This is a genomic window from Paenibacillus sp. R14(2021), from assembly GCF_019431355.1.
In the GTDB taxonomy this organism is placed as follows: Bacteria; Bacillota; Bacilli; order Paenibacillales; family Paenibacillaceae; genus Paenibacillus_Z.
This window is the reverse complement of sequence record NZ_CP080269.1, coordinates 57,672-286,110: the sequence shown is the minus strand read 5'-3', so window position 1 is coordinate 286,110 and position 228,439 is coordinate 57,672. Positions and strand designations below refer to the sequence as shown.

The following is a 228,439-nucleotide window of genomic DNA, read 5'->3' as shown; positions in this document are numbered from 1 at the left end:
CTTCATCGGCTCATGCACGAGACGGCGGGCAAGCGCTTGGGCTTGCCGAATGCCTTCAGTATTAAGAGGAATATCCGTTTGTCCTTGGATTTTGCCTAGTGCATTCCAATCTGTTTTGCCATGGCGAATAAGTCCGATCCGCACGCCTCACGACCCTCTTCCAACGAAAAATCTCCAGCGAAGTACTGGAGTCTCTCTACGATATGTATCCTGCTTCGTCAATTGCGTGTTCTTGAGAACCAATTCAAGATGAGCAGCGTCATAATAATGCCAAGTACAGATAATGCCACATAGTATTGTGGAACGGCAGGCACAATATTCAGCACAATAGGATCGCTAATGCTCGCAACCGGCACGTCGGCATAGAAATCGGCGCTTATGACGGAATTATCGCTAGCCGCATTGGCTGTTTCAATAAGTCCTGTCAGCTTGGCGACTTCTACGGAAGAAGAATCGTTCGTAGAGGTCAGTAAATAAAACAAGCCGACGACAAACATCGCCAGACAAAATGCCATTATTATCGTAACGTTACGACGGAAGGACTTCGTGAAGTGATATCTTCGGCTGGCGATTGGCATAAACCAGGACTGTTCCGAGTATATGCGGTCCATGACTCCATGATTCACATGATCAACCGGTCCAAGCTCGACGGAATCTTCGGAGAAGAAACGAATCAACTGCTCGCTTTCTTCCCATATCTGAAACTCCTCCCTGCATCGCTCACAGGTTTGAAGATGCTCATCAACGGCTTGACGTTCGCTGTCATCCTCTGCTAAATCCCAATACGCTCCGAACGTTTGCTGCACATTCTGGCAATTCATCGTATCTTCATCCCCTCGTACTCCTCCAGCATGGGCGATTCGCCAAAATACGGTTCTAGCTGCACTTTCACGCTGCTGCGGGCCCGGAAAAGGAGCGACTTCACTGAGCTTACGGTTTGACCGAGAATATTAGCAATTTCCTGATAATCCAACTGGTCATATTCGCGTAAAATTAGTGCGGAACGCTGTTTCTCCGGCAGGCTATTGATCGCTTCGCGAACCATCGACATCCGCTCGCTTTGCAGAAGACGCTGTTCTGGAACAGCTTCCGGCGGTGCAATCGGTGTGAAGCCGACCTCGTCGAAGGATACATTGCCTGCTTTCTGCTTGCGCAGCTCGCTGAGTACCGTATTTCTTGCTATGGTGTACAGCCATGTTGAGAAGGAAGCATCTACTTCCCGGAATGAATGCAGGCTGCGGTACGCTTTGTAAAAGGTTTCCGAGCATAAATCCTCTGCCAGCAGCTCAAGCTTGGCGCTCTTTAACATGTGGTAGATAAAGGCTAGGATTTTACGTTGGTAGCGCCGCATTAATTCCGAATACAGCTGTATATTGCCATCTTTTATTTCGCGGATAAGCTGGGAATCCGTCATCGCGGGCGACCCTCCTTGGCCTTAGGAGTGCTCCCGGATCGGTTATTTATTGTACCGAACCAAGAGGAAAAAGTTGCGCGGGTATAATAAAAAAATGGTCATATTGTGGGTAATCATATAATTCGTGAGATGTGACCAAATTCCTGCTTCTTTCGACATGTTTTGTCTATCCCACTTTTTTACAAAAACTACAGCAATTATAGCATGACGCAAATCTGATTTGGGTAAAAGTTTTACAAAGAAAACAGGACATGCGGCGCGGCCACTTTCGTAGACGAAATTACGGAATGAAAAGTTTCATAAATGAACAAAAAAAGACCGCCTATAAAGGCGGCCCCGCAAAAATTTGCGATGGATTTGGATAGGAGTGGAGAGAAACCATACTGTACTTTTATTATATGTATACGTTTTCATTTTGTCAATAAGCGTTTTCAAAATGGCTGCTGCTTTCTAAAAATGAACAGAATATCCAATTTCCCCTAATTTTCTAACGGCGCGATCCAAATCCTCCTGGGTTCTGAAGCTGAGCCTCAGCACGCCCGGAACGTCCTCCCGGCTTTCGATGATTTGGATATTGCTTAAATTGATCGTATCGTTCCCGAGCTCTGTTGCCACATGGCCAATGATGCCGGGATGGTCGGGCACATCGATGTAGCATTCGTAAACGGAATGAATCATGCCTTTGCGGCGTTCCGGCAGCTGGCTGCGGAATTGACCGGATTCCTTGAATGCTTGCTCAATTGCGTCTCCGTTCTCGTTCTGGAGCATATCGATAAATGCGCTCGTGCCGGCCTGCCATTCCGAGAGCAGCTGCAGCAGTACGGTCCGATTGTTCACAAGTATATCCCGCCACACGACCGGCTCGCTTGACGCAATGCGCGTAATGTCTCGGAATCCCCCTGCCGCAAGAACTGCGTACAGAGAATTGTTTTCGCTGTAGCCGCGAACAAGATTGACGAGCGCAACGGCAATAATATGAGGCAAATGGCTGATTGCGCCAACGATTTCATCATGCTCGTCAGGCCGTACATGCACGATGTGCGCCTTGGTGTATGCAAGCAGATCCGTCAGCTTGTCGATATAAGATTGCGGCGTTCCTGCTTCGGGCGTCAAGACATAGAAGGCATTCTCGAATAAATACAGCGAAGCGGCTTCGACGCCGGATCGCTCCGAACCCGCCATGGGATGACCGCCGATGAACACGGCTTCCCCCAGTCTCGCTTGCCGCGCGGAAGCCGCTACAGATGCTTTGGTGCTGCCTACATCCGTAATGATACAGCCCGGCTTCAAGTCCAACTGGCTCAAATCATTAACGTATTGCTCAAGCGACCCGACGGGTACGCAAAGGAAAATAAAATCCGCGCCTTCGGCCGCCTCGCGAAGAGACGTCGTCGCGTAATCGACGACGCCTCTCTCTACGTATTTGGCTGCGGATGATTCACGTACGGAATGACCAACGACCGTGATCCCGGGCTTGCCTTTGAAACAAAGCGCGAGCGAGCCGCCGATTAAGCCGACGCCGAATATCGCAATTTTTGTCATGATATTAACCTAGCACCGCCGCTTCAACGAGAACAGCTTCCAGTGCGGCGACAAATGCTTCGTTCTGCTCCTGGCTGCCGATCGTAATGCGAATATAAGTCGGATGATGCTTCCAACGCGCACGAGAGATGATCCCTCTCCGCAGCAGGCCGTCGAAGGCTTTACCGGACTCAAGCTTCACGTCGACCATAATGAAGTTGCCGTGCGCTTCGTAATAACGGAGCCCCAGGCGGTCGAATTGACCGTACAGGTAAGCTTTCCCTTCCGCGTTACGCGCGCGGCAGCTGTTCAAGAAATCAGTATCTGCAAGAGATGCCACGGCCGCAGCTTGCGCAAAACGGGTTGTATTGAACGGCTCGCGCACTTGATTGACCATACGAATCAAATCCGGGTGGCCAACGCCATAGCCGATGCGAAGCGATGCCAGGCCGTATATTTTGGAGAATGTACGAAGCAGGATGACGTTCTTGAAATTCTTGAGCAAGGACAGGCTGTCGGGATATTCCTCATCTGTAACGTATTCATAATACGCCTCGTCCAATGCAACAATGATGTTATCCGGTACTTGACGAACGAAGGCAGCCAGCTCGTCTTCGCGAACAATCGTGCCCGTCGGGTTATTCGGATTGCACACCCAGATGATTTTGGTACGATCCGTTATTTTCGCCAGCATCGCATCCAGGTCGTGCGTGCCCTCCTTAAGCGGCACTTCGACGGTCGTTGCGCCTTCGATTACGGCATTATGCTTATACTGCGAGAATGTTTCGTCCGCCATGATCGTTTCGTCCCCTGGAGACAGGAACGCGCGAGCCAGCATGAGAATGACTTCATCGGAGCCTGCGCCGAAGATGAGCTGGTTACGTTCAACGCTTAAATAATCAGCCACGGCGCCCGCCAATTCCGTGCTGAAGCTGTCTGGATAGATGCTGATCTGTTCCAATTCATGCTTAATCGCTGCCTTAGCATGCTCAGAGGATCCGAACGGATTCTCGTTAGAAGCCAGCTTAATGACGTCCTTCAAGCCCAGTTCGCGCTTGACTTCATCGATTGGTTTGCCTGGTTGATAGACTGGCAGGTTAACAATAGTTTGTTTCGGTTGCATTCTTAATCACCTCGTGAATGTGTTTCAAAGCTTCAAACCTTGTTTCAACATTCTCTCATAAAACGACCCTCTTTAAAAGGGCTTCGCCGTATTTTCTTTCACGCTTTTAAGCTTTTATGTGCAAAAGCAATTGGATGCCAGCAGCTGCCAGTCATTGACCTTAATAAAAAACCTTCGGAGGTCCGTAGACCAGCCGAAGGTTCGATCGCAGCGTTTCGTAGCATTAGCCTTTCAACGCGCTGACAAAGGCATGAATTTGCGCAAGTCCTTCTTGTTTCGAGCTTGGCGACTGCAGCAGCGGAACAACCTCTTCGATCTTGCGAACGATGGCGCTTCCGACGATAACGCCGTCGGCCTGTTTGCTGAAGCGCTCGACCTGCTCGCGGCTCGAGATGCCGAAGCCAACCGCGATCGGCGTGTCGGTCGCGCCGCGGACCGTAGAGAGAAATTCATCGATGCCTTGGTGGAAATCCGCTCGGACGCCCGTTACGCCAAGTGAAGACACGCAGTACACAAAGCCTCGGGCTTTCGCTGCAATGCGCACGACTCTGTCGTTGGACGTCGGTGCCACGAGCGGAATTAAATGAATGCCGGCCTGCTCGGCCATCTCTCTCAACTCAGCATCCTCTTCGATTGGAAGATCCGGAACGATAAGGCCGCTGATGCCCTTAGCCGTGACGAGCTTGAAGAACCGCTGCAGGCCAAGCTGCAGAATAGGATTGTAGTAGGTGAACAGGATAAATGGCAGCTTGACGCCGGCTTGACGGGCGTTCTCCGCCACTTGGATACAATCCTCAAGCGTTACGCGGCCATGGCCAAGCGCACGCTCGGAAGCGCGCTGAATCACCGGACCGTCAGCCAGCGGATCCGAATACGGTACGCCCAGCTCAATCATATCCGCGCCCGCTTGTTCGAGTGTTTGAATGATTTCGACAGAGGTTGCCAGGTCGGGATCCCCCATTGTCAGAAACGGTATAAGCGCAGTTTTGCCTTCGGCGCGAAGCCGTTGGAACGAAGCATCGATCGCATTAATGCCCATGCTGGCCTGCACCTCCTTCGAGATAGCCCATAATGGCTTGAACGTCCTTGTCGCCGCGGCCGGATAGGCTAACGACGATGATTTGGTCTTTGTCCAGCGTTGGCGCGAGCTTCTGCACTTGCGCAATGGCATGCGCGGATTCCAATGCCGGGATAATTCCTTCCGTGCGCGACAGCAGCTGCAGCGCTTCTAGAGCTTCCGTATCCGTAATCGGCAGGTAGGTCGCGCGCTTGGAATCTTTCAAGTAGGCATGCTCGGGCCCGATACCCGGATAATCCAAACCTGCGGATATGGAATGCGCCGGTTGAACCTGGCCGTATTCATCCTGAAGGACGTAGCTTAGCGAGCCTTGGAACACGCCATGGCGGCCTTTCGTCATCGTTGCCGCGTGCTCGTCCGTATCGACGCCCCGACCGGCTGCTTCAACGCCAATCAGCTGAACATGCTCGTCCCCGATGAACGGGTAGAACATGCCGATTCCGTTGCTTCCGCCGCCGACTGCAGCTACGACATAGTCTGGGAGACGACCGGCTTCCTTCTGAATCTGCTCCCTGGACTCATCGCCGATGATCCGCTGGAAGTCACGAACCATCATCGGATAAGGATGCGGTCCCGTAACGGAACCCAAAATGTAATACGTATCGTCAACGTGGCTGACCCAATAACGAAGCGTTTCATTGCAGGCGTCCTTCAATGTACGAGTACCTGACATGACCGGAATGACCTCCGCACCAAGCAGCTTCATACGGAATACATTAAGCTCCTGCCGCTTCATATCCTCTTCACCCATGAACACTTTGCACTCCAAGCCGAGCAGCGCAGCGACGGTGGCAGAAGCGACGCCGTGCTGACCGGCCCCGGTTTCAGCGATAATCTTGGTTTTGCCCATACGCTTCGCCAATACGCCTTGACCGATCGTGTTATTGATTTTATGTGCGCCGGTATGGTTCAAATCCTCGCGCTTTAAGTAAATTCGCGCTCCGCCGAGCTGCTCCGATAAGCGTTGTGCATAATAAAGAGAAGTCGGGCGGCCCGAATATTTGGTTAATAAGTAACGAACTTCCTCGTTAAACGCCGGATCCTTCGAATAGTGTTTATACGCTTCTTCCAACTCCAGCAGTGCGTTCATGAGCGTCTCGGGCACATAACGTCCGCCGAATTTCCCGAAGCGCCCGTTTTCGTCCGGTAATTGATTCATACGCCTCTCACCCTTTCCGTAAAAAGTTTGATCTTGCTGATATCTTTCGTACCTTCTGTTTCCACGCCGCTTGATACATCGACGCCGTTAGGTGAGTACTCGGACAATAATTCCTGAACATTATCCGGATCTAAGCCGCCAGCCACATAGAGCGGTACGCCAATAGCCGCCGCCGCTGCCATGTACCGATCAATCACCTGCCATGCAAAGGTTTTGCCGGTTCCCCCGCCAGCCGTATCAATTAGAAAAGCATCTACGCATCCGCTGAACGGTTCCAGCCGATCTGGCCCAGCCGATCCGGCATCCGCGACATCGTTATCCGTCACGGAGAATACTTTCCAGACATTCACGCCGAATTTACGGCGCACCGTATCGCAAAATACCGGCGGCTCCTCGCCATGAAGCTGAACGACGTCAAGCGAAGCAACCGCCAGCGTAGCTTCAAGCTCTTCGAGCGTTGGATTGACGAATACCCCGACCGTTCGTGGAATATTTCCGTCTTGACCGCGCAGCTGCCGAGCTTCGGCAATAAGCTCCGCACCCAGCGCAGGCGACACTTGACGCCGGCTCTTCGCGAATATGAATCCAATCTCATTGAGAGGCAGGCCGTTCATCTCCCGAATGGTTGCCGCATCGCGCAGGCCGCATATTTTGACGCGCGCTGGCTGCATTAGATTGTCACCGGTCCCATCAGCTGCTCTACCGCTGCGCCGACATCCGGCTGACGCATGAAGAACTCGCCGACAAGAACGCCTTTCGCCCCGCTGGCTTTCACGAATTCAATGTCGCTCGGAGCGGCGATTGAGCTTTCGCTGATCACCGTTACGCCTGCCGGCAAAAGACCGATCAGACGTTCTGTTGTCGTAATATCGGTTACGAACGTGTGCAGATTACGGTTGTTGATGCCGATGAGCGAGGCTTTGCTTAGACCGAGAACGGCTTCCATCTCTTCCTCGTCATGGACTTCAACGAGCACGTCGAGTCCGATCGATTTGGCAATATCATAATATTCGGCTAGCTTGGAAGGACGAAGAATCGCTGCAATAAGCAGAATCGCGTCCGCGCCGATCAGCCGCGCTTCATAGATTTGACGGTAATCGATCGTAAAATCCTTCCGAAGAAGCGGCAGCTTGACCGCACCGGAAACGGCCGTCAAATATTCATTCTTTCCTTGGAAATAATCTTCGTCCGTCAGCACGGATATGCAGTCCGCACCAGCCTGCTCATACGTGCGTGCCAACATTACCGGGTCAAAATCCGGGCGGATGAGTCCCTTGGATGGCGATGCCTTCTTCACTTCGGCAATAAGACCGATCTGGCGGTTCGTTCGGCCAGCAAGCGCGGACTCAAAGCCGCGGCAGGGCGGAAGCTCCGCGATCTGGCGTTCAATGACGGGCAAGGAGAAATTTAGGGCTAGATCATCCACTTCTTTACGCTTGGAAGCTACGATTTTATCAAGAAACATGGCTCAACTCTCCTGTCGTTTCAATCAGCTGCCGAAGCTTGGATGCAGCTTTCCCGGAATCAATTACTGTTCTGGCCATATCAACGCCAGCGCGAAGCGTACTCGCTGCTCCGCCTACGAAAATGCAGGCACCTGCATTCGCAAGCACGATATCCCGATAAGCGCCGTTATCCGCTCCGCTCAAAATCGCATGAATGATGCGTGCATTCTCTGCTGCATCGCCGCCGATTACCTCGCTCAGCGGATGGGTACCCAGCCCGAGTTCCTGAGGCGTAATTTCGTACGTGCGGACAATGCCGTCTTTCAGTTCGGAAATTTGCGTCGGTGACGAGATGCTGATTTCATCCAAACCGTCGAAGCTGCTGACCACCATGGCACGCTTGAGACCCAAATCACCCAGTACGGAAGCGATGGTCTCCGTGCGCGTACGGTCGTAGATGCCGAGCAATTGGCGGTCAGCGCCTGCTGGGTTCGTCAGCGGGCCTAGCATATTGAAAATCGTCCGGATGCCAATCTCCCGGCGCGGACCCGCAGCATGCTTCAACGACGGATGGTACAGCTGGGCGAACATAAAGCAGATGCCGATTGCATCGAGGCAGCGAGCCGCCTGATCAGCCGTCAGCGTAATGTTAACGCCTAGAGCTTCCAGCGTGTCGGCACTGCCGGATTTTCCCGACATGGCACGGTTTCCATGCTTGGCAACCCGTACTCCTGCTGCTGCCGCGATGATGGCCGAAGCGGTCGAGATGTTAAATTTATGAATGCCGGAGCCGCCTGTTCCGCAGGTATCGAGCAGCCCGTTCCGTTCCGTAGAGACGTGGTTGGAGCATGCGCGCATCGCTTCCGCGAAACCGGTAATTTCGTCTCTCGTTTCGCCCTTCATCCGCAAAGCCGTTACGACAGATCCGATCTGAGCGCCGCTTGCTTCGCCGCTCATAATAATTTCCATGACGCTCCGGGCTTCCTCACGGGATAAGTCGGTACCGCCGATAATCTGATTCAGCGCACGCTGCATCGTCATGATATCATTCGTTACTGCCATCCCGATCACCCTTTCGCATCCGCATAATAGTCCATATTGATCATACTCGTGCCGCGTTCTTGCACGGCAAAGGCCGCTTCCGCCGCACGAACGGCTTTGAGCGATGCCATCGCTTTATTAACGGTTTCCATATACTCATTCTCCGGAATGGAATCCCATACGATGCCTGCCCCGGCTTGCACGTAAGCTTTGCCATTCTTGAAAATAATCGTTCGGATCGTAATGCACGTATTCAAGCTGCCGCCAAAGCCCAGATAACCGATCGCTCCGGCGTATGCGCCGCGCGCTTCATTCTCGAGCTCTGCGATAATTTCCATCGCCCGAAGCTTAGGTGCGCCCGATACGGTTCCCGCTGGCATGCAGGATACGAAGGCATCGAAGAAGTCCTTGTCTTCCCGCAGCTTGCCGGAGACGTTCGACACGATGTGCATGACGTGCGAGTAGCGCTCGATTTCCATATAGGAGTCGCAGCGAACGGTGCCGAATTCCGATACGCGCCCGATGTCGTTGCGCCCGAGGTCTACCAGCATTAGATGCTCGGCGCGTTCCTTCTCGTCCGCCAGCAGCTCCTTCTCCAGCGCCAAATCCTGCTCCGGCGTTTTGCCCCGAGGCCGCGTTCCAGCGATTGGACGCGTCTCGACACGCTCCCCGTCTACTTTCACGAGCGCTTCCGGCGAGGTACCGACGATGACTTCATCGTCCATCTTGAGATAATACATATACGGCGATGGATTCATCATGCGCAGAACGCGGTACACATGAAGCGGGTCCACTTCCGTTTCGATGCTGAAGCGCTGCGACAGTACAACTTGGAAGATGTCCCCTGCACGTATGTATTCCTTGGATTTCTCCACGTTGCTGAGGAACTGCTCCTTCGTCTGGTTAGACTGCACATCGCCAAGCTCCGGATCGATCGGAATGCTTCCTTTTGTCATGATCGTCGACGGCAGCGGCTGCTGAAGCCGTTCGATCGTAGCCTCGATCTTCTGCAGCGTACGCTCGTATACAGCTTGAATATCGCTGTCCGTCGCCGCCTCGGGAATATGAATGTTGCCGATCACCTGCACCTGCTGCTTAAAGTGATCAAATACGATGACTTGGTCGCAGAACATGAATTGCAGATCGTTCATTTGCAAATCATCAATGCGGTGTGCCGGAAGCTTCTCGTAATATTGAAGCAGATCATAACCGAAAAACCCAATCGCGCCGCCAGTAAATGGCGGCAGCTCCGGCAGCGATGGACTGCGGTATGAACGCAGATGCGCCTTCAGGAGCTCGATCGGTTTCTCGCGAAGAACCGTTTCTTCTCCGTTCCGCTCAATGACCATCTCGCCGTTCTTCCCGCGAATGAGCATGAACGGATCAGTGCCGATAAAGGAATATCTTGCCCATTTAACCCCACCCTCTACGCTCTCAAGCAGGAACGCGCGGCGCTCACGATAGAAATGCTGAAATATCCGGATCGGTGTCTCGGTATCTGCCATCACATGCCGTACGATCGGAATGAGGTTGTACGTGCTGGACAATCGAATAATTCCTTGCAGCTCCTGATTCATACTCAATCTCTCCTCTAGTGGAAAATAAAAAAACTCCTGCCGCAGCAGGAGTGTTCATGTCAGAAGATGGAAAATGAGAGTTGAATGAAGATACAGGAAAATAAGCAGTACACAGAGACATGTCTCTATACACTGAAATAATCATGCATTTCTTCACAACTAATGGCCTACTCATCTCAGCTCTACTCATCTCTTCTAACAAACCGCTACTCTGCTCTTCTCTGCTCATCCATCAAGTATGAAATCACTATACACCAGCATAAATGCATTCGTCAATCCATATGGAGACGCAGATTTGTAATTGGTAAAATTAGGCCTTGGATAAATCAGGACGCAGCGCTCTGGCTCCGCCTAAATAAATATGCTCGACTTGTTCCTGAGTCAGATCCGTGTTCACGAGGACCATCAATCGAATGCATTTCTCCAAGCTTCCTTTTACAGGCACTTCCAGCGCGCACATCAACGGAACGAGATCCCATCCGCTCATGGCCCGGATCGCCCTAGCGGGAAATGTTGCATCCAGATCGCCTGTAACTGTTACAAATACACTCGCGATATCGCCTGGAACAATGCCGTTTGCACTTACGATACCGTTCAACAATTCAACGGTTGCTTGCAGAATGGGCTGTTCTTCGTTTACTTCTACCGTAATGGCGCCGCGTATTCCCCGTACACTCATCCTAGACGGCCTCCTGTTTCAATTGTTCCACGATCTCTCGAATTAATGATGTGGATACGGATTTATTAATCTCGACCTTCCCGACCGCGGTAGGAACGATAAATGTAATCGAGCCTTCAAGAAATTTCTTGTCATGCATCATCGCGCGCATAATTTCATCGGTATCCAGATGAATCGGCAAGCGAACGGGCAAACCGACACTGGAGAGAACACGCTTCGTCACGTGATAGATCTCTTCTGGTGCGCCAAGCCTTACGGCCACCAAAGCAGAGCCTACCATGCCGATCGATATCGCTTCGCCGTGCAGCAGCTCGCCGTAGCCGGCAACCGCCTCCAGCGCATGACCTATGGTATGGCCCAGATTGAGAATCGCACGAAGATCGTTCTCGCGCTCATCCTTCGATACGACGGCCGCTTTCACGCTACAGCCTTTGTAGAGCGCATAACCGAGTGCTTCCGCATCCAGCGCAAGCAGTTGATCCGCGTGCTCATCGCACCAAGCTACAAATTCCGCGTCCCAGATCAAGCCATGCTTGACAACTTCAGACAAGCCGGCTTTCACTTCGCGATCAGGCAGCGTTTGGAGTGTCTTCAAATCATACAAGACAAGCTCCGGCTGATGAAATGCGCCGATGATGTTCTTGGCCAGCGGATGATTCACCGCAACTTTGCCGCCTACGCTGCTGTCATGCGCTAGAATGGTTGTCGGCACTTGGACGAATTTGATGCCGCGCATATAGGAAGCGGCGACAAAACCGGCCAAATCGCCGACGACGCCTCCGCCGAGCGCCACGACGGCTGATTTGCGATCAAGTCCGCGCTCAAGCGCAGCTCCTACAAGCTTCTCCAACTGTTCCAGTGACTTGGAGCTCTCGCCTGCCGGTATGACGACGCTTGCGTGCATAAATCCGGAAGCCGTCAGAACGGATTCCAGATGGTTCAAATGGCGCTCAGCCACATTGGCATCCGTTATGACAAGCAGCGGTGATTTCTTGCTGATTCCGTGCTTCTCGAACAAACGTCCGGCCTCATCCAGCAAGCCTTCGCCAATGTAGATGGGATATGAACGTTCGCCTAGCTCGACGGTCAGCTCACGGCAGCCGCTCATTAGTAGCTCCTCAGCTGTTCAAGATAGTTGTTGTAGTTCGCCCGGATCTCTTCCATGGAATCGCCTCCGAATTTCTCAAGGAACGCCTTCGCTACTTCCCAGGCTACGACATGCTCCATTACGACACTTGCCGCTGGAACAGCGCAGCTGTCGGAACGCTCCACTTGCGCGGTGAACGGTTCTTTCGTGTCGATATCTACGCTTTGAAGCGGTTTGTACAGTGTCGGAATCGGCTTCATTACGCCGCGCACGACGATCTGCTCACCGTTCGTCATGCCGCCTTCAAACCCGCCCAAACGGTTCGTTGCTCGGTAATAGCCGCGTTCTTCGCTGTACATAATCTCATCATGAACCTGTGATCCGCGAATTGTACCTGCTTCGAAACCAATGCCGATTTCACAGCCTTTAAACGCATTGATGGACATGACCGCTTGCGCAATACGGCCGTCCAGCTTGCGATCGTATTGAACATGGCTGCCGAGTCCGATCGGTACGCCTTCCACGATGCACTCGACGATGCCTCCAATGGAGTCGCCTTCGGCTTTGATTTGATCGATATATGCCGTCATCTTCGCTTCCGTCTCCTGATCGACGACACGCACCGAAGATGCTTCCGTTCGCTCAATTAGCTCATCGAGCGGCAAGTTGTTCGCCGGCGCTTCGATCTCGCCGATTCGGATGACTTGCCCGCCGACTTTAATGCCGAATGCGGCTAGAAACTGGCGGGCTACCGCACCGACTGCAACGCGGGCTGCCGTTTCGCGGGCGCTCGAGCGCTCCAGTACGTTGCGAAGATCCTTCAAATTATATTTCAATCCGCCGTTCAAATCCGCATGTCCCGGACGGGGACGATGCACGCGGCGTTTCTCTTCGTCGCTGCCCTCGATCGGTTCGACATTCATAACCGTCGTCCAATGCTTCCAGTCGTTGTTCACTACGACAAGCGCAACCGGTGCTCCGGTCGTTTTGCCATGACGAACGCCGCCGACAACGTCTGCGGTATCTTTCTCGATTTGCATGCGGCGGCCGCGGCCATGCCCCTTCTGCCTGCGATGCAATTGAAAATTCAATTCTTCGAAATCAAGCTGTAGGTTGCTCGGCAGCCCCTCAATAATCGCCGTCAACTGTGGACCATGTGTTTCTCCTGCTGTCAGATAGCGTAAACTCACCGTAAAGCTCCTCCTTCATCCCGAACACCGCAAAGTCCAATTTCGGAAATGCATGTCTGCCTCAAATATCTTTGCTCATTATAGTATAGCGTCAACGCTTTGACAAGGAAAAGCGGTAACGACACGGGTGCATCAATTTCGGACACCCTATCCAAATAAAAAAGGCTGCCTGCAGGCCCCATTTGGCGCTGCAAACAGCTTTTGTGCGTACGTTATCCGTTTGCGGATTGCTTCCCCCGCTTAAACTGAGGGTCCGCATTCAAATTGGGATCACTCATAAGTCCATGCATTTGACTCGTGTCAATGCCAAGAATTTGGGCGCATTCCTGCACATTAATAAAACCGCGCCTGTACGCCGCAATCACTTTACGTTTGTCCATGCCGCACCTCCAATACTTTACGTTCGGATACGCTTAGTATTGGAGAAGTTGGAAATCCCTATACATGCCGGTTAAATCTTACGGCGGTAGAAGAACGTATCGGCCGACTCGAAGTCGTATTGGGCCGGAGAGAAAATCTGTTCCGTGCTCCCGACAAACAGCATCCCTCCCGGCTTCAGCGCCTGGGAAAATTTATGATACAGCAGATGCTTCGCTTCCTCGGTAAAGTAGATCATCACGTTGCGGCAGACGATGATATCAAATCCGCTGTCAAAGGTGTCATGCAGCAGGTTTTGCTGCTTGAACGTAATGATTTTCTTCAGTTGACTGGCAACGGCCAATTCGTCATTGTTCTGTTTCATGAAATATTTGGATAAATAATGGCTTGGAACATCCCGAATCGAGCGATCCTGATAAATCCCCTGCATCGCTTTTTGGAGTACAAGGTTATCAAGGTCAGTTGCAAGAATGGAGGTTCTGTCCTGCATGCCCATCTCGTGGATCAGCATGGAGAGTGTATACGGCTCTTCGCCCGTTGAACAAGCAGCACTCCAGATCTTGGCACGGCCGCCGGACTTGAACAACTCCGGCAGAAACTTCTTCTCCATCGCTTCCCAACGGCTCGGATTACGCCAGAATTCGGACACGTTTATTGTCATCCGATCAAGAAACTCGTTCAGCAGCTTCTTATCTTGATCCAGGTCCTTATAATACGCAGCAAATGAGTCGTATCCGTATTTTTGTCTGAGCGTAATGAGGCGGCGCTTCATTTGGGCTTCTTTGTACTGCGAGAGATCAATTGCGGTTTTTGCCTTAATCCGTTCAATAAAGAGCGAAAAATCTTTGTCTTCCACTATGATTCCCCCCGCTGCAACAGACACATGGTCACAAAATAAAGGTTAAATCCATTGCCCCATCGTTTGTGTATACTGAAGCAATTCGTGAGGGGCAAAGAAAATACCGATCTCCCTATTCGCGCTTTCCAGCGAATCCGAACCGTGAATCAGATTGAAATTGGTATGTACGGCGTAATCGGAACGTATCGTTCCCGGTGCCGCCTCCACTGCATTCGTCTTGCCGATCATTGCGCGCGTGAGGGCGATGACGTTATCCCCCTGCCATACCATCGCAAATACCGGTCCTGAAGTCACAAAGTCTACAAGCGGCGGATAAAAGGGCTTTCCGATGTGCTCTGCATAGTGGCGTTCCGCTATTTCCGGCGTGATTTGCATAAACTTAGCGGCAATAAGCTTTAACCCCTTACGCTCGAAGCGCGACACGATTTCCCCGATTAAGCCCCGCTGTACACCATCTGGCTTGACCATTAGAAATGTTCTTTCCATCTGAATTTCCCTCCTAGGCTCGTTTAGTAGTTTCGTTTCGCAATGAAATGCGCAATATCCGTTAAATTCTTTTTCGCCGAAATGCTCGGCAAGCCGCTCAGCGCGTCAATCGCTTTGTTGATGTACCTGGTAGCCATCTCTTCCGCGATACCGATGCCAGCGCTCTTACGTATAATGTTCAACGCCTTTTTGGTTTCCCCTGCACCGTTAGATGTATGAATATTATTTATTTCGACAAGAAGCTCCCCGGCGATCTTCGGCTCCTGAAGCGCGAGCAGTACAGGCAGCGTAATATTGCCTTGTTTAATGTCGGAACCAGGCGGTTTGCCGATCTGCTTCTCGGTGCCGAGCAGATCTAGCAAGTCGTCGCGGATTTGGAACGCCATGCCGACATTGTAGCCGAATCGGTACAACAGGTTAGCCGTTCTGCGGTCTGCACCTGATGCAATGGCGCCAAGCTGACAGCTGATGGCGATTAAAAGCGCGGTCTTGCGCCGAATGCGCAGCAAATAGTTGCGGACAGACTGCTCCGTGTTGAAGAAATCCCGAATCTGTTCCATTTCGCCGATGCACATCTCCACCATCGCTTTGGACAAAATTTGGTGGATTTGCGGATTTTCCAGCTCCGTCACGAGCGCCAGCGCTTTGCCGTATATGTAATCTCCTGTATACATCGCAATACGGTTGTCCCACTTCGACTTGACGGTCAGCTGACCGCGCCGGGTCTCTGCATTGTCAATGACATCGTCATGAACGAGCGAAGCCATATGAATTAGCTCAAGCGGGACGGCGACTCTCTCAAGCACACTGAGCTCATAGGTGCCGAACTTTCCGGCAAGCAGCACAAAAACAGGACGTATCCGCTTACCGCCTGCTTTGAGCAGATGCGTGGACGCATCACTTAAGAGTGCATGATCCGAAGTCACGCTGCGCGCAAGCTGACCCTCGATCGCATCCAAGTCGCTTTTCATTTTGGCGTAAATATCAAGTAGTTTCATTCGTTCACCTTAAGGGCAGCATGGTCTGCAAAAAATTGCAGCTGTACTTCATGCGGCAGCAGGCCCAGCTGATGCGCATAATCGAAATACAACATAAGTCCCGCCTGCTCGTCCGATCCGAAATTATAGTGCAGCTCGTTAAAATATCGAGTCCAATACGAAGCCTCGCCGCCTAACTGAGCGCAGGCTTTGGCCACCAGCGGTTCCAAGTTCCGCAAGCTTCGTTCCTTGCTCGTCGTCATGGCATGCAAGACCTCTGACACCGCTCTAGGATCCGCTTGCGCTATCTCCTTGCGAACGGCCACTAGCGCGAATGTCATGCCATAACCTGTCCAGTTGCGCCAAAGCTCGCCCAAGTCGATAACGGTAAGACCCCGCTCCTTATTGGCCCAAGAAGCATGAATCGCCGAATCGCCAATCAGCAGCGCTGCGTCCGCTTCCTCAAGCATCTCATCAAGCGAAGGCTCCATCGTCACGTAGGACGGTTCCGCTTTGTAGTAAAGTTTCATTAGGATTTTGAGCAAGACCACCGAGGTTGCCGACGTTGCCGTCAAGGCGATCCGCCCCATCAGCACTTCTTCAAGCGGCTTCTTCAGGAAGAGCAGAATGGAATTGACGCGCCCCTTCGCGCTGACGGACAAATCGGGGAAAACCAAGTAATCCTCGGCATTCGCCGCATAGGCGAAGGATGACATCGACGTAATGTCGATTTCTCCCTGCTTAAGTGCTCTGTTCAGTGCAGCCGGCACCCGTTTATCGATATGAAAACGTTCCGGCGGAAGCTGTTCTTCCGCGTAATGAAAAATAGGCCAAACGTTCGCATAGTCAATGCGACCGACGGTGATCGGGCGATTTAACCCCATGCTGTTCATCTCCCCATCTTCTGTACAAATCATGATCCAGCGGAAGCTGATCAAGCACTTTCCCGACTAAGAAATCAACCATATCATCAATGCTTTGCGGACCGTAGTAGAAAGCCGGCATCGCCGGAATGATTTTGACGCCAAGCTTGGCCAGCGTAAGCATATTCTCCAAATGAATCGCATGCAGCGGCGTTTCCCGCGGTACGATCAGCAGCTTGCGGCCTTCCTTCAGCATAACATCCGCGGCTCTCGTCATCAAATCATCCGAAATGCCGTGCGCGACGGAGGCCAGCGTCCCCATGGAGCAAGGCATAATGATCATGCCTTCAACCCGGAATGAGCCGCTCGCGATCGAAGCGCCGATATCCGCATTAGGATGAAGTACAAGCGTCCCGTTCTCAAGTGCGTCCGGGAAAGCGGCTGCGATCACCGCTTGTCGCTTCGTCGTTTCCCAGCCGAGCTCTTCCTTAAGCACGCGCCAGCCTGCTTCCGTAATAACGGCGTGAACGTCAACGCCGTTGTCTATCAACCAGCTGATCAATCGGATGCCGTAGATGGACCCGCTCGCGCCTGTAATGCCGACCACCCATCGTTTGCGGGACGCAGGCTTGATGCTCGCTTCAATTACCATTGATGCAACACCGCCAAATCAAGCAGCGTGAAGGCAAACAATATAATGCTGAGCGTGCCGTTCATAGTGAAGAAAGCGGTCTGTACGCGGCTCATATCGTCGGCTCTAACGATCAAATGCTCGTAGCAAAGTATAGCAATTGATGCGATTGCGCCGATTAAGTACAGCCAGCTTAAGTCCGTTAACCAATATAAGGAAATAAATCCAACAGCGGTCAAAGCATGGAAAGCACGCGCGATTTGCAACCCGCCGTTAACACCAAACCGCGATGGAATGGAATAAACGCCTTCCTTGCGGTCAAATTCGAAATCCTGACAAGCATAAATAATATCAAAACCGGCGAGCCAGCAAACGACTGAGCAATACAACACCCACGCTGCCGTCCCGAAGTGTCCAGTGACCGCGACCCAGCCGCCAAGCGGCGCAAGCCCGATCGTCAAGCCGAGCACCACGTGGCAAAGCCAGGTGAAGCGCTTGGTGTAGGAATACAGAACCAAGAAGAATACCGCGATCGGCATCAATTTGATACAGATCGGGTCAAGCTGGGAGGCTGCGATAAACAACACGACAAAGGACACCGCAATGAACAAGCTGACTTCGCCTGCACGCAGTAATCCTGCCGGAATCGCCCGTTTCGCGGTACGCGGGTTCTTGGCATCAATGACGCGGTCGATGACGCGGTTCAGCCCCATCGCTGCACTGCGCGCGCCGACCATGGCGAGAATAATCCAGCCGATTTCCGCCCAGCTTGGCAGCCGCTTCTCCAGCGCTACCGCTCCGAGAAGGGCTCCCATGAACGCGAATGGCAGCGCGAATATCGTATGTTCTACTTTGATCATTTCCAAAATAATGCGTGTTTTGCGAATCATGCGTTGTCCGTTCCCTTCGTCCCCATGTGTAAAGCCGCGATGCCGCCTGTCAGCGGATAGGCATGAACGTTGCGGAGGCCGATCTCACGGAATTTATCCGCCAGCTGATTGGAGTCCGGGAACGCCTTCAGCGATTCCGGAAGCCACTTGTACTGCTCGTACCGCTTAGCGAACAGCTTGCCTAATGCCGGCAAAATATGTTCGAAATAGAAATAATAAATGGATTTAAACGGCTGCCATACCGGCTTGGACAATTCCAAGCACACGACATGTCCGCCGGGCTTGACGACGCGCTTCATTTCGCGGAGCACCTGCTCCAAATCCGGTACATTCCGAAGACCGAAGCCGATTGTCGCGAAATCAAATCGGTTATCCTCGAAAGGCAGTTCCATCGCATTGCCTTGGATGAGCGAAATTTGCTTATCCAGTCCTTCGCGAACTACTTTCTGCTTGCCGACGTCCAGCATGTTCTGGCTGAAGTCGAGGCCCACCATGTCGCCGCTGCCGCTCGCGCGAGCCAGCGCTATTGTCCAATCACATGTGCCGCAGCACAGATCGATTGCGGTTTCTCCCTGCTTCACGCCCATCTTGCGCATCGTGAACGCACGCCAAGCTTTATGCCTGCGGAAGCTGAGCAAATCATTCATTAAATCGTATTTGGGCGCGATGCTCTCAAATACGGCATGTACATGTTGTTCTTTTGAATTGGATTGCAATTTAAGTCACCCTACCTTCTCTCGTTGAGGGCGGAAGCCGCCGGCAGGAGAGGACGCAAGAACGTCTCTCCGATCTGTTGCAGCTCGCGCATCAGCTTGTCGGACTCCAACTTCGAAACAATGCCCTGCATATGCGCTACGGATTGTCTCAGTTTGTCAGCCAGCTGACCGCGAACGTCATACGTAGAAATCAATGAAGCGATGAACGAAGGCTCATGCAGCTGTTCGGACAATCTGCGTTTCTCTTCTTCAGTTCCGACCTGGAGCACATGCCAGTAGGCCCAGCTGTCGCTGAACCGTTCCGGCTTCTCGCTGCGCATCAGCTCGTCCAACACGACCTCGCAGCGTCCGAAACCTTGCAGCAGCTCCGCCCAGATCCCTGACATCTTCTCATCCAAGATAGCCGTAAACGCAGTAAAAAGCTCGATCTTCAGCTGGACGCACTGGTTCAAGTACTCCTCGGCTGTCAGCTTGAGCTGCTTCATTTTCATGTACAGATTAACCTTGAGCTTATTTACTTCGCATACGCCGTCGCTGATTCGGCGGATCATGTCCACTTGACCAGCCTGAGCGAGAAGTTGATAGAACCTGCTGCTGAAGTAATCGCCCGCAAGCACCTTCAGCTGGCGCGAACGCATTTCTTTCTCGGCTAGCCGGCCTGATGCCGAATCAATCTCATCATGGGTATCCATACCCATCTGCACGAGAGAGACGACGAGCGAGTACAGCTCGCTGTGCAGCATCGGCGTACGCTGATTGGCCAAAAATGTGAAGAGCAGCCTGATTCTCGTTTCGGGGAAATCCGGCAGCTCTGTATGGGCTTGAATCATATCGTATTCAACGTACTTTTTCGCGATTTCGGGAATCTTATAAGGTTTCATTGGCCTAGCCTCCGGACAGTACAGCGAAAGATGGCTGCATTATAATCTAAACAATTATATCACTATGTTTCTGGTTTCGCTACAACTGAGACACGGACAAACGCAGGCGCTTCCGCCAGATTTCATCCTGAAACGGCTTTGCGGCGCTTAAGTTTGACAGTTCTGTGGACAACCACGCGTCGCTTCGTCTAACGTCAACGGCGGCGAGCAGCCGCACTTCGCTCCGGACATCGTCTGCTTCCGGCTGCAAAGGCGTAACGAAGCGCACAAGCACTCGGCTCACATTGTCCGTACGCTGGAAAGCAAGCTCGAGCAGCTGCTGTAAATCGCCCATCCATATACCAACATCATTCCCATATTCCTCATTCGATAAATCGACGGTCAGTATAGACCCGTTCCAAGCCACTTTCTTCACCTTTAGGTCAAGGCCCAGGCTCAGCATGGAATCCACGACTACTGACGTGCTGAGGCGTTTGAGCGGCACGGGATGGAATACCGACACATCGCTTTTCATTTGCATCATGCGGTGCTCTGTATTCGGTAACACAGTTATCGCCAGCGTAATCATCAGTGTGGCCGAACAAGCTAAGAGAAGTCCCTTCCAATGCGACATGAAGCATCCGCCTTCCGCATATCGAATATCCGCTTTCTCTTAGTGTACAAATTAAAAAAGCAGGCTATGCCTGCTTTTTTCTAACGTTCATCTTCTGTATCGACGGTGCCGTACTTGGTTATTACCGTAGCTTTGCCGCGAATTTTTATAGCAGATGTATGGTCCGTGAACTGGCAGATGAGCACTTCGCCCTTGTCGAGCTTCTCCGTGTGATGAAATTTCGTATCCTGCCCGCGAGTCAGGCCAATCACCTGTACGCCCTGTGCTTTCGCTTTCACCACAATATATTCGCCATTCAAGTCCGTCATAGGCTCTGTCCTCCTCAGGGGATTATGATCGCGTTCATCCATCGTTTCATTAAGCTTAATTCTTGCCGATAGTTTAAAAAACTGCCCTCGATCGCTTTCTCGAGATAGCAGCTGCTGGTGTTCCATGTCAATGCTGGTCGGGTGTACCGGATTTGAACTGGCGACCTCTACCACCCCAAGGTAGCGCTCTACCAAGCTGAGCTAACACCCGACGTTCGTATGGCTGCAAACCCAAGAACTGCAAACAACAGTCTACTGGAATTACCTGTACTTGTCAATAGAAACGGGCGGCCCTATAAATGAAAAACGCCCGGGCGCAAATTGCACCCGGACGTCATCAAACGGCAAAGCCGCTTCTTATTTGGAGACTAGATCTTTAAGAGATTTACCCGCTTTGAAAGACGGGATTTTGCTCGCTGGAATGTCGATCTCTTCACCCGTTTGCGGGTTGCGGCCTTTACGCGCTTCGCGGCTTTTCACCTCGAAGTTTCCGAAGCCTACCAATTGTACTTTATCCCCGCCTTGCAGCGAGTCGGAGATGGCATCAAATACGGCATCAACCGCTTTGGAAGCATCTTTCTTGGAAAGGTCAGTCAATTCGGCTACTTTCGCAATCAGTTCCGTTTTGTTCATTTCTTTCACCTCCCCTGACGGCAGCTCAAAAGCACATCATTATCATTCTGTTTTACCGAAACCCGAGAATTTATACCTGCAGGCATCAGTGCAAAGAAATTCCGTTATGTGCAATTCCTGCATACTGAACCCAGAACAGATTTATAGTAATACAGTTGGCTATGCGATTTCAAGAGGCTAAGCTCGTTTTTCGCGGTAGAATCGCTGTTTTTACGCGAATTATTGCATTATGGACGCAAAAAGAGACACGCCGTGTACGTGTCTCTTCCTGCTTTAGAGGATTATGGCAATGAGGCCGCCGGAGCCTTCGTTGATGATTCTTCCAAGTGTTTCCTGCAGCTTGTAGCGCGCATTATCCGGCATCATGGCGATTTTGCCTTGTATGCCTTCCCTCACGATGGAATGGAGCGAGCGTCCGAAAATGTCCGATTCCCAGATCTTGATGGGATCGTTCTCGAAATCCTGCATGAGATAGCGGACGAGCTCTTCGCTTTGCTTCTCCGTGCCGATGATCGGCGCAAATTCGGACTCCACGTCGACGCGGATCATATGGATCGAAGGAGCTGTCGCCTTCAGTCGGACGCCGAACCTCGAGCCTTGACGGATCAGCTCCGGCTCGTCGAGCGCCATCTCTGCAAGCGAAGGAGCCGCGATTCCGTAACCGGTCGTCTTGACCATCTCCAGCGCTTCCGCGAATCGATCATATTCCCGTTTTGCATGGGCGAAGTCCTGCATCAATTGGAGCAGATGGTCTTTCCCGCGAATCTCAACGCCGACGACTTCCATCAAGATTTGATCATAGAGTTCGTCAGGCGCATACAGATCGATTTCCGCGACGCCCTGCCCCATGTTCATGCCGCTGAGACCGGCCCTTGCAATGAACTCGTATTCCATGAACTGCGACACAACGCGGTCGACGTCGCGCAGACGGCGAATGTCCTTAACCGTATCGCGCACGGAATTTTCGTAGTTGCTGCGCAGCCAGTGATTGTCGTTCAGCACCATGACCCAGCTTGGTAGATTCACGTTCACTTCATGCACAGGGAACTCGTAGAGCACCTCGCGCAGAACGGACATTACTTCTTCCTCGCCCATCGATGCGACGCTGAGCGTGATAACCGGAATATCGTATTTCGCTTGCAGCTCGCTGCGCAGTTGAAGCGCCTCGTCGCTCTTCGGACGCGTGGAGTTGACAATCAGGACAAACGGCTTGCCGACTTCCTTCAGCTCGTTCACGACGCGTTCTTCGGCTTCTACGTAGGAGCTGCGGGGGATTTCGGCAATCGTACCGTCCGTCGTCACGACGACGCCCAGCGTGGAATGCTCTTGAATGACTTTACGCGTGCCGATCTCGGCAGCTTCCTGGAACGGAATCGGCTCTTCGAACCAAGGTGTTGTGATCATGCGCGGGCCGTTCTCGTCTTCGTAGCCTTTCGCGCCAACAACGGCGTACCCGACACAATCGACGAGCCTGATGTTCACGTCAAGTCCCTCGGCCACTCGCAGCTGCACGGCTTGATTCGGCACAAATTTTGGTTCGGTCGTCATAATCGTTTTGCCTGCTGCGCTCTGCGGCAGCTCGTCGATAGCTCTAACCCGATCGGCGTCATTCGTGATGTTGGGCAGCACAACCGTCTCCATGAACCGCTTGATGAAGGTTGATTTGCCTGTGCGGACCGCACCAACGACACCGAGGTAAATATCCCCGCCGGTTCGTTCGGCAATGTCCTTGAAAATGTCAACTTTCTCCACTGAATATCCCCTCCCAATCGTATTTCGCCTGTACATGGACGTACCGTTACTGCTTCCTCTCGTTGTTCGTCGTCAGGGTTCGCCGCTTGCGCGACGCAACTCGTACATGATTTTGGACTAGTAATAGCTTATTGCAGTTTCCTCCAGTTTATGACGACTGGAGCAATGAAATCTTTCGATTTCCAAGAGCCTCAGAGCCTCCGGCCTTCAAGATTGAGATATATGAAAGATCGGCACCTCCTATGCCTGAACAACAAAAAAACTCCTGCCGCCCGGCGGCAAGAGCTTAACTATTTTGCTTGGAATCCATTAGTTTAAAACAGCCTGCGGATCCCCATTTACAAGCTTATATAGGGGGGATTTGACGGGAACAAAGTCGGAATTATCGACCAGGATCATGCGCAGATCCGTATCAGACGCAGGCTTCTTGCCCTCATTCAGCTTGGATAGCTGCTGCATGATGTCCGCTCCGTAATCGATGTAAACATGGCCGGAGGGATCCATCATGGCGGACAGCAAGCTGCCCGAGAAGATGCTGTGCAGCACGGGCTCCTTCACATTGAGTGCATCGTAATCGATGGCCGTGAAAGACGGATACAGCTTCTGCCCGGCAGGGAGCTTGCCGCCATTGGCATCAGCGTAAGCCATCACGGAAGCTTCCAAATCGTTTATTTTCTGATAGAGAACGAGATTCATCAGCTTGACGGTAGGGTCCTTCTCTTCGTTGATGACGAGATAATAGTAGCTGCCGCCTTTCTCGTAGGCGGTATCCGGAATCGTAGATATATAATTCATTCGCTGCAGCTTATCGAAGTCCACCTTGAATTTCTCGTAAACAGGTGTTTTCTCGTCGCTGTTCTGAATCGGAAGCAGGCCTGTGTCCTTCTGAAATTGATCGACGACCGTTTGTACGTTTAGTATCGCGTCCTTCGGCGGTTTCTGGTATTGACCCAGCTGATCCTTCGGATACAAACAGCCGGATAACAGGGCAGTCATCATTATGAGTACGATGGCTGCCGCCGCGCTTCTAAAGCCTTTCATGATACGATTATCCTCCTAGGTTGCATTGGCGAGCAGTTCCGCGTCAGCGGAACGACCAGCCTACCATAATTCATCGTCTTCCGCTTGGCGCATCATCTGTCTTCTGACAGCTGCACGCAGCGGATCTTCCGGAACCTCAACGACGGCGCGGCCAAACACTCTTGCTTGACAAGCGAGTCTTGTCCCTGAACGGTCAAGTCCCGCCAGCTTGCGGCGCTCATTGTCATTTAGCGGAGACAGCCCCGAGGAACTGTGAGGCATCGTCACCTTGCACATGAGACATGCTGCTTTACCATCACATCGTGTTCGTATCGGCACGCCAGCCCGCCTCGCGGCATCCAGGACGGTCGTTCCGGCACGAACCACTGCGCTGCGCCCGGAAGGAAGGAACGTGATTTCCACATTCACCCGAAATCCCCTCGCTTCCATCGTTCATCACTTACATCTGTATGAACGGTTCAACTTGTTTCCGAATCGCTTCGGACAGATTATTCCTTGCCGCGATAAGCTGCAACGCTGCCCTATGCGCTGCAAGGTCCTCCCGCATGAAGCTGCCGATCAGTTCAACCCTGTCAAATCTGGCCCGAAGCACATTGAACCACAACTCGTGTGCCAGCGGTACAAGACCGACGGGATGTGCGCCTATTGTCAGCTGAAGCCTCATAGGATTCAGCATTTCCCTTACCTCAACGGCGTAACGGTCGCTGCCTGAAGCGACAACGAAACCGCCGACAAGCTCAACTTGTACACCGTGAATATCGTAATGGCTGAGCACCGAACGATAAATCGGACTCACGTTTACCTGCTGCTCATCAACGGCATACGCCCGCAGTGCGTCATGAATCGACGCTGCGTCCGCGTCATCCGCATAAAGATCAAGGTCTCGGGGAGGCCTTGGCAGCGCCATCCCCCGCAGCAGCAGCCCTGTACTGCCGCCGATCAGCCATGGTGCGGCGGTTGGAGCCGCCGCGCCTGCAACGATTTCAAGTGCGCGCAGGAGCTGCTCATGTTCCCGCATGGACTCCAGTCCACTCATCAAAAATACGGCCGGTTGACAGCTTTTATGGAGCCTGAACCGGATTTGATGACAGCTTGGCAGCCCAATCGGTACCCTTCTTCCAGCTCTTGCGGTTCCAAACGATCCCATTCCTCGTCGGTCACCTCTTCCAGAAATTCCGCCCCTTCTTCAATCAGGCAGCGGCATCTGGCACAAGTTCCGCGCGTGCAGGAGAACGCCCAGTCCAAATTGTGCTTAATTGCTGCATCGAGCAGCGTAAAACCTTCTTCGGCTTCAACGGTAATGCTCCTTGTACGGCTTTTCAATTCCAGCATCGATTAACGTCCTTTCTACACCACTGATTGTGTATGAAGCTGCTTGTGCTTAAGTGATGGAGATAAGTCCGAGTAAACCGCCGACCACCAGAAACAAAAACGCCGTCGACGACAAAGCAATCCGCAGAAAGCCCTTCGTCTTAAATCTCGCCAGCGTTATCATGACCGCTGCCAGCGCCATCAAACCGATGCCTACGAAAGACACCCACATTTTCATCATCGGATCCATTCTGATCATTACCACCTTGTACACCCATTATTCGTTCTATTATACCATTAGGTCGGATGAAAGGGCTACTTTTACAGCGCTTCGAATATAAGGGTGACAAGAAAAAGACTTCCGGCAAAGCGAGGCGCTTGCTGCTGCAATGCCGTTCGCTTCATGCGGAAGTCCTGCTATTACTTCTTAAGCATCAGCTTCATCAGCATTTCCATGTTGCCCATATTCATGCCGCTCTTCTTGACGGCGCCTACGATGTCGTTGATCGTTTTCTCCGACACCGGTACTTTCGCCATAGCCGATACGGATTGGATCAGCTTGCGCAGCTCATCCTCATCCTGCATCGTATCTGCAGTCACGCCGCTTGCAAGCTTCTTGACCGCATTCTCGGTCACGATCTTGCCGGTCTTTTTATTGACAGCGCTCAGAACATCCTTGGACAGATCCTTCTTACCGCTCATTTTTTCCCTCCTCCAAGTTTTTACCGGGTAAAAACTCGTGTTCGCCTGCCCCCAAAGGGTGCTGCTAGCATCTTATGAAAGAGGGCCAATGATGGTGCAGGCTATATGCCCGCAATCTCTTCGGTTTCGTGCGTGCGGCCTCTGCCCATCAGCGATTCCACCGCGCTTCTTGGCTGTTTATTTTGGAAAAGCACCTCGAAGAGCTGCTCGGTAATGGGCATTTCCACGCCGAATTGACGGGAAAGTTCGCGAGCGGCGCTCGTCGTGCGAACGCCCTCCACGACCATGCCCATTCGGGCCAGTACTTCATCAAGAGACAGCCCTTCCGCCAGCATAGCGCCGGCGCGCCAATTCCGGCTGTGCTTGCTCGTACAGGTGACGACCAAATCGCCGACGCCGGCCAAGCCGGCGAACGTCAGCGGATTAGCGCCCATCGCTGCGCCAAGCCGGCTGATTTCCGCCAAGCCGCGCGTAAGCAGCGCTGCCTTGGCATTGTCACCGAATCCAAGCCCATCTGTCAGCCCAGCGCCAAGCGCAATGATGTTCTTAATCGCGCCGGCAACCTCGACGCCAACCACGTCCTTATTCGTGTAGACGCGAAAGTAGTTCGTGATGAACGCATCCTGCACTTGTTCGGCGGCTTCTATGCTGGACGATGCTACTACGACGGTCGTCGGCAGCTTGCGGACGACTTCCTCCGCGTGGCTTGGACCAGACAAGACGACTAGCCGATTTATACTGATGCCTAACTCTTCGGCCAGCACAGTCGTCATTCGTTTGAAGGTGACGGATTCAAAGCCCTTCGTGGCATGTACGACCCACGTATTCGGTTCTATGTAAGGCGCTGCCTGCTTCGCCACTTCCCGCATGGCGGCGGACGGCGCGGCGAAGAGCACCAGTTCCGCCCCGCTAAGCGCCTGCTTCATATCGGTTACGGCCTTGATCGCATCCGGAAGCACCGCTTCATTCAGGAAGCGACTGTTCGTATGATGCGTATTGATCTCATCTACTTGTGACCCGTTGCGCGACCATAAGGCGACCTCGTAATTATTGTCGGCAAGCACTGCAGCAAGTGCCGTCCCCCAGCTGCCAGCAACGAGCACAGCCGCTTTGCGTTTCGTCATGTCCGCGCCTCCTTACCCTTTTCTGGCACCAAGTTTGTTCTCTTTCCCTTGAAGCAGCTTAACGATGTTCGTACGGTGACGCACGAACGCCAGCAAACAAATCACCATACCGGCCCAAACATAGGATTGCGGCTTATCTCCGAAATTCCAGATGAAAATCGGCACCAGCAGCGCAAAAATAAGCGAACCAAGTGATACGAACCTTGTAATGATGATCGAGAGGATGGCAACCAATCCGGCAATCAGTGTCGGAATGATAGCGAGCGTTGCCATGACACCAACCGTCGTAGCAATGCCTTTGCCGCCTTTGAAGCCAAACCATATCGGCCAGTTATGCCCAGCGATGGCAGCCAAGCCGCAAAGAACCGGCCCCCAATCACCCCCGGCCATATAGAGGCCGATGAATACAGCCGCGACGCCTTTGGCGATATCAAGCAGGAATACCGTGATGCCAGGTCCTTTGCCTAATACGCGTAGCGTATTCGTAGCGCCTGCATTACCGCTTCCGAAATTGCGGATGTCAATGCCTTTGACCCATTTGGCAATTAAAATACTAAATGAAACCGACCCTAATAAATAACTGATGAGTACTGCAAGCACGGTAAACACGATCATTTCGCCTCTTTCAACTTGACCTGGTGCGCCGCATGATTGCGGCTCCTAATCGGCCGTTACTATAGGGAAGCTGGTGCCCCAATAGGAACACCAGCTTCGTCTGAAACTCCAACCGTTCTATCTTGCTTGGGCAACACTATTCTTCGTCCGATTTCTTCCGGGAGAAGATGCGAACCGGTGTTCCCTCGAAGTGGAAGGCTGCGCGGATCTTGTTCTCCAAATACCGTTCATATGAGAAGTGCATCATATCCGGATCATTAGCAAACAGCACGATCGTCGGCGGCTTCACGGCCACCTGAGTGGCGTAGTTGATACGCAGACGCTTGCCTTTGTCCGACGGCGGTGGATTGAATGCGATGGCATCCGATACGACATCGTTGAGCAAATGCGTCGGAATACGCAGCGCATGCTGCTCCGAAACATGGCATACGACGGGCAGAAGCTTATGCAGACGGGATTTGGTCAATGCGGACAAGAAAATAATCGGCGCGTACGTCATGAACAGGAAGTGATCCCGAATCTTCTGTTCGAAATGCTGCATTGTCTTATCGTCCTTCTCGACGACATCCCATTTGTTGACGACGAAGACCGCGGCTTTGCCCGCTTCATGCGCGTAACCGGCAATATGCTTGTCCTGCTCGATGATGCCCTCTTCCCCATTAATCAGCACGAGGACGACATCAGCGCGTTCGATCGCTTTCAATGCGCGCATGACGCTGTATTTCTCCGTCGTTTCGTACACCTTGCCGCGCTTGCGCATACCTGCCGTATCGATCAGGACGTACTTCTGGCCGTCTCGTTCGAACGGTGTATCGATCGCATCACGGGTAGTGCCCGCAACGTCGCTCACAATAACGCGCTCTTCACCGAGTAATGCATTCACGAGCGAGGACTTGCCTACGTTCGGGCGTCCGATAAGCGCAACGCGAATGACATCATCGTCGTAGTGTTCTTCTTCTATCTCGGGAAGCTTCTCTACGGCTGCATCCAGAAGATCGCCGATTCCCATGCCGTGCGAGCCGGAAATCGCGATAGGATCGCCGAAACCAAGGTTATAGAATTCGTAGATATCGTCTCTACGGTTCAAATTATCGACTTTATTTACTGCGACGACAATCGGCTTACGCGAACGAAGCAGCATTTGGGCCACTTCGTCATCCGCATGGGTCAGCCCGGCTTTGGCATCGACCATGAAAATGATGACGTCGGCTTCTTCAATCGCCAGTTCCGCCTGCATACGGACGGACTTCATGATCTCATCTTCTCCGTCAATCTCGATACCTCCAGTATCCACAATACTGAAAGCACGACCATTCCATTCGCCCGAACCGTACAATCGGTCACGGGTAACACCAGGCTTGTCTTCTACAATGGCCAGCCGGTCACCGATCACCCGGTTGAATATTGTAGACTTACCCACGTTAGGCCGCCCAACGATGGCGATAATGGGTTTAGACATAGTTTCACTCCTCAATAAAGAAACGGGCTAGACCCGTTTAAATTGGCGGGATTCATGTAATCCCAGTAAGATTGCAGCGGAGTCATGAAAGGGCATACTCCACACTCACGCCTACCATCATAGCAAAAAACTACGGGATTGGCTAACATTTCATTACTGGCGGCGATCCACCAAGATGAAGCTGCCGTTCTTTAAATCATGTGCGCTTGCATCTAAGATTTTCTCAAGGAGGAATGCTGTCGTTTCTCGTTTGTCCTTGTCGGATTCCACGAATATCGGAGCACCGCCGCCAACCCGGTCATGCTCAGTCGCCACGATCGCCACGATTTTAGCCATGCTGCTGTCCCTCCTTGTTCTGATTCACGCTTGCCTCCGTTGGCATCCGTACCGCGGATTCTAATATCGGCACTTTCTCCACGATCGCTTTCGCCTTCTCCGCGTCCTTCTCCTGCGGGAGCAGGAAAACCGCCAATCGCCCGTCCTTCATATCGAGCTTCGCGACCGGGACCAGCGCAGGCTCGCCGTCATCCCTGTATACGCCAAGAATCGTCGATACATCAAACAATATTGCCTGACGCTGGCCCAAATTGCTGAGCGTGGCTTTGCCATTCGCATTAAAAGGTGTGAGAATGATGCCGAGGCCGCGATCCGCAATGATTTGCTGGTTGGCAGACAGCCCCACGTTCATGATATAGATGTCGCCGACGAACAAATCCGGACCGTCGATCTTCACGTTCACAATCTCTGCTTTGGCAATATGGGAAACCGATTTACCCGACTTCAGCCGGTAAACAAGAAACAAGGTCAGGAATCCCATAATGACACCAAAGGGAAGTCCTAGCGAGAGAGAAGCAAGGCTCGTTAGCAATGAGGAGAAAATAACTAGGTAGTTGCGGCCTTCAAACACCATAGCGATGCCCTCAATATATGTCGAACCACGCGATACTAGCTCCATGCTGTCGATTTTGGACAATGTATCTCTTTCCATCTTGCGGACATCTCGGAATTGCTGGGCGGCCAGTGTTAGAAACGTAATCGCTGTAAAATCTTTCTTATACAACGCCGGAATTGCAACAGCGCCAAGCGATGCCGCGATCACGCCGAGCGACACGTGGATGATTCGGCCATGCGGATAAGTTGGATACTGCCGATAGTCTGTTCTTAGCATCATCAATCGAGCGCATAGACCAAAGGCAACGCCAAGCATAATGCCATAAAGAACATGATGCGGCTGCCCAGACTTCAAATGCGTCCACAAATGTTCCCACATTATTTACGAGCTCCCTCCTTGTTCACCGGATCGGTTATCCATCCAATCCATCGCTCTTCGCTTCAGCCATCCTTTCACATTGCCCGTCAATCTCGCTGCCGTTAAAGCGATTACGAGTCCGTCCCACCAGGCAAGCGATCCGATTTGCAGTGTTTCGGCATGCGACGGCTGACCTAAATAATAGTCGCTGACGGACATTACAGCACCTAGCACCGCAATTACAAACTGGGATCGAAACCGGTCAGCGAGCAAGCCGGCGAACAAGCCAGCTAAGATAGGACCGTCCCATACGGGATGCAGGACGATAAACACGGGATCCATGCTGTAAATATAATGCATCCACATCCACATAAATCCAGTGAGCAAAGAAGAAAACAACACGAAGAGAATGCTTCCCATCTGACGAGTGGCCATCAGTAGAACAAGCGCCGTGCCTACGGCCAGACCGGCACTCCCAGTTACAACCCAATCGTTTCCAAATTCAAGCTTAACGACATGCAGCAGCATAATGCCGCCAAGAAAGTACCCGATCATTCGAGCTGAAGTACTGCCGCATACTTGTTCCCGCCACCCGGTAAAAAATAAAATGGCCGCCATCAGGAAGAGCCATATTGCCACAAAGCCATCATTCACTAAGTTCACCTCTTTATTGGCTTTATTATGCGCTCCTGCCTATTCCCTTTATCCCCTGCAACGCATGTATCATACGCTAATTCGCTGCACGCAAAAGAAGCCGTTCACTCCGCAACATCATGCGGAATAAACGGCTTCGATCGGTTAATCGTTGCTTAGTAAAGTAACGATTATTTCAATTTGCTCAGCTTGTCGCCAAAGCGCTCTGCAAGCGTGAAGCTCATGCTTTCATTGCTCAGGCTAACGTTCGGGTTGTTCAGTTCCACTTTAGGTGCACGTGGGGCGCGCTCTCCGCGTTCACTGCGTTCTCTTTCAGGGCGTGCAGGTTGCTCAGGCGCTTCTTCTGTTTCTTTAATGCTGAGGCTTACGCGTTTCTCAGCTGGGTTGAAGTCCAGGATTTTGGCTTGAACTTCTTGACCTTCTTTCACAACTTCATTCGGCGTTGCTACATGGCGATGTGCAAGCTGGGAAATGTGAACAAGGCCTTCAACGCCAGGAGCGATTTCAACGAATACGCCAAAGCTTACGATACGGCGAACTGTACCCGTAACGATATCGCCAACGTTGAATTTACCGTCTGTGGATTCCCACGGACCTGGTTGAGCCGCTTTGATGCTGAGGCTGATTTTGCCTGCAGCCGGGTCAACTTTAAGTACTTTCACGCGAACGGCTTGACCTTCAGCCACAACATCCTTCGGATGAGCTACATGCTGCCAAGACAGCTCGGAAACGTGTACCAGACCATCGATACCGCCGATATCAACGAATGCGCCAAACGGCGTCAGGCGTTGAACTGTACCTTCGATTTCTTGGCCGATTTGAAGTCCGCTGATCACGGATTGTTTGTTTTGCTCGAATTCAGCGTCCAGCACTTCTTTGGCGGACAGAATGACTTTATTGTTCTCGCGGTCGATTTCTTTCACTTTTACGCGGATCTTACGGCCCTTGTAATCGCTGAAATCTTCTACGAAATGACGTTCTACCATGGATGCTGGAATGAATCCACGAACGCCTACATCAGCCACGAGGCCGCCTTTTACGACGTCAGCAACTGTTACTTCGAATACCTCACCGGCTTCGAATTGAGCTTGCAGAACATCCCAAGCCTTCTCGCCGTCAATTACTTTCTTGGAGAGAACAAGGCTTTCTTTTGCATCATTGATGCTGACAACCTTCAGTTGAACTTCTTGACCTACTTGCACCGCGTCTTGCGCGCTGTCAAGTTGAAGCGAAGAAAGCTCACGAAGAGGAATAACGCCGTCATATTTATATCCAAGGCTAACGTACACTTGGTTATCTTCGATTTTGACGATCGTGCCATTCACCGTGTCCCCTTTTTTCAAGGAAACGAAATTGTCCATAGCATCTTGGCTGATTGCTTCCGCTGCTGCGGACTCTTGAACTTTTGTTTCTTCTGACATTTGAAATTACCTCCTCAGTTCATACCCCAACTTTATTTAAACGTGAAGCCGCAGTTTGAAACCTTGTCAAACTGGCCCACCGTCTAAAACATGAATAACGTGAATAATTACGCTTGCTTCACCATTTTACGGATATTCGCCATAATTGCATCCGTTACATTCTCAAGCACATCGGAAGAAGAATCTTGAATGAAGACCGACATATCAATGGGCTTACCATATACGATGCGCATCTTGCGGAATATTTTGTACTCGCCGATGATCGCGACCGGAATGACAGTTGCTCCGCTTCGAAGCGCAATCATCGCAGCACCTTTCTTACCCGCGCTGTCGCCTGCATTTCGAGTGCCTTCCGGAAAAATCCCCATCACTTTGCCTTCCTTCAACAGCCCAATAGCGTTTCGGATGGCATCCTTGCTTACGCCGCCCCTTTTGACGGGAAATGCACCGAGATTCCGAATGAAAGCTCCAAACAGCGGCACATTGAACAGCTCTGCTTTGGCCATGTAATGGACCTTGCGATTGACCTTTGTGCCTACGGTCGTCGGATCAAGCAGGCTGATATGATTGGAGCATAGAACAACGGGTCCGGCAGCCGGAATATTCTCAAGCCCGCTTGCTTCAAACCGGAATAACACAGCGTAGATCAAGCGCAGCAGACTTCGGCAAACGTTATATACCATAGTTTACTTCGCCTCCACCGTTTTGGTTCGGCATAAGTCTAGAATAAGTGCGACGACTTGGGTGATTGTCAGTTCCGTACTGTCGATGACAACCGCATCTGCCGCACAAATCAAGGGTGAGATTTCTCTTCGTTCATCGCTTCGGTCTCGATCGGCGATTTCCTGCTCCAACTGTGCGAGAGGAACAAGCTCGCTCTCCTTCAGCTCTTGGAACCGTCTGAGCGCGCGGACTTGAACGCTGGCATTCAGAAAAACCTTTACTTCAGCATGAGGCAGTACATGCGTGCCGATGTCGCGTCCGTCCATCACGATCCCTTTGGATTCTGCGAGCAGCCGTTGCATCTCGACAAGCTTCAGCCTTACGGCTTCATGCGAGGCGATTTGAGATACGATCAGCGTGACCTCACGGGTTCGTATGGCGCCGGTGACATTGACCCCATTCAACCAGACCGTCTGCCCTTCCGCACCCGGTGCAAGTTTAATGTCGATGTTATGCACGAGCTGCCCCAGCCTGTCCGAATCATCCGGAGAAACGCCTGCGCCGATAGCTGCATACGCTACGGCCCTGTACATCGCGCCTGTATCAATGTATATATATCCCAGTTGTTCAGCGACTTTACGGGCAACGGTGCTCTTTCCGGCGCCAGCCGGTCCATCGATTGCCACATTAATTCGGCCGCTGATGCTTCCCCCATTCATGCCCAAGCGGTGTTTGACCTCCTTGAAATTCGGGCAGCGGCTGCTACCATGCTCTAATCGTCATTAAAAAAGCAGGCTCTGCCTGCGATCGTGAAAATTATACCACAGCCGCCAAGGAAGTGCAAAGAACGCAGACAGGCTAGAAGGGGGTTCCTTCCAGCCGATCTACGCCCGTCACCCACAGGCGGACTTGCGGAATTTGAAGCAATACCTGGCTCAAGGCAATCGCGATCAACAATCCGATTACAATGAATTTCATCACGCTGGTAACGGAATCGGCTAACATTATGTATTGTTTCTGCGACCTGTTGAACATGTGGCTGCCCCCTTGTCAGAGCCTGCTTCCGAAGCAGCGCGCTGAACCGTTATCCGTCCCAAAGCGGGAAGGATAAGGATAGTTTTACCACTACAGGATTCCTTATTCATTGCCAGACCGAAATTATCGTTTGCGGAAATCCAGCTGACGTTCAAAGCAATAACGGATAATCCGCTGGCGCTCCGTGTCCAAGATACTTGAGAACTTCGCCATAATTTGGTTCTTGCCGTTCTCGAGCGGCTTCACTCTGACGACCTCTGCTCTGAACTGAGCATGATCGACGGTGCCGTTCCGATAAGGAATAAGCAGCCAGCAATCGAGTTCGGTCCCCTGCACAATCGGCCATTTGGCGTCCGCCAGCAGGGAAATGCCGCCGCCGCCCACGTCGTCGGTTATACCGATAAAGGAGACATGCGAGGATAATTTGATGGCAATTTCCAGTTCAGCTGCAACGCGAAGGAAATGGCGGCGTTGAATTTTGGTAATCGATTCAAGCTCGGGCTTGCGAATTCGGATGAGCTTAACGCCGTCTTCTTTGAATCCCAGCACATGCGTATTGAAGAAGTGCTTCACTCCCTCTTCCGTGAAAAAACATGCTGAGAGCTCATCACCAAGAAACAATCGTTTATAGCGTCCAGTCCCTTCAAGGATCGGCACCTCGATAAGAAGCTCGTCGTCGCTGATGTCCGCTATTCTGGACTTATATTCCAAGGCAGCCTCTTTTTCGTCGGATGAAGCAACTTGCAAGTAAAGAAACTGATTTATCGTTGGCAGCATCGGCTATCCTCCCCTCTCTCGATTATAGCACAGCATGTCGAAATTAGGGGAGAGAGGAAAAGAAGCACAAAAGGACGTGCGATGTTCGCACGCCCTCCCTCTTATTCCGGCAACTGCTCGATGGATTCTTCCAATCCGGTCTCCGCATTCACGTAGATTTTGTAGACCGCACCGTTGATTTTGCCGATAAACTCATAGCACAGCACTTCCTCGCCTAGATCATTATCGATAACCGCCATCTGCTCCCGGCTTACCTTGAAGTCCGGGTTCAGCGCTGCCTTCGCATCTGCACTCATCAGCTTTGGCTTAGGCAGTTTCCGCTTGCGATGCTCGAAGACATAATCGGCGGCACGAATCGAGACGGTATCCCCGTTATCCCGCGCAATCTTAACGGTCAGCTTATCGGGATAGATCAACACGCCGTTCTGGTTCGTGACGAAGGTAAAGACTGCCGTGGTGTCCGATTCGTCATAGGTGATTGCCTTCATCGTCGGATATCCATGCCGCGCAAGAAAGTCGGAAGCTTTCCTCTTGGCTTCCTTAAGACTCAAGACTGGCTTGCCGATGTCTCTCGGATTCTGAAACCAGATCAGCTGGGCGCCTTTCTGCGTGTAATCCATTTCAATCGGATTATCGTTCTTGTTTCCTAGATAGGTGGCAGAGTAAGATGCATACTCGGTGCCATGGCCGTTCTCAACGACGCGAATTTCTTTGGCCTGGGCAGCGTCCAGCTTCAGAAATTTCGCCGCTGCCTTTCTGATTTCTTCAGGTGTGCTCTTCTGGCCTGCAAGCATCTTGATCGTCCGTTTCTGGTACATGCTTGCGACGGAAGGGCCCCAATTGATTTCCGGATACTCGCTTACTTTCTTGTCAACCGTCTTGAAGCCATCGATAATGGTGTTGTCATTCGGCGACTTCTCCGACGCAAGTGCAATTTCAACGTCCATCCAGCGCAAATTGTTCGCGATGACTTTGTCCTGGACGCCATTAAGCGACTTCGAAATATCATGCGAATCGGCATAGAGCGTTTTTAACATTTTGAATTCATTCGGGCTCAGCGGCTGCTTGCTCAGGTCGCGGACGGAAGTTTTGTATGAAAAATTCGAAATTTTAGACAGAAACTCCTCCGTTTTACTGAATGGCAGCAGCGTTAGCGGAAGCTGGTTGATTTCGTTCTGCGCTTGACTGGTCAGCCGCCACACGTTTACCAGCCCTTTCCGGTGAAAGCCCTGCGAGGTGCTGTTTACAGCAAGCGTATTGCCTAGCTCGCGGTGAAGCTGGTCCACATGATAGGACAAATCATGAAAAGCGCGTTGATACTGGTTTTCCGCTTTGATCAGAATGGAGTTCTTCTCTTGATGCTCCTGATACCCCCAATATAGGGAACCGATACAAAGCAGGGTAAACACCGGGAAAAGCACAGCGCTTAATCGACGGTACATATAGCAAAAGCTCCTTTCGTATGCAAAACCTGGTGTTAGTTTGGTTTGCAGAAAGGAGCTTTATGCATGTTTGGTTAAGTTATCCTTACTCAGGGAGGCCGCATGTTAAAGTGCCAGCTCCTCCACATCGAAATCATTCAAATTGTTACAAAGACATTGCTTAAAACCTGTATCGATCTTGTCTTTCTCTCTGCGTCCGCGAAGCACGAATTTCTCTCCGCAATGGTTGCAGCGAATCGCCACTTTCACTCGAGCCGTAAGCATTCTTTCCTCCTAATTTGGTGATGCTGCTCAAATACCGCAAGCAGTTTTTCACTATTATGGACGGAAATGTTAAAGCTTAATCTCTTCTTCATGCCCCATTAAGCGGAATGGCGATCTCGCGTTCGCTCGGTTGATTTTACGCACGCCTTTGATCCATAGGAAAATCATGAGCGGAACGATAAACCAGACCCAGTAGGTTGAGCCGGAGCCGATAATATAGTCGTAGATCCCATGCTCCAGCAGCGGAACGGCTGCGGCAAGCAGAAGAAATCGTTTTAGTTTGCTTGGAGCAGCGAACTTGGCTTTTCCCAAATAATAACCCATCGTGACGCCGAACAAGGCATGACCGGAAACGGGCAGCAGCGCCCGAATCAGCAGCGACCCGACGGACATCGGCTGGTAAATGGCATACAGCACGTTCTCGACTGTGGCGAAACCAAGCGAGATCGCAACAGCGTAAACAATGCCGTCGTAGGGCTCGTCAAACTCCGTATGGTTGTAAATGATATGGTAGAGAACAAACCACTTCATCAGCTCTTCCACGCCTGCCGAAATCGTGAACGAGAATAAAATCGGCCCGTCCCCCAGCCAAAGCAGAAGCCCTCGCTGAATGACCAAGATGGGGAGCACGATAAGCACGCCCATCAAGAAAACCCGGATAACCATGTGAATCGGCTCAGCCTCGTAACGATCTTTCAAATAAAAATAAGTTAGCAGCGAAATGCCAGGAGCAACCGCAGCCATTAATATAGAGAAGAGCAGCATCACAGAGTCACCTTCCAAGGATTCCCGCATCAACCGTCAGCCGAGATACAGGGTATCGGATTAAACCCAGCCTCTCAGCCGGACAGCCTCCGCCATTTTGCGAACGCCGACCATGTAGGCGGCAAGACGCATATCTACTTTCTTTAGCTTGTGGAGTTCATATACACTATTGAAGCCGCGGATCATCATTTCGCGAAGCTTATGGTCCACTTCAGCTTCCGTCCAATAATAGCCTTGATTGTTCTGCACCCATTCAAAGTACGAAACAATAACGCCGCCTCCGCTTGCAAGTACGTCCGGCACCAGCAGGATACCACGGTCCGTGACCATGCGAGTCGCTTCCAGCGTAGTGGGGCCGTTCGCAGCCTCAACAATGATTTTAGCACGAATCCGGTCCGCATTGTCTGCCGTTATTTGGTTCTCAATTGCAGCAGGCACCAGCACATCGCATTCAAGCGCCAGCAGCTCTTCGTTGGTAATCGTGTCCTTGAATAGATTCGTCACCGTTCCGAACGAATCGCGGCGATCCATCAAGTCCTCGATGTCCAATCCCTGTTCATTATACAACGCGCCGTTCACATCGGAAATAGCAATCACTTTCGCGCCTGCATCATGCATGAATTTAGCCAAGAAACTACCTGCATTTCCGAATCCTTGAATAACGACACGCGACCCGGCAACGGATATCCCTTTCTTGGCCATCGCTTCGTCAATCATGATTGCGACACCCTTAGCCGTCGCGCTCTCGCGACCGAGCGATCCGCCGAGCACCAGCGGTTTGCCCGTGATAAACCCTGGCGAATCAAATTCGCGAATACGGCTGTATTCATCCATCATCCAGGCCATAATTTGCGCATTGGTCATGACATCAGGAGCCGGAATATCCTTCGACGGCCCGACGATCTGACTGATTGCCCGCACATAACCCCGGCTGAGACGTTCCAGCTCGCGGAATGACATCTTGCGCGGATCGCAAATAATTCCGCCTTTTCCACCGCCGTAAGGCAGATCGGCAATGCCGCATTTCAAGCTCATCCAGATCGACAGCGCCTTTACTTCCGTTTCGTTAACGTCCGGATGAAAACGCACGCCGCCCTTGGTAGGACCGACCGCATCGTTATGCTGAGCCCGGAAACCGACGAATACGCGTGTCTTCCCGTCATCCATGCGAATCGGTATTCGCACGGTCAGCAGCCGCATCGGCTCTTTAAGCAGTTCGACCATGTCCTCCCCGTAGCCCAGCTTCCGCAATGCGTCTTCTATGACAATTTGTGTCGATGTCAATACATTATTGTTATCCATTCCAGTCAAAGGAATGTTCACCACCTTTTCATCAGTAATATGAACGGTTGGCAGATCAACTATGCGGATCAATTGGAGTGGAGGCCGGTCCAAGCAAACAAAAAGCACCAGACCTGCGGTAAACCGCGGCTGATGCTTTAAGGGGACGATAAGCCTTAGAAATGATTGCAAATTTCGAGCACGGCTTTGGAAGGTACGATCACTTTGCCATACTCATCAAGAACAGCAGTCGTTATGGAGGCCGCCTCCCCGTATTCAGCGAGCAGCGCAATGATTGCATGGTACCGCGGAAGCTCAAAGCCTACAGGCTCAAAGGCAAGCATATATTTGCCATTATAGGCATATAGACGTCCGTCTTCGATCAACTGGGCAGCCTTCAGCTGCTTGCAGACCGAAATTACATCCTCGATATCCTTGAACGCATAAAGCACGACATCGCTTTGCTCCAGCGTCACTTCCATCTCGTAGACGTCGTCATCATTCTCTTCTTCTTGCATCTGGTCCTCGGACTTGCCGTTCACTTTGCCGCGAGTGACTATGACAACCATGCCCTGAGCGGGAAGTGCAAACACTTCTACGGCCAGCGGTCCACTGGCATCGAAGCCGAGCTCGCTGTAGGCTTGATCCATCATTTCACTGAATAGCTCATGAACCTTCGGAATTTCGCGCCACATGTCTTCCTTCTGGATCCCACGCTCCAGCAAGTCGTCGAACGTCAGGAAGATACGGATTTTGTCTTGATTGAGCCGTTCGATTTTCATGATAGGATCCTCCTTCTCGAAAAGCATCTGCTTCGTTATATCGGAGCAAAAACTGTCTTCGAAAGCGCATTGAACGCAGGTAACATTTGTTATACACAGCGTATGTAGCCGCTGTAGTTTGGTGAATGATTTGTACTTATTGCTATGTTAGCATGTCTGGGGTGGGAATGCACTAGATGCGCAAAAAAAAAGAATCGCCGACCCTCAATTGTATATACGCGATTGAAGGGCGAAACGATTCTTTTTTTTTGAAACCTAATGCGTTTTCGCTTCGGATTTAATGTCTTCCACCTGATCCTTCACGCTGGGGTCGCTGTTCAAGAGCATTTCAATTTGTCCCCATGCGTTGCCGGACTCTTTTGCGGAAACGCTTGAGTGCTTTGGGGAGACATCATGCGATGCATCGCTGCCGAACTTGCGGCTGAGCATCGCTCCCATCGCCCTCTTCGAGAAGCCTGTCATTGTGTTGCCTGCCGCACTGGACGCCCATGCGAACATACCTGGCCTTTTCTTTGCCATGTAAGCCGCTGTTGCAGCACCGGCCAGCGCTCCAATCAGAAACCCAGACCATTTCATTGGTGGAACCTCCTCATAAGTGCTTTTGTACTCCGGTTCGCATCTAGTTTTGCCGCTGTGCCCAAACGCCATTCCACTACAAATAAAGGAAGCGGTAAAGTTCGTGGGTCTGGCAAAATATGATACAATTAGGGCACACTTAAGAGATCGATGACAACAGGAGGTCGTTTCGATGCAGATTCGTAAAACGTTCAAACCGGCAATGGTTCTAATGCTCGCGCTGCTCCTAACAAACGGGTGCGCATCAAGAGCTGCTCAGGATGAGACTTCCTCTGCAGCAAGCGGTAATAAATTACCGGACGCTGCCCTTGATTTGCCAGACAAATCGGTGAATACGACGACGGATAACTCTGATAACGCGAATTCGAATGCGGCTCTTGGGAGCAAGCCTGATGAACAGTCTTCACCACCTACGGCGAAGCCGGCTGTATCCGCGCCTAAGAAACTGTATAAGATGAATAAAGTGTACAGCTTTGTTCCTATTCATAAAGGGGAAACAAGCGAGAACGTTGTTTTATTAACCTTCGACGATGGGCCTAAGGAAGATGAAATGATCAGCTCGCTGCTGGATACATTAGACAAACATAAAGCCAAAGCGGTCTTCTTCGTGAACGGCTACCGCGTCAAGCGCCATCCCGAGCTGCTCAAAAAAATCGCCGACCGCGGCCAAACAATCGGCAATCATTCGTGGGATCATATTGATCTGAAGAAAGAAAAGGGAGCTGTCGTCAAGAAACAAATCGGCGACGTTCAAGAGATCGTCAAGAAAGTAACCGGTAAAGAGCCTGTCTTCTTCCGCCCGCCATTCGGCTCCGGCAACGACTCAGTGAAGAGCATTGTGCGCGGATACGACATGCTTTACATGACCTGGTCTGATGGATCGCTGGATTGGGACAAAAGCACAAAGGATAAACCGGACAAAGTCATCGCAAATGTCCTTGAACAGCTGCATCCTGGCGTCAACATTCTGATGCATGAGCTGCCATGGACGACAAAAGCACTAGATACGCTGCTTACGAAGCTCGAAAGCAAAGGCTACGGCTTCATTGATCCCGCGACGATTGATCCAGCGCCCCTGCCGAACGCGCAGAACGCAAAATAATGCGATGAACCTGCGCTTCCGTAAGAAGGCGCATCGGAAGCCTTGAGGTGCCTAAACCGCTGCTGACGAACAACCGGGAATTACTGTTCCCGGTTGTTCGCTTCTTTACGTCGAACCAGCCGCGCCAATAGCCGGAAGCCTCTTCTCCGAGCCAGATCGGACCGACCCAAGGCAGGACAATTTGGCCTCCATGCGTATGTCCGGATAAAATCAGATCCACATGCTCAGCTTCTGCTCCCATGCGTTTGGCAAGTATAGGATCATGCGCAAGCAGAACCGTAAACAATTCCCCTCTGCCGTCTTCCTCATCCCGCAGTGCAAGCTTCAGATTCTCTCGATTCGTCCGGGGGTCGTCGACGCCTGCCAATCGAATCCGACTGCCGTCCCGCTGCTCCAAGACGACGGACTCATTCACGAGTACGCGTACTCTCTCTTCATTCAGCAGCACATCAAGCATTCGAATGTCTTCATCATAATCATGATTGCCATAAACCATATAGACCGGCGCAATCCGCGCCAGCTGTCGAAGATTATGACGGGACCGCTCGAGCGGAACGGACTTTTCTCTTAAATCCCCGCCAATCAGCACCAGATCCGTGCCTCCAGCAGCAGTGATGCGGTTCACTAACTCATCGTGAATAACACGTCTATGTATATCCGATATAAATAATAGCGAAGTGCCGTCGAATGCCTCCGGAAGCCTATCAAGCGTTACTTCCTGGACGTCGAGACGATAACGATAGGAAACCCGTACCATATAAGCAAGCAAACTGAGCGAAAAGGCCGCAAGAACGAAACCAACTAACGTGAGTGCAATCGTAGTACCGCCTCCTCTCGCCTATTCCATCGTTAAGCCGAAATATTGAAATGCCTTCCCCACATGAGAAGTCCAATCAGCAATAAGATAAACAGTACGATTAACAGTCTGTAAAACCACGTTGTCATCTGCTGCTTGTTCGATGGATGCGTCGTTCTTCTTGCTGGCAGCGGCTCTGCTTGATCGTCTAGTTCAAGACCCCATTCTGCCTCCAGTGCCGCAGCCGAGTCATCCGTCTCCTCAGCTGATTTAGACCGGTATTTTCTGCCAAATTTCTTAACTCTGCTCATTCTTCCCTCCGAAAACGTATGACCAATCCCATAATCATATCAATCATAAAATGCGCGATGACAGGCGCAAGCAATGTGCCTGTACGCAGGTAAATCCACCCCAGCGCGTAGCTAATGGCAAATACGAGCCCCGTCGGAATCCAATGCTTCAAATACCGTACATGGATAGCAGCGAAAAGAATGCTTGTCCAATAAGGGCCGATATGATGCTGCACCGCTCCGCGAAACAGCGTTTCTTCACATATTGACACAACCAGCGATAATACGACAATATGCCAGATAGGCCGATTACGAAAAATGCGCTCATTTACGCCCCCGTCATCATTTGCCTCATCCGGCACGAATCGAGCTGCAAGCAAGTCAACGGCGATGACCGCTGCCGCCAAGCCTAGTCCCCAATATACAAAACTGAGCCCGGATTCTGGGAAAAATAATAAAAAAGGGCTGCGCCGCTGAAATAATAGCCAAATGAAACCGATAATGAAAGTAATTGCCTGCGTCGCGTACAAATTAATCAGCAGCATTCGATCGTCTATCTCATCAATGCGCATGGCTTTCAGCTTGATATTGCGAATGTCGAATTTCTTCATGTCCTGCTCCTGCCATGGAAGGTTCATATTTCCTTTTCAACTATTTTACCCTATACTAGTAGGACAATCGATTCAGGAATAATTGACGAAAAATAGTACGAAGGGGATTAACATGGATAAACGACTAACACGTACTGAAATGCTCTTTAGTCTAGGATTCCTTTTCATGCTCGTCTTCGCTGTCGGCGCATTCTTTTACGGCGTTAAGATCGGTTCCGACAAAACCGAAGCGAGACTGGTCGAAAATACGAAACATCTCAGCGGCAACAAATCCGGTATTGCCGCCGCTTACCAGCAGCAAGATCTGGTCTCATTCTATCATACCGTATTTTTACCTTATCGTGAATTTCAAAACGAGTGGTTTACCGTCATACATAAGCTTTCCGCAAATCAATTGAATGATGGCAGCTCCGCATTGAAGGAATTGTCCAGTACGGCGAAACAAAACTACGATGATGCCGAGCACGCAGTCGTGCCGAAAAGCTCGCCGCTTCTGGAGTCCGCGCAGCTGCAGCTGCTCAAAAGTTTGAAGATGTTCAGTGAAGCCGCGCAGCGCGGCGCCGGGTCCGCCAAGGATATGAAGGCTGCCGACCTCGTTAAAGCGCTCGTTAAGGATGCATATTATTTGCAAGCCGTCAAATTCGCGATGGGCGGTCAGCAGGACTACTACACAGCCATGCTCAAATGGAGCGCATCCGTCAATCCCAACATTCCCGATAACTACGAGGCGTCAGCCGAGCTCTCCATTCAACAATGGAAATCGCTGCCGCTGACGCTCAAAAACAAAATATTGGCGGATCAGCTCAATGCTCGCAAATCGCTGATGCCGTTCTATCCGCAAGATTTAACTTCCCGTGTGGATCAGTTCATTTTATCAGGACAAGCAAACGCGATGAAAATGAAAACCGTAGATGCCATCGTCGATCTGCTGGTCAGTACGGAGGCCGTCCGCTCCGGGGACTTCGGCGACAGCAAAGCCCAGCTTTATCCGAAGGAGCTTCTGCCTCAGCTTCCGTTCTTCTACCCGGAGAAAGAATAGTCAATCGTATTGAAATCCATCTAACTGGGATACGGCAGCCATTCCGCCAACGACGTTGGTAAGGCTGCCGTATCCTTTTTCATTAAGATATCGGCAGACTGCTTGGCTGCGTACACCGTGCGCACAGATGACATACACCGGCTTATCGCTCGGAACAGCTTCCCAGTTCTCTTCAAAGCTGGACAAAGGCATAAGGGTGCTGTCTTCGAGATGGTAATAGTCCCATTCATGCTGTTCCCGTACATCGATGATTTGTTCCTTGAGCAGTTTGCCTTGACGCACTAATTCCAGGAATGGCTCCGGCTGCATCTGATTCCAATTATCCATAATCATGCCCCCTTTTTACGGTCGATCATAACGAAATTTTCACATTTGAGCAAGTTTTAAGCATTGCAATTATAGTTCGTCTTGCTATAATGTAATAAACATTAATGTCGCCCGCATTTGTCGGATTTTCAGCGATAACGACCGGCCAAACGTGAACGTGTGATCAGACTCTCGCCTACACTGCTGCGCTGTGCAGCGAGATAGACGAGGGTCTTTCACTTCTACCATATTTTCATCATACAAAACGCTCAGGAGGCAATCCAACATGTTTAAAGTATTGGTCTCAGATCCAATCAGCGATTTAGGCATTCAGAAGCTTATGGATGCGGAGGATGTCGCTGTAGACAAGAAGCCTGGTTTAAGCGAAGACGAGCTTGTTGCCATTATCGGCGAATATGATGCGCTGCTTGTTCGCAGCCAAACGCGCGTAACCGCTCGTATTATGGAAGCCGGTAAATTGCTTAAAGTCGTTGGTCGTGCGGGTGTAGGCGTCGACAATATCGATTTGGAAGCTGCAACGCAGCGTGGTATTATCGTGATTAATGCGCCGGACGGCAACACCATTACAACTTGTGAGCACACATTCGCTATGATGATGTCGGTAGCCCGTCACATTCCCCAGGCGTACCTGAAAACAGTTGGCGGCGAGTGGGATCGTAAATCCTTCCTTGGCGTGGAGCTTCGCAACAAAGTACTCGGTGTACTCGGCATGGGCCGGATCGGCAGCGAAGTGGCCAAACGCGCCAAAGCGTTCGGCATGGAAATTTGGGGGTATGACCCATTCTTGACAGAAGAACGCGCAGAGAAGCTTGGCATTCGCTTGTCGAGCGTGGATGACATCGTTCGCAATGCGGATTTCATGACCGTGCATACACCGCTGACGCCGGAAACGCGTCATATGATTTCCCGTCCTCAATTCGAGGTCATGAAGAAAGGCATGCGTATCGTAAACTGCGCACGCGGCGGCATTATCGACGAGCACGCACTGGTTGAAGCTGTTGATCAAGGCATCGTTGCAGGCGCCGCATTCGACGTATTCGAAGTCGAGCCGCCAGCTGCCGATCACCCGTTCTTGACGCATCCTAAAATTATCGTAACGCCTCACCTTGGCGCATCGACGGTGGAAGCGCAAGAAAACGTCGCCATTGATGTTTCGGAGCAAGTATTGAACATCCTGCGCGACAAGCCGTTCATGAATGCCGTGAACATGCCTCCGATTCCCTCTGACGTACTTAGCAAGCTGCAGCCGTATTTCGGCCTAGGCGAGAAGCTCGGAAGCTTCGTATCGCAGCTTACAGAAGGCGCCGTTGAAGAAATTGCAGTCAGCTACGCAGGCGAGCTTGCGGAAGTCGATACGCAGCCGTTGACCCGTTACATCGTTCGCGGCGTGCTCTCGCATCACCTCGGGTCCGATCAAGTCAACGTCGTAAACTCGATGCACCTTGCGAAGGAACGTCACCTTAACATCGTCGTTCAAAAATCGCATACGGCTCGCGACTTTACGAATTCCATCACAGTAACGCTTCGTTCCAAAGTGGCGACACGCGTTGTAACGGGAACGCTGCTGACAGGCTACGGCCCGCGGATCGTACAAATCGACCGCTTCCCGGTTGACGTTGCGCCGGAAGGCAACCTGATTCTGATCTCGCACAACGATAAACCGGGCATCATCGGTAACGTCGGCATGCTGCTTGGCAGCAACAACGTCAATATCGCAACCATGCAGGTCGGCCGTGAGCTTGTAGGCGGCGCTGCAATCATGGTATTGACTGTCGACAAAGGCGTTTCCAAAGACGTCATTGCCGAGCTCGTGAAACTGCCAGATCTCAATAAAGCCAAAGAAATTAAGCTATACTAAGACAAAGAGCGCCGTTTCCTTGAGAAACGGCGCTTTTTTTTTATCCGAAATAGGCGTTTACCGAAAGAAAATGTTTCACGACCAACAAGATTTGTCTACTTCCTTCAACAAGAACCGACTTTTAGCGGTTGCTGTGCCTTTATGCACGCGCGGTGAATTGAATCAAAGACTTGCTTAAACAAAAGGCGCCCTCGTTGGAGTGCGCCAATTCACGTTGTTTATACAGCTAGGCCTGCCGGAAGCAGAATGGTAAATGTTGTACCAACGCCGACGACGCTCTCGGCCTGTATGCGGCCTTGATGGGACTCAATGATGTTCTTCACGATTGCCAGCCCAAGCCCTGTGCCGCCGGCTCCCCGGGTACGTGCTTTGTCCGCTTTATAGAACCGTTCAAATATAAACGGAAGATCCTCTGAAGGAATTCCTTCGCCCCCGTCGATGACCTTGATCTCGACGAATGCTTTGTGTTCGAGCGTCAATTGACGCGCGCTGAGCGTAATATGCGCCTGCTTGGACGTATGTCGAAGCGCGTTATCGAGCAGATTCGTCAGCACCTGTTCCAGCCGGTCTTCGTCGCCTTGTGCAATAATGAGCGGCTCGGGGGGCAGTTCGGCATGAAGCTGAATCTCCTCTTCCTTCGCCCGCAGCTCGAACTTTCGGTGAACGCGTCTCAAGAGAACCGTCAAGTCGGTGGATTCCAGCTTCATTTCCATATGCCCTGCTTCCATCCTTGCGAGGTCAAGCAGGTCCTTCACAAGTCTTCCCATGCGAAGCGACTCGTCATAGATGACTTGAGCGAGCTCCTTGCGTTCCTCAGGCGAAGCGGCGATATCATCGAGCAGCGCCTCGCTGTAGCCTTGAAGCATAGACAGCGGCGTCCGGATCTCATGCGAGACATTAGCCACGAAGTCGCGCCGAAGCTTCTCCAGCTTCGATTCCTCCGTCACGTTCCTCATCACGGCAACAGCGCCGCGTACGGTATCGTTGGATTTCAGCGGCGCCATAACAACGGACCAAACGCCGCTTTGCACATGGACCTTGTCCGTCAGGTCGCGGCCTTCCCTTAGCACGGTCCGATAGAGATCGAACAACGGCTCAGGTACCTGCGAATGCACTCTGCGTTCTTCCGACCATTCCAGCTCGTTCCATCGGTCCATGATTTGTTGACCATGCGGATTGGCCAAGATGATTTGCCCGGCGGCATCGAATGTAACAACAGCGTCTGCCATGCTTCGATGAACGCTGGCAAGATGCTCCTTCTCGTGGTTCAAATCGCGAATCAACGTATCCAGCTCAACGGCCATGTTATTGAACGTATTGGCCAAATCCCCGATCTCGTCGGATGAGCGGATCGGTACGCGTGTCCGATATTCGCCTTGGGAGATAAGATCGGCTGCCTTCTTCATTTGCAGCAGCGGCTGGGTGATTTTGGTCGAGAGGAAGAAAGCCAAGAAGGTAGAGAGCAGAAAACCAATGATCGCCGTGTATACGAACAGCACTTTGACCCGGTGCGAATCATCGAAGGATGCGATATCGATGTATTGCAGCAAAAACATGCCGAGCACGAGTAAAACCGCCGCTACAAGCGCAATTATAGTCAACCAAAGCTTACCGACAACACTTCGCCAGATCATCACTTACTTGGACACCTCGAGTTTGTAGCCGACGCCCCAGACGGTGGTGATCATCATAGCCGCTTCTGGCGATACCTTGTTCAGCTTTTCTCGCAGGCGTTTGACATGCGTATCCACCGTACGAAGATCACCGAAAAATTCATAGTTCCAGACATCCTTCAGCAGCTCTTCGCGAGAAAATACTTTATCCGGCGAAATGGCCAAGTAATGCAGCAGTTCGTATTCTTTCGGCGTCAGGCTGACCTCTTGTCCCCCAGCCATGACACGATGAGCGTCGTGCTCGATAATGAGATGCGGAAATACGATGTTGTTGCTCGTGAGCGCTTCCTTCGTCAAGAAGGCAGTAGCTGATGAACGGCGCAAAATCGCCTTCACCCGATAGATAACCTCGCGCGGGCTGAACGGCTTCACGACATAGTCGTCAGCACCGACCTCAAATCCCTGCACGCGGTTCATCTCTTCGCCTTTCGCGGTCAACATGATGACGGGCGTCGCTTTCACCTGCCGCAATCGGGTACACACCTCGATCCCGTCCATGCCGGGCAGCATGACATCCAGCAAAATAAGATCGAATTCTCCCGACGTCGCAAGACGAAGCGCCGTTTCTCCGTCCTCAGCCTCTTCGATCAGATATCCTTCTTTTTCCAGGTACATTTTGAGCAGCCTGCGAATACGTTCTTCATCATCCACGACCAGAATACGGTGAAGCTCTTCCGACATATGCCATGTCCCCTCTCAATTCATGTACGAACCCTTACTGTGCTGCAGGCGCGCGTCCGAAGAGACGCGCGCCTGTAAATAGATGCGTATTACACACCTGCGTAGGAATGCAAGCCAACAAGGACAAGATTGACCCCGATCAGCGTAAACATAACGACCACGAAGCCGATGACGGCCAGCCATGCGGACTTGGAACCATGCCAGCCCCGCGATAGGCGGAAATGCAAGTAAGCTGTATAGTAGAGCCAGGTAATAAGCGCCCATACTTCCTTGGGATCCCAGCCCCAGAATCGCGACCAAGCGATATAGGCCCAGATCATGGCGAATATCAAAGCGCCGAGCATAAAGATCGGGTAGCCGATTGCAATGGCGCGATAGCTGATTTCATCAATATCATCCTCGTCGATGCCATCCATAAGCGGATGGATCGCCGCTCCTATGCGTTTGCGAAGCACGAGCCTCAGCAAGCCGTACAGAATGGAGCCGTTAATGATGGACCACGTAATCGTGTTCAGCTTACGCGCCGCGTTGACCCCTTTCATCCAGGATGGGGTTTCCATCAGCGGCTCATCCACGCCAAGGAAAGAATCGACGGAGATGACTTGACTGTTGTATGGCTTGAAGATCGGCGGAAGTGAGTATTCCACGGTTTCCGTCGTCGTATTCTCGATCCCCTTATCGTCAATCGTCACATTCTCCTGTTTGAAGCTTGCTTCATAACCCGCTCCGCGGAATGCAAATACGGAACTTATGAAGGCGATGATGATAATAATGACATAAAGCGTGAATTCAACCCAACGCTGCTCGCGTCTTGCTCGCTCGTTCGTTTGTGTGAAATCAACCGTACGCAGCAGATACATCAGTCCGGCTGCGAATCCGACGGCGAAGAACGCTTCGCCTGTCGCTGCCGTCGTCACATGCACCTTCAGCCAAACGGATTGCAGCGCCGGTATGAGCGGCTGCACCTCTTGAGGGAAGACAGCCGCGTATGCGACGATGATAACCGTCAGCGGCAGCGTGAAGAGACCGAGTAGCGGCTTACGGTATAAGGCATTGACAATAATGAAGGCGAACATAATCGCCATTGCAAGGAAGGACATGAATTCGTACATGTTGCTGGTCGGAATATGACCGCCGCCGATCCAGCGCGTAATGAAGAAGGTCAAATGCGAGATGAAGCCGAGCAAGGAAATGATATAAGCAACGGTCCCCCACCGCTTAACATGCTCCTCCGGACTGCGGTTGCTCCATTTGCGGCCAAGCGCTGACACGCCGTAGAACAAAAATCCGAAGCAATATAAAAAGAATGCGACAATAAAGGCGTCGCTGCTGAAATCAAGCAAACTCACGATTTGTTCCTCCCGTTATCGAGCGACTTCGGCTCTACGACGATGCCAATACCGCGCAGCGCGGAAGCGACCTCGGCACGCATGCCGTAATTATTCTTGTTCGTATGAGCTCCGAGCGTTACGCGGCCGCGATCGATGCGAAGCCAGATCCGGCGATGCTGCCAGTACGAACCGATCAGCAGACCAAACATCGAAATTCCTGCGCCGAACCAGATATAAGGCATAGCGCGGTCGTAACGAATGTTAAGCGAAGTCTCCACCGGGGCGAATTCGACGCCGTCCATCGACGGCACCTTCAGCTCGTAACGCTGCCCCAGCTTACCATTAATCACATCTTGGCTGAACCGCGCTTTATCCGTCTGTTTCGGAAAATACATGTACGGTTCGCCTTGCGCCGACAGTTCCGGTCCCTTCAGGACGAACACGAATGCCGGTGCATTGGGATCGCGCGATTTGGTGGTCGGCCTGCCTTCCGCATCCAAGGCAAAATCCATATAGGACTGGCGAAGCTCAAGTGAGTAAGGCCCCAGATCAAAATTCAGCTTCGGATCGCGCATGTTCAAATCGATCGGGCCGTAAGTCTTACCCGTCTGATGGTCAATGAGCACCGGGTGCACCGCCTTCAATCTCGGCGTGTCATCGAATCCGAACTGGTATGCCTTGATCCCCTTGTAAGACAGCGGATCATTGACGATAATCTTGTGATGCTTCACTTCGACGAGCTGCGGCTTCTTGGAAGGATCATCACAATCCGCGGAGCAGGTATACAATACGGCCTGCGTCTCATAAAGCTTCGCTCTTGCCGTTCCCTGCAATTCTTTCGGCAGCTCGGCATCCGTGTAATAATTGATCGTGAACTTCTCGTTCTTGATGTAGTATTTCGTCTCGGGAACCTTCACCGTCTCCCCCTCGGGCACGGTAACGTAGTTATCCATCGACCAGCCGGGCAGTGTACGAAGCAGTACCGCGAGCAAGAAAACGATTAGCCCGATATGATTGATGTACGGCCCCCACCGGCTAAACCGGTACTTCTCCGCCAGCAGCGCGCCGTTATCCTGCGTTACGCGATAATGCTTCCGCTTCAGCTGCGCCGCGAATTTCTCCGTCCAAGCCTCGGGTTCCCCAGCCGCCTCACCGACGTATACGGTTTTCTGGCGGGTTAGAAATTGCTCGTGCTTGCGGATCTGCTGCTTTTTCAGCGCACGATAGAGCGGCAGAACCCGATCCAAGCTGCAAATTACGAGCGACGTGCCGATCATGACGAGCAGACCGATAAACCACCAGGATTCATACGTGTTGGAGAAACCGAGCTTGTAATACCATTTGCCGATCCAGCCGTAACGGTCTTCGTAATATGTACTTGGATCAAAAGAAATGAATGCGTTCTCCTGCGTGAAAATCGTTCCGATCATCGCCGCAATAAGCGTGATGATAATGAGACGCACGGCAACCTTCACGGAAGAGAAGAAGTTCCATACGCGATCGATCGGCGACGGATTGCTCTTCTGCGAGCGGCGCGCGATGCCGTCGTATCGCATCTCAAGCGGCTCATCGCTATTCTCTTCGCTCGGTTCCTGCGGATAACCGCAGTTCTCACAAAGCACCGTACCTACCGGATTCTGATGGCCGCATTGACACTTCGTATTTTCAAAAGCCGACATGCAAAAAAACCTCCCCAGGATTAGGACGCAAGCAATTTCGCGATACGCTTGTCCATATCCGCTTTCGCCATCGGACCGATAAACACGTCCATGATCGTTCCGTCAGGCTTCACGAAGAAGGTGGTTGGATACGATTTTAACCCGTACGCGCGTTCGACTTGCCGATTGTTGTCTTGTAAAATCGTATAGCTGACATCGTATTGCTTAATAAAGTTGTTAATCGCAAGCCGGTCCTCGCTGAGGTTAATGCCGACGATCTCAAACGGCTTGTCCCCGTGCTTCTTGTACTGCTCTTCCAAATCAGGCGTTTCCGTCACGCATCCCGGACAGAAGGTGCCCCAGAAGTTAATGACGAGCGCTTTTCCTTTGTAATCGTCCAGCCGATGCGTCTTCCCGTCCGTTCCAAGGAGCGAGAATGAAGGAGGCGTGGAGCCTTTTCTCGGCAGACCGTCGCTGCTGCTCGCAAAGAGCGAATGGCCGATCGCGTAGCCGCCAAGCACCAGAACGCCAAGGAAGATCAGCACTTGGATGAGTCTGCGGTTTGATTTCATATGTTATTCACCGCCTGTTCTATAGATGCAGTTATGCCTGAATCCGTACACCCATTATAACGAAAATCGGACGGCAATTGAGGTTGCCGCCGATCGTTATTTTTGAATTTTATGTGTCTTGACTGCCGCTGCGCGAAGGTCTTGGATCTCTCTCGGCGTTAGATGGCGAAACTTGCCGCGCGCCAGACCATGCAGACCCAAATCACCGAACCGCACTCTACGAAGCAGGATGACGGGATGATTGATTGCATCGAACATTCTTCGAACCTGCCTGTTGCGTCCCTCATAAATCGTGATCGTAATCGTCGCTTGGTTCTTCTCCGTATTAACATCGTGATACTCCACTTCGGCAGGTGCCGTCATTCCGTCCTCAAGCAGAATGCCCTGCTGCAGCCGCTCCAGCGCCGAACCATGGGGTACGCCTTTCACGGTTGCCCAGTACGTCTTCGGTACGTGGTGGCTCGGATGCGTCAGCAGGTTGGCGAACTCGCCGTCGTTCGTCAGCAGCAGCAGCCCTTCCGTATCATAATCGAGCCGTCCAACGGGATAGACCCGTTCTTTGATGCCAGGCAAGTAATCCGCGACAATTTTGCGGCCTTGCGGATCGTTAGCGCTTGTAATGACGCCCTTCGGTTTATGTAACATCAAATATAGCTTGCTTTCGCTATGAATTCTGCGGCCATTAACGGTAATGACATCCACTGCGGGATCGGCTTTGACACCAAGTGTCGTGACGGTCTCTTCATTGACCTGAACCTTCCCCGAGAGAATAAGCTCCTCGCATTTGCGGCGTGATGCGACGCCTGCTTGCGCCAAAATCTTCTGTAAACGTTCCAATTCATTTCACCTCATCCTCCATCATACCCTAAATCCGTATGCGAAAGAAAGTGCGTGTCGAATAAGCGCTGTTTTTGCATAAACAAAATAAGCCCTCAAGTGTGCATTCGCCGATATCAGGCGCCGCACGCTGCAGGGCTTCACTCATCAGAAATTTACTATTACGAACCGAAGACGAATAAACAGATAATAATAGCTGCAAAAAATCCGACAACATCCGAAAACAGGCCGACTTTCAACGCGTATTTGCTCTTGCGGATACCGACGGCGCCAAAATAAACCGTCAACACGTAAAGCGTCGTATCCGTGCTGCCTTGAATCGTGCTCGCGATTCTTCCAATCATGGAGTCCGGACCGTAGGTCTTGATTAATTCCGTCGTAAAAGCCAGCGATCCCGCTCCCGTCAGCGGCCGAAGCAAGCCGAGCGGCAGCACCTCGCTTGGAATGCCCAGTTGATCGAACAGCGGGCGAATAAGGCCTGCCAGCATATCCATCGCGCCAGAAGCGCGGAACATGCTGATGGCGACCATCATGCCGACGAGATGCGGAATGATATTGATCGCAGTGCCGAACCCGTCCTTCGCCCCGTCAATGAACGTTTCATAGACCGGAACCCGCTTGAACGCAGCATATAGGGGAATAAAAACGATCATTAGCGGGATGAGCCATGCTGAGATCGACGTTACCCATTCATACAACGGCCTCACCCTTTCCTTGGCCGTAATCCGCTTCCGCTGTATTGGACGGCGCTCCCGCCCTAGGCGTCACTGTGCTGTCTCTTCCCTTCCATTTGGGTGGCTTGCGATTATATCGGCCCCGGTACCAGCGGTCTGCCGCAATCGCCGCAACGGTAGCTACGAGCGTTGCGGCAAGCGTGGTGCCGACGATCTCCGCGGGATGCGCCGAGCTGTATGTCATTCGAATCGCAATGAGCGTCGTGGGAACAAGCGTGATACTGGACGTGTTTAGCGCCAGCAGCGTGCACATCGCCGCAGATGCCGTCTCTTTCTCGGGATTCAACTTCTGCAGCTCCTGCATGGCCTTAATGCCCATCGGCGTCGCGGCATTGCCGAGTCCAAGAATGTTCGCGCTCATATTGCTCATGATGTAGCCGAGTGCCGGATGTCCTTTAGGCACGTCCGGGAACAAAAATCGGACAACCGGCTGAAGAAGCACGGCGACCTTGCGAAGAATACCTGCATCCTCAGCAATCCGCATTAATCCGAGCCAGAACACCATGACGCTGATCAGTCCGAAGCTGACGGTAACGCCGCTCTTGGCGCCTTCAAACGCCGCTTCCGTCAACGCTTCCATGCGTCCGTTCATAATAGCGGCCGCAAAACTGACGGCAATGAAGAAGAGCCAAATGATATTTACCATCCCTCAGCCCCCTTCCCTCCGAATAATGACGATGTGGAGTCGGCAAGCGCATGCCAGTACGAGACGTAAGCCGGGGTGCCCATAACCGTTTTCGCCTTGCCGCCAGCCGCCAACGTCGGTTTGTCCGGGACCTTCAATCGGCTGCTCTGTGCATCATATATGGGCGAAGCACCGATCTTCTCATCGCCGATATACCACTCCATCAACCCGCGCTCACCGAGCGAATAAGCGGTCGAACCGGTTTCGACAAGCTTCAACTTCGTATGCAGCCGCTCCTTCTCTCCTTCTGCAAACGGATATTTCAACGTTCGTCCAACGGCAAGCGGATACCCATTAACTGCCTGACCCTTGTGAGCTATTTCGCTGAGCGGATAGTGCGAGAAGCCGTAATTCAAGAGCTTCTGGTGATCATTCCAATCGTCGCCGTCATTGATGGTTACGGCAACGAGCTGCTGGCCGCCTCTCGTGGCGGAGCTGACCAGACAGCGCAGCGACTTTTTGGTATAGCCTGTCTTCACGCCGTCTGCACCCTCGTACATCGCGAGCATTTTGTTTTTATTTTTCCATAGGTAATCCCATTTGTCGTTCGGATTAGGTGCGGACTTCGACTTTGTCTTGACGATCTCCTTGAATACGGGATTCTTAAGCGCATAAGCCGTCAGCTTGGCCAAGTCAATCGCCGAAGAATAGTGTCCCGGCGCATCCAAGCCGCTGGGGTTCATGAAATGGGTATTCGCGAGGCCCAGCATCTCCGCTTTCTCGTTCATCATGTAAACGAAACCCTCCTCCGATCCCCCGACATGCTCCGAAATCGCGGTAGCGGCATCGTTGCCGGACCTCAGCATAAGGCCGTACAGCATGTTCTGCAGGCTCATTTTCTCTCCGAGCTGCAAATAAATGGAGGATCCTTCTTTCCCCGCCGCCCGTTTGCTCGTCATGACCATGTCCGACAAGCGCCCGTGCTCAATCGCTACAATAGCGGTCATGATTTTCGTCAAACTTGCAATCAACATGGACTTGTCCCCATTATGGCTGTACAAAATTCTTCCCGATGTCACATCGATAAGCGCCGCTCCTTTAGCTCCTGTTGTTATCTTATCGGGCGCTGCGGATGCAAGCCCCGTTATGCCTGGCAGAAGAAGCAGCGCTGCGACTGCAATTCGTACCAGTCTGTTTGTTATGCGGGCGAGCCTCATACATGTCCTCCTTCATTATGTCACTAAGTCGTAATCCGTCTTGTACAAGTATATGAAGCGGGAAGATATATATCCCAACCCGTCCCAAAAAAAACAAGCCGCCCCTGCCGGGGCGGCTTGCTTTTTTCACGCTGTAACCAACGCGTCAGCGGACTTCCATGCTGTCGATAAGCATGGAGTCCATATCTGCATCGGAATGGTTTTTTTGAAACATGTTCTGGATTTTGTCAAACATTTGCGGTGCAGAATCGAGGACACGTTCCATGAGATGCGTTTGATTGTCCAGCGGCACAATGCGTACGCCGTGGGTGCCGACAACGAGAAACGCAATCGGCGTAATGGATACGCCGCCGCCGCTGCCGCCGCCAAACGGGAGCGATACCGATGCGTTGTGAGCATCGCCGTTCTTGCCTGCGCTGTTGCTGTCACTGCCGCCCATGCGGATATCACTGCCGCCTGCCACGAAACCAAAGCCTACTTTGGAAATGGGCATAATGACGCTGCCATCCGGCGTTTGGACAGGATCGCCGACAATGGTATTCACGTCGACCATTTCTTTAATATTTTCCATCGCGGTTTGCATTAAGCCTTGAATCGGATGGTCATTCATCAATAAAGTCCTCCTTGTTTCAAAATCGGAAGCTGCTCCTTGCCTTCTGTAGGGTTCCCTCGAGCGGAACGCATTATGTAATCAGCTGCGAAGCAAAATACGCTGCCAACCCCCAAAGCCGCTTGGTGCTCCAGGAACGCGCTTTATTTGGAGGAGCAGACGAAGTCCGGCGTATACGGCATAGCCGACGGAAATTTTAGCCGTAAACTGGCCTTCTGTCGAGAAATGAGCCTCCTGGTACACCGGCTGCACGGCAAGCTGGGGGTCCGCATCCAATCGGATCAGCTGCGAGATGATGCCGATGGCGGTCGTCTTCACCGACCAGACCATACCTGTCACCATCGCGGTCCACATGGCATCTCCGGTGCCGACGACGCTTGTCCATTTCCATTCCGTAACGTGGACATGCCCGAGGGAGGTTCGAACCCAACCCAGCAAATCGTCCGTTTGCGTCAGCATCGTTCTAGCCCAAGCAAGGTATTGCATGATTGTCTTCGAATTCACGTGCTTCATTGCTGAATTTTTATTCGCGTCAGAAATGTTCTCAGCGGTAAGCTCATGCTTCAAATCCATGCCCATGCCCTTTAATTTCATCACAGGCATCTGCCAGTGGTAATGGACAAGGCCAAGCAGCGCGCGAATGCGGAGCTCCGCATCGTCATCGTCGCCAATGCGCTTCACATGTCCGCGAATGATAACCGGTGAGAGCGCTATGATGAGAAAGAGCAAAAAAAAGAGACCTGCCGCGATCATCCATCCGAACGGGTAGCCAAGCATGGCTGAGTTCCCCCATTTCCCTTGATTGGTCGGATATAGTATGACCTTGCATGCAAATCTCATTCTTATTCTTGCCAGACTATCTCTCTGAAGCAGGCTCGATTTCAAGCTCTTCCAAGTGTTCCTCGTTATCGTCGCCAAACGCGGCGTCCAAGTCGGCCATACGCATATCTTCAAGCGTCATCTGGCGGCCTTCCAGCTTCTCGAAGAGAAGCTGCGTCTGATCATCCAGGTCGTCGGCCGTAAACGCTGACGGTTCAGGCAGTGCATCCAGCCCGGATAAGCCGAAATAGTCTAGGAACGATTTGGTCGTCCCATATAAGATCGGACGCCCGATCTGCTCAGCGCGGCCTACTTCCTCGATCAGATCCTTGCTGACCAGCGATTGAAGCGCGCGGTCGCATTTGACGCCTCGGATTTCTTCGATCTCTACCCGTGTGATCGGCTGCCGGTACGCGACGATGGACAAGGTCTCCAGCGCCGCTTGCGACAAGCTTGCCCGCGTCGGCGAATAAGCCATGCGTTCAAAATATTCAGCGTGGGCCGGATTCGTCGTCAACCGGTAAGCGCCGGCGACAAGCGACATCTGAATTCCGCGTTTCTTGGATTTCAGGTCCTTCATCAGATCTTTGGCAAGATCCGCGGCGACGGCTGCGTCCAGCTGCAAAATATCGGACAGCTGCTTCGCCGTCAAACCTTCATCCCCTGCCATAAACAGCAGTCCCTCAATAATCGACTTCAACTTCGAATAATCCGCCATCAGCTGCTTCTCCCCTCCAATGCACAACGATATCATCAAACAGGCTGTGCTGGAAACAGCGAATATGTTTCATTTTCATCAGTTCAAGCAGGGCCAGGAACGTTACGACCACCTCATGGCGGCTCATATCGTCGCGAATCAGCTTGGAGAAGCGTACCGTTTCGAATTCCCTTAGAACGGCGACAATGTCGCGAATCCGATCCTTCACCGAAATTTCGTCTCGGTGAATGGTCGCAATCACGTTGCGCCTCGTCGATTTGCGGAGCGCCTTCTGAAAAGCCGCAATCAAATCTTGTACGCTGAGCCCCTTAACCGGATTGTCCGGCACGACCCTCATGAATGGGGTCATATCCTCGGGCTCCTTCGTATAAACAAGACTGCGCTCCAGCTCTTGTTCTCGCAGCTGCTCCGCGATCTGCTTATACTTCCGATACTCCACGAGCTTTGCAATGAGCTCATCGCGCGGATCCAATCCGTCGTCCGGCCAATCCTCGTAATCATCTTCGATGACAGGCGGCTTCGGAAGGAGCTGTTTGCTCTTGATCGACAGCAGTGTTGCCGCCATGACGAGAAATTCGCTCGTAACCTCCAGCTCAAGCTCCTGCATCGCATTCAAGTAGTCCATATACTGGTCGGTAATCTCACTGATGGACACTTCATGAATGTCGATTTCCGCCTTATCGATAAGGTGAAGAAGAAGATCGAGCGGTCCTTCGAACGAATCCAGCTTATAGGTCACCGCCATGGCGAAAGCCCACTCCTAGTCTACAATTGGTAATGTCCGCTTGTTTAGCCTTTAAGCACTTTCGTCAGGTTCGCCATCTCGATGGCGGTCACTGCCGCTTCCCAGCCTTTGTTGCCGGCTTTCGTGCCTGCACGCTCGATTGCTTGCTCGATGGAGTCTACTGTCAGGACGCCGAATATAGTCGGTACGCCGGTTTTCAGTCCCACTGCATTGACGCCTTTCGCCGCTTCGTTGCAGACATAGTCGAAGTGAGGCGTTGACCCCCGGATAACGGCGCCAAGGGTGATGACGGCGTCGTATTTGCCGCTCTCGGCCATTTTTTGCGCGATCAGCGGAATTTCGAATGCGCCCGGCACCCATGCGATTTCGACTTCGTTGTCTTCAGCGCCGTGGCGTTTGAACGCGTCCAGCGCGCCGCTCAGCAGCTTACCGGAGATAAACTCGTTGAAGCGTCCTACGACTACACCATATTTTAAACCTTCGGAAATTAAATGTCCTTCATATACATGCGGCATTTCTTCTTCATCCTCTCTGATTGTACACTACCCAAGGTGTTGTTAGGGTTAGATGTTGTTTGATTTATCGTCAAATTTGAGCATATGGCCCAATTTGTCTTTTTTGGTGTGCAGATATTGATCATTGTCTACATTGCTATCCATTTGAATCGGTACGCGTTCCACGACCTCAAGTCCATAGCCTTCCAAACCGCGGATTTTGCGCGGATTATTCGTCAACAGCCGCATTTGGCTGATGCCAAGATCCTTCAAGATTTGAGCACCGATGCCGTAGTCGCGCAAATCAGGAGCAAAGCCCAACTTAATATTCGCGTCCACGGTATCCATTCCCTGCTCCTGCAGCTGATAGGCCTTCAATTTGTTGATCAGGCCAATTCCGCGGCCTTCTTGGCGCATATAGAGCAGCACCCCGTTGCCAGCTTCATTGATTTGACGCAGGGCAGCGCCCAGCTGTGGACCGCAGTCGCAGCGGTGGGAATGAAACACATCGCCAGTGAGACATTCCGAGTGGACGCGCACAAGCGTTGGCTTCGATGGATCGATATCGCCTTTCACCAAAGCGACATGTTCCTTGTTGTCGACTTCGTTTGTGTAGGCAATCGCGCGGAATACGCCATAATCCGTCGGCAGGTTCACTTCGACGGCCCGCTCCACCAAGTTCTCTTTCTCGTTGCGGTAATGAATCATTTCTTGGATCGAGATCAGCTTCAGACCGTGCTTTTCTTTGAATTCAATCAGATCCGGCAGACGAGCCATGGAGCCGTCTTCCTTAATGATTTCGCAAATGACCGCCGCCGGAGCAGAGCCGCACATCCGGGCCAAGTCAATCGCTGCTTCCGTGTGGCCTGCGCGTCTTAGGACGCCGCCCTTCTTCGCGATCAGCGGGAAGATGTGTCCCGGACGGCGGAAATCCGCAGCCTTCGTGTTCGGATCGATCAGCGCCTTCACCGTCTGGGAACGCTCGTAAGCCGAGATTCCCGTCGTCGTCGATGAGTGATCGACGGACACAGTGAATGCCGTGCCATGATAATCGGTATTGCGCTGAACCATTGGCGGCAAATCAAGCTCCTCCGCACGCTCCTGGGTAATCGGGATGCATACCAAACCGCGCCCTTCGGTGATCATGAAATTGATAATTTCCGGTGTGGCTTTGCTGGCCAGGGCAATCAAGTCGCCCTCATTCTCGCGGTCTTCGTCATCGACGACGATAATCGCTTTACCAAGCATCAAATCGTAAATCGCTTCTTCAATTGGGTCCAATATGGATTGGCCGTTCGCTGCACCGTGCTTGTCGCTCATCACTGCTTCACTCCTTCGCTAACTATCTATGGCCTATCTGTCAACTGTTTAGAAAAATCCATTCTCCGCGAGAAACGCCGCCGTCAGCTTACTTCCGCTCTCCGGCTTACCCTTGTCCTCGCCTGCATCATCGCCGCCGCCCTTGAAGTGCAGCAAGTGGTCGACGTACTTGCCAAGCACGTCGCATTCGACGTTAATTTCGCCGCCCGGTCCTTTATGCTGCAAAGCCGTTTCCTTCAAGGTGTGCGGGATAATCGACACCATGAAGCTGTCATGATCGGCTGCCACAACCGTCAGGCTGATACCATCAAGCGTGACGGAGCCTTGTGGAATAACGTAACGCATCAGCTTGCCGTCATGCGGGCGAATGGTGAACACGACCGCGTTGGCATCATTCGTTCTGGAGATAATCTTGCCGATGCCGTCCACATGTCCTTGCACGATATGGCCGCCGAATCGACCGCCTGCCTGCATCGCGCGTTCCAGATTGACGGACTCGCCTGGGCGGATATCCTTCAAATTGGAATGGCGGTAGGTTTGAGGCATGACGTCTACGGTGAAGGAAGATCCGTCAAACGCAGTGACCGTCAAGCAAACGCCGTTAACGGAGATGCTGTCTCCGATCATGACGCCTTTCAGTACGCGGGAGGCTTCGATAATGATGAGCATCGCTTCGCCCTGCTTGAAAGAACGCTTCAGCTTGCCGATTTCTTCAATGAGTCCCGTAAACATGGCTTTCCTCCTCTCCGGCTTCCACAGTTCATATGCTTATTATTGGCAATCCGTCTGCTCCTATGCTCCGTTTGAACGGTCGCTTGAAGCGTAATTGGGATAACCGCTGAGATAGAGATCCTCGCCAACCTGCTCGACATGAACCTGTCTGAACGGAATTGCATCCGCCATCTTCTCAAATCCTTCGAATTCGAACACGGAAGGGGATGCAGCGCCGCCAATGACTTTAGGGGCGATAAAGAGCTGCAGCTTATCGATCAAGCCAAGCGCAAGCATCGCGCCGTTCAGCTTGCCTCCCCCTTCCAGCAGGATCGAGCCGATTTCGCGTTCGCCAAGCTTGCCCATGGCCAGAAGCAGATCTACCCGGCTTCCTTCGCCGCATGCGATCACTTCCGCCCCTGCCGCTTCCAGCGCCGCCCGCTTCGCAGGATCGGCGCCCTCCACCGTCAAGACGATTACTGAAGCCGTCTTGTCCTGAAGCAGCCTAGCTTGCAGCGGCAGCCGAAGCTTGGAATCCACTACGATGCGTACAGGATGAACGGCAGGAACCGATAATCGAGTCGTTAGCTCGGGATCATCCGCCAGCGCCGTTCCGACACCGACCATGATGCCCATATGCTGATGCCGCAGCGTGTGCGTCATCTCTCTAGCCCGCGGCCCGCTTACGTACCGGCTGTCGCCTGTCTTTGCCGCCAACTTGCCGTCCAGCGTCATCGCGGATTTCATCGTGACATAAGGCAGCCGCGTTACAATGAACTTGTTGAACGCCTCGTTCATGCGCATCGATTCTTGTTCGAGCAAGCCGACCTCGACGCTAATCCCCGCTTCGCGAAGTCGATTGATTCCCCGTCCCGCAACCTGCGGATTGGGATCGGTACAAGCGACGACGACGCGTGCCACCTTCGCTTCGATGAGACGGTCGCAGCAAGGCGGCGTTCGCCCATGATGGCTGCAAGGCTCCAGCGTCACATAGGCTGTGGCTCCTTCCGCTTGGTCGCCGGCCATTCGAAGCGCATGGACCTCTGCGTGACCCTCGCCGCGCCGAAGATGCGCGCCTAGTCCAACAATACGGCCGTCATTCACAATCACGCAGCCGACGACAGGATTAATATCGGTCTGTCCCTTCGCTTTGGAAGCCATGTCCAGCGCGAGGCGCATGTACGTTTCATCGCTCAAAACATCGATCGTCATAACAAAAATCACCCCTCGGCTATGGACGCCAACGGGGTGATGGGTATCGTAAATCATAAAGGGACGGATTCGAAGACACATTCAAACAAACCTGACAACCTTGTGAAAAAAAGAACAAAGTTGACAAGAAATGACCAAATGGAATTCGCGATACGTCTCCTTCTCCCATCCAGACTATACTGTCGGTCCCGGATTTACACCAGGTCCACCGTCAAGCAGCCTTGCATTCCCTAGAAGGAACTGCACGCTTGCGAGCCGGGTCACGGACTGACAAAGTTCACGGAGGCTGTTCACGTATGGACAGCTTCACTCTTTGATCACCGCCGGTTGGGAATTTCACCCGACCCCGAAGGAAAGTCGCAAATACTTTTGTGGAAATGTTACCACTTCACCATCGAAAATGCAACCAATTTTGTTGGAATACATTTGCAAGCGATTCCAATCCTCGACTTGGAACCGCATCAAAAAACCCGCAGCTGCGGATTTTCTCCACAAGCTGCGGGCTGTTAGCTTAGACGCTCAAAATTTCAACTTTTTCCATTTTGTCGCGGCCTTTCAATGCATCGACATGCTCCATGCCTTTCGTCACTTTACCGAAGACCGTATGAGCGCCGTCCAGATGCGGCTGCGGCTGATATACGATGTAGAACTGGCTTCCGCCCGTATTGCGGCCGGCATGCGCCATTGCAAGCGCTCCGCGCTCGTGCTTGTTCGGGTTGATTTCACAATCGATCGTGTAGCCTGGGCCGCCCGTGCCTGTGCCAGTAGGGCATCCGCCCTGCGCAACGAACCCAGGGATAACGCGGTGGAAAACAAGGCCGTTGTAGAAGCCTTCATTTACCAGCTTTTCGAAATTTGCAACCGTGTTCGGTGCATCGTTTTCAAACAGATCCAGATAAACCTCTGCTCCGTTTGACATGGTGATTTTTGCTTGTTTAGCCATGAAAATGTATTGCCTCCTGTCGAAACTGTTATTTAACCGCAGACGTTTGCAGGCGTGCCGGAATAACGTCATTGCCGACGATATCGTCAAGCGATTCGCGTTTGACGGCTACATCGGCTGCGCCGTCTTTGACGAAGACGACAGCCGGACGGCGAATGCGGTTGTAGTTGCTCGCCATTGCATAATTGTACGCGCCTGTACAGAATACGGCAAGCAGGTCGCCGCTGTTTGCTTTCGGCAGCTCTAGATCGATAATCAGTTTATCGCCACTCTCGCAGCATTTGCCGGCTACCGTAACCGTTTCGACAACCGGCTCATTTGCGCGGTTTGCAAGCACAGCCTCGTACTTGGACTCATACAGCGCAGGACGAGGGTTGTCCGTCATACCGCCGTCAACGGCGATATATTTGCGTACGCCAGGGATGTCTTTGCTTGTCCCTACCGTGTACAGCGTCGTACCGGCATCGCCGACCATGCTGCGGCCCGGCTCAACCCAAATTTCAGGCATCGGATAGCTTGCAGCGGTGAAATTCGATTTGATGGCATCGGTAATCGCTTTGACGTATTGCGAGACGGGTAGAGGCGTGTCGCCTTCTACATAACGTATGCCGAAGCCGCCGCCAAGGTTGATGACGCGGAAAGTCACATTCAGCTCGCTGCGTACTTGAACGGCAAAGCCGGCTACTTTATCGACAGCCATCGCGAAGCCTTCCACCTCGAAAATTTGCGAGCCGATGTGGGAGTGTACGCCGAGCAGCTCCAGGTTCGGCTGGGAAACGGCTTCTTGAATCGCTTGATAAGCCGTTCCATTGCCCAAATCGAAACCGAACTTGGAATCGGTTTGTCCCGTGGAAATATAGTCATGCGTATGCGCTTCGACGCCAGGCGTAATGCGAAGCAGGATGTTCACTTTCTTGCCTTTGTCGCCGGCAAGGGCGTTGAGCAGGTAAAGCTCGTTGAAATTATCGACGACGAAGCAGCCGATATTAGCGTCAAGCGCCATGATGATTTCATCCGGCGTCTTGTTGTTGCCGTGGAAGTGAATGCGCGATGCCGGGAAGCCCGCTTTAAGCGCTGTATAGAGCTCGCCGTCGGAAACGACGTCAAGGGACAGTCCTTCTTGCTCCGCAATGGAGCACATAGCCATAACACTGAACGCTTTGCTTGCGTATGCGACTTGGAATTTAAGCCCCGATGCACGAAACGATTCTACATATTCACGCGCTCTTTGACGAATAAGCGCCTCGTCTACGATATAAAGAGGTGTGCCGAACTGCTGCGCCAAATCTGACGTATCGCACCCGCCGATTTCCAAATGACCTTGTGCGTTGATTTTACTGGTACCGTGAAAGTACATTCAATTTCCCTCCGCTTTCTCCCAAAAAGTTCCTACTACTAATGTTTGCATCATTTAGCATCAGTATAGCGCATTCGGTTCCCCGCCGAAATGGATAATTCCACATTTCATTTGCATTTTTTGCAAAAGCATCCGTCAGCTGCCCTCGTTCGGCATCCGGTCCCGCTGCTGCGGCTTCAAGTAATTCGGGCGTTTCCGGTTCTGCAGGACAGGCGTGCGGAGCAGAATGCTGAGCAAGCCCTTCAAGTCAAACGGAATAAACGGCCACATATAGGGCCGATTGAAAGACCGCTCGAGGCAGAGCATCACGACGAACACGGTCGAACCCACCATGAATCCCGGCACCTTGAACAAAGCGACCGCGATGATTAGCAAAAGCCGTATGATCCGGTTAGCCAGTCCAAGCTCATAGCTTGGCGTCGCGAACATGCCGATGGCCGCAACGGCCATATACAGGACGACCTCGTTGACGAATAAGCCTGTTTTGACGGCGATATCGCCGATCAGTATTGCAGCGATCAGCGACATGGCCGTGGCAAGCGGCGTAGGCGTATGAATGGATGCCATGCGGAGCAAATCTACTCCGATCTCCGCAAGCAGGAACTGTGCCACGAGCGGCAGCCGTCCGGCTTTCTGCACACCGATAAAATCAAGCGCAAGCGGCTTGAGCTCCGGCCGCGTCGTAAATAAGAACCAAAGCGGCAGCAAGAACAAGGAGCAGGCGATCCCGATAAACCGCACCCAGCGCAGATAAGTGCCGATGAATGGCGTTTGTCGGTTCTCCTCTGCATGCTGCAGCAAATCGAAATACGTCGTAGGGAGAATCATCACACTCGGCGTCGTGTCGACGAAGATGGCGATATTGCCTTCCATGAGATGAACGGCGACGGTATCTGGCCGCTCCGAATACCGGACTAGCGGAAAGGGATTCCAGCCCCGCTTAACGGTCGCTTCTTCCAGCTGCTTATCAGCGAGCGGCAAACCGTCGATTTTGACTTGCTTGATTTTGTCGCGGATCGATTGCAACATCTCCTTATCGACGATGTCGTCAATATAGGCGATGCAGACATCCGTCTGCGTCCGCTCCCCGATTCTCATGATTTCATAGCGCAGCTTCTTGTCCCGCAGACGGCGCCGAACGAGCGTGACATTGACGAGCATCGTCTCCACGAACCCGTCGCGTGCTCCTCGGACGACGCGCTCCAGCGTCGGCTCTTCGGGATTGCGTGCCGGGAAGCTCTTCGCATCGATCAACAGCACCTTCGCCTCGCCGTCGATATACATGGCTGTGCCCCCCGACATAACGTCCGTCATCATATTATCCCAATCCTCTTCCTCCGTGACCTGAATCGCCGGCACGTAGAGCTTGAAGAAATCATGGAACGAATCTGACTTGAAATCATCCGCCTGCAGGTAAGTCAGCCGTTTCAGCACTTCGGTCAGAACTGTGTCTTTCGCAAAGCCGTTCATGAAGAACAGCGCGACGCGGCGGCCACCGAAAACCATGTCGCGAACAACGATGTCGAAGCTCGTCTTAAAGCCAATATCGTCCTCAAGCTTCTGCAAATAATCTTCGATCCGAAGGGGGATAGGTATGTTCTTCTTCCCTTTGGACTGTGTTTGCTGTCTTTGCGCTTGCTTTCGATGGCCGGAAATCGATCCGTCTGCTTGTTTAGCCGAATGTGCAGCCACAGAATCGGAATCGGTGTTCGCGTCGGTGCCGGAAGCATGCGAACCGCTGTCATCCATGCGTTGACGGTCCGTTCCGGCTTCGGCGCCCTCGGCACTGCCGTGAGACTCCATGCCTGCTTCCTTCTCCATATCGACTTTAAAGCCATCCTCGTCCTCATGCCAGAATACATGAACCGGCTTCTTGAATTCCGTTGTTCCATGATTCTCTCTGCCGTGCCCGCGTTCATTCATCTGAAGTCCCGCCCTTTCCTTCTCTTCTGTCTATGAATTGTCGTCCATCCATTGAAATACAAGCCAATCAAACAACGAACCTGTCACCTTGCCGAGCACCATGGCGATGACAAGGCTAACGAGATACTTGCTGAGCCGTACCCGCTTAGCCAAAATGGGGAGCACGTTCATGACCTCGGTCAGCGCAGCCCCCAGCATGCCGACGAAGATCCCGTCGAAGGTGCCAATAATAATCAATGACGTAATCTTCGGCAGCCACAAGCGCCATTCCAGGAAATCCGCCAGCGACCAGAACACGGCCCCGCTCACGACCGCCGTTTCGAACCATATCGATTTGCGGTAGGCGAACGCGAGCTGCGCAAGTCTTGGAATGACGTCGAGCACGATGAGAAGCGCAACAAGCGCGCTGCCGACCCCGAGTCCGCCTGCAAAACCCAATATGGCAACAAAAGACGAGGCAGCAATATTAACCATCCTCGATCTCCCCCTCGGACTTCTCCTGCTTCCGTGCGGTGATCGTTTCGCCGGGTTCGTTCTTCTTGCGCATCTCGTCGGCGATGACGTAGGCATTCACGTTCTCCTCGTACATGTACAGCTCAACCTCCAGCGGATTAGGCTCTTCATTGAATCGTTTGCGGAACAAATGATTGAAGAACACAAGCATGCCGATGCCGATGCCGATCGAGTAAGGAACCTGAAACCAAAGCGGATGCTCGGTCTTCTTACCGGTGACGAGCTCTGTAATTCGTTCATGCACATCCTTCATGTTTACGTCAGTATGGAAATTCATGATAGCCAGACCGGACCCCAAAAAAAGCAGCAGCCAAATGATAACGAGCACTGCAATGTTAGGCTCCCGTGGCGCATCGGCCACAATAACGAGCACTTGCGGATCGCCGAAGGAATCGATAACAGCTTCCGGCGAGGTTTCCCGTATCAACCGAACAATCTGAAGCAGGTCGATGACGACGCGATTGCCGTCCTTTTCGGTGTGACGATGCAGCGTAAGCCGCTCCAGCTTCGTCTCCAGCTCGGGATCGCTTGCGAATAACCGTGCCGCCTGCCCCAGCGTGACAACGCCGCCGGGTCTTATGCCGATTCGCTTGCGCAGCCTTAAATATACGCTTGACATGGTGTCGGAGCTCATCAGCCGCCTCCTTCTCGTCATGATTTCCTTGTTAGTATGAGAAAAGGAGCGTAAGGATAATCAGAGCAATGACAGCAAAAAAAGCCAAACGGCATTTGGCCGTTTGGCTTTTTTCGTCGATCGTACGCAGTCACTGCGCGATCTGATTTCGGATCAGCTGTAAAATTTTCTTCTCCAGCCGGGATACCTGCACCTGCGAGATACCGAGCCGCGCGGCAACCTCCGACTGTGTCTGATCGCGGTAATATCGGAGGAACACAATTAGCCGCTCGCGCTCCGACAAGCCCCCGATCGCTTCATTCAGCGCAAGCTTGTCGAACCATCTCTCCTGAGAATCGTCCGCGATTTGATCCATCAGCGTGATCGGATCGCCGTCATTCTCAAACACCGTTTCATGAATAGACGTCGGCGGCTTGTTCGCTTCCTGCGCGAAGACGACATCCTCGGGTGATATGCCGAGGCGTTCCGCCACTTCCTTGATCGTCGGCAGCCTGCCCAGCACCTTGGACAACTCATCCTTTGTCTTGCGCACTTTATTGGCCGTTTCCTTCAACGATCTGCTCACCTTCAGCGTACCGTCGTCGCGAAGAAAGCGCTGAATCTCACCGATAATCATCGGCACCGCATAGGTGGAGAACTTTACTTCATACGAGAGATCGAACTTGTCGACCGATTTCAGCAGGCCGATGCAGCCGATCTGAAACAAATCCTCTGGTTCGTAGCCCCGTCCCATAAATCGCTGCACGACGGACCATACGAGCCGGATATTGCATTGTACCAACGTATCGCGCGCCAGCGTGTCTCCCGATTGGCTCAGCGCGATCAGCCGCTTCACCTCGGAATCATCCAAATAAGGCTGCGCCGTTTGTTTCATATCGACGTCCATACGGTCCAACCCCTATGCGCCTAATTGAACAGCGCTTTTTTCGATTCGATGCGCTTAGTCATCGCAATGGAAGTGCCATTGCCCGGTTCGCTCGATACGTCGAAGCCGTCCATGAAATTTTCCATGATCGTAAAGCCCATGCCGGAACGCTCCATCTCCGGTTTGGAGGTATACAGCGGCTGACGGGCCAGATCCAAGTCCTCGATCCCGCGCCCCTTATCCTTGACGATCAATTTGACCGAGTCGCCTTCAATCACGCCTTCGATCGTCACCATGCCGCTAGGGTCGCTGTCATACCCGTGAATAATCGCATTGGTCACCGCCTCGGAGATCGCGGTTTTCAAGTCGTTCAGCTCCTCCAGCGTCGGATCCAGCTGGGAGACGAATGCTGCGACGGCTACACGGGCAAAAGCTTCATTCTCCGAGCGCGCAGAGAACGACAGTGTCATCTCATTTCTCGCGTTCATGAAACGACCTCCAAACTTGTGAGCGCTAAGCGCTCATTATCGTGAATCGGCAATATTTTGAACAAGCCCGACAGTTCGAACAAACGGTAAACACTCTTGTTCACGTCGCAAACGACCATCTTCCCGCCCTTGGCCTTCAGCTGCTTATAACGCCCCAGAATGACGCCGAGACCGGAGCTGTCCATGAACAGCAGCTCCTTCAAGCTGAGAATGACATGATCGCTGTTGCCGCGAAGAATCGCTTCTTCCATTTTGAACCGCACGACGTCAGCCGTATGATGATCCAGCTCGCCTTGCAGTCTAACAATAAGCACATTACGGTAATGCTCCAATTCTACCTGCAAGCTCATCCTCTTGTTCACTCCTAAACATCGAATTTGCGGAGCACAAGCTATCCGTGACTGCAGCCCTTACGCTGCTCTGCCGGAGATAGGTTAGTGTTGAAGGAGGATTTCTACGCTGAAGCTGCTATTTCCTGCCCCCCGACAAAACTAGAAGCAGTGCGCTATGAGCAGACAAATTATGCGTTTCACCGCAGAAAGCGGTTCTTGTAGAGCCAGCCATTTAGCCGAATAAGCTGCCCATGGACCGCTTAAACAGCATCCACCAGCCTGCGCGGTCAACGGATGCCGGAGCATCGACGGCAAATTCCGTGAGCACTTGGTCGCCTTGGAAGACGATCAGTTTGCCGATCGGCTCATTGACCGTAACCGGCGCTTTAAGCGGATTGATCTGAAGCTCGTAGCGAATCTCCTTCACGGAGCTGCCCTTCTTCAGCAGCACGCTGTAGGAATGCTTCGCGGTCAGCTGCAGCGCTGGCAGCACGCCTTTCTCGATTTGGACGCTGCCCATCGTGTCGCCCTTCTTGAAGATCGTATGGTTCATATACTGAGCAAACGAGAAGTCCAGCATTTGCGAGACTTCCGCATTGCGCGTTTTCGTGTTCGGCTCGCCCATGACCACTGCGATTACGCGCAGATTGTCACGGTGTGCGGTTGCGGTCAAGCAGAATTTCGCTTCGTTTGTAAAGCCGGTTTTCAGTCCATCCGCGCCTGTATAGAACCGGACGAGCTTGTTCGTGTTGACGAGCCAGAACGGCTTCTCGCTTGTTTTGCGCAGATAATCCTGATAGACCCCGGTATATTTCGTAATTTCGTTGTGCTTCAGCAGCTCCTTCGACATGACGGCAATGTCATGTGCGGAAGAGTAGTGATCTGCTGCCGGCAGTCCGTTGCAATTGGCAAAATGCGTGTTCTTCAATCCGAGCTCGGCTGCGCGCTTATTCATCATATCGACGAAAGCCGATTCCGTGCCCGCGATCTTCTCCGCCATCGCCACAGAAGCATCGTTCCCCGATGCCATGGCAATGCCCTTGAGCATCTCGTCCACCGTCATCTGCTCGCCCGGCTCCAAGAATATCTGCGAACCGCCCATCGATGCGGCATATTCGCTAGTCGGTACGCGGTCCGTCAGTTTGATACGGCCTTGGTCGATGGCTTCCATGATCAGAAGCATCGTCATTACCTTCGTTATGCTCGCCGGCGGGAGCTTTGCGTGACTGTTCTTCTCGTAAATAATCGTCCCGCTGTCGGCATCCATCAGAATAGCAGAGCGGGCGGACGGGGCCAGATCCGATGCTTGCGCGGCGGCTTGGGGTCCTTTCGCTGCCTTTTGCTCGTCGGCCCAGGCCGAAACAGGTGCAGAAAGCGTCACAATCATCGTCAATCCTATGACGAAGAGCTTCTTCCATTGGTTATTCATCGATCTTCTCCTCCTGAATGATGCCCGCGGCAAAGCAAAGCCGCAAATCGGCTAAAATCTCATTCCTAGTGTGCACCGATACGGCGTAAAATATTCCAGATTCGGGAAGTATGCTTCAATTAAAAAAGGCATCCGATTGGCTCGGATGCCTTCACACAACTGCTATCGTCTATATGCGCTGAATGCCCTGCTCTGTCACGACAGAGAGCAGCAGCGGGGATGGAGACTTCGGCTGCGCGTTGATCTTGTACGCGTCCTGGACGCGCTTCAGCACCGCTTCCGAGCCTGCATCGATATTGCGAACATGAAGCAGTGCGAGCGTTTCGCCCTCATGAACGGCTTCGCCGATTTTTCGCTTCAACGTAATGCCGACCGCATGATCGATTACGGAATCCTTCGTCTCTCTGCCCGCGCCAAGAAGCATGGCCGCGAGTCCGAGCTCCTCCGCTTGGATTGCGTGCACATAGCCGCTCCTAGCCGCAGGCACTTCAACCGTGTATGCCGCTTGCGGCAGTAGCGACGGGTCGTCTGCAACGGCTGGATTGCCGCCTTGTGCAGCGACGAACTGCTTGAATTTGGCCAGCGCCGCGCCGGAAGACAGCTGCTCCCGCAGCTTCTTATCCGCTTCTGCCAAATCTCCGGCTTGTCCACCAAGTACGACCATATGCGATGCAAGCGCGATGCACAGCTCCGTTAGATCCTCTGGACCGCGGCCATGCAGCGTGTCGATGGCTTCCTGCACTTCAAGCGCATTGCCGATGGCTAAGCCGAGCGGTTGATCCATGTCGCTGATCAGCGCGGCAGTCTGCCTGCCGACCTGCGTACCGATCTCCACCATGGCCATCGCCAGCTTCTCCGAATCTTCCAGCGTCTTCATGAAGGCGCCGCTGCCGGTCTTCACGTCCAGCACGATCGCATCCGCGCCTGCCGCGATTTTCTTGCTCATTACAGAGCTTGCAATGAGCGGAATGGACTCCACGGTTGCCGTGACATCTCTAAGCGCGTACAGCTTCTTATCCGCCGGCGCCATATTGCCGCTTTGACCAATAATGGCGACGCCAATCGCGTTTACCTGTTCGATAAAAGCTTCGCGCGTCAGCTCCGTCCGAAATCCTTGCATGGATTCCATTTTGTCGATCGTGCCGCCCGTGTGGCCAAGGCCTCTTCCGGACATTTTGGCAACCGGCACGCCGCATGAAGCCACAAGCGGTCCTATGATAAGACTCGTCTTATCGCCCACGCCCCCGGTGCTGTGCTTGTCCACCTTGATGCCGTTAATCGGCGACAAATCGACTTGATCGCCGGATTCCGCCATGGCTCTTGTAAGCGCTGCGGTTTCTTCGGCATTCATGCCGCGAAAAAAAACAGCCATCGCCCAGGCTGATAATTGATAGTCTGGGATGTCGCCTTGGCTATAGCCTTTTATAAGAAATGTCAGCTCTTCGCTCGTTAGAGTCCCGCCATTTCGTTTCTTTTGAATGATATCAACAGCTCGCAAGTCTGATGACCTCCTATGCTTATTGCCTTGATTGTATGTGGATTGCCTTCATCCTTGGGCTGATCTTGGTTTGCGCTTCTCGCGCTGCGCTTTGACGATCAATTGATCCAATGTCTGACTGAGCAGCAGAACATCTCGGTTCAGAAACGACGATCCGTTACCCATTGCGGCGGAAACCAGTTGCCCGCGAAGCCGCTCGAGCTGATGATAGCTTTGCTTGTCCATGAAAAAATTCCCCACTTTGTGATAGATATTGTTCGGTTTATCACGGACATTATACGACGATCGCGCAACAAAGAATGTCAGAATCAGTCGAGCAATTTGTTACATTTTTGTTACAGCCTATAGTGAAGGAACTAGGCCGGTGATCAAGCCAAGGAAGCGCGATTTGACGCGTTCCGTCGTTTCCATCACTTCATCATGCGACAGAGGCTGGTTGAGAATGCCGGAAGCCATGTTGCTGATGCAAGAAATGCCGAGAACCTCGATGCCGGCATGATTCGCCGCAATGACCTCTGCAACCGTGGACATGCCGACAGCATCCGCACCCATGACGCGCATCATGCGAATTTCCGCTGGCGTTTCGTAGGATGGACCGAGAACGGCAATATAGACGCCCTCCTGCAGTGTGAAACCCTGCTCCATGGCCGTATTGGACGCCAGCTCACGCAGACGCTTGCTATACGGCTGAGACATGTCGGGAAAACGCACGCCTAGCTCGTTGTCATTCGGACCGACGAGCGGATTCTTTCCTTGGAAGTTGATATGATCGCTGATTACCATGAGATCCCCAGGGGAGAAATTCGTGTTGACGCCGCCCGCTGCATTCGTAACAACGAGCTTGGACACGCCGATTGCCTTCATGACGCGGACCGGGAACGCCGTCAGATCCGGGCCATAGCCTTCGTACATATGAAAACGGCCGCGCATAAGGACGACGGGCCGGCCCGACAACATGCCGATCATCAATTCGCCGGCATGTCCTTCAACAGTCGAAATCGGAAAGTGGGGGATATCCGAATAGGGAATCACGACTGCCTCTTCGATATAATCACCAAGAATGCCAAGGCCCGATCCCATAATAAGGCCGACCTCCGGCTTAACGGAAATTTTGCTTCCGATGTAATCCGCCGCTTCGCGGACATGTGTTGCTTGTAAGTTCATAATTGAAACCTCCTGAAAGTTTTTTGTGACGCTTCTTGAGTAACCTACTTTGCGAGCAAAAAACTCGCTTCGAAAGCATAGGCTTAAGTTTTATGCGAAACTTCTTAATTAACTTACTTGCGAGCAAAAAACTCGCTTCGAAAGCATACAGCTATTTCAATTCATCCAAAAATGAAAGCCCGTTCGCCGGACGCTTCACGCCGAAATTGGCCGCGATCGTCGCCGCGATATCCGCGAACGTATCGCGGACGCCGAGCGAAGACGGCTGCTTCAATGCCGGACTATACGCCAGCAGCGGCACATACTCGCGTGTATGATCGGTACCTGCATATGTAGGATCATTGCCGTGATCCGCCGTTACGACCAATAAATCCCGTTCGCCGAGCTGCTTCATCAGCTCCGGCACCGCACGGTCGAACTCTTCCAGTGCGGCTGCGTATCCTTGCGGGTCGCGGCGATGGCCGAACAAGGAATCGAAATCGACGAGGTTCGTGAACAGCAGGCCGCGAAACGGCCGGTCGAGGATTTCGATCGTTTTTGCGATGCCGTCTGCGTTGCTCATCGTCGAAAGTGCCTCCGTAATCCCTTCGCCGCAGAAAATATCGTTGATCTTGCCGACCGCGATGACGTCGTACCCCTCCTCTTGAAGGGCATTAAGCACCGTCGGCTCCGGCGGCTTCACTGCATAGTCGTGTCGATTCGAGGTGCGCTTGAATGCGCCGGGCTTACCGACGAACGGCCTCGCGATTACGCGTCCGACTGCATAACGCTCGTCCATCGTAAGCTCGCGCGCAATTTCGCAGGCGCGGTACAATTCCTCCAATGGAATCAAGTCCTCGTTGGCGGCGATTTGAAACACGCTGTCAGCGGACGTATAAACGATCCATTTTCCGCTATTCAGCTGCTCTTCGCCGAGCTCGTCCAGAATTTCCGTACCGCTCGCCGGCTTGTTGCCGAGCACCCCTCTTCCCGTACGGGCTTCAAAGGCATGAATCAGCTCGTCCGGGAATCCATCCGGGAATGTCCGGAACGGCACCATGACTTTCAAGCCCGCAATCTCCCAATGCCCCGTCATCGTATCCTTGCCTACGGAAACCTCGGCCATCTTACCGTAGCTGGCGGCAGGTTCACCGGAAGACTTCCAGCTGCCGAGCGGGGCGATGCGGTCAAGTCCCCACTGCCGCATATGGGGAAGCGACAATTCCGGCACTTCTCTCAAAATATGTCCCAGCGTATGAGAGCCGGCATCTCCGAACGACGGTGCATCCGCCAGCTCGCCGATTCCGACGCTGTCAAGCACGATGACTGCGATCCGATCAAATTTCATAAGATTCTCTCCATTTCTTCGTCTTGCTTTACATTCGTTTGGCCCGCGGATGGGCGAGGTTGTACACCTCTTTCATTCGCGTCTTCGTCATTTGCACGTAGAGCTGCAACGTCTGCAAGTCAGCATGTCCCATCATTTCCTGTACAGAACGAAGATCTGCTCCATTCTCAAGCAGGTGGGCGGCAAAGGAGTGGCGCAGCGTGTGCGGGGTCATCGCGCTCTCGATTCCCGCTTCCTTGGCCTGCTTCTTGACGATTTTCCAAAACCCCTGCCGTGAGATACGCTCGCCCTGCATATTCAGAAACAATGCCTGCTCACCGTTCTTTGCCAGCTTCAAGCGCACGGTCTCCATATACTTCGACAGAGCTTCAGAAGCCGCGCTTCCGATCGGAATAATGCGCTCCTTGGATTTGGCGTCCACACAGCGGATAAAGCCCAGCGTCAGATGAATATGATCCTGGTTCAGTCCTATGAGTTCAGATACCCGCATGCCTGCCGCATAAAGCAGCTCCAGCATCGCCAGGTCTCGCACACCCGTATCCGTGGATAGATCCGGCGCGGCCAAAAGCTTCTCGATGTCGCTGTTCGTCAGCACGCCGGGCGTTCGCTTCTCTTGCTTCGGCGATTCCAGATGAAGCGCAGGATTGGATTGAACCAGCCCGCTTGCGTGTAGATAATGAAAAAAAGCACGCAGCGACACCATATGCCTTGAAATGGTTGCGGCTGCCCGCCCCTGCTGCTTCAACTGAAGAAAATAAAGCGATAGATGGTGCTTCTGGATCGATTGTATATCGCCGACGCCCTCGCCTGATATATAGCGGAGCAATTGCGTGACATCACGTTCATAAGATTGCAGGGTATGCGGCGAACGCCGCCGGTTTCCCGATTGCAAGGCCGCGATAAATGCTTTCAGATGTTCTATCATAAAGGTTCCCTCTCCAAAATCCAAGCAGCATACCGCTATAATTCCACATTCTCCGTCATTTCTCCTGCTCATGGCCGCCCGAAACCGTCTCGGCCGTTACTCCCCGTACCAATAAAATAAACGAAGACGCTCCGCGATACTTCCGTTCTCGCCTTCCTGCTGGTCGAATGCATGGAATACTTTCAGCGCATGCCCTTGAGGCACACGGTAGGGATCATCTGGCGCGATCCAGACCGCAAGCAGCCGGCATCCGCCGTACATCGTAATCGTGAAGATGCTTAACAGCAGGACGAAAATGATCCGCCTAAGCCACCTGCGTACCGATACAACCATGAATAAGCGTCCCCTTTCGCCATTCGGGCACGGACTTGCGCCATAGACGACAGCTCTCCATGGTTGTCCTTACAACACCTTATGAGGAAGGAAAGCGAATCATGCATGGGCAAATCACACGCTTTCGGTACGAGGAGTCCGACACGAAGAGCTCAGCCGAAGCCTGGATTAGTTAATCGTGTCGATCGAAACGCTGTCCAGCAGCTGAGCGATTTCGGTATACGGCAAGCCCACGGCTTCAGCCACCTGAGGATGGGTGATCCGCCCCTTATACGTATTGACGCCCTTGCGAAGCGATTCATTCCCGCGAACGGCCTCAACCATCCCCTTGTTTGCGAGCTCGAGCGCATAAGGAATCGTCACATTCGTCAGTGCGAGCGTCGATGTCCGCGGTACAGCCCCGGGCATGTTCGCAACCGCGTAGTGAAGGACGCCATGCTTCTCGTAAACGGGATCCTTATGCGTCGTGACGCGGTCGATCGTAGCAATCGTGCCGCCTTGATCGACAGCGACATCCACGATGACAGCCCCTCTCTTCATTGTTTTGACCATCTCTTCCGTGACGAGATGCGGCGCGCGCGCACCGGGTATAAGGACGGCACCGATCAGCAGGTCCGCCTTCTTCACCGCGCTGGCGATATTGTAGGCATTTGACATGAGCGTCCGTATTCTGCCATTGAACACGTCATCGATGTAACGCATCCGTTCGGCACTCCGTTCCAATATAACGACGCTCGCGCCCATACCGAGCGCAATCCGCGCAGCGTTCGTTCCGACGATGCCGCCTCCGAGGATAATAACCTCCGCAGGAGGAACGCCCGGGACGCCTCCGAGCAGAATACCGCGGCCCCCGTAGAAGGCCTCTAGAAATTGCGAGCCGACCTGCACGGCCATTCGCCCCGCTACCTCGCTCATCGGCGTCAGAAGCGGCAGGCTTCCGCTAGCCAGCTGAATGGTTTCATAGGCAACGCCTGCGACCTGATTCGCCACGAGCGCGTTCGTCAGTTCGGGAGCGGCCGCCAAATGAAGATAGGTGAACAGCAGCAGTCCTTTACGAAAATAGCCGAACTCCTCAGGGAGCGGCTCTTTCACCTTCATGATCATCTCAGCACGCGCCCAGACGTCATTGGCATCGGCGGCGATGGAGGCTCCCTCAGCTTCGTAGGCAGCATCGAAGAAGCTGCTGCCTTCGCCGGCGCCGCTCTGAACAATCACCTCGTGACCAGCCGCTCTCAGCATCGCCGCACCGGCCGGGGTAAGCGCGACGCGGTATTCGCTGGCTTTGATTTCTTTCGGCACGCCAATAATCATATGCATCTCCCTTTCCTGTTCTTGCTTCATCATATACAGGCAAAGGACGGGTTGACAGTCCTCCATGCTACCTTTTCCCCGGCTGTCACAAAATATGTACCCGCTCAGCTAGCGCCCAAGCTTCTATGCGGACGTCTCCATACACTGCAGTATTGGCTTCGCTTATTTGCCTATAGATAAAGGAGGAACAGCCTTGCCAAAGGTCGAGAAGCTGCTGCTTAGCTGCTCATCAGCCCGTCCATCCGCTCATACCTCTCGTACGCTGATCGGCTTTAAGAGTCGAGAACAGTATATGAAATGCATCAAGCAGCTCGCCAATTTCGGCATTCGGCCAGTAAAAATCTTCCGACGCGGCCGCGCCATCGTTTGCCATGTCGACAGCCGCTTCAGCGAGCAGCTGCAGTCGCTGGCCCGGCATCCCGATATCAATTACATCGAGCCGGATTTCAAGATCCATGCCCACGGGTTCGTTCCCGCAGCCGAAAACCGCTCAGCCGGCGGCGGCCGGCAGGCATGGAAGTCCTCCACTCCATTAGTCAAGAAGCAGCTCCGGCTCTCCTCCAGGGCAAATGCACGCGGTGAAGACGACGAAACGGATGCGCCGTGGAATATTAAGCAAGTGCAAGCGCCGAAGGTTTGGCCGACTACCCGAGGCAGCGCCTCCGGGATTGGCATAATTGATACGGGCATTGCCAGACATTCAGACCTGTACGTGACCGGCGGTGTCAATACGATGGGCGGCTCCTCTTATTTGGATGACAACGGACATGGTACACATGTCGCAGGCATAGCGGCTGCACTGGGAAAGAACGGCATGCAGCCAGGCGTCGCCCCAAGAGCTAAGCTTTATGCGATCAAAGCGCTTGATGCGAACGGCTCAGGCTATGTATCCGATCTCATCAAAGGCATCGAATGGTGCATCAAGAAGAAGATTCCTATCATTAACATGAGCCTCGGCTTATCCGGCGAGAACAGCAACGCCTTGAAGGAGGCCGTAGAACGCGCACGCAAGAGCGGCATTGTCGTCATCGCGTCGGCCGGCAACAGCGGTCCAAACAACAGCGGCGGCATCGATCAGCCAGCCCGCTTCTCTGACGCCATCGCTGTTGCTTCTTCTACGCGCAGCGGCAAAACCGCCGACTACAGCAGCCGAGGCTCCGGCATCGATGTCACGGCGCCAGGGAGCTATATCAGGTCTACCTGGCCGGGCGGCGGCTACATGGTGCTATCCGGCACAAGCATGTCTTGCCCGCATGTTGCAGCCGGTGCCGCGCTGCTGAAATCGCTGAACCCCGGCCTCTCCCCTTCCGGCGTCGCCAAACTTCTGCGGTCCTCTGCCAAGAAGCTGTCCGGAGACAGCTCCAGCAGACAGGGCTATGGGCTTGTTCAGCTGTTCGACGCAGCAAGCCTCTCCCACAAGTCGACGGAAACTGCCCGTGCCAGCAAACGAACGAGAACGAAATCAAGCAAGAAAAAATAGGCAACAAAAAACTCCCTATGACAGTTGTGCTCAGCTTTGCGAGCTGCGCACACTGCGAAGGGAGTTATTGTTGATCCGGCTTAGCAAGATTGTTCTTGGCTCTGCAGTTGACGCACACGCCTTGAAAATCAAGCCGGTGATCCAATACCGTGAAGCCGTACTCCTGCTCTAAACGTTCTTCGAGCGGCCCGAGCCAATCCTCTAATATTTCACTCATCGTTCCGCATTGGACACAGATGAGATGATGGTGATGATGTTTGTTATTATCAGTCCGCAAATCATAACGGGCAACGCCGTCTCCGAAATTCAATTTCTCCACGACATGCAGCTCGCTGAGCAGTTCCAGTGTTCGGTACACTGTTGCTAGTCCAATCTCAGGCGCTTTATCCTTCACGAGCATGAAGACATCTTCTGCGCTCAAATGGTCTTCTTCATTCTCCAGCAGCACACGAACGGTGGCTTCCCGCTGCGGAGTAAGCTTGTACCCCTGCGACTGCAGCTGCTGCTTGACTTTATCAATCCGGGATTCCATGGCTTCCCCCCTCGCACCTTGACTTAGGCCATCACCGGAATCGGTTAGGTTTCAGCTTAATTATAGGTGCTTCTGACGAAGAAAGTCAATTTTTTTTAGAATGATTACAATTCAGCGGCCGCCTGACCAATCAGCGGGGCCGTCCACTTAATCAAGATCGGGGTGACATAGATTTCAACCAGCGCCGCGCCCAAGATCACGACAAGCATGAATGCAGCTATTGCCGTGAATGAAGCCAGCGGACGTCCCAGCGAGCCGAAACGGCTGAGAAGACGGCTTTTCACCACATAGATCGTGAAGGAAACGGCAGACACGCTGGCAATGAGGAACGCCGGTACGGCAATCACGTTTGCCGGCGCAACTGAAGCCAGCGAGAAGAGCAGCCCTTTCCAGGCAAATTCGCGCACCAGCATGCCGATCGCGAATCCCACCAGTACGCCCTTAAGGAAATCGAGCGCCAAGACGAGCGGCATGCCGACGACGGTCAAGCCGAGCACCCAGACGAGCAGCAGCCATTTGGCTTGGAACCAAGCGCGGTCCCAGTAGGCTTCGCTGCCGCTCCCGTTCGTTCCGTCCTGGATACGCTGGATGAGTTGCAGCACGTCGCCTGACAGGTTCTGCTGCTGATCCAGCGTCAGGGCATTGACGAGCAGCGCGCCGAATACAACGCCGACCACAAAGAGAACGAAAACAAACACATAGAGCGACAATTGATCCTTAACCGTCGTTTGAAGCGCGGATGTTCGCATGATACATTCCTCCAACTCACGTTGGTACAGTATATGTCCAAGCTTCTTCCGCTATGACAATTGCTGATGGAATGAAGCCTACGCCTGCTTACTTACGGGTAATCACCTTGCCGTACTTGCCGCCCCCGCCAGCCTGCAGCTCCAGGTCGTTGCTGCGGGCGGATACGATGATTGCCGCTGCCTGCTCCCCTGCTGTCTCTGCGATCGCAGCGGCAGGCACATCGTGCAATATCGCCATCTCCGTGCCGAATCGGTCAAGCAGTTTATTCAGCGTCTTGCGTCCAATGCCGGGAACAAACTCAAGCGGCACCTGATAGATATATCGTGGACGCTCCGATGCATGGAAGGATTCAGTTCGACCCGCTTGCCTTGCGAGTTCCAGAATGCGGTCGAGTACCCCTGTTACCACTTTCAGACTCCCGCACTGCTTGCAGCGCTCCCCCACCTCATTCTCTTCGGCCAGCGAGCCGCAATCGGAGCAGTAGGTTCGATGATACTTTCCCAGCAGCGGGTTCAGGCCGTAGTTCGCGGTGATCGCTCTGCCTTCTGCGCCCTGCAGAGCTGAACGAAATTCCTGGAACGTCGGCTCGCGGAGCAGCAGTTCATTATACTCACGCCCGATCTTTGCCAAAGAATGGGCATCGGAATTCGTCAGGTAAGGATAGCCGTCCAAATCTGGAATCAAGCCCGCCATCTCGCTATCCGCGCTGAGGCCAAGCTCCACAGCATCCACCAGCGCCGGATCGAGCGTATCGCCGAGCCGGTCGGAGCAGCTACCGAACAAGCTCTTGTGCGGAGTGAAGATATGGGCAGGGACGAACAGTCCTCCTCTGCCTTTGACTTCTGCCTGCAGTTCTCGGCTTGGCACATAGAGCCGCTGCGAGCTGAGCTGCACGTTGCGCATATGCTTGGCCATCCATGCCGTAAACGACTGCATCGCTGCCAGATCGGGCATATATGCGAGATGATGCGCCGTCCCGAAGCCGGTATCCCGAACTTCGATTTCGGCCCCGAGCAGAATCGTCGTATCCCGGTAACGAATGCCGCCCCCGGCCGCTTCTGTCATCTCGCCGCCTTGAAGCAGAGCTTCGATATCCCGCTGCACGCCGGGCGAATGGCAGTCGATAACGCCAAGTAGACCGATCCCTTTCCGAACAGCCGCTTCATGGGCGATATTCTTGAACGTCAAGTCCCGGCTGCCGCTGATCTTCACCGGCTCCCCGCGCTCCGTGCGCCCAATATGCAGATGGAGGTCTGCGAATACCCGCTTCAATTGTATCGGTGCTGCGGCCATGAATTAGATTTCTCCTGTAAGACGGTAGATCTGCCACGCGTACACGGCTAGAATCGTCTTGGCATCGCTGATGCGCTCTTCCTTGATATACTGCTGTGCCTGCTCGAAGCTGATGGCTTCCACGTGCAGAAACTCATCCTCGTCGGGAGCGCTTTCTCCCATCGTCAGCTCTTCCGCGAGGTAGAGATACAGCTTCTCGTCCGCGAAACCCGGCGATGTATAGAAGGCGCTTAACGGACGCAGCTTCCCTGCCCGGTACCCCGTTTCTTCCTCCAGCTCGCGTGCCGCAGCCTCCATCGGGTCTTCGCCGGCATCCAGCTTGCCCGCAGGTATTTCGATTTGGAATTTCTCCATCGGTTTTCTGTACTGCTCGACGATCAGCATTTTGCCATCGATAAGCGCAAGCACCGCCGCGGCGCCCGGATGCCGGACAATCTCGCGCGTCGCCGTTCCGCCATGCGGGAGCTGCACCGTATCTACCTGCAAAGAGATGATTTTACCTGTAAAAATCGGATCAGTCTTCACCGTTACTTCGCGGAATGCATCTGTTTTCTCCAACATGTCTATTCTCTCCTCAACGATTTGATTTCGTGATGCATAGCTTGTCCTCAATTGGCATACCTATCTATCAGTATAACAAAAAGGGGTGCTGCTCGAATGAAACAATATACCGAAGACAATCAATTGCTGCTGGTTGGCAAGGCTTGGGAGATTCGCCATCAGCTGAAGCTGCTGAGCAAAGCGAGCACGAAATCCTCAATCGCCGCTTCGCTTGCAAGCCGCACGCTCGGCGAGTATTTGCAAGCTGCGCGTCCGAACAGCTAAATACCCGCACGTACAGGATCCGCAAAAAATAGGGGCAGCTCCGCAGCCGTAGATACCTTTACAGCTTCGTGAGCGCCCCTTTATTGTGCGGATTTAGCCAGCCTGTTGTGCTGCAAGCGAGATGATTGCGATGACCAATTCTGTCGTCTTCACGAGATCAGCCGCTTTAATTTGTTCGTTCGTCGTATGAATATGCTCGTAGCCAACGGCTAAGTTGACTGTCGGCACGCCAAGTCCATTGAAAATATTGGCGTCGCTGCCGCCGCCCGAATGGAACGTACGCGGCGTTCGGCCGATCTTCACGATCGCTTCCTTCGCCAGTTCGACGACCGGATCGCCGTCATTATAGGCATATGCAGGATAAACGAGTCTGCTCTCGAATTCAGCCTTCGCGCCGAACTCCGCCGTAACAGCCTCCACAGCTTCGCGCATGGAATCGATCTGCTTATCGAGCTTATGCTGCACAATACTGCGCGCTTCGGCATCCAGCTTCACGAAGTCGCAAACGATATTGGTGGCGCCGCCGCCTTCGAATCGTCCGATATTCGCTGTCGTTTCATGATCGATCCGACCGAGCTTCATGCGGGAAATCGCTTTGCCCGCCACTTGGATGGCGCTGATGCCGTCTTCGGGATTTACACCGGCATGCGCGGATTTGCCATAAATCTTAATGGCGATCTTCGCTTGCGTAGGCGCCGCTACCGCGATGTCGCCGATTGCGCCGTTCGAATCCAGCGCATAGCCGAATTTAGCCTCAAGCTTTGATTTATCCAGAGCAGCCGCCCCGACAAGTCCGCTCTCCTCACCGACCGTAATGACGAATTGAACCCCGCCGTGCGGCAGCTTGTTCTCTTTCAGTACGCGAATCGCTTCGAACATAGCCGCAAGCCCTGCTTTATCGTCGCTGCCGAGAATCGTCGTTCCGTCGCTGCGGATATAGCCGTCTTCATCCAGACGCGGCTTAATGCCCTTGCCTGGCGTCACCGTGTCCATATGGGAGGTAAAGAAAATGACTGGCGCAACCTCAGATCCGTTCGCATCCAGCTTGACGATCAAATTGCCTGCACCATGCCCAGTAATGCTGGCTGCGTTATCTTCCTCGACTGTAAGACCCAGGTCCTTGAATTTCTTCGTCAATACATCGCAAATTTCCCGCTCGTTCTTCGTTTCACTATCCACTTGAACAAGCTCCATGAATTCTTGGATCAATCTTTTCTCGTTAATCATCGGCTTTCCTCCATCCATCGAATTCGATTACAATATAGACAGGCCTATTACTATTTTGTACGAAAGGAGCCGCCTGCCATGCGTCCCAATTCCATCATGAAAGTGTTTATCTGGGTGTTAATCGCATCCCTGCTCATATCAACGCTATTGATCGGAGTCGGTTGGATTTTCGAGTAGTCCGTTCACTTCCGCTAGTTCATAGCCGAATCGGCTGGAGAAGTAAGGCAGCAGCTCTGCGGCCGCCTGCTCCACGCTAAGATGAATGCCGGTTACATCGGCAAAGGACGTAACCGCGAAGTCTTGTATCCCGCACGGAATAATGCCCCGGAATCCGTCCTCCGCAATACCGGCCTTAATATTCAGCGCAAAGCCATGACTTGTCACGAATCCGCGACGGCTCCTGGCTTTATTGAATTTCACGCCGATTGCCGCAATTTTGGCATCGCCTACCCATACGCCTGTATACTCCGGTTTACGGCCGCCTTCGATGCCATAGCTTCCCAGCCAATCGATGATAACCTGCTCCAGCTCGCGCAGATAGCGATGCAGATCCAAGTTGGCACCGTCTAAGTACAGCAGCGGATAGCCAACTAATTGACCCGGGCCGTGGTACGTAATGTCGCCGCCGCGGTCGATTTGGAACACGCCGATGCCGCGCTCCGCCAATTCTTCTTCCGAGTAAAGCAGATGCTCTGGGTGCCGCTGCGAGCCGATCGTATACGTTGGCGGATGCTGAAGAAGGAGCAGCGACTCGCGCCGCTCCTCCTTATCTATGCCTTTGACGTATGCCTTCTGCAGCTCCCAAGCCTCTGCATACCCCATCAAGGGGGTATAATGAACATCGATCGCCTTCACGTTCGTTGTCATTGCTTGTTCGCCTCATTTCAGTACAGCTTCGTCTCCATGTTGAAGCCTTCTAGATTTTCTTTCACGCGCTGCAAGAATCTTCCGCAGATAACGCCATCCAATATTCGATGATCGAGCGATAGACATATATTCGCCATGGATCGAACCGCTATCATATCATTGATGACGACAGGCCGTTTCACGATCGATTCAAAAGTGACAATGGCAGCCTGCGGATAATTGATAATGGGATAAGACAAGATGGAGCCGAAAGAACCCGTGTTGTTGACCGTGAACGTGCCGCCTTCCATATCAGCCAGCGTCAGCTTGCCCTCGCGCGTCTTGCGGGCCAAGTCTTCGATCTCACGTGCCAGTCCGGCAATGTTCTTCTGATCCGCATTCTTGATCACCGGCACTTTAACTGCGTCTTCCGTGCCGACAGCAAGCCCCAGATGGATATCGCGCTTAACGATGATCTTATCTACGGCCCAAACGGAATTCATGATCGGGAAATCCTTGATGGCATTGACGACAGCCTTGACCCAGAACGCGAGATATGTGAGATTAACGCCCTCGCGCTTCATGAAGTCTTCCTTCAACTTGTTGCGCAGTGTAACGAGGTTCGTCACGTCGACTTCCATCATCATCCACGCATGAGGAATCTCCGTTACGCTTTGACGCATATTCCGCGCTATCGCGTTGCGCACAGGCGTGACATCGATGAAGTATTCGCTCCGGCCGGGCAGCTGCTGGCCTTCGATCTCGATCTTCGGAATACGCGGCGTCTCAGATAAGTGAAGGCCCGTCGACCTTACCGGCTCGCGGGAATTCAGGTTAGGCATTCCTGGCCCGGAAGACATGCTTCCAGCTGCGCTTGCCGCCCCTTGCGTCTGGACATTTCTCGAGCTGCTGGACGCCACGTAATTCAGCACATCCTTGCGCGTAATACGTCCGCCAAGCCCCGTTCCCTCGACATACGTCAAGTTCACGTTATGCTGAACCGCCAGCTGCTGCACAGCCGGCGAGAAACGATGACGCATACTGTCGTCACCGTCGCCTCCTGCCTGCGCAGCGGCGCCTTGTGCGCGTACGGCGGCGCGATCGTTGCTGCTGACGGCAGCGGATGCCGCCGCAGGCGAGCTGCTTGCTGCGGGTGCAGCTGGCAAGTCTACGTCAGCGCTATCGTCATCGACTTCGATTAGACAGACCGGCGTGCCGACCGCCACTGTTTCCCCAGCGCCGACGAGAATTTGGCTTAGCGTGCCTTGTATCGTAGAAGGCAGCTCGGCGTTTACTTTATCCGTCAGTATCTCGCAGATCGGCTCATACATTTCAATGACATCACCCGGCTGCTTCAACCACTTATCTATGGTAGCGGAAACGAGAGACTCCGCAAGCTGAGGCATGACGATTTCCGTCAATTTTTTCATTCCGACCACTCCTAAACTTATGCGTGTGAATTACTTGGCTCAGTAGACAGCCAAACGCTTCATGGCTTCTTTCACTTTATCCTTATTCAGCATGAAAAACTTCTCGCCCGGCGGGTTAATCGGCATCGCCGGAACGTCCGGACCGCAAAGCCGCATAATCGGCGCGTCCAGCTCGTACAGCATTTCTTCCGCGATAATGGCGGACACTTCCGCACCGATTCCGCCGAACTTGTTATCTTCATGGATGATGAGTACTTTGCCCGTACGGCGAGCGGCCTCGAGGATGCCTTCTTTGTCCAGCGGCTGCAGGGAGCGAAGGTCCAGGACATGCGTCGTAATGCCTTCTTCCTCCAGCTCGGCAGCAGCTTCCATGACGAAATGCAGCGGCAGGCTGTAGCTGATTACCGTCAGATCTTCGCCTTCGCGAAGCACGTTCGCCTTGCCGATCGGCACGATGTAATCCTCTTCAGGCACATCGCCGCTAACCATCTTGTAGCATTTTTTATTTTCAAAATAAATAACCGGATCCGGATCGCGGACAGCCGCCTTGAGCAGCCCTTTAGCATCATACGCCGTGTATGGTGCCACAATTTTAAGGCCTGGCGTCCCGAAGAACACCGACTCCGGACATTGCGAATGGTACAGCCCGCCGAAGATGCCGCCGCCGATCGGTGCACGGATAACAAGCGGACATTCCCAGTCGTTATTGGAGCGGTAACGAATCTTCGCCGCTTCGCTTATGATTTGATTCGTTGCCGGGAACATGAAGTCCGAATACTGCATTTCGGCAATCGGCTTCATCCCATACATCGCAGCACCGATCGCCGCACCGACGATGGCGGATTCCGCAAGAGGCGTATCCAGCACGCGCGCCTCTCCGAATTGATCAATGAGTCCCTTGGTGGTAGTGAAAACGCCGCCCTTATGTCCGACATCCTCGCCGAGGACGAACACATCCTCATCACGTTCCATTTCTTCTTTCATGGCAAGTCGGATGGCATCAATATAGTCCATTTTCGGCATATTAGTGTCCCCCTCTGCCTTGATCGTCGCCTGCATACACATGGTACAAAATATCTTCCGGCTCTGGAAACGGTGCTTTATCGCCGTAATTAGTCGCATCGTCAAGGGCGAGTTTGATTTGCTGCATCAGCGCTGCGTCGCGCTCCTCGTCCCAGACTCCGTTCTCTATCAAATATTGCTTAAACTTCGGAATGCCATCCTTGTCCCGATTGGCATCGACTTCTTCTTTCGTCCGATAAGCCAAATCTTCGTCCGACGTAGAGTGCGGCGACAATCTGTACATTAGCGCCTCGATGAGCGTAGGACCTTCACCCTTTGCAGCGCGCTCGCGAGCTTCCTTCGTCACGCGGTACACTTCAAGCGGATCATTCCCGTCTACCGCTACGCCAGGGAAGCCGTATCCCAATGCGCGGTCGGCAATGCGTCCGCCCACCTGCTTATGCAGCGGAACAGAAATCGCATATTGGTTGTTCTCGCACATGAAAATAACCGGAAGCTTGTGAACGCCTGCAAAATTCGCTCCCTCGTGAAAATCTCCTTGATTGCTGGAGCCGTCGCCGAACGTGACGAAGGAGACAAAGTCCTTCTTCTTCATCTTGGCAGCCAGCGCAAAGCCGACCGCATGCGGAACCTGCGTCGTCACCGGACTTGAGCCGGTCACGATGCGAAGGCGCTTAGAGCCGAAGTGGCCCGGCATCTGGCGTCCGCCGCTGTTAGGGTCAGCGATTTTGGAGAAGAGGCTGAGCATAAGCTCACGCAAAGTCATACCGACTGATAATACAAATGCGTAATCGCGGTAATAAGGCAAATAGTAATCTTGATTGCGGTCCAGCGCAAATGCGGCGCCAACCTGAGCGGCCTCTTGGCCAATGCCGGATACGTGAAATTTAATTTTACCTGCACGTTGAAGCAGCAGACAGCGTTCGTCATAGCGGCGAGCAGTAACCATAAGCGAATACATTTCGATAACTTGTTCGTCCGTAAGTCCAAGCGCAGCATGTTTAGGCTGCTGCACCGCAGATTCGGATTGTGACATGAGGATTGCCCTCCTTTTAGCTGCTATTATAACCAGGTACTAAGACTTGCCTATACCCATTATAACCGACTTCGTGGGAAAAGGAAACGATACCCGCAGATGGGGATTTCACCTTACATTTTCATGTTGACGGGCATGCCGAAATTACTTCTTTTAGAATGCCAATGACTTACCATCGAGTGCCAGCATCGCTTCGCCGAGCACTTCGGACAAGGTTGGATGCGGGTGTATGACTTGTCCCACTTCCCAAGGCGTTGCATTCAGCAGCATTGCTAGGGATGCCTCCGACAACAGGTCCGTCGCATGTGGTCCAATGATGTGAACGCCAAGCAGATCGTTTGTTTTCGTGTCCACGATCACTTTCGCGAACCCTTCCGGCTCGCCGAGCACATGCGCTTTGCCGATGGCTTGGAACGGAACCTTGCCAACCTTGATAGCATGTCCTTGTTTCGACGCTTCGTCTTCCGTCAAGCCGATCGATGCAATTTCGGGCTTCGAGTAGATCGCTCTCGGCACGCGAGAATGGTCCGTCGCTTGTTCTTTGCCGCCCAAGATATGATCGACCGCAACAATGCCTTCATGCGCGGCAGCGTGCGCAAGCTGAAGCCCGCCGTTCACATCACCGATTGCGTAAATATGGGGCTCGTTGGTTTGGAAGTAGGCGTTGACTTTAATGACGCCTTTCTCCACGCGCACGTCCGTGTTTTCAAGCCCAATGCCTTCAACGTTTCCTTGACGGCCAATGGATACGAGGAGGCGATCCGCGGTAAGCAGGACAGGACCGTCAGCCGTATCCGCCGATATCGCAGCTTGCCCGTCATTAAAGGTATACGTATCGAGCTTCAATTGGATGCCGGTTAATATCCGAACCCCTCTGCGGCGGAGCTGCTTAGTCAATTCTGCGGATGCGTCAACGTCTTCACCCGGCAGCAGCCGGGCAGCCGACTCGACAAGGGTGACTTCGATACCGAAATCTATGAGCATGGAAGCCCATTCTACGCCGATTACGCCGCCGCCAACAATTAGCATCGACTTGGGCAGCTGATCCATCTCCAGCGCTTCGTCGCTTGACATGATTTGACCAGCCGCCGGTTCTAGCCCAGGTAGGGTACGCGGACGTGAGCCTGTCGCAATAATGAGCTGCGCCGGGACGATCGTCGCCATTTCTCCGTCCGGCAGCTCTACTGCGACGCTCCCGCTCTTCGGCGAGAAAATCGACGGTCCGATGACGCGGCCGTTCCCCTGCATTACAGTGATTCCGTGCTTGCGCATTAAATACTGCAGTCCTTTATAGAGCGTTTCGACCGTGTCGCTCTTGCGCTGCTGGACTTTGGGAAAATCAACAGAGATTGTCCCTTCCACTTGAACGCCGAACGACTCTGCCTTGCGCAGCGTCGCGAATACTTCCGCGCTCCGCAGCAGTGCCTTGCTTGGAATGCAGCCTTTATGTAAACATGTTCCGCCGAGCTTCTCTTTCTCCACGATAATGACTTTCTTACCCGCTTGCGCGGCCCTGATCGCTGCTGTATATCCTGCGATGCCTCCGCCGATGATGGCAATATCGCACTGAATCGTCATGGTCGTTCCCCTCTCGATTTCGTAAAGCTCTCACCCACTATTGTACCTGTTTTTGAGGCTCGGGAAAACAACGTCCCGTTTCGAAATGGACAGCCCCGGGCGAAAAAGGTATGATACTAGCATATAAGCGTTTTCTTTTATTGGTTCACGGGAGGATTTATTACGTTATGAAGCAAGTTTTCATTCGATTCATCGCGGTACTGCTGCTCGTTATTCCGGGACTTGGCGCCACCTATGGGTTTTTGCTCATGAAAGACGCCGTCTTTCATTACTTCTCTTCCTTCGGGGACGACACGTCCATTCATTCTTTCGAATGGTGGCGCTTTATTTTTGGCATGCTGCTCTTCTTGATTGGTGTCGGCTTCATTGGCGGCTGGACCTTCTTCCGCGACCGCAAGCGAAATTATGTCGCACCGAAATTCCGCAAAAAACGTCCTCGGCCTCCTCGGCCGGACGCATAAGACACAATCACGACAAGAAAGGCGGGTTCCCTCCGGGAACCCGCCTTTCTTAGATCTTCTTCATGTATCATGGTTCATGTTTCATGGTTCTCGCATCAGCTCGCTGGTCTGGCGCTCTTCGCGGTCGAAATTACGCTGTCTACGATTCCGTAAGCAACCGCATCGGCCGCGCTCATAAATCGGTCACGGTCGGAATCCCGCTCGATCTGCTCCACCGATTGGCCGGTATGGTGCGCCAGCAGCGCGTTGATCTTCTCACGGGTCTTCAAAATCCAGCTGGCGTGGATTTGAATGTCCGATGCCTGCCCTCTCGCGCCGCCAAGCGGCTGATGAATCATGACTTCACTATTCGGCAGCACGAACCGTTTGCCTTTGGTGCCCCCTGCGAGCAGAATAGCGCCGAAGCTTGCGGCAAATCCGGTACAAATCGTCGATACGTCCGGTTTAATGAACTGCATCGTATCGAAGATCGAGAACCCTGCCGTGACCGATCCTCCGGGACTGTTAATATACAATTGAATGTCCTTATCCGGGTCATCGGCAGCCAGGAACAGCAGTTGCGCGACCACGGCATTGGCCATATTGTCTTCAATCTCGCCGCTCACCATAACGATGCGGTCCTTAAGCAGTCTGGAATAGATATCGTAGCTGCGCTCACCCCGATTTGTTGATTCGATGACATAAGGCGTTAAGTTCATGCGAATTGAACCTCCTCGTTCCATTAGGCTGCATAAAGCATGCTAACGGATGAACCGATGCCTTGAGATGCCTGGAGCTGATGAAGCTGACCAACAGCTTGAACGGGATCCATAATCCGATCCTGCACATTCGCAAGTACGACTAATGCTTGCGCATCCCCCTGACGAATGGCGTTAGCGTAGGCGAAAAGCAGACCATGATCGACCTGCGGCTCAACAAGCGATGCTTCCTCGAGCAAGAACCCGTGCTGCTGTTTCAGCTTCGCAATTGCCGATTTCGCGCGGTGAAGGGCAGCCTTTACCGCGCCCTCGGACGTCGTTAATTTCGCCGCAATCTCAGCGCTCTTAAAGCCGAACAATTCCTTCAGCAGAAAAACCGTTTGCTGCAGCGGCGATAAATGCTGAATGAGCAGCTTTAACGCGTACTCCATTTCATGCGAATCGCCGTAAAGCTGATTCAGCACGGCTTCCATGCGCTGCAGCGCTTGCCCTGCACGCTGCTTCCTGCGGGCTTGATCTACAGCGATGTTTTTGGCAATCCTCAGCAAATATGCAGTTGGGTTGGGATGCTCAAGCGTACCGTTCATGACCGGCAGCGCCCTCAAACACGTTTCCTGTACGAGATCATCAGCATCCCATGAAGAACGGGTCAAGGATAAGCAGTACTTATAAAGCACAAATCGCATTTCTTCAACCTTCAGTTCCGTTGTCATCTGGCACCTCCTCATCCTTAGCGTTGCTTCAACCTGTAAACGAATGAGCCGGCCAAAAGGATACGCGGCACGAAAAAATTAGGCCATCGACTGTTTATCGGACTGTCCGCCCTTCTTCGATTCCCGAAAGAAGAAACCCAATACAGAAAATAACGTAAATGCGCCGCCGAGCAAAATAAACATGCTCGATACAGAGATATACTGAATGCCGTACCCGCCGATACTCGGCCCCAAGAGGCTCCCGATACTGAAATGGATAGACGCGATTACATTGGCGGCAGGCAGTACATTCTTCGGCAGGATGTCCGCCGCGTAAGCGAGTCCGAGTGAGAAGAAGGAGCCGATAAGCCCGCCGATCAAGGCTAATAGCACAAACAACCAGCCTGCATGGTCCCCTGCTAACGGGACGATCAAGAACAATATGCCTGCAGTCATCGCACAGAACATGAGGACCGGCTTGCGGCCGATGCGGTCGCTGATCATACCAAGCGGGAACATAAACAGCAGGCCGCCTACGCCTAATGCAGGAAGCAGCAGCGAAATCATTTCTTTGCTCAGATGCATGCGCAGACCGTAAATCGGAAAATTACTGTTCATTGTCGCTTCCATTAATCCATACAGGATGGCGGGACATAATGCAAACCATGCTTTATTATACGTGAAAACGAATCGATTGCCCGCTGCTTCGGTTTGCTGGACGGATTCGGGGTATTCCGAGGTCAGTGAGCTTACAAAAAACAGTAGAATAAGAAAAAGAACGGTATTCACTCCGAAAGGAACCCACTTGCCCAGCGACGATAAATTCATGCCCATGGGGCCGAGACTGAAGCCAATTCCGTAAGCCATGCCGTACAGCGAAATAAATCGTCCTCTTCGCTCCACCGGACTGCTGCTAACGATCCACAGCTGCGTGCAATAATGCAGCGCACTGTCACCGATACCGACAACGATACGAAGTACAAACCAAACCCAAAGGTAGGGCATCAGCGGAAACAGCAGCGTGGCAAGACCTGCAAACAAAATCCCCGTCATAATGCCTGTTTTATAACCGAATTTCCGAATAGGCTTCTCGATAAAAAACATCGTACTAAACGTTCCCAAATACAAAGCCATTGAATTTAAACCGTTCAGGTCCGAAGATACGCCTCTTTGATCCAACAGGATCGCAAGCAGCGGAAGCAGCAGTCCTTGATTGAAGCCCGAAACAAGTGTTACAAACAGCAAAATCGCGATACGCTTCTTTGAAGGAATCGTGGGTTGAATCATTGTTGTCAAAGACAATCCTCCTAAATCCATGTATGACAGTCATAGGCAAAAGCAAACATTCGGGTATACGAAGCGAAACGCCACATACCGTGAATTACACGGCAGTGGCGTTTCATTGAAACAGCTATTGGAATTCCTCTCAGGAAACCTTATGCTCGATGCGCAGCTTATCCGCAACCATCGCGATGAACTCGCTATTGGTTGGTTTGGATTTGCTGATGTTGATCGTGTAGCCGAAGAGATGGCTGATGCTGTCGATGTTGCCGCGTGTCCATGCCACTTCAATGGCATGACGGATCGCGCGTTCAACGCGGGAAGGCGTTGTTTTGAACTTCTCAGCAATAGCCGGATACAGCGTTTTTGTAATCGCACCTAATATTTCAATGTTGTTATATACCATTGTAATGGCTTCACGCAAATATTGATACCCTTTAATATGTGCCGGCACGCCAATTTCATGAATGATGCTGGTGATGTTCGCATCGAGATTTTTACCTTTTGCAATCGGCACAACATTGGACTTCGAAATTGCAGCCCCGCCTGACGACGCTGTGAACGATGAAGAGATAACCGTTGGATTTCCAACTAGCTGGCGGATACGGTTCGCAAGAATTTCCATATCAAAAGGCTTAAGTATGTAGTAGGAAGCGCCAAGCTGTACCGCCTTTTGCGTAATGTTTTCTTGACCAAAAGCAGTCAACATAATGATTTTCGGCATACTCGGCAGGTTCATTTCACGCAGTCGTTCCAATACGCCAAGCCCGTCCAGATGAGGCATAATGATATCAAGAATCAATACATCCGGGATATCACGCGATTCTTCTAGAATTCTCAGTACTTCTTCACCGTTATAAGCGACCCCGGTAACAACCATATCGTTTTGTTCAGAAATATACTCGGAGAGCAGATTCGTAAATTCACGGTTGTCATCAGCTAACAATACTTCAATTCTTTGCAAGGTATAGTCCTCCTTAGACTCTTTCCGTTTAATGAAATGGTTGAATCGAGCTTGCTTATGTCTGTCTTATTTGCTTGGTTTACATTTTCGACATGGCGAAGTAAATTCCTTCTGTCGAATAATATTTTTCTTTATTTTTAAATTATTCTGTTTTATAATGAAGAATTTATTACAACAACCCTCACATTTCGAACGTTTTCGACAAAGAATGCACAATTGGAGGATGTTCATAAAAAGCAAATATTCTTGTAAGAAAAACAAAAATCTTAAGGGGCTTATGCCGCCTTAAGATTTATGCTTGCTGGTTTGAGCAGAACGCCTGCGTCCTGTAGCATCCATTCGATAAAACAGCCATAACCAGATGTAGGATCATTGACAAACACGTGTGTCACGGCACCGATCAGTTTCCCATCTTGAATGATCGGGCTTCCGGACATTCCCTGTACAATTCCGCCGGTTTGTTCCAACAAACGGCTATCCGTTATTTTGATAACCATTCCTTTAGTTGCTGGGGATTGCTGCCGAGTTACGTGGACAATCTCAACATTAAACCGTTCAACCTTCTGTCCATTAACGACGGTGAGCAGCTGCGCAGGGCCTTCTTTCACTTCTTCTGCAAAAGCGACCGGGACCGTTTGCTCATTGTAGCTGTGAGAAGGCAGTTCTTTCATTTTACCAAAGATTCCAAAGGACGTATTTCGCTCGATATTGCCAAGAACCTTGCTCTCTTTAATAAAATGTGCGCGTTTCTCACCAGGCTCACCGTTTTGGCTTTTATTGATGGATGTTACGTTAGATTGCAGAATTTGCCCTTCGCCGACCTCAATCGGCGTTTGAGTGTCCATGTCGGTTATCACATGCCCTAATGCCCCGTAAACACCTTGGTCTGGTGCATAGAACGTAAGTGTCCCGACACCGGCAGCCGAATCGCGAATATATAATCCGAGACGCCAAGCATGGTCTTCAGCATCGAATACAGGCACCAATTTGGTATCGAACAAGCGGGTGCCGCGTTTGACCGTTAGCTGCAGCGCACGTTTGGCTGTACCCGCTTCCTCTGCCATTTGAGCGACCTTGTGCACTTCGTTGACATATTTACCGTTAATGCGAACAATGAGATCACCTAATTGAAGCTTCGCCGTTTCACCTGGAGATACTTTACTTCCGTTGTCATCAAGTACCTGATGATGCCCGACCACCATAATGCCTGCCGACTTTACTTTAACGCCGATGGTTTGTCCACCTGGAATAACTCGCAAATCAGGCACGACATTCACCCTTACTGTCTTGAATGGAATTTTGCCGAATAATTTCAATTTCATCGTAGTCTCACCGCTGTCTAACGATTGGATCGTAAGCGGCTTATTCAAATTAATTGAAGTTGAACGGTCACGGGATCCATTGATTTGTAACGCATGTGAGTCCGTTGTGACCTGAGCATGTACAGGCATGCCGTAATCTAACTGCTTCAACTGGCCGGAGAACAACCGAACTTCATTCGGAAATGCGGCGAAATGTTGAATAGGAGAGGATAGGCCGAGCAAACAGACAATGGTAACGAGGAATACTCCAAACCACCGCTTCCGCTGATTGGCATTCAATGACTTCACGCTCCCTGCTGCTGAATCGCTTGACGAGAAAGGTGGTTCGCCATTTGCGTACCTTTAAGGTATCCCTGCCCTTATTGTTTTATGTCGCCAAAAACATTCCCCGAATGGGTTCCATTACGCTCCTTTTTGTTTGTAAGCCAAGTCAAGCATTTCTTGCGCATGATGGCGGGTCTTTTCCGTCACTTCCACGCCGCCCAGCATACGGGCCAGCTCCTCAATTCGTGTATTGGAGTTAAGCTCCCTCACCATCGTCGAGGTACGCTCGGAAACGATGGTTTTATTAATTTCATAATGGTGGTCTGCCATGCATGCAACCTGAGGCAGATGTGTAATTGAGAATACCTGGCACTGTGCGGACAGCCTCGACATCTTCTCGGCGATCGATTGTGCAGCACGTCCGCTGACCCCAGTATCGACCTCATCGAAAATCAGCACCGGCACTTCGTCGATCGAAGCAAAAATGGTCTTTAGCGCAAGCATAATGCGTGACATTTCGCCGCCGGAAGCAATTTTACTGATTGGTTTAAGTGGTTCGCCTGGGTTTGGAGCGATCAGAAACGCAGCTTCGTCAATTCCGTTCGGATGCAGCCTATAATGCCCGTCAGACTGGTGCTGTTCCAATTGAACATGAAACGTCGTGCGTTCCATTTGAAGCTGCCTAAGCTCGCTCTCAATGGCCGCAGCAAGCCTTCCTGCAGCATTACGGCGAAGCGAGGAGAGTTGGATTCCAAGTGTTTCGCATTCCTCAAACAGCCTCTCCTGTTCTTTCTGAAGCCGCGCCAAATGCTCGTCCCGGTTTTCGATTTTGTCAGCTTCTGATTGAATGTTAGCCAGATAGGTTATAATATCAGGAATCGTTTCCCCATATTTGCGTTTAAGACTGTTGAGCAAGTCTAACCGGTCGTCAATGAACATGAGCCGCTCCGGATCAGAATCAACGGTATCCCGATAGTCCCTTAGCTGAAACGCGGCATCCTCCAGCTGATAAAAAGCCGACTGCAGCTGTTCCAGGAGAGGATCAAGTACGAGCGGGTCATAATCCCGAATATCCGTCACCCGATTGACGGCTTTACTAATGGCATCCAAGCCTTTATTTCCTTGGACCAGATTATAGGCGTCAGCGGCATAGTCTCTGCGTTTGACGGCGGACATTAGTTTCTGCTTCTCTTCCGCCAACGATTCATCTTCCCCTGCCTTCAGACGAGCGGATGAAATTTCCTCAATTTGAAACCGATATAAATCCAGCATTTGCATATTCTGCCGAGAGGAATCCTCAAGACTCTTCAGGTCATGACGCACCTTGTCATATTGGCGATAAACGGAGCGATAGGCTTCAAGCTTTCCATAAGCGATTTCACCGGCATAGGAGTCAAGCCAATCGAGATGCTTCTCAGTCCGCAGAAGCGATTGATGTTCATGCTGGCCGTGAATGTTAACGAGGCACTCCCCTGCTTCACGAAGCATTGATAACGTAACGATATGTCCATTAATTCGGCTGATGCTCTTGCCTTGGGAAGAAAGCTCCCGTCGTATGACAAGCCCCTCATCGGACGATGCCTGAATTCCGAATGTTTTCAGAATGTACCATACCGGATGGGTCGCAGACAGCTCGAACATAGCCTCAATCTCGGCTTTGTCGCAGCCGTAACGAACAATATCCGATGCGCCTCTTCCGCCTACGACAAGACTGAGTGCATCAATGAGAATGGATTTACCCGCTCCCGTCTCACCCGTCAATACATGAAAACCTTCGTGAAATTTAACAGACACCTGTTCAATAACAGCCAAATTACGAATAGACAGCTCGCGAAGCATAGTTGCTCTCCTCCTTAACGTCGTTCATATCATCGGTTAATTCATTAAGCCAAGCAGACGATCGACGATTTCACTGCTCTGCGATTTCGTCCGGCAAATTAAAAGGATCGTATCATCTCCGCAAATCGTGCCCATGATTTCTACCCATTCCATGTTGTCGATCATCGCGCCGATCGCATTTGCCGTGCCCGGCAAACATTTCATAACAACCAGGTTATCCGTAAAATCGATGTGCAAGAAATGGTCAGACAACGTCCGTTTCAATTTGTGAATGGAATTTGTCCTCGTCTCTTGCGGAATCGAGTATTTATATTTGCCATCCTCGATGGGAACTTTAATTAGCTGCATTTCTTTAATATCGCGGGAGACCGTCGCTTGCGTCACTTGAAGCCCTGCCGTGCGCAGCGATTCCACCAAATCATCCTGTGTTTCAATGATTTCATTATTGATTAACTCGCGTATTTTCATTTGCCGAACACTCTTCATGTTATCCTCCTCAAGTTAGGAACCAAATCGAAATGTGATGGTGCGAATGGATGAATCCTTATGATCCACAAACAATACCCCTTCGCAATTCGGCATCAATAGCGCATATACCAGCAGTCTGTCCCGGACCCCGCTGCCTGTCCAATCTATGGGCATTCGCTCGCGCGCTGTCTTAACAATATAATGTTTGCCATCTTTCTCAGCAATTAAATCGATAAACAATCGGCTGTATAGCGTCGAACCGTCCAAATCAATGGTAAGAGGGATTCGGTACTTGCCGTGTGTGACCTCGTAGCCAGCTTTCTCTAATACCTGTACGTTCACATCATCCTCGCGCACATCCTCCGCTTCACTCAGCAGCAGCTTCGTGTTCATACCCGGCGGTTCATGCAGCCAGCGATAGAAGGCTCGATACAGCCAATATAAGAGTAGACTGCCAGCAATCAACATTACCAGCCAATCACCATAGTTCCCCATGAAAATCCCTCCTGCGCTTGAAAGAGTTACAATAACCATTTCGCGTCCCGGAAGGAATTTCCTCTAGCTGATCACTATTACCAAAAGCGAACATTTGTTTGCTATATTCTTATCTTATCAAAAAATCTTAATTTCGCAAGTGGTTTATACCAATTCATTACCCCGCGATCAAAAAAAGCCTTCCAGATCGGCCTTAAGCCGAACTGAAAGACTTATTCTCCCCCAATAGCGACCTATACGCTCTTGGTATCTTGCGCGAATGTTCCGGAAGCTTCCTGTACCAGTGCGGCAATAGTATCAGCATCTGGTGGAATATTAACTTGGCCCGGCGACCAGATCATGTGGGCGAGAAATTCAATGTTTCCTTCTCCACCGGTAATCGGCGAAAACGTTAGACCCTTCAAGGCGTATCCTTCGCCCGCTGCAAAGCCGAGCACTTGCTCCAGTACCTCGCGATGCGTGCTCGATTCTCTCACTACGCCTGATTTACCGACCTTCTCCCGCCCAGCCTCGAACTGCGGCTTGATTAAGGCAACGATTCCCGCACCCGGCTGCAGCAGCGTGCCGAGCGTCGGCAGGATCAATTTCAAAGAAATAAAAGAAACGTCGATGGTGGCAAACGTAGGCTGCGGTCCTTTCAAATCCTCGGGAACCGTGTAGCGGAAATTAGTACGCTCCATGACATCGACCCGCTCATCCTGCCGGAGTGACCAATCGAGCTGATTGTAGCCGACATCCAGTGCATAGACGTAAGCGGCTCCATTCTGAAGCGCGCAATCCGTAAAGCCGCCCGTGGATGCGCCGATGTCAAGCATGACGGCTCCTGCAAGCTGAAGGCCGAAGTGTTTAATGGCTTTCGCAAGCTTCAGCCCGCCTCGGCTGACATAAGGATGGAGGGCACCTTTCACGGTAATGGAGGCCGTTCTTGGCACCTTCATGCCGCTCTTCTCGATCCGTTCTCCGTCGACGATAACCAAGCCCGCCATTAAAGCTGCTTTGGCCTTCACGCGGCTGTCGTAATACCCCTGCTCCACGAGCAGAATATCAATTCGTTCTTTTGCAATCGTCATCGCTTAAGCTTCTCCTGCTTCCTATACCTGACCGGGCACACGTTTACGGATCCGCGGAAGCAGCGCCTTCACCTCAGCAGCGGCGCGCTCCGCCGTCAATCCGACTTCCTGGCGCTGTTCCTTAATCGAGCCATGCTTTACGAATACATCGGGCACGCCCAAAAGTCGAACATGCATGTCATGCTTGCCGCGAAGCGCATAAAATTCCAACACCGCACTGCCGAGGCCGCCCAACTCGGAGCCTTCTTCAATGACCAGAACAGGAAGCCCTTCTTCCGCGATCTGGAGGAGCATCGCTTCATCAAGCGGTTTAATGAAGCGAGCATTGACGATTCGTACGTTCAAGCCTTCACGCTTCAGTATATCCGCAGCCTCTTCGGCAACCTGAATCATCGGGCCGACTGCTGCTATGATAGCGGAATCGCCTTCGCGAAGCGTTTCCCACGTGCCGAACGGGATGGGTTTCATTTCTTTCTCGACCGTCACCCCAAGACCGTTAATACGCGGATAGCGGATCGCGATCGGTCCGTCGTCGTAATCGATCGCCGTCTTCATCATTCGACGAAGCTCATTCTCGTCCTTCGGCATCATAATAGCAATATTCGGAATATGGCGAAGGAACGGGATATCGTATACGCCTTGATGCGTTTCGCCGTCGCCGCCTACAAAGCCCGCACGGTCGATTGCAAACACGACATTTGCGTTATGCCGGCAAATATCATGCACGACCTGGTCATATGCACGCTGGAGGAAGGTCGAATACACAGCGAAGATCGGTTTCATGCCCTCCATCGCCATCGCGGCGCACATCGTGGCCGCATGCTGCTCGGCGATCCCTACGTCCACCATACGATTCGGATACTTCTCTGCGAATTTCACCAATCCGGAGCCCCCGGCCATCGCTGGCGTTACCGCAATAATCCGTTTATCCTCCTCCGCCAAATCCATCAGCGCCTCGCTGAACACCTCAGTGTACATCGGGGGGCCAACAGCCTTGAGCATTTGGCCGGATTCGATTTTATACGGAGAAGATACGCCATGCCACTTGAAGGAATCCGCTTCGGCCGGCGAGTAGCCCTTGCCTTTCACGGTGATGACATGCACGAGCACAGGACCTGGCACGCGGCTGGCCTGCTCAAGTAAATCCATCAGTTGAGGAAGATCATGCCCATCGACCGGCCCCAAATACGTAAAGCCGAATTGCTCGAACAAGATTCCGCTCATGAGCAAATACTTTACGCTGTCTTTGAGCCGCTCGGCCGTTTTGGCCAGTTTGCCGCCGATCGCGGGAATTTTGTTCAGCAGCTGGTTTAATTCTTCCTTTGCCTTCTGGTAATGCCGGTCCGTTCTGATTTTACCCAGATAATGATGAAGCGCGCCAACGTTTGGTGCAATCGACATCTCGTTGTCGTTAAGAATGACCATCAGGTTCTTCTTCTCGTGCCCGATATGGTTCAAGGCTTCGAGCGCCATGCCCCCTGTCAACGCGCCGTCTCCTATGACGGCAACGACTTTGTTCTTCTCACCCTTCGAATCCCTGGCAAGCGCCATGCCCATCGCAGCGGATAAGGACGTGCTGCTGTGGCCGGCCTCCCATACATCATGCGGACTTTCGGAGCGATTGATGAACCCGCACAATCCTTTATATTTACGCAACGTATCAAACTGATCCCTGCGGCCGGTCAAAATTTTATGAACGTACGATTGATGCCCTACGTCAAAAATAAATTTATCTTTAGGACTATCGAACAAATAGTGCAGCGCCAGAGTGAGCTCAACAACTCCCAGGTTTGGAGCGAGATGTCCACCCGTCGCCGACAGCTTCTCAATCAGAAAGGTGCGGATTTCAGCCGCAAGCTCCTCCAATTGCGCGATGGAGAGGGTTTTCAAATCATTGGGCTCATTGATATGTTCCAGCAACACGATAATTCCTCGCTTTCCCGGCGTATAATCCCGTGGTCCATTAAACGTCAAATGTGGCTAAATTATAACATACATTGCGGCAGAAGCCCAAGGCAGTTCGTGCTAATGGTCCCTGCGCATCAAATATTCCGCGATGTCATGCAGCGTATCCGGCATTGCCAGCTTCGCATCGGCCAGCGCCTGCTTCGCTTCCCCGGTCAACTGCTCCACGAGAGCTTCGCTCTTCTCAAGGCCGATGAGATATGGATAAGTCACCTTATGCTGCTCCACATCACTCTGGACGGGTTTGCCCAATTTGGCTTCATCGCCGATCAAGTCCAAAATATCATCTTGAATTTGAAAGGCCAGCCCAAGCTTCCGCGCGAACAGCTGGAGCGCATCCAGCTGCTGCGGCGCCGCTCCGCCGATCCGGGCGCCGGCCAGCACGGAAAACACGATCAAGTCGCTCGTCTTGTGCAAATGGATGTATTCCAGCTCCTCCAGCGACGTAACCCCTTGCTCGCCGAGTATATCGGCTGCCTGACCGCCGACCATGCCGGGAGCACCCGCAAGTCTGGCCAGGTCCGCGATAATCGCGAGCGCAGCCTCAGGAGGGGCCCCAAGTCCGGCTGCACGGGTCACTGCATAGAAAGCATGCGTCAGCAGTCCATCCCCGGCCAGGATTGCCATCGCCTCTCCATAGACCTTGTGGTTCGTCGGCTTGCCGCGGCGATAATCATCGTTATCCATCGCGGGCAAATCGTCATGGATCAGCGAATACGTATGAATCATCTCGATTGCGCAAGCAACGGGCATTGCGATCTCTCGGGCACGTTCCTGCTGTTTGACCGCCTCCGCCGCACTCAGCACGAGAATTGGCCGAAGGCGCTTGCCGCCGGCTTCCAGAGAGTACATCATCGACTCTCTAAGCGCAGGCGGAATATCCCATTCTTCCGGAATGGATGCTTTTAAAGCCGCTTCGATTTCCAATACGGAACGTGCCAAGTAGTCTGCGAGTGCAAGAGAAGTTCTCACGTTTATTCCCCTTTGTCCTCGTTTGCCGGTGCAAACGGTTTTCTATGTAAGCCGTTCTCGGTCTCGATCAAGACTTCGATCTTCCGCTCGACTTGCTCCAGCTTGGAGCCGCACAGCTGCGAAAGCTTCATCCCCTCCTGAAACAGCTCGATGGCCGTCTCGAGCGGGACATCGCCGCTCTCGAGCTTGCTCACGATGCCTTCCAGGCGTTCCATCGCAGCCTCGAAGCTAATCTCTTCTTTTTCTTTCTCCTTTTCCTTGGCAGCCATACCTACGCCTCCCCTTTCAATCCCCATACCTGACATTCAAGCTGTCCGTCGGCAACTTTAACTTTCACGACGTCGCCGAGCTGCACGTCCGCGACCGATTTCACCAGTTTCTTCTCTTGCTCGTCATATACTAAACTATACCCTCTTGACATGACTTTAAGCGGGCTAAGCGCATCGAGCTGACGCATGGAAGCCAGCAGCTCCGTTCGGCGCTCCTTCAAGCTTCCGGACATCGCTGCTTCCAGCCTGGCAGAGATCTGCTGCAGCTGTTTGGAAGCTTGGTTGACCTTGGCGCCGGGGTGCATGCGCAATAGAGTCGTATTGAGATTCCCAAATCTCTCTCGGCTGCGTTCCGCGGCACGAAGCGCTCGGAATTGAAGACGATCCTGAAGCACGTCAAGACGTTCCGCATGCTGCAGCACGTATTTGCGCGGATTTAGGAATACAGGCGATCGCCGCAAACGCACAAGACGTTCCTTTCGATTCTGCACGGTCATCCGAAGCATTTGAACTAGCCGCGATTCCATCTGCGCTAGCTTGGATTTCACCTCTTGGACGCTTGTAACGGCAAGCTCTGCAGCAGCCGTCGGCGTAGCCGCGCGAAGATCTGCCGCAAAATCGGCAATCGTGAAATCCGTCTCATGACCGACCGCCGAAATAACGGGAATCGCAGAGCCGGCGATGCTTCTCGCGACAGCCTCTTCATTAAAAGCCCAAAGCTCCTCCAGTGATCCGCCGCCCCGGCCAATTATTAATACGTCGACTTCGCCTAATCGGTTCATCGCTTCGATGGCTTTCACGATTGAAGGCGCGGCTCCCGTTCCCTGTACGAGCACGGGAAAAAGAAGCACCGGCACGGAAGGGTGTCGGCGCTGCAGCGTAATGAGTATGTCTCGGACAGCGGCTCCAGTAGCAGATGTAATAACGCCGATCGCTTTCGGAAACGGCGGAATCGACCTTTTGCGGGCAGCATCGAACAGTCCTTCATCTTGAAGCTTGCGTTTCAGCTGCTCATAGGCCAGATAGAGACTCCCGATTCCGTCCGGCTGCATGGCCGTACAGTAGAACTGGTAGTTTCCGTCGCGCTCGTACACCGAAATGTTGCCGCGTGCCATCACCTTCGCGCCTTCTTTCGGAATAAAGGGCAGTCGTTGGTTGTGGGAGGCAAACATAATGCATTTGAGCCGGCTGTCCTTGTCCTTCAGCGTAAAATACATATGACCGCTGGAATGATGCGTAAAATTCGAAATTTCTCCGCGCAGCCAGATATCGTTCAACAGTTCGTCCGATTCCAGCTTCATTCCGATGTATCGGTTAATTTCTTTAATCGAAAAAATACGCGTTCGGTCTGCCATCAGGTGATGCTCACCCCTTGATTGCGTGTTGTTGTTTCGCGGCCTTCAGCGTATTCTGCATCAGCATCGTAATGGTCATCGGTCCTACGCCGCCTGGAACCGGCGTGACGTAGCCGGCAACGTCCAGCACATCCTCGTAATCCACATCGCCTGCAAGCTTGCCGTCAGCAAGGCGGTTGATGCCCACGTCGATAACAACGGCGCCGGGCTTCACAAATTGACGTCCGATCGCTTTCGCTTTGCCGATTGCGACTACGAGTATATCTGCTGATTTCGCAATTTCAGCCATATTGTCTGTCCGGGAATGACAGATCGTTACGGTTGCATGCTCCCGAAGCAGCAGCATGGATACCGGCTTGCCGACGATATTGCTGCGTCCGATGACGACGGCATGTTTGCCGGCAATTGTAATGCCTGTCCGTTTAATGAGTTCAATAACGCCTGCAGGCGTACATGGGAGAAGACTGTCATCCCCGATCACGAGATTCCCGACGCTGACGGGATGGAAACCGTCTACGTCCTTCGCCGCGCTGATCGCGTCGATGACAGCTTTCTCGTCGATATGCTTCGGCAGCGGAAGCTGCACAAGGATGCCATGGATCGAGCTTTGGTGATTCAACTTATCAATCAACGCGAGCAATTCATCTTGCGAGGCTGAACCGTCCAAGCGATGGACTTCGGAATAGAAGCCAAGCTGCTGGCAGGCTTTTTCTTTGCTGCCGACGTACACTTTCGATGCGGGATCCTCGCCTACGAGCACGACCGCAAGTCCGGGCGTAATGCCTTGCGCCTTCAATTTCGACGTTTCTTCGCCGATTTCAATACGGATTGCATCGGAAATCGCTTTGCCTTCAATACGCTCTGCTATCAATGGAATCACTCCTATTATGTATAGCCCCAAAGGGCAAAATTATCGTAAACCCCCTAGTACCCGGAGGTTCTAAGGGGCTTCCATCGCTCTGAATTGCGGTGCTTTATGCTTTTGGCTTCAGTTCATCGAGTGCGGTAAGCAGCCGCCCCAGGACCCCGTTGACGAACTTACCGGACTCATCGGTGCCAAAATGCTTCGCCAGCTCGATCGCTTCATTAATGATCGCCTTCGGCGGCGCATCATCGCGAAATACGAGCTCGTAGCAGGCGAGACGCAAAATCTGCCGGTCAACCCTTGAGAGCCGATCCACCTGCCAGCCCGTCAAATAACGCTGAAGCATATCGTCGATCGCTGCCTTATGTTCAACCACGCCTTGAATGAGCTCGCGCATGTAGGCATCAATTACAGCGACATCCGCTGCATTCGCTTCGATCTCGTTCTCCGTATGCACTTCTTCCACAAGCATGTCCACTGCGGAAGCTGTCGTCGCCTCTTCATTCATTTCCATTTGGTACAAGCTTTGTACCACGATTTCCCGTGCTAACCTTCGTTTCATGTGTCCTCCTGACCGTCCCTCAAAAAGAATTACTTCACAAAATATGATCTCCTCCCTGCCCCGAACAGATGCCGCATTGTCCGGGGTACGGAGGAGACCATAGTACTATTTGAACGGCCGCCAGCGTTCTGTCAGCCATTCCGTTAAGCGCCCCCATGGTATTAGAGGACCGCTCTGTTCATCTTTCATTTTGCCGACCGTATAGCCTACCCATAACAGGAGTCCGAAAAACAGCATATCCCAAAAACCGACGATAAAATAAAGAAGTCCAAGAATGATACCTACTGCCACGCCGGCGATCCGACCACCATGGGTTGTCCAGATTTCCTTCCACATCGGCATCACCCCTATTCTACACGACTTTTAAAGTTAGCGGTTTGGATGATGTTCGCCACATACACAGAGACAACCGCGACAGGGATGCCCGTAATCTCCTCCACATGGGATTTGACCGCGCGCTGCATATCCTCCGTCAACGTCGGAATGGAGCTTTCACCGTCTGCAATCGCACGAAGCGACACTTCGATGCCCGCTTCGCCGATGCGAATACGCGCTTTCAAATCTTTCACGCCGCGCTGGCGTCCAGCTGCTTTCAGCGCCAAGTTCTCCACCGTATCAATTGAAATCCGAATATCACCGAACTCCGTCCGCTGGTCAATAGACGGCGCGGATGCATTGCTGCGTCTTAGCGAAACATAGAAGAAACGAAGACTGATCAGAAACACGACAACCGCGACCGTTACAACCGTCAGCTGCAGCCAGCGCATTTCACCGCCGTACAGGTTATGAACCAGATTGCTCAGCCACTCTTCCGGGAACCAGTAGAGGCCCGCACTGAACGCGATAACCGCTGCTGCGCCAATGGCAAGGCTGTATAGAAATAACAGGAACTTGTCCAACACTCTAATCAACGAGAGATTCCTCCTTGGAGCGGATGAGAAGAACAGGTTGTACCCGTCTTCATGGAGCGGACTAGATAAAACCCCCTAGCGCCGAGCGGCAAGCCCAACCACTAGGGGGTATGGTTCGTTCTTTACATTCGCGGCCCTTATTTCAGGCGGGTAGCAGGTTCTTCCTCTTCCGGCTTCTCCGCAATTTTGAAATGAACGTCATGGATATGAACGTTCACCTCTACAACATGGAGACCAGTCATCATTTCAATCGACCGCTTCACGTTGTTCTGAATTTCCGAAGCAACCTCTGGAATGCGGTTTCCATATTCCACAATGATGGAGACATCAACTGCCGCTTCGCGTTGACCGACCTCGACTTTAACGCCTTTGGACAAATTTTTGCGACCCAGAAGCTCGGCAATGCCGCCGGCGAATCCGCCGCTCATGCCTGCTACGCCTTGAACTTCAATTGTCGCAAGACCAGCAATGATTTCAATGACTTCGGGTGCGATTTGAATAGTGCCCATGTCTGTTTTCTCATAGTCCGCTGCGAGCGTACTCATGGTTATCCTACACCTCCCGTAAAGTTGCGTGCCTTCAGCCGCCAGCCGATAGCTTATCCGCTTCTTATTCCTATACTATAGCATTCTGGCGGAAATATGACAAACCATGCAGATCTTATGCCCGGCCTACTCTTGAAGCGATTCTTCCGGATGATTGACATCATAATCCTCAAGGAATTTAATATCAAAATTACCCTTCAGAAACTTCGGATGATTCAGAAGCTTCATGTGGAACGGGATCGTCGTGCGAATGCCGTCGATGGCAAATTCCGCTAGAGCCCGCTTCATCCGTGCGATCGCATCCTCGCGGGTTGCCCCCCAAACGATGAGCTTAGCAATCATAGAATCATAGTGCGGCGAGATCGTATAGCCGGGGTATGCGCTGCTGTCCACGCGCACGCCTAAACCACCCGGCGGCAAATAAAATTGAATTTGACCCGGAGACGGCATGAAGCCACGCTCGGAATCTTCCGCATTGATACGGCATTCAATCGCCCAGCCGTTGATTTTCAGGTCGATCTGCTTAAAGGAAAGCGGGTTGCCCTCTGCCACGGAAATCATCTCTTTAATGAGGTCGACGCCGGTAATCATTTCCGTCACGGGATGCTCCACCTGAATACGAGTGTTCATCTCCATAAAGTAAAAATTACCGTCAGGACCAAGCAGGAACTCGAGCGTTCCGGCTCCGGAGTAGTTAACCGCCAGCGCGGCGCGTACCGCAGCCTGACCCATCCGTTCGCGAAGAGCCGGACTGAGCACCGGACAAGGCGCTTCTTCAAGAAGCTTCTGACGGCGGCGCTGGATCGAGCAGTCGCGCTCGAACAGATGCACCGCATTGCCGTGCTTGTCCGCCATGATTTGAATTTCGACGTGCTTCATGCCCGTCAAATATTTCTCCAGATATACGCCGGCGTTGCCAAACGCCTTCTGCGCTTCCTGCTGCGCCGTCGTAATTTGGGCGATCAGCATTTCCTCGTTCTCGGCAATCCGGATACCCTTGCCTCCGCCGCCGGCGGTTGCTTTAATGATGACCGGGTAACCGATTTCGCGCGCAACGCGAACGGCATCATCAAGATCTTCGACAAGACCGTCCGAGCCTGGAATAATCGGCACGTCAGCGAGTTTCATCGTCGATTTGGCGACGGCTTTATCGCCCATTTTGCTAATGGCTTGCGGCGACGGTCCGATAAAGGTTACGTTGCAGGACTCGCAGATTTCCGCGAAATCCGCATTCTCTGCCAGAAATCCGTAGCCGGGATGAATGGCATCGCAGTCCGTAAGCGTTGCGACGCTCATGATGTTAGTCAAGTTCAGATAGCTGTCCTTGGAGAGAACAGGCCCGATGCAATATGCTTCATCCGCGAGACGGACGTGAAGGGATTCACGGTCGGCCTCGGAATAGACGGCAACGGTGCCGATGCCGAGCTCGCGGCAGGCGCGAATAATACGTACGGCGATTTCTCCTCGGTTGGCAATCAATATTTTATTGAATTTCACGGTAATCGCTCCTCTCGTGTCCATTGGATCCCGGTGTCTTCCGATTCGGAATCTCTTACTCCGGCTTCACAAGGAACAACGGTTGTCCGTATTCGACGAGTTGTCCATTCTCAACAAGAATTTCAACGATCTCCCCGCGTACCTCAGCTTCAAGCTCGTTCATGAGCTTCATCGCTTCGAGGATGCAGACGATAGACTTATCGTTGATCCGGTCGCCGACGTTCACAAACGGCGCCTTGTCTGGGGAAGAGGCACGATAGAATGTACCGACCATCGGCGAAACGATAGCATGATAGTTGTCTCTTGCGGATGCCTGCGGAGCCTCGGCGGCAGGAGCAGCGGCCGGTTGGATTGCGCCAGCCGGAGCTTGATAAGCCTGCGTATATGTAGGAATAGGCGCGGCTTGTACATTTACCACTTCCGTTTTACCGGGCTTGCGGATCAACAGGCGTGCGCCTTCGTTTTCAATTTCGAGTTCATGGACCGAAGTCCCGTCAACCAGCTTGATCAATTCTTTAATCTCGCTCAGCTTAAACATCGTTTCACTCCTAAAAGTTTTTGCATCCTTACTTGCAGGACGCTTGAAGTCATTCGTATGTAAGCGCTGTTTGCACACATAAGAAAGCGGTGCAAATTACTAAACCTGCACATACCACATCTATTATAGCATAAAGGGAGCGGAACACGAACCCATTTTTTACGTAATCTCAATGGAAAAAAGCCCCAGACTGCCGGAAATCCGGCGTCCGAGGCTCTATGTCTGCTTATTTGACGAATTGAATCGTCAGCTGATCCGGCGTCAAGTTAAGCTCCTTCATTGCCATCGTGAGAATGCTGTCGGCTTGGCTGCGCTCGAGCTTGTCGCTTTGCACAACGACTTTGAAATGATTCGCTGCATCCGGCACGACAGCCGCATTGCCGAACTGCTTGGACAGCTCTTCCTCGAGGCTCGTAATCTTCGCGCTCTTATCTTCGAGCAAGCTCAGCTGGTCCATGGAAGCTGCTGCATCCTTCTCGGACTGCTTCGTATCGGAGACTTTGCCGAGCAGCTTATCGTATTCTTCATAGTATTGCTGGTCGCGCTTCGCCTGCATCTGGCTGAACACGCTTGCGCTTATTCCACCCGCGGCATCCAGCTGATCGAGCACTTCTTGATCGGTTTTATCCGTTGCTGCCGTCGTATCGGCCGCGTCCTTCGTCGTATCCGCACTGTCTTTATTACCCGCTCCGTCCTCCGTTTGCGCAGCGTCGCCGCCGCCATCCTTCGTGACCTCGTCCACGATGATGGCATTATTGCCGGATGCATTGCCCGATGCTTCCGTCGCATCACCCTTCGCGCCCGACTGCTTCGTGCCGTCCGTCGTGACGATATCGTTCGTCGTACTGACGTCTTCGGTAAACAGGTAGTATGCCGATAAAATGACCATCAGGCTTAGCATGGATACGAGCCAAATCGTTTGCCGTTTGTTGTTCATGAATAAACAGCCTCCCTTTTCGTTGTCCAAATGGATTTATTGATACTTGTGCGGCACAACCGAAATTCGATTGACTGCAACGTTGAGCCCTTTCTCGACGGCGTCAGTGATAAGCCGTCTGACCGTGCCGTTCTCGGCACCCTTCGCAACGATGAGCACGCCCCGTATTCGGGGCTGTATACGCTTCGTAATGATGGGCGAGCTTGATCCGCCCGTATCGTAGAGCACCACTTTGCCGCCTTTCGTGATCGAAGTGATGCTTCGCTTACCGCCGTTCTTATCGGTTTCGTTCGTGATCTGCTGCGATTCGTTCTCGTCGATCTGAACGGTGACCTCTTCCGTCGAGTCAACCGTCACCAACACGTCGACTGCTCCGACGCCAACGATTTTCTCTAAAATCTCTTTCAGCCTTGCTTCCAGCGGCTGCTCGATCGCGTCAAAGGAAGAGGTGTCCGCGTTGTCCTTGCCTAAGAGCGCCGGCGCGCTGGGAGGCTCGTTCTGCGATGTCTGCTGCTGATCGGACGGTACCTTCTGGTATGTGAGAAATGAATTCATCAGCATGAGCACCGCTCCGATTCCGCCGATGATGAGCAGCCAGCGGAGCGTCCTGATCCGTTTCGGCCCCCCCTGCCCCTTGCCGACGGTCGACTCCAGCCCATCCAGCCATTTGGCCAACGCCGTTCTCCCCTTTCCCTATTGAGCGGCAGCCGAATCCCCCGCCTGTTCCTGTATGTCAACGATTGCCGGATTGACGGACCAGCCTTCCTTCAGAACATCCAGTACCGCATTAGCAGCGGCGCCTGCAACCGGCCGAGCCTCTGCCTCTTTATGCGATGCCGGGGCTTGCACGGGCTCCACGGTCACAGTCACAGCTTCAACATCCGCTACCGACTCCGCCGTTGCTCCTTCTTGCGATTGTCCAGCGGATTCCTCATCCTTGTTAGCCGCTAACGTAACGATGACGCCGCTAAGCTGCGAAGGTTGTCCGGACGAATCGCTCACCAGCCTTACCGATACCGACGCTACCCGGAGCCCCGTCCGCTGCTCGATGCCTGCCTTCATATCGCCGGCCAGCTTCTGCGCAGCCAGCTCGGAAGCCGAGGCCGCCTGCTTCTTCTGCAGCGCCTTAGCGCCGTCTTGGATATCCTGCAGGCTTGGCATGTGGTACTCTTTAGCCGATTCGGCTTGAATCCAATGTTCGACTTCCTCGTCCAGCCTTGCGCTGAAATCGCCCTGAAGCAAGCGGATGATCGGCGTAAGAATCGTCAGCAAGATGATCAAGCCGGCGACAAGCCTAACATAGCGCTGCATGGATTTGTTCGGCAGCAGCAAGTCGATGAAGCCTGCCAGCAGCACGACTGCTATGATCTGCTGAAGCCATACCGCAAGCCAAGTCAGCATGCTATCGCCTCCGGTTTTTCGCTACTTGATCATGATCGCTGCATTGCCCGCCGTTAGAATGATCGTGATCGCCAGGAAGAACATGAGGCCAACAGCGGCAAGAGCGGCGAACACATAAATTAGCGTCTTGCCGATCGTTTGCAGGCAGTTCACGATGGGGCTGTCCCCGAGCGGCTGCATGATTGCCGCAGATACGTTGTAGATCAGCGCCAGCGTGAGGATCTTGACCGCCGGGAATGCGCAGAGGAACAATATGATCACTACGCCCGCAAGCCCGATTGCGTTCTTCACCAGCATGGACGCCGAGATGACCGTATCCGCCGCATCGGAGAAGGTTCGTCCGATAACCGGCACGAAGTTGCCTGTCACAAACTTAGCTGTCCGCATCGTTACGCCGTCCGTTACGGAACCCGTTGCGCCCTGCACCGAAATGACGCCAAGGAATACGGTAAGCATGACGCCCATTACTCCGACGCTGAAGCTGCGAAGCACATTGGCCAGCTGCGTGACCTTGAACCTGTCCGATATGGAGCTGGCGATATGCAGCACGGCCGAGAAGAACAGCAGCGGAAACACCAGCGTGTAGATGACCGTGCCGACGGCATGAATCATGAACACAATGAGCGGATGCAGCACCGTTACCGTCACCACGCTTCCCATAGTAGCCAGCAGCGTCAGCAGGAGCGGCACCATCGCCATCATGAACTGAATCATCCCCGTGATGGCATCCTTGGCGTAGCCGATCGCAACGTTGAAGCTGTTGACCGCAAGCACGATCATCACCATGTAGGTGATACTGTACGCCACTTTGCTGACGGCATTTCGCTCGAAAGCCGTCTGCATCGTTTCCAGCATCATGCTGAATACCGTGAGGATGACGATCGTAACGAGCAGCTTGCCGTTATACAAAATTTCATGCAATACGTAGCGAAGCAGGCCTGCGAGCACCGTGGTCAGCTTCAGCCCTTTCCCGCCGGGCATAATCATCTCCGCGAAGCTCGGTACGTCGCGGTCGGGGAAGAACCCGCCGTAATCCTTCATCAGCTTGTTCCAGTAATTCTCGACATTCTGCGTGTCGATGCCCTGCAGCTGCTCGTTCGTGATTTGCTTGTTCACGGCATCGGCATTTCCGCCGCCCGAGACAGAAGCAGGCTCATCCGCCGTGTGGGCGGCTTCCTGGGAAATTCCATCAGCCGGATCGGCCATAGCCATGACTGGCATAATCAGCAGCAGTCCCCACAGAAGCACAGCCTGCAGGACCATGAAACGAACGAAGCGCTGACGCATGCTGCTTCAACTCCCTATTGGCAGTAAACCTAATACGGTTTCGACGATGACGCTGATGATGGGCACGGCCAGCATTAGAATCAGTATTTTACCGGCAAACTCGATCTTGGACGCTATGCTTTCCTGCCCTGCATCCCGTACGATCTGCGAGCCGAACTCCGCGATGTAGGCGATTCCGATGATTTTCAGTATCGTCTTCAAGTAAATCGACGGGATGCCCGATTTGTCGGCGAGCTGCTCCAGTACACCGATGACCGTTTCGATTTTGCCAATGACGAACAAGAAAATGAAGAGTCCCGTAAAGGCCGCTAGCAGAAACCCGAACATCGGTTTCTGTTCACGAACAACGAGCACCAGCACAGTCGCAATAAGGCCAAGCCCGACGATTTGAATGATTTCCAACTTCTACTCACCTGCCCTGCGGCGAATCGCAGCCGTCGCCATCATTGAAACAAGAAGATCGTTTTGATTTCTTGAAACAAATCGTTCAAGAGCCGGACGACCATGAACAAGACGACGACAAACCCGATTAACGTTACCCAGTGCGCCATATCTTCTTTGCCCATTTGCTTCAAAACGGTATGAATCATGGCCGTAATAATGCCGATTCCGGCGATTTGAAAGATGGCGCTGACATCAATATTCATGCTTCCGGCACCCCGCTAAAGAATCAAAATGACGACCAGCGCAGCTGTGAGAACACCTAAGCTCCTCCACATCTTCACATACCGCACGCCATCATGCCGTGCCGCGTCTTCTTCCAAATGCAGCTGCTGCATCGCAAGCTTCAGATGTTTCATCTGGTCCTCGCGGTCGCTGATACCAAGATTCGTCCCCAGACGAACTAGCGCAGCCTGTTCCGGCTGCCGCATTGCCGTATGCGGCCAAATGCTTAGCACCGCGGCCTCCCAGCTCTCGCGGAAGGTAAGCTCCTTCAATTCGGAGAGCCGCCGGATGACTTCCTTCAGCAGCGATGAAGCCGGTTCGGGCATCGTTGCAGCACACCGGGCAATCGCTTCCGGAAGCGGCGTGTAGCCGTACCCGATTTCGGTTTCCAGCCGCTGAAGCGCGTGAATCAGCTGCCTGATTTGGTTCGGACGCGCGGCGTAACGCGAAGCTTGCAGCAGACCGATCATCGTGCCGGCAAACAGAATGAGGGCCGCGCCAATGAGTTTAACCAACACCTTCGCCTCCTATGACCGTTGTCGGTTCCCTTGCCGCCGGTGCCCGGAACGCCGATGCTGCCGGCAGAACGCGGCTGATGAAGCCGGACCCGCTGCGCTGGAGCTCCACGCACAAATGGAAGGCCCCTGCCTCCAGCAGACGGCCGAGCACAGGGCGGGCGCGGGCATCGGCGGCATCCTTGGCATGCGCGGTCGCGATTACCGCAACGCCGGCGTGGCTGGCATCCAGAATTGCCGCTGCATCCTCTTCGCGGCCGATCTCATCGACGATCATCACGTCCGGCGACATGGAACGAAGCATCATCATCATCCCTTCCGCTTTGGGACAGGCATCGAGCACATCGGTGCGCGGCCCTACATTGAACGTCGGGACACCCCGTACGCAAGCGGCGATCTCTGAACGCTCGTCTATAATGCCGACTTTGCGCCCAGGCCAATTCGCCGCTGCATTCATTCCCCAGGCGCCGCTGCTGACCGCCCTTGCCAGATCCCGCACAAGGGTTGTCTTCCCCTGCTGCGGCGGGGCGATTACGAGCGTAGAGTGAACAGATTTCCGCTTGGGGTCGAGCAGCTTCGGCAGCAGCCCCGACGCCGCACCGATGACCTCTCGTGCGATTCGAACATTGAACGCAGCAATATCTCGGATACCGCGGACATGGCCCCCTTCCAGCACCGTGCGGCCGGCCAGTCCGATGCGATGTCCGCCGGCGACCGTGATGTAGCCCCGGCGCAGCTCTTCCTCCATGGCATACAACGAGTGGTTCGAGATTCGTTCCAGCATTTTGCGGCAAACTTCCGAAGACGGCTTGTACGCTTCATCAGGATGCTCCAGCAGAATGCCGGACGGTGACAGAAACGAAAACCCATGCGCCGTGCTGATCTCCAGCGGGCGGCCTTCCCGGATGCGAATCTCCTCGAGGTCATCCTTTATTCGCTCCGGGACCCTGCTAAGCAAATCCGCCAGTTCGGACGGCAGCAAATGCAGCACTCGTTTAAGCATCCGGCAATCCCTCCCGCTTTCTTCGTTCGCCGTCATCTGCACGACAGCTTGCTAGATTGATAGGCATGTCCTTCTTTGTTTCCCATTGTATGCGGACAAGCGGCGCGTTATGCCCACTCTACTTCTTCAGCGCGCCTACCAAAATGCAGGCTACGCCTCCGACAATCCAGAGCATTTTGCCGTAAGATAATTTATCCGACAGCCCTGCAAGCCCGATAGTCGTCGTCGAAATCAGCACAAGCGGCCCAACCAGTGCCAGCGACGAGTTGACGATAATCGCCTTATCGATTTGATTGAGTCTCAGCATGAGAAGCGCGGCCATGATCTCGAGCGTGCCTGAGAACATACGCAGCGTCGCCATGCTAAGCACGATTTTGTTAAACATATCCCTCTCCCTCACTTTCCGTCATTTAATCACGCAGCAGGCTTCTATCGCTAGCGAAACGGCTCTATTACAGCCTATGCGGGCCTGTCTATCTTTCATTCTCACAATATGGGCATATGCCTGACACTTGTCGCACCGTCTTTGGGCACTCTGCATATATTGCTGTGGAAACGCGGAAACGAAAAGGAATGCGAGGAGATATCATGAGATCAATTTCTCAGGCAGCTTGGCCTGCCGTATTGCAAGACCCGAGCGGACAGCGCGACCAAACGAGCTATTCGTCTGACGGACGCAAGGGGCACGGAACAGCCGTACGCGGGCAGACCATGGTCATTGATAAAGGGCTCGGACGCAACGCCTTCTCCGACCTGTTGGAAACCGCAGCAGGCTATATGGACTGTATTAAATTCGGCTTCGGAACCGCCCCTCTCTATCCGACAGACCTGCTGCTGGCCAAAATCGAGCTGGCTAAACGATGCGGGCTGACCGTCATGCCTGGAGGTACGCTCCTCGAAACGGCCGTTCAGCAAAATGTGATCCCTGCTTTTTTCCGCACGGTTTGCCGCATGGGCTTTAACGGCATCGAGGTATCGGACGGCACGATTGAGCTGAGTCGCAAGCTCCGCACCGAGCTCATTCAAGAGGGCATCCGAAACGGGCTGCATGTCGTCACGGAATACGGCAAGAAGCTGACGGGATCGCTTGTCGATGCCAAGGAGCTGCTGCAGACTGCTGAAGAAGACTGGAAAGCCGGCGCCGCGATGGTCACGATTGAGGCCAGAGAATCCGGCGTCGGCGTCGGACTGTTCGACCAGAACGGCGAATGCGCGCATAGCGTGCTCGAAGCGGTGAGCCATACGCTTGGCGATATCAGCCGGATCATGTGGGAGACGCCGCTCAAGCAGCAACAGGTGCTGATGCTTCAAACCTTCGGGGCCGAAGCGAACCTCGGTAATATACAACCCTCGGAGGTGCTGTCGCTTGAAACAATGCGGCGGGGGCTGCGTTCGGATACCTTCCATTTCGGCGAAAGAATCGAACCGTTCGTTTATATGATTTGATTTGAATTCATAGATCCTTAGAAATCAGGTATTAAGGAAGGAAGCGTTAGAGGTATGCAAATCGAAGTGATTTCCAACGTAAATGAGGCACAAGCCGACCGGTTCGCTCATCGAACCGTTATCGCAATCGATGTGCTTCGCGCCACGAGCACAATTGTCGCTGCGTTGGAAGCCGGAGCCTCCGGGATTTACCCTGTCGAAACCGTGCTGGAGGCAAGAGCGATGCAGTGCAGCGGCCATTTGCTGGCCGGCGAACGGTTTTGCCGGAAGATCCCCGGATTCGATCTGGGCAATTCGCCTGAAGAGTTCACGAATGACCTCGTGCGCGGACGCCGCGTCGTCCTTACGACGACGAATGGGACCCGGGCGCTGCATAAAGCGATGCGCGCGGATTACGTACTGGCCGGATCGCTTACCAATGCCGCCGCGTGCGCCCAGGCCGCAGCCCAGCTGCGCCGCGACCTCGTTCTGCTCTGCGCGGGCAGCCACAATGAATTCGCGCTGGAGGACGGCCTCTGCGCCGGCATGATTATCCACGAGCTTCAGGCAATCAGCGCATCCGGGAGCGAGATGAACGACCTCGGCACTGCCATGCTGGGACTGTACAAGAACAGCAGCAGCCGCTTGCATGAGCTGCTGCTTGCCAGCACGACTGGACGGAAGCTGGTCAAGAACGGCAGCGGACGAGATGTCGAGTACTGCAGCCAGGTTAACATCAGCCGAGTCGTCCCTCGGATTCAAGGAGATATGCTCGTCGAGAAGTGACATAACGGGAAGGCTTGTTCCATACAATGGAGTATGGACGCTCCGGCAATCAATGTGGAGGCGGTGACAACGTTTTGAAGGAGTCAACAAGCATGAACGGCGAAGTTATTCTAGTCATTCTGATCATTATCGGTCTCATCGGCCGTTCGCCGATTATTTCCACGGCGGCCTGCGTGCTGTTGATCGTAAAGCTGGTGCATTTGGAGCGTTTCTTGCCCTCTATCGAGCGCAGAGGACTTGAGCTTGGGCTGCTCTTCCTGACATTCAGCGTGCTCGTCCCGTTTGCGTCAGAGCGTATCGGCTCCAAGGATATGATCGGCGTCGTCACTTCATGGCCGGGTATTCTAGCCTTGAGCGGTGGAGCGATCGCCACTTACGTCAACGGCAAAGGGCTCGAAATGCTGAAGTTCGATCCTCAGCTCATCGTCGGCCTTGTCTTAGGCTCAATCATCGGCATCGTGTTTCTACGCGGCATTCCCGTAGGGCCTTTAATGGCAGCAGGCATTACCGCAATTCTGCTGAAGCTGTTTACCTTTATCGGCAATCGGTTTCTCTGACGACGCCGCAACTAACAAAGAGGACAGCCGCGCTTATGCGCCGCTGTCCTTCTTTGTTGATCCTTTTGTTGAAAATTAACGGCGGTCCTGCGGTCCGCCTACAAACGCTTGCTCTGCGGTATCCAGACCGTATGCGGAATGCAGAGCGAGAACGACCTCCTGCGCCCGTTCAGCCGTAATGACGACCGACAAGCGAATCTCGGACGTCGTGACCATGATCAGGTTAATGCCGAGATCATAGATCGCAGCGAACATTTTGGCAGCTACGCCAGGGTTGCTGACCATACCCGCGCCGACGATAGAAACCTTCACGAGGTTCTGTTCCGATGTCAATTCACGGTAAGGCACTTCGCCGCGAATGCTCTCTACGACGGAGATGGCTTTATCTCTATCATTCGAAGATACGGTGAAGGCGAAGTCCGCTTTGCCTTCCTGCGTGCCGCTCTGTACGATAATATCCACGTCGATGCCGCTCGAAGCAAGCGCGCCGAACACTTTGGCCAAGACGCCTGGTACATCACCTACACCCAAAATGCTGATACGTGCTACGTTTTTGTCGTATGCGATGCCGCGAACGACCATCCCTTGTTCCATGACCGCTTCCTCCTTCACACTCGTGCCTTCGTTTTGCGTAAAGCTGGACCGTACGACAAGCTTCACGTTGTAGTTCTTTGCATATTCGACCGCACGCGGATGAAGCACCGCTGCCCCAAGATTAGCCAGCTCCAGCATCTCGTCGTACGAGATTTCATCCAGCTTGCGCGCGCATTTCACAACGCGCGGATCGGTCGAGTAAACGCCGTCTACGTCCGTATAAATTTCACACACATCCGCTTTGATCGCGGCTGCCAGCGCTACGGCCGTCGTATCCGAGCCGCCGCGGCCGAGTGTTGTAATTTCCCCTTGAACTGTCGCGCCTTGAAAGCCCGCAACGATGACGGCATGCCCGCTTTCCACCGCTTCATGAATCCGATCCGGGCGGATATCTGTAATGCGTGCCTTGCCGTGAACCGCTTCCGTCTCTATGCCGGCCTGCCAGCCCGTAAACGACTTGGACTTATGGCCAATCGCGTCAATCGCCATCGCCAGCAGCGCTACTGATATTTGCTCGCCTACAGCAAGCAGCATATCCATCTCGCGAACCGGCGGCTTCTCATTCAGCTGCTTCGATTGGTCGATCAAATCATCTGTTGTATCCCCCATTGCCGAAACAACGACGACGACCCCATGGCCGGCTTCCTTATAATCGGCAATCCGCCTTGCAACCCGCTGCATCCGCTCCGTCGAGCCTACGGAGCTGCCGCCGAACTTCATCACTATCAACGACACCGCTGATCCACTCTCCCAACGAAAGTTCTAATATATGTCTAAGGATATTTTGTTTCACTAAAGTAAGATTATAACATAGGTACTCGGTTTTGAATACGACAAAAACCGCGCGGCACTAGGTGCCGCGCGGTTTTATGAAGAAATCGGGCTTGTCTGGGATTGACTAAGCGCGGGAGATATATTTGCCTTCGCGCGTGTCAATCAAGAGAACGTCGCCTTCGTTAATGAACAGCGGCACTTGAACCGTAAGACCTGTTTCAACCGTAGCGTTCTTCGTTGCGCCTTGCGCCGTGTTGCCTTTAACGCCCGGCTCCGTTTCCGTTACTTTCAGTTCAACGCTGTTCGGCAGCAGAATACCGATGATTTCGGTATTGTAGCTGGAGATGTTAACCGTCATGTTTTCTTTCAGAAAGTTAACTTCCCACTCGAGCTGCTGCTTGTCGAGCGTGAATTGATCGTAGGTTTCATTATCCATGAAGGAATATTCCGTTCCGGAATTGTACAGGTATTGCACAGCGCGTGTTTCAATGTTCGCGCGGCCAAGGTTCTCGCCGGCACGGAACGTTCTTTCAACCGTATTGCCGTTTCTAATGTTTTTGAGCTTGGAGCGTACGAATGCCGCGCCTTTACCCGGTTTAACGTGCTGGAAGTCGATAACGGTGAAAATATCGCCGTCTACTTCTATAGTTACGCCTGTCTTAAAATCATTTACTGAAATCACTGCAGATTCCTCCTAAATTTTTTTGCCCTGCGGTCTTACGCGCAAGACAGAAGCTATAATAGTTTAACTCATTCCAAAATAAATAAGGTCTTCGGAGATGAGGTTAACAACGAATTTCCGCTGGCCGTGATGACGATGTCGTCCTCAATGCGAACACCGCCGAAGCCCGGAATATAGATCCCCGGCTCAACAGTGACGGTCATGCCCGGTTCCAATACGGTCGTGCCTGTTACGGACAAACGAGGTGCTTCATGGATCTCCATCCCAAGGCCGTGCCCAGTGCCATGCCCGAAGCGGTCGCCATACCCGTGACGGGTAATGATGTCGCGCGCAATCGCGTCGGCTTCCTTGCCTGTCATGCCCGGTTTAATCGCTGCAATCGCCGCCAATTGGGCTTCGAGTACGATCTCGTAGATTTCGCGATGCCGATCTGTCGGTTGGCCTACAACGATCGTACGGGTTAGATCCGAACAATAACCATTATAGTACGCGCCGAAATCAAGTTTCACGTATTCATTATTGCCAATGACGCGCTCGCTTGCAACGCCGTGCGGCAGTGCGGAGCGTTCGCCCGAAGCGACGATGGTGTCGAACGACGAGGAGGCAGCGCCTTTGCTGCGCATGAAAATTTCCATCTCAAGCGCAACCTCGCGTTCGCGAAGGCCCGGCTTGATAAAGCCAAGCATATGCTGGAACGTATCGTCCGCAAGCTTGCACGCATCGCGCATAATAGCCAGTTCAGCTTCGTCCTTGAACATACGAAGCCCTTCAATAACGCTGGAAACCGGCACCAATTGAATGCCATCCCCCAGTGCCGCAGTCCACGCGGTATACTCACTGAACACGACCTGTTCCTGTTCGAAAGCGAGCTTCTTCACACCTGCCGAAGCCGCAAGCTCTTTAACCGTATCAATCCATCTAGCAGCATGCTCCACAACGGTAAAATCGACAGCCTGCTGAGGCGCCTGCGTCATATAACGGAAGTCCGTGAGCAGCCAGCTGTCGCTTTGCGTCACGAGGAGGACGCCGGAAGAGCCGGTAAAGCCGCTTATGTATCTGCGGTTGACGGCATGGGTTACAAGGATGGCGTCTACGCCAAGCTCTTGCAATTTCTCGCGTAAACCAGCAATTCGTTTGGTTGTCATGGAATCACCCTTTTTCTGTTTGTTGCTTCATGTGCTGAACGAGAGCGTTCAAGCCGAGCACATAGCTCTGCGCACCGAAACCTGCGATCTGACCAACTGCAACTGGGGCGATCACGGAAACGTGGCGGAACGCTTCCCGCTTATGAATGTTGGAGATGTGAACTTCAACGACCGGCAGTCCCACGCTGCTGAATGCATCGCGCAGCGCAATGCTGTAATGCGTAAAAGCACCCGGATTAATAACAATTCCATCCACCGTTCCGTAAGCTTCGTGAATGCGGTCGATAAGCGCACCCTCATGGTTGGATTGGAAGAAGGCAACTTGAACGCCGAGCGAGGCTGCCGTATCTGCAACCAGCTCCTCAATAGCTTTAAGCGTCATCGAGCCGTATACACCAGGCTCGCGTACGCCGAGCAGGTTGAGATTAGGTCCGTTTAATACAAGAATCGAAGTCATTGGAGAGTCCTCCCGGCGCATAGATCAATAGCCATTCTACCACAAAGACCCATGCTTTGAGAAGTGCCGGGGGGCCGGCGGCCGTTAATGAGCTCCCATCGGTTCACGCGACACTTCGTCTGTATATTCGAATGCGATCGTATAACCAATGAACAGCCCCCAAATGACGTACAGGCAGCACTCCGTGCTAATCGTATCATAGCCGATTTGATTGAACGGCTGGAACAAGCCGAGGGACGGCCCCGTCATCACGAAGAGCACCAGCCACCAGAACAGCCCGTACAGCACACCTGGCCATGGTCCGGAGAATCGCCCCAAAACCAGCTTGTAGAGAAAAGTCGCGATAATCGAGAAAACGATAAACGCGGCTATTCCAATTGTATGGCCCCAGGCTGTTTTTAAGAAAGCCTGCCTAAAAAAAGGATCCGCCAAGAAGCCCGGAATGACTTTTGTAAAATGGATCATGTACAGCAGCCAGCGGCCCACACCCCAAATCAATCCTGCAAAAAAACCAAGCCGCAGGCAGTACGCAACGGCATTCGTTCTTACTGAGCCGTCATACTCCGTTCGGCTTTTCTGCTTATGTTTGTGCTCTATACGCATGGCACGCATTGCGATTCCTCCATTTCTGGATGCTTATCCATTTGTTGTCCGCATTAGTATGTGCAAAGGGTTGCCGCATAAAACAGCTCCTGCTGCTCAGGGAAAGGATGCCTCTCGCATTGTGTTTGAGAATCAAGTAAAATAAGAGAGAACAATCAGATTGGCATATAACTTACGAATAACTAAAAGGATGGTGATTCGCCCTTGTCGCAAAGCACACAAAATATCTATGGCGGACAAGCCGTCATAGAGGGAGTCATGTTTGCAGGCAGAAATGCAAACGTTACGGCGGTTCGCCGCAAAAATAATGAAATCATGTTCTATGAGGTCCCGCGCAAAACGGTGCCGTGGATCCAAAAGCTCAAAAAAATCCCGCTCGTCCGCGGTGTAGTGGCCATACTTGAATCCAGCGCGAAAGGTTCGCAGCATTTGAACTTCTCGATGGAATCGTATGCCGAAGACGAGCTCGAGGATAAGAAGGATGACGGCTCGGCTGTCAAATCCGAAGAGAAAAAAGGCTGGAGCCTCAGCATGATTGTAGGCGTAGCCGTTGCAGGTATCTTATCCTTTGTAGCCGGTAAATTAGTTTTTACGCTTGTTCCTGCTTTAATTGAACAATTGCTCTTCGAACATGCCTTCTCGAATATAATAGTACACAACCTGATTGAAGGCTTTATTAAGATCCTGTTCCTGCTCGCGTACTTATACATCATCTCGCTTACGCCGCTAATCAAACGTCTGTTCCAGTATCACGGCGCCGAGCATAAAGTAATAAGCGCTTACGAAGCGGGAGCGGAGCTGACCGTCTCCAATGTTCAACGCTTCACTCGGCTTCATTATCGCTGCGGAAGCAGCTTTATCGTTTTCTCCGTTCTCGTCGGCGTCGTGGTATATTCGTTCTTTCACTGGGATTCCCTCTGGGAAAGAATCTACCTGCGCGTGCTGCTTCTACCGGTCGTGCTGGGTGCCTCTTATGAAGCGCTTCGCTTCACCAACGCGCTTCGCGATCTGCCGGTGCTGCGCTTCCTCGGCTATCCGGGCTTGTGGCTGCAGAAGCTCACGACGAAAGAACCGACGGACGAACAAGTTGCGGTATCCATTGCATCTTTCAATCGGATGCTCGAGCTTGACCGTCAAAATGCGAATGCGTAAGTTGTAAACCGTCTACCAATGTATGGGAAGGAAGGGTGAGTATCATGCCTCGTCGAATGAGTCTCTTATCCATTATCATCCTTGTGCTTGTCGTCATCGGACTTGTTTCACAAACGATCAGCAATCCCTATCAGCTCCTTATTCCAGTCGGCGTCTTCGCCGTCATCTATCTGCTTTATAAATTCCCTCCAGGTAATGCGGTCAAGGCAAAACCCAAACCGAAGTACAAAGCAGGCGCGCGCAAGGATCAGCAGCAGGCAAGCAGCCGAAACAAAACGCGCAAAAACATGCCGTTCCGCGTCATTGAAGGCGGCAAGGACGACGATAATCTTCCGAAATATCATTAAGGCATTAAGCCCTAGTATTAAAAAAGGGACATTTCCAAGGTCATGTGCAGCATGACGGCTTGGAAATGTCCCTTTCTCGTTATTCGTTGTTAAGCTCGGAGTGAATCGACTTAAAGGCCTCCAGCCTCGCCGGCTCCCTCCGGAAAAACTCTACCAGCGTCTCGATGCACGTTATGGAATCCCAGCTCAGATGATGCTCGATGCCTTCGACATCTCTGTAGATGTTCTCTTCTTGAACGCCGATTACGGTCAAGAAGGATTCCAGCAGGTGATGGCGCTCCATCAGCCTCTTGCCCATTTTCTTGCCTTTATTGGTCAGTACAAGACCGCGGTATTTTTCATAGATCAAATATTGATCTTTATCCAGCTTCTGAATCATTTTCGTAACCGAGGATGGATGAACCTCTAGACCCTCTGCAATATCGGAGACGCGGGCATAGCCCTTCTCGTCAATTAATTTATAAATGCGTTCTAAATAATCCTCCATACTTGGAGTCGGCATCGTACTACCTCCATTCACCATCATCCCACACGTACGGATTCGTTTTGCATGCTGCTCTGCCGCAGCCTGTTTCCGTTCCCTCGCTTCACTCTTAGTATCATACACTGCCTGACCAGCGTGCCGCAACCTGTCGCACTTAACTTTCCATGTTTGCGGTTTCGGCGATTTCCCCACACTAACCGTAAATTTGCAGCAGCTGAGGAGGCTGACCGATTTATGGCCGCAACGACACTTGAGCAGTCTAAACCAAAGAAGAATGTGCATGATTCGTTTATCCCGGAGCTGGTATATTTTGAACCTGCCGCGCTGGATTATCCCAAGGGGCAGCGCATCCTGGAATGGGTTAAGTCGTTGAACATTCCGTACCAGATGACGACCTCGCACAACCGGATTACGAACCTGCCGGGCGAAACCGAGCTGGAGCAGTACAAGATCGCCAAACGAACGCTCGTCGTCGGCATTCGCAAAACCTTGAAGTTCGACACGTCAAAGCCCTCCGCCGAATACGCCATCCCCATCGCTACCGGCTGCATGGGCCATTGCCATTATTGTTATTTGCAAACGACGCTTGGAGCCAAACCCTACATCCGCATTTATGTTAATATGGACGACATTCTGGATGCCGCCAAAGGTTACATTGCCGAACGCGCTCCCGAAATCACCCGTTTCGAAGCGGCTTGCACGTCCGATCCCGTCGGCCTTGAACCGATCTCGGGCAGTCTAAAGGAGCTCATTACGTTCATGGCAGACCAAGAACACGGCCGACTCCGCTTCGTTACGAAGTTTCATTATGTCGATTCACTGCTCGATCTTAAACATAACGGCCACACCCGAATTCGCTTTAGCGTGAATGCCAAATATGTCATCAAACATTTCGAGCCCTCCACCTCCCGCTTCGAGGAACGAATCGAAGCTGCGGCGAAGGTCGCAAGGGCCGGTTATCCGATGGGCTTCATCATTGCCCCTATCATCTGGCATGAAGGCTGGCAGGAGGGCTACGCGGAGCTGCTTTCATCGCTTGCCGCAGCGCTGCCGAAGGATGCATCTTCCAATCTCACGTTCGAGCTGATCCAGCACCGCTTCACGAAGACAGCCAAGAACGTTATCGAGAAACGATATCCGCGCACGAAGCTCGAGATGGATATCGAGAAGCGCAAATACAAATGGGGCCGCTGGGGTCAGGGCAAATACGTCTATCCCGATGAACAAGCAGAAGCGCTCCGCATGTTTATCTCGGAGCGCATCTTTGAACATTTTGAGGATGCGAAGATTGAATATTTCACTTAGAATTTCATAAATTCAGGCGTGATGGAATTCAGCCAAATCGTAATCTTGGTCATCTGATCGGAGAAGAGCAGGATTCCCATAAGGAGCATGACGGCCCCGCCGATCTTCATCATAATGCTGGAGTAACGAACGATCCAGCGCGTAGAGCCGATGAAGAACGCAAGAACGAAGAACGGAATAGCAAATCCGAGCGCATAAGCGGTCGTCAGCTCAAACCATGTGCCGGGTTCCGATGCCGCCATCAGCAAAATGCTGGCGAGTATGGGACCTGTGCACGGCGACCAGCCTGCGGAGAAGCCAATGCCGAAGATAAAGGATGCCAAGTAGCCGGATTTCTTCATCCGCAGCGGCATTTTCATTTCCTTCAATAGCACCCGCGGTTGAATCAATCCCATAAGTATGAGTCCCATTAGAATAATAAGCACCGCCGACAGCTGGCGGATTAGACCTTGGTATTGCGAGAACAGCTCCGCGAACGCATTCGTTCCGTATCCAAGGGTATAGTAAACGACCGAGAACCCAAGAATAAAAAACAATGTATGGCTCATAGTCCGCATCCGGACTTCGCGGCCGGGATGCTCGCTCTTCAAATCGCTTACGGATACACCGGTTATGTAAGATAAATAAGACGGATACAGAGGAAGGCAGCAGGGGGAAATGAAGGATGCGATACCGGCCCCGAATGCCGCCCAAACCGTAACGTCGGACATAAGATCCCCTCCTCTTCTAGCCTGTGCTGAACTTTCTTCTAAAGGAGAGCAGCAGAAGCAAAATGACGATCAGAAGCATGACGATCGTGCCCCCCGGCGCCAAATTCCATACGCCGGCAACAATCAGGCCAATGACAACCGCAAGCTCTGCAATAATAACGACGGTAACGACCGATTGGCGGAAGCTCCTGGCGATGACAAGGCTGCAGGCAGCCGGAATCGTCAGCAGCGCGGAGACAAGCAGTGCCCCGACGATCTTGATAGAAACGCTGATAACAAGCGCCGTAAGAATGCTGATCATGAAATTAAAATAGCGTGTTGGCAGGCCGCTGACCGCAGCCGCATCTTCGTCGAACGTAAGCAGAAATAATTCCTTCGCATGTAAGCCGACTGCGAGCAGAACAACAGCCGTTACGATGCCGATGAGCAGCAAGTCGATGTCGTCGAGCGTATAAATACTGCCGAATAAATACTCGCTGACGTTCACGTTAAAGCCCTTCCCCATCGAGAACAACAGCGATGCCAGCGCAACACCGCCAGACATTATGATCGCAATGGACAGCTCCGCGTAGGTCTTGTATGCTTTGCGCAGCTTCTCGATGGCAAAGGTCGCCGCAATGGCGAACACCAGCCCCACAGCGACCGGATAAACCCCGATCAAGAAGCCGAGTGCCACGCCTGCGATCGAGACGTGAGATAACGTATCACCGATCATCGAAAGCCGCCGAAGCACGAGAAACAGCCCCATGAGCGGTGCCGTAATGCCGATAAGAACGCCGCCGATGAGCGCCCTCTGAAAAAATTCACTCGTTAGGATATCCAACCGTTATACGCCTACTTTCCCTCTCTCCATGGAATGACGCAGCTCGCGAAGACTATGCGTCAAATTCGTTTCCACACAATCCTCCAGATCATGGGAATGCTTGACATAAAGCTTTATTTTGCCAAAGGTCTGCTGCGGTTCCTGGCCCAAGTACGATCGAATCATGTCCATATCATGCGACACCATAAGAAACGTGATGTTGTGATGCTGATGCATATGGCGGATCAGATGGAAGAATCCTTCCTGCGTCTCGGCATCGATCCCGACCGTCGGCTCATCCAAAATCAGCAGCGCCGGATTATTAATGAGCGCACGCGCTAGAAAGGCCCGCTGCTGCTGGCCGCCGGAGAGCTGCCCGATCCGCTTGTCGGCTAAATCTTCAATTTTCATCGCGTGCAGCGCTTCCTCGCATTTCTGGGCATCCCCTTTGGAGACGCGTTTGAACAGCTTGCTGCGGTTGTACAGCCCGGATAGCACAACTTCGCGTACAGTCGCCGGGAACAACGGGTTAAAGGAATTTTTCTGCGGCACATACCCGATGCGGTCCCAGTCGCGGAATTGCTGAATCGGTTCGCCGAATAGCTTGATCGAACCGCTCGTCGGCTTCAGCAAGCCTACGATCATGCGCATCAGCGTCGTCTTGCCGGCGCCGTTCGAACCGATGACACCGACGAAATCCCGTTCGTGTACGGTGAAATGAACATGATCGATGACGGGCTTCTGCTCGTAAGCGAACGAAATGTCATCCAGCTCGATAATAGGCCGGTGGCACATAAATCCGGATTGCTGCTTGCTGGTCATAGTTATCACTCCTGAACTTGCACGTGCTTTCTATTGTAAAGCCTTCACTAGATTTTGCAAATTGACCCGCATCAGCGTGAAGTAGTCTTCCCCTTTGGCAGCCTGCTGCGGCGTCAATCCTTCCATTGGATTGAGCACCATCGTTGTCACGTGCGCTTCTCTAGCCAAGGTTTTTGCCATTTCATCCGAGACCAGCTCTTCAAAAAAGATCGTTTTGATGCCGTTATCCTTCACGAACTTAGCAATCCGCAGCAAATCCTGCGCTTTCGGCTCGGCATCCGGCGACAACCCCATTATAGCCACTTGCTTCAAGCCATAATCACGCGCCAAGTAAGCAAAGGCTTGGTGGGATGTGACAATATCCTTATGCGGAGCGGCGGTGAGCGCTTGCTCGTAATCCTTATCCAGCTCCGCCAGCTTCCCATGAAGAACCGCGTAATTCGTATCATACTGGGCTTTGTGCGCGGGATCTGCTTGATCGAAATTCCGCAGCACGGTGTCCGCCATAATGAGCATCGACTTCGGACTGACCCAGGTATGCGGATCGACGTGCTTGCTGCTTACGGCCTCTTCTTCTTCAGGATTGCCGGAAATCTTCGCAATGCCTTCGCTCGCTTCAACCGTCACGAGCTTCGAGCTGCTTGGCAGCCCTTCGAGAAAATCGCCGACCCAGCCTTCGAGTCCCGCGCCGTTATAGAGAAAAAGCTCTGCCTTGGAGGCTGTTTCCAAATCACGGCTCTTCGGACTCCAGTCATGCGGCTCAACGCCAGCAGGAATCATATTAATCACATTGGCAACACTGCCGCCGATTTGCTGCGCGATAAAGTAGAGCGGATAAAAGCTGGTCACGACATTCATTTTGCCTTCGACCAGCTTGCCTTGGTTCGAAGATCCGCAGCCGGAAAGCATGACTGCCGCTAGCAGAAGCACGGCTGCCGGAACTGCAAAACGCCTCGTGTTATTTCTGAACATGATTGCACCTCAATCTCCCGACCATAATCGTAAACATTACTATTACGATTATATAGAGGCGCCTATGACCTGTCAACAAGCAACCGCCGGAGCAGGATGCTCCGGCGGTTAAAGGTTTAATCTTATTTCACAATTGCGCCATTCGGCATACCATCAGGCACTGCAGCAAGTGTCAATTGATCACCGTGCGATGCAGCGAGAATCATGCCTTGCGACATTTCGCCGCGGAGCTTCACGGGCTTCAAATTCACGACACAGATTACTTTGTGTCCAACAAGCTGCTCCGGTGTGTAGAACTTCGCGATACCAGAGACGACCTGACGCTTCTCGAAGCCAAGATCAAGCTGCAGCTTCAGCAGCTTATCCGCTTTCGGGATTGGTTCCGCCGCAAGTACCTGCGCAACGCGAAGCTCCACTTTGGCGAAATCGTCGATGCCGATTTCTTCTTTGCCGTCCGGCGTTGCAGCGGGCTCGGCAACGGCAGTCGACGATTCGGCTGGAGCAGCCGCAGCCGGCTCTGCCTCTGCCGGTGACGTTCCGCCCCCCATGGATACCGCGATATACGCCGTCTCTTCCGCAACGTCAAGACGAGGGAAGATTGGATCGCCCTTGGCAACTCGCGTGCCGCCAGGCAGACGGCCGAACTGCTTCGTGCTGTCCCACGCCGTCAGCCCGCCTTCCTCGATTCCCAGCTGCGCACGGATTTTGAGCGGCGCATTGGTCAGGAAAGGCTGCAGCAGAATGGAAATGATCCGAAGCGATTCCGCCAAATGGTGCATGACGGAAGCCAGCTCGCCGCGCTTCTCTTCGCTTTTCGCCAGCGTCCACGGCTGCGTCTCATCGATATATTTATTCGTTCTGCTGACAAGCTGCCAGATCGCCGTCAGCGCCACCGAGAACTCCATTCGCTCCATCGCTGCTTCGACCTGTTCGGCCGTGCCGACCGCAAGGGTCGAAAGCGTCTTGTCGAATGCGGTCACTTCGCCGTCGTATGCCGGCACGTCGCCCGTAAAATATTTGTCGATCATGGCAACCGTACGGTTAAGCAAATTGCCGAGATCGTTGGCGAGATCGAAATTGATACGCTCCACGAAGTTCTCCGGCGTGAAGGTGCCGTCAGCGCCAAACGGTACTTCGCGCAGCAGATAGTAACGAAGCGAATCCAAGCCGTAGCGATCGATCAGGGTTACAGGATCCACGACATTGCCTTTGGACTTCGACATTTTGCCGTCCTTCATCAAGAGCCAGCCGTGCGCGAACACTTTCTTCGGCAGCGGCAGTCCAAGCGCCATCAGCATGATCGGCCAATAGATCGTATGGAAACGTACGATTTCCTTGCCCACGAGATGAACGTCCGCCGGCCAGAATTGATCGTAGCGGCTGCTGTCCAAGGAACCGTAGCCAAGCGCAGTAATATAATTGGACAGCGCGTCGATCCAGACATAGACCACATGCTTCGGATCGCCCTTGACCTTGATGCCCCAGTCGAACGTCGTACGGGACACGGCCAAATCTTCCAGACCCGGCTTAATAAAATTGTTGATCATCTCGTTCTTACGGGATTCCGGCTGAATAAATTCCGGGTTCTCCTCGTAGAATTGCAGCAGCCGATCCGCATACTTGCTCATCCGGAAGAAGTAGCTCTCTTCCTTCACCAGCTCAACGGGGCGTCCGCAGTCCGGACAATTGCCGTTAACGAGCTGACGCTCCAGGAAGAACGATTCGCAAGGCGTGCAATACAAGCCTTCATAATTGCCTTTATAGATGTCGCCCTGCTGCAGCAGCTGGTCGAAGATGGCCTCGACGACGGATTTGTGACGTTCTTCTGTCGTCCGAATGAAGTCATCGTTCGAGATATCGAGCTTCTTCCACAGGTCCTTGATCGACACGACGATATCGTCGACGAACTGCTGCGGCGTCTTGCCCTTCTCCTGCGCCTTGCGCTCGATCTTCTGGCCGTGCTCGTCCGTGCCGGTCAAATACCAGACATCGTATCCGCGAAGCCGCTTATAGCGCGCCATGGCGTCTCCCGCAACGGTCGTGTAGGCATGGCCGATATGCAGCTTGTCGCTTGGATAGTAGATCGGCGTCGTAATGTAAAAGGAGGGTTTCGTTTGACTCATCGTGAACACTTCGCTTTCCTATAGGATGGTTTCGCGCAACAAACGGCTTAGCATACAAAAAAAGCCCTCATCCTCTATGGGACGAAAGCTTGTCGCTTACGCGGTACCACCCAAATTCCTCTCTCCCGTCCCGCACCTGCAGAAACTACTGCCAAGCCGATATGAAGAAAGCTTCATTAGACTCATCCCTCTGCGGATGAGCGCAGACCGTTAACGAGGTCAATCGCCGCAAGCTTACATCAGGTTTATCGCCTGCTGCTTGAGAGCGGTTCTCCGAGACCATTTTCCACAAGCTGCGCCTTGCCGGTTTCCAGCTACCCCGGCTCTCTGGTAAGGGCATTACTTCTGTACTTATCTCTTCATCGAAATCAGATATAAGGTCATTCAACCTCTTGCTGAAACTATACCGAATCATCCGCAGCACTGTCAAGGGCGGCATCTGCCCGGCGCGCGAGCTCATCGCGGGTCGGAGGCACAAAATCGATTCCTCCAGGATGAAAGGGATGACATCGGCAGATTCTTCTTACGGCGAGCCAGCTGCCGCGAACCGGTCCATGCTTGTCGATTGCCTCAAGTGCGTATGCGGAGCAGCTGGGGTAGAAACGGCATGTCGGCGGTTTGATCGGAGATATGAAGCGCCTGTATACATGTATCGGTGCTTTAAGAAAAGTCCGCATATCCGAGTTCTCCTTCATTATATTGCATTTCATCGAGAAGTCGAAGTTCATAGGATTACCTTTATCATGACGTAATTTAACGTTCGCGTCAATTTTTCGTAACCCTTGGAATTCACGTCATGTGTTTGTCGTAAATTTGAAGTTTTATTGTCACAGATACGTATTATTCCGTACTTTTATTTGTGTTACCGTATACATGTGTCGCATAATTAGAGCATTGAAAACTCTAAACGAACGACATGAACAATAATCTATTATCTCTAATAGGAGGAATTCATCCATGATTCGCGTTGGTATGCTCAGCTATTGGCATGTACATGCTTGGGATTACACGAAACAAGTGCAAGAAAATCCAAACACCGAGGTTGCCGCTGTTTGGGACGAGATTCCGGCACGCGGCCAAGAAGCCGCAGCCAAATTGGGCGTTCCTTTCATCGCTGACCTGGACGAGCTGCTTGCCCGCACGGATATCGATGCGGTCGTTGTCGATGCGCCATCGAATATTCACCGCGATGTCATGGTGAAGGCTGCTCGCGCCGGCAAGCATATTTTCACGGAGAAGGTTATTGCCCCTACGCTTCGTGAAGTGAACGAAATTCTCGCAGCCGTTCGCGAAGCGAAGGTTAAACTGACGGTTTCCCTGCCGCGTCTGAACGATAAATACACGCTGGCCGCGCAAGAAGTGCTGAGCAAAGGCCTGCTTGGTCAATTGACGCAAGCGCGCGTACGCCTCTCTCATAACGGCGCAACTGCCGACTGGCTTCCGAAGCATTTCTATAACCTCGAGCAAACAGGCGGCGGCGCGCTGATCGATCTCGGTTGCCATCCCATGTACCTGACTCGCTTGTTCCTCGGCCTGCCGCAAAGCGTGAGCGCTGCTTTCGGTTACGTTACCGGCAAAGAAGTGGAAGACAACGCAGTTGCGACGCTTCACTATGATAATGGCGCGATCGGTATCGTCGAAGCTGGCTTCGTAAATGCACATTCCCCGTTCTGCGTGGAGATTCACGGCACGGAAGGTACGCTGCTGTACGGCTTGCCGGATGAGGTCGTTCGTGTGAAAAGCAACAAGCTGGAAGCGCAGGAGTGGGTTACGATCGAACAGCCGGCAAATGCAATCTCCGCTTTTGATCAATGGGTCGGCCACGTATTGAACAACACGGAAGCGACTGAAAACGTCGGCCTTGCCGTCGATCTGACGAAGCTGATGGAAGCTGCAACGATTGCCAATGCCGAGAAACGCGTCGTTTCCCTGTCCGAACTGAGCAACTAATTCACGTCACAACGATTCCCTGTCCGCAGGAGAAGAAAGGGTGGTACTGTCATGGCAAAACCATTTGCTTATTCGCCGATGGCTGAGCGGAACGATGCGATCGACCGGCTGGATATCCAGTTTCGCTGGGGCGGCTACGGGTTTCGTGTCCTACGCTGCCACCTGACTTCTTTTTCCCCCGGCAAGATCGTCCGTTTTCACAAGCATTCGGAGTATGAGTTTCATTTCATTCCGCGCGGCAAAGGCACCGTCATTATGGAGGATACGGTTTATCCGCTCCATGAAGGACTCTTCTACTTGACCGGTCCAAACGTCATTCATCAGCAGGAAGCGGATGCGCGCGAAGCGATGGATGAGCTCTGTCTGCACATTGATATCGTCCCGATCAAGGATACCGATCCAGACGAGAATTGGGGAGACCCATGGGAGCGGCATGAAGCGGAATCCTGCATGAAAGCGCTTGACTCTCTGCCCTTGAAGCCTCATGTCGACCAATACAACGCCATGAACTGGTTTCTGACGGCTTACCGCGCCTGGAATGAAGGACAGCCTGGCGCATTCTCGACGATCAAGCAAGCCATTATTCAAATTCTGCTTCGTTCCGCGAGAATGTCCGCCATTCCAAGCCTTACTTTCGAACCGCCTTCCAGAAACATGAACGAGCACCGGTTTCGCATCGCTTCCCAGTTTATCCATGACAATTACGCGCAGCCATTGACGCTGCAAGAGGTAGCCGAACGGATCCCGATCAGCGCAAGGCAGCTGCAGCGTGTGTTCAAGGAGCAGGGCGAGGAATCCTTTACTGCTTATTTGGAAAATTACCGGTTGTCGCAGATTTGTTCCGCCATCGTAGAAGGCAATCGACCGATTGAACAAATCGCGCTCGAGCACGGCTTTGCCAGCAGCAATTATTTGTATTACGTCTTTAAGAAGCGATTCAACATGACACCCAAACAATTCCGCAAACAGCACACTTCGGTGAGTGAGGCATCCACACCCGCCGAAATCGATAAAGGAGAGCTGTAAACTAATGAGCAAACCCCCTATTCGAATCGGAATCATCGGCAGCGGAGGCATCGCGCATGCGCATGTCCGGCAATACAAACAACTTCCAAATGTAGAAATTGTCGCTGTAGCCGACGTCATTCCGGGCAAGGCGAAGCAATTTGTGGATTCGCTTGAATTAACGAACGCGCAAGCTTTCGACGATCACCGCAGTATGCTGGATCTGGAGTTTGAAGGCGTCAGCATCTGTACGCCTAACGTCTCCCATCACTCGACTACGGTAGATGCGCTGCGGGCAGGCAAGCAGGTACTGCTGGAGAAGCCGATGTCGGTAACCCTAGCGGAAGCCGTCGATATGGTGCAAGTATCCAAGTCGACCGGCAATATGCTGACAATCGGCTTCCAGCCGCGCTATGACCCCAACATGAAGCTTGTGCAGGATATCGTTCAATCCGGTAAGCTCGGCAACATCTATTATGTTGAAACCGGCGGAGGCCGCAGACGCGGCATGCCGGGCGGCACCTTCATCAGCAAGGCGCTTGCCGGAGCCGGCGCTATGGCCGATATCGGCTGCTATTCGCTCGATATGGCATTGAACGCGCTCGGCTATCCGCGCCCGCTGACGGTTTCTGCGTATACATCCAACCATTTCGGAACGAATCCGATCCACCACCCGGAAGCGAGCAAATTCGAAGTCGAGGATTTTGGCGTTGCGCTCGTTCGCTTCGAGAATGATCTGGTGCTTCAATTCAAAATTTCATGGGCGATGCATATGGATTCCCTCGGCTCCACGATGTTCCTCGGCTCGGAGGCAGGACTGAAGGTTAACCCGTTCGGCACAGGCAATTGGTCAGGCGTATGGGACGGCAAGGTCGGCAATATGACGTTATTCCATGATTTCATGGGTCAGCCGACATCAACCCCCGTACCGGTCATCGAGCACAGCAAAGACCTGTTCTTCGAAAAGGTGCGCGACTTTGTTGATGCTGTCAGCGAAGGCCGCCCGGCTCCGATTCCAGGCGAGCAAATTATGATCCAGCAAGCGATTATCGACGGCGTTCTCCGCTCTGCAGAACTTCGCCGCGAAGTTTCGATCGAGTTGCCCTACTAATCATCACAAGCCCAAGAGGCCATCAATCAGCAAAGCGCTGATTGATGGCCTCTTGGCTTTCCCTAAGCTTGCGCTCCCCTGACTACCAGCGAACCTCCGGCAGCGGCAGGAACAACATCGCAACCGGCATGTTGCTGCCCGATGCGAGCGTAAACACGATATCGACTGACTCTTCGCTATCTCCTGTACGGTACAGGACTGCAGCCTGTGCATTGCTGGTCAGCGCCATATTGTTGGCCACTTGCACCACCTGGCCATTAATGACGAACGCCCCCGTATACAGCCCGCCTCGCGCATTTAACGCAATCAATGTCCGCGGTGCCACATGCGGCAGATGCATTTGGTACAGTACGCCAAAGTTGCCTGTATTGTACTGCAATTGGCCGGTCGTATCGTCAATGCCGTCCAAGTACTTATCAATCGTCTTGTCGCCGAGCATGACCCGCTGCGGCGTACTGCCAAGCGTATCTTCAATATCGATGGTACGGTCGGCGTTGTAGAACGTGCCTCTGACATGGATGCCGTCACGAGGCATAACCGTCAAATTCGGCAGCTCCGCGATGGCATTCTTATCCGCAGCCACGACCACGATTTGGAATTGCAGCTCCTGGTCGCTGAACACATCCGCGTAAGCACTGAGCACTTCATTCGGCTTCATCGGTGTTTTCGAAATTTCAGGCAAAATTTCAACCGTTTGATGAGGACGGACCGAGATCCACTTAGGCGTCGGATTGTTAATAAGCGACGTTAAATAACGAACCGTCGACAGCTTCCCTGTATTCGACACGTACGGATCCGGTCCGCCGATGCCCATGGAGCTCGTATTCAAGTTTACCGGCGTACCGTTGTTGTTGGTGGCAAGCAAGTACATGCGAACCGGATACCCGATTTTATTCAAATTATGGAACATGAAGCGAACTTGACCGGTCAGCTGCGCTTCATAGGCGATGCCTTCCTGAAGCAGTGTTTCCGGGCTGTTGCTGCGTACCATCTGCGACGATTCCGGCTGGATCGAATATTGGTAAGCCGGCACGTTAAGCACGGAATTACCATCGATCGAGAAGACATTGCCGATGCCGGTTTTCAAGCGATAATACTCATCGCTCGTATACAGCACTTCGTTCGTCACCGTGACGGTTTTCGTAATCGTGGAGATGAGTCCATGACGGTCTTGGACTTCCAATGTTACGGTCTTCTCCCCTGCTTCGAAAAACACAGGCGCATTCCCGGTAAACGTGCTGCGAACGATCGCGTTCTCGTCATCCGTACTCAGATTCGTGTACAGAATATCTTCACCGATCCGGTACTGGCTCTTCTCTGTCTTGAAATCCGCTACAGGCGGCAGATTCGGCGGTTTAACGACCACCGTGACGGAATAGGGATCACTCCACGTACCGTTGCTGTCTTCCACCTGTCTTGAGACGACGTACGTTCCCGCTTGAGGGAATACATCCATCTTGCCGTCCCAGCGCTCATCCACGAACGGCAATCCTGTCGCATTCGTGGAATGATCAATATAACTAACCGTGGTCTGACCCGCGTAAATTTCCGCTGGTTGGACCTCGAAGTCCGCCGTCGGCTTCTTTGGGATGACGACGCTTGACCATTGTAACGTAATGGTTTTGCCGACGACCGATACGGAGCTCTCCATCAGCTCACCCCAGGAACGCAGCGGCACCATCAGGTATCCGTTTTGAATGAACGGGACGCCTTTCAGCTTCACGGCCACGCCGTCGAGGGCGGCAAAGCCGCTGGAAATTTTGAAACGAAGCTCGTGTGTGCCGTTCTTCGCAACGGACTCTTTCTTCTTGGGATCATACGAGATTGTATACCCATAACGGGCTGCGATCGAACTAAATGGAATAAAGGTCGTGCCATTGATCGCCGTCACGGGCTGCGCCGACTTGTAAGGGCTCCCGTTGTGTACCATGGCGGTGCTTCCAATCTTTAGTACCAGCTGCTCAGAGGCGCTCTCCGCAGAGGCCTGCTGGATTACGGCATTCGTAAAAGGCAGCAATAAGAGCGATAACATTAACATCAACTTCAATGATTTCATGCCGATCTCCTTTTCTCTCACACATTTCTAGTTGCAAACGCGACATTTCGGAATCATATCGGTTGTTCTTCAACCACGCATGACACTTAAACGTTACGCTTGCTGGGAAAGTTGCGATAAAATTGGAAAGAGACATATTTTGGACACATTCTCGAATGTCTTAACGGTTCACGCGCATATTGATCAGAAAAAATAAAACCATGATTATAAATGACGCAATGCTGAGCACCGCGAACGTCAGCCGTTTTCGCTTCTCCCTTGCAAGCCGCTCCGCGTCTTGCTCTGCGCGGGCAAGCGTAACTGAACGGTGTACAAAGAGGTACACGATCGCCAATGTTACAAAAACCATATTCGATAGAAACCACAACTGCTGCCAAAACATGATAGACCTCTCCCAACTTCAGGTGTACAACTATACTAGAGTAGACTACCGGAATCGTTGCGAGAATGCAAACGAACGAACCGCCGTATGCTATAATGAACAAATTACATCAACTCATTAGCAGACCGAAAGGATCGATGATGGATCATGACACTTGACACCGTTTCCGGCAGCCCCGCGTTCGCCGGGTTTACCCCTGATGATTTCGACGTATTCGCCGTGCCGGGCTTGGAGCCCCGGATGGATGCCCTTATATCTCGCATACGTCCCAAGCTGAACGAGCTTGGCGAGCTGCTTTCCCCATTTCTTACCGAGCTGTGCGGGGAAGAGATGTTCCCTCATGTTGCGAAACACGCTCGCCGTACCATTAATCCGCCGAATGACACCTGGGTCGCCTTCGCGCCGGGCAAACGCGGATACAAAATGTTCCCCCATTTCCAAATTGGACTGTTCGGCTCCCATGTATTCGTTCAGTTCGCCATTATCTATGAATCCGATAACAAGTCGGTCTTCGCCGAGCATGCCCTTCAGCAGCTGGATGACATCGAGCGGCATATTCCGGCCGATTACGTCTGGTCGAGCGACCATATGGTGCCAGGCGGCGATAAACAAGGCGAGCTCGGCCGCGAAGGCTTGATCAAGCTGCTGGAACGGCTTCGTACCGTGAAAGCGTCGGAAGCGCTCTGCGGCATCATCATCGACCGCCAGGATCCCGTCCTTGCGAACGGCGATGCTTTTCTGGCCAAGGTGGAAGAAACGTTCCGTACGGTGCTGCCGCTTTATAAGATGTCCTTCTAAGGCAGCTGTCCCGCTGCAGCATAAAGCCCTGACCCGTTGAACGGGTCAGGGCTTTCGTTGTTTACCGATTAGGCCGCGTGTTCCATGTTGATGGCACTGCGCTGGCGTTTCGATTTGCGGAAGAAGAATAGTTCATAGATACACGGCACGATGACCAGTGTCAGCAGCGTCGCTGCGGCAAGGCCGCCGATCACGACGATGGCGAGGCTTTGCGATACGATGCTTCCGCTCTCGGACGAACCGAATACAAGCGGCAGCATAGCCGAGATGGTTGCGATCGCCGTCATCAGGATCGGACGGGCACGCGTCGACGCGGCTTCGATGAGCGATTCGCGGATCGACATCCGCTGCTCGTTCTGTTTGACGCGGTCGATGAGCACGATCGCGTTCGTAACCACGATGCCGACGAGCATCAGCGCGCCGAATACGGCCGTGAAATCCGGCGACACATTGGAGACGATGAGTCCGACGACGGCGCCGATTGCCGCCAGCGGCAGCGAGCACAGAATCGCAAGCGGAGCGCGCAGCGTCTTGAACGTGACGACCATGATCAGATAGACGATCCCGATGGCGACCAGCATGATTATACCGAGATCCGCAAAGTCGGAGGACTGGTCTGCCGAAGCGCCTCCGACCGTATAAGCGATGCCTTCCGCTTTCTTGAGGGCATTGACTTTCTTCGTAATTTCTTTGCCTACGATGGACAATTGGCTCGGCTCTACATCCGCAATGACCCGGACGTACGGCTTGCCGTCTTTATGATAGTATACGCTCGCCTGTTCGCTCTTCACCAGTTTGGCCACGGACGATACGGCTGCCGGGCCCTGCGGCGTCATGATCGTCAGCGCGTTCAGCTCGCTCTCCGATTTCGGATCGACTGAAGGCTGCAGAATGACGCTCGTCTGACGGTTGTCGATCGCGATTGAACCGAGCGGGATCGGATTCAGCAAGCCTTGCAGCTGCGAGGCGATTTCTTGGCCGCTTGATTTCGTTGGATCCAGCTCGAACGTATAGACAGGCTTCTTCTGCTCTTGATTCGTCTTGACCTTCAGCACGTCTTTGATCGGTTTAATAGCGGCTACGATATCGTCCGCGCCTTTGGCGATCGCATCCAAATCATTGCCCGTGACGTCGACGAGCACCTGCGTGCCGCTTGAGCTGCTTGCAAAATCCATCACGCCGGCATTCAGATCCGCGCCAGGGAAATTGGCACGCTGCGCTTTCACGTCCGCGATCAGCTTCTCTGCGTCAGCGCCGTCTTTCATGTCCACGAGATACGTAACGAGCGTCGGCGAGGATACTTCGCCGTATTTTGCGCCGTCGGAGCTGTTGCCGTTCTGCATCAGCACCCAATCGATATCGCTCCGTTTGTCAAGCGTTGCTTCCAGACGGCGTCCCGCTTCAACGACCTTGTCGATCGGCGTTTCACTCGGGTATTCCAGCGTCACCGACAGGTTGGCGGCATTGGAGGAATCAATCGCGCCCTTCGGCATAGCCATGTATGCGCCGACGGAACCGACCAGAAGCAAGACCGCCACAACGAGCGGCACCCATTTAAATTTCAAGCACCAGCCGAGGAAATTCGCGAAACGCTTGGAGCCTTCGTGCTCCTTCATCTTCGTATTGCGCAGAAGCACCGCGCTGAGAATCGGCACAACGGTCAATGCGACCAGCAGGGATGAAAGCAGCGAATACGTCACCGTGAGCGCGAATGGCAGCAGGAACGCCTGCAAGGAGCCGCGCAGCAGGCCCATCGGCAGGAACACCGCTACGGTTACCAGCGTGGAAGACGTGATGGCTGTCGCCACTTCCTTCGTCGCGTCCATAATGAGCTGGACGGAGAACGATTCTTTCTGCAGGCGGCGGTAAATATTCTCGATGACCACGATGCTGTCATCCACGAGACGGCCGACGGCGACCGCTACACCGCCCAGTGTGATAATGTTCAGCGTGACGCCGGACACTTGCAGCAAATAGAGCGTAATGCCAAGCGACAGCGGTATGGATACGATGGTTACCAGCGTCGCCCGAATATTGCGCATGAACAGCAGAATGACGACTGTTGCGAACAAGGCGCCCATCAATACTTCGCGGAGCATGGAGTTCACGGAATGCACAACCTGCTCGGACGTGCTTGAGAGCACTTTGATTTCGACGCCTTTATACGATTTGCTCAGACGGTCGACCGTGCTCTGCACTTCGTCTCCGACCTTAACCGCGTTCGCGTTAGCCGTCTTCGAGATTGTCAGCATGAGTACATTCTTGCCGCCCAGGCTGCTGATGCTTTCCTGTTGCTGCGCCAGCTTCACATCCGCTACATCGCCAAGCGTAACTCCTTGTGCGACAGGCAGCTTGCGAAGTGTATCGATATCGCTGATATTCGCTTCGACGTTAATGTTGCCGGAGGCGCCGTCGATCGTTTTCTCTCCGATTGAGGCTGCCGTGCCGCGGCCCTGCAGGACACCCATCAACGCTTGGAAAGGCACGCCCTTCGCCGACAGTTTGGACATATCGGGAATAACCGAGATGCTCGGCGTCGACTTGCCGCCCAGCGACACTTCGCCGGCGCCGTCGATTGATTTGAACGCATTGACCAGATCCTTCTCTGTCTTCTCCCGATCGCTTTCCTTCACGCCGTCAAGCCCGATCGATACCCAAGAGATTGGAATCATCGACGTGTTGAACTGCACCACATAAGGCGTCATCACCCGCGCCGGCAGCTGCACGGCACGAATAGCCGTCTCAACCTCGGCTTTCGCTTCCTTCATGTTCGTCTTGGAATCGAACGCTAGATCGATTTTGGAAAACCCGTTGCCGGATGATGAAGTCATTAAGCTCTTGCCTTTCACGAACTGCACGGCGTCCTCCAGCTTCGAGGTGACTTCCGTTTCCATTGACTTGGCGTCGTAGCCGGGTCCGATCGCTGCAATCGTAACCATCGGATTATCGGCTTCGGGCAGAAACTCCATCGGCAGCCGGAAATAGCTGACAACCCCCATCGCCAGTGCCATAAGCACAACAAGCTTCATTGCGGCTTTATTATTGAAAGCCCATTTCGTCATCCACTGCATTCCTTCGTTTGCTCCCTTCAACTATGGTTCTCCTCAGAACTCCTTGTTAAAGTCTACCTTTTCCGAAAAGAAGCGGAAAACGTCTCTAGACCAGTCTTTACCCCCGACCTAAGACGGATGCCGAACTGCGTCCCGCGATCCCCATGCATAAAAAAAGGGTGGAATTGGAAGCCTTAGAAACAAGCGAATACTGGAAAGGAAGGTATCAGATGTCCATACCGATTTTTTCAGAGATGGAGACTAACTTCGCTGTTATCCAATCCCGATTTGAGCATTGCTCGGATCTCACGATGTATCGCTGGAGTTATGGGCCTAAGCTGGGGAATAAGGCGCTGTCGATCTATTTCGATACGCTCGTTCTCGATAAACGAACCAATTATTTTCGGCAAACGCTCCAGGATCTCATTACGCACAAGCTGGGAGCCGGCACCGAGGTCACCTTAGAAATGATCATTACGTGCTTCAGCCATCATGTAACGTCGCAGGAATCCGCCTTTCTCATCGAAACGATGGAGCAGGCGGAGCAGTTTCTGCTAAGCGGCTGCTTGGTTATTTTTATCGACGGCTGGAATCAGGCCATCTGCTACCGGACCGGCAGGTTTGAGACCAGGCAGGTGAACGAGCCCGTTACGGAGCCTGTGGTACAGGGACCGCGGGAGTCCACCATCGAGAATTTGAAGAAGAACATCGGCATGATCCGCACGCGCATCCAGAGCGCCTCGGTGAAATTTCATTTAATAAAAACCGGCGGACGCGCGCGCACGACGCTTGCGTTCGGTTATGTCGACGGCGCGGTCAAGCCCGAGGTGCTGGCCGCGTTCGTCGACCGAATCAGCAAGCTGCCCGACAGCGATATTCTAGAAACCAGCTATGTGGAGGATTTCTTGGAGGAGCGGACATGGAGCCCCTTCCCGCAATATCGCTACACTGAGAGAACGGACGTGGCGGCGGCAGCAATGCTGAGCGGTAAAATCGTCGTGCTTGTCGAAGGGACGGGCAGCGTCCTCATCTGCCCGGCGACCTTCTTCGAACTGCTGCAATCAAGCGAGGATTTCTACCAGCGTACGATTATCGCCAATTGCATCCGCCTCCTGCGTTTATTCGCGTTCCTGATCGCCCTCGGGCTGCCGAGTCTCTATATCGCGATCTCCACCTTCCATACGGAGCTGATCCCGACCGTATTGCTGCTTGCGATTATCGATTCCAGGGAAGGCATTCCTTTCCCAGCCTTTGCAGAGGCGATCATTATGGTCTTTATCTTCGAAGTGCTGCGCGAGGCCGGTATACGCCTGCCGCGTCCCGTCGGATCCGCAGTCAGCATCGTCGGCGCGCTCGTCGTTGGCGAAGCTGCGATCAGCGCAGGCATCGCGTCGCCGATCATGGTCGTCATCATCGCTCTCACGGGCATCGCCTCCTTCGCGCTGCCGCAGTACAATCTCGCGATTGCGCTCAGGCTGCTGCAGCTTCCGCTCATGATCTTGTCCGCCATGCTTGGCGTGTTCGGATTTATGATCGGCTGCCTGCTGATTTGGATCCACTTGATTCAGCTCAAATCGCTCGGCGTTCCGTATATGGCGCCGCTTGCGCCTTGGACGCCGAGCGAAATGCAGGAAACCGTGTACCGCAAGCCGCTCAGGAGATTAATGAAGAAAGACAAGCAGTCCCGCTCTCCCCTGCGCGGCAAATCATAACAGAACGAAAGGCGGACTAGCCGATGGGCGCATTGCATAGGCTGCTTGCTGCGGCCTGCTGCCTCCTCTTAATCTGCGGAGGAACGACCGGCTGCGGTGATCGCGCGGAATTGCCCGAAAAAGCATTCGTCATGGGAATCGGCTTCGATGATGCGGGCCGGAACGAAGTCCTGGTTACCTTTCAGGTCTATAAGCCTTCCCAAACCGTCGCCGCCAAGGGAAAAACAGGCCTTCCCTATATTAATGTGAGAACGCGGGACAGCTCGGTCGTCGAGGCGCTTCGCGACATCACAATCCACCTTGGACGCAAGGCGCAGTTCAGCCATATGCGCGTCATCTTGATCAGTGAGAAGCTGGCCCACAAAATCCCGATCCCCCAGCTGCTCGACGTGTTCTACCGGGACAACGAGCCGCGGCTGACAAGCACCGTCTTCATCACGAAGGGCAGCGCTTCAGCATATTTCGAGCATAAGCCTTTCATCGAAAGCACCATCAGTCAGCAATATTATCTGAGTGAGCGCTCGGCCAGCAGCAACAGCGGAAAGACGGTAGAGTCTAATCTGCTTAAGCTTGCGCTGCAGCTTCGAAGTCAATCCGGCGTAGGCGCACTCCCGTATTTGGCCGGAAGCCCGAGAGGAACAGGGAAGGAATCCAGTGCAGCCGGCCTCAGCATCATCAAAGGCGGACTCGTCGTCGATTCATTCCTTGGTACAGATACGGAGGGCCTGTTGATGCTCATGAAGCAATATACGAACGGCATCCTTCAAGTCCCATGTGAGGCGAAGGAAATCAAGCCGGACGAGGAGCAGCATGACCGAACCATGCTCAATGAATCTGTGGAAACCCTTCATTTCGACGAACATCGCCAGGTCAAGCTGCAGGGCGATAAAATTAAGGTGAGCTACAAGATCAACGCTTCGGTCGCGGCAACGGAGCTGTCTTGCTCGGTCATCAATACCTCCGAGGAAGAAGAGGCCTTCGGCGCAAAGGTATCCGATGTCATCAAGAAACAAATGCTGAAATCCTTGGTTCATTTGAAGCATCATAAGGCCGATCTGATCGGCATCGGCAACGATATTTACAAGCATCATCCGCAGCTTTGGAAGAAGTGGGAGAAGGATTGGCCGGAAAAGTTCGCTTCCATTGAATATGACATCCAAGTCGATACGCTGCTGATGACGCATGGCACGACGGCAGGCAGGACCTTGCTGGAGACAAAATCGGATTAAGCGGAAGTGAGATTATGCTGGTTGTCGTTTTGCTCGTAAGCATGTTCGCCATGATGGCGGTTGATTATAAGGACGGCGTTCGGGAAGGGCCAAGACCCACCCGCATTAAGCTGATTTACGTCGTGTTGGTTGTTCTGAGCGTCTACCATATCATCACGATATACGGCAGATTGAAGCTATACACCTTCTATGACGTCGCTAATGCGATATTAGGTCCTGGCGCCGATTCGTTAGTGAAATGGTTAACAACGAAAGGATGAGACAGGTTGCAGTACAAGATTACCGCCAATCAGGCAGCGCTGCTCTTGTTCGTCTTTATGACGAGCTCTTCCATCATTAATATACCAAGCCCCATTATCAGCTTTGCAGGAAACTTAGCTTGGATCAGCATTATGATCTCTGCATGTCTCGGCATCCTGACGATACTTCCCGTCATCTGGATGGCCAAGCGGCATCCCGGGCTCAGCTACATGCAGTACAGCCGTTCAATTGTCGGCACGCCGATTACGATCGTGCTTGGTCTGCCCTTTCTCTTTTTCCAGCTCCATATGGGGGCCGCGATCGTCCTCGATATCGCCATGTTCCTGAAAAGCTCCATGATGCGCAATACACCGTCCTACTGGTTTATATTCCTCACCTTCATGGTGGTGGCGCTCTCTGTTCGCGCGGGCATCGACAAAGTAACCGGCTTGTTCCCGATTCTCATGGGCAACGTCATGTTCTTCGTGCTGCTCATCACACTCATGTCCTACAAAAACTACGATATCGGCAACCTGCTGCCGCTAATGCCGGACGGACCAAAACCTCTGCTTCACGGCATTTATTTCTCATACGGCTTCCCGTTCGGAGAAATCATTCTATTCACGATGATCTTCCCCTTCATTCCCTCGTTCGGAAGCAGGTTTACGTTCAAGGTCATACAAGCGGTCTTATTCACCGCGATTTCATTGGCCCTAACGACCGTTGTGACCATTATGGTATTCGGCCCTCTGGCGGGCGAACGCAAATATTCGCTCTTCGAGGTTGCACGCACCGTGGACATTATCGATGTCTTTCAGCGCATCGAGGCACTCATCGGCTATTCCCTGGTCGTCGCATCCTTCATGAAAACGACGATCGTGCTGTTCACCGCGCATCAAACCTGCGCCCATCTGCTGGGGCTAAAAGAAGACCGCATGCTGATCTTCCCGATTGCACTGCTAATGGCTTGCGTGTCCATATCGGCATTGATGAGCGGGGATGCCAAATGGTCTTACGAGGTCAGCACCATTCATCCTTTATGGGGCTTTATTTGTATCGTCGTCCCGTTCATCGTGGTGTGCGCGGTCGATTTAATTCGCGGCAAGAAGCAGCCTCAAGCCTCTTCTTCATAAAACAGGCTTGTTCTTGCATAATAATGAGTGATTACTCACTATACAAAATAATCCCATCTGTCGTATGATTGCAGTGAGTGATCACTCATTTCTATGAAGGATGTGACCCGATGCATTCATGCTCTTCTTCTTCTTCCGATGCCGCTCCGGCGGTTGATGTACGCGGCGTAACCCGCTGTTTCGGGAGCCGCACCGTGCTCGAAGCCATTACACTGAAGGTGGAACGCGGCGAGCTGTTCGGTCTGCTTGGTCCCTCGGGCTCCGGCAAGACGACGCTAATCAAGCTGATTACCGGCATCGACAAGGCCGACCAAGGCTCGGTCTTCATGCTGGGCGAACCCATGCCAAAGCTGGCTATGCTGCAGCGGTTCGGGTACATGGCACAGTCCGACGCGCTGTACAACGAGCTTACGGCCAAGGAGAACCTGATGTTCTTCGCGGCCTTGTACGGCCTGAAGGGCGTGCATATGCAGCAGCGCATCCAATTTTCGATGGCCGTCGTCGATTTGGAAGATCATCTGAACAAAGCCGTCTCCGCCTACTCCGGCGGCATGAAAAGGCGGTTATCGCTCGCAATCTCGCTGCTGCATGAGCCGGAGCTGCTCGTGCTGGATGAGCCGACCGTCGGCATCGATCCCGTCCTGCGGAAATCGATCTGGCAGGAGCTCGGCGAGATGCGCAGACGCGGCACGACGATCATCCTGACAACGCATGTCATGGACGAAGCGGATAAATGCGACCGCCTTGGCCTGATCCGAGGCGGCAAGCTGACCGCGCTGGGTTCTCCGGAAGCGATCAAGGCAGAGAGCGGCAGCGCAACAATCGAGGAAGCGTTCATCGCACTCGGGGGAGGTGCCGGCGCATGAGAATCCGCGCACTCGCCATTCGCATTATCCGCCAGTTTGTCCGCGACAAACGGACGCTCGCCCTCTTGTTCCTCGCGCCGCTGCTTATTCTCGGTCTGATGAAGCTGGTATTCAACGGCAACCCCGTCCAGCCCGATATCGGCGTCGTTCAAGCGCCGGCCGCCATCGTGGAACGGTTGGACAAAACGGAAGCTGTCGTCACCGCCTACCCAGATTCGATTTCCGCCGAACAAGCACTGAAGGACAGAGACTTGGATGCGGTTCTATCATTTGCCGGCGGCAAGCCATCCATCGAGCTGGAAGGCAGCGATCCTTCCGTGAACAAGCTGGTTCTGCTGCTGCTGCAGCGCACGATGAGCGCGGAATCGTCCGGCATTCAGCCCGAAATCGCCTATTTGCACGGCACGGAAGATATGGCAGCCTTCGATTCCTTCGGTCCCGTCCTGATCGGCTTCTTCTCTTTCTTCTTTGTCTTCATGCTGGCCGGTGTCTCGTTCCTGAGAGAACGCACAAGCGGCACGCTGGAGCGGCTGCTCGCCACGCCCATTCGCAGAGCTGAGGTAGTGCTAGGGTATCTGTCCGGATTCGGCTTGTTCACCCTGCTGCAAGCCGCGCTCATTGCGTGGTTCTCCATCAGCGTGCTGGGACTCTATATGGATGGCTCCATCTGGTATGTGCTGCTGATGAACCTGCTGCTATCGCTTACGGCGCTGACCTTGGGTACGCTGCTCTCTTCCTTTGCCAGCAATGAATTTCAAATCATTCAATTCATCCCGCTCGTCGTTGTTCCGCAGGTCTTCTTCTCCGGCCTGTTCAATTTGGACACGATGGCGCCATGGCTGCAGCAGCTAAGCCGCATCATGCCGCTCTATTACGGCGCGGACGCCATGCGCGGCGTGATGATTCGAGGCGAGGGCTGGAGTAGTATCCAGACAGATGTATACGTTCTGGTCGGCTTCTCCGCCGTCTTCGCGCTGCTCAACGTCCTCGCCCTCAAAAAGCATCGCGCCATTTAAGAATGACGATTCCTATGCTATGATGATTTCTAATTATAGGCTTGCAGTGCAATAAGGAGTTGGCGTCATGAGCAACACGATGGAAGAATGGATGGAAGAGCTGTTGAAGAGCGATGCCGCGAACGACAAAATGACCGAGAAGCAGACGAGAATTCTACAGTCTGCCATCGAAGTGTTCGCAGAGAAAGGATACGCCGCCTCATCGACAAGTGAAATCGCGCAGCGCGCGGGCGTTGCGGAGGGAACGATTTTCCGGCATTACAAAACAAAGAAAGATCTGCTGTTTTCCATAGTGGCACCGGCAATGACCAAGCTGATTGCCCCGTTCGTGCTGCGCGGGTTCAGCAAAGTACTCGACACGGAATACGACAGCTACGAGGACGTGCTGCGCGCCATGATCGAGAACCGGATCGATTTCTTGAAGAAGCACCGCAATGTGCTTAAAATTCTGCTGCAGGAAATTCCGTTCCACCCGGAGATGCAGGAGCGCTTCCAGAAGGATGTACTTGGAAAGGTGCTGGAACGGCTGCAGCGTATCGTCTCCAAATTTCAAGCCAAGGGGCAGATGGTGGAGATCCCTTCCTATACCGTCGTGCGGCTCAGCATCTCTGCGATTATGGGCTACATTGCTGTGCGCACGGTATACGGCGAACAAGAGAATGCCGTCTGGGACGATGACCGGGAACGCGAGGAGACGATTGCTTTCGTGCTGCGGGGTCTTGGATTGAAATGAATAGCCTGACATAAGAAAGAAGCTTCAAGCAGCAGCTTGAAGCTTCTTTCTTATTCTAGCGCACATTAACGAGCATGCGAGTATAACCAAGTACTATGAAGCAGAAGCCGTTGGTTTAACAGCATCCTTGCTGCGATCGAGCATCTTAAATCGAAGCAGCAGCACAAGTGCTGCAAGCGAAAGCAGCCCGCCGGAAACGTAAGGCAATGTAAGGTTCAGTGAATACAGGAATGCGCCGAGCAGCGGTCCAATAATGCGGCCCAGGCTGTCCATCGACGAGCTAAGGCCTGACGCGACGCCTTGTCCCACCGTTGTATTCTGCGTAATGAGCGAAGTGACGCATGGACGGATCAGCGCATTGCCGATCCCGAAGACGGCTAGATAGATGGTAGCCGACAGCAGCGAATGCGCCGTGACCAAGAGCAGGAAGCCGACTGCCGAAATGATCAAGCCTGCTGCCATATAAGCGGGCTCTTGTCCTTTACGGATGCGTTTGCGCACGATTCCGCCTTGAATGAGAGCACCGACAAGTCCGCAAATCAAGAACATGAAACCAACCTGCAGCGGCGTCACGTCAAAACGCTTCATGCCGAACAGCTGAAGCGTTGCTTCAAGACCTGACAAGGACAGCGAAACGATCAACGCGAGCATATACAAATATTTAACCGATCCCGTAAACGCAGACCATCTGGAAGGCTTGCGTTCATGCGTGCTTTGGCGCATATCCGGGGTCAGCGACTCCGGCAGCTTCGTTACGGCGATAAAGAACGTGACGAGCGATAATGCCGCAGCGGCGAAGAACGGCGTGTTTTGCGATACCAGACTGAGCAATCCCCCGAAGCCCGGACCGATCGTAAACCCAAGTCCGATCGACATGCCGACAAGGCCCATGCCTTTAGTTCGCTGCTCCGGCGGCGTAATATCCGCAACGTATGCGACAATGACGGAGGTCACGGCGCCCGAGAACAGTCCGCCCAGCACCCGCGATGCGTACATGATCGGCAGGCTGCCGTCCGCAATACCGAACAGCAGGAAGCTGGCCGCGAAGCCCAGCACGCCTATTAGGATAACGGGACGGCGTCCGATTCGATCCGATAGTCCGCCCCACATCGGTGAAATTAGAAATGCTACAAGAGAGTAGACAGAGAGCATAAACCCGGTATGGAACTCTACTTTGTCCGGACTAGCTTCTTTAATAAGCTCCGGCAAAACCGGAATAATAATCCCGAATCCGATAAATGTCGTCATCAGCATAATCATGACGATGCCAAGTCGTTTGTCTTTGTTCATAGCGTTCCCTCCATCTCATCATGTTACCACATCTGCTTTATGTCTTGTTATGAACAAATGAAGAACAAACAAGAGCAGCAGTACGGCACCGCTGACGAGAAACGGCGAATGCGGCCCCAGCACATCCCACAGCTTGCCGGAAATGATACTGCCGAACACCATACCCAAGCCTTCAATGGTCAGGAAGAAGCCCCATACCGCTCCCCGCTCCTCCTTGGGAATCGCCTGTGCGATTAGCGCATTCCATGCCGGTATGATGCAGGCGTAACCGATTCCGACAAAGGCTACAATAATAAGGACTAGCGGCAGCGATCTCGAATAGCCAAGCGTCGCGAGTGAAATTGCGGCAGTAATGAAGCCGACATGCAGAAACCATTTGGTGCCGAAGCGGTCTACCCATTTACCGACGGGGATCAAGCCAAGTACGGTAACGGCTCCGCCGGCGACCAAATACATGCTGTACTGCTGCGGCGTCAGATGGAGCACGGTCCGCGCATATTGGGTTAATACCGGCGTGAGCAGTCCGAGCGCAAAATTCTGCGTGAACATCGCCGGATACAGCAGCTTGCTCGCATGGAGCGAAGCGCCGACTTTGGCGAAATAGCGGCGAACGCGAACGCGCCATGCCAATCGTTCGAGGTTATGCTTAACTGCCGTGACGGCTGGGTCTTCCCGATTCTCGAGCGCCAGAGACTGCTTCTTCCCCGGCAGGAAAAATGCGAGAATGACAACGATCAGCATCATCCCGATCAGAATGCGGAAGGCCGGCGTATACGTATGTACGATAAAGAAATTGATCACGATAGGACCGCAGCCGACCCCAGTCAGCCATGCCATATAGACGACGCTCATAATCGTGCCGCTGGCTTCGTTGCCCGCAACCGTCGTTGACCCGTTAATGACGCAGGGCCACAGCGGAGAAGTTCCGATGCCGAGCAGCAAGCATGCCACCACAATCCAGCCGAGTCCATTCGTTAAGCTGACGATCAGTACCGCCGCACTCGTGAACAAGACACCGAACAGCATGACGTAGCGGTATCCGATTCGGTCAATGATCCAGCCAAGCGGCGAGCGAAATGCGTTATCGCCAATATACTGCAAGGCGAGCGCCCAGCCTACTGCGAAAGCAGAGAGATGAAGCTCTTCTCTCATATAAACCGGTAGTATGGAGACGAGGAGCGCGCCTTTCACGAATTCTACGAGGTACATCATGATGAGCAGCTGCACGACGAACGGCGACGACAGCACTTTTTTGCCGCCCCAGCTTTTTGTAATTTCCATGGAGATTCCCCTTCCCTGCCTTCTGCCGAATATCCCATTGTTTATCTAGTGTCAACAAAAATCTTGCTTGCAATCCCCCCTGTTTTTGCTATACTGGGCTTTGTTTGTTAACAATCCACATGAAAGGCTGGGATGAAAGCAATGGATCATACCCGGACCCCGCTCTTCACCGCTCTGCGTGAACATGCGGCCAAAGACCCTGTACAATTCCACATTCCCGGACATAAAAAGGGAGTAGGCAGCGACTCTGAATTTCGTGAATTTATCGGTGACAACGCGTTGTCCATCGACTTAATAAATATCGCGCCTTTGGACGATTTGCACCAACCGACAGGCGTTATCGAAGAGGCCCAAAAATTGGCAGCCGATGCTTTCGGAGCTGATTATACCTTTTTTTCGGTACAAGGGACAAGCGGCGCCATCATGACCATGATTCTGAGCGTATGCTCACCCGGCGACAAAATCATCGTACCTCGCAACATTCACAAGTCGATCATGTCCGCGATCATTTTCGCTGGTGCACGTCCGATCTTCATCTCTCCGGCTCGCGATGCGAACCTCGGGATCGATCACGGCATTACGACGCGCTCCGTGCAGCGCGCGCTTGACCGGCATCATGACGCTAAGGCGGTACTCGTTATTAACCCGACTTATTACGGCGCATGCGCGGACCTCAAAGAAATCGTCGATTTGGTCCACAGCTACGACATTCCCGTTCTCGTGGACGAGGCGCATGGCGTTCTCATCCATTTCCATGAGAAGCTTCCGATGTCCGCCATGCAGGCGGGAGCCGATATGGCGGCAACGAGCGTCCATAAATTAGGCGGATCCATGACGCAAAGCTCTGTCCTGAACGTACGCAGCGAGCGCATTAATCAGAAGCGCGTCCAAACGATCATCAGTATGCTGACGACGACGTCTACCTCGTATATTTTGCTGGCATCGCTGGATACTTCACGCCGCAATCTGGCCATCAACGGCCATGACATCGCAGAGCGCGCAATTAAGCTGGCTCAGCATGCAAGAGAGGAAATCAATAACATGCCCGGCCTCTACTGCATCGGCGAAGAAATTCTAGGTACGGAAGCCACCTACGATTACGATCAGACCAAGCTGACCATCCATGTACGCCATCTAGGCATCACGGGGTATGAGACGGAAAACTGGCTTCGCGAGCATTACAACATCGAGGTCGAGCTGAGCGACATGTACAATATTTTGGCGCTCGTTACCCCTGGCGACACGGAAGAATCGCTTGGCAAATTGCTGACTGCGCTTCGCGATCTGGCCGAGCAGCATCACATCAACGAAGCTAACGAGCTCGTCGTCAAAATTCCGGAGATTCCGCATCTGTCACTTACGCCGCGCGATGCCTTCTACGCCGATACGGAAGTCGTGCCGTTCAAAGAATCCGCCGGCCGCATCATTGCGGAATTCATCTATGTCTATCCACCGGGTATTCCCATTCTGCTGCCGGGCGAAGTCATCTCGCAGACGAACATCGATTACATTATCGACCATGTTGAGGTGGGACTGCCGGTCAAAGGCCCCGAGGATCGCAGCATTCAATTCGTTAAGGTCATCGTGGAAGAAGAAGCAATCTCGTAGCTTTAACATGTACAATGAAAATCCCCGATTCGCTCACTTATGAGCGGTTCGGGGATTTTCATGTTTACTGAAAGAGCAGATATTCGCCTCTCATCGTATGAATTCGAGCAAGGTGACTTTGCCTGGGCATGCTTCGGGGAAATGAATCGCCCCTCAGGTATTAACGAGCAGCTGGTTGTTATTGTCAAGCTATTTCATGAATGCTATGATGAGATGGGGGTGGGCGATAATGAGTCAAAGCGCTTACATAAAATTCGTGCAAGGTTCAACCGTAGATGCACTCAGCCTCGCAGAGGTGAAGGAACGGCTCGTCCGTTACCAGGAACAAACGGCTCTGACCGGGCAGCAATTGGACTGGAATTATACGGAGGCTGCCTTTCCCTATACCGTGGAAACGAAGCCGGGCGAAGAAAACCGCTGGTTCTACCTTAAAGGAACGCATCCACAGTACAATTACATTCTGTTTGGGGTAGGCTCGGAGACCGTTGGAGAACGAAGCGTATCGCATGTTCAGGTCGTACTGCCCGACTCCTCTACTCACGGGGACAAATCAAAGGCGAATGAATTATGCAAGTACTTCGCTAAGCATCTTCAAGCCGAATTAACGATGTTTAACGGACGAACCATTTACTATAATCCGCGCAAATAAGTGAATTGCACAAAAAACTCCGCTGCCGGGCAGCGGAGTTTTTCTTCTTATGCTTGACCTTCGCTCTCGCTCTTCGCGATTTCTTCGTAGATCGCCGTTACGCGTTCCCACTCTGCATCGTCTTCAATACCGACCAGGAAAGCTTCACCGTCTTCTTCTTCAATACGGAAAATTATACCGTCAGCTTCAGGATCGTTACGGTCCAGCAGCACGGAATAAACTTGCTCTTCGGATTCAAACGTAAATACCATAACCATTTCACGCTCGATACCTTCCTCATCCGCGACAAGGAAAACGTGTTCTTCGTGGTCATGATCGTGATTGCAATTCTCGTCATGTACGTGATCGCTCATTGTATTCCCTCATTTCCATTCATTAATGCGCTTCTTTCGTATCGTAACATGGAACAATCTTACGGTCAAACGAAAGGGCGCTTCTGTTGTGGGAAACAGAAGCGCCATAAAGCCGTAATTATGATTTAGCTGCTGCCGTAATGGTCTTCTCCGATACGCCCTGCCAATCGTCGCTGCCAGCCGCTTTCAAGTAGAAGCGAATCGTGTATTTGCCTGCAGTGCTAAACGAATAGTTGAAATCGTCCGTACGGTACCAGAAATTATCTTTATCGACGGTAACATTCTTGGATTGAATCGTCTGTTCGACGCCGCTAGGATCGGTAATCGTTACTTTCACGGCCGAGATCGCGGTCAAAAGATTATCAATTTGGGCGAACACTTTGAAGCTGATTCTATCGCCCTTCCAGACATTTCCGAAGATCGTCGTGTCCTGGAACAAGAACATATGCACATTCGGTTTGTAAATCGTCACTTTCTTTGCGTTGTCATCCCAATTGACGAGTGCCTGCAGCGTGCTCGCCACCTGACGGACCGATAAATACGTTTTGCCGTCCGTAAAGATTCCCGCATCATCTAACTCGCTGCCATTAACGATGACTCGAATCCGCTGAGACGCACCATCTGCAAACAGCATCGTTCCGCCCCACAATGACAGGACCAGCGACAAAATGAGAAGCTTTCTGAACTTCATGGTGGTAAACCTCCGTCCGTTAATCTGGATGTATGGTTATACTCTCCAAGTCGTCCAAAGTTGCGCCAATCCGAAAAGTTTTTTCCTATCGCGCGGCGTGTCAATTTATGTTGAAAACTGCGCTTGCCTGGGAAATAATAATCCGGGAACTATCGCAGACTATACGTATGTCCGCGTCAAAATGCATGGCACGCCCTTACCAACCGCTCCCGGCTGCTTCATGCTTTCATAGTACCGCATGCCTCTAGCGCAAGGCGTTTTGCACACTGCGCATGTATCCGAAAGCACCAGTTTCAACACGGCCTGCTTCCGGTCCGAAGGGGATTTCTTTTTCTTTACCGTTTTGCCTTTGCTTGGAGCCATCTCTCCGCACCTGCCCATCTCTGCAATCGTTCATTGCTATCGTATGTGGGCTAACGGGATCGGTGCTTGGCAGCCATCCGAATACTTAGAAAAAATAATGTTCGCCGCGCCTTTTCAATGCCATGTGGAAATGATAAATTGGAAAGGAATTGTAACGCCTAGGAGGATGCGCGATTGGATATTCAGATGCTTGGAACGGGCAGCGCTTTTGCCAAGACATATTACAACACGAATGCGCTTTTTTATACGGATCAGCACACCCTTCTCCTGGATTGCGGCTTAACGGCGCCTCGGTCCTTGTATAAATTGGACAAGTCGATCGACGATATAGATGCCTTGCTGATTAGCCACATTCATGCCGATCATATCGGGGGCATGGAGGAGTTTGCATTTCGCATGAAGTACACGTTCGGCCGCAAACCGCTGCTGTTCGTGCCGGAGCCGCTTGTTGACGCCCTGTGGGAAACTTCACTTAAGGGCGGGCTTACGCAGGATGAGAGCGCTTCGCTGAGCGATTATTTCGACGTGCGGCGCATTCAGCCGAATGTCAAGACCGAGCTCCTGCCCTGGTTCGCAGTGGAACCGATGCAAACCGCCCATATTCCGAATAAGAAAAGCTACTCCTATCTTATTAACGACACGTTCTTCTATTCGGCGGATCTGATCTTCCATCCGGAGTTGCTGCGGCAGCTGATCGACCGTGGCTGTCAAACGATCTTCCACGATTGTCAGCTGAAGCCGCCTGGTGTTGTGCATACCACGTTAGAGGAGCTCCAGACACTGCCTCTGGACATTCAGGAGCGGATCTGGCTAATGCATTACGACGATACGAAGCCGCAGTATGAAGGACACACCGGCGTCATGCGGTTCGTTGAGCAGCATAAGCGGTACAGCTTCTGAAGCTAATTATGCAAGAAAAAAAGCCCAATTTATGGGCTTTTTTTCTTGCGTGCTTATGGAGTACAAGAATTAGAAGTTAGGGAGCTGGTCTAGATTGTTCGTCGGATCTCCGTCCGCGTCGCCGCGGATATACATTTCGCCGTCCTTGCCTTTAAAGACGTTCACGCCGGCGATGGAGCCGCTCTGAACAGCCGACAGCGCCTCCTCGTAATTAAGCTCCCGGCCGGACGACGTCTTAAACGACATCAAATCGCCGTCTCCGTTTTTGCGTGCGGCAACGAAAGATTCTCTTTCCATTCCCGCTCCCACCCACTCACCATCTGGGCTGAACATGCGTACCATATATTGAATCCTCCTTCTGTTAGTGCTCTCGTAGCATGGCTTGCCTTTCAGCGATTTATGCATAGATAACAATCGGTATGGTGCACGGCTGCTTGCAAAAGCATCATCAAAAAAGTCCGGCCGCGTATGCGCAACCGGACCGGCTTATTAATTATCGTTGTGCAAAGGCGGCTTCTGCTGATCGATGCCGAGTTGACCAGGTAATTTCGGTACTAAATCATGCGGTTTATCTGTTGGTTCATAGACGTCGCTAAATACGGAGCGATCCTGCGGGTAAACAGAATTCATCACGCTGTTGACGAATCCAGCTTTCTGGACGGACACCTCAACAGACGAGTTAGTCGGCAAACAACCCGTACACAGTAATAAACTTAATCCCGTTAATGCTATTTTTCTCATCGATACCACTCCCGAATGTGTGAAAGCAACTGTTGGAAATAGTATACCCGCTGTGCTGGAAACCAAACCCATTCTGACGGTTGCTAGTGCTTCCCTCCCGCTTCCGGAGGCAGCTTTCTCTTCCATACGAATTCCTCATCATATGCTCTGCTGTCATGGATGACCATTCTGGCTACATATACGCAAACTGTACCGACAATACTGAACAGTCCAACCAGCCACACCGCCAAATGGGCAGCTTCCTTCACTAGACAACCCGCCTCTCCATGGTTCACCGCTTGAATACACCTTATGCAGGACTAAGTAGATTTAGAATATTTTTTTATGATAAAAGGTTGACTTCTCCATTTCAGTTTGATATATTATTTCTTGTCACTAACGAGTTCTAATTCACATGATCTGGTAGCTCAGCTGGGAGAGCACTATCTTGACAGGGTAGGGGTCACAGGTTCGAACCCTGTCCAGATCACCATAATTACAAGTGATAAAGCCTGAGAAATCAAGGCTTTTTTTATTTTATTATACCACTCGGGTTTTGTGTATGAATTAGCGTGATACGAATTTGATACAAGGGTTTAACCTGTAATCCTCGTTTTGATTCGGTAGATAGAATTCGAATGGCCTCCGAAAGCTCCGTTTTTTCTCCATCTTTATAGCGACAATTCCAACAATAACGCCTAAAGAACAATAATGACCTTCAATGCGAAGATGCAAAAAGCGGAAAGAGTTAGCTGCTCTTTCCGCTTTTTGCATCTTTTTTGAACTTATGCTGAAATCTCCACATGCTATTCATTCAACGAATCCTATGCCCGCACGAAGCTTTTCTATCATGATTTCCTTTTGCTCACTTGTGATATTGCCGGTTACCGTCCATGTTTGATCAAATGTAGGACTTTCCGACATTCTCTTTCTATTCTTCTCTAAATAATTTGCTGCCGTGTCGACGACGGCATTGCCAACAAATAACGAGTTATCGGGGATATCTTTGGCTACGATACTACCGGCGGCTATGATGACATCGTTACCGATTTTCACATTTGGGAGAATGATGCTGCCAGCACCGACAAACACGCGGTCTCCAATATGGATGAGTCCGATTTTTGTATAATTTAAATGCGTTTTAGTGCTTGCATCATGTGCGATAATATGAACTCTAGGGGCAAGAGTTACGTCATCTCCGATCGTTATCAAGAAGCAGTGAGAGTAGTCGATAATACATTCCGGGCGTCGATTAAAATTTTTTCCGACTTTCAATCCCATATTGATTAGATGTTCGGTTGGAACTTCTCCTCTTAACTTCCAACGAATTCGCTGCACTAATTTAGTTATCACATCTAGTCCCCCAATTCGTTAATCACACAAATGAATCGCCCTATTTTAGCATATTTTAACTATTTCTGTCGATGAACTGTCTATCGGTTATCCTATATCTACTCGTTAATCTCTCGTCCTTCACCTCTTTAGACAACCTGGTAATAATCCGATAACCTATATGTCAGCTACACCAGAGAGGAGGAACCCGCATGGATATCGCATCGCTTTCGACATCCTTGTCTCAGAGCAATTTAGCACAAGCGGTTGGCATCAGCGTACTTAAGATCGCCAAGGACCAGTCCGAACAGCAAGGCCAGCAGTTCGTTCAAATGTTGGAACGCAGCGTACAGCCGAATTTGGGCGGTAATTTCGACGTCCGCGTCTAGTTTAACCTGCCAGAAGAAGGAGGCTGATCCCTCCTTCTTTCTGTTTTTTGCCCGCAAATAAGGATGTTCTTTCGCACTACTTGAACGACAAGGACCACCGACTGCGCTGCAAATTCCTCTTTCCCACATTTCGGCAGCAATTCACCATCGACTAAACCCTTCCGCCGCTGACCATAATTAGTAGTGTTTAATCAATAAATCTAACTCGTAGCCGCAGAAGCTGTCAGCCGTTTACGATGCCTGTGCGCTGATCTCCAGCCAGAATCCAATCCCCTCCTCTTCAACGTTCATATGCTGGCAGGAAGGAGGGATTCCGTATGCCTAACTACCGAATTATCGTGGATTTATCCGACAGACAGCTGTATCTGCATGATGGCAATATCGTTATAAGAGGCTTTCCGGTCGGCATCGGCAAAATGTTAACGCGCACGCCTACTGGAAATTACGAGATTATCAATAAACAGCCGAATCCCGGAGGGCCCTTCGGCGTCTTGTGGATGGGCCTGTCTAAGCCGCATTACGGGATTCACGGCACCAACGATCCCGGCTCCATCGGCAGGGAAGTCTCCCACGGCTGCATTCGGATGTACAACGATGACGTACTTACGCTTGCTGCCCTTGTACCGATTCATACGAGAGTAACGATTAGACCCTAGCTGTCTGCGTTGAACGCACCGCTCTACTGCAACTTTTCAAGAGAAAGGTGCGTCTACATAAGGGAAAGGATACTACCAATTTTAGGTTAATAAGGAGTGTAGCAAGATGAAGAAACCATTATTGGCCGTCGGCATGATGTTGCTCTTGTTCATAGCCGTAACGCAATCTGTCTGGGCTTTTTCCGATACGAAAGATCATCCGAATGACGCAAAAATCTCCGAGCTTCAGAAGCTAGGTATTTTAACCGGAAGCAGCGGCGGCAAAGATGCCTTCCAGCCAAACGGGAAATTGACGTACGCAGCAGGCATCTCAATGATCGTAAAAGGGCTGAATCTGAACCTCGACGGCATCAACTTCTTTAAAGAACCGAAGGTAACCGACAGCTTCCCGAACATGAAGGATGATGCGTGGTACGCAGACGCCTTTATTATCGCAGCCATGAACGATCTCGATATACCGAGAGAAACAAAAGCCAATGCCGAGATGACCCGCGAGCAGTTCGCCCACCATCTGATCCAAGCGCTGCTTAGCAAGGGCGACTACGCGTTCGTCGATATGTATGCGGTGCTTCAGGACGAGAAGGATGTGAATCCCGACTATATGGGCAGTGTTCAGAAGCTTCTGATCACCGGCATCGCCAAGCTCGATGCGAAGCATAATTTCTATCCGAAAACATTGATTACGCGCGGAGATGCAGCAGGCTGGCTCTATGACACCATTTCTTTTGTCAAAGATACGCCTGCACAGCCGCCGATCGTAGATCCGGCTCCTTCCCCGTTCTTCGATATGAATCTGAGCGTCAAGCCGGTTAACGCCGATGTGAATGAAGTTACCGTCTCGGCCCAAGCACCGAATCCAGGCTATGGCATACGGATCGCTTCGATCTCCTTCGAAGGCGACCAAGCGATTATACACGTCGCACCGATTTATCCGGAAAAAGGTAAATTCTTTGCCCAAGTCATCACCACAGTCAAAGCCGTCACGTACGTCTCCTCCTCCTTGAAGCCTGTGCTTGGGGAAACCGGTGCCGGTTCTCCTCCCAATCCAGGCTCTGCGGTGAGCGGCTCTACGGGCATAATTGGCAGCGACGGCGATTCGCAGCGCTAATTCCCTATCGGCTTAAAAACTGCTGCATAAGTGAACAAATAACCAAAGCCCCCGAAGAAGATCTTCGGGGGCTTCCGTATGTGCTTTCATTACGGCATAAAACCTTCTTGCCCAAAATAAACACGGCCCTGCGGCATATGACGCTTCAGTTGGCCGACAAAATCATCCGCGGTCTTCGGCGTATACAACGCCTCTGCACCAAGTTCACGGTACCGCGCAGCCATATGCAGCTGCTCCGAGCGTTTGCCCCCGCTGCCGTCGCCTCGGAAGAAATCATCGACGACAACGCGCTCCACGGCTTCCGCCAGCTGTGCAGGGAAAGCTTCGCTGCAGGGCAGCAACGGCGAAACCGCGGCTTGCACGGGGACTCCAGCTCGCCGCAGCTCGCGGATTGCCCTGAGCCTCCCGGCAAGAGGCGGTGCCGAAGGTGTCAGCACTTTTCTAACGGACTCCAGATCGGTCTCGACTGTCATGCTGACGCGCACTCCTTCTCCAAGCTTCAGGAGTAAATCGACATCGCGGAGAACGAGCGGACTTCGCGTTTGAAGCAGCAGAAACTGAGGAGGTGCTTCAGCTATGATCTCCAGAAGGCGACGCGTAATGCGTGCCTGGTACTCCTCCGGTTGATAGGGATCAGTCGCCGAAGACATGAATACCGTTACATCCCCTTTGCGGAGCGCTCGATGCCATTCATTACGGAACTGCTCCCCATCAAACGACTTCGGCTCCACCCATTCACCCCATGGCTTGCCCTTGAACAAAGCAATCGGCATTCGACGCACGTAGCAGTAAGAACAACCGAACGCGCAGCCGACATAAGGATTGAGTGTATAAGCATATCCGGTCAAATATCCGGAGGCCGGCGTCAACCAGCGTACGGGTTTCTTCTTGCCGACGCCCGGTAGAATAGTAGTCATCTCATCATCATTTCCCAGCCGCCGCTGCTTCAAGCTCCGCTAACGGAGGAATCCGCCAGTCGATCGGAGTCTCTTGCACGCTTTGCAGCCATGCATTGACTTTGGAGAACGGCCGGCTGCCGAAGAAGCCTCGACGCGCCGAGAGTGGACTAGGATGCGGCGATTCCAATACCCGGTGGCGGGTTGAATCGATTGCTGCCGCTTTCTCCTGGGCATGCTTTCCCCACAGGACAAAGGCGATAGGACGTTCCCTCTTGTTCAACTCTGCAATGACAGCATCGGTAAACCGTTCCCAGCCGATTCCTTGATGGGACGCTGCCTCTCCTTCCCGAACTGTCAGCACATTGTTCAGAAGCAGCACGCCTTGTTGTGCCCACGGAACCAGGCAGCCATGATCTGGTACAGAATAACCAAGATCGGCATGCAGTTCATTGTAAATGTTCTTCAGCGAAGGCGGCGTCTTCACGCCCGGAAGCACGGAGAAGCTAAGGCCATGCGCTTGTCCCGGACCGTGGTAGGGATCTTGGCCGAGGATGACGACCTTCACATCCGCGTAGGACGTATAATGAAGCGCGTTGAAGATAGCAGGCTGAGCCGGGTATATCGTTTGCTCCTCGTACGCTTGCGTTAAACACTGCAGGAGCCCGTGAAAATACGGCTTATCTAACTCGCTTCGCAGCACGTTTTTCCAATCATTCATTAAGCTCGGTTTCATATCCTATCATCACCTCGGGAAAATAAAAACCTCCTTGACTGCAGTCTGAGTTGAATCAGAAGAGCAGATAAGGAGGCTTCGTGTTTCATATGGACAATGCAATTACTTGTACAAAAAAGTGCCGAGGACGGGAATCGAACCCGTACGGTGGTCACCCACCGCAGGATTTTAAGTCCTGTGCGTCTGCCAGTTCCGCCACCCCGGCATGTGGATTGATTGAGTAGAATGGTGGGCCCTGAGGGACTCGAACCCCCGACCAATCGGTTATGAGCCGACCGCTCTAACCAACTGAGCTAAGGGCCCTTACGATAATAATCGAAAGGTTGGTTGCGGGGGCAGGATTTGAACCTGCGGCCTTCGGGTTATGAGCCCGACGAGCTACCGAGCTGCTCCACCCCGCGATAACACCGATTCACATGCAATCATTCAATGGCGACAAGTATTAATATACAATATATATGAAGGATAAGTCAAGCAATAATTTACTATGGGAGGAATCGAACGCCATAACGTCCCTTCCGGGATTGAAATACTTCAATTTCCTGCGGGCATTCATATCCATATACCCACCAATCATTTTCCATCCGCTTCACCAGGCAGCCGGCTTGAAATTTGGTTTCATATAATCGTCCCCAATAGATCCACTTCATGCTTGATGCTCCCTTCATTCCGTTTCACTTAGATTACCCACTTTGGGAAGAAATAAGCATGCATAAGTGTCTCGAAATTGCTCGGCATCATAAATAAAGACCGCAGCAGCGCCAAGAGGCGCCGCTGCGATCTTTCCTTATATTTCTTGTGGAACTAGCCAAAGCTTCTAACTTAGCCCCCGTAATTAACGGCTGCGCCGCCTGCATTGCCGACGCCGATCGGACCGCCGCCTACGCCGTCAAGGGGACCATTAGGGTTTTCTTTGATTTTCTGCAGCAGGACATCGCCTTTGGTTTGCCATTCTTTAAGCGCCTGCTCAACCGATTTCTTCTTCTGCATGACTTCTTGGAAGAGCGGCTGTGCGATTTGCTGTACTTGATACAGATTCGGTCTGTCTTGGTACAATTTATCGATAGCCGGATCTTGAGCCGGTACCGGCTTCAGCGTATAGAACGCCGCAATGTTATAGTCCATGCCGTCCTTTGGTTTCAGGAACGATTTGCGCGAGACCATTTCATACGTGCTGCGGGATTTGAGCTTCGCCCATTCCTTGCTGTTGTTGAATTGGATGAAATCCCACGCATCCTCGCTGTTTTGCGCTTTCGCATTGATCGCCATCAGATTGTTCAAGTAGATGTTGCCGCCGACATCAGGCACTTCCGCGAACGTCGGCACGGTCACAACATCCCAGTCCACGTTCGGAAGCTTCGTGTTCTTCACCGCGGCATCCTTCGCTTTGGAAAGCTCGCTGATGTAATCATAGCCGCCGATCGTCATAGCAAGACGGCCGCTGATGAACAAATCGCCTTGGAACGGGTTGAAGGCTTCCTTCTTAATGCCTCCTCCGCCCATACCGCCGCCGTTGTTCACGTCTTCTTGCGTAGGGATGATCTTCGCTTGGTAAAGGTCTGCAATATCCGTCCAAACCTTCTTCCATTGCGGTGTATCGACGGTCATTTTCTCTGCTTTATTATCGAAGATTTTCAGCTGAAGCGGAGCCGAATACGTCTGGGAATCCCAGAATGGATCGCCAACGTAACGGTTGAAGGAGAAGCCGAATTTACGTTCCTTGCCTTCACCCTTCGCCACGCGCTTCGCCAAATTGATTATATCCGGCCATTGCATGCCGTCCTTCGGCGGTTCAACGCCTGCATCCGTAAAGAGCTTCTTATTGTAATAAAGTGCCGAGGAGCTGAATGTCGGCGTCAGAGCGTAGATGGACCCGTCTCCTGCGTCCTTGATTCCATCAATGACAGAAGGAACAAAATCATCGATATCGAACTCTTTATCCTGAATGATCGTATCCAGCTTAGTCAGCATATTATCCTGTGCGAGGCGTTTCAGATTGCCGGAATCGACAACCACGACATCGACAGGGTTTTTGCCGTTCAGCATGTCTTTAAGCTTCTCGTAAGGATCAGGTTGTTTCTTGTTCGGATCCGGCTCTTCGTAGCGCTGATCGTCATAATTGATTGCCGAGACAATCTCGATATCGATGTTGGGATGCAGCAATTCATACCCATCCGTAAACTGTTGGCGCAAATACTGCTCGTTATCGGAGTTGGAATACAAGAATCCGACGCGCAGCACGTGACGCTCCGCATCGCTGTTGCCGTCTCCCTTACTGCAGGCTGCGAGGCTGGAAGCCATTAATCCCGCGGTTACCGCCAGTGCCGACGCTTTAAGCACCATTTTCCCTTTTGAACGCATTGCAATCTTCTCCATCCGATTACCCCTCCAATGATTTGGGCGGCGAAATAATGATTCGCTCGCCGTCAAATTCCATCGATGCTTTATCTGTAATTTGTAAAGCCGTTAAATACGTTTTCGGGATTTGAAGCCTGCCGACGCGATCCACCACGACATATTCTTCATGCACCGCGCCTTGCTGCGACCCGGAAGGATGTTCGAACTCGTCATCCAAATTTGGATTGCGTTTAATAAATTCAGTGCTCGTAAGCCCATCTCGAATGGCGACGACGCGATCGACCTTATGCGCAAGCGTCAAATCATGCGTAACGATGACGATCGTAATGCCGATTTCCTTGTTCAGCCTGCGGAAAATATCCATGATGAGGTCCGAGGTCCGCGTGTCGACGGACCCCGTCGGCTCATCGGCAAGAAGCAGCTTTGGCCGATTGGACAACGAAATCGCAATCGCGACCCGCTGCTGCTCACCGCCCGAGAGCTGATGGAGCTTGTTATGCATCCGCTCCTTCAAGCCGACCCATTCGAGCAGCTGCTTCGCGTAGGCGCGGTCCAGCTTGGAGGAAAGCATCATCGGCATTTCCACATTCTCGAGCGCCGTCAGGTAAGGCAGCAGGTTGCGCGCATTGTTTTGCCAAATGAAGCCGACCGTTTCGCGTTTGTAGGAAACAAGCTGCTCATCGGTGATCTTGAGCAAATCCCACGGACCGACGCTGACGCTGCCGGCGGAAGGGCGGTCGAGACCGCCTAGAATGTTGAGCAGCGTCGACTTACCGCTTCCGCTGTTTCCGATGATCGCCATCATCTCCCCTTCACTTACATGAAGGTTCAAGCCTTGCAGCGCAACGACCTCGAGATCGTCCGATTTGTAAATTTTGACTAGCCCTTCGCATGTAATCATGACGCGTTACCGCTCCTCTCCCATCTTGACCGCCTGATGTACGCGGAGTCTGCGGATATGGGCCAGCAGCAGCACTGCGCCCATCAGCATCATGCAGGCAACAACGATATACAGCTGCGTCGTATCTTTGGAATCGAATACGACTCTAAACGGCGGAACCGAATTCGCAACGTTCTCGGTCGTCTGCAGAAACGGCAGAAACAGCAAGCTTGCGATTTTGCCGATCAGGATGCCGAGTCCGATGGACAGTCCAGCTGTAAAGATCTGCTCCAGAAGCAGCATGCCTGTCAGCTGCTTGCGCGACAACCCCATCGCTCGAAGCACGCCGAACTGCACGATCCTGCCGGATAAATTGAAGAACCAGAACAGGATGTATCCCGTCAGCGAGATAATGATTGAGACCAAGAAGCCAAGGCTCAGAATCCCGAAGACACCGCCGCGCGTAGGAAGCTTGGATTGCGCGGCCAACTCGATGCGAACGTCTTTTACATCGGCGAGCTCGATGCCTTTAGCCTCCAGCTGCTTCATGATCGGTCCGGTCAAGGCACCCGGTTTCATTTTCAGCCAAACCTCGTAAGGAATGATCGGTACCTGGTCATAGATATAGTCGAGATTTGCAATGATGAACGGCGACTGGTCCGGATATTGACTCGGCCAGTAAGGTACGATGCCGACGATTGCGAATTCCACCACGCCGTCCTGAAGTCCGGCACTGATCGTATCCCCAAGCTTCAGCTGATACTTCTTCGCGACATTAGATGGAATGATTGCAGCCTGTTCGTAGAGACCCAGATTGTTCAAGTATTGAAACGGATGATACGGAAACAAATCATTTCGGAACCAACCGACCTTGGAAAAATCGACATTATCGATGCCCATGACCGTGCCTTGGCCAATGGAACGACCCGATACGACGATGTTGCCTTTCGTCTGAAGAACACGGGCAGCGGCTTCGACGCCGTCCAAGCTCTTGAAGATTTCGAAAGGAGGCTCGGAATAGTTAATTCGCGTTGGAACCGACGTACCGCCGCCGTTTCCTCCGCCACCTTGGCCGCCGCCATTACCGTTGCCACCGCTTCCGCCGGAGCCATTGCCGCCACCGCCGGAACCTCCGTTTCCGCCGCCTTGATTGCCGCCTGAGTCGCTGCCGCCCGTATCGATAACTTCTGTTTTCCCTTCCCATACCGTCTGAACCACGACATCCGTACCGAATTTATAAAGTGTACGTTCCGTCGAGTTCATATCGATGGTCCGGGCAGCAGAAGCGTTATACACGCCGAGCCCCAGTGTCAGAATGAGCAGAATCATAAGCGGATAATAGCCCTTGGATGACCGAGATAGCTGCGTCAGCGTCAAGTAAAGCGGAACAGGCAGCAGCTTCTTCCCGAGCCAGTTGAACAGCTTCAGGAGCCATGGGAATATTCGCAGGAAGAACAATCCCATCGCGAAGATCGCCAGTGCCGGCACGAAGAACAAGAAAGGCTGCACATTGAGCTGATCCGTCGTCAAGTTGCTCTTTACCGAAATCATCTGACGTTCATTAAACAAATACCAGCCGTAACCGGCTACGCCGAGCAGCAGCACATCGCCGTACCAGCGCTGCCAGAGCGGCTTGCGGTCGGAACGGGCAATCTGCTTCTTGTAATCGACAATCGAAGCCTTCGCATAGATGACGGCAGGAATAATCGTCGCCATCAACGCGAGCACGACTGCGCCCAAGCCGGCCATAACGGCATCGGTGGAGAAGCCGACCGGCAGAGACTTACGGTTGACGAACTCCAGGAAGCCGTTGGCGGAGCCGATGCTCTTCGCCATGAACCACCCGATGAGCGGTCCGACTACGAGCGCGATGATGCCGAGCATCAAACCCTCCAAGAGATAGATGCCGATGATTTGGCGCGTCCCGGCACCTCGGCTTCGCAGCACGGCGATATCGCTCCGCTGTTTATCGAGCGCCTGTCTTGCATTCATCGCGATAAAATAGAACACCATCGCCAGCATCGGTGCCGCAAGCGTGAAGAGCAGCAGCTGCAGCTGAAGACTCTGCTTCTTGAACTCGCCGAGCAGCTTCGCGAAGGAGATTTCTACCCGCGTGTCTTTGAGCCGCTGGTAGAGATCGATATTAAGCCGGTCGAGCGTCTTGTTCAGCGAAGCCAGCTGGCTCGTTTGAATCTCCTTCAAATCGAAGGCATAGTACCAGCTCGCCGTGTGAATCGGAATTTTGCGATCCTTGAGAAGTCCTTGATGGAAGGCTTTATCTCCGATCGCGAGCGTGCCCATGGTCCCTTCAATACCTTGGTACCAGAAAGGATCTGTTTCCTTGAGCGGCTTGTAGGCACCCACGATTTTGACGCGCAGCGTGAGATTAAGCCCGCTGTAGATGGGATACTCGAACACATCGCCGATATGAATATCGTTGCGGTACATCGCTTCTTCCATAATAACGGCTTCGACCGTGTCGTTGTCGCCGACCGCGTCAGCGAACCAGCGGCCCTGCGTCAGCTCCGACTTCTTATCAAGGCCGGCCATCGTCGTAAGCGCCATGGTGCGCACTCGGCTTGCATCTACCTTCGTTGGATCCTCTGGTGTCAGCTCGCCGCTGCGAATCGATAAATTCTGCGCAAAGGTCGTGAACGGAAATCCGATCAAGGACGGAATATCGTCCTTAATGTAGCTCTCCACGGTATTCAGACCGTTCAGATCGGTCTTGTTTGACGTCTCCTGATAACGCATCAGCAGCGATCCTGCCGGCAAGCCGCCGCTCTCGTCTTTAAGCGACTGGGCTACAACCCGCTTCAGCGCTCCGTCCGCATACATCGGGATGCTGGTCGCAAAGGCAACGGCAATAATCAAGCCGGCAAGCGAGCTGAGCGTCATCCACCGCGTGTTCCACATTTTGCGGAACAGAAAGCGAAATAGCGGCATCCCCATAAGCTAGCGCCCTACGACTTTCTGCCCCGGTGTCAATCCTTTAAGGATTTCGACTTGCGTCGCCGTCTGTTGCCCGACTTCGACATCGACCTCGCGCTTGCCGTCTTTGTCGACGACTTGAACGTATGTGCGCGATCCGATGGAGCGAAGGGCCGAAGGCGGAATGACAATGGCATTCTCTTTGCGGTTCATGATGATCGAGATCGACAGCGGCGTACCGCGTGTGACGCCCTTAGGCAATTTATCCAGCTTAACCGTTAGAAAATCTTCCGGACGTTCAGGGCGCTGCGCGCCTCCATTACCTCCGTTGCCGCCATTCCCGCCATTGCCATTATTGCCGTTATCCTCTTGAACGACAGGCAGCTGAGAGACCTTGCCCGAGATTTGGCCGGCATTGTTGATGTCAACGACGACAGGCATCCCGACGGATACGCCCTGCAGTTCATCCTGCGTCATCAACGCGGCTGCGGTTAATTGGCTCGTATTGGCTATGATGCAGATGGGATCGTATGCCTTGACGAGATCCCCCTTCATGACATTCAGCGTCACGACCGTACCGGTAAACGGCGAGGTCAGAGCCGCTTTATCAATCTCTTCCTGGGACTCGACTAGCTTCTGCCGCTTCTCCTCGAAGGCGATCTTCGCGAGCTCGAATTCGATCGGATCCATCTCGTCTTTCTTGCGCAGCGTATCCTTCATTTGAAGCTCGTCGCGCTGAAATTGAAGCTTGTCGGAACGGAGCTGCTTGCGCATATCATCCACATCGAGGGAACCGATCGTCTGACCGGCCGTCACCTTTTGGCCGACCTTTACGTTCAGCTCCTTCAGACGTTTGCCGTCGAGGGTAAAATACAGCGTTTCTTCCTGCGTCGAGATCATTTTCCCGATGGCAGTCGTCTTCGTTTCAAGTGTCGCTGTCGTGACTTCGTACTCGGGCTTCTTCGAGATCTGCGGCGGCGCGATGGCCGGCAGCACTTCCTCGTTGTCTTCATTCGGCAGCAGCGAGCAGCCGCTCGACAATACCAGGGAAGCGCCGATTGCAATAACCGCCGCAGTCTTAAATGAATTTCCCGTCAACCATTTCGTAAACATGATCGGCAACCTCCAGAATCGTGGGATCGTGCGTGGTCATACAGATTGTAACTTGTTCAGTTCGAATGATCGTCTGGAAGACCGACATGATTTGGGCGGCCATCTGCGAGTCCAGCTCGGCCGTAGGTTCATCCGCCAGAAGCAGGCTGGGCCTGTGGGCGATCGCCTTCGCGATGGCAACGCGCTGCTGTTCGCCCCCGGAGAGCTCGAACGGCCGGTGATGCATCCGTTTGGACAGACCGACCAGTTCCAGACAGTGCTCGGCTCTTGCCTTCCATTGGCCGCCGGGAATGCCGGCCATGCGAAGCGATAATTCCACGTTCTCGTATGCAGATAGCAGCGGCATCAGTGCAAATGCCTGAAAGATAAAGCCCATCTGCTTGCGGCGAACCTTCGTCCGCTCATCGTCGCTCATGCTGTGAAACGGGAGATCCTGAAAGAAAATATGTCCCTTGGTCGGCTGATCCAGCCCGCCAATCATATTCAGCAGCGTTGTTTTGCCTGAGCCTGACCGCCCGCGCAGCATCACGAGCTGACGAGGCTTAAGCTCCATATTAATGCCCTTCAGCACATGCAGCGGCTGTCCGCCGACCTGGAACGTCCGTTCGACATCATTTACGGTGAGCAGCGTCTGACCGCTGTAGCTGGCATCTGTTCGTGTGGATTGCTCCATATGTACGCTTCCTTCGACAGCTTCGGCCACGGACTGCTTGTTTCTCCTCCATCCCATTACGGCTGCAGAGACCCCCTTCCTATGAGAAAACTTTAATATAGCTACCGTATAGACGGAGTTTAATGGTAAAAGGTTACGCTGTCCAGCGTCATTTTATATAAATAAATGTTAAAGAAGCTTCCGTTGCCCCCGCAGACAAAATCCGCACCGGGCACAAAAGCTTTCTCGTAAAAGGTAACAATCAACCGCGCAGCGTAATCGCATTTCCGGAGGCGTAGCGCCTCAAGCCTGTTCTGAACATTACAGCAGCAGCGAGGCTTACGCCTCCTGTCATGGCCAGTGCCTTCCACATAAAAACAGGATCAAACTCCCGAAGCAGCCCGATCGGCAGGAAGCTGACGAAACCGGCCGGAATCAGCGTGAAGAGCAGCGTCTTGGCCAGCCCTTTGAAAATATCGGACGGATACGTCGTCAGCGCCAGGAAGCCGTTAAACACCTGCTGGGCGAGTCCCTCCGCATTGCCGATGAAGAAGGCCATGCTGCCGGCGATCACGGTGACCGCCATAATGAGAAGGCCGCTGATCAGCAGGCTGAGGAGGAAGAGAAGCAGGCCGGTTAACGAATGATCGCCGACCCATGCGTAAACGACAAGCCCGAACAGAGAATCGCCTGCCGCCGTCAGCGACATTCGGCTGGCAAGCACATGCAGCAGCACCGGCTTGGGCTGCGTCATGTATACGTCGAGCTGACCGCCCGCGACGAGCGGCGCAATCCGGTTGAAGTTGCCGAAGAGCATGTTCGCCCAGCCGAAGCCGCCCGCGCCGGTCGCCCAGAGCATCATCACGTCATTCAATTCCCACCCGTTAACCACTTGGAACCGTTCGAAGAATAGGCTCCAGAAGAACAGCCACATGAAGTTGTTAATGAACATCATGCCTGCCATGAGGAAGAAGCTCATCCGGTATTCCAGCGCCGAGGCGAGGTTTACCTTCCAGCAGGTGAGGAGAAAAGCAATCGTGCCCCGGATAAGATGTTTCCGGGTAACAACATCCGCTGACAATTGCCTATTATCCGCCGTTAACATGAAGCCTCGCCACCCCTCTCCTATACATAACCGTGACCAAACCGGCCAGCAGTGCGACCCAGCCCGCTTGAATGGCAATTTGCTCGAAGACAGGCACGGTCCCGTAATTGACCGCCGTTCGTGCCGGAAAATAAAGCATTGCCTGAAACGGCAGCCATGCACAGATCCGCTGCAGCCAACCCGGCATCAGATCAAGAGGCAAGAGCATGCCACCGACCGTGAATTGCAGTTTATGAAGCACAAACTCCATCCCCCGCGTCTCTTCCACCCAGAAGGCGCAAAGCGCAACGATCATGTTGAGGAGAAACGCAATCGTCAGCGCGCCGAACGTCAGCCCGAATAGTCCAGCCCAGCCGAGTCCGAACGACGGAGGTCCGACGCTGATCCATGCGATCGTGCCGCCTACAACAAGATGAATGCAGAATCGAAACAGCGCTTCAGCTATATAGGCGGCGTAATGAAAGCCGATATACGAGAAGGGACGAATGAGACGAACGGCAATGTCTCCGTTCTTCACTTCGTTCTCGATGAGTCCGCACAGCGCCGGAACGCCCATCGTAATCGATTCCGTGAAAACGAGGTACCAGATGATCTGCTTCAGCGTGAAGCCGCCGATCACCTTCGTAGTGTCTCCGTCGTACGCGGCGGACCAGAGCTGAACGAACACATACAGAATCAGCAGCAGAAAGCTCGCGCGCATCACGAAATCCATCTTATACGCCAACTGCTGCTGGAGCGTAATCCAAGCAACAGCGCCCGCTTTCTTGCTCCGTAGGGACAAGAGGGCCGTGCCTCCGTCAAATAACCGATTTCCCATCGCGCTAGCCCCCTGTCCCGTAAATATGCGTAATGATCTGCTCCATTGGCGGATCCTCCACCGTGACATCGTCCAAACGCAGCGTGCCGATGACCGCCCCGAGCACCGCCTCGATTTCGGTTGAAGCAAGGTCAACGGACAGCTTCAGCTTGCGGCCTTCGCTTGCGACCACCTCGGTTCCATGCAGCTGCGGGAGCAGGGATGGGGAGTAACCGGCAGACAGCGTAAGCGAGATGATCTTATGGTTCAGCACCTCCCGCTTCAACCGGTCGACAGGTGCATCCAGCAATATCCCTCCGTGATGGATAACGACCGCCCGCGAGCAGAGCTCCTCCATATCGCCCGCATCATGCGAGGTCAAGAATACGGTCGTGCCCTCCTCCCGGTTCAGCTCACGGATCAGCTCCCTGATGCGCTGCTTCACGACAACATCGAGTCCAATCGTCGGTTCATCCAAGAAGAGCAGCTGCGGACGATGCAGGAAAGCAGCAGCGATCTCACAGCGCATGCGTTCGCCGAGTGACAGCTTACGAACGGGCGTGTGCAGATAAGGTCCCAATTCGAACCGCTCGATCAGGTCCGCACGTCGTGCATGGTAATCACTGCGATGCAGCTCATAGATTCGGCTGATCAAGTCAAAGGTGTCGATCGGAGGCAGGTGATACCATAATTGCGATTTCTGCCCGAACACCGCACCGATGCGATAAGCCAGCTTCTCACGCTCCCTCCAAGGGGTATACCCGAGCACCTCAGCCTCGCCCGAAGAGGGATACAGAATGCCGGTCAGCATCTTGATCGTCGTTGATTTGCCGGCTCCGTTCGGCCCCAGGAAGGCAACCATCTCCCCCTGCTGCACCGTCAAATCGATGCTGCTGACCGCCACCTTCTCTTCCCACTGCGGCCTCAGCAGCGAACGGAAGCTGCCGGACAATCCGGCATCCTTGCGTTTGACCGTGAACACTTTGCGCAGCGCATGCGTTCGTAAAGCATCCATCCTGTACTCCCCCTTTTTGTTACGACGCTTTCTTCCGGTAAAGCAAAAAAGACCTCCTGCAAGCGTCGCCCAGCTGATCTGGGAGGAACTTGCCGAAGGTCTTTTATCCCTACGGTGTAGCAGGACGTATCGTACGCTGCCTGGTCTCGCTCGGTTCGCCTCTATGCGGATCCCTAGAAACCCTTCCATTTAATGTAACATATTACCATCGGTCCTGCGCATTGGCAAGCGTTTTTTCGTAAGGGTTGTTCACGAAATCGTTCGCTGTTCAAATTAATCGATGGCAGCTTACGGAAGCGGTCAGGCTACCCCGCTTCGAACGAAAACCACTCCGTTATGCCGGATGCAATAAATCTTCCATCATCGTAATCAATCTTATACGCATCTGCTGCAGCTTCGCGGCTATACGTTCCATTCGGGAGCTATCGCAGCGTGCATCTATCGCATCAAAGGCCTGACGCATACGGCTGTATGCTTCGTCCATTTGCAGGATTTCGTCGCTCTTCTCCAAATTACGGTCATAAATCCGAACGCGGTACAGCAGATCCTCCGTGGAATCCATCAATCGTGCATACATGTCATTCATCTTCGGTTCCTCACAATCTCTCATTCTATTGGGTCATTCCCTAGTCTATGCGGCAAGTTAGCTACATATAACCGAATGAAAGACAATTTGAAACAATCGGAGCATGAAATCAAAAAGAAGAACCTGGAGCTAGGCTCCAGATTCTGCTGGTAACGCGATAGATGAAAGACCGCAGATGCTGCCGCTTATACACCGAAAGCTTGCGGATTCTCGCGCCAGGCTTGCAGGACGGCGATATCGCTGCTTTGGATAATGCCCTCAGCCGCTGCAACTTCGATCAGCGCCGAATAGTTGGATAGCGTTGCAAGCGGAATACCCGCTTCCGAGAAAGCTTCGGCAGCCTTAGGAAACTGGTACGTGAAGATTGCGACAACGCCCTGTACATCGCAGCCGGCTTCTTGAACCGCGACTGCCGCTTTGAGCGAGCTGCCGCCGGTGGAGATCAAATCCTCGATCAGCACGACCTTCTGCCCCGGCTTGAAGTGGCCTTCGATTTGATTTGTTTTTCCGTGGCCCTTGGCCTTGTCGCGGACGTAGAGCATCGGCAGATTCAGCTTTTGCGCTACCCATGCCGCATGCGGAATACCGCCTGTCGCAATGCCGGCTACGGCTTCGCAGTCCGGATATTGCTCGCGGATAACCGCCGCGAAGCCTTCGGCAATCAGCTCGCGGATTTCCGGGTAGGACATCGTAAGCCGATTATCACAATAGATCGGCGATTTCATACCGGAGGTCCACGTGAACGGATCGTTTGGACGAAGCGCCACGGCATTGATTTTCAAGAGACCCTTGGCAATCTCGGTTGGCAGCCCCGCTAATTGTGCAGTTGTCATTCAAATCAGCTCCTCGATAATGGATTCTAATGCTTCGCGCGGATTGGCCGCTGCTGTAATTGGACGGCCGATGACCATAAAGTCCGTGCCGGCTTGAAGGGCTTGAAGCGGCGTCATGATCCGGGATTGGTCGTTCACATCGGCGCCAGCCGGACGAATGCCCGGCGTAATCGTTTGGAATGCTGCTCCGCAGGCAGACTTGATGAGCTCCACTTCTTGCGGCGATGCGACTACGCCCCCAAGGCCCGCTTCACGAGCCAGCTTCGCATAGCGTACGACTGCATCTGGGACCGTGCCGGCAACGCCGATCTCATCATTCAGTACCGCTTGGCTTGTGCTAGTGAGCTGCGTGACCGCGATAACCAGCGGACGCTTTAGAGAAGCATCTTCCAGAAGCGCCTGCTCCACGCCATCCATCGCCGCCTTCATCATTTCCGAACCGCCTGCCGCATGTACATTGAACATATCGACGCCAAGCTTCGTAATGCTGTTCGCGCCGCCTTTGACCGTATTCGGAATATCGTGCATTTTGAGATCAAGAAATATGTTGTAGCCGCGAGCCTTCAGGTGAGTAACGAAACCCGGGCCCGCTGCGTAAAAGAGCTGCATGCCTACCTTCATATAGCACGGAATGCCTTCAAGACTGCGCACCAGCGCTTCAGCCGCAGCTGCGTCCGGATAATCCAGCGCGACCATGATACGGCCCGCAGCTTCTTCTCTGCTTAGCTTCATCTGTACAGCCTCCTCGTTCACAAGTCTGTTTATGCATGGCGAAAGCCTGCTTGTTGGCAGGCTTTCGCGGCCGAATAACGGCCATGGATTGCTTATTTCTTAGCCAGCACCGGCATTGGACGTGAGGAGAAGTTGATCGTCTCCAGCATGTTCAGCAAGGCGCGGACCGTATCAAGCGAGGTCATGCAGACGACGCCGTTCTCGACCGCTTCGCGGCGAATCCGGAACCCGTCGCGCTCCGGCGTTTTGCCCTTCGTCAGCGTATTGACGACAAAGTGCGCGCTGCCGTCGCGGATCAGATCCAAGATGTTCGGCGAGCCTTCGCTCAGCTTGTTCACGGTTTGCACGCGCAGTCCTGCTTCTTCCAGCGCAGTTGCCGTACCGCCCGTTGCGATAATGTTGTAGCCCAGCTCGTAGTAGCCGCGCAAAATCTCGATCGCTTCCGGTTTGTCTTTGTCAGCAACCGTTGCGATGATGGAGCCTGTCGGCGGAATGCGCATGCCCGCGCCCACAAGACCTTTGTACAGAGCTTTCGCGTATTGTTGATCGCGGCCCATGACTTCGCCCGTCGATTTCATCTCCGGCGTCAGCGTTGGGTCAACGCGGCGCAGTTTCGCGAAGGAGAATACCGGTACTTTGACCGATACATAGTCATCTTCCGGCCACAAGCCTTCGGTATACCCCAGGTCAGCTAGCTTCTTGCCAAGAATCGCCTGTGTAGCCAGGTTTGCCATCGGGATGTTGGTCACTTTGCTCAGGAACGGTACCGTTCGCGACGAACGCGGGTTAACTTCAATCACATACACTTCGTCTTGGAAGATAACGAACTGGATGTTAACCAAACCGATGACGTTCAGGCCTTTGGCGATTTTGATCGTGATGTCGACCATCTTCTGCTGCAGCTCTTGCGAGATCGATTGCGGCGGATAGACGGCGATGGAGTCGCCGGAATGAACCCCTGCACGCTCGACATGCTCCATGATCCCCGGAATCAGGACGGTTTCACCGTCGCAGATCGCATCGACTTCCGCTTCTTTGCCCAGCATGTAACGGTCGATCAGCACCGGATGCTCCGGATTAATTTTCACCGCTTGAACCATGTAGGTCAGCAATTCTTCGTCGGAGTAGACGATTTCCATGGCACGACCGCCGAGGACGTACGATGGACGAACCAGTACCGGATAGCCAAGGCCTGCCGCCGCGTCAACTGCTTGATCGACGGATGTTACGGTGATTCCCTTCGGCTGCAGAATTTTCAGCTCGCGAAGCAGCGCTTCGAACTTCTTGCGATCCTCCGCAGCATCGATGCTCTCCAAGCTGGAGCCCAGGATGCGTACGCCGGCTTTCGTCAGCGGCGCAGCGAGGTTGATCGCCGTTTGGCCGCCGAACTGCACGATTACGCCGATCGGGTTCTCCTGCTCGATGACGTTCATGACGTCTTCGAAGAAGAGCGGCTCGAAGTACAGTCGATCGGAGGTGCTGAAATCCGTCGATACCGTCTCCGGGTTATTGTTGATAATGACGGCTTCGTAGCCGGCCTTCTGAATCGCCCACACCGCGTGAACCGTGGAGTAGTCGAATTCGATGCCTTGACCGATCCGGATCGGACCTGAGCCTAGCACGAGCACTTTCTGTTTGTTCGATTCCGTTACCTCGTTCTCGACCTCGTAAGTGGAGTAGTAGTAAGGCGTTGTCGCTTCGAATTCAGCCGCGCACGTATCGACCATTTTGTACACCGGCTTAAGACCTTGCTCCAAGCGGTATTTGCGGATTTCATACTCATCCGTAAACGTCTTTTGGTTGCCTTCGCTGCGGATTTCCGCGATGGAACGGTCGGAGAAGCCTTTGCGTTTGGCAGCATACAGCAGCTCTTTGGTCAGCACGACTGCTGTGCGAAGCTCGCCTTCGAACGCGACGATGCTTTCGATTTTGTCCAGGAACCACCAATCGATGTTGGTCAGATCTTGAATCTCCTGAAGCTTGTAGCCGCGGCGGAACGCTTCCGCGACCAGGAACATCCGCTCGTCGTCCGGCTTCTGCAGGCGCAGACGAAGCACGTCCTCTTCCAGCTCCGCTGCATCTTTCAAGTGAATGCGGTGCGCGCCGATCTCAAGCGAGCGAACTGCCTTATGCATCGATTCCTCGAACGTGCGGCCGATGGCCATTACTTCTCCGGTCGCTTTCATTTGCGTGCCGAGCTTGCGGTTGGCGGACGTAAATTTATCGAACGGCCAGCGCGGGATTTTGGACACGATGTAATCCAGCGTCGGCTCGAACATGGCATACGTTTGTCCCGTAACCGGGTTGACGATTTCATCCAGCGTGTAGCCGATTGCGATCTTCGCTGCCATCTTCGCGATTGGATAACCGGTCGCTTTGGATGCGAGCGCGGAAGAGCGGCTTACGCGCGGGTTAACTTCGATGACGTAATATTGGTAGCTGAACGGATCCAGCGCGAATTGTACGTTACAGCCGCCCTCGATATTCAGCGCGCGGATGATCTTCAGCGATGCGGAACGGAGCATCTGGTACTCGCGGTCCGACAAGGTTTGGCTAGGCGCAACGACGATGGAGTCGCCGGTATGTACGCCTACCGGGTCGAAGTTCTCCATGTTGCACACCACGATGCAGTTATCGTTGGCATCGCGCATGACTTCGTATTCGACTTCCTTCATGCCTGCGATCGATTTCTCGATCAAGCACTGGCTGATCGGGCTGTACCGGATACCGGACGCGACGGTCTCGCGCAATTCGATTTCACTTGCGCAAATCCCGCCGCCTGTGCCGCCGAGCGTGTAGGCAGGACGCACGATGATCGGATAGCCGATCTCGTTCGCGAAATTCACTGCTTCTTCGACCGTCGTGACGATGACGCTCTCAGGTACCGGCTGCTCCAGCTCGCGCATCAGATCACGGAACAAGTCGCGGTCTTCCGCTTTCTCGATCGCGGTCAGCTGCGTGCCGAGCAGCTGCACGTTCTCGCGCTCCAGCACGCCTGCGCGCGCCAATTCCACGGCCATATTCAGGCCGGTTTGGCCGCCGAGCGTCGGCAGCAAGCCGTCAGGACGCTCTTGGCGGATGATTTGGGTAACGAATTCCAGCGTAATCGGCTCGATGTACACTTTATCCGCCATGTTCGTATCTGTCATGATGGTAGCAGGGTTGCTGTTGATCAGCACGACCTCGTAGCCTTCTTCTTTCAACGCTTGGCAGGCCTGTGTGCCTGCGTAGTCGAATTCAGCCGCTTGCCCGATAACGATCGGACCGGAGCCGATCACGAGAATTTTTTTGAGTTTATTATTTTTGGGCATGTTGCAGCTCTCCTCTCAATGATGCCGCAAGCTGTGCTTGACGCGGTTTCTGCGGGTTGTTTCGTTTGCTGGTGCGGATCATGTCCAGGAACTGATCGAACAGGTAGCTGGAATCGAACGGCCCCGGAGCAGCTTCCGGATGGTACTGTACCGTGAACGCCGGGAATTCTGTATGTTTCAAGCCTTCAATCGTACGGTCGTTGTTGTTAATATGCGTCACTTCCAGCTTCGTGCCGTTCACGGATTCCTCCAGAACGGTGTAGCCGTGGTTCTGAGAAGTGATGTAGCAGCGGTTCGTCGCCAGCTCTTTCACGGGATGATTGCCGCCGCGGTGGCCGAATTTAAGCTTTGCCGTGTCTGCGCCGCAAGCGAGCGCGAACAGCTGGTGGCCAAGGCAAATGCCGAAGATCGGATATTCGCCCAGCAGCTCCTGGATCATTTTGACTGCGTGCGGTACGTCTTTCGGATCCCCAGGGCCGTTCGTCAATTGAATGCCATCCGGGTTCAGACGGCGGATTTGCTCGGCCGTCGTATCATGCGGCACAACGACAACGTCGCAGCCGCGTTTCGTCAGCTCGCGCAGGATGCCGCTCTTCGCGCCGTAATCGACAACGACGATACGCTCGCGATCGCCGGGGCTCGAGAAGATGCTCTTCGTCGAGGTGCGCGCCACTTGGTCGCGCATCAGCGTCGTAGCGGACAGACGTTCCAGCAGCTCTTCCACGCGCTCCGTGCCTGTCGTAAGGATGCCCTTCATCGTGCCGTGATGGCGAAGAATCCGCGTCAGCATCCGCGTGTCGATATCGCTGATACCGATGATGTCGTGTTCCTTCAGCATGCGGTCGAGCGAGTACTCCGCCCTCCAGTTGCTCGGCACCGGCTCGTGGCGGCGCACGACGAAGCCGTGAATGAACGGACGAACCGATTCGAAATCGTCGCGCGCAATGCCGTAGTTGCCGGACAGCGGGTACGTCATCGTGACGATTTGTCCGCAGTAGGATAGATCCGATATCACCTCTTGGTAGCCTGTAATGCCTGTATTAAATACGACCTCACCGCTGGATTGCCCTTCGGCGCCAAACCCAAGGCCCGTAAACAGCGTGCCGTCTTCCAATAACAATCTTGCTTGCATCCGTATCACTCCTAGTTATCAAGTTGCCTGCTTCTCTTAGTTCTCCGACCAAACGACCTTGCCGCCAACGATTGTCGCTACCGGCCAGCCGTACAGCTTCCAGCCGCCGAACGGCGTATTTTTACCCTTCGAAGCGAATGCTTCCGGGTTTACCTCACGTTCTTGTTCCACATCCACGATCGTCAGATCCGCAGGCGCTCCAACCTGCAGCAGCCCGCTCTTCAGTCCGAACACGCGCGCCGGATCCGAAGTCATTCGTTTTAGCAGGAAGCCCAGCGTCCATTTGCCCGTGCGGACGAATTTCGTATAGAGCAGCGGGAATGCCGTCTCGAAGCCGACGATGCCAAACGGCGCGAGCTGCATGCCGCGGGCTTTCTCTTCCGCGCTGTGCGGCGCGTGGTCAGTTACGATGATGTCCAGCGTCCCGTCTTCCAGCCCTTCGATCACAGCCTGTACGTCGCGCGGCGTGCGAAGCGGCGGGTTCATTTTCCAATTGGCGTCCATACCCGGGATGTCCTCATCCGAGAGAATCAGGTGATGCGGGCAAACTTCGGCGGTTACGTTGATACCGAATTGCTTCGCATGACGGATCAGCCGAACCGATTGCTCCGTGCTTACGTGGCAGACGTGGTAATGCACGCCTGTCGCTTCAGCGAGCAGAATATCGCGTCCGACGTGAATCGCTTCCGATTCGTTCGGAATGCCTTTCAGTCCGTTCTCCGCCGCGAATTTGCCTTCTGTTACCGCAGCGCCTACGACAAGCGAATCGTCCTCGCAGTGCGCGATGACCGGCATGCCCATGGAAGCCGCGAGCTTCATGGCATCCTTCATCATTTGCGCGTTCTGCACGCCGACGCCGTCGTCCGTGAAGCCGATCGCACCTGCTTCCTTCAGCGCCGCGAAGTCCGTCAGCTCGCGTCCCAGCTCGTTCTTCGTGATGGCCGCGTAAGGCAGCACGTTCACGATGCCGGCCGTCTCCGCTTTGTCCAATATGTAACGGACCGTCTCTGGCGTGTCCGTTACCGGGCGGGTATTCGGCATGCAGGCGATCGTCGTGAAGCCTCCAGCTGCCGCCGAGCGTGTACCGCTCGCAATGTCCTCTTTATATTCGAAGCCCGGCTCGCGCAAATGCACGTGCATGTCGATAAATCCTGCGGAGACAAGGCTGCCTTTCGCGTCAATAACATCTTGCCCGTTGGTATCGGGCTGACCTGCCGAAGCGTCCGTGATTTCGGCGATCAAGCCGTTCGCCACGCGGATATGCTTCAGCTCCGTTTCACCCTTTGCTTCGTTCCAAACCAATCCATTCAAAATCCAAGCTGTCATTCGTGTTCAAACCCCTTCCAAACTGCTTTTATGTCAATGCCCGTTCAATAACGGCCATTCGTATCGGTACGCCGTTCTGCATCTGCGGGAAAATGCGTGATTGATGATGCTCGACGAGCTCATCGTCGATTTCGACATTCCGGTTGATCGGAGCCGGGTGCATAATAATTGCATGGGGTGCAATTCGCTGCGCCCGTTCCGTCGTCAGCCCGAACTGCTCGCGGTAAGCTTCCGGCGAGCCCATCTTCCCGCCTTCATGACGCTCAAGCTGAACGCGCAGCATCATGATGACGTCGGACCGCAGCGCTTCCTCCATCGTTACGTAGTTTACATCGAGGTCAGCCGCTTTCATCGCATCCGGAGCGCAGAACTGCACGTTGGCGCCGAAGGCTCGCAGCGCGTACAGATTGGAACGAGCCACGCGGCTGTGCTGAACGTCGCCGATGATCGTCACCGTCAACCCTTTCAGCTCGCCGAACTGCTTGCGCATCGTGTACATATCCAGCAGCGCCTGCGTCGGATGCTCGTTATTGCCGTCGCCGGCGTTAATGAGCGGCACCTTAATCTTCGCTGCCAATTCCGCAAGCACGCCGATCGGCTTCAGCCGGATGATACCGGCATCTATGCCCATGGATTCCAATGTCCGAACCGTGTCATAGATCGACTCGCCCTTCTGAACACTGGATACCGCCGCCGAAAAATTAAGCACTTCCGCGCCCAGCCGTTTCTCCGCCACCTCGAAGGAAAATCGGGTTCGGGTGCTGTTCTCGAAAAACATGTTAGCTACAAATTTACCTTGCAGCACCGGCTCGATTTTATTGGAGCTGGCTTCCCAGAACGCCGCGCGGTTCAAGATCGATTCCAATTCTTCCTTGCCGAGCTCCTTGAGCCCCAGCAAGCTTCGCTGTCTGACTGCTGTTGCCGTAGACATCCTTAAGCTCCCCCTTAATGGATAATCGTCACCTGGTCATTCTCGTCGATTTCCTGAAGCGAGACTTCAATCTGCTCCTGCTTCGAGGTGGGAACGTTCTTCCCGACGTAATCCGGCCGGATCGGGAGCTCGCGATGTCCCCGGTCAACCAGCACCGCAAGCTGTATCATCTGCGGCCTGCCCATATCCATCAGCGCATCCATTGCCGCGCGGATGGTGCGTCCCGTATACAATACATCGTCGAAGAGGATAACCCGCTTGTTCTTTACGTTCACCCCTCCGCCTGCCGCCGGGCCGCTTTCGCTCCCCGCTTCCCGGTCGTCCCTGTAGAGCGTAATATCCAGCTCTTGTACTTCAATTGGCATACCCTCGATCTCGCGTATCCGTTCGGCGATGCGCTCGGCCAGATAAATCCCTCGGGTGCGAATGCCGACGATCACGCAGTTATCAATGCCTTTGTTCTTCTCGACAATTTCATGCGCAATTCGAGTCAAAGCACGCCGAATCGCCGTTTCGTCCATAATGACGTGATGCTGTTCATCCATGCGTTTCACACGCCTCCTTGCTTCGGAACGAAGGTCCATGGCCACAAAAAAAACTCCCTGCGGCTTGCGCAAGGAGTTTACTCGTTTGAAAGATTCAACTTCAGTTGCTAGAAAAGTCCCGCTTGCGCAGAGATGCGCCAGCGGAGGGGTTGTCTAGCCATGAGAGTTGATTAAACGATCCACGTTACCTTGCCAGCCTCTCTGGACTGAGTTAAAGGTACTGCTGTTTATCAAATGAATTATCCCACGTTCGACAAATGATGTCAATGCTCTTTTGACCTACAGGCTTAATTTGGTGATCCGTTCAACCGCTTTTTCCGTATTCTCGCGGCTGCCGAACGCCGTTAGGCGGAAATAGCCTTGGCCGCTTTGTCCAAAGCCGACGCCCGGCGTACCGACAATATTCGCTTCCGACAGCAATTTGTCGAAGAACGCCCATGAATCAAGACCATTCGGTGTTTTGAGCCAGATGTATGGCGCGTTGACGCCGCCAAACACTTCAAGTCCTAGGGAAGAGAGTCCCTCGCGGATAATGCCGGCATTCGTCATGTAATAGTCGATGATCGATGCGATTTGCGCTTTGCCTTCCGGTGTGTAGATGGCAGCGGCACCGCGTTGTGTCACGTAAGAAACACCGTTGAATTTCGTTGTATGGCGGCGGTTCCACAGGTCGTTGACCAACAGGACGTTACCATCGGCGTCTTTGGCTTTCAGCTCGCGAGGCACGACCGTGTATGCGCAGCGTACGCCGGTAAAGCCGGCTGTTTTGGAGAAGCTGCGGAACTCGATCGCCACTTCCTTCGCGCCTTCGATTTCGTAGATACTGCGCGGCACGTCCGCTTCTTGAATGAATGCTTCATACGCGGAATCGTACAGAATGATGCAGTCATTCGCTTTGGCAAAATCAACCCAACGCTTCAGCTCCGCCTTCGACAGCGTCATGCCTGTCGGGTTGTTCGGGTAGCAGAGGTAGATCAAATCTACTTTGCGCTCAGGCAGGCTTGGCGTAAAGTTGTTGGATGCATCGCATTTCAGGTAAACGATATTATTGTATTGGTTCGTTTCTTTGTTGAACGAACCGGAGCGGCCTGCCATAACGTTCGTATCTACGTACACAGGATATACCGGATCCTGTACAGCCACGACTGCATCCTTGCTGAAAATCTCCTGGATGTTGCCCACGTCGCATTTGGAACCGTCGCTGACGAATACTTCGTTCGCCCCGATGTCGATACCGCGCGCTTTGTAATCGTTGTTGATAATTTCATTGATCAGGAAGTCATAGCCTTGCTCAGGTCCGTATCCGCGGAACGTGCCGGGATTCGAGAGCTCGTCTACGGCCGCATGCATCGCTTTCGTAATCGCGTCCGGAAGACCGCGCGTTACGTCGCCAATGCCGAGGCTGATGATTTGAGCATTCGGATTGTCCTGCGTGAATTTCGTGCGGCGCTTAGCAATTTCTGAGAATAAATAGCTCCCTTGAAGCTGCATATAATTATGATTGATTTGAGTCATTTGGCGTTATCTCACCCTTCATTGTCGGAATATCGTAAATATATCTACCATCATAGCGCACGTAATCCGCTCTGCCATATAAAGAAATTAGTGAAAAGTTTGCACTATTATGTATCTACCTTTGTCTTAAAATCGTCAGTTCATGCTCCATGTCCGCAGGAATCGGCGCTTGAAACTCCATGTATTCACCTGTGCGCGGATGCTCAAAGCCCAGTACGGCCGCATGAAGAGCCTGACCCTTGAGGCCGATCGTCTTATTGCGTCCATACACTGGGTCCCCGGCCATCGGATGATCGATGTATTTCATATGCACGCGGATCTGATGCGTCCGTCCGGTTTCGAGCTGAAGCTCCAGCAGCGTGTAATCGCCGAACCGTTCCATCACCTGAAAATGCGTCACGGCTTCTTTGCTGCCTTTATGGATAACGGTAAACAGCTTGCGATCCTGCGGGTCGCGTCCGATCGGCGCATCGACGGTTCCGTGCTCATGCGGCATATTGCCATGTACAAGGGCGATATATTTGCGGGTTACCGTATGCGCCTTCAATTGCGCGGCAAGAGATGCATGGGCCAAATCATTCTTCGCGGCCATAATAAGTCCCGACGTATCCTTATCGATCCGATGCACGATGCCCGGCCTCATCACGCCGTTGATGCCGGACAAATCCTTGCAGTGGTACATAAGCGCGTTAACGATCGTTCCGGAATAGTGCCCTGGAGCCGGATGCACGACCATTCCTCTCGGCTTATTAATGACGATCACATCGCTGTCCTCGTATACGATATCAAGCGGAATCGGCTGCGCCTCGATCTCGGCTTCTTCCGGTTCCGGAATAATAACCGTGACCACATCTGCCACGGTTAATTTCGTATTGGGCTTGACTTGGCGTCCGTTAACAAGAACAGCGCCGCCCTTAATCCATTCCTGCACCTGCGTACGCGAAATGGAGCCTTCTTCCATGCTCTCCGTTACATATTTATCAAGCCGTTCGCCTGCTTCGGTATCGGCGATCACGAAGCTCATCGGCTCGTCATTGAATGAATTGATGTCCTTCTTGTCCATTTCGTTCATTTCCATTTGAATCTCCGTTCTCTTTCTTGGATGTCAGAAGCGCATCGAGCAGAATCAACCCTACACCGATGCAAATACCGGAATCGGCAATGTTAAAAATCGGGAACACATAGCTGCCGAAGGTGAATTGAAGAAAATCGACGACTTGTCCATACAGCAAACGATCCATAAAGTTGCCGATCGCGCCGCCGAGCACAAGTCCGAGTCCCGTAAGCAGCCATACTTTGCCGCTGTTGCGGTTCTTTGTCAAATACCAGAAAATAGCGCCAACAACAATGAGGGTAATGACGATGAACAACCATCGTTGTTCCTGGAGGATTCCGAATGCCGCCCCTTTGTTGCGAATCGAGGTGATGATGAAGAAATCGCCAAGCACCTGCTTCGTCTGACCCATGTCCAGGCTGTGCTCCACCCATTTCTTGCTTAAATAATCGATTACGAAAACAAAAACCGCCAGCCAGTAATAGTAAAATTTCACGGCATATGCCCCCTTATCCCCCACATTGTAGCATATTTATTCCGCATTCGACTAGCTGATTTCCCTTTCTCTCTGCCAGTGTAACCATGAATGCCCGCCTCTAAAATAGCCCCGTTTTGCGAACTCTAACGAAAGCATCAGCAACCACTCAGCTTCCGTGAAAAGAGGTAACTCCCTTATGACGATGACGAAACTTACGAATAACCAGCTTCGCAATCTTCGGAGCCAGCTGACCGTGGAGAAAGCCGCTACCGAGCAGCGATTAGCAAGCATCGACCACTACGGCTTATCCACTTCCCTGCGGGACGCCACCGGCGATTTGTCCGCTTATGACAACCATCCCGGCGACGCGGCGACCGAGACCTACGAACGAGGCAAAGACATTGCACTGCATGAACAGGAAGAGCTGCGGTTAAATCGCATCAGCGAAGCCTTGTCCGCCATGGACAACGGCAGCTACGGCAGCTGTCAAACCTGCGGAGAGCCCATACCGCTTGCTCGCCTGCAGGCGCTCCCAGACACGCTTTATTGTGCCGAGCATTCGCCAAGACAGGAATTGTCCGAGCACCGACCGATTGAGGAATCATTCCTCATGCCGCCTTTCGGCCGATCCGACATGGATGATCACGAAGACGGCTTCAACGGCTTCGACGGGGAAGATGCCTGGCAAATCGTTGAACGCTGGGGGAATTCCAACTCGCCCGCCATGTCCGAGAACCGCAATGTGACCTCTTATGAGGAAGTAGGAATTGAATCCGACGAACTCGACGGGTACGTTGAATCCCTGGAAAGCTTCATAGCGACCGATATTACTGGTAATCACCGCTATGTGGTTCGAAACAAAGCCTATAACGATTATATGGAGAACGAAGAAGGCGAAGCTTTATTGGAATGATGGACATCATGATGTTAATAGGTTTTTCCTTCCAGCTGATGCTGAACGACGCGAACGATATCTGCAATGTAGTCGCCGATAATCGGTAAATTCAATTTACCTAATAGCTGCAGAACATACAGAATCGTCGCCGCAAAGAATGTAAAACCGATCGCAATGCCGATGCCTCGAGACAATCCGCCGAGCAGATTGCGCCAAATCAGCGAAATCGGCCGGTTTAATAGCTGCACGTAGTCGGCAATTTGCGTCCGTTCCATTTGGATGGTGACCTTCTGCAGACGTTTCTCGAGCGCATCCAATGCATGATGGACGCCTTTCATTTCTTTCTCGTTGATTTCTTCCGCCATCGCACTATTCCCTCCCCAAAGCATCAAACGAAACGCCCATGCAAGCGTTCGGCGGCGGCAAAGGCCGCTCGCCGACACGTGAACATGGGCGTACGTATGATTTGCTGCTATGGGTTACTATGCCCCTGCAATCGAAATTCCAATCTCCCGATCACCGAGCGAGACGCGTTCCATTAATGGCGCAATGCCAAATTCCATGCTGCTGAGCAGTACATTTTCAAACAGCACCGATTCAAACGCCTGTAGGGCGGCATGCAGCTCTGCGTCCACTTCAAGCGTGAGCGCTATCCGCTGTTCAATTGGCAAATCCAGCTTCTTACGCGTATCTTGTACGGCACGGATGACTTCGCGGACCAGGCCTTCCTGCTCAAGTTCCGGAGTAATATCGGTATTTATTGCTACGGTCAGCTGATATCCGGAAGCCGATGCGAAGCCGGATTTGGCCTGTTTCTCTACGAGCAGCTCATTCAGCGCGATGACGAAGCTTTCACCATCCGGCGACGTGTAGGACAGCTCGCCGGCTTTCATAATTTCACCCGTTTCGGCAGGCAGCAGCGTTCTCAGATGCGCTTGGATCGGCCCAACATGCTTGCCGTATTTTTTGCCAGCGACCTTCAAGTTCAGCTTGAAGGCGAAATCGACAAAGCCGCTGTCGCCGCTTGCGATCTTGATCGCTTTCACATTGATCTCATCCTTGATGATTTCTTCGTAAGGAGTCAGATCAAATTCATTATCGAGCGCTACGATAAGTTCCGAAAGGGGCTGGCGCGTCTTGATGCCCGTTTCATTACGGACATTGCGTGCGAGCTCAACGATTTGTCTCGCCGTCTCCATATCGCGTTCCAGCTTCTCGTCGATCGCCGCTTCATCGGCCTTCGGATAATCGGCCAGATGCACGCTGCTTCCATCGCCCAAATTCGTATAGACGTCTTCTGCAAGCAGCGGCGCGAATGGCGCGATCAGCTGCGCCAACGTAACCAGCACGGAACGCAGTGTGCCATAGGCATCCAGCTTGTCGTCATTCAACCCGCTTCCCCAGAAGCGGTCGCGCGAACGGCGGATATACCAGTTGCTGAGCTCGTCGACGAACACTTCGATGCCTTTGGCTGCATTCAGGAAATCGTAGCCGGTCAAGCTTTTGTTCACTTGAGTGACAAGGCTGTTCAATCTCGACGTGATCCAACGATCCAGCTTGTTACCCGATACGCGAGCAGGCTGCGATGCCGGGTCGTAACCGTCAATCGAAGCGTACAGCGCGAAGAACGCGTGCGTGTTCACGATCGTATCAATCACTTTGGACTTGGCCTCGCCTACGATGCCGCGCGAGAATCGCTTGCTGTTCCACGGCGCACTGTCTGCAAGCAGCGCCCAACGGAATGCATCTGTGCCATACTCATCGATGATTTCCCACGGGTCGATAACGTTGCCTTTGGACTTGGACATCTTCTGTCCGTTCTCGTCAAGAATGTGGCCTGTCGAGATAACTGCTTTATACGGCGCTTTGCCGTTGTAGAGCGTGGATACTGCCAGCAAGCTGAAGAACCAGCCGCGCGTTTGGTCGATGCCTTCGCAGATAATATCAGCCGGATACTGCTCGGCAAACTCTTCTTGCTTCTCGAATGGCTGATGATACTGCGCGAACGGCATGGAGCCGCTGTCGAACCAGACGTCAATCACCTCGGATGTGCGCGTCATCACGCCGCCTTCGCAGTGCGGACAATGCAGCTTAACGTCGTCGACGTAAGGCTTATGCAGCTCGATATCTTCCGAGATCGGCGTAACGGAGCGTGCCGCCAAATCTGCGCGGCTGCCAGGTGCATGCTGCCCGCCGCAGGTGTCGCATATCCAAACGTTAAGCGGCGTTCCCCAGTAGCGGTTGCGGCTGATGTTCCAGTCGACGAGATCTTCAAGGAATTTGCCGAAGCGTCCTTCGCGGATATGGGACGGATACCAGTCCACGCCGCTGTTGTTTGCGATTAGTTGATCCTTTATAGCCGTCGTCTCGATGAACCAGCTGTCTGTTGCATAATAGATCAGCGGCGTTTTGCAGCGCCAGCAGAACGGATAGCTGTGCTCGTAGCGTTCCTTCGAGAACAAGAGACCGCGCTCACTGAGCATTTTCACGATATCGACATCGCACTCTTTCACGAAACGGCCGGCGAGATCTGTCACGACTTCCGTGTAACGACCGGCGTTGTCTACGACGTTCAAGAAGCTTACGCCGTTCTGACGGGCAACCTTATAGTCTTCATCGCCGTGTGCAGGCGCGATATGAACGATACCCGTACCGCTCGTGTCGCTGACGTAATCACCCGGGATGATAAAATGGCCGTTCTCGACGATCTCATAGTTGAAAGGCGGCGTATATTTCAGATTCAGCAGCTCCGTGCCCTTCACGGTGGATTGCACCTCGTAATCGCCTTTCATGACGCTTTCGATAAGCGCTTCGGCAACGATGTACACCTCGCCGTCCTTCAGGACGCGCGCGTAGCTCAGGTTTGGATTCACGGCAAGCGCAACATTCGCCGGAAGCGTCCATGGTGTCGTCGTCCATGCCAGCACGAACTCGCCGCTGCCTGTCAGCTTGAATTTCACGGTGGCGCTCAGATCTTTGACATCCTCGTAGCCTTGCGCGACTTCATGCGAGCTGAGCGTTGTCTGGCAATCCGGGCAATACGGGCTTACGCGGTGCCCGCGGTAAAGCAGGCCTTTGCCATGAATGGTGGAGAGGATATGCCAGACGCTCTCGATGTAATTATTGTTCAACGTGATATAAGGATCGTCCATATTCGTCCAATAGCCAATCGCTTCCGTCAGCTCGCGCCATTGGCGCTCGTATTCGAATACGCTGCTTTTGCACTTCTTGATGAAGGCTTCTACGCCGTAATTCTCGATTTCCTGCTTGCCGGAAATGCCCAGCTGTTTCTCGACGCCAAGCTCGACTGGCAGACCGTGGGTGTCCCAACCAGCTTTACGCACAACCCGGTAGCCGTCCATCGTCTTATACCGGCAAATAAAATCTTTGATAACCCGACCTAGCACATGTCCGATATGCGGTTTTCCGTTTGCGGTCGGCGGTCCTTCGTAGAAGACGAAGTTCGGTTTGCCCGCTCGGTTATCGATTGATTTCTGGAATGTTTGATCCTCTTTCCACTTGCCTAATACCCGCAGATCACGGGCTCTTGCTTTCTCTTTCACATCGATGCGCTGCATCTTCGCACGCCCCTTTCATGGCTCCTGAAAATAAAAAAAGCCCCGCCCCTTAAAAAAGGGACGAGACTGTTGCTCGCGATACCACCCTTGTTCCATACAATCGCTGGCTGCTGAGAGCCCCTCCGTATAGATAGGCAAAAACAGCACCGATTGTTTGGCACCTTAGTCACGGATGTACACATCCGAGTTCCGGGTAACGGCGGACCACCGGCGAAGCTTATTTCTTATGAGTGCTCATAAGGTTCAGCTGCGCTTCTCGGAGAGGATCTTCCGCAAGGGTCTGCACACCGGCATTTCAGCAACCGCCGGCTCTCTGGAGAGCATCCGCACGCGTACTCGTTCTCGTCAACGAATTCATTCGTATACATGGATTATTACCATTTATACGCCATTCCTAAACAATTGTCAAACAATTGGGCTTAGCCGCGCACAATTTCGCTTGTGTACGTGGATGGCCCCTCCAAGGAATCCCAGCTGTCATGGCTCAAGAGATCCAGCTGTGCTTCAACCAATGTCCGGAACCGGGCACGGTAGATCGACGCCTGCTTCTTCAGCTCCTCGACTTCAAGGGCGACCTTGCGGGATTTGCTGAGCGACTCATTAATGATCCGGTCTGCGTTCTTCTCCGCTTCCTTCACGATGAGCTGCGCTTCCTTCTTCGCATTGCTTCTGACTTCATCTGCTGCTTCCTGCGCCACGATAATTGTCTTGCTGAGGGTTTCTTCGATGGTTGCGAAATGATTCAGCTTCTCTTGCAGTGCAAGCGCTTGGTTCTGAATTTCTTTATTTTCACGAATGAGCGCTTCATAATCTTTAATAACCTGATCGAGAAATTCATTCACTTCATCTTCATCATATCCGCGAAGACGTCTGCCAAATTCCTTGTTATGTATGTCCAATGGCGTTAACGGCACTGGCGCACCTCCTGAATGTTATCGAGTCCTAGGACGTGTCGTCCCGATTGTACATTCTAATTTCGACAGATGAAGTCATTTTCCTGCAAAGAATTAGATAAATTTGCCGATTTTGACCCTGACTCTGCCTTTTTTGGTAACGCCGTCAACGCCAAGCACCTTAAACCGTCCCAATCCCTGCAAGGAAACGACGTCCCCCTCCTTGAGCGGGGCAGATGGATCCTCTTCCACCTTCCAGTTCACGCGGCATCTGCCTGCACGGATAGGATCTACAATTTTGGTTCGACTCATTCGGTGTACATCACTTGCAATACCGTCTAGACGCAAAGAAGCCACCGAAATGTTCATCTCTTCCAGAGCCGAAACGGCCGGACGCAGCGACGCCGTCGGAAGCAGATCCGTTAGGACGTGAACACGGTGGACTTGCCGCAGATGAATATTGATATAGTCGGCTATTTCTTCCGCAACGAGACAATGGGCTCCGTCATCATGCACATGAAGGTCGCCGATTCGGTCCCGCTTAATGCCAAGACCGAGCAGGGCACCTAAATAATCGCCATGATCCAGTTCCAAATGTCCCTGTGTACCGCCGGATACTTGAATGAGCGCGATTCGTTCCGGCTCATCGTCCAGTACCCGGTAATCCGGTGCAAGGATAGCGCGCTTACGTTCTGCTCCCTCATAACCGCCAAACAGGCGGATTTGCACATCCGGGTTTCGATTGACTAATGAAACCAAGATGTCCGCCTGCCTGGGATCCAGAAAATCCGTCAGCTTCATCTCGTGAGCAAAGGCTGCACGGTCCACCCACTCCGATGCCCGGTCCACGAATGGACGTTCATCCGGATGAAAATGGACGTAGATATCATTCTTCATAAGATCGGCTGAAGAATAAAGATAAGTCCGCGAGCTACAAATTGCAGCGCGAACAAGGCTACGATGGGCGAAATGTCGATGACGCCCCCGATAGAAGGAATAAATCTGCGGAACGGCTTCAAATAAGGCTCAACGCATTTGCCAAGAAGCTCTCCGATAAAGCTGTCACGAAGACCCGGCAGCCACGAAAGCAGAATATACCCGATAATCATATACTGATAAATTTGAGACAGGGTTAATATTAATTGTACGAAATCCAACTCAAGGTCACCTCGATTTTTTGTAGTCTTGCTCCTCTGCCAGCATTTCCGTTATTGCGCCTTGAATTTCAACCGTATCCGGCGTGCATAGAAAAATGTTAGGCCCAAGCTTCGAGATCCCGCCGTTCAGTGCGTAGATTGTCCCGCTCAAGAAATCAACGATCCTGACGGCTTGATCGGAACGGACTCGCTGCAAATTGACGACGACGGATTTTCGTGATCGAAGATGGTCCGCAATATCTTGTGCTTCTTCATAGGAGCGCGGCTCGTTCAGAATAACGCGAACGTTCTTCTGCGAATGAATGCTGACTATATTATTGCCTTTTGCAGTTTGTTTACGTGCTTCGAAAGCAGAAGTTTCAACATCTTGTTCTTCATGCGTATCGATGCGTTCCCGCTCGGTGACTTCTTCTTCTTCCTGCAGTCCAAGAAAACTCATAAACTTGTTCATCATGCCTCTCGCCCTCTTTCATCCAAAATGGTGCTTTCCGTCAGCTCTTGCCTACAAGCACCGTACCGAGTCTCAGCCACGTGGCGCCCTCTTCAACCGCAATCTCGAAATCCCCCGACATACCCATCGATAAACCGTTAACCGGTTCTTCAAGCACAGCGCTTCGGTTCAGTTCGCCGCGAAGCTCCCTAAGACCTCTGAATACAGGCCTGGACTGCTCGCCTTCCGCATCTAGCGGCGCCATGGTCATAAGGCCAACTGGGCGAATATGGCGAAACGCTGCAAGTTCGCGCGCGAACGGTATCAGCCCTTCTGCAGGAAGACCATGCTTGCTTTCCTCGCCCGATACGTTAACTTGAATGAAGCAAGGCACTACGATCCCCAGCTGCTCGGCCCTCCGCGCAATGGCTTGGGCAAGCGACAGCCGATCAAGTGAATGAATATATGTAAACTTCCCGATGACGTCTTTCACTTTGTTCGTTTGCAGCGATCCGATAAAATGCCATACAGCTTGTCCGCCGGGCGAATTCGCCAAGTCGTTGTCCCAACCGCTGCCGGTGACGGCATTCCATTTGTCCGCAGCATGCTGCCATCGGTTCTCGCCCATATGAACAAGTCCGTGCCGCAGCACCTGCTGCGTCTCCTGAACGCCTACATACTTCGTTACCGCAATAAGCTCGATGTCAGCCCGGTTTCGGCCGCTTCTCGCGCAGGCCTCTGCCAGCTTTCGTTCAACCGCTTCCATACGTTCAGCTAAAGTCACGCGTTAAAATCTCCTTCTCTCATTCCGATCCAGCTCACCATGCGGCCGGTTGCCCCGCCTTCCATCCGGTGAGAAAAGAACAGATCCGTGGAACAGCCAGTACACCACTGTGAACATTCGATATGGCTCGGCAAAATTCCTGCTTTTATCATAATCTGTCGATTCAATTCTTTCAAGTTTATGCGCGCCTTCCCGCCCGAGGTCGGAACTACCAGCTCCGCTGGCTTCAAGTTCAGCTGCTTCATAATTGGCACAGCCCGCTCCAGGACGACTTCGTTCACTTCATAACAGCACAGTCCGATCGACGGCCCGATAGCCGCTTGGACATCTTCCGGCTTGCAGCCGAAACGGGCTGTCATCTTCTCTACTGTTTTACGGGCGATCTCCAGCACGGTGCCTTTCCAGCCGGCATGCGCCAGCGCAATCACGCCTGCTGAAGGATCGAAGAAGTATAGGGGCACGCAGTCCGCATACAACGAGGTCAACAGGACGTTTCGCTCATTCGTAATCAGCGCGTCCGCGTCTCCGATGGCGGAATCCAAGCTGTCGGCTCCCCTCCCGCGATCCTCCGCCTCCACGACATGCACATGGCAGCCGTGCACCTGTTCCGCGCATGTCCATGCTTCGAACGGCCAGCCCAGTTCATCGGCGAGCAAGCGCCGATTATTGACGACGTCCTGTGAAACGTCGCCGACATGCAAGCCGCAGTTCAGCGTCTCCCAAGGGGGTTCGCTAACGCCGCCATGGCGGCTTGAGAAGCCTGCTGCCACGCCGGCGTAACGCTCGGTCCAATGGGGCAATAAAAAAAGCGAAGGCTTCTTCGCTGAATGTGTCAACTTAAACGGTTCCATCATCTCGGTTCACCTCTGCTGTTAAGTGTATCATGCAGCAAGCCTCCGCGCGAGTCCAGGACACTCCCGCGGAAGCGGGTACGTTCAATTGGTTAACGAACGACAACGTCGTCCTCTTCCGTACGATACACTTTGGCATCATCGATCCGGACCAGCACGACATCCGTGCCGATCTTTACGATATTGCGCCACGGAATGACGACATCGGTGCCGCCGCCGAATAAGCCGAAGAAACGGGAGTAATTCGGTACGACGATGGAATCGATCCGCCCTTGGCGCAAATCCAGCTCCAAATCGCTGATCTGTCCAAGCTTGCGGCCGTCTACGATGTTGATGACATCCTTCGTTTGGAAATCGGAAATTTTCATGCTTATCGTTCACCACGCTTCCAGGAGGACTGAGAGAACGCATCCAAAACAGGCCTTTATTAATACTATATGTGCCTGCTGGGCAAAATGTCCTGCTTGGCAGTAATTATCCCTCATCCGGGCAACCAGCAGAGTGCGGCCTGCAATACGCATAAAAAAGGCAGTCCGGAACATGTTCCGGGCCGCCGTTTGTTATCGACTCTGCTTATTTCACGTTTTGACATGCTTCTGCATCTGTTGAATGGCCGACTTCTCCAGCCTGGATACCTGCGCCTGCGAAATGCCGATTTCATCAGCAACCTCCATTTGCGTTTTCCCTTCGAAAAACCGCATGGAGAGAATCATTTTCTCGCGTTCATTCAGTTTGTGCATCGCTTCGCGGAGGGCGATTTCCTCGATCCACGAAACGTCCTTGTTCTTATCATCACTGATTTGGTCCATGACATAGATGGGGTCGCCACCGTCGTGATAAATCGGTTCAAACAATGATACCGGGTCTTGAATGGCATCCAGCGCAAAAACGACATCCTCCTTCGGAACGTTCAGCGCCTCGGAAATTTCGAAAATCGTCGGCTCCCTTGAGTTTTTGTTCGTTAAGCTGTCCCGAACCTGAAGCGCCTTATACGCGATGTCACGCAGGCTGCGCGATACGCGGATAGGGTTGTTGTCCCTGAGATAACGGCGGATTTCGCCGATGATCATGGGCACCGCATAGGTGGAAAATTTAACATTCTGACTGAGATCGAAATTGTCGATTGCTTTCATGAGGCCGATGCAGCCGACTTGGAAAAGATCGTCGACGAATTCCCCGCGGTTGTTAAACCGTTGAATCACACTAAGCACTAGCCTCAAGTTGCCATTGACTAATTTCTCTCTTGCTGCCCACTCATTTTGCGTTTGCAATGCCGTGAAGAGCTCGCGCATCTCGGCATTCGTGAGGACGGGCAGTTTCGCGGTATCCACTCCACAAATCTCGACTTTGTTTCGGGTCAACGTGATTACCTCCCAAGGAGAAACATTAATGTTCAGTATCTCCTTGGACCCCCAATTTATTCCCTGCCAAATACAAGAAACTGGAGGCTCGGATAAGCATAAATGAGAGCAAAAAACAAGCCTACGGCAGGTCGCCGCAGGCTTGTCTGGTACTATTACGGGGCGAGATAGAAGTTGTACACCTGCAGCGCGGCCATTCGTTCCTCCTGCTGCTTGGCTGTGCCGTCGACCGCCAATTTCCCCTGGTAGACCACCTTGCCGCCGGATAAATCCGCAATGAGCACCTCGTTTTTCTTACCCACGCGATTAAACACATACAGACGCCCGTCGTAAACGAAATGCAGCATGCCCGATAATAGGCTTCCCTTGAGCAAGAGAGGGATGTCAAACTGCGCAGCACTTCGCCGTTCGGGAGATCGCTGCTTTGAACATGAAGCTCGCTGCCGTTCATCGACAAGGCAATTAGCTTATCGCCGTTCACGTACAGCGCTCCATTGTCCTTCGAGCCTTTGCCCTCCCCTCCGGCAACCGGCGTAAGCTTGGCGGATGCGTAATCATACACCGCGTAGCGATTGACAATGTCCCGCTCGTTCGTGTTGCCGTCAGCGTCTTTGCTGATTCGAACGGTCGTTTCGACAATGAACGCATAATCCGACGGAGAAGCGACGTTGGCGTTCACTTCGTTGATCGTGTACTGCTCCGCTTTGCCTCCGCCCAGCGCCTTGTCCGCAGCAATCGTCTGATCGCCGGCGATTCCTTCTTTGTCCAAGTCGATCGTATACAAGTGAATTTCGGACTTCAAGCTGCCTCCGCGCATATCGCTCAGCTTCTCCTCGGACTGCTGAACCAGAAGCTTCAGTCGGTTATCCGGCGATGCTTGAACATCGTAAATATAGAACGATGAGAATTTCTGTTTCTCCGGCAGCACGGCCTCGAAATGGCGTTTCTTGCCAGAATCCACATCCAGCGTGTAGATCAGAATCGAATAATTATCGCGGCCGTCGAGGGATTTTCCCTGGCTTCTTTTAGCTAAGGCATAAGCAAGCTTATTTGTATCAGCATAGAACCCGTTGAAGCTTCCCTTGCCGCGAGCAAAGCTCTTATTCGCCTTCTTCAACCGGGCTATATCCGGGTTCATTTCTGCGTAATCCGCTTCGATTATCTGTCCGATCATGGACTTCTTTCCCTCGTAGCTCGCACCGTCAATGCCGATTTGAAGCTGATACCTGCTGAGCTTATTGAATTTAGCCTCTCCCTCGAATACGAGATCCTTCGCCTCCCTCGCATCTCCAGCAGCGCTTTGAAGCTTGTAATCCGGCAAATCCCTGGTGGCCTTACCTACGTAATAGGTACCGATGCTTGCGGCAATGAATACCGGAAGCGCAATCGAAAACCAATACCTTCTCATGTTTATGCGCCTCCTATACTGTAACCTTCTTCGTAATCAAATGCAGGCCAAGCCATATCGTGACCGCGGCAACGATTAGCCCGAGTGCCGCTTCAATAAAGAAAATCTCGTTCTGGTAGAGATTTTCCGCCATTCGAGTCAACAGGACGAGCGGCAAGATCATGAAGAGACAAGCGGTAACGATAAACAACACTGCGGCCGCGATTCCCTTCAGCCTGTAGCTGCGTTCCAAGAGCACTCCCGTGAAGATGATCAAGACGAAGATGGCGCCTGTACCGTAATTGACGACAAAGTCCGTAAAGGTCTGGGGAATCAGGATGTGCAGCAAACGATTACTGCTAATAAGTTCGAACATACCGCTTGACGCGAAGAGCGTATTCCCGCCTGCCAGCATATACAAGCCGTTCTCAAGCGGCACAAGCACAATCTGAAGCGCCACGAGTGCGAAGATAAATAATAGTATCGCTGTAAGCTTGGCGAAATAGATATTCCGCCTCGCGGTCGGCAGCGTCAGCAAGCGGTAGATGAACGTGTTCTTGCCGAGCCATTCCTTATACCAAATGAAGAACACGTAAAGGATCAGTACGCCGATGCAGACCGTTATTGACGCGTAAATGGCCAGCCCCGCCTGCTCGATGCCTTCAATAAACGATAATTTGCCATAATGCTGCACGTAAGCCGCGATCGTGCTGTTGTTCATTTGAATGCTTTCATTTACCTGACTGATATGCCGCTTCGTCACGTAAATGACACCGGCGCATTGCATCACGATCGTCACCAAGGCCATGATCATTAACATTTTCCAAAACCGCGTAATTTCCCAATGGACAAGCTTCAAATACCGATTCATCCGTTGTACACCTCTCTCATGACGTCCATAACCGACTTTCCTTCTTCCTGCCGAACCGTATCGGTATCGAATTCCCGGCGAACGATGCCGTTATCGAGCAGGACGGCCTTATCGATCAGGTGCTCAATATCATTGATCTCGTGCGTCGTGATGATCACGCCTCGCTCCTCGATCAGATGACTTGTAAAGACGGATGCGATCTGTTCCCTGCTGAACATGTCAATCCCGGAGAACGGTTCGTCCATGAGCACGTAATCCACGTCAAGCGCCAAACCTAGCAGCAAATTGAGCTTAGCCGCATTGCCTTTGGACAGTTCGCCGACTTTATCCCCGCCGTTCAGCTTGAAAAATCCAGTAAGCTCGTCAGCCCGCTTCGCATTCCAGCTGCTATAATAATCTTTCATAAATTGCTTGCAGTGGTCGACCGTCATGTTCGGCGGCATTGTAATCGCATCGGGAATAAAGGTTATTTTCTCATAGGACGGACTGCTTAGCGGATGGCCATCAATCAGAATCCCCCCGGACGCGATAGGCGTTAGACCCATGATCGCCTTCAGGACGGTTGATTTACCGACGCCGTTAATGCCAATCAAGCAGGTGATCTGCCCTTTCTCCGCTGTAAAGGACACGTTCTTCAGCACATGCTTGCGGCCGTATTTCTTGCCGATTCCTTTGACTTCAATCATGGCCGATTCCCTCCTCTGCGTTCCTAGCGTAGCTGTCCTCGATGCGCAGCTTTACGATGGCAAGCAGCTCGTCGACCGGAACTTGTATTTTATGAATCGATGCGACGAAGGCATTGACAGCATCCGCGATAAGCTCTCCTCTTATCGCTTGCAAGACTCGTTCATCTGTCGTGATTCGGCTGGGCGAATTTCCTTCCGTTACGATCAAACCTTGTTCCTCCATTTCTTTGTACGCTTTCTGAACGGTGTTGGGGTTGATTTGCAGCGTGCCCGCAAGCTCTCGGCGAGAGGGAATGACCTGCCCCTTCGCCAGCTGTCCCGTCGCGATCTGTTCCTTGAAAAGCTGAACCACCTGCATATAGACGGGGTCGCGATTATTGAATTTCACTTCCAACGGATCATCACCTCTGCCCTGGAATTCCCTTATTCTGGTGTATGTACTATGTGATTCATACACTATATGTGTACTATACCCGTAATACACTACCCTGTCAATTAGTTGTTCGCTGTTGGGTGGCCTGCCGTATGAATGACTAGCAAAAAAGCCCGCAGCCCCGCTAGGGGTTACGGACTTTTTTGCGCTCACAGGTTCAGACCATTTTGTTAAATTCCTTGCGCAGCCGTTTGATGATGCGTTTCTCTAGACGCGAGATATAGGATTGCGAGATCCCTAGGAGATCGGCTACGTCCTTCTGCGTCTTCTCTTCGCCGTCCGCCAAACCGAAGCGCAGCTCCATAATGATGCGTTCCCGCTCTGTCAGTTTATCAAGTGCCTTGTGCAGCAGTTTGCGGTCTACCTGCTCTTCGATATTACGGTAGATCGTGTCATTCTCGGTGCCGAGTACGTCGGACAGAAGCAATTCGTTGCCATCCCAGTCAATATTGAGCGGCTCGTCGAAGGACACTTCCGTGCGCGTCTTGCTGTTGCGGCGCAGGTACATCAGAATTTCGTTCTCGATACAGCGGGAGGCATAGGTCGCCAGCTTGATTTTCTTCTCCGGGTCAAAGGTATTGACGGCTTTAATCAAGCCGATGGCGCCGATGGAGACCAAATCTTCGATATGAATGCCGGTGTTCTCGAATTTGCGGGCAATGTAGACGACGAGACGGAGATTTCGTTCGATCAGCATGGCGCGTATGGCCGTATCGCCTGAAGGGAGCTTCTCCAGCAAATACTCTTCTTCTTCGCGCGTAAGCGGTGGAGGCAAAGCTTCGCTTCCGCCAATATAATAAATTTCCTCGCTCTTTAACCCGAATAAAAACAAAACGCGATAATAATATAACTGCAGGATCAATTTCCATTTGACGAGCATGCTGCTCCATCCCTTTCCGAAGAGCTGTGTATTGGATCGATCGTGGCGCTTCGATGCTGAAGAAGCGACGGATGGATAATGGCCCGGTACGTCCCGTCGGCAACGAGTTTTCCGGCATCTAATCCGATTAATACTTTCTTGGACTCAAAGACGACCCCGTCCCTGTTCACGATAACCAGATCCGGCTTGATGGCCAGCATGAACTGAGCGCCGCGGTTGACCCCACGGTAAGGCACCAGCCGCAGCCGGTCGCGCCATATAAAGGGCTCTTCGTCCGTCATGCTCGCCAAGAGCTGGTCTACCTTTGCCTCCCGAATATGATGAATCCATGCAGCCGGCAGTGCATCCTGCCATACCGCAGCCTCCATCACCATGACGGGCGTTCGCGTGAGCGGCTCGTATAGCTGGTTCCCCGTGTCGATCAGTCCTGTGCAGCTATACTCCCGATCGTCGATTCGCACCTTCACCTCCGCGAGATGCGTTGTAACCAAATCGCGCTCACGGCGCTGCATAATCACTGAACGGTAAATGTAATAACCGACCACAAGCAGCCCGAATACAAAAATCATCGAAGTGCTCAGCATGAAGACAGGTTTGCCGTTTACGTCGTAGACGACGGTCTGCCACAGCTGGTTCGCACTGTTCATAAACAAATAATGAAAACCAAGCACGGCTCCGGCGGCAGCGAAATTCACGCCGTAAAACGCACCTGTCAGACGCGCAAAATGCTGTATGCTTCCAAATCCGAAGGCAATGAACAGCATGACAACGGACAACAAAATCTTGATGACGATCGTAAACAGAAACGACAAAGGAGGGAAAATAATCATAACAGCATACATCGCTCCCGCAGCAGCAGCGAGCAGTATCCGCCACCACTTGGCGCGTACACTTCGAACCCATGCGGTCAGCAGCAAATTAGAACCATCGATCAGCAGGTTTACGAGAAAATAGACATCGATATAAACCGCATTCAGCGCCTTCACCTTCCTGCCGAAGCTCCTTGCCGCCGCGTGTCTCTTACAAGCTTTAGCGAGGATCAGCGGCTTGTGTCTAGTATAGTTAAATCCTATTACAATGTCTGTCTAAACATGCCGTCAGGAGCGATCTTTTTTTGTCGATGAGCCTTCGGGTGCCAGCTTGGAAGGCTGCGTTTTCCATGCCAAAAGCTAGCAAAAAAGCCGCCTTCCGTAGATACGGAAAGCGGCTAAAGTCCTCATTATTAGCGATCGTTGTTGCGACGGTTGCGAAGAAATGCCGGAATATCGAGCTGGTCACTGTTTACCGGAGTACCAAAAGGTTTTGGCCCATTGCTACCGGTATTCGATTGACGCGGCGCTTCCTGACTTGCAGCCGTTTCGGCAGGTTGTCCCGTGCTTGGGCGACGCAGAGGAGCAGCTCCGCGATGCTCAAAGCCCGTTGCGATGACGGTAACTTTGATTTCTTCCTTCAGGTTCTCGTCGATGCTGGCACCGAAAATCATATTCACATCCGGATCGGATGCGGAAATGACGATCTCCGCCGCTTCGTTAACTTCATAGAGCGATAGGTTAGCACCGCCCGTAATATTCATGATAATGCCGCGCGCGCCGTCGATGGACGTTTCCAGAAGCGGGCTCTGGATCGCTTTGCGTGCTGCGTCCGCAGCACGGTTCTCTCCTGTCGCTGCGCCGATTCCCATCAGTGCGGAACCACGTTCCGTCATGATGGTCTTAACATCGGCGAAGTCAAGGTTGATCAAGCCTGGAACCGCGATCAGATCGGAAATCCCTTGTACCGCCTGCTTCAGCACGTTATCCGCTTCGCGGAACGCTTCGAGCATCGGTGTTTTCTTGTCGACGATTTCGAGAAGGCGATCATTCGGAATGACGATCAGCGTATCTACTTTCTCTTTCAAGGCTTCAATGCCAAGCTCGGCTTGTCCGGAGCGCTTCCGCCCTTCAAATGTGAAGGGACGCGTTACGACGCCGACCGTGAGCGCGCCGCATTCACGCGCGATTTCAGCAATGACAGGAGCTGCGCCCGTGCCCGTTCCGCCGCCCATTCCCGCCGTAACGAACACCATGTCGGCGCCCTTCAGCGTGTTCATGACTGTTTCCCGGGATTCTTCGGCGGCTTTCTTCCCTACCTCCGGATTTGCACCGGCTCCGAGACCACGGGTCAGCTTATCGCCGATTTGCAGCTTTTGTTCGGATTTGGCCATATGCAGCGCCTGAGCGTCCGTATTAACCGTAATAAATTCAACGCCTCTTACGCCGTTCTCAATCATTCGGTTAACGGCATTGCTGCCGCCGCCTCCTACACCGATGACCTTGATTTGCGCCAGCAGCTCATTTTCGAAATCAAATTCCAACATGCTGTTGTATCCCCCGATCAAATAAATTCACTAAACATATTTTTCAAACGCTCGAATAGGCCAGGCTTCGAGGGTGTGTTCGGTGCTGCTGCATTTGCTTTGCGGCCGGCGCTTTTTTTCGGTGCGGAAACCGAGCGGCCTCTCATGTACTTGGATACGTACTGAATCATGCCTACGCCGCTGGTAAAAGCAGGGTCGCGAACGCCGATATAATCGGGCACCGCGATGCGGACGCTAGCTTCCAGTTCGTGCTGGGCAAGCGGCAGCGTGCCCGCCATGGTAACGGTCCCACCTGTAAGCACATAACCGTTGACCTTTTCCCCGTAGCCCAAACGTTTAACTTCTTGACGAATCAAGTGAAAAATTTCCTGCATCCGCGGTTCGATAATATTGGCCAAGTCAACCTGGGAGAATTCCTTCTCCACGTTGCTGCCCATCCGCATTACTTTGAATTTCTGATCCTCGGCTGCATCATCTACAAGCGCGCAACCGAATTTTTGCTTGATTTTCTCCGCTTGCTCCGTCTGGGTCCGAAGACCGTAGGAAATGTCGCTGGTCACGTATTCACCGCCGACAGGCAGCGTTGAAGTTGCGACGATGCTCCCTTGCTCAAAAATTGCAATCGTACTGGAGCCAGCTCCGATATCGGCAAGCACCGTACCCATCATTTTTTCATCTTTAGTTAGCGCCATTTGACCGGAAGCCAGCGACATCAAAATGATGCCGGAAATCCGCAAATTGGCTTTTTCTACGCACCGGACTAAATTATGTATCGCTGTTTTGGCTCCGGTTATAACGGTTGCTTCCACTTCAAGACGCACGCCAATCATCCCGCGAGGGTCGGATATGCCTTCAAGACCATCTACCAAGTATTGCTTCGGCACCAGATTAATGATTTCGCGTTCGGGCGGCAATGCGACGACCTTAGCCGCTTGCAGGACACGCTCGATATCTTCTTCACCGATTTCGCGGTCTTCGTTCGAAATGGCGACGACGCCGTGATTCGTTTGCAAGCCGATATGGTTGCCTTGAATACCGACATAGACATCGCTTATTTGAATGCCAACCATTCGCTCGGCATGATCCACCGCATTGCGAATGGATGCTACGGTTTGGTCGATATCAACGATAGCCCCTTTACGTATACCTTCTGAGTCGGCAGATCCAACTCCAATAATATTAATGACGCCGTTATTTACTTCGCCAATAATAGCACGAACCTTGGATGTACCGATGTCCAAACTGACGATGATGTCATTGCTGCTCAACCTCTGGCACCTCCGTTTCAACATTAATAAGGTACAATTAAATGCCGTGTCTGTGCATGCATCTCTTCTTATTCAACGCAATACTCATTTTCCCTCTTTTTTCTACAATTTTTTCAACAGTTAAATTTATGCTGATGGCGCATGATCTTCCATGTCCGATTGTAGTCGCTTACGAAAAAAGGCAAAGAAGGTCCAATTTAGCTACATAACTAAAATTGTATCATTCTTTGCTGCTATTGAGTAGTCTCTTTTTGCACAGTGGTGGTATTTACTTCCGTTTCTGGAAAGAAAGGCGCATATTTATCCGCAAGGAGCATCGTAATGATGCCGGGCGGCTGAATTTCAATCACAGCATTCATCGTTGGTATTTTCTCAGACAGCAGCGAGACCGCTGTAATGACTTCAAAACGCGTCCTCGTGTAGATTTTGATCCGATCCGGATAAGAGGGCGACGGCTCCGGCTTAATCTCCGAGAAGTCGGAGAGCGACGGCTCCGGAATCGCGGCTAATGCTTTGCAAAGAGAGGCCAAGACAGGATCATCCGTCTTCCAGCCCGACAAAATCGGCTTGTCCACAACGGGATCTGTGCCGGCTGGAACGTTGGTTCCGTTCGCCAAAACCGCCGTCAATTCGCCATTGTTCGACAGCGCATAGGCAACCGTTTCGAATTCCTTCACCTTAATCGTTACGCTGCCCGGGAAAGACTTGGTTACCGTGACCTTCTCTACCGGCTTCAAGGTACGGATGCGGGCTTCGATCGTGCGCGAGGAAACTCGGAAGAACGAGTCGCCGGCGGCAACCCCTGCCGTTTTGCGAATGCTCCCAGCCTGAAGGTAATTTTGGCCTTCTACCGTTACGGTGGCTACTTTGCTGATGGAAGAATTGAAGAACAGCACGCCCAATATAACGATAAACAGCAATAAGAGCACCACGAGGAGCTTCTTGCCGCCCCTGCGCCGTTTGACTGGTTCCCGCAGTACGGGCATCTTCTCTTGCATGGCTTGTCCCCTCTTTGTATAAACGCAAACGGCATCCCGCCACTTTGCAGGCTGGAGCCGTTCACGCGTTCTCTATCGTGTCAACATACAGTCTAAGGCACGATTATATTATTGGGAATAGGTGAATAGCGGGTAATTCGCGCGCCTAGCTGCCCCAGCATCGTTTCGATTTCGTCGTAACCGCGATCGATATGATGCACTTGCTCCACGACGGTTTTGCCTTGCGCGGCAAGTCCTGCGATAACCAGCGCTGCGCCTGCGCGTAAATCCGTAGCTTCTACCGTTGCGCCGTAAAGCCTGGAAACGCCTCGAATGATTGCAGAGCTCAAGTCTACGCGTATATCGGCTCCCATACGGGTCAGCTCATCGACATGCTTGAACCTGCCTTCAAAAATCGTTTCCTTCATGATGCTGACGCCGTCGGCAAGCGCGAGCAGCACCATCAGCTGCGACTGCAGATCGGTTGGGAAAGCCGGATATGGGGAGGTGACGATCCGGTCAATCGATTTGGGCCTCGTTGCCGTGCCCACCTTGATTATATCACCGTCCACCGCGATTTGAACACCTGTGCGCCTAAGCACATGGATGAGCGAAGTCAGATGCGCCGGGCAAGTATTGAGCAGCGTCACCTGACCGCGCGTAGCGGCTGCTGCAACCATGACGGTTCCGGTCACAATGCGGTCCGGGATCACTTGATATCGGCATGGTGCCAGCTTCTCGACTCCTTCCACGGTAATCGTGTCCGTGCCAGCGCCGATGATCTTCGCACCCATGCAGTTCAGGAATTGCTGCAAATCTTGTATTTCCGGCTCTCTTGCCGCGTTGCTGATCGTCGTCAGCCCTTTGGCAAGCACTGCGGCCATCATAATATTCTCCGTTGCTCCGACACTTGGAAAATCCAAATGGATTTCCGCGCCTGTCAGCTCATCCGCATAACAGACAATCCGGCTTCCCTCTTCTACGACCAGCGCACCAAGCGCTTGCAAGCCGCTCAGATGCAAATCGATTTTCCGTTCTCCGATCGCGCAGCCGCCAGGCTGATAAATCGTTACTTCGCCAAATCTCGCCAGCAGCGGCCCCATTAAAAAAATGGAGGAACGCATTTGGCGCATAAGCGCTTCAGGAATGTGGGAGGATTGCAGGGTTGACGTATCGAGCTGGACGGTTTGATTCTCATGCTCCGCCCGGCAGCCAAGCTCACGCAAAATGTTCAGCATGACGTCGATATCGAGCAGTTTGGGCACATGATCGATCGTCACTTTTCCCTCTACCAGCATACTTGCAGCCAAAATCGGCAAAGCGGCATTTTTCGCGCCTTGGATAACAATGGTTCCTGAGAGAGGTTTCCCGCCTTCAATCACCAATTTGTCCAATTTATCACCTCCGATTTACCGCTCACCCACAACCAATACCTCGGCTACCAACCGAATGCCGTATTTTTCTTCAATCGTGTTTTGTATGGTTGCCATCAGGGTGAGGACATCTTCAGCTGTTGCTTGCCCGGTGTTGACAATGAAATTGGCGTGCTGCGTGGAGACTTCTGCGCCCCCCTGGCGCATTCCCTTCAATCCTGCTTCTTGAATCAGCCTCGCGGCAAAATCATTCGGCGGATTGCGGAACACGCTCCCTGCAGACGGGAGTTTAAGCGGCTGGGTGTCGAGTCTCCGTTGTTTAAGCGCGGCCATAGACGCCGCGATCGCTTTCCGGTCTCCCTCTTCCAGCTCGAATACTGCGCCCGTCACGATGCCCGGCCTTTCTTGGAGGCAGGAATGACGATAGGAAAACGACATCTCCTCTGCCCCGAAGCGAACCAATTCCCCTGTTTCCAGCACAATGTCAGCTGATTTGAATACATGTGACACATCAGAGCCGTTGGCGCCTGCGTTCATGTAGACGGCTCCGCCTACCGAGCCCGGAATCCCCCCCGCGAACTCCAGTCCCGTCAATCCTTCCTTGCCGGCCAGAACCGACAATTTAATGAAGGAATATGCGGCCCCTGCATGAACGAACTTGCCATCGAATCGCGCATAATCGAATCCTTCGCCCGGTTGAATGACGACGCCCCGGATTCCTTTGTCGCTGACGAGCATGTTGGAGCCGCGGCCTAGATTGGTCCACCGCAGTCCGTGCCGATGAAGCAACTGGACGACTGCCACCAGCTGTTCTTGCGTATTCGGTATGATAAGCACATCCGCCGGCCCGCCGATTTTCCACGTCGTATACGCTGCCAACGGTTCGTTATACTTGACGCTGCCCGCGTCGATTGCATGTAAATCCGCCAAAAACTGCTCCATCTGTCGTACCTCCTTCTGCTGCAAGCGATTGAAATCCTCCTGGCGTTCGTTCCTTCTTCCGGGCGGCCCATTCCTGATGCGGCGGCGGCTATCGCCGATTCGCTGCATGCTTCCAGGTCTTGAGCCCGCCGGGTGACGGTCACGATTATGCTGTATACTATGCCTTCCCGTACAGGAGTGTGACAATCGCCTATTTGACAGGCATCCCGCTTACATGGCGATAATTCGCCTCAGCTCGCTTACGATCATCGCTGCGGAGTTCGGCATGCCGAGCGAGAGTGCCGCCGTTCCCATTTGGGATTGAATGTCAGATTGATTCATAATCCGCGTGATGCGTTCAAAGAGAAGTGCGCCGTTCAAGTCGCGCTCTGCGATCATTTCCGCCGCGCCGGCATCCGCTAGTGTTCTCGCATTCGCTTCCTGATGGTTATTCGTCACGTTCGGCGAAGGAATCAGGATGGACGGAATGCCGAGCGCGGTAATTTCCGCCAGCGACGAGGCCCCGGATCGACCGACGACCAAGCTGGACGCAGCGAGCACCTCCGGCATATGGTGTAAGTAAGGCAGCACCTGCAGGGTGGCAGGCATTTGCTGCGTGGCAGGCATTTGCTGCGGTAAAATCTCTCGAATCCGGCTAGTTGTCTGTTCATAGTAGCTTTCGCCGGTTACAAACACAAAATGGACGTCTGGCAGCCGCCCGATCAGCGGTGCCATGTCCACCATCACGTCGTTTATTGCTTTCGCGCCGCGGCTGCCCCCGACCAGCAGCACAATCCGGCTGCCAGAGGGGATACCGAGGTGCGCGAAGCCTTGATCTTTATCGGCACGCACGACGTTCGTCGCGCAAGGATTTCCGGTGTACACCGCGCTGCGGGACTTACGGAACTGCGGCAGCGCTTCTTCAAAGCTGACCGCGACGCTGTCCGCGTAGCGGGAGAGAAATTGATTGGTTAGGCCAGCGACGGCATTCTGCTCATGGATGAGCGTGGGAATGCCGAGTTTAGCGGCCGCGTAGAGCACCGGACCGCATACATAGCCGCCCGTTCCAACGACCACATCCGGGCGAAAATCGCGCAGCAATTGTTTGGAGCGGCTTACGCCCTTCAAAAAACGCATGACGGTTCTAACATTATCATAAGAGAGCTTCCGTTTGAAGCCCGTGATTTCGACCGCTTCGAAAGAAATGCCCTGTGCGGGCACGATACGGCTTTCCAGCCCCTTGGGAGAGCCGATGTATAGAATGGACGAGCCCGGCTCTTCTTCCATCACCTGCTTGCCGATCGCAAGCGCGGGATAGATATGGCCGCCGGTGCCGCCGCCGGACAAAACAATGCGCAAAATGAAGTCACCTCGAATAACGGGATATATTAAGCAAAATACCAAGTGAAGTGAGCAGCAGCGTCAGCGATGAACCGCCGTAGCTGACGAGCGGAAGCGTAATTCCCGTTACGGGGAGCATCCCGATCACGACGCCGATATTAATGAATACTTGTACGGCGATGATGCCGATGACGCCGACGGCAAGCAGGCTGCCGAAAGAATCCGGTGCTGCAATAGCCGTACGCATGCCTCGCCACATCAGAATGGCGAATAATAGAATAATGGCGGCGCCGCCGATAAAACCGAGTTCCTCTGAAAGAATAGAAAATATAAAATCTGTTTGCGGCTCCGGCAGGTAATTGAATTTCTGCCGGCTCATGCCGAGCCCCAACCCGACAAGACCCCCCGGTCCGATTGCATACAGGGATTGAATCGATTGGTAGCCCGCGCCGAGAGGATCTGCCCAAGGATCCAAGAAAGCCGTTATCCGCTGCAGCCTATAAGGCGCCGCAAGGATAAGACCGACGAGCCCGGCGACACCGACAAGCGCCAGCGAGCCCAGATGTTTGAGCCGCGCGCCGGCCGTGTAGATCACCAGCAGCGAGGCGCCGATCATGACTGCACCGGTGCCGAGATCCGGCTGAAGCATAATAAGTCCGAACGCCAGCCCGAGGATACCGAGCGGCGGCAGCAGGCCTTTCGTAAACTGCGTGACCATCTGCTGCTTCTCGGACAGCATTTTGGCCAAGAAAATGACCATTGCAAGCTTCATGAACTCCGACGGCTGGATGCCGAAGGAACTGATGCCGAGCCAGCTCCGCGCGCCGCCGCGCACGACGCCGATGCCTGGAATCAAGACGATCAGCAGCATCCCGAAGCAGACGAATAGCCCGAGCTTCGCGTATTTCTTCCAAATCCAATAATCCGCGTTCATCGTGGCGATCATCGCGCCGATTCCAAGCGCAGCAAAGAGCATCTGTCGTTTAACATAATAGAATTTGTCTCCAAACTCGTGAAACGCCAGAACGGCGCTTGCGCTGTACACCATAATTAGACCGATCGCTAGTATGAGCGCGATGGAAATGATCATCCACATATCCGGGGCGGACCTGGCTTTGGCCATTATACGAACACCTCTTGCAAGCTTAAGTAGGGACAAGCCCCCTACTTACAAGTTATGCGCCGATTGCTTAAAAATGCGCCCCCGCTGCTCATAGGATTTAAACATATCCCAGCTTGCGCATGCCGGCGACAACAGTACGGTGTCTCCCGGCTCCGCGATGGAGGCTGCAGCGCGCACAGCTTGCTGCAGCGTGCTTTCGGCGTCCTCTTCAGGTTCGACGATTTTGATGACCGCTAAACCTGCCGATTCAGCGACGGCGGCAATCTTGCCACGCGTTTCGCCAATTGCGACGACTGCCTTCACTTGATCGCGGAAATGCGGAACCAGCTCCATATAGTCCGAGCCGCGGTCGAGTCCCCCGGCGATCAGAACGATGCGCGGCGGGAATGAACGAACCGCGATGATGGTAGCCGTTGGGTTCGTCGCTTTGGAATCGTTATAATACGCCACGCCATCGCGTTCGCGTACGTATTCGAGCCGGTGCTCGAAGCCGCGGAATTCCCGCAGCGGTTCTGTCAGCGAGCCGGCGGAAGCGCCTGCCGCGAGACAGGCCGCGATCGCAGCCAGCGCGTTCGACGCATTGTGGCGGCCCGGAATGCCGAGCTCCGCGACGCCGATGATGATGCGTTCGCCGCCTTCCTTATCGCGCCAAACGATGTTGCGTTCGACGTCTCCGATAGGCTCGCTTAGCTCCGCCGGATAAGCTGGAGTAACGCATATGCCGTAAGTCAGCTCTTCCGTCACTGCAAACGGGATGATGCTCGCCTGCAGCTTGCCCGAATTCATCAGGTCCCGGCAAACAGGATCGTCGGCATTCAGCACGGCGATGTCGTCCTTCGTCTGGTTGGCGAACAGCTTCGCCTTGGACGCGATATAATCCTCCATGCCGCCATGGTAATCCAGATGCGTCTCCACGATGTTGAGCAGCAGTGCGATCCGCGGGCGGAAACCGGTCGTGCCTTTCAGCTGGAAGCTGCTGAGCTCCGCGACGATCCAATTGTCCGCTTCTGCTATCTGTGCTGCTTCGCAGAGCGGCGTTCCGATATTGCCCGCGACCATCGGCTTCAGACCGGCCGCCTCCAGCATTTCGCCGATCCAGGAAGTCGTTGTCGTCTTGCCGTTCGAGCCCGTAATGCCGATGATCGGCGCAGGCGACAGCAAGTAGGCGACTTCCACTTCCGTGACGATCTCGATGCCTTGCTCTAAGGCCTGCACGACTGGCGGCGATGTGTACGGGATACCCGGATTTTTGACAACCAGCGCCGTGTCCGGTCCAATCAGGTCATCCGGATGACCGCCGCAAATAACAGAAATGCCCAAAGCGTCCAGTTCGTCCGCTTCGGGGCTCATTTTACGATCTTTCATATCGTTAACGGTGACCACCGCGCCGAGCTTATGGAACAGCTTCGCGACGCTGACCCCGCTTCTGGCCAAACCCAATACGACAACCTGCTGATCCTTGTAAAAGGATGGGTGTTTCATGATTCTCCTCCTTGTTGTAGGGCGGGACATCCCCCTAAGTCCCCCTTGGAAAGGGGGATTCCAAGGGCTCCGCCCTCTGGACACCCGAATTGGGGGATAACGTTGGTGCTGCTGAGGCGCTCCTGCTGGGTGCGGCGGAAGGCTCGATGTCCCTGGCGGGACAGACTTTACCATTGGCGCTCCCGGGTTACCTGGCTGACTGCGCCTGGAAGAACGTTGGCGCTGCTGAGACGCTTGATGAGCTCGTGGTGACGAATAGCCCGCTTTCGTCCCTTGCGGGACACGCTCCCATTTCGGCTCGCTAGTTAGTGCTCGGCAGCTGCGCTGCCTTGTCCCTGCGGGACTTTGTAAGGGCTCGGCAGCTGTGCTGCCTTGTCCCTGCGGGACTTTTTAATGGCCTAACAGGATGCCTGCGGCTGCGAAGATGATGCCGACGAGCCAGAACATGGTGACGACTTTCCATTCGGACCAGCCGGATAATTCAAAATGATGGTGAATCGGGCTCATTTTGAAAATACGTTTGCCTCTCATTTTGAACGAACCGACTTGCAGAATCACGGACAGCATTTCCAGAACGAAGACGCCGCCGATGATGACGAGCAAGATTTCATTTTTGGTCAGAACCGCGACGGCCGCCATACCGCCGCCGATACCGAGCGAACCCGAATCACCCATGAACACTTTGGCCGGATGCGCATTGAAGACCAAGAAGCCGAGCAAGGCGCCGACCATCGTTGCCGAGAAGATTGCCGATTCATGCTCGCTGGCATGCAGGGCTAGAATCGTAAATGCCGTGAACGCGACAGCGCCTGTCCCGCCCAGCAAGCCGTCTACGCCGTCCGTGAAGTTGACGGCGTTAGACGTAGCGAACATCATAATAATAACGAATGGATAGTAGAACCAGCCGAATTCGAATGAAACGGACGTACCGGGAATGCCAATAACCGTGCTGTGATGCATCTGATAGAGCAGCACGCAAATTATAACCGAGAAGAGCAGCTGGCCAAACAGCTTTTGGAATGCCGTTAAGCCTAGCGAACGTTTCAATGCGATCTTGATATAGTCGTCCAGGAAGCCTACCAGACCGAAGCCAAGACAGGCGACGAGAAGCACCCAGAACTCCTGCGTTTTTTCGGAAAACTTCAAGAACGCAAGCAGTACCGCAAGAAGTATAATGATGCCGCCCATCGTTGGGGTGCCTGTTTTTTTCAAGTGGCTTTGCGGGCCGTCAGTACGGATCTGCTGACCGAATTTGAGCCGGCGCAGCAGCGGAATGAACAAAGGTCCGAATAATACCGCAAGCATGAAGGAAGCGCCGATTGACAGAAGTATGACCTTAACGTCCATGTTTCACCTCTATGCGCGCTGCAGGGCATGGACGATTTCTTCCATGCGCATCCCGCGCGATCCTTTCACAAGTACAAGATCTTCCGGTACGACATGCGAAAGCAGCCACGCCGTCAATTGTGCTTTATCCTCGAATGCATGTACCTTCTCTTCGGTTCCGCTGCCGGCAAATTGTTTGGCCGCTTCAGCCGCGGTATGGCGGGAAAGCTTGCCGTACGTCAGCACGACATCGGCTTTGGCCGGCGTCACGTAGGCGCCGATTTCACCGTGCATCGCTTCCTCCTGCGGGCCAAGCTCCAGCATATCGCCGAGCACGAGCCATTTGCGGTTATAGCCGGTAAGGCCGGCAACTAGGTCGATTGCGGCGCGAACCGCGGTCGGGTTCGCATTATAAGCGTCATTCAGGACCATTGCGCCGTTCGCCGCGCGAATCGGCTCGATCCGCATGCCGGTCAGCTTGAGCGTCCGGAAGCCTTCGCGGATGACCTCGGCCGGCACGCCCAGCTTCTTCGCCGCGGCAATCGCCGCCAGCGCGTTGGACACGTTATGCGTTCCCGCAACGGGGAGTGCTACGCGCTTAAACTCCGCATCACCCTTCAGGTCGAACAAGGAGGATGTCGCATCTACGGTCACCTGCTCAGCGACCCAGCGGCTGCCTGCGTTAAAGCCGAACGTCTGCACCTCTACGCCTTGCGCGAGCTGCGCGCTCTTGATGCCTTCCGCCAACAGCGGCTCGTCGCCGTTCATCAGCAGCAATCCGCCGGAACGAAGTCCTGCGACGATTTCGAGCTTCGCCTTCGCGATGCCTGCGCGCGAGCCCAGCTGAAGCATATGCGCATCGCCGATGTTCGTAATAATCGCGATATCCGGCTTCGCCAGACGGGTCAGCAGGTCGATTTCGCCGAACTCGCTCATGCCCATTTCCAGCACGACGACGTCGATCTGCTCGTCGAGCTCAAGCACGGTAAGCGGTAAACCCAAATGATTGTTAAGGTTGCCTTCCGTCTTGTGAACGCGGAAGAGTCCCGACAGCACCGCGGCGACCATGTCCTTCGTCGTCGTCTTGCCGTTGCTTCCCGTTACACCAACCACTTTAAGCCCCAGCTCGTCGCGGTAATTGGCCGCAAGCAGCTGCAGTGCCGTCGTCGTGTCGTCGACGAGTATAATCGGCGCATCCGCCAGCGCATCAGGCACCGCCTTGTCCCTCTGCCAGAGCGTTCCGGCGGCGCCTTTGGCGATTGCATCCGCCGCGAAATCATGTCCGTCGAACCGCTCGCCGATAATCGGCACGAACAATTGCCCGGGCGCGACTGCCCGGGAATTAATCGTGACACCGGCAATTAGCCTGTCGCCGTTATTAATAATAGTGCCGCCGCACAAAGCGGCAATGTCATGTATGGGTCGTTTGATCACTATGAAAGACTCCTTATCGCTTCTTTAGCCACCTCACGGTCGTCAAACGCATACTTGACGCCGCGAATATCTTGATAGGTTTCGTGGCCTTTCCCCGCAATTAATACTACATCGTCACGCCGCGCCATTTCAACCGCTTTTTGTATCGCGCATCGGCGGTCGGCAAGCAGTTCGTAACGGTCTTTCGGGACGCTGTTTTGCAGCAATCCGGCTTCGATGTCCGCAAGAATTCGATCCGGCTCCTCTGTCCGCGGATTGTCGGACGTAATGAGGCTGTAATCAGCATAACGCGCCGAAATGGCACCCATCAGGGGCCGTTTCGTCCGGTCGCGGTCCCCGCCGCAGCCGAAGACGCAGATCAGCCGGCCGGCCGTGAATTCCTTGACCGCCTTTAGCACGTTCTCTAGTCCATCCGGCGTGTGCGCGTAGTCGACGATCACGGCAAAGGGCTGACCGGCGTTCACCCCCTCGACTCTGCCGGGGACACCGGGAAGTGCTTCAAGGCTGCTCTTTATTTGACGCAGCGGGATGCCTTCGATGAGCGCGGCGCTTATCGCTCCAAGCGCATTGTACACATTGTACTTGCCGGCCATACGCAGCGTAATGTCTGCCGAACCGGCGAACGTCTCCACATGGAACGACGTGCCGTGCGCCGTAATGCGAACCTTCGAAGCTCTAACGTCCGCATCATGCTCCATGCCGTACGTCACGACTTCAGCCGCGGTAGCGGAGGCGTATCCCGGCGATGCCGGGTCGTCCGCGTTCAACACGGCAAACAGCCGATTCTCGGGCAGCACGGCAAATTCATTGCCGAGCCGGGTAAAGAACAACCCTTTTGCTGCCGCGTAGCGTTCCATCGTGGCATGATAGTCCAGATGATCCTGCGTTAGATTCGTGAAGATCGCCGTCCGATACCGGCAGCCCTTCACCCTGCCCTGCTCCAGCGCATGCGAGGACACCTCCATCACGCAGTAGTCCGTCCCCGCCTCTGCCATTGCATGCAGCGATCGCTGCAGCTCCAGCGCCTCCGGCGTCGTCCCCGACATGGGGAGCGAAGTGCCGGCAAACCGCATTTCAACGGTACCGATGACACCCGGCGCATGTCCGGCATCTCTAAGAATCCGTTCGATCAGATACGTTGTCGTCGTCTTGCCATTGGTGCCCGTAACGCCGATCAGCTTCAGCCTGCGGCTTGGCTGACCGTAGTAGTAATCGCCGATGACGGCCATCGCATGACGGCTGTCCTTCACGAGGATTTGAGGGACGGGCACCTCCAACAGCCGTTCTACGATGAGAGCCGCAGCACCGCCCGCTACCGCCTCGCCCGCGTAGTCATGACCGTCAGCCTTGTGGCCGCGCAGGCAAATAAAGACGCAGCCCGGCGTGATTTTACGGGAATCGATCTCGATCCCGTTGATTTCCGTTTCCCCTTCTCCGATAAGGACAGCAGTAAGCAGCAGTGAAGCCAGTTCTTTCACCCGCATCGCTTGGGTCCCCTCCCATGAGCACATCAGGCTTACCATGCGCCGAAGCTGCAAGCATACGGCGCAGCCTGCTTCTTCTATCTATACTCATTATAGTCAGGGAGTTTTCGTTTCATCATCGTCTTTGGCTAAATAAATCCGAATGGTTGACCCTCTGTCGACGCGCGTTCCTGCGGCCGGAGATTGTCTGATCACCGTATCTCCGCTTCCTGCGGAGGTGAGATTAAAGTTCATATTGAGATCTTCATAGATATCGGAGACCGTTTGGCCGATAAGATTCGGAACCGTAACGATCGGTGTTTCACCGTACTTGTACTCTTTGTTAATTTGCTTCGTGCTCGGCGCAACGCCCATGTACGGCAGCGCGTCCTCCAAAATATTATGGACGATCGGCGCCGCGACGACGCCCCCGAATTGAATGCCCTGCGGGTTGTCGACCGCCACATAGACGACGATCTTCGGGTTGTCCGCAGGCGCGAAGCCGATGAACGAGACGATATGCTCGTTCGGCGAGTAACGACCGTTAATAACCTTCTGCGCGGTACCTGTTTTGCCCCCTACCCGATAGCCGTCGATAAACGCATTGCGGCCGGTTCCTTTAGCTACGACGCTCTCGAGTGCATTGCGGACCTGCGTGCTTGTCTGCTCGGATATCACTTTGCGCACGACCTCCGGCTCCACTGCGCTTACCACTTGATTCGTTTCGGGGTTTACCCATGATTTGGCAACGTGCGGCTTATAGAGCGTGCCGCCGTTGATTGCTGCCGAGACGGCTGCGATCTGCTGAATCGGCGTAACCGAAACACCTTGCCCGAATGCCGTAGTAGCCAGCTCCACAGGCCCTACCTGGCTCATCTTGAACATGATGCCGTTCTCTTCGCCGCCAAGGTCGATGCCGGTCTTCTTGCCAAACCCGAAGTTCTTAATATAATCAAAAAGCTTCTCTTTGCCAAGTCTGTTGCCTAAAGCGACGAATCCCGGGTTGCAGGAATTTTGCACGACCTCCAGAAACGTCTGGCTGCCATGACCGCCTTTCTTCCAGCATCGCAGTCTCGCCCCGCCGATCTCCACCGCGCCCGGATCAAAGAAATGATCGGTGAGCAGATTTACCTTCTTCTCTTCCAGCGCCGCTGCAAGCGTAATGATCTTGAAGGTTGAACCAGGCTCGTACGTCATCCAGATGGGCAGATTGCGGTTATAGATCTGCGGATCGACATCGCGGTACTTATCGGGCTCATAGGTCGGCCGGCTGGCCATGCCGAGAATTTCCCCGTTATTAGGATCCATGGCGATCGCGATAATATCATCGGCTTGGAATTTCACCATTGCCTGATCCAGCTCACGTTCCATGATCGTTTGAATCTGCTTATCGAGCGTAAGCTCCAAATTCAGGCCGTCCTTGGGCGCGTCGTACGTATCGGAAGAACCAGGCATCGGTCTGCCCGCGGCATCGGACAAATAGGAGATGTTGCCGTTGATACCCTGCAGCTCGTCGTCGTATTTGGCTTCAATGCCCGTTAAGCCCTGATTGTCGATCCCCGTAAAGCCGAGCACATGGGACGCGAAGCTGCCTAGCGGGTAATACCGCTTATTGTCTTCGGAGACGACGATGCCGGGCAGATTCATTTCCCGGATTTGCTGTGCCTTCTCCGCCGTGATTTTGCGGCCGCCCGGCTTCAAATAGACGATCCGTTCCTTCTTCGTAATCATCCCAAATATCTTATCCGCGGTCATATCCAGCACGCCGGACAGCTTGGCGGCCGTCTCTCTCGCATCCTTCACTTGAACGGGAATCGCCATAATGGTAGGTGAACTAATATTATACGCAAGCACGCTGCCGTTTCGGTCCATGATCTCGCCGCGCTTCGCGGAAAACGGAATTTCCCGCCTCCAAGAATCCTCTGCCTTCGCCGCCAGCTCCTCGCCCTTCCACAGCTGTACATACCCCAGTCTGCCGGCCAGAAGCGAGAATGCAAGAACGCCAATGAGAAGCGCCGTGAATAGACGGCGCCTGATCGTTACGCTGGAAACCTTCACCTGTCATCCCTCCGAAAAGGCTCGTAAAACGGGAACGTTCGTCCAACCGTTTCCTAATCCAAGCCTATTCTTCGGGCAAGGGGGTTAGAACAAGCTATCCCCCTGAGGAGCCTCCCGAAATACCAGAGCCGCCGATTTTAGTGTTTTTGTTGCTTCCGTTCTGCCCTGATTGTTGTTCTGCATCGTCTTCGACTTGCTGCAGAAGCTCTGCGTCCGGCGGAGACATGATGAGCTGGAGCACTTTATTGCCGTTCAGCACCATCTGCGCCTGCGATTTGACGAAGCCTTCTCCCTTCGTAATGCAGCGAAGCTTGACGTTCGCGCACATTTGCATGGCATCGCGCATCGAGAGTCCGCTCATATCCGGCGCGGTCAGCTTGCTCTGCTCCTCCGTCAGCATATACACCTTCTGATCGGGACTGACAGCCGTATCCGCTTTCGGAATCTGCTTCAGCACCTTGCCGCCCTTGCCCACGACGACGTAGTTCAGCTTCCGGTCGGTCAGTGCTTTCTTCGCTTGAGCGAGGCTTTGCTGAAGGACGTTCGGCACCGTTACGGTCTGATCCTTCGAAGGCTCGTTCTGCGTAGAAGTACTTGTAATAATGGGCTTCACGCCCATGTGGCGCAAGCTTTGCGACACGATTTTCTTGAAGACCGGCGCCGCTACCGTACCGCCTGACGCCAAACGGTCATTCGGTTCGTCGATAACGATGTAGACGACGATCTTCGGATTGCCGACAGGGGCAAAGCCGATGAAAGAAATAACGTATTTGTCTTCGGAGTAGCCACCCCCGATTACCTTCTGTGCCGTACCCGTCTTGCCCGCAACGCGATAGCCTTCGATGTAGGCATTGCGGCCGGTTCCGATCTTCTGGTCGGACACGACCTGCTCCAAATATTCGTCTACCTGGTTGGCAGTGTTCTCCGAAATTACCTGGCGGACCAGCTGAGGCTTCGTTTCCGTCACCTTCTTCGTGACGGGATCCTCAATCGATTTGACCAAATGCGGCACAAGTAGCTTGCCGCCATTCGCCACCGCGGCAACAGCCGCGACCTGCTGAATTGGCGTTACCAGCACTTTACCTTGGCCGAAGGCAGCCGTCGCCACCTCGGAAGCATAATTCGGATTCGGATTGATCAAGCCCGGTATTTCGCCCGGCAGCTCGATGCCCGTCTTCTTGCTGAAGCCGAAATCGGCAATATACTGCATCAGCTTGTCTGCTTTCAACCCTTCATAGCCCAGCTTGACGAATGCAACGTTACTTGACCGTTTCAGCCCTTCCAGATACGTAATCGTCCCCCAGCCTTCGCGTTTGATGTCATGAATCCAGGAGCCGGGCACATGAATGGCACCTGACTTGTACGTATCGTTCGGATGAAACAGTCCTTCCTGCACCGCTCCCGACAGGGTTACGATTTTGAACGTCGAGCCTGGCTCGTACAGCGATTTGATCGCATGGTCGTAGAAGTTCTCCTGCGGCGACGTCCAGTAGGTGTTGGGATTGAAGCTTGGCAAATTGGCCATACCCAAAATTTCCATCGTTTGCGGGTCGGCAGCAATCGCTGTAATGCTCTTCGGTTGATATTTATCGTAGGTTTCTTTGATCGCATCCTCGATATAATGCTGAATGTCTGTATCGATCGTCAGCTTGACGTTCTTCCCGTCCACGGAAGGCTTGAAATCAACGGTGCCGTTATCGAGGATAACCCCGTTTCCGTCCCGCTCATACTTGATTTGTCCATCCGTGCCCTTCAGCTGGCTGTTCAGCGATGCCTCCAGCCCCATGACGGCAGTTCCTTGTTTATCCTCGTAACCGAGAATGTGCGATGCGAGCGTGCCCTTCGGATAATAGCGTTTCTTCTCATCGATAAGATAAATGCCTACGTCCTTTTCTTTATTATCCGTCTTGAGCTGCTCTCTGAACTTATCGATCCGGTCGGAAACAACCTTGTCGATCTTCCATCCGCCTTTGCGAATCTCGCGCTGCTCGTAATAGTCGCCATTGTCTTTCTTAGCCTCGACGATCTCGCGGATCGAGGACTTGGAGACGCCAAGCACGCTGCTTAGCTTGTTGACGATCACGTCTTCGAGCTTCAGCTTATGAATGATCTTGGGATTGACGGCCACTGTATACGCCGATACGTCCATCGCCAGCACGTTGCCGTCCCGGTCGGAAATCGTTCCCCGCGCAGGCACGAGCGTCTCCGACCTCGACCAGATTTCCTTCGCCTTCTCTGTCCAAAAATCCGCTTTCACGACTTGAACCCAATAGATGCGCCCGACCAGTAAAACAAAAAGGAGGGTGATTACCCCTCCGACCAGCAGCGTCCGCAATTTTATTCGTTTCGTCATCGTCGTCACCTATTTCTTGGCGGAAGCAGATTCCCGGTCTGCTCCGTCTGGTACCTTCACTTGAAGCGGTTTACTCTCATCCGTCGGATCTGTCATATTCTGCGACATAGCCATGCCACGAAGAACAGCAGGGTCGTTCAATCTCTCCTTCTCCGACGTCAATGTGGAAATCTGTTTCTCAAGCACGGCCTGCTTAGCCGTGAGCTCCTTGATTTGCAGCTCCATCTGATAGATCTGGGCATAGCGGAAAATGATGACGCCCGCCACGATCACGCCTATCAGAATCGTGAAGAGATAAAGCAGCTTCTCTTGCACGGGCAGCGATTTGCGCTTGATGACGACCTTCTTCGTTTCACGGAATGACGGCTTCTGCTCTGGCTTTCTTTTTGGCTGAAGCGCTAAATTCCCATTCACATAAGCCATTATCGTACCTCTCTCTCCTCTTATTCACCTTGATTGTCTATGTGTTCAATCATGATCTACAATTTTTCGGCTACGCGCAGCTTGGCTGAACGCGCCCTCGGGTTCTGTTCCAGCTCCGTCTCGCTCGGGACGATCGGCTTACGCGTAACCAGCTTCAGCTTCCCGTTTCCTCCGCCGCAAACGCACATCGGGAAATCCGGCGGGCATGTGCATTTTTCAACAAATTTTGCAAACAACTGCTTGCAAATCCGGTCTTCCAACGAATGGAACGTAATGACCGAGGCTCTGCCGCCCGGCTTCAGCACGTCGATCGTCTGCTCAAGCCCTGCTTCCTCGGCGCCAAGCTCGTCATTCACTGCAATGCGCAGCGCCTGAAATGTCCGTTTGGCGGGATGAGGCCCCGTTCTCCTTGCTGCTGCCGGAATCGCGGACTTGATGATCTCCACAAGCTCCCCTGTCGTCTCGATCGGCGCCTTCTCTCGTGCCGCAATGATTTTGCGGGCGATGGATCTGGCAAACTTCTCTTCGCCATAATTCGTGATGATTCGGGAAATCTCCCGGTCATCCCACGTATTGACGATGTCATTGGCCGTCAGCATGCCGTCTTGGTCCATCCGCATATCGAGCGGCGCGTCATGATTGTAGCTGAACCCCCGTTCCCCCTCGTCGAGCTGGGGACTGGAGACGCCAAGATCGAACAATACGCCGTCAACGCCGTCAATGTTCAAATCCCGCAATACTTGTGCCAAATATCGAAAATTGCTCTTCACGAGCGTTACCCGCTCCATATAAGCTGCTAGTCGTACTTTCGCATTATCAAGCGCCCAATCGTCCTGATCCAGCGCAATGAGACGCCCGCCGGGACCAAGATGCGAAGCGATCAGCTCGCTGTGTCCGGCTCCTCCCAGCGTGCAATCCACGTAGATGCCGTCCGGCTTAATAGCGAGTCCATCAACCGCTTCTTCCTTGAGCACCGTTATATGTTGAAACATGCTGTTATCCTCCTGGCTCTAAAGCAGCCGCATGCGCGGCTAGAAATTAAAATCAAAATCCACAAGCTTCTCTGCAATATCGTTAAAGGTCTCTTCCGATTGTTTGAAGTAGCTCTCCCAAATCGGTTTGCTCCAAATCTCGACCCGGTTCGAAACACCAAGCACGATACATTCTTTGTCAAACTTGGCATACTCGCACAGCGTATTCGGTAAGTTTACCCTTCCCTGTTTGTCGAGCTCGCATTCCGTCGCGCCGGAGAAGAAGAACCGGGAGAACGCACGCGCATCCGATTTCATCATGGGCAGCGATTTCAGCTTCTGTTCCAGCTGGCTCCACTCGCTCTGGGGGTAAACGAACAAACAGTTATCCAGACCGCGCGTGACGATAAAATGGTCGCCGAGCTGTTCGCGGAATTTGACAGGAATGATGATGCGGCCTTTGTCGTCGATGCTGTGCTGATATTCGCCCATGAACATACGACCGCTCCACCTCTTCCCCCATATCCACCACTTAGCCCCACTTTTCACCACTAAGGTTGAACTATTCGCCACACGCAAAGTAAATCCTGCTCCTTTAGCAGGATTTAATAAATTAATTTACGGGATTAATTTGTTACGGTTTTGAAACCTTTTCGTACTTTCGTTCGTGTAAACTAACATTGATAATGCTTAAAGTATGAACATTAAGGGGGCCTGCCCATGACTGGCAACACCGCCTTTGATAATAAGGTCAGCCTGCTTCGCACTGTAGAGCAGCTCTGCTACCAAGTCGCCCACTTCCTGCTTCGCAACGAACGCGATGCCGCAGCTGCAAGCGAAGAAGCCTTACTCGCACTCGCCCGCAATCCCCGCTTTCTGATCGCTGAAGAAGCGGAGCGCGGCCAAATCGCCAAGAAAGCCGCAATGGCAAGCGCCATTCAGCGCGTTCGAGCTGAGGGCATGCCTCAAATGCAAAAAGAGCTGACATCGCACGCCGCAAAGGGCATGTAATGCAGCTCTTCCGTTTGTTTGCCGCTAGCCGTCCAATGAATCCGGACCTTTCGGTGTCTCTTGCAGGACAGTCGGATTCGTCTTCTCACGCTTTCGAAGAAAGCCGCGAATGATTACATATGACGGAATTCCGATAACGGCCAGCACCGCAAGTACCGGAATCGCGCCTGCCAGGAAAATGACCAATCCCTGGACACCGTCATAGATCACGCGGGAACTGCCCGTAATTGCGTTCAGCAATCGGCTGCCGAACCCAGTTTTGGTCTCTTTCGTCATTGCGCTGACATCCGTCGTCTGATACATACGCAATTCGATCGTTGAGAACGCGACGTTTTTGTCCAAGTATCGCATTCGCCCTTTGATCTGCTCGATCTCCGTCTGCACGTCGCCCAGCTGCTTCGATATTTGCAGCAAATCCGCTGTTTTGGTCGCGTTCTCCATGAACGCCAGCAGCCTTGCCTCTACCACCTGCCGCGCCTTCAAACGTGCCGCCAAATCGACGTATTCCTCAGTGACGTCCGTACCGTTCGCACTGCTCTCGTAGCTCACATGCTTGATCTTTCCCAGCTCACTAAGGAAGCTGTCAAAGCCGGCCGCAGGTACCTTGATCGTGAACGTGCCGCCCCGCTCTGCATCCGTCTTCTGATCGGCGAAATTCAGCAGATAGCCGCCGGAGAGATGGATGAGGTTGCGCAGCGAAGTTTGGGCCTTGTCATAGGCTTCCACTTCCATGACGACATTGCCCTTGTAGATGATTTTCCGGGCAATGTCCGTCTCGCCGCCTGTCGATATTCCTGAGTCTGCACCGCTTGTCCCTGCCCCATTGCCTGCTTCTGCATCCGCAGCGCTCGCATCTGACGTGCTGTTGTTCGCAGCTTTGTCTGCCGCTGCACCATCGTTCATCGACGCTGCGGCGGGTGCTTCAGCGGCAGAAGAGCTCTCCGTATGGATCATATCGCCATTCGCGCTCTTCATATTACTGCTGTCACTATTACTGGCAGAGCATCCAGCAAGCATCCATGCCAGCATAAGCAGCATACTGGTTACGAGCAGACCACTCTTCATGGAATCGGAAAATCTTGTTTTGCTTCTCCATCCACTTCCCATTTTCATGCAGCAACCCCCAGATTTGTATTTTTGTTGTCATCTATACAAACGGAGGCCGGCGATGGAATGTTGCAAACAAAAACGCAGGATCCGGCATCGAATGGAAGCCCGGTCCTGCGTTCAGATGATGTCTTAATCTTAGTGCTCCTGCCAGCTGTCGAGGTAAGACTTCTGCGCATCCGTCAGCTTGTCGATACCGGTGCCGATCGCTTCCAGCTTGTAACGGGCTACCTGCTCGTCAAGCTCATACGGCACATTGACAACCTTCTTGCCGATCTCGTTGTAGGCGTCGTTCACGTATTTAAGCGACATGGCCTGCAGGGCAAACGTCATGTCCATGATCTCAGCCGGGTGTCCGTCTCCCGCGGCCAGATTCACAAGGCGCCCTTCAGCCAGCAAATAAATGCTGCGGCCGTCCTTCAGCTTGAATTCTTCAATGTTGCGGCGAACGACGCGCTTGCTCTTGGACATCGCCTCAAGCTCCGGCTTGTTCACTTCTACGTCGAAATGTCCGGCATTGGACAGAATCGCGCCGTCCTTCATCACCTCGTAGTGCTCGCCGCGAATGACGTCGCGGTTGCCGGTTACGGTCACGAAGAAATCTCCCAGCTTTGCCGCTTCTTTCATCGGAAGCACCGTAAATCCGTCCATGTACGCTTCCACGGCGCGAATCGCATCGATCTCGGTCACGATCACCTGCGCTCCGAGGCCTTTGGCACGCAATGCTACACCTTTACCGCACCAGCCGTAGCCGACGACGACAACGGTTTTGCCGGCAACGACGAGATTCGTCGTCCGGTTGATGCCGTCCCAGACGGATTGACCGGTTCCATAGCGGTTGTCGAACAGGTACTTACAGTAGGCATCGTTTACAGCGACCATCGGGAAGCTCAGTGAGCCGTCCTTCTCCATCGCTTTCAGACGCAAAATGCCGGTAGTCGTCTCTTCCGCTCCGCCGCGGATATTCTCCATGAGCTCGGGACGCTCCGCGTGCAGAATGGAAACCAGGTCGCCGCCGTCATCAATAATGAGATCCGGCTTGGTTTCGAGCGCTTTAATCAGCAGCTCCTTGTATTCTTTCGGCTCCGGGTTGTATTTCGCGAATACCGTAATGCCGTCTTCGACGAGCGCGGCGCAAACATCATCCTGCGTCGATAGCGGATTGCTTCCCGTAATCGTAACTTCGGCGCCGCCCGCTTGAACGACTTTCGCCAAATAGGCGGTTTTCGCCTCCAAATGCAAGGAAATCGCTACTTTCAAGCCCTTGAACGGCTGCTCCTTCTCGAACTGCTCGCGAATCCGGTTAAGCACAGGCATATGGGCCGCAACCCAGTCGATTTTCAAATGTCCGTCCGGGGCAAGCCCCATATCGCGAACGATACTGTCTTGCTTGGCATTCACTGACATGTCATTCGTCATCCCTTCGTTTATAAATAGACCAAATAATGGCCGCCGGTCCGATGATACGGCGCATTCAGCAGCTTCTCCAGCCATGCCGAGCCGTACCGATTCCAGAAATCCGTCATATTCAGCACCCGCTCCTGCGGCTTGCCTTCCGGCCATAGAGACTGTGCAATATCATCCAGCTGGCGCAGCGCGGCTTGGAACCGTCTTGCATGCGCGTCCTTCGTCTTCGTCTCCAAGAACGAAATCTGCTCCTGAATGCGGCGAAGATTGTTAGCAGCCAGATCCTGAAGTCCCTTCTCTACGGAAGCCGACATATCCATAATCGGCTGATACATCGTCATGAACTCCGCTCTTGCCGCGAAGAATCGGCCTTCGATATCGAGCTCATCCCGCTCCTTGAGCCACCCCGCTCTGCGATCTTCAAATCGGTGGATGACATCGCTGAACGTCAGTTCATACTTGGCCATATATTTCTCGGTCGTTTGTTCAACGAGCGAATAGGACATGCGCGGAATAATAAGTGGCATCTCCATGCCAAGACAGCGGAAGGCTTCGCCTGTCAGTGACCAATATGCAATTTCGCCTGAGCCGAGCACGGCGCCAAGCACGGGAAACAAATAATCCTGCATAAGGGGACGGGTTAGTACGTTGTTGCTCAGCAATTGCGGTTCATTCGCTGCGATATCCAGCAGCTCTTCCGCCGAACGGCTGACGGTTTGTTTGCGATCGACGAACCGGCCGTCTTTCTTCTGCAGCAGCGTGCGTTCGCCCGCTTCAAACAGGAATAAATTCGCGTTTCCGGCCGTCACGTCCGCCGTAACCGGGTAGCCAAGCTCTTGCAGCGCAGCCGCGGACTTGGCATATGCGGCTTCCAGCTCGTCGTTGCGTCTGATGATCTGCGCGAACATCGGCGCTTCCAGTGCACGAATGCCGGCATCGTCGGAATCCAGCAGTACAAGTCCCTGCTTGCCGAAGAGCCAGGCCATAACGGAAGCAAACAGCTGCGACAAACTGTCGGCATGTTTCGCCGCATGTGCCAAATGCTCCAGAAGCTCCGGCTTGAAACTGGTATCGTGGAGCACGTCACTGAGCTGCTTGTGCGCCTCCGCCAGCACTTCGGGCTGAAGCTTCGTTCGGGTTACCGAGGAACGCGGCCCCTTCGGGCGCTGTATGGCCATTCGGACCATTTCACGCTCGCCATTCCGAACATAGGCATGATTGACCTCGTCCCAGTCATGATCCTCTCCGGCAATCCAGAAGACGGGAACAACAGGCGTACCCAGCATCTGTGCGGCGTCCTTGGCAGCAGCAATAACGGTGACCGCTTTATGTATAACAAGAAGCGGTCCCGTCCACAAGCCGGCTTGCTGGCCGGTTACAATGACCGGTGCGCCGGCACGGATAGCATTAATATTGGCAAGAACGGCGGATTGTCCATTCATGCCGTTGTTATACTTCAGAAGCGCATCCGCGAGCTGATCGGACTTCACGCGCTTAGCGGCGTTCGCACCAAGCCAATTCAATCGGCGGTGCCAATGCTCATCCTCGGCCGGGTGGCTGCCGAACAGCGCTTCCACGCCGGGATGGCTTCGTTTTATATAAGCCTCGGTGACAGGCTGGCCTAAAGGCAGCTGAACCGGTTCTGTTCTCATCGGGCAGTCTCTACCTTTCTTTCTCTGAATGACATGCGATGAATAAGTGCTTTTTTCTCATTCATTGTACACAACGTTTCGTTCAGCGTCAAAAAAATAACCCCCCAAAAATTGGTGGGTTGATTCCTATTCGTTTCCCGCTTCGCAAGGACCGTTAGGCGCTGAAAAGGCTCTTGCCAATGCCAATCAGCATCAGAATCACATAACAGAAACTCATTAGAAAGAATCCAAGCCGCCAGATCGCCCGCATGATGCGGCGCATACTGATATTTCCTTTCAGCCTGTACTGCAAATTGCCGAGTAACCCGCCGCCGAGCAGCAGAACGAGCATGATGCCGTACAATCCGAAGCCGCTGTTGAAGATCACATTGAACAATACAGCCACGCAGCCGATCAGCAGCGCCGTCGTAACGTCCATGGCGGTACGAAACGCCCGCTTGCGGTCTCCGGTAATCGCCGCGCTTCCGAAATAAACAAGTACGAAGGGTACAATAGGAAGAATGGCCATAAATGCATAGACATGTTTAACGCTATCCCAAATCCATTGCATCCTGGTCTCCTCCTCTTTGTTCATTTAAGAAGCATGCAGCGCAACAATGAGTGCTGTAACGGCATCGTTCATTGGCGAGGGCAATCCGAGCTGCTTGGCGCGGGCAGCGATGCCGCCGTTGATCCAGGCGATTTCCGTTACCCTGCCGCTTCGGACATCCCGGAGCATCGACGATTCGTTCTGAGCTGTAGCCTCGCACACCTTCAACAGGCTCTCCCATGTATCGTTATCTGGCCGAAAGCCCGCTCCCCGGAGAATGACTTCGCTCTCCTCATGAAGCGCCCTCATCCATTGCAAGCGAAAAGGATCCTGCGGCAGATCGCCGTTCTTGACTTGAAATATAGCCGTAAGCGGATTAATAACCGCATTTAGGAGTAATTTGACATATACCCGGTTCTCCATGTCATTCGACAGTATCGCTTCAATTCCTGCACCAAGCAGTGATTTTAGCAACATTTTTTGAGGTTTACTTATGTTTTCTTCGTTTTTCGTCCAATTTCCAAAAGCGAGGAAGCCTTGGCCGGTATGCCTTACGGCATTTCCCGCGGTCCGAAGCGCGCCTTCTGTCGTTACCGCCGCAAATACCGGCGATCGCGGAAGCGCAGCCTGCAGGCGCTCCAAATGTCCGATGCCGTTTTGCAGCGCCAACAGTGGCGTTCCGGGCCCAGCCAACGATGACAGCATCTGCAGCATTACCTCATTTACATGAGGCTGCTTCACTGCAAGGAGCAGCCAATCCGCAGTTGGACGAGCAGGATCGGAGATCCAGCGGCTTAATGTATTTGCCTGTACGCGTATGCGAGCATGACTTCCAGAAGCATTCTCGTAATGGATGCCTTCTTCTGATATAAGCTGCGCCTGCTCTTCTGTTCTAGTGAGCAGCGTTACTCCTTCCCCCGCCTGCGCGAGTCTTGCGGCATATAAGAGACCCAGCGCGCCTGCGCCGACGATGATGATTGTCACAGTCCATTCTCCTCTGCTTGAAACGGTATGAATAGCTCCATCGTAACAGAAGCAAACTAAAAAATCCCGCCGCGACCTGATAGGTACGGTGAGATTTCGAAGCTGCTGCCGATGCGGCGAGCTGGTTATTCAATTCGTTCCAAATTCCCGTTGGCGTCCATCTTGAAACGCGGCTTCGCTTCATCTTCCTCTGTAAGTACGGTTAAACGGCGCGCCCGGTCCATGATTTGAATCAACGTCTTATAATCGTCGTTGACCGCTCGATAATCCGTTTGCGCATTATTGACTTCGAGCGAAAGCCGCTCGTTAAGCTCGCGAAGCGTGAACAGCTCTTCATCCTTCTCCCGCAAATCGCGTTCGAGCGTCTTGATCTGGCGGTTAAGCTCCTGATACGTTCCTTTCCACTGACGCAGGAAACGGATAACGGAATCGATGGATAACGATTCCTCCGTAAGCGGATCGTTCTTGTATGCGCGCTCTTCGGTGTCCAGTACATTGATGGCGGACACGTGAGGCGTTGCAGCTGCATACGTTTGTTTTTTCATATAATTCCGTTTCTGGCGCTGCTGTTTGGCAATTTGTATGGCATCTTCATAGCGCTTGCGGACACAGCTGTTCCAGCGGAACCCGCATGCAGCCGAGGTACGGCCAATGCGCTCACCCACTTCTTCAAATGCGGCCAGCTGCGTACTGCCTTCACGAATATGCCGCAGCGTGACTTCGGCTAGGATGAGATCGTCATCCGGGCTCCAGGCATCTTGTCTGACTGCTGTCATGCAACCAAAACCTCCTAACATTAGGCGCTTACTTTATCTCTATGCCCTTGGTAGAGTTCATAGAATCTATCGGATACTAATTTGTATATCCATTTTTTTAAAGGCTCATACATGTTTTTTCACAAATTGAAGCAAACTTGTATTATGACCTGAAGTTACGTCAAAAAGTTTGCCAATTCGTCACGAATGAAATAGTTTACAGTCGTTACCTGAAAGGATATAATGGGCAATAGAAATTGGGTCGAGACTGACGAGAGGGGGATGAAATCATGGCACGCATGTTCCGAGTGCTCGGTTTTTGGACACTTGTGATTGCATTGATGGCGTTCGCGGGTCACATGAACGAGATGGCACTCTTGTTCTTTATCCAGACCGCCGTGTTTGTCCTGTTAGGCTATTTGAACTTTTCCGAAAGAACATACATGTTGATGTTCTGGGGATATATGTTTGTCTCGTTCATCGGCTTCACGTATTGGACGGTATTTGTTATGGGGAATCCATTCTAAATATACCGCCACTTCAACATCAAAAATGGCCAAAAGGCTGTTCCTGGGAGACGAGCTCCCTGGAACAGCCTTTTTACGCTGCACGTATCATTTATTTGCCCAGTACGAGCACCTTGAACGTCTCGCTCATCGTGTCGCTGAGCAGCAGCTGACGAATGGCCCGGTTATTTCTCGCCGCTTCGCTGAAGGGATCAGCTCCGGTATGGTCCATGAGATCGGAGAGCAGCCCTTGATCAACCAGAAACTGCTTCTGGGTATGATAATAATCGACGCGCCAGCCCGCGGCTGCAGCCGCCGCCATGCAAGCAGTGAAATTGACATGAGCAGTCATGTCCTGTTCGCCCGGCAGCTGGTAAGGCTCGTCGCGTGCGATATGATCCTTGTAGCAGAGCAGGGTCCCCAGCATCCGGTGCGGCGCGGCAAGCTCCATCGCTTCATGTCCATAATCGATTAGCACCATGCTCCCACTGCCAATCAGCCTCGACATCTGCCCAATCCATTCTTCTGCATGCAAATTGACCTCAAGGATTTGCCCTTCCCGAAGCGTAATTCCGTCTCTGCGAAGCACGTCTTCGATGCGCGGGTCAGACAAAGGCATATACACCTCACGAAAGTGCGCTCCGCTCGATGGCTGTAGCCGATCATTAGCTGCGCTCGTACGCAGACCAACTCCCAACTCCCACAGCTTCCCGTTTCTCATCACAACCCGGTGAACCGGGAAGGCATCCAGCAGCTCATTCGCGAGAAGGATGGTGTATGTACCTGCTGCACGTTCCATCTCCCTTTCTGTGCGAAGCTCTTCCTCCGCCTCTTCGGGGGTAAGGCAGCGAACGGCTGGTGCGGCGTCTTCTGCGTGCTGCTCCTTCAGGCGGTTCCGCGATTCTTTCAGATGAACCGGATTTCCGTCCACTAAGCTGTACGTCATCCGGTTAAACCATGCCGGTGAAACTGTTTGCCATGCCGACAGCAGCTGCCGGGACAAGCGCCCAGTGCCCGCCCCCCACTCCAATATGGAGATCCGGCCTTCTTGCCCATCAGCCAGCTTACTGATAAAATCCGCCAGCTTAGCTGCCATGATGGATCCAATGGACGAGCTGGTATAGAAATCGCCTGCCCTGCCGACTCGGATCGTACCGGATCGGTAGTATCCGTCTCTCTCATCATATAGACACATGGCCATATAATCGCGAAAGGTCACACATCGTTCTTTACTCGCTCCGTCTTCAGGACCGTGGAGCTTATCCCAGCCAACTCGGATGCTGCGATGAATGGCCTCCGTAATTACCCTGCTTAGACGTTCCGTATCTCCCACTTTGAGCGACCTCCAATCAAGGACAAAATTGCCATATCCAGATATAATAGAAACGTAAAGCGCATATAGTAGTGCATGCCAAGCCGTATAGAAAGGGGGCCGCCCGTGAAAGGAACGATGCGCCGCCGGATTGCGGCGTTCGCCGTTTGCGCGCTTGCAAGCTGGCTGACGATATACCCCGTTCTTGCCGAGCCCAAAACACCGGGTGATGAGGAAACAAGACGCCTATTGGAGAATAGCCTCTCCGTCGTTGAAATCGACAAGGAAATCGCGAGAATCCGCGTGGAGCAAGGCAGCGTCGAATCGAAGCTCGATGCGTCCCGGAAGAAGCTGGCCGAACAGGAAACGGCGATCACGAAGCAGCGCGAGGCTGCAGGTAAAGTGATACGCGCCTATTATATGGGAGAACGGGATATGCTGCTGACCGCGCTCTTCTCCACAGACAGTC

General features: G+C 53.0%; 241 protein-coding genes, 5 tRNA genes, 1 pseudogene, 1 riboswitch and 2 other annotated features (2 of these 250 only partly in view). Of the genes and pseudogenes, 34 read left to right on the top strand and 213 right to left on the bottom strand.

The genetic code is table 11. The annotated features are described in order from the left end of the window. The 51 genes from KXU80_RS01500 to KXU80_RS01250 form a co-directional block, all read right to left on the bottom strand. Window positions 1–144, bottom strand: the 5' portion of a protein-coding gene (locus KXU80_RS01500; RefSeq protein WP_219836551.1) for a histidine phosphatase family protein. It extends 444 nt beyond the left edge of the window; only the first 144 of its 588 coding nucleotides appear in the window; it begins with the start codon at window positions 142–144; its stop codon lies off the left edge, out of view. Window positions 145–218: 74 nt separating this feature from the next. Beyond that, on the bottom strand, window positions 219–821 hold the full coding sequence (locus tag KXU80_RS01495; RefSeq protein ID WP_219836550.1) for an anti-sigma factor family protein: 603 nt from the start codon (window positions 819–821) through the stop codon (window positions 219–221). Continuing rightward, window positions 818–1,414, bottom strand: coding sequence for an RNA polymerase sigma factor (locus KXU80_RS01490; protein WP_219836549.1), 597 nt, complete (start codon window positions 1,412–1,414; stop codon window positions 818–820). Before KXU80_RS01490 ends, KXU80_RS01495 begins: the two co-directional genes overlap by 4 nt. Before the next feature lie 450 nt (window positions 1,415–1,864). Then, on the bottom strand, window positions 1,865–2,956 hold the full coding sequence (locus KXU80_RS01485; RefSeq protein WP_219836548.1) for a prephenate dehydrogenase: 1,092 nt from the start codon (window positions 2,954–2,956) through the stop codon (window positions 1,865–1,867). A gap of 4 nt (window positions 2,957–2,960) precedes the next feature. Then, entirely contained in the window at window positions 2,961–4,058 is a 1,098-nt protein-coding gene (gene hisC, locus KXU80_RS01480) for a histidinol-phosphate transaminase (RefSeq protein WP_219836547.1), read from the bottom strand. Between the two features lie 223 nt (window positions 4,059–4,281). Beyond that, window positions 4,282–5,091 (bottom strand): tryptophan synthase subunit alpha, encoded by an 810-nt coding sequence (gene trpA, locus KXU80_RS01475; RefSeq protein ID WP_219838811.1) that lies wholly within the window; start codon window positions 5,089–5,091, stop codon window positions 4,282–4,284. Then, window positions 5,087–6,295: a tryptophan synthase subunit beta gene (gene trpB / locus KXU80_RS01470; RefSeq protein WP_219836546.1), complete on the bottom strand. Its 1,209-nt coding sequence runs from the start codon at window positions 6,293–6,295 to the stop codon at window positions 5,087–5,089. Before trpB ends, trpA begins: the two co-directional genes overlap by 5 nt. Continuing rightward, window positions 6,292–6,966 carry a phosphoribosylanthranilate isomerase gene (locus KXU80_RS01465; RefSeq protein ID WP_219836545.1) on the bottom strand — a complete coding sequence of 225 codons (675 nt, stop codon included), beginning with the start codon at window positions 6,964–6,966 and terminating at the stop codon, window positions 6,292–6,294. Before KXU80_RS01465 ends, trpB begins: the two co-directional genes overlap by 4 nt. Next, window positions 6,966–7,760: an indole-3-glycerol phosphate synthase TrpC gene (gene trpC / locus KXU80_RS01460; RefSeq protein WP_219836544.1), complete on the bottom strand. Its 795-nt coding sequence runs from the start codon at window positions 7,758–7,760 to the stop codon at window positions 6,966–6,968. Before trpC ends, KXU80_RS01465 begins: the two co-directional genes overlap by 1 nt. Next, complete coding sequence (gene trpD, locus KXU80_RS01455; RefSeq protein WP_219836543.1) at window positions 7,750–8,802, bottom strand: anthranilate phosphoribosyltransferase; 1,053 nt, start codon at window positions 8,800–8,802, stop codon at window positions 7,750–7,752. Before trpD ends, trpC begins: the two co-directional genes overlap by 11 nt. A 5-nt stretch (window positions 8,803–8,807) precedes the next feature. Continuing rightward, the gene (gene trpE / locus KXU80_RS01450) at window positions 8,808–10,358 is read right to left on the bottom strand and encodes an anthranilate synthase component I (RefSeq protein WP_219836542.1); all 1,551 of its coding nucleotides are present in this window, start codon (window positions 10,356–10,358) and stop codon (window positions 8,808–8,810) included. A gap of 310 nt (window positions 10,359–10,668) precedes the next feature. Next, on the bottom strand, window positions 10,669–11,037 hold the full coding sequence (aroH, locus tag KXU80_RS01445) for a chorismate mutase (RefSeq protein WP_219836541.1): 369 nt from the start codon (window positions 11,035–11,037) through the stop codon (window positions 10,669–10,671). 1 nt (window position 11,038) lies between these two features. Then, window positions 11,039–12,145 (bottom strand): 3-dehydroquinate synthase, encoded by a 1,107-nt coding sequence (aroB, locus tag KXU80_RS01440; RefSeq protein ID WP_219836540.1) that lies wholly within the window; start codon window positions 12,143–12,145, stop codon window positions 11,039–11,041. After that, window positions 12,145–13,314: a chorismate synthase gene (aroC, locus tag KXU80_RS01435; RefSeq protein ID WP_219836539.1), complete on the bottom strand. Its 1,170-nt coding sequence runs from the start codon at window positions 13,312–13,314 to the stop codon at window positions 12,145–12,147. Before aroC ends, aroB begins: the two co-directional genes overlap by 1 nt. 212 nt (window positions 13,315–13,526) lie before the next feature. Further along, entirely contained in the window at window positions 13,527–13,694 is a 168-nt protein-coding gene (locus tag KXU80_RS01430) for a hypothetical protein (RefSeq protein WP_219836538.1), read from the bottom strand. Between the two features lie 71 nt (window positions 13,695–13,765). Beyond that, entirely contained in the window at window positions 13,766–14,548 is a 783-nt protein-coding gene (locus tag KXU80_RS01425; RefSeq protein WP_219836537.1) for a CheR family methyltransferase, read from the bottom strand. 45 nt (window positions 14,549–14,593) lie between these two features. Further along, window positions 14,594–15,037: a nucleoside-diphosphate kinase gene (gene ndk, locus KXU80_RS01420; RefSeq protein ID WP_219836536.1), complete on the bottom strand. Its 444-nt coding sequence runs from the start codon at window positions 15,035–15,037 to the stop codon at window positions 14,594–14,596. Between the two features lie 23 nt (window positions 15,038–15,060). After that, window positions 15,061–16,035 carry a heptaprenyl diphosphate synthase component II gene (gene hepT, locus KXU80_RS01415; RefSeq protein WP_219836535.1) on the bottom strand — a complete coding sequence of 325 codons (975 nt, stop codon included), beginning with the start codon at window positions 16,033–16,035 and terminating at the stop codon, window positions 15,061–15,063. Further along, a complete protein-coding gene (locus KXU80_RS01410) occupies window positions 16,032–16,898 on the bottom strand; it encodes a menaquinone biosynthetic enzyme MqnA/MqnD family protein (RefSeq protein WP_219836534.1) in 867 nt (288 codons plus the stop codon). The genes hepT and KXU80_RS01410 overlap by 4 nt, the downstream gene beginning before the upstream one ends. Next, on the bottom strand, window positions 16,861–17,529 hold the full coding sequence (locus tag KXU80_RS01405; RefSeq protein ID WP_219836532.1) for a UbiX family flavin prenyltransferase: 669 nt from the start codon (window positions 17,527–17,529) through the stop codon (window positions 16,861–16,863). The genes KXU80_RS01410 and KXU80_RS01405 overlap by 38 nt, the downstream gene beginning before the upstream one ends. Then, window positions 17,523–18,398, bottom strand: a complete 876-nt coding sequence (locus tag KXU80_RS01400) for a UbiA-like polyprenyltransferase (RefSeq protein WP_219836531.1) — start codon at window positions 18,396–18,398, stop codon at window positions 17,523–17,525. Before KXU80_RS01400 ends, KXU80_RS01405 begins: the two co-directional genes overlap by 7 nt. Continuing rightward, entirely contained in the window at window positions 18,395–19,114 is a 720-nt protein-coding gene (locus tag KXU80_RS01395) for a demethylmenaquinone methyltransferase (RefSeq protein WP_219836530.1), read from the bottom strand. Before KXU80_RS01395 ends, KXU80_RS01400 begins: the two co-directional genes overlap by 4 nt. Before the next feature lie 11 nt (window positions 19,115–19,125). Next, window positions 19,126–19,995: a heptaprenyl diphosphate synthase component 1 gene (locus KXU80_RS01390; RefSeq protein ID WP_219836529.1), complete on the bottom strand. Its 870-nt coding sequence runs from the start codon at window positions 19,993–19,995 to the stop codon at window positions 19,126–19,128. 79 nt (window positions 19,996–20,074) lie between these two features. Then, a complete protein-coding gene (locus KXU80_RS01385; RefSeq protein WP_219836528.1) occupies window positions 20,075–20,608 on the bottom strand; it encodes a hypothetical protein in 534 nt (177 codons plus the stop codon). Window positions 20,609–20,688: 80 nt separating this feature from the next. Next, window positions 20,689–20,916: a trp RNA-binding attenuation protein MtrB gene (gene mtrB / locus KXU80_RS01380; RefSeq protein WP_219836527.1), complete on the bottom strand. Its 228-nt coding sequence runs from the start codon at window positions 20,914–20,916 to the stop codon at window positions 20,689–20,691. 134 nt (window positions 20,917–21,050) lie between these two features. Further along, window positions 21,051–21,127: transfer RNA gene (locus tag KXU80_RS01375), tRNA-Pro, on the bottom strand. 146 nt (window positions 21,128–21,273) lie between these two features. Next, a complete protein-coding gene (locus KXU80_RS01370) occupies window positions 21,274–21,549 on the bottom strand; it encodes an HU family DNA-binding protein (protein ID WP_090976740.1) in 276 nt (91 codons plus the stop codon). A 273-nt stretch (window positions 21,550–21,822) separates the two neighbouring features. Next, complete coding sequence (gene spoIVA, locus KXU80_RS01365; RefSeq protein WP_219836526.1) at window positions 21,823–23,301, bottom strand: stage IV sporulation protein A; 1,479 nt, start codon at window positions 23,299–23,301, stop codon at window positions 21,823–21,825. A 309-nt stretch (window positions 23,302–23,610) separates the two neighbouring features. Continuing rightward, complete coding sequence (locus KXU80_RS01360) at window positions 23,611–24,342, bottom strand: YphF family lipoprotein (protein ID WP_219836525.1); 732 nt, start codon at window positions 24,340–24,342, stop codon at window positions 23,611–23,613. Window positions 24,343–24,402: 60 nt separating this feature from the next. Further along, window positions 24,403–24,750: a 2Fe-2S iron-sulfur cluster-binding protein gene (locus KXU80_RS01355; protein ID WP_219836524.1), complete on the bottom strand. Its 348-nt coding sequence runs from the start codon at window positions 24,748–24,750 to the stop codon at window positions 24,403–24,405. 31 nt (window positions 24,751–24,781) lie between these two features. Further along, on the bottom strand, window positions 24,782–25,360 hold the full coding sequence (locus KXU80_RS01350; RefSeq protein ID WP_219836523.1) for a nucleotidyltransferase domain-containing protein: 579 nt from the start codon (window positions 25,358–25,360) through the stop codon (window positions 24,782–24,784). Window positions 25,361–25,377: 17 nt separating this feature from the next. Beyond that, entirely contained in the window at window positions 25,378–25,674 is a 297-nt protein-coding gene (locus tag KXU80_RS01345; protein ID WP_219836522.1) for a 2Fe-2S iron-sulfur cluster-binding protein, read from the bottom strand. Between the two features lie 49 nt (window positions 25,675–25,723). Continuing rightward, complete coding sequence (locus tag KXU80_RS01340) at window positions 25,724–25,903, bottom strand: DUF2768 family protein (RefSeq protein WP_219836521.1); 180 nt, start codon at window positions 25,901–25,903, stop codon at window positions 25,724–25,726. 170 nt (window positions 25,904–26,073) lie between these two features. Continuing rightward, window positions 26,074–26,355 (bottom strand): stage VI sporulation protein F, encoded by a 282-nt coding sequence (locus tag KXU80_RS01335; protein WP_219836520.1) that lies wholly within the window; start codon window positions 26,353–26,355, stop codon window positions 26,074–26,076. Between the two features lie 101 nt (window positions 26,356–26,456). Continuing rightward, entirely contained in the window at window positions 26,457–27,479 is a 1,023-nt protein-coding gene (locus KXU80_RS01330) for an NAD(P)H-dependent glycerol-3-phosphate dehydrogenase (protein ID WP_219836519.1), read from the bottom strand. Between the two features lie 12 nt (window positions 27,480–27,491). After that, window positions 27,492–28,091, bottom strand: a complete 600-nt coding sequence (gene plsY / locus KXU80_RS01325) for a glycerol-3-phosphate 1-O-acyltransferase PlsY (protein ID WP_219838810.1) — start codon at window positions 28,089–28,091, stop codon at window positions 27,492–27,494. A 139-nt stretch (window positions 28,092–28,230) separates the two neighbouring features. Continuing rightward, the gene (der, locus tag KXU80_RS01320; protein ID WP_219836518.1) at window positions 28,231–29,553 is read right to left on the bottom strand and encodes a ribosome biogenesis GTPase Der; all 1,323 of its coding nucleotides are present in this window, start codon (window positions 29,551–29,553) and stop codon (window positions 28,231–28,233) included. Between the two features lie 153 nt (window positions 29,554–29,706). Then, entirely contained in the window at window positions 29,707–29,889 is a 183-nt protein-coding gene (locus tag KXU80_RS01315; protein WP_219836517.1) for a capping complex subunit for YIEGIA, read from the bottom strand. Continuing rightward, a complete protein-coding gene (locus KXU80_RS01310) occupies window positions 29,882–30,823 on the bottom strand; it encodes a YIEGIA family protein (RefSeq protein ID WP_219836516.1) in 942 nt (313 codons plus the stop codon). The genes KXU80_RS01315 and KXU80_RS01310 overlap by 8 nt, the downstream gene beginning before the upstream one ends. Window positions 30,824–30,826: 3 nt before the next feature. Further along, entirely contained in the window at window positions 30,827–31,456 is a 630-nt protein-coding gene (locus KXU80_RS01305; protein WP_219836515.1) for a YphA family membrane protein, read from the bottom strand. 170 nt (window positions 31,457–31,626) lie between these two features. Further along, the gene (gene rpsA, locus KXU80_RS01300; RefSeq protein ID WP_219836514.1) at window positions 31,627–32,877 is read right to left on the bottom strand and encodes a 30S ribosomal protein S1; all 1,251 of its coding nucleotides are present in this window, start codon (window positions 32,875–32,877) and stop codon (window positions 31,627–31,629) included. Between the two features lie 107 nt (window positions 32,878–32,984). Continuing rightward, entirely contained in the window at window positions 32,985–33,560 is a 576-nt protein-coding gene (locus KXU80_RS01295) for a lysophospholipid acyltransferase family protein (protein WP_219836513.1), read from the bottom strand. Window positions 33,561–33,563: 3 nt separating this feature from the next. Next, window positions 33,564–34,259, bottom strand: coding sequence for a (d)CMP kinase (cmk, locus tag KXU80_RS01290; protein WP_219838809.1), 696 nt, complete (start codon window positions 34,257–34,259; stop codon window positions 33,564–33,566). Between the two features lie 139 nt (window positions 34,260–34,398). Further along, on the bottom strand, window positions 34,399–34,575 hold the full coding sequence (locus KXU80_RS01285; protein ID WP_219836512.1) for a hypothetical protein: 177 nt from the start codon (window positions 34,573–34,575) through the stop codon (window positions 34,399–34,401). A 123-nt stretch (window positions 34,576–34,698) separates the two neighbouring features. Then, entirely contained in the window at window positions 34,699–35,352 is a 654-nt protein-coding gene (locus KXU80_RS01280) for a flagellar brake protein (protein ID WP_219836511.1), read from the bottom strand. Between the two features lie 101 nt (window positions 35,353–35,453). Continuing rightward, complete coding sequence (ypeB, locus tag KXU80_RS01275) at window positions 35,454–36,794, bottom strand: germination protein YpeB (protein ID WP_219836510.1); 1,341 nt, start codon at window positions 36,792–36,794, stop codon at window positions 35,454–35,456. 105 nt (window positions 36,795–36,899) lie between these two features. Then, on the bottom strand, window positions 36,900–37,058 hold the full coding sequence (locus KXU80_RS01270; protein ID WP_219836509.1) for a hypothetical protein: 159 nt from the start codon (window positions 37,056–37,058) through the stop codon (window positions 36,900–36,902). 69 nt (window positions 37,059–37,127) lie between these two features. Beyond that, window positions 37,128–37,823 carry a glutamic-type intramembrane protease PrsW gene (gene prsW, locus KXU80_RS01265; protein ID WP_219836508.1) on the bottom strand — a complete coding sequence of 232 codons (696 nt, stop codon included), beginning with the start codon at window positions 37,821–37,823 and terminating at the stop codon, window positions 37,128–37,130. Window positions 37,824–37,883: 60 nt separating this feature from the next. After that, the gene (locus tag KXU80_RS01260; RefSeq protein WP_219838808.1) at window positions 37,884–39,125 is read right to left on the bottom strand and encodes a Glu/Leu/Phe/Val family dehydrogenase; all 1,242 of its coding nucleotides are present in this window, start codon (window positions 39,123–39,125) and stop codon (window positions 37,884–37,886) included. A 155-nt stretch (window positions 39,126–39,280) separates the two neighbouring features. Continuing rightward, window positions 39,281–39,886 carry a genetic competence negative regulator gene (locus KXU80_RS01255; protein WP_219836507.1) on the bottom strand — a complete coding sequence of 202 codons (606 nt, stop codon included), beginning with the start codon at window positions 39,884–39,886 and terminating at the stop codon, window positions 39,281–39,283. Window positions 39,887–40,141: 255 nt separating this feature from the next. Continuing rightward, window positions 40,142–40,462: a hypothetical protein gene (locus KXU80_RS01250; protein ID WP_219836506.1), complete on the bottom strand. Its 321-nt coding sequence runs from the start codon at window positions 40,460–40,462 to the stop codon at window positions 40,142–40,144. 172 nt (window positions 40,463–40,634) lie between these two features. Between KXU80_RS01250 and KXU80_RS01245 the strand changes: the two genes are divergently transcribed. After that, the gene (locus tag KXU80_RS01245) at window positions 40,635–41,564 is read left to right on the top strand and encodes a polysaccharide deacetylase family protein (protein WP_219836505.1); all 930 of its coding nucleotides are present in this window, start codon (window positions 40,635–40,637) and stop codon (window positions 41,562–41,564) included. Here the strand turns inward: KXU80_RS01245 and KXU80_RS01240 are convergent. From KXU80_RS01240 to KXU80_RS01230, 3 genes are all read right to left on the bottom strand, one after another. Continuing rightward, complete coding sequence (locus KXU80_RS01240) at window positions 41,506–42,189, bottom strand: metallophosphoesterase (RefSeq protein WP_258171200.1); 684 nt, start codon at window positions 42,187–42,189, stop codon at window positions 41,506–41,508. The genes KXU80_RS01245 and KXU80_RS01240 overlap by 59 nt on opposite strands. A gap of 224 nt (window positions 42,190–42,413) precedes the next feature. After that, entirely contained in the window at window positions 42,414–42,671 is a 258-nt protein-coding gene (locus tag KXU80_RS01235; RefSeq protein ID WP_219836503.1) for a hypothetical protein, read from the bottom strand. Continuing rightward, on the bottom strand, window positions 42,668–43,261 hold the full coding sequence (locus KXU80_RS01230) for a CPBP family intramembrane glutamic endopeptidase (RefSeq protein ID WP_219836502.1): 594 nt from the start codon (window positions 43,259–43,261) through the stop codon (window positions 42,668–42,670). The genes KXU80_RS01235 and KXU80_RS01230 overlap by 4 nt, the downstream gene beginning before the upstream one ends. A 166-nt stretch (window positions 43,262–43,427) precedes the next feature. On the opposite strand from KXU80_RS01230, the gene KXU80_RS01225 reads away from it, so the two are divergent. Then, window positions 43,428–44,300, top strand: coding sequence for a hypothetical protein (locus tag KXU80_RS01225; protein WP_258171199.1), 873 nt, complete (start codon window positions 43,428–43,430; stop codon window positions 44,298–44,300). Here KXU80_RS01225 and KXU80_RS01220 read toward each other — a convergent pair whose 3' ends face one another. Beyond that, complete coding sequence (locus KXU80_RS01220) at window positions 44,301–44,627, bottom strand: rhodanese-like domain-containing protein (RefSeq protein ID WP_219836500.1); 327 nt, start codon at window positions 44,625–44,627, stop codon at window positions 44,301–44,303. Between the two features lie 265 nt (window positions 44,628–44,892). Between KXU80_RS01220 and serA the strand changes: the two genes are divergently transcribed. Then, on the top strand, window positions 44,893–46,485 hold the full coding sequence (serA, locus tag KXU80_RS01215; RefSeq protein WP_219836499.1) for a phosphoglycerate dehydrogenase: 1,593 nt from the start codon (window positions 44,893–44,895) through the stop codon (window positions 46,483–46,485). Between the two features lie 218 nt (window positions 46,486–46,703). Here serA and KXU80_RS01210 read toward each other — a convergent pair whose 3' ends face one another. The 33 genes from KXU80_RS01210 to ald form a co-directional block, all read right to left on the bottom strand. Beyond that, window positions 46,704–48,122: a HAMP domain-containing sensor histidine kinase gene (locus KXU80_RS01210; protein ID WP_219836497.1), complete on the bottom strand. Its 1,419-nt coding sequence runs from the start codon at window positions 48,120–48,122 to the stop codon at window positions 46,704–46,706. Further along, window positions 48,123–48,839, bottom strand: a complete 717-nt coding sequence (locus KXU80_RS01205) for a response regulator transcription factor (protein WP_219836496.1) — start codon at window positions 48,837–48,839, stop codon at window positions 48,123–48,125. An 89-nt stretch (window positions 48,840–48,928) separates the two neighbouring features. Continuing rightward, a complete protein-coding gene (ccsA, locus tag KXU80_RS01200; RefSeq protein WP_219836495.1) occupies window positions 48,929–50,188 on the bottom strand; it encodes a cytochrome c biogenesis protein CcsA in 1,260 nt (419 codons plus the stop codon). Further along, complete coding sequence (locus KXU80_RS01195) at window positions 50,185–51,849, bottom strand: cytochrome c biogenesis protein ResB (protein WP_219836494.1); 1,665 nt, start codon at window positions 51,847–51,849, stop codon at window positions 50,185–50,187. The genes ccsA and KXU80_RS01195 overlap by 4 nt, the downstream gene beginning before the upstream one ends. A 20-nt stretch (window positions 51,850–51,869) precedes the next feature. Further along, a complete protein-coding gene (locus KXU80_RS01190; RefSeq protein WP_219836493.1) occupies window positions 51,870–52,400 on the bottom strand; it encodes a redoxin family protein in 531 nt (176 codons plus the stop codon). 96 nt (window positions 52,401–52,496) lie between these two features. Further along, a complete protein-coding gene (locus tag KXU80_RS01185) occupies window positions 52,497–53,237 on the bottom strand; it encodes a pseudouridine synthase (protein WP_219836492.1) in 741 nt (246 codons plus the stop codon). Between the two features lie 161 nt (window positions 53,238–53,398). Next, a complete protein-coding gene (locus KXU80_RS01180; RefSeq protein ID WP_308858155.1) occupies window positions 53,399–53,935 on the bottom strand; it encodes a spore maturation protein in 537 nt (178 codons plus the stop codon). Then, window positions 53,928–54,617, bottom strand: a complete 690-nt coding sequence (locus KXU80_RS01175) for a nucleoside recognition domain-containing protein (RefSeq protein ID WP_219836491.1) — start codon at window positions 54,615–54,617, stop codon at window positions 53,928–53,930. The genes KXU80_RS01180 and KXU80_RS01175 overlap by 8 nt, the downstream gene beginning before the upstream one ends. After that, window positions 54,611–55,813: a D-alanyl-D-alanine carboxypeptidase family protein gene (locus tag KXU80_RS01170; RefSeq protein ID WP_219836490.1), complete on the bottom strand. Its 1,203-nt coding sequence runs from the start codon at window positions 55,811–55,813 to the stop codon at window positions 54,611–54,613. Before KXU80_RS01170 ends, KXU80_RS01175 begins: the two co-directional genes overlap by 7 nt. A 145-nt stretch (window positions 55,814–55,958) precedes the next feature. Then, window positions 55,959–56,423, bottom strand: coding sequence for a GerW family sporulation protein (gene ytfJ / locus KXU80_RS01165; RefSeq protein WP_219836489.1), 465 nt, complete (start codon window positions 56,421–56,423; stop codon window positions 55,959–55,961). Window positions 56,424–56,504: 81 nt separating this feature from the next. Continuing rightward, window positions 56,505–57,200, bottom strand: coding sequence for a DUF2953 domain-containing protein (locus KXU80_RS01160; protein ID WP_219836488.1), 696 nt, complete (start codon window positions 57,198–57,200; stop codon window positions 56,505–56,507). A 79-nt stretch (window positions 57,201–57,279) separates the two neighbouring features. Further along, entirely contained in the window at window positions 57,280–57,960 is a 681-nt protein-coding gene (scpB, locus tag KXU80_RS01155; RefSeq protein ID WP_219836487.1) for an SMC-Scp complex subunit ScpB, read from the bottom strand. Further along, on the bottom strand, window positions 57,926–58,705 hold the full coding sequence (locus KXU80_RS01150; protein WP_219836486.1) for a segregation and condensation protein A: 780 nt from the start codon (window positions 58,703–58,705) through the stop codon (window positions 57,926–57,928). The genes scpB and KXU80_RS01150 overlap by 35 nt, the downstream gene beginning before the upstream one ends. A gap of 44 nt (window positions 58,706–58,749) precedes the next feature. Further along, entirely contained in the window at window positions 58,750–59,220 is a 471-nt protein-coding gene (gene ribE, locus KXU80_RS01145) for a 6,7-dimethyl-8-ribityllumazine synthase (protein WP_219836485.1), read from the bottom strand. 48 nt (window positions 59,221–59,268) lie between these two features. Continuing rightward, complete coding sequence (locus tag KXU80_RS01140) at window positions 59,269–60,519, bottom strand: bifunctional 3,4-dihydroxy-2-butanone-4-phosphate synthase/GTP cyclohydrolase II (RefSeq protein ID WP_308858153.1); 1,251 nt, start codon at window positions 60,517–60,519, stop codon at window positions 59,269–59,271. 48 nt (window positions 60,520–60,567) lie between these two features. Next, window positions 60,568–61,251 carry a riboflavin synthase gene (gene ribE, locus KXU80_RS01135; protein WP_219836484.1) on the bottom strand — a complete coding sequence of 228 codons (684 nt, stop codon included), beginning with the start codon at window positions 61,249–61,251 and terminating at the stop codon, window positions 60,568–60,570. A 60-nt stretch (window positions 61,252–61,311) separates the two neighbouring features. Beyond that, window positions 61,312–62,442, bottom strand: a complete 1,131-nt coding sequence (gene ribD / locus KXU80_RS01130) for a bifunctional diaminohydroxyphosphoribosylaminopyrimidine deaminase/5-amino-6-(5-phosphoribosylamino)uracil reductase RibD (protein WP_219836483.1) — start codon at window positions 62,440–62,442, stop codon at window positions 61,312–61,314. Window positions 62,443–62,595: 153 nt separating this feature from the next. Continuing rightward, window positions 62,596–62,800: riboswitch (FMN riboswitch) on the bottom strand. Window positions 62,801–62,953: 153 nt separating this feature from the next. Continuing rightward, complete coding sequence (locus KXU80_RS01125) at window positions 62,954–63,385, bottom strand: peptidylprolyl isomerase (RefSeq protein ID WP_219836482.1); 432 nt, start codon at window positions 63,383–63,385, stop codon at window positions 62,954–62,956. A gap of 28 nt (window positions 63,386–63,413) precedes the next feature. Next, the gene (lysA, locus tag KXU80_RS01120) at window positions 63,414–64,742 is read right to left on the bottom strand and encodes a diaminopimelate decarboxylase (protein ID WP_219836481.1); all 1,329 of its coding nucleotides are present in this window, start codon (window positions 64,740–64,742) and stop codon (window positions 63,414–63,416) included. Window positions 64,743–64,877: 135 nt separating this feature from the next. Continuing rightward, window positions 64,878–66,491, bottom strand: a complete 1,614-nt coding sequence (locus KXU80_RS01115) for a spore germination protein (RefSeq protein WP_219838805.1) — start codon at window positions 66,489–66,491, stop codon at window positions 64,878–64,880. Window positions 66,492–66,695: 204 nt separating this feature from the next. Beyond that, window positions 66,696–67,139, bottom strand: a complete 444-nt coding sequence (locus KXU80_RS01110) for a stage V sporulation protein AB (protein ID WP_308858151.1) — start codon at window positions 67,137–67,139, stop codon at window positions 66,696–66,698. After that, window positions 67,132–67,812 (bottom strand): stage V sporulation protein AA, encoded by a 681-nt coding sequence (locus tag KXU80_RS01105; protein WP_219836480.1) that lies wholly within the window; start codon window positions 67,810–67,812, stop codon window positions 67,132–67,134. Before KXU80_RS01105 ends, KXU80_RS01110 begins: the two co-directional genes overlap by 8 nt. Window positions 67,813–67,942: 130 nt before the next feature. Continuing rightward, on the bottom strand, window positions 67,943–68,698 hold the full coding sequence (sigF, locus tag KXU80_RS01100) for an RNA polymerase sporulation sigma factor SigF (RefSeq protein WP_219836479.1): 756 nt from the start codon (window positions 68,696–68,698) through the stop codon (window positions 67,943–67,945). 20 nt (window positions 68,699–68,718) lie between these two features. Then, a complete protein-coding gene (gene spoIIAB / locus KXU80_RS01095) occupies window positions 68,719–69,165 on the bottom strand; it encodes an anti-sigma F factor (RefSeq protein WP_219836478.1) in 447 nt (148 codons plus the stop codon). Then, on the bottom strand, window positions 69,162–69,515 hold the full coding sequence (gene spoIIAA, locus KXU80_RS01090) for an anti-sigma F factor antagonist (RefSeq protein WP_219836477.1): 354 nt from the start codon (window positions 69,513–69,515) through the stop codon (window positions 69,162–69,164). Before spoIIAA ends, spoIIAB begins: the two co-directional genes overlap by 4 nt. Window positions 69,516–69,729: 214 nt before the next feature. Next, window positions 69,730–70,926, bottom strand: coding sequence for a D-alanyl-D-alanine carboxypeptidase family protein (locus tag KXU80_RS01085; protein ID WP_258171197.1), 1,197 nt, complete (start codon window positions 70,924–70,926; stop codon window positions 69,730–69,732). A 169-nt stretch (window positions 70,927–71,095) separates the two neighbouring features. Then, window positions 71,096–72,424 (bottom strand): pyrimidine-nucleoside phosphorylase, encoded by a 1,329-nt coding sequence (locus tag KXU80_RS01080; RefSeq protein WP_219836476.1) that lies wholly within the window; start codon window positions 72,422–72,424, stop codon window positions 71,096–71,098. A gap of 48 nt (window positions 72,425–72,472) precedes the next feature. Continuing rightward, complete coding sequence (locus KXU80_RS01075; protein WP_219836475.1) at window positions 72,473–72,649, bottom strand: aspartyl-phosphate phosphatase Spo0E family protein; 177 nt, start codon at window positions 72,647–72,649, stop codon at window positions 72,473–72,475. A gap of 117 nt (window positions 72,650–72,766) precedes the next feature. After that, a complete protein-coding gene (locus tag KXU80_RS01070) occupies window positions 72,767–73,588 on the bottom strand; it encodes a purine-nucleoside phosphorylase (RefSeq protein ID WP_219836474.1) in 822 nt (273 codons plus the stop codon). Between the two features lie 151 nt (window positions 73,589–73,739). After that, window positions 73,740–74,915 (bottom strand): phosphopentomutase, encoded by a 1,176-nt coding sequence (locus tag KXU80_RS01065; protein ID WP_219836473.1) that lies wholly within the window; start codon window positions 74,913–74,915, stop codon window positions 73,740–73,742. A 28-nt stretch (window positions 74,916–74,943) separates the two neighbouring features. Beyond that, on the bottom strand, window positions 74,944–75,840 hold the full coding sequence (gene xerD / locus KXU80_RS01060) for a site-specific tyrosine recombinase XerD (RefSeq protein WP_219836472.1): 897 nt from the start codon (window positions 75,838–75,840) through the stop codon (window positions 74,944–74,946). 96 nt (window positions 75,841–75,936) lie between these two features. After that, window positions 75,937–76,173, bottom strand: coding sequence for a DUF4227 family protein (locus KXU80_RS01055; protein WP_219836471.1), 237 nt, complete (start codon window positions 76,171–76,173; stop codon window positions 75,937–75,939). A gap of 168 nt (window positions 76,174–76,341) precedes the next feature. Continuing rightward, window positions 76,342–77,484, bottom strand: a complete 1,143-nt coding sequence (gene ald / locus KXU80_RS01050; protein WP_219836470.1) for an alanine dehydrogenase — start codon at window positions 77,482–77,484, stop codon at window positions 76,342–76,344. Window positions 77,485–77,677: 193 nt separating this feature from the next. On the opposite strand from ald, the gene KXU80_RS01045 reads away from it, so the two are divergent. Next, the gene (locus KXU80_RS01045) at window positions 77,678–78,964 is read left to right on the top strand and encodes a S8 family peptidase (protein WP_258171196.1); all 1,287 of its coding nucleotides are present in this window, start codon (window positions 77,678–77,680) and stop codon (window positions 78,962–78,964) included. Window positions 78,965–79,028: 64 nt separating this feature from the next. Here the strand turns inward: KXU80_RS01045 and KXU80_RS01040 are convergent, their stop codons facing one another. The 4 genes from KXU80_RS01040 to KXU80_RS01025 form a co-directional block, all read right to left on the bottom strand. Then, window positions 79,029–79,496: a ferric iron uptake transcriptional regulator gene (locus tag KXU80_RS01040; RefSeq protein ID WP_219836469.1), complete on the bottom strand. Its 468-nt coding sequence runs from the start codon at window positions 79,494–79,496 to the stop codon at window positions 79,029–79,031. Window positions 79,497–79,600: 104 nt separating this feature from the next. After that, on the bottom strand, window positions 79,601–80,245 hold the full coding sequence (gene spoIIM / locus KXU80_RS01035; RefSeq protein ID WP_219836468.1) for a stage II sporulation protein M: 645 nt from the start codon (window positions 80,243–80,245) through the stop codon (window positions 79,601–79,603). 88 nt (window positions 80,246–80,333) lie between these two features. Beyond that, the gene (locus KXU80_RS01030) at window positions 80,334–81,539 is read right to left on the bottom strand and encodes an endonuclease Q family protein (protein WP_219836467.1); all 1,206 of its coding nucleotides are present in this window, start codon (window positions 81,537–81,539) and stop codon (window positions 80,334–80,336) included. A gap of 3 nt (window positions 81,540–81,542) precedes the next feature. Then, window positions 81,543–82,100, bottom strand: a complete 558-nt coding sequence (locus KXU80_RS01025; RefSeq protein ID WP_219836466.1) for an NUDIX domain-containing protein — start codon at window positions 82,098–82,100, stop codon at window positions 81,543–81,545. A gap of 96 nt (window positions 82,101–82,196) precedes the next feature. Between KXU80_RS01025 and mciZ the strand changes: the two are divergent. Next, window positions 82,197–82,289 (top strand): annotated as a pseudogene (gene mciZ / locus KXU80_RS27745) (Z-ring formation inhibitor MciZ); the annotation flags it as partial. A gap of 168 nt (window positions 82,290–82,457) precedes the next feature. Here mciZ and KXU80_RS01015 read toward each other — a convergent pair. The 6 genes from KXU80_RS01015 to lpdA form a co-directional block, all read right to left on the bottom strand. Continuing rightward, window positions 82,458–83,591: a M20/M25/M40 family metallo-hydrolase gene (locus KXU80_RS01015; protein WP_219836464.1), complete on the bottom strand. Its 1,134-nt coding sequence runs from the start codon at window positions 83,589–83,591 to the stop codon at window positions 82,458–82,460. A gap of 144 nt (window positions 83,592–83,735) precedes the next feature. Next, entirely contained in the window at window positions 83,736–84,458 is a 723-nt protein-coding gene (gene lipB, locus KXU80_RS01010; protein ID WP_219836463.1) for a lipoyl(octanoyl) transferase LipB, read from the bottom strand. Window positions 84,459–84,475: 17 nt separating this feature from the next. Beyond that, window positions 84,476–85,867 carry a dihydrolipoamide acetyltransferase family protein gene (locus KXU80_RS01005; protein WP_219836462.1) on the bottom strand — a complete coding sequence of 464 codons (1,392 nt, stop codon included), beginning with the start codon at window positions 85,865–85,867 and terminating at the stop codon, window positions 84,476–84,478. 39 nt (window positions 85,868–85,906) lie between these two features. Further along, a complete protein-coding gene (locus KXU80_RS01000; protein ID WP_219836461.1) occupies window positions 85,907–86,890 on the bottom strand; it encodes an alpha-ketoacid dehydrogenase subunit beta in 984 nt (327 codons plus the stop codon). Between the two features lies 1 nt (window position 86,891). Then, on the bottom strand, window positions 86,892–87,926 hold the full coding sequence (locus KXU80_RS00995; protein WP_219836460.1) for a thiamine pyrophosphate-dependent dehydrogenase E1 component subunit alpha: 1,035 nt from the start codon (window positions 87,924–87,926) through the stop codon (window positions 86,892–86,894). A gap of 153 nt (window positions 87,927–88,079) precedes the next feature. Next, window positions 88,080–89,504 (bottom strand): dihydrolipoyl dehydrogenase, encoded by a 1,425-nt coding sequence (gene lpdA, locus KXU80_RS00990; protein WP_219836459.1) that lies wholly within the window; start codon window positions 89,502–89,504, stop codon window positions 88,080–88,082. 167 nt (window positions 89,505–89,671) lie between these two features. On the opposite strand from lpdA, the gene KXU80_RS00985 reads away from it, so the two are divergent. After that, a complete protein-coding gene (locus KXU80_RS00985) occupies window positions 89,672–89,965 on the top strand; it encodes a DUF2627 domain-containing protein (RefSeq protein ID WP_219836458.1) in 294 nt (97 codons plus the stop codon). Window positions 89,966–90,060: 95 nt separating this feature from the next. Here the strand turns inward: KXU80_RS00985 and clpP are convergent, their stop codons facing one another. The 29 genes from clpP to KXU80_RS00840 all read right to left on the bottom strand — a co-directional run bounded on the left by clpP (window position 90,061) and on the right by KXU80_RS00840 (window position 114,731). Further along, the gene (clpP, locus tag KXU80_RS00980) at window positions 90,061–90,663 is read right to left on the bottom strand and encodes an ATP-dependent Clp endopeptidase proteolytic subunit ClpP (protein WP_219836457.1); all 603 of its coding nucleotides are present in this window, start codon (window positions 90,661–90,663) and stop codon (window positions 90,061–90,063) included. 23 nt (window positions 90,664–90,686) lie between these two features. After that, window positions 90,687–91,376 (bottom strand): RNA polymerase sigma factor, encoded by a 690-nt coding sequence (locus KXU80_RS00975; RefSeq protein WP_219836456.1) that lies wholly within the window; start codon window positions 91,374–91,376, stop codon window positions 90,687–90,689. 78 nt (window positions 91,377–91,454) lie between these two features. Beyond that, entirely contained in the window at window positions 91,455–92,642 is a 1,188-nt protein-coding gene (locus tag KXU80_RS00970; RefSeq protein WP_219838801.1) for an MFS transporter, read from the bottom strand. A gap of 139 nt (window positions 92,643–92,781) precedes the next feature. After that, window positions 92,782–93,600, bottom strand: a complete 819-nt coding sequence (gene spo0A / locus KXU80_RS00965; RefSeq protein ID WP_219836455.1) for a sporulation transcription factor Spo0A — start codon at window positions 93,598–93,600, stop codon at window positions 92,782–92,784. Between the two features lie 275 nt (window positions 93,601–93,875). After that, window positions 93,876–95,201 carry a SpoIVB peptidase gene (gene spoIVB, locus KXU80_RS00960; RefSeq protein WP_219836454.1) on the bottom strand — a complete coding sequence of 442 codons (1,326 nt, stop codon included), beginning with the start codon at window positions 95,199–95,201 and terminating at the stop codon, window positions 93,876–93,878. Between the two features lie 123 nt (window positions 95,202–95,324). Beyond that, window positions 95,325–97,025, bottom strand: coding sequence for a DNA repair protein RecN (gene recN / locus KXU80_RS00955; RefSeq protein WP_219836453.1), 1,701 nt, complete (start codon window positions 97,023–97,025; stop codon window positions 95,325–95,327). A gap of 36 nt (window positions 97,026–97,061) precedes the next feature. After that, complete coding sequence (gene ahrC, locus KXU80_RS00950) at window positions 97,062–97,511, bottom strand: transcriptional regulator AhrC/ArgR (RefSeq protein WP_219836452.1); 450 nt, start codon at window positions 97,509–97,511, stop codon at window positions 97,062–97,064. A 15-nt stretch (window positions 97,512–97,526) separates the two neighbouring features. Then, window positions 97,527–97,988 (bottom strand): hypothetical protein, encoded by a 462-nt coding sequence (locus tag KXU80_RS00945; RefSeq protein ID WP_219836451.1) that lies wholly within the window; start codon window positions 97,986–97,988, stop codon window positions 97,527–97,529. 233 nt (window positions 97,989–98,221) lie between these two features. Beyond that, the gene (locus KXU80_RS00940) at window positions 98,222–99,058 is read right to left on the bottom strand and encodes a TlyA family RNA methyltransferase (protein WP_219836450.1); all 837 of its coding nucleotides are present in this window, start codon (window positions 99,056–99,058) and stop codon (window positions 98,222–98,224) included. A 21-nt stretch (window positions 99,059–99,079) separates the two neighbouring features. Further along, the gene (dxs, locus tag KXU80_RS00935) at window positions 99,080–100,981 is read right to left on the bottom strand and encodes a 1-deoxy-D-xylulose-5-phosphate synthase (RefSeq protein ID WP_219836449.1); all 1,902 of its coding nucleotides are present in this window, start codon (window positions 100,979–100,981) and stop codon (window positions 99,080–99,082) included. 102 nt (window positions 100,982–101,083) lie between these two features. Further along, a complete protein-coding gene (locus KXU80_RS00930) occupies window positions 101,084–101,995 on the bottom strand; it encodes a polyprenyl synthetase family protein (RefSeq protein ID WP_258171195.1) in 912 nt (303 codons plus the stop codon). 2 nt (window positions 101,996–101,997) lie between these two features. Then, window positions 101,998–102,264 (bottom strand): exodeoxyribonuclease VII small subunit, encoded by a 267-nt coding sequence (gene xseB, locus KXU80_RS00925; protein ID WP_219836448.1) that lies wholly within the window; start codon window positions 102,262–102,264, stop codon window positions 101,998–102,000. A 2-nt stretch (window positions 102,265–102,266) separates the two neighbouring features. Beyond that, window positions 102,267–103,619: an exodeoxyribonuclease VII large subunit gene (xseA, locus tag KXU80_RS00920; protein WP_219836447.1), complete on the bottom strand. Its 1,353-nt coding sequence runs from the start codon at window positions 103,617–103,619 to the stop codon at window positions 102,267–102,269. 10 nt (window positions 103,620–103,629) lie between these two features. Beyond that, window positions 103,630–104,490 carry a bifunctional methylenetetrahydrofolate dehydrogenase/methenyltetrahydrofolate cyclohydrolase FolD gene (gene folD / locus KXU80_RS00915; RefSeq protein ID WP_219836446.1) on the bottom strand — a complete coding sequence of 287 codons (861 nt, stop codon included), beginning with the start codon at window positions 104,488–104,490 and terminating at the stop codon, window positions 103,630–103,632. Between the two features lie 103 nt (window positions 104,491–104,593). Continuing rightward, window positions 104,594–105,046, bottom strand: coding sequence for a transcription antitermination factor NusB (nusB, locus tag KXU80_RS00910; protein ID WP_219836445.1), 453 nt, complete (start codon window positions 105,044–105,046; stop codon window positions 104,594–104,596). Between the two features lie 105 nt (window positions 105,047–105,151). Beyond that, window positions 105,152–105,382, bottom strand: a complete 231-nt coding sequence (locus tag KXU80_RS00905; protein ID WP_219836444.1) for a DUF2273 domain-containing protein — start codon at window positions 105,380–105,382, stop codon at window positions 105,152–105,154. An 11-nt stretch (window positions 105,383–105,393) separates the two neighbouring features. Continuing rightward, window positions 105,394–105,957 (bottom strand): alkaline shock response membrane anchor protein AmaP, encoded by a 564-nt coding sequence (amaP, locus tag KXU80_RS00900; RefSeq protein ID WP_219836443.1) that lies wholly within the window; start codon window positions 105,955–105,957, stop codon window positions 105,394–105,396. A 137-nt stretch (window positions 105,958–106,094) separates the two neighbouring features. Then, the gene (locus KXU80_RS00895; protein WP_219836442.1) at window positions 106,095–106,502 is read right to left on the bottom strand and encodes an Asp23/Gls24 family envelope stress response protein; all 408 of its coding nucleotides are present in this window, start codon (window positions 106,500–106,502) and stop codon (window positions 106,095–106,097) included. A 126-nt stretch (window positions 106,503–106,628) separates the two neighbouring features. After that, window positions 106,629–107,999 carry an acetyl-CoA carboxylase biotin carboxylase subunit gene (accC, locus tag KXU80_RS00890; protein ID WP_219836441.1) on the bottom strand — a complete coding sequence of 457 codons (1,371 nt, stop codon included), beginning with the start codon at window positions 107,997–107,999 and terminating at the stop codon, window positions 106,629–106,631. 55 nt (window positions 108,000–108,054) lie between these two features. Further along, complete coding sequence (accB, locus tag KXU80_RS00885) at window positions 108,055–108,537, bottom strand: acetyl-CoA carboxylase biotin carboxyl carrier protein (RefSeq protein WP_219836440.1); 483 nt, start codon at window positions 108,535–108,537, stop codon at window positions 108,055–108,057. A 226-nt stretch (window positions 108,538–108,763) separates the two neighbouring features. Next, the gene (locus KXU80_RS00880) at window positions 108,764–109,474 is read right to left on the bottom strand and encodes a SpoIIIAH-like family protein (RefSeq protein WP_219836439.1); all 711 of its coding nucleotides are present in this window, start codon (window positions 109,472–109,474) and stop codon (window positions 108,764–108,766) included. 36 nt (window positions 109,475–109,510) lie between these two features. Beyond that, window positions 109,511–110,149, bottom strand: coding sequence for a stage III sporulation protein AG (spoIIIAG, locus tag KXU80_RS00875; RefSeq protein WP_219836438.1), 639 nt, complete (start codon window positions 110,147–110,149; stop codon window positions 109,511–109,513). A gap of 18 nt (window positions 110,150–110,167) precedes the next feature. Continuing rightward, window positions 110,168–110,875 carry a stage III sporulation protein AF gene (spoIIIAF, locus tag KXU80_RS00870; RefSeq protein WP_219836437.1) on the bottom strand — a complete coding sequence of 236 codons (708 nt, stop codon included), beginning with the start codon at window positions 110,873–110,875 and terminating at the stop codon, window positions 110,168–110,170. A 21-nt stretch (window positions 110,876–110,896) separates the two neighbouring features. Beyond that, window positions 110,897–112,162: a stage III sporulation protein AE gene (spoIIIAE, locus tag KXU80_RS00865; RefSeq protein WP_258171194.1), complete on the bottom strand. Its 1,266-nt coding sequence runs from the start codon at window positions 112,160–112,162 to the stop codon at window positions 110,897–110,899. A 6-nt stretch (window positions 112,163–112,168) separates the two neighbouring features. Next, complete coding sequence (gene spoIIIAD, locus KXU80_RS00860; protein ID WP_219836436.1) at window positions 112,169–112,564, bottom strand: stage III sporulation protein AD; 396 nt, start codon at window positions 112,562–112,564, stop codon at window positions 112,169–112,171. Window positions 112,565–112,605: 41 nt separating this feature from the next. Further along, window positions 112,606–112,809, bottom strand: coding sequence for a stage III sporulation protein AC (gene spoIIIAC / locus KXU80_RS00855; RefSeq protein ID WP_219836435.1), 204 nt, complete (start codon window positions 112,807–112,809; stop codon window positions 112,606–112,608). Between the two features lie 15 nt (window positions 112,810–112,824). Next, the gene (gene spoIIIAB / locus KXU80_RS00850; RefSeq protein ID WP_308858150.1) at window positions 112,825–113,346 is read right to left on the bottom strand and encodes a stage III sporulation protein SpoIIIAB; all 522 of its coding nucleotides are present in this window, start codon (window positions 113,344–113,346) and stop codon (window positions 112,825–112,827) included. Then, the gene (spoIIIAA, locus tag KXU80_RS00845) at window positions 113,336–114,346 is read right to left on the bottom strand and encodes a stage III sporulation protein AA (protein ID WP_219836433.1); all 1,011 of its coding nucleotides are present in this window, start codon (window positions 114,344–114,346) and stop codon (window positions 113,336–113,338) included. Before spoIIIAA ends, spoIIIAB begins: the two co-directional genes overlap by 11 nt. Window positions 114,347–114,464: 118 nt before the next feature. After that, a complete protein-coding gene (locus KXU80_RS00840) occupies window positions 114,465–114,731 on the bottom strand; it encodes a YqhV family protein (RefSeq protein WP_219836432.1) in 267 nt (88 codons plus the stop codon). 203 nt (window positions 114,732–114,934) lie between these two features. On the opposite strand from KXU80_RS00840, the gene KXU80_RS00835 reads away from it, so the two are divergent. The 3 genes from KXU80_RS00835 (at window position 114,935) to KXU80_RS00825 (ending at window position 117,114) form a co-directional block, all read left to right on the top strand. Continuing rightward, the gene (locus KXU80_RS00835; RefSeq protein ID WP_219836431.1) at window positions 114,935–115,792 is read left to right on the top strand and encodes a phosphosulfolactate synthase; all 858 of its coding nucleotides are present in this window, start codon (window positions 114,935–114,937) and stop codon (window positions 115,790–115,792) included. Window positions 115,793–115,846: 54 nt separating this feature from the next. After that, window positions 115,847–116,557: a 2-phosphosulfolactate phosphatase gene (locus KXU80_RS00830; protein ID WP_219836430.1), complete on the top strand. Its 711-nt coding sequence runs from the start codon at window positions 115,847–115,849 to the stop codon at window positions 116,555–116,557. A 92-nt stretch (window positions 116,558–116,649) separates the two neighbouring features. Further along, window positions 116,650–117,114: a DUF441 domain-containing protein gene (locus KXU80_RS00825; RefSeq protein WP_219836429.1), complete on the top strand. Its 465-nt coding sequence runs from the start codon at window positions 116,650–116,652 to the stop codon at window positions 117,112–117,114. Between the two features lie 75 nt (window positions 117,115–117,189). On the opposite strand, the gene KXU80_RS00820 is transcribed toward KXU80_RS00825, so the two are convergent. The 5 genes from KXU80_RS00820 to KXU80_RS00800 all read right to left on the bottom strand — a co-directional run bounded on the left by KXU80_RS00820 (window position 117,190) and on the right by KXU80_RS00800 (window position 121,378). Next, window positions 117,190–118,443 (bottom strand): aspartate kinase, encoded by a 1,254-nt coding sequence (locus tag KXU80_RS00820; protein WP_219836428.1) that lies wholly within the window; start codon window positions 118,441–118,443, stop codon window positions 117,190–117,192. Window positions 118,444–118,606: 163 nt separating this feature from the next. Continuing rightward, complete coding sequence (gene efp / locus KXU80_RS00815; protein ID WP_219836427.1) at window positions 118,607–119,164, bottom strand: elongation factor P; 558 nt, start codon at window positions 119,162–119,164, stop codon at window positions 118,607–118,609. Between the two features lie 68 nt (window positions 119,165–119,232). Next, entirely contained in the window at window positions 119,233–120,309 is a 1,077-nt protein-coding gene (locus KXU80_RS00810; RefSeq protein ID WP_219836426.1) for a M24 family metallopeptidase, read from the bottom strand. A 4-nt stretch (window positions 120,310–120,313) separates the two neighbouring features. Further along, window positions 120,314–120,766: a type II 3-dehydroquinate dehydratase gene (aroQ, locus tag KXU80_RS00805; RefSeq protein ID WP_219836425.1), complete on the bottom strand. Its 453-nt coding sequence runs from the start codon at window positions 120,764–120,766 to the stop codon at window positions 120,314–120,316. Between the two features lie 84 nt (window positions 120,767–120,850). Beyond that, window positions 120,851–121,378, bottom strand: a complete 528-nt coding sequence (locus KXU80_RS00800; protein ID WP_258171193.1) for a YqhR family membrane protein — start codon at window positions 121,376–121,378, stop codon at window positions 120,851–120,853. Window positions 121,379–121,627: 249 nt separating this feature from the next. Between KXU80_RS00800 and KXU80_RS00795 the strand changes: the two genes are divergently transcribed. Continuing rightward, window positions 121,628–122,521: a DUF1385 domain-containing protein gene (locus tag KXU80_RS00795; RefSeq protein WP_219838797.1), complete on the top strand. Its 894-nt coding sequence runs from the start codon at window positions 121,628–121,630 to the stop codon at window positions 122,519–122,521. Between the two features lie 44 nt (window positions 122,522–122,565). Further along, complete coding sequence (locus KXU80_RS00790; RefSeq protein WP_219836424.1) at window positions 122,566–122,868, top strand: hypothetical protein; 303 nt, start codon at window positions 122,566–122,568, stop codon at window positions 122,866–122,868. A 79-nt stretch (window positions 122,869–122,947) separates the two neighbouring features. Here KXU80_RS00790 and mntR read toward each other — a convergent pair whose 3' ends face one another. Beyond that, entirely contained in the window at window positions 122,948–123,370 is a 423-nt protein-coding gene (gene mntR, locus KXU80_RS00785) for a transcriptional regulator MntR (RefSeq protein ID WP_219836423.1), read from the bottom strand. A gap of 216 nt (window positions 123,371–123,586) precedes the next feature. Here mntR and splB point away from each other — a divergent pair, with 216 nt between their 5' ends. Beyond that, on the top strand, window positions 123,587–124,657 hold the full coding sequence (splB, locus tag KXU80_RS00780; RefSeq protein ID WP_219836422.1) for a spore photoproduct lyase: 1,071 nt from the start codon (window positions 123,587–123,589) through the stop codon (window positions 124,655–124,657). Here the strand turns inward: splB and KXU80_RS00775 are convergent. The 6 genes from KXU80_RS00775 to yidD form a co-directional block, all read right to left on the bottom strand. Continuing rightward, window positions 124,654–125,367 (bottom strand): cytochrome c biogenesis CcdA family protein, encoded by a 714-nt coding sequence (locus KXU80_RS00775; RefSeq protein WP_219836421.1) that lies wholly within the window; start codon window positions 125,365–125,367, stop codon window positions 124,654–124,656. The genes splB and KXU80_RS00775 overlap by 4 nt on opposite strands. Window positions 125,368–125,383: 16 nt before the next feature. Then, window positions 125,384–126,190, bottom strand: coding sequence for a metal ABC transporter permease (locus KXU80_RS00770; protein WP_219836420.1), 807 nt, complete (start codon window positions 126,188–126,190; stop codon window positions 125,384–125,386). Between the two features lie 3 nt (window positions 126,191–126,193). Beyond that, the gene (locus tag KXU80_RS00765) at window positions 126,194–126,991 is read right to left on the bottom strand and encodes a metal ABC transporter ATP-binding protein (protein WP_219836419.1); all 798 of its coding nucleotides are present in this window, start codon (window positions 126,989–126,991) and stop codon (window positions 126,194–126,196) included. Between the two features lie 30 nt (window positions 126,992–127,021). Next, window positions 127,022–127,963: a metal ABC transporter substrate-binding protein gene (locus KXU80_RS00760; RefSeq protein WP_219836418.1), complete on the bottom strand. Its 942-nt coding sequence runs from the start codon at window positions 127,961–127,963 to the stop codon at window positions 127,022–127,024. A 122-nt stretch (window positions 127,964–128,085) separates the two neighbouring features. After that, the gene (gene metG, locus KXU80_RS00755) at window positions 128,086–130,086 is read right to left on the bottom strand and encodes a methionine--tRNA ligase (RefSeq protein WP_219836417.1); all 2,001 of its coding nucleotides are present in this window, start codon (window positions 130,084–130,086) and stop codon (window positions 128,086–128,088) included. A 74-nt stretch (window positions 130,087–130,160) separates the two neighbouring features. After that, window positions 130,161–130,458 (bottom strand) — a binding site (T-box leader). Window positions 130,459–130,487: 29 nt separating this feature from the next. Then, window positions 130,488–130,763: a membrane protein insertion efficiency factor YidD gene (gene yidD / locus KXU80_RS00750; RefSeq protein ID WP_219836416.1), complete on the bottom strand. Its 276-nt coding sequence runs from the start codon at window positions 130,761–130,763 to the stop codon at window positions 130,488–130,490. Between the two features lie 280 nt (window positions 130,764–131,043). On the opposite strand from yidD, the gene KXU80_RS00745 reads away from it, so the two are divergent. The 3 genes from KXU80_RS00745 to KXU80_RS00735 are packed head-to-tail and all read left to right on the top strand — an operon-like array spanning window position 131,044 to window position 134,152. Beyond that, on the top strand, window positions 131,044–132,036 hold the full coding sequence (locus KXU80_RS00745; RefSeq protein ID WP_219836415.1) for a Gfo/Idh/MocA family protein: 993 nt from the start codon (window positions 131,044–131,046) through the stop codon (window positions 132,034–132,036). 51 nt (window positions 132,037–132,087) lie between these two features. After that, entirely contained in the window at window positions 132,088–133,062 is a 975-nt protein-coding gene (locus KXU80_RS00740; RefSeq protein ID WP_219836414.1) for an AraC family transcriptional regulator, read from the top strand. A 4-nt stretch (window positions 133,063–133,066) separates the two neighbouring features. Next, entirely contained in the window at window positions 133,067–134,152 is a 1,086-nt protein-coding gene (locus KXU80_RS00735; RefSeq protein WP_219836413.1) for a Gfo/Idh/MocA family protein, read from the top strand. A gap of 82 nt (window positions 134,153–134,234) precedes the next feature. On the opposite strand, the gene KXU80_RS00730 is transcribed toward KXU80_RS00735, so the two are convergent. Continuing rightward, window positions 134,235–136,208 carry a stalk domain-containing protein gene (locus tag KXU80_RS00730; RefSeq protein ID WP_219836412.1) on the bottom strand — a complete coding sequence of 658 codons (1,974 nt, stop codon included), beginning with the start codon at window positions 136,206–136,208 and terminating at the stop codon, window positions 134,235–134,237. 160 nt (window positions 136,209–136,368) lie between these two features. Next, the gene (locus tag KXU80_RS00725) at window positions 136,369–136,590 is read right to left on the bottom strand and encodes a hypothetical protein (RefSeq protein ID WP_219836411.1); all 222 of its coding nucleotides are present in this window, start codon (window positions 136,588–136,590) and stop codon (window positions 136,369–136,371) included. A 147-nt stretch (window positions 136,591–136,737) separates the two neighbouring features. Here KXU80_RS00725 and KXU80_RS00720 point away from each other — a divergent pair, with 147 nt between their 5' ends. Further along, window positions 136,738–137,388: a YktB family protein gene (locus tag KXU80_RS00720; RefSeq protein WP_219836410.1), complete on the top strand. Its 651-nt coding sequence runs from the start codon at window positions 136,738–136,740 to the stop codon at window positions 137,386–137,388. 68 nt (window positions 137,389–137,456) lie between these two features. On the opposite strand, the gene KXU80_RS00715 is transcribed toward KXU80_RS00720, so the two are convergent. Then, window positions 137,457–140,480 (bottom strand): efflux RND transporter permease subunit, encoded by a 3,024-nt coding sequence (locus tag KXU80_RS00715; RefSeq protein WP_308858148.1) that lies wholly within the window; start codon window positions 140,478–140,480, stop codon window positions 137,457–137,459. Window positions 140,481–140,668: 188 nt separating this feature from the next. Here KXU80_RS00715 and KXU80_RS00710 point away from each other — a divergent pair, with 188 nt between their 5' ends. The 7 genes from KXU80_RS00710 to KXU80_RS00680 all read left to right on the top strand — a co-directional run bounded on the left by KXU80_RS00710 (window position 140,669) and on the right by KXU80_RS00680 (window position 147,367). Beyond that, window positions 140,669–142,150, top strand: coding sequence for a spore germination protein (locus tag KXU80_RS00710; RefSeq protein WP_219836409.1), 1,482 nt, complete (start codon window positions 140,669–140,671; stop codon window positions 142,148–142,150). Between the two features lie 23 nt (window positions 142,151–142,173). After that, a complete protein-coding gene (locus KXU80_RS00705) occupies window positions 142,174–143,379 on the top strand; it encodes a Ger(x)C family spore germination protein (protein WP_219836408.1) in 1,206 nt (401 codons plus the stop codon). A gap of 14 nt (window positions 143,380–143,393) precedes the next feature. Further along, window positions 143,394–143,639 carry a hypothetical protein gene (locus KXU80_RS00700; RefSeq protein ID WP_219836407.1) on the top strand — a complete coding sequence of 82 codons (246 nt, stop codon included), beginning with the start codon at window positions 143,394–143,396 and terminating at the stop codon, window positions 143,637–143,639. A gap of 6 nt (window positions 143,640–143,645) precedes the next feature. Beyond that, window positions 143,646–144,752: a GerAB/ArcD/ProY family transporter gene (locus tag KXU80_RS00695; protein ID WP_219836406.1), complete on the top strand. Its 1,107-nt coding sequence runs from the start codon at window positions 143,646–143,648 to the stop codon at window positions 144,750–144,752. A gap of 110 nt (window positions 144,753–144,862) precedes the next feature. Further along, window positions 144,863–145,618, top strand: coding sequence for an ABC transporter ATP-binding protein (locus KXU80_RS00690; protein WP_219836405.1), 756 nt, complete (start codon window positions 144,863–144,865; stop codon window positions 145,616–145,618). After that, on the top strand, window positions 145,615–146,634 hold the full coding sequence (locus KXU80_RS00685) for an ABC transporter permease (RefSeq protein WP_219836404.1): 1,020 nt from the start codon (window positions 145,615–145,617) through the stop codon (window positions 146,632–146,634). Before KXU80_RS00690 ends, KXU80_RS00685 begins: the two co-directional genes overlap by 4 nt. A gap of 67 nt (window positions 146,635–146,701) precedes the next feature. Continuing rightward, complete coding sequence (locus KXU80_RS00680) at window positions 146,702–147,367, top strand: TetR/AcrR family transcriptional regulator (protein WP_219836403.1); 666 nt, start codon at window positions 146,702–146,704, stop codon at window positions 147,365–147,367. A 93-nt stretch (window positions 147,368–147,460) separates the two neighbouring features. Here the strand turns inward: KXU80_RS00680 and KXU80_RS00675 are convergent, their stop codons facing one another. Further along, window positions 147,461–148,657 (bottom strand): MFS transporter, encoded by a 1,197-nt coding sequence (locus KXU80_RS00675; protein WP_219836402.1) that lies wholly within the window; start codon window positions 148,655–148,657, stop codon window positions 147,461–147,463. Between the two features lie 18 nt (window positions 148,658–148,675). After that, window positions 148,676–149,938 carry an MFS transporter gene (locus KXU80_RS00670; RefSeq protein WP_219836401.1) on the bottom strand — a complete coding sequence of 421 codons (1,263 nt, stop codon included), beginning with the start codon at window positions 149,936–149,938 and terminating at the stop codon, window positions 148,676–148,678. 141 nt (window positions 149,939–150,079) lie between these two features. Here KXU80_RS00670 and KXU80_RS00665 point away from each other — a divergent pair, with 141 nt between their 5' ends. Both KXU80_RS00665 and KXU80_RS00660 read left to right on the top strand, forming a co-directional pair. Further along, complete coding sequence (locus KXU80_RS00665) at window positions 150,080–151,546, top strand: aminotransferase class I/II-fold pyridoxal phosphate-dependent enzyme (protein ID WP_219836400.1); 1,467 nt, start codon at window positions 150,080–150,082, stop codon at window positions 151,544–151,546. Between the two features lie 229 nt (window positions 151,547–151,775). Next, window positions 151,776–152,195, top strand: a complete 420-nt coding sequence (locus KXU80_RS00660) for a DUF1885 family protein (protein WP_219836399.1) — start codon at window positions 151,776–151,778, stop codon at window positions 152,193–152,195. A 47-nt stretch (window positions 152,196–152,242) separates the two neighbouring features. On the opposite strand, the gene KXU80_RS00655 is transcribed toward KXU80_RS00660, so the two are convergent. From KXU80_RS00655 to KXU80_RS27740, 3 genes are all read right to left on the bottom strand, one after another. Further along, window positions 152,243–152,548: a DUF1292 domain-containing protein gene (locus tag KXU80_RS00655; protein WP_219836398.1), complete on the bottom strand. Its 306-nt coding sequence runs from the start codon at window positions 152,546–152,548 to the stop codon at window positions 152,243–152,245. A gap of 118 nt (window positions 152,549–152,666) precedes the next feature. Further along, window positions 152,667–153,239, bottom strand: a complete 573-nt coding sequence (locus KXU80_RS00650; RefSeq protein WP_219836397.1) for a stalk domain-containing protein — start codon at window positions 153,237–153,239, stop codon at window positions 152,667–152,669. 159 nt (window positions 153,240–153,398) lie between these two features. After that, complete coding sequence (locus tag KXU80_RS27740; protein WP_258171191.1) at window positions 153,399–153,602, bottom strand: hypothetical protein; 204 nt, start codon at window positions 153,600–153,602, stop codon at window positions 153,399–153,401. A gap of 174 nt (window positions 153,603–153,776) precedes the next feature. On the opposite strand from KXU80_RS27740, the gene KXU80_RS00645 reads away from it, so the two are divergent. Next, window positions 153,777–154,502, top strand: a complete 726-nt coding sequence (locus KXU80_RS00645) for an MBL fold metallo-hydrolase (protein WP_258171190.1) — start codon at window positions 153,777–153,779, stop codon at window positions 154,500–154,502. A gap of 69 nt (window positions 154,503–154,571) precedes the next feature. Here KXU80_RS00645 and KXU80_RS00640 read toward each other — a convergent pair whose 3' ends face one another. Both KXU80_RS00640 and KXU80_RS00635 read right to left on the bottom strand, forming a co-directional pair. After that, entirely contained in the window at window positions 154,572–154,799 is a 228-nt protein-coding gene (locus KXU80_RS00640; RefSeq protein WP_219836396.1) for a DUF3892 domain-containing protein, read from the bottom strand. A 192-nt stretch (window positions 154,800–154,991) separates the two neighbouring features. Next, a complete protein-coding gene (locus tag KXU80_RS00635; RefSeq protein ID WP_219836395.1) occupies window positions 154,992–155,369 on the bottom strand; it encodes a hypothetical protein in 378 nt (125 codons plus the stop codon). A 270-nt stretch (window positions 155,370–155,639) separates the two neighbouring features. Between KXU80_RS00635 and KXU80_RS00630 the strand changes: the two genes are divergently transcribed. Further along, window positions 155,640–155,715: transfer RNA gene (locus tag KXU80_RS00630), tRNA-Val, on the top strand. 317 nt (window positions 155,716–156,032) lie between these two features. Here the strand turns inward: KXU80_RS00630 and KXU80_RS00625 are convergent. Beyond that, window positions 156,033–156,575 (bottom strand): DapH/DapD/GlmU-related protein, encoded by a 543-nt coding sequence (locus KXU80_RS00625; protein WP_219836394.1) that lies wholly within the window; start codon window positions 156,573–156,575, stop codon window positions 156,033–156,035. Window positions 156,576–156,766: 191 nt separating this feature from the next. Between KXU80_RS00625 and KXU80_RS00620 the strand changes: the two genes are divergently transcribed. From KXU80_RS00620 to KXU80_RS00610, 3 genes are all read left to right on the top strand, one after another. After that, window positions 156,767–156,943: a YjfB family protein gene (locus tag KXU80_RS00620; protein ID WP_219836393.1), complete on the top strand. Its 177-nt coding sequence runs from the start codon at window positions 156,767–156,769 to the stop codon at window positions 156,941–156,943. A gap of 317 nt (window positions 156,944–157,260) precedes the next feature. Further along, a complete protein-coding gene (locus KXU80_RS00615; RefSeq protein ID WP_219836392.1) occupies window positions 157,261–157,599 on the top strand; it encodes a L,D-transpeptidase in 339 nt (112 codons plus the stop codon). Window positions 157,600–157,705: 106 nt separating this feature from the next. Continuing rightward, window positions 157,706–158,707 (top strand): S-layer homology domain-containing protein, encoded by a 1,002-nt coding sequence (locus KXU80_RS00610; RefSeq protein WP_219836391.1) that lies wholly within the window; start codon window positions 157,706–157,708, stop codon window positions 158,705–158,707. 89 nt (window positions 158,708–158,796) lie between these two features. Here KXU80_RS00610 and KXU80_RS00605 read toward each other — a convergent pair whose 3' ends face one another. From KXU80_RS00605 to lspA, 24 genes are all read right to left on the bottom strand, one after another. Further along, the gene (locus KXU80_RS00605) at window positions 158,797–159,624 is read right to left on the bottom strand and encodes an SPL family radical SAM protein (RefSeq protein WP_219836390.1); all 828 of its coding nucleotides are present in this window, start codon (window positions 159,622–159,624) and stop codon (window positions 158,797–158,799) included. A 7-nt stretch (window positions 159,625–159,631) separates the two neighbouring features. Then, entirely contained in the window at window positions 159,632–160,339 is a 708-nt protein-coding gene (gene ung / locus KXU80_RS00600; RefSeq protein ID WP_219836389.1) for a uracil-DNA glycosylase, read from the bottom strand. Between the two features lie 119 nt (window positions 160,340–160,458). Further along, window positions 160,459–160,544: transfer RNA gene (locus KXU80_RS00595), tRNA-Leu, on the bottom strand. A gap of 21 nt (window positions 160,545–160,565) precedes the next feature. Further along, window positions 160,566–160,642: transfer RNA gene (locus KXU80_RS00590), tRNA-Ile, on the bottom strand. Between the two features lie 21 nt (window positions 160,643–160,663). Next, a tRNA-Met gene (locus KXU80_RS00585) sits at window positions 160,664–160,740 on the bottom strand. Window positions 160,741–161,161: 421 nt separating this feature from the next. After that, the gene (locus KXU80_RS00580; protein WP_258171189.1) at window positions 161,162–162,715 is read right to left on the bottom strand and encodes an ABC transporter substrate-binding protein; all 1,554 of its coding nucleotides are present in this window, start codon (window positions 162,713–162,715) and stop codon (window positions 161,162–161,164) included. A 4-nt stretch (window positions 162,716–162,719) separates the two neighbouring features. Further along, on the bottom strand, window positions 162,720–163,598 hold the full coding sequence (locus KXU80_RS00575; protein WP_219836388.1) for an ABC transporter ATP-binding protein: 879 nt from the start codon (window positions 163,596–163,598) through the stop codon (window positions 162,720–162,722). A gap of 6 nt (window positions 163,599–163,604) precedes the next feature. Continuing rightward, window positions 163,605–166,529 carry an ABC transporter permease gene (locus KXU80_RS00570; protein ID WP_219836387.1) on the bottom strand — a complete coding sequence of 975 codons (2,925 nt, stop codon included), beginning with the start codon at window positions 166,527–166,529 and terminating at the stop codon, window positions 163,605–163,607. A 3-nt stretch (window positions 166,530–166,532) separates the two neighbouring features. Beyond that, window positions 166,533–167,621, bottom strand: a complete 1,089-nt coding sequence (locus KXU80_RS00565) for an efflux RND transporter periplasmic adaptor subunit (RefSeq protein ID WP_219836386.1) — start codon at window positions 167,619–167,621, stop codon at window positions 166,533–166,535. Beyond that, window positions 167,587–168,294, bottom strand: coding sequence for an ABC transporter ATP-binding protein (locus tag KXU80_RS00560; RefSeq protein WP_258171395.1), 708 nt, complete (start codon window positions 168,292–168,294; stop codon window positions 167,587–167,589). Before KXU80_RS00560 ends, KXU80_RS00565 begins: the two co-directional genes overlap by 35 nt. Before the next feature lie 241 nt (window positions 168,295–168,535). Further along, window positions 168,536–169,378, bottom strand: coding sequence for an ABC transporter permease (locus KXU80_RS00555; protein WP_219836384.1), 843 nt, complete (start codon window positions 169,376–169,378; stop codon window positions 168,536–168,538). Continuing rightward, window positions 169,362–170,195, bottom strand: coding sequence for an ABC transporter permease (locus KXU80_RS00550; RefSeq protein WP_219836383.1), 834 nt, complete (start codon window positions 170,193–170,195; stop codon window positions 169,362–169,364). The genes KXU80_RS00555 and KXU80_RS00550 overlap by 17 nt, the downstream gene beginning before the upstream one ends. A 4-nt stretch (window positions 170,196–170,199) precedes the next feature. Further along, entirely contained in the window at window positions 170,200–171,189 is a 990-nt protein-coding gene (locus tag KXU80_RS00545; protein WP_219836382.1) for an ABC transporter ATP-binding protein, read from the bottom strand. Window positions 171,190–171,523: 334 nt separating this feature from the next. Beyond that, window positions 171,524–171,775, bottom strand: coding sequence for a hypothetical protein (locus KXU80_RS00540; RefSeq protein WP_219836381.1), 252 nt, complete (start codon window positions 171,773–171,775; stop codon window positions 171,524–171,526). A 185-nt stretch (window positions 171,776–171,960) separates the two neighbouring features. Further along, window positions 171,961–172,608: an orotate phosphoribosyltransferase gene (gene pyrE / locus KXU80_RS00535; RefSeq protein ID WP_308858145.1), complete on the bottom strand. Its 648-nt coding sequence runs from the start codon at window positions 172,606–172,608 to the stop codon at window positions 171,961–171,963. Continuing rightward, a complete protein-coding gene (gene pyrF / locus KXU80_RS00530; RefSeq protein WP_219836380.1) occupies window positions 172,609–173,340 on the bottom strand; it encodes an orotidine-5'-phosphate decarboxylase in 732 nt (243 codons plus the stop codon). 92 nt (window positions 173,341–173,432) lie between these two features. Then, complete coding sequence (gene carB, locus KXU80_RS00525) at window positions 173,433–176,651, bottom strand: carbamoyl-phosphate synthase large subunit (protein WP_219836379.1); 3,219 nt, start codon at window positions 176,649–176,651, stop codon at window positions 173,433–173,435. After that, window positions 176,638–177,783 carry a carbamoyl phosphate synthase small subunit gene (locus KXU80_RS00520; RefSeq protein WP_219836378.1) on the bottom strand — a complete coding sequence of 382 codons (1,146 nt, stop codon included), beginning with the start codon at window positions 177,781–177,783 and terminating at the stop codon, window positions 176,638–176,640. Before KXU80_RS00520 ends, carB begins: the two co-directional genes overlap by 14 nt. Window positions 177,784–177,819: 36 nt before the next feature. Then, the gene (locus tag KXU80_RS00515; RefSeq protein WP_219836377.1) at window positions 177,820–179,109 is read right to left on the bottom strand and encodes a dihydroorotase; all 1,290 of its coding nucleotides are present in this window, start codon (window positions 179,107–179,109) and stop codon (window positions 177,820–177,822) included. Window positions 179,110–179,137: 28 nt separating this feature from the next. Further along, window positions 179,138–180,040: an aspartate carbamoyltransferase catalytic subunit gene (locus KXU80_RS00510; protein ID WP_219836376.1), complete on the bottom strand. Its 903-nt coding sequence runs from the start codon at window positions 180,038–180,040 to the stop codon at window positions 179,138–179,140. A gap of 14 nt (window positions 180,041–180,054) precedes the next feature. After that, window positions 180,055–180,585, bottom strand: coding sequence for a bifunctional pyr operon transcriptional regulator/uracil phosphoribosyltransferase PyrR (gene pyrR / locus KXU80_RS00505; protein ID WP_219836375.1), 531 nt, complete (start codon window positions 180,583–180,585; stop codon window positions 180,055–180,057). A 279-nt stretch (window positions 180,586–180,864) separates the two neighbouring features. Continuing rightward, window positions 180,865–182,100, bottom strand: coding sequence for an LL-diaminopimelate aminotransferase (locus KXU80_RS00500; protein ID WP_219836374.1), 1,236 nt, complete (start codon window positions 182,098–182,100; stop codon window positions 180,865–180,867). A 115-nt stretch (window positions 182,101–182,215) separates the two neighbouring features. Then, window positions 182,216–183,172 carry an RluA family pseudouridine synthase gene (locus tag KXU80_RS00495; RefSeq protein ID WP_258171394.1) on the bottom strand — a complete coding sequence of 319 codons (957 nt, stop codon included), beginning with the start codon at window positions 183,170–183,172 and terminating at the stop codon, window positions 182,216–182,218. Continuing rightward, on the bottom strand, window positions 183,132–183,650 hold the full coding sequence (lspA, locus tag KXU80_RS00490; protein WP_219836373.1) for a signal peptidase II: 519 nt from the start codon (window positions 183,648–183,650) through the stop codon (window positions 183,132–183,134). Before lspA ends, KXU80_RS00495 begins: the two co-directional genes overlap by 41 nt. Window positions 183,651–183,828: 178 nt before the next feature. Here lspA and KXU80_RS00485 point away from each other — a divergent pair, with 178 nt between their 5' ends. Next, a complete protein-coding gene (locus KXU80_RS00485; protein WP_308858144.1) occupies window positions 183,829–184,545 on the top strand; it encodes a TraR/DksA C4-type zinc finger protein in 717 nt (238 codons plus the stop codon). A gap of 14 nt (window positions 184,546–184,559) precedes the next feature. Here KXU80_RS00485 and KXU80_RS00480 read toward each other — a convergent pair whose 3' ends face one another. From KXU80_RS00480 to mraZ, 32 genes are all read right to left on the bottom strand, one after another. Then, on the bottom strand, window positions 184,560–184,865 hold the full coding sequence (locus tag KXU80_RS00480) for a DUF5665 domain-containing protein (protein ID WP_258171393.1): 306 nt from the start codon (window positions 184,863–184,865) through the stop codon (window positions 184,560–184,562). Window positions 184,866–185,009: 144 nt separating this feature from the next. Continuing rightward, a complete protein-coding gene (ileS, locus tag KXU80_RS00475) occupies window positions 185,010–188,105 on the bottom strand; it encodes an isoleucine--tRNA ligase (RefSeq protein ID WP_219836372.1) in 3,096 nt (1,031 codons plus the stop codon). A 53-nt stretch (window positions 188,106–188,158) separates the two neighbouring features. Further along, window positions 188,159–188,463: a binding site (T-box leader), on the bottom strand. 61 nt (window positions 188,464–188,524) lie between these two features. Beyond that, window positions 188,525–189,019, bottom strand: a complete 495-nt coding sequence (locus tag KXU80_RS00470; protein WP_219836371.1) for a DivIVA domain-containing protein — start codon at window positions 189,017–189,019, stop codon at window positions 188,525–188,527. A gap of 93 nt (window positions 189,020–189,112) precedes the next feature. Next, entirely contained in the window at window positions 189,113–189,895 is a 783-nt protein-coding gene (locus tag KXU80_RS00465; RefSeq protein WP_219836370.1) for a YlmH family RNA-binding protein, read from the bottom strand. Then, window positions 189,892–190,107 carry a YggT family protein gene (locus tag KXU80_RS00460; protein WP_258171392.1) on the bottom strand — a complete coding sequence of 72 codons (216 nt, stop codon included), beginning with the start codon at window positions 190,105–190,107 and terminating at the stop codon, window positions 189,892–189,894. The genes KXU80_RS00465 and KXU80_RS00460 overlap by 4 nt, the downstream gene beginning before the upstream one ends. 55 nt (window positions 190,108–190,162) lie before the next feature. Beyond that, window positions 190,163–190,606 (bottom strand): cell division protein SepF, encoded by a 444-nt coding sequence (locus KXU80_RS00455; protein WP_219838789.1) that lies wholly within the window; start codon window positions 190,604–190,606, stop codon window positions 190,163–190,165. A gap of 40 nt (window positions 190,607–190,646) precedes the next feature. Then, complete coding sequence (locus KXU80_RS00450) at window positions 190,647–191,369, bottom strand: YggS family pyridoxal phosphate-dependent enzyme (protein WP_219836368.1); 723 nt, start codon at window positions 191,367–191,369, stop codon at window positions 190,647–190,649. Beyond that, a complete protein-coding gene (gene pgeF, locus KXU80_RS00445; protein WP_308858143.1) occupies window positions 191,366–192,223 on the bottom strand; it encodes a peptidoglycan editing factor PgeF in 858 nt (285 codons plus the stop codon). Before pgeF ends, KXU80_RS00450 begins: the two co-directional genes overlap by 4 nt. Before the next feature lie 89 nt (window positions 192,224–192,312). Then, on the bottom strand, window positions 192,313–192,588 hold the full coding sequence (locus KXU80_RS00440; RefSeq protein WP_219836367.1) for a YlmC/YmxH family sporulation protein: 276 nt from the start codon (window positions 192,586–192,588) through the stop codon (window positions 192,313–192,315). Between the two features lie 210 nt (window positions 192,589–192,798). Next, a complete protein-coding gene (sigG, locus tag KXU80_RS00435) occupies window positions 192,799–193,581 on the bottom strand; it encodes an RNA polymerase sporulation sigma factor SigG (protein ID WP_090573745.1) in 783 nt (260 codons plus the stop codon). A gap of 121 nt (window positions 193,582–193,702) precedes the next feature. Beyond that, window positions 193,703–194,989 carry a hypothetical protein gene (locus tag KXU80_RS00430; protein WP_219836366.1) on the bottom strand — a complete coding sequence of 429 codons (1,287 nt, stop codon included), beginning with the start codon at window positions 194,987–194,989 and terminating at the stop codon, window positions 193,703–193,705. 13 nt (window positions 194,990–195,002) lie between these two features. Then, a complete protein-coding gene (locus tag KXU80_RS00425; RefSeq protein WP_219836365.1) occupies window positions 195,003–195,839 on the bottom strand; it encodes a hypothetical protein in 837 nt (278 codons plus the stop codon). After that, complete coding sequence (locus KXU80_RS00420) at window positions 195,836–196,525, bottom strand: ATP-binding cassette domain-containing protein (RefSeq protein ID WP_219836364.1); 690 nt, start codon at window positions 196,523–196,525, stop codon at window positions 195,836–195,838. Before KXU80_RS00420 ends, KXU80_RS00425 begins: the two co-directional genes overlap by 4 nt. Then, entirely contained in the window at window positions 196,518–196,919 is a 402-nt protein-coding gene (locus KXU80_RS00415) for a GntR family transcriptional regulator (RefSeq protein WP_219836363.1), read from the bottom strand. Before KXU80_RS00415 ends, KXU80_RS00420 begins: the two co-directional genes overlap by 8 nt. Window positions 196,920–197,115: 196 nt before the next feature. Then, a complete protein-coding gene (gene sigE, locus KXU80_RS00410; protein ID WP_162356506.1) occupies window positions 197,116–197,838 on the bottom strand; it encodes an RNA polymerase sporulation sigma factor SigE in 723 nt (240 codons plus the stop codon). Further along, window positions 197,817–198,824, bottom strand: a complete 1,008-nt coding sequence (gene spoIIGA / locus KXU80_RS00405; protein WP_258171187.1) for a sigma-E processing peptidase SpoIIGA — start codon at window positions 198,822–198,824, stop codon at window positions 197,817–197,819. Before spoIIGA ends, sigE begins: the two co-directional genes overlap by 22 nt. A 236-nt stretch (window positions 198,825–199,060) precedes the next feature. Then, window positions 199,061–200,194, bottom strand: a complete 1,134-nt coding sequence (gene ftsZ / locus KXU80_RS00400) for a cell division protein FtsZ (protein WP_219836362.1) — start codon at window positions 200,192–200,194, stop codon at window positions 199,061–199,063. A gap of 17 nt (window positions 200,195–200,211) precedes the next feature. Then, a complete protein-coding gene (gene ftsA, locus KXU80_RS00395; protein WP_219836361.1) occupies window positions 200,212–201,462 on the bottom strand; it encodes a cell division protein FtsA in 1,251 nt (416 codons plus the stop codon). A 233-nt stretch (window positions 201,463–201,695) separates the two neighbouring features. Next, complete coding sequence (locus KXU80_RS00390) at window positions 201,696–202,460, bottom strand: cell division protein FtsQ/DivIB (protein WP_219836360.1); 765 nt, start codon at window positions 202,458–202,460, stop codon at window positions 201,696–201,698. A gap of 92 nt (window positions 202,461–202,552) precedes the next feature. Next, window positions 202,553–203,833, bottom strand: a complete 1,281-nt coding sequence (gene murA, locus KXU80_RS00385) for a UDP-N-acetylglucosamine 1-carboxyvinyltransferase (RefSeq protein WP_219836359.1) — start codon at window positions 203,831–203,833, stop codon at window positions 202,553–202,555. A 15-nt stretch (window positions 203,834–203,848) separates the two neighbouring features. Then, window positions 203,849–204,754 carry a UDP-N-acetylmuramate dehydrogenase gene (gene murB, locus KXU80_RS00380; RefSeq protein WP_219836358.1) on the bottom strand — a complete coding sequence of 302 codons (906 nt, stop codon included), beginning with the start codon at window positions 204,752–204,754 and terminating at the stop codon, window positions 203,849–203,851. A 210-nt stretch (window positions 204,755–204,964) separates the two neighbouring features. Then, the gene (gene murG, locus KXU80_RS00375; RefSeq protein WP_219836357.1) at window positions 204,965–206,092 is read right to left on the bottom strand and encodes an undecaprenyldiphospho-muramoylpentapeptide beta-N-acetylglucosaminyltransferase; all 1,128 of its coding nucleotides are present in this window, start codon (window positions 206,090–206,092) and stop codon (window positions 204,965–204,967) included. A gap of 7 nt (window positions 206,093–206,099) precedes the next feature. Then, window positions 206,100–207,197 carry a stage V sporulation protein E gene (gene spoVE / locus KXU80_RS00370; protein ID WP_219836356.1) on the bottom strand — a complete coding sequence of 366 codons (1,098 nt, stop codon included), beginning with the start codon at window positions 207,195–207,197 and terminating at the stop codon, window positions 206,100–206,102. 45 nt (window positions 207,198–207,242) lie between these two features. Continuing rightward, entirely contained in the window at window positions 207,243–208,679 is a 1,437-nt protein-coding gene (murD, locus tag KXU80_RS00365) for a UDP-N-acetylmuramoyl-L-alanine--D-glutamate ligase (RefSeq protein WP_219836355.1), read from the bottom strand. Window positions 208,680–209,069: 390 nt separating this feature from the next. Beyond that, window positions 209,070–210,026 carry a phospho-N-acetylmuramoyl-pentapeptide-transferase gene (gene mraY / locus KXU80_RS00360; protein ID WP_219836354.1) on the bottom strand — a complete coding sequence of 319 codons (957 nt, stop codon included), beginning with the start codon at window positions 210,024–210,026 and terminating at the stop codon, window positions 209,070–209,072. Window positions 210,027–210,035: 9 nt separating this feature from the next. After that, complete coding sequence (gene murF / locus KXU80_RS00355; protein ID WP_219836353.1) at window positions 210,036–211,439, bottom strand: UDP-N-acetylmuramoyl-tripeptide--D-alanyl-D-alanine ligase; 1,404 nt, start codon at window positions 211,437–211,439, stop codon at window positions 210,036–210,038. Next, complete coding sequence (locus tag KXU80_RS00350; protein ID WP_219836352.1) at window positions 211,439–212,923, bottom strand: UDP-N-acetylmuramoyl-L-alanyl-D-glutamate--2,6-diaminopimelate ligase; 1,485 nt, start codon at window positions 212,921–212,923, stop codon at window positions 211,439–211,441. The genes murF and KXU80_RS00350 overlap by 1 nt, the downstream gene beginning before the upstream one ends. Window positions 212,924–213,019: 96 nt before the next feature. After that, window positions 213,020–214,960, bottom strand: coding sequence for a stage V sporulation protein D (locus KXU80_RS00345; RefSeq protein ID WP_219836351.1), 1,941 nt, complete (start codon window positions 214,958–214,960; stop codon window positions 213,020–213,022). Between the two features lie 94 nt (window positions 214,961–215,054). Continuing rightward, window positions 215,055–217,313, bottom strand: a complete 2,259-nt coding sequence (locus KXU80_RS00340) for a penicillin-binding transpeptidase domain-containing protein (RefSeq protein WP_219836350.1) — start codon at window positions 217,311–217,313, stop codon at window positions 215,055–215,057. Window positions 217,314–217,322: 9 nt separating this feature from the next. Further along, the gene (locus KXU80_RS00335; protein ID WP_219836349.1) at window positions 217,323–217,736 is read right to left on the bottom strand and encodes a cell division initiation protein; all 414 of its coding nucleotides are present in this window, start codon (window positions 217,734–217,736) and stop codon (window positions 217,323–217,325) included. Window positions 217,737–217,792: 56 nt separating this feature from the next. After that, the gene (gene rsmH, locus KXU80_RS00330) at window positions 217,793–218,728 is read right to left on the bottom strand and encodes a 16S rRNA (cytosine(1402)-N(4))-methyltransferase RsmH (protein ID WP_219836348.1); all 936 of its coding nucleotides are present in this window, start codon (window positions 218,726–218,728) and stop codon (window positions 217,793–217,795) included. A 39-nt stretch (window positions 218,729–218,767) separates the two neighbouring features. Then, window positions 218,768–219,205: a division/cell wall cluster transcriptional repressor MraZ gene (mraZ, locus tag KXU80_RS00325; RefSeq protein WP_219836347.1), complete on the bottom strand. Its 438-nt coding sequence runs from the start codon at window positions 219,203–219,205 to the stop codon at window positions 218,768–218,770. 222 nt (window positions 219,206–219,427) lie between these two features. On the opposite strand from mraZ, the gene KXU80_RS00320 reads away from it, so the two are divergent. After that, window positions 219,428–219,718 carry a hypothetical protein gene (locus KXU80_RS00320; protein WP_219836346.1) on the top strand — a complete coding sequence of 97 codons (291 nt, stop codon included), beginning with the start codon at window positions 219,428–219,430 and terminating at the stop codon, window positions 219,716–219,718. 24 nt (window positions 219,719–219,742) lie between these two features. Here KXU80_RS00320 and KXU80_RS00315 read toward each other — a convergent pair whose 3' ends face one another. The 6 genes from KXU80_RS00315 to KXU80_RS00290 form a co-directional block, all read right to left on the bottom strand. Beyond that, entirely contained in the window at window positions 219,743–220,831 is a 1,089-nt protein-coding gene (locus tag KXU80_RS00315; protein WP_219836345.1) for a DUF4349 domain-containing protein, read from the bottom strand. 132 nt (window positions 220,832–220,963) lie between these two features. After that, window positions 220,964–222,232, bottom strand: a complete 1,269-nt coding sequence (locus KXU80_RS00310; RefSeq protein ID WP_219836344.1) for an adenosylhomocysteinase — start codon at window positions 222,230–222,232, stop codon at window positions 220,964–220,966. Window positions 222,233–222,252: 20 nt separating this feature from the next. Next, the gene (bshC, locus tag KXU80_RS00305) at window positions 222,253–223,884 is read right to left on the bottom strand and encodes a bacillithiol biosynthesis cysteine-adding enzyme BshC (RefSeq protein WP_219836343.1); all 1,632 of its coding nucleotides are present in this window, start codon (window positions 223,882–223,884) and stop codon (window positions 222,253–222,255) included. Window positions 223,885–224,038: 154 nt separating this feature from the next. Further along, window positions 224,039–224,434: a DUF3397 domain-containing protein gene (locus KXU80_RS00300; RefSeq protein ID WP_219836342.1), complete on the bottom strand. Its 396-nt coding sequence runs from the start codon at window positions 224,432–224,434 to the stop codon at window positions 224,039–224,041. Window positions 224,435–224,458: 24 nt separating this feature from the next. Continuing rightward, window positions 224,459–225,397: a ketopantoate reductase family protein gene (locus KXU80_RS00295; RefSeq protein WP_219836341.1), complete on the bottom strand. Its 939-nt coding sequence runs from the start codon at window positions 225,395–225,397 to the stop codon at window positions 224,459–224,461. A 125-nt stretch (window positions 225,398–225,522) separates the two neighbouring features. Beyond that, window positions 225,523–226,173, bottom strand: a complete 651-nt coding sequence (locus KXU80_RS00290) for an RsfA family transcriptional regulator (RefSeq protein WP_219836340.1) — start codon at window positions 226,171–226,173, stop codon at window positions 225,523–225,525. 269 nt (window positions 226,174–226,442) lie between these two features. On the opposite strand from KXU80_RS00290, the gene KXU80_RS00285 reads away from it, so the two are divergent. Beyond that, complete coding sequence (locus KXU80_RS00285) at window positions 226,443–226,679, top strand: DUF2626 domain-containing protein (RefSeq protein ID WP_219836339.1); 237 nt, start codon at window positions 226,443–226,445, stop codon at window positions 226,677–226,679. A gap of 91 nt (window positions 226,680–226,770) precedes the next feature. On the opposite strand, the gene KXU80_RS00280 is transcribed toward KXU80_RS00285, so the two are convergent. Further along, on the bottom strand, window positions 226,771–227,991 hold the full coding sequence (locus KXU80_RS00280) for a class I SAM-dependent methyltransferase (protein WP_219836338.1): 1,221 nt from the start codon (window positions 227,989–227,991) through the stop codon (window positions 226,771–226,773). A gap of 105 nt (window positions 227,992–228,096) precedes the next feature. On the opposite strand from KXU80_RS00280, the gene KXU80_RS00275 reads away from it, so the two are divergent. Continuing rightward, window positions 228,097–228,439: the 5' end (the start) of a coiled-coil domain-containing protein gene (locus KXU80_RS00275; RefSeq protein ID WP_219836337.1), read on the top strand. It continues 743 nt past the right edge of the window; only the first 343 of its 1,086 coding nucleotides appear in the window; its start codon is at window positions 228,097–228,099; the stop codon falls past the right edge of the window.

Excerpts from the sequence above, each read along its gene's own strand:
- KXU80_RS00335 (WP_219836349.1), bottom strand. The coding sequence starts at position 217,736 with ATGGCTTATGTGAATGGGAATTTAGCGCTTCAGCCAAAAAGAAAGCCA.
- KXU80_RS01205 (WP_219836496.1), bottom strand. The coding sequence starts at position 48,839 with ATGTCGGAAGAGCTTCACCGTATTCTGGTCGTGGATGATGAAGAACGT.
- KXU80_RS00430 (WP_219836366.1), bottom strand. The coding sequence starts at position 194,989 with ATGAGAAGGTATTGGTTTTCGATTGCGCTTCCGGTATTCATTGCCGCA.
- KXU80_RS00615 (WP_219836392.1), top strand. The coding sequence starts at position 157,261 with ATGCCTAACTACCGAATTATCGTGGATTTATCCGACAGACAGCTGTAT.
- sigE (WP_162356506.1), bottom strand. The coding sequence starts at position 197,838 with ATGCTCGTCAAATGGAAATTGATCCTGCAGTTATATTATTATCGCGTT.
- KXU80_RS00425 (WP_219836365.1), bottom strand. The coding sequence starts at position 195,839 with ATGAATCGGTATTTGAAGCTTGTCCATTGGGAAATTACGCGGTTTTGG.
- KXU80_RS00650 (WP_219836397.1), bottom strand. The coding sequence starts at position 153,239 with ATGAAGTTCAGAAAGCTTCTCATTTTGTCGCTGGTCCTGTCATTGTGG.
- lipB (WP_219836463.1), bottom strand. The coding sequence starts at position 84,458 with ATGACAACGAACGTGAAGGCGATCGATGTTCATTATACCCCCTTGATG.
- metG (WP_219836417.1), bottom strand. The coding sequence starts at position 130,086 with ATGAGTCAAACGAAACCCTCCTTTTACATTACGACGCCGATCTACTAT.
- ung (WP_219836389.1), bottom strand. The coding sequence starts at position 160,339 with ATGAAACCGAGCTTAATGAATGATTGGAAAAACGTGCTGCGAAGCGAG.
- KXU80_RS00555 (WP_219836384.1), bottom strand. The coding sequence starts at position 169,378 with ATGTTAACGGCGGATAATAGGCAATTGTCAGCGGATGTTGTTACCCGG.
- KXU80_RS00520 (WP_219836378.1), bottom strand. The coding sequence starts at position 177,783 with ATGCAAGCAAGATTGTTATTGGAAGACGGCACGCTGTTTACGGGCCTT.
- KXU80_RS01335 (WP_219836520.1), bottom strand. The coding sequence starts at position 26,355 with ATGAGCGGTAAGAAGGATCTGTCCAAGGATGTTCTGAGCGCTGTCAAT.
- KXU80_RS00605 (WP_219836390.1), bottom strand. The coding sequence starts at position 159,624 with ATGACTACTATTCTACCGGGCGTCGGCAAGAAGAAACCCGTACGCTGG.
- KXU80_RS00455 (WP_219838789.1), bottom strand. The coding sequence starts at position 190,606 with ATGAACAAGTTTATGAGTTTTCTTGGACTGCAGGAAGAAGAAGAAGTC.
- KXU80_RS00640 (WP_219836396.1), bottom strand. The coding sequence starts at position 154,799 with ATGGAAAGAGAATCTTTCGTTGCCGCACGCAAAAACGGAGACGGCGAT.
- KXU80_RS01110 (WP_308858151.1), bottom strand. The coding sequence starts at position 67,139 with ATGGTTAATATTGCTGCCTCGTCTTTTGTTGCCATATTGGGTTTTGCA.
- yidD (WP_219836416.1), bottom strand. The coding sequence starts at position 130,763 with ATGCGGACTTTTCTTAAAGCACCGATACATGTATACAGGCGCTTCATA.
- cmk (WP_219838809.1), bottom strand. The coding sequence starts at position 34,259 with ATGAATGGGGGAAGCATCAGCGGCCGAATTAATGTGGCAATCGATGGA.
- ytfJ (WP_219836489.1), bottom strand. The coding sequence starts at position 56,423 with ATGAATGACCATCCGATTCAAGGCTTAATGCAAACCGCGATGGAAAAT.
- pyrF (WP_219836380.1), bottom strand. The coding sequence starts at position 173,340 with ATGAAGCTAAGCAGAGAAGAAGCTGCGGGCCGTATCATGGTCGCGCTG.
- KXU80_RS01000 (WP_219836461.1), bottom strand. The coding sequence starts at position 86,890 with ATGCCGAAAATGGACTATATTGATGCCATCCGACTTGCCATGAAAGAA.
- KXU80_RS01465 (WP_219836545.1), bottom strand. The coding sequence starts at position 6,966 with ATGCAGCCAGCGCGCGTCAAAATATGCGGCCTGCGCGATGCGGCAACC.
- KXU80_RS00795 (WP_219838797.1), top strand. The coding sequence starts at position 121,628 with ATGTTTGCAGGCAGAAATGCAAACGTTACGGCGGTTCGCCGCAAAAAT.
- KXU80_RS00970 (WP_219838801.1), bottom strand. The coding sequence starts at position 92,642 with ATGATTCAACCCACGATTCCTTCAAAGAAGCGTATCGCGATTTTGCTG.
- pyrE (WP_308858145.1), bottom strand. The coding sequence starts at position 172,608 with ATGACAACTGCACAATTAGCGGGGCTGCCAACCGAGATTGCCAAGGGT.
- trpB (WP_219836546.1), bottom strand. The coding sequence starts at position 6,295 with ATGAATCAATTACCGGACGAAAACGGGCGCTTCGGGAAATTCGGCGGA.
- KXU80_RS01005 (WP_219836462.1), bottom strand. The coding sequence starts at position 85,867 with ATGAAAAAATTGACGGAAATCGTCATGCCTCAGCTTGCGGAGTCTCTC.
- KXU80_RS00510 (WP_219836376.1), bottom strand. The coding sequence starts at position 180,040 with ATGTCTACGGCAACAGCAGTCAGACAGCGAAGCTTGCTGGGGCTCAAG.
- mraY (WP_219836354.1), bottom strand. The coding sequence starts at position 210,026 with ATGGACGTTAAGGTCATACTTCTGTCAATCGGCGCTTCCTTCATGCTT.
- KXU80_RS00485 (WP_308858144.1), top strand. The coding sequence starts at position 183,829 with ATGACGATGACGAAACTTACGAATAACCAGCTTCGCAATCTTCGGAGC.
- xseA (WP_219836447.1), bottom strand. The coding sequence starts at position 103,619 with ATGGCAGACCGAACGCGTATTTTTTCGATTAAAGAAATTAACCGATAC.
- KXU80_RS00665 (WP_219836400.1), top strand. The coding sequence starts at position 150,080 with ATGGATCATACCCGGACCCCGCTCTTCACCGCTCTGCGTGAACATGCG.
- ypeB (WP_219836510.1), bottom strand. The coding sequence starts at position 36,794 with ATGTACCGTCGATTAAGCGCTGTGCTTTTCCCGGTGTTTACCCTGCTT.
- murB (WP_219836358.1), bottom strand. The coding sequence starts at position 204,754 with ATGGAGCAGTTTTTGGCGGATTTACATGCAATCGACGCGGGCAGCGTC.
- KXU80_RS00560 (WP_258171395.1), bottom strand. The coding sequence starts at position 168,294 with ATGGAGCAATCCACACGAACAGATGCCAGCTACAGCGGTCAGACGCTG.
- spoIIM (WP_219836468.1), bottom strand. The coding sequence starts at position 80,245 with ATGCGAACATCCGCGCTTCAAACGACGGTTAAGGATCAATTGTCGCTC.
- KXU80_RS01115 (WP_219838805.1), bottom strand. The coding sequence starts at position 66,491 with ATGGATGACAGCGGTTCGCATGCTTCCGGCACCGACGCGAACACCGAT.
- lpdA (WP_219836459.1), bottom strand. The coding sequence starts at position 89,504 with ATGACGATTCAGTGCGATATTGCCATCATCGGCGGAGGCATCGCAGGA.
- KXU80_RS00285 (WP_219836339.1), top strand. The coding sequence starts at position 226,443 with ATGGCACGCATGTTCCGAGTGCTCGGTTTTTGGACACTTGTGATTGCA.
- KXU80_RS00745 (WP_219836415.1), top strand. The coding sequence starts at position 131,044 with ATGATTCGCGTTGGTATGCTCAGCTATTGGCATGTACATGCTTGGGAT.
- spoIIIAE (WP_258171194.1), bottom strand. The coding sequence starts at position 112,162 with ATGCGTCAGCGCTTCGTTCGTTTCATGGTCCTGCAGGCTGTGCTTCTG.
- rpsA (WP_219836514.1), bottom strand. The coding sequence starts at position 32,877 with ATGTCAGAAGAAACAAAAGTTCAAGAGTCCGCAGCAGCGGAAGCAATC.
- KXU80_RS01345 (WP_219836522.1), bottom strand. The coding sequence starts at position 25,674 with ATGCTGGAATTGAAAAGCCGTACAAGGAGCATTACCGTTGAAGCCGAA.
- KXU80_RS00290 (WP_219836340.1), bottom strand. The coding sequence starts at position 226,173 with ATGACAGCAGTCAGACAAGATGCCTGGAGCCCGGATGACGATCTCATC.
- ribE (WP_219836484.1), bottom strand. The coding sequence starts at position 61,251 with ATGTTTACGGGACTCATTGAAGAAATCGGCAAGCTGAAGCGTTCTTTC.
- KXU80_RS01295 (WP_219836513.1), bottom strand. The coding sequence starts at position 33,560 with ATGGTATATAACGTTTGCCGAAGTCTGCTGCGCTTGATCTACGCTGTG.
- aroH (WP_219836541.1), bottom strand. The coding sequence starts at position 11,037 with ATGAGTGTACGGGGAATACGCGGCGCCATTACGGTAGAAGTAAACGAA.
- sigF (WP_219836479.1), bottom strand. The coding sequence starts at position 68,698 with ATGGACGTCGATATGAAACAAACGGCGCAGCCTTATTTGGATGATTCC.
- bshC (WP_219836343.1), bottom strand. The coding sequence starts at position 223,884 with ATGAGAACAGAACCGGTTCAGCTGCCTTTAGGCCAGCCTGTCACCGAG.
- KXU80_RS00730 (WP_219836412.1), bottom strand. The coding sequence starts at position 136,208 with ATGAAATCATTGAAGTTGATGTTAATGTTATCGCTCTTATTGCTGCCT.
- KXU80_RS01230 (WP_219836502.1), bottom strand. The coding sequence starts at position 43,261 with ATGAAGAAATTCGACATTCGCAATATCAAGCTGAAAGCCATGCGCATT.
- KXU80_RS01410 (WP_219836534.1), bottom strand. The coding sequence starts at position 16,898 with ATGGGGTTAAATCGCCCGATCACCGTCGGTCGCATTGACTATGCGAAC.
- hisC (WP_219836547.1), bottom strand. The coding sequence starts at position 4,058 with ATGCAACCGAAACAAACTATTGTTAACCTGCCAGTCTATCAACCAGGC.
- KXU80_RS00985 (WP_219836458.1), top strand. The coding sequence starts at position 89,672 with ATGAAGCAAGTTTTCATTCGATTCATCGCGGTACTGCTGCTCGTTATT.
- KXU80_RS01125 (WP_219836482.1), bottom strand. The coding sequence starts at position 63,385 with ATGGCTAAACAAGCAAAAATCACCATGTCAAACGGAGCAGAGGTTTAT.
- KXU80_RS00680 (WP_219836403.1), top strand. The coding sequence starts at position 146,702 with ATGAGCAACACGATGGAAGAATGGATGGAAGAGCTGTTGAAGAGCGAT.
- KXU80_RS00725 (WP_219836411.1), bottom strand. The coding sequence starts at position 136,590 with ATGTTTTGGCAGCAGTTGTGGTTTCTATCGAATATGGTTTTTGTAACA.
- KXU80_RS01235 (WP_219836503.1), bottom strand. The coding sequence starts at position 42,671 with ATGAGCAGAGTTAAGAAATTTGGCAGAAAATACCGGTCTAAATCAGCT.
- xseB (WP_219836448.1), bottom strand. The coding sequence starts at position 102,264 with ATGGCTGCCAAGGAAAAGGAGAAAGAAAAAGAAGAGATTAGCTTCGAG.
- KXU80_RS00310 (WP_219836344.1), bottom strand. The coding sequence starts at position 222,232 with ATGTCAGTGAATGCCAAGCAAGACAGTATCGTTCGCGATATGGGGCTT.
- KXU80_RS00670 (WP_219836401.1), bottom strand. The coding sequence starts at position 149,938 with ATGGAAATTACAAAAAGCTGGGGCGGCAAAAAAGTGCTGTCGTCGCCG.
- mntR (WP_219836423.1), bottom strand. The coding sequence starts at position 123,370 with ATGCCGACTCCAAGTATGGAGGATTATTTAGAACGCATTTATAAATTA.
- KXU80_RS00905 (WP_219836444.1), bottom strand. The coding sequence starts at position 105,382 with ATGTGGAAGGAAATCTGGACAACCCATGGTGGTCGGATCGCCGGCGTG.
- KXU80_RS00710 (WP_219836409.1), top strand. The coding sequence starts at position 140,669 with ATGTCCATACCGATTTTTTCAGAGATGGAGACTAACTTCGCTGTTATC.
- KXU80_RS00465 (WP_219836370.1), bottom strand. The coding sequence starts at position 189,895 with ATGAAGAATGATATCTACGTCCATTTTCATCCGGATGAACGTCCATTC.
- aroQ (WP_219836425.1), bottom strand. The coding sequence starts at position 120,766 with ATGACTTCGATTCTTGTATTAAACGGACCTAATCTCAACCTGCTCGGC.
- prsW (WP_219836508.1), bottom strand. The coding sequence starts at position 37,823 with ATGCTGCTCTTCTCTATATTAATGGCTGCGGTTGCTCCTGGCATTTCG.
- accB (WP_219836440.1), bottom strand. The coding sequence starts at position 108,537 with ATGTTTAAGCTGAGCGAGATTAAAGAATTGATCAAGCTGGTTGACGGG.
- KXU80_RS00975 (WP_219836456.1), bottom strand. The coding sequence starts at position 91,376 with ATGACAACGGAACTGAAGGTTGAAGAAATGCGATTTGTGCTTTATAAG.
- KXU80_RS00705 (WP_219836408.1), top strand. The coding sequence starts at position 142,174 with ATGGGCGCATTGCATAGGCTGCTTGCTGCGGCCTGCTGCCTCCTCTTA.
- KXU80_RS00620 (WP_219836393.1), top strand. The coding sequence starts at position 156,767 with ATGGATATCGCATCGCTTTCGACATCCTTGTCTCAGAGCAATTTAGCA.
- KXU80_RS01490 (WP_219836549.1), bottom strand. The coding sequence starts at position 1,414 with ATGACGGATTCCCAGCTTATCCGCGAAATAAAAGATGGCAATATACAG.
- spoIIIAA (WP_219836433.1), bottom strand. The coding sequence starts at position 114,346 with ATGCTTAAACGAGTGCTGCATTTGCTGCCGTCCGAACTGGCGGATTTG.
- KXU80_RS01430 (WP_219836538.1), bottom strand. The coding sequence starts at position 13,694 with ATGGACAAACGTAAAGTGATTGCGGCGTACAGGCGCGGTTTTATTAAT.
- KXU80_RS01370 (WP_090976740.1), bottom strand. The coding sequence starts at position 21,549 with ATGAACAAAACGGAACTGATTGCGAAAGTAGCCGAATTGACTGACCTT.
- KXU80_RS00675 (WP_219836402.1), bottom strand. The coding sequence starts at position 148,657 with ATGAACAAAGACAAACGACTTGGCATCGTCATGATTATGCTGATGACG.
- KXU80_RS01330 (WP_219836519.1), bottom strand. The coding sequence starts at position 27,479 with ATGACGAAACGCAAAGCGGCTGTGCTCGTTGCTGGCAGCTGGGGGACG.
- KXU80_RS00515 (WP_219836377.1), bottom strand. The coding sequence starts at position 179,109 with ATGACAGCTTGGATTTTGAATGGATTGGTTTGGAACGAAGCAAAGGGT.
- KXU80_RS00810 (WP_219836426.1), bottom strand. The coding sequence starts at position 120,309 with ATGACAACCAAACGAATTGCTGGTTTACGCGAGAAATTGCAAGAGCTT.
- KXU80_RS01260 (WP_219838808.1), bottom strand. The coding sequence starts at position 39,125 with ATGGATAACAATAATGTATTGACATCGACACAAATTGTCATAGAAGAC.
- KXU80_RS00800 (WP_258171193.1), bottom strand. The coding sequence starts at position 121,378 with ATGCGTGCCATGCGTATAGAGCACAAACATAAGCAGAAAAGCCGAACG.
- spoIIAB (WP_219836478.1), bottom strand. The coding sequence starts at position 69,165 with ATGAACGCGAGAAATGAGATGACACTGTCGTTCTCTGCGCGCTCGGAG.
- rsmH (WP_219836348.1), bottom strand. The coding sequence starts at position 218,728 with ATGTTTCAACATATAACGGTGCTCAAGGAAGAAGCGGTTGATGGACTC.
- pgeF (WP_308858143.1), bottom strand. The coding sequence starts at position 192,223 with ATGATGGAACCGTTTAAGTTGACACATTCAGCGAAGAAGCCTTCGCTT.
- KXU80_RS00660 (WP_219836399.1), top strand. The coding sequence starts at position 151,776 with ATGAGTCAAAGCGCTTACATAAAATTCGTGCAAGGTTCAACCGTAGAT.
- KXU80_RS01070 (WP_219836474.1), bottom strand. The coding sequence starts at position 73,588 with ATGAACTTACAAGCAACACATGTCCGCGAAGCGGCGGATTACATCGGA.
- KXU80_RS01285 (WP_219836512.1), bottom strand. The coding sequence starts at position 34,575 with ATGTTCAACAGGTCGCAGAAACAATACATAATGTTAGCCGATTCCGTT.
- murD (WP_219836355.1), bottom strand. The coding sequence starts at position 208,679 with ATGAAACACCCATCCTTTTACAAGGATCAGCAGGTTGTCGTATTGGGT.
- trpC (WP_219836544.1), bottom strand. The coding sequence starts at position 7,760 with ATGTTTCTTGATAAAATCGTAGCTTCCAAGCGTAAAGAAGTGGATGAT.
- KXU80_RS01025 (WP_219836466.1), bottom strand. The coding sequence starts at position 82,100 with ATGTTGGAGAAAACAGATGCATTCCGCGAAGTAACGGTGAAGACTGAT.
- KXU80_RS00565 (WP_219836386.1), bottom strand. The coding sequence starts at position 167,621 with ATGTTTACGAAATGGTTGACGGGAAATTCATTTAAGACTGCGGCGGTT.
- KXU80_RS01075 (WP_219836475.1), bottom strand. The coding sequence starts at position 72,649 with ATGGACAAGCAAAGCTATCATCAGCTCGAGCGGCTTCGCGGGCAACTG.
- KXU80_RS01310 (WP_219836516.1), bottom strand. The coding sequence starts at position 30,823 with ATGTGGGAACATTTGTGGACGCATTTGAAGTCTGGGCAGCCGCATCAT.
- aroB (WP_219836540.1), bottom strand. The coding sequence starts at position 12,145 with ATGAGCGGCTGCCGTGAGCTGACCGTCGAGCTAGGCGAACGTTCATAT.
- KXU80_RS00765 (WP_219836419.1), bottom strand. The coding sequence starts at position 126,991 with ATGACCAGCAAGCAGCAATCCGGATTTATGTGCCACCGGCCTATTATC.
- ileS (WP_219836372.1), bottom strand. The coding sequence starts at position 188,105 with ATGCAGCGCATCGATGTGAAAGAGAAAGCAAGAGCCCGTGATCTGCGG.
- KXU80_RS00895 (WP_219836442.1), bottom strand. The coding sequence starts at position 106,502 with ATGAGTACGCTCGCAGCGGACTATGAGAAAACAGACATGGGCACTATT.
- KXU80_RS01055 (WP_219836471.1), bottom strand. The coding sequence starts at position 76,173 with ATGGTTGTATCGGTACGCAGGTGGCTTAGGCGGATCATTTTCGTCCTG.
- KXU80_RS00460 (WP_258171392.1), bottom strand. The coding sequence starts at position 190,107 with ATGATTATCGGGTATATTCTGCTTTCGTGGCTGCCGGGTCTTCGTGAC.
- nusB (WP_219836445.1), bottom strand. The coding sequence starts at position 105,046 with ATGAAACGAAGGTTAGCACGGGAAATCGTGGTACAAAGCTTGTACCAA.
- KXU80_RS00830 (WP_219836430.1), top strand. The coding sequence starts at position 115,847 with ATGCAAATCGAAGTGATTTCCAACGTAAATGAGGCACAAGCCGACCGG.
- KXU80_RS00760 (WP_219836418.1), bottom strand. The coding sequence starts at position 127,963 with ATGTTCAGAAATAACACGAGGCGTTTTGCAGTTCCGGCAGCCGTGCTT.
- splB (WP_219836422.1), top strand. The coding sequence starts at position 123,587 with ATGGCCGCAACGACACTTGAGCAGTCTAAACCAAAGAAGAATGTGCAT.
- carB (WP_219836379.1), bottom strand. The coding sequence starts at position 176,651 with ATGCCCAAAAATAATAAACTCAAAAAAATTCTCGTGATCGGCTCCGGT.
- KXU80_RS00320 (WP_219836346.1), top strand. The coding sequence starts at position 219,428 with ATGACTGGCAACACCGCCTTTGATAATAAGGTCAGCCTGCTTCGCACT.
- pyrR (WP_219836375.1), bottom strand. The coding sequence starts at position 180,585 with ATGGATGAACAGCATCACGTCATTATGGACGAAACGGCGATTCGGCGT.
- KXU80_RS00945 (WP_219836451.1), bottom strand. The coding sequence starts at position 97,988 with ATGGGGAACTATGGTGATTGGCTGGTAATGTTGATTGCTGGCAGTCTA.
- KXU80_RS01390 (WP_219836529.1), bottom strand. The coding sequence starts at position 19,995 with ATGAAACCTTATAAGATTCCCGAAATCGCGAAAAAGTACGTTGAATAC.
- KXU80_RS01065 (WP_219836473.1), bottom strand. The coding sequence starts at position 74,915 with ATGAAATTTGATCGGATCGCAGTCATCGTGCTTGACAGCGTCGGAATC.
- KXU80_RS00440 (WP_219836367.1), bottom strand. The coding sequence starts at position 192,588 with ATGAAAATTTCCGATTTCCAAACGAAGGATGTCATCAACATCGTAGAC.
- ftsZ (WP_219836362.1), bottom strand. The coding sequence starts at position 200,194 with ATGTTGGAATTTGATTTCGAAAATGAGCTGCTGGCGCAAATCAAGGTC.
- KXU80_RS00480 (WP_258171393.1), bottom strand. The coding sequence starts at position 184,865 with ATGAAAGGCGTCCATCATGCATTGGATGCGCTCGAGAAACGTCTGCAG.
- recN (WP_219836453.1), bottom strand. The coding sequence starts at position 97,025 with ATGCTTCGCGAGCTGTCTATTCGTAATTTGGCTGTTATTGAACAGGTG.
- KXU80_RS00420 (WP_219836364.1), bottom strand. The coding sequence starts at position 196,525 with ATGATTGAAGTCAAAGGAATCGGCAAGAAATACGGCCGCAAGCATGTG.
- KXU80_RS01225 (WP_258171199.1), top strand. The coding sequence starts at position 43,428 with ATGCTCGTCTTCGCTGTCGGCGCATTCTTTTACGGCGTTAAGATCGGT.
- lysA (WP_219836481.1), bottom strand. The coding sequence starts at position 64,742 with ATGTACTTTCACGGTACCAGTAAAATCAACGCACAAGGTCATTTGGAA.
- KXU80_RS00735 (WP_219836413.1), top strand. The coding sequence starts at position 133,067 with ATGAGCAAACCCCCTATTCGAATCGGAATCATCGGCAGCGGAGGCATC.
- KXU80_RS00575 (WP_219836388.1), bottom strand. The coding sequence starts at position 163,598 with ATGATTACATGCGAAGGGCTAGTCAAAATTTACAAATCGGACGATCTC.
- KXU80_RS00550 (WP_219836383.1), bottom strand. The coding sequence starts at position 170,195 with ATGGGAAATCGGTTATTTGACGGAGGCACGGCCCTCTTGTCCCTACGG.
- spoIIIAF (WP_219836437.1), bottom strand. The coding sequence starts at position 110,875 with ATGCTGACTTGGCTTGCGGTATGGCTTCAGCAGATCATAGCAGTCGTG.
- KXU80_RS00580 (WP_258171189.1), bottom strand. The coding sequence starts at position 162,715 with ATGGAGAAGATTGCAATGCGTTCAAAAGGGAAAATGGTGCTTAAAGCG.
- mraZ (WP_219836347.1), bottom strand. The coding sequence starts at position 219,205 with ATGTTCATGGGCGAATATCAGCACAGCATCGACGACAAAGGCCGCATC.
- KXU80_RS00390 (WP_219836360.1), bottom strand. The coding sequence starts at position 202,460 with ATGCAAGAGAAGATGCCCGTACTGCGGGAACCAGTCAAACGGCGCAGG.
- KXU80_RS01140 (WP_308858153.1), bottom strand. The coding sequence starts at position 60,519 with ATGAGCGACAAGCACGGTGCAGCGAACGGCCAATCCATATTGGACCCA.
- der (WP_219836518.1), bottom strand. The coding sequence starts at position 29,553 with ATGTCTAAACCCATTATCGCCATCGTTGGGCGGCCTAACGTGGGTAAG.
- KXU80_RS01170 (WP_219836490.1), bottom strand. The coding sequence starts at position 55,813 with ATGAGGCTCGCCCGCATAACAAACAGACTGGTACGAATTGCAGTCGCA.
- KXU80_RS00685 (WP_219836404.1), top strand. The coding sequence starts at position 145,615 with ATGAGAATCCGCGCACTCGCCATTCGCATTATCCGCCAGTTTGTCCGC.
- KXU80_RS01255 (WP_219836507.1), bottom strand. The coding sequence starts at position 39,886 with ATGAAAATCGAACGGCTCAATCAAGACAAAATCCGTATCTTCCTGACG.
- KXU80_RS00720 (WP_219836410.1), top strand. The coding sequence starts at position 136,738 with ATGACACTTGACACCGTTTCCGGCAGCCCCGCGTTCGCCGGGTTTACC.
- KXU80_RS00690 (WP_219836405.1), top strand. The coding sequence starts at position 144,863 with ATGCATTCATGCTCTTCTTCTTCTTCCGATGCCGCTCCGGCGGTTGAT.
- spoIIIAC (WP_219836435.1), bottom strand. The coding sequence starts at position 112,809 with ATGAATATTGATGTCAGCGCCATCTTTCAAATCGCCGGAATCGGCATT.
- KXU80_RS00340 (WP_219836350.1), bottom strand. The coding sequence starts at position 217,313 with ATGACGAAACGAATAAAATTGCGGACGCTGCTGGTCGGAGGGGTAATC.
- KXU80_RS01015 (WP_219836464.1), bottom strand. The coding sequence starts at position 83,591 with ATGATTAACGAGAAAAGATTGATCCAAGAATTCATGGAGCTTGTTCAA.
- KXU80_RS01195 (WP_219836494.1), bottom strand. The coding sequence starts at position 51,849 with ATGTCGGCTTTTGAAAATACGAAGTGTCAATGCGGCCATCAGAATCCG.
- KXU80_RS00835 (WP_219836431.1), top strand. The coding sequence starts at position 114,935 with ATGAGATCAATTTCTCAGGCAGCTTGGCCTGCCGTATTGCAAGACCCG.
- trpE (WP_219836542.1), bottom strand. The coding sequence starts at position 10,358 with ATGAATCAGGAGCTGCAAGGAATTATTCGATTGTCCAGCACGTACAAC.
- KXU80_RS01250 (WP_219836506.1), bottom strand. The coding sequence starts at position 40,462 with ATGAAATGGTCTGGGTTTCTGATTGGAGCGCTGGCCGGTGCTGCAACA.
- KXU80_RS00995 (WP_219836460.1), bottom strand. The coding sequence starts at position 87,926 with ATGTCACAATCCGAATCTGCGGTGCAGCAGCCTAAACATGCTGCGCTT.
- KXU80_RS01485 (WP_219836548.1), bottom strand. The coding sequence starts at position 2,956 with ATGACAAAAATTGCGATATTCGGCGTCGGCTTAATCGGCGGCTCGCTC.
- KXU80_RS01175 (WP_219836491.1), bottom strand. The coding sequence starts at position 54,617 with ATGGTAAATATCATTTGGCTCTTCTTCATTGCCGTCAGTTTTGCGGCC.
- KXU80_RS00350 (WP_219836352.1), bottom strand. The coding sequence starts at position 212,923 with ATGCGGGTGAAAGAACTGGCTTCACTGCTGCTTACTGCTGTCCTTATC.
- KXU80_RS01190 (WP_219836493.1), bottom strand. The coding sequence starts at position 52,400 with ATGAAATCAAACCGCAGACTCATCCAAGTGCTGATCTTCCTTGGCGTT.
- KXU80_RS00300 (WP_219836342.1), bottom strand. The coding sequence starts at position 224,434 with ATGCAATGGATTTGGGATAGCGTTAAACATGTCTATGCATTTATGGCC.
- ald (WP_219836470.1), bottom strand. The coding sequence starts at position 77,484 with ATGATTATTGGCGTGCCGAAAGAAATCAAAGCCAGCGAATACCGCGTC.
- KXU80_RS00940 (WP_219836450.1), bottom strand. The coding sequence starts at position 99,058 with ATGACGATTGCAAAAGAACGAATTGATATTCTGCTCGTGGAGCAGGGG.
- KXU80_RS01405 (WP_219836532.1), bottom strand. The coding sequence starts at position 17,529 with ATGGTAATTGAAGCGAGCATCAAGCCTGCGTCCCGCAAACGATGGGTG.
- KXU80_RS01245 (WP_219836505.1), top strand. The coding sequence starts at position 40,635 with ATGCAGATTCGTAAAACGTTCAAACCGGCAATGGTTCTAATGCTCGCG.
- KXU80_RS00610 (WP_219836391.1), top strand. The coding sequence starts at position 157,706 with ATGAAGAAACCATTATTGGCCGTCGGCATGATGTTGCTCTTGTTCATA.
- KXU80_RS00635 (WP_219836395.1), bottom strand. The coding sequence starts at position 155,369 with ATGGAAGAGAAAGCTGCCTCCGGAAGCGGGAGGGAAGCACTAGCAACC.
- KXU80_RS01220 (WP_219836500.1), bottom strand. The coding sequence starts at position 44,627 with ATGGATAATTGGAATCAGATGCAGCCGGAGCCATTCCTGGAATTAGTG.
- KXU80_RS01385 (WP_219836528.1), bottom strand. The coding sequence starts at position 20,608 with ATGTCGCATTGGAAGGGACTTCTCTTAGCTTGTTCGGCCACACTGATG.
- clpP (WP_219836457.1), bottom strand. The coding sequence starts at position 90,663 with ATGAACTTAACGCCTTATGTCATCGAATCAACAAATCGGGGTGAGCGC.
- spoIIAA (WP_219836477.1), bottom strand. The coding sequence starts at position 69,515 with ATGAGCTTGCAGGTAGAATTGGAGCATTACCGTAATGTGCTTATTGTT.
- KXU80_RS01350 (WP_219836523.1), bottom strand. The coding sequence starts at position 25,360 with ATGCGGGAACATGAGCAGCTCCTGCGCGCACTTGAAATCGTTGCAGGC.
- KXU80_RS01085 (WP_258171197.1), bottom strand. The coding sequence starts at position 70,926 with ATGAATAACCAATGGAAGAAGCTCTTCGTCATAGGATTGACGATGATT.
- KXU80_RS01315 (WP_219836517.1), bottom strand. The coding sequence starts at position 29,889 with ATGGCTAAAATCGTGGCGATCGTGGCGACTGAGCATGACCGGGTTGGC.
- KXU80_RS00540 (WP_219836381.1), bottom strand. The coding sequence starts at position 171,775 with ATGAATGACATGTATGCACGATTGATGGATTCCACGGAGGATCTGCTG.
- KXU80_RS00655 (WP_219836398.1), bottom strand. The coding sequence starts at position 152,548 with ATGAGCGATCACGTACATGACGAGAATTGCAATCACGATCATGACCAC.
- mtrB (WP_219836527.1), bottom strand. The coding sequence starts at position 20,916 with ATGACGGACTTGAATGGCGAATATATTGTGGTGAAAGCGAAAGCACAG.
- KXU80_RS00545 (WP_219836382.1), bottom strand. The coding sequence starts at position 171,189 with ATGGATGCTTTACGAACGCATGCGCTGCGCAAAGTGTTCACGGTCAAA.
- KXU80_RS01400 (WP_219836531.1), bottom strand. The coding sequence starts at position 18,398 with ATGATTCGCAAAACACGCATTATTTTGGAAATGATCAAAGTAGAACAT.
- KXU80_RS01495 (WP_219836550.1), bottom strand. The coding sequence starts at position 821 with ATGAATTGCCAGAATGTGCAGCAAACGTTCGGAGCGTATTGGGATTTA.
- KXU80_RS00570 (WP_219836387.1), bottom strand. The coding sequence starts at position 166,529 with ATGGGGATGCCGCTATTTCGCTTTCTGTTCCGCAAAATGTGGAACACG.
- KXU80_RS00700 (WP_219836407.1), top strand. The coding sequence starts at position 143,394 with ATGCTGGTTGTCGTTTTGCTCGTAAGCATGTTCGCCATGATGGCGGTT.
- KXU80_RS01040 (WP_219836469.1), bottom strand. The coding sequence starts at position 79,496 with ATGGAATCCCGGATTGATAAAGTCAAGCAGCAGCTGCAGTCGCAGGGG.
- KXU80_RS00790 (WP_219836424.1), top strand. The coding sequence starts at position 122,566 with ATGCCTCGTCGAATGAGTCTCTTATCCATTATCATCCTTGTGCTTGTC.
- KXU80_RS00740 (WP_219836414.1), top strand. The coding sequence starts at position 132,088 with ATGGCAAAACCATTTGCTTATTCGCCGATGGCTGAGCGGAACGATGCG.
- KXU80_RS00495 (WP_258171394.1), bottom strand. The coding sequence starts at position 183,172 with ATGAACGAAATGGACAAGAAGGACATCAATTCATTCAATGACGAGCCG.
- spoVE (WP_219836356.1), bottom strand. The coding sequence starts at position 207,197 with ATGGCCAAAGCCAGGTCCGCCCCGGATATGTGGATGATCATTTCCATC.
- KXU80_RS01340 (WP_219836521.1), bottom strand. The coding sequence starts at position 25,903 with ATGGATCCGATGATGAAAATGTGGGTGTCTTTCGTAGGCATCGGTTTG.
- KXU80_RS01030 (WP_219836467.1), bottom strand. The coding sequence starts at position 81,539 with ATGGCCGCAGCACCGATACAATTGAAGCGGGTATTCGCAGACCTCCAT.
- KXU80_RS01105 (WP_219836480.1), bottom strand. The coding sequence starts at position 67,812 with ATGAGCTCCGACACCATGTCAAGCGTATATTTAAGGCTGCGCAAGCGA.
- KXU80_RS01160 (WP_219836488.1), bottom strand. The coding sequence starts at position 57,200 with ATGCTTGGCTACCCGTTCGGATGGATGATCGCGGCAGGTCTCTTTTTT.
- ribE (WP_219836485.1), bottom strand. The coding sequence starts at position 59,220 with ATGCCGCATGTATATGAAGGACATTTAATTTCCGAAGGTTTAAAATAT.
- KXU80_RS01280 (WP_219836511.1), bottom strand. The coding sequence starts at position 35,352 with ATGCTGCCAACGATAAATCAGTTTCTTTACTTGCAAGTTGCTTCATCC.
- KXU80_RS00840 (WP_219836432.1), bottom strand. The coding sequence starts at position 114,731 with ATGTTTAACAAAATCGTGCTTAGCATGGCGACGCTGCGTATGTTCTCA.
- ribD (WP_219836483.1), bottom strand. The coding sequence starts at position 62,442 with ATGACGATCGATGTTTTGAGCGATGAAACGTACATGCGCCTCGCGCTG.
- KXU80_RS01360 (WP_219836525.1), bottom strand. The coding sequence starts at position 24,342 with ATGAAAGGCTTTAGAAGCGCGGCGGCAGCCATCGTACTCATAATGATG.
- KXU80_RS00315 (WP_219836345.1), bottom strand. The coding sequence starts at position 220,831 with ATGAAAATGGGAAGTGGATGGAGAAGCAAAACAAGATTTTCCGATTCC.
- KXU80_RS01270 (WP_219836509.1), bottom strand. The coding sequence starts at position 37,058 with ATGCTTACGGCTCGAGTGAAAGTGGCGATTCGCTGCAACCATTGCGGA.
- ahrC (WP_219836452.1), bottom strand. The coding sequence starts at position 97,511 with ATGAAGAGTGTTCGGCAAATGAAAATACGCGAGTTAATCAATAATGAA.
- serA (WP_219836499.1), top strand. The coding sequence starts at position 44,893 with ATGTTTAAAGTATTGGTCTCAGATCCAATCAGCGATTTAGGCATTCAG.
- KXU80_RS00775 (WP_219836421.1), bottom strand. The coding sequence starts at position 125,367 with ATGTCCGACGTTACGGTTTGGGCGGCATTCGGGGCCGGTATCGCATCC.
- KXU80_RS00500 (WP_219836374.1), bottom strand. The coding sequence starts at position 182,100 with ATGACTCAAATCAATCATAATTATATGCAGCTTCAAGGGAGCTATTTA.
- KXU80_RS00825 (WP_219836429.1), top strand. The coding sequence starts at position 116,650 with ATGAACGGCGAAGTTATTCTAGTCATTCTGATCATTATCGGTCTCATC.
- ndk (WP_219836536.1), bottom strand. The coding sequence starts at position 15,037 with ATGGAAAGAACATTTCTAATGGTCAAGCCAGATGGTGTACAGCGGGGC.
- scpB (WP_219836487.1), bottom strand. The coding sequence starts at position 57,960 with ATGGCGGATTATTCGAAGTTGAAGTCGATTATTGAGGGACTGCTGTTT.
- trpD (WP_219836543.1), bottom strand. The coding sequence starts at position 8,802 with ATGGCAGTAACGAATGATATCATGACGATGCAGCGTGCGCTGAATCAG.
- xerD (WP_219836472.1), bottom strand. The coding sequence starts at position 75,840 with ATGATAGAACATCTGAAAGCATTTATCGCGGCCTTGCAATCGGGAAAC.
- hepT (WP_219836535.1), bottom strand. The coding sequence starts at position 16,035 with ATGAAACTACTTGATATTTACGCCAAAATGAAAAGCGACTTGGATGCG.
- KXU80_RS01150 (WP_219836486.1), bottom strand. The coding sequence starts at position 58,705 with ATGGCGGTGACCTATAAGCTGGATTCGTTCGAAGGACCGCTCGATCTT.
- KXU80_RS27740 (WP_258171191.1), bottom strand. The coding sequence starts at position 153,602 with ATGGCTCCAAGCAAAGGCAAAACGGTAAAGAAAAAGAAATCCCCTTCG.
- KXU80_RS00880 (WP_219836439.1), bottom strand. The coding sequence starts at position 109,474 with ATGAACAACAAACGGCAAACGATTTGGCTCGTATCCATGCTAAGCCTG.